The following is a 230,686-nucleotide window of genomic DNA, read 5'->3' on the forward strand; positions in this document are numbered from 1 at the left end:
CGCTGGCGAATATTCTCTGTCGCCATGCCATTACCAGTCTTCGCAGGAACTGCACTGTCCTGTGGCAATGGGTTTTCAATAACAACTTTGAACATGCCCCCCTCTTGCGAGAGTTGTACACTGATCTCTCCGCCTGCCCGCAACTGTGCCACACCGTGCAACACCGCATTCTCCAATAGGGGTTGAAGCAACATACTGGGCAGCTGAGCCTTATCCAATCCCTCGTCTAGCTGCCAACTCTGGCGCAAACGCTCCCCCAGACGTAGGGCTTCAATCTCTAGATAGCGCTGGGCTAGAGTGACCTCTTGCGCCAAAGGCACCAGCTTTGGATCGGAAAGGCTTGCACGAAACAACGCACACAAATCCTCCACCAGACGCTCCGCACGATCAGGGTCAACGGCAATCAAACTAGCCAGGCTGTTCATACTGTTAAAAAGGAAGTGGGGGCGAATCCGCGATTGAAGTGCCTCGATTCGGGCGCCGAGCTCCGCCTGCTGCTGGTTGTAGAGTTGCTGTTGAAGATAGGCGTAGCGCAATACCACCCCCGCACAAATAGCCCCAAGCAGGCAGTCGCCCGCAAACCCCCAGCTGTCAAAGCTGGTCTGTAACAGCACCGCGCGCAGGGAGCGCTGCACTGCCATCACCAATATGAGTACCGACAGCACTGCAATAAAACTCAAGCCGCCAGCGAGTTTGTGGGGCATTTTCGCCAGGCTCGGCCGAAGCCGGCAAAGTAGCGCGGCCGAGGGCAATATCACCCATTGGATCACCAGAGAGATCAACCCCAGGCGCTGCCAACTGAATTCCGGTAAACCATCCAGGGCCAGGACCAGCACCAATGCCAGCAATTCCCCCATCAACACCAGTACCGCCAGAGAGGTGACACTGCAAAGGTCTGGCAGAAACGGAAGCTGCCCAGATTGCGCAGAATCCTTATTTCCTGCGCGATATTTTCGAATTTTCTGCGTTATAATGCCCGACGGCCAGGGGAATGACATGCAGTTGTTATTCTTGATTGTCCCAAAGTTCCAAGCGCAAGATATCACCAAGCTCCCCAGCCTTTCATCTCACTGCAGCCAGGAAAACCATGAGTAACGAAAAATCCCCCTCCGAGTCCGCCAACAATCCTGCCGCCAAACTCTGGGGCGGCCGCTTTAGTGAAGCCACCGATGCCTTTGTCGAGCGATTTACCGCCTCGGTGACTTTTGACCAGCGCATGGCCATGGAAGACATCCAGGGATCACTTGCCCACGCGCAGATGTTGTCAGAAGTGGGGGTATTAAGTGCTGATGAATATCACAAGATAGCCGACGGCCTGAAAGGCATCGCCGAAGAGATAAAAGCGGGAGAATTTCCCTGGTCTGTGCAGCTCGAAGATGTCCATATGAATATCGAAGCGCGCCTGACCCAACGCATTGGTGCCACTGGCAAAAAACTGCATACCGGCCGCTCGCGCAACGATCAGGTGGCAACCGACATCCGCCTGTGGCTGCGTGGGCGCATCGATCTGATTGCTGCCGAACTGACCCGCCTGCAAAATGGCTTGGTCGATTTGGCGGAGCGCGAAGCCGATACCATTATGCCCGGCTTTACTCACTTACAGAGCGCGCAACCGGTGACCTTTGGCCACCACTTACTGGCCTGGAATGCCATGCTGAGCCGGGATTTCGAGCGCCTGATGGATTGCCGCAAACGGGTTAACCGCTCACCGTTGGGGGCCGCAGCACTGGCCGGCACCAGCTATCCGATCAATCGCGCACGCACAGCCGAGTTGCTGGGCTTCGATGCCCCCACAGAAAACTCCCTCGACTCAGTCAGCGACCGGGATTTCGCTATCGAGTTCTGTGCTTTCGCCGCGCTGCTGCTCACCCATCTGTCTCGGGCCAGTGAAGAGCTGGTGCTGTGGACTTCCAGCCAGTTCGACTTTATTGACCTGCCCGATCGCTTCTGCACCGGCTCCTCAATTATGCCGCAGAAGAAAAATCCCGATGTTCCGGAGCTGGTGCGCGGAAAAACCGGCCGGGTTAACGGCCACCTGATTGCGCTGCTCACACTGATGAAAAGCCAACCGCTGGCCTACAACAAGGACAACCAGGAAGATAAAGAACCGCTATTCGATGCCGCCGATACCGCACTGGATTGCCTGCGCGCGTTTGCCGATATGGCGCCGGCACTGAAGGCAAAAAAAGAAAATATGCTGGAAGCTGCGGCCAAGGGCTTCTCCACCGCGACGGATCTGGCCGATTATCTGGTACGCAAAGGGGTGGCCTTCCGCGATGCTCACGAAATTGTCGGGCAGTCCGTATCCTTTGCTATTGAACAGGATAAAGACTTATCCGAACTCAGCCTGGCCCAACTACAACAGTTCTCAACAGAAATTGGCGAAGATGTATTTGAGGTGCTGACTTTAGAGGGCTCGGTTGCGGCTCGCGATCATATTGGCGGTACCGCACCGAACCAGGTGCGCGCGGCCTGTAAGCGCGCACGGGAAGAGATTTCGCAGCGCGTTTAAGCGTTGTTTAAGCGGATAATCCGAGGGAAACCTGTTCGCCTTGCTGCTCGCTCAATACGCGGTCGAGCAAAGTCGGCAGGTCCTCACCGGTCGTGGTGCACTTCCAACCAGGGTTTTCAAAAGAAAGATGGTAGCCACCGGATTTGGCGGCGACCCACAACTCCCGGTTGGCGGACTGGCGCGAGAGAATTACCTGGCTGCCATTGTCTTCCAGGGTCAGGGTCAGCACCGCATCACTGCGTTCGTAGTCGATATCCCAATCGCAGTGATCGAGTGCATCCTCAATACCGATTAGAGTCTGCTCCACAGCCGCATCATATTCCGCTTGGCTCATCTTTGGTTACTTCTGTTACCGTGTAATGTGTTGAATCAGGTGGGCCGCTATACTATCAGGCTTTTGCCGGTTGCCGCTGTGAATCTCCGACTCTCAGGATGTTATCGATGCTCAAAAAACGACTCTCTCTATTAACAATCACCATCGGTGCCACTGCACTGTTACTGGGCTGTGGCCAAAAAGGTCCTCTCTATCTTCCACAGGACCCCGCCATGCCCGCCTCCAATATTCCAGGTGGCCCGCCGGAGACAGTACCCACCAGTGGTGCAGCACAACCCGGCGAGCCCGGCTCTGCAGCAGAGCAAGCGGTGGAAACCGTTGATGAAATTGAATCTGAAGACGGCTATGGGCCCGACTTTGATATCGATGACACCATTGAGACCGGCCCGACTATCGAAGTCGACGACGAATCGGGCACAGCGGATGACTCCAATGTCGAGGAAGATTTAGAAGAGTAAGAACCGGTCATATGAGAGAGTTTAGTTATCGCGACGGTAGCCTGTGGGCTGAGCAGGTTTCACTGGAACAAATAGCTGAGAATTTCGGCACCCCCACTTATGTGTACAGCCGCGCACACTTTGAACGGCAATATCGGGATTACGCCGAGGCCCTCGGCAATCGTCCCGGCCTAATCTGCTACGCAGTGAAAGCCAACAGTAACCTGGGCATTCTGTCAGTGCTGGCACAGCTGGGGGCGGGCTTTGATATTGTTTCCGGCGGGGAACTTGAGCGAGTGCTGCTCGCCGGCGGCGACCCATCGCGAATCGTATTTTCCGGAGTGGGTAAAACCTCAGAGGAAATGCGGCGCGCTCTGGAGGTTGGGGTGCACTGCTTCAATATTGAATCAGAAGCGGAAATTGATCGCCTTGAGCGCGTGGCCGCAGAGTGTGGCAAGACCGCCCCAATTTCCATCAGGGTCAATCCCGATGTGGATGCCCAAACCCACCCCTATATTTCCACCGGTCTCAAAGAAAATAAGTTTGGCATCGCCATAGACAAGGCGATCGAGGTTTATCAGCACGCGGCGGATTCCGAGCATCTGAAAATTACCGGTGTGGACTGCCATATCGGTTCCCAGCTCACCGAAGTCGCCCCCTTCCTGGATGCACTCGATCGCCTGCTGGTTCTTATCGATCAGCTCGCCGAGCTGGGAATTACCCTGGAACACCTGGATCTGGGCGGAGGCCTCGGTGTGCGTTATCGGGGTGAGGAACCACCCCCTGTCGGGGATTACCTGGCGGAGGTCCACAAGCGTATCGGCGAACGCAATTTATCCCTGATTCTCGAACCCGGCCGCTCCATTGCCGCCAACGGCGGCGCCCTGCTGACCCGGGTCGAATACCTGAAGCGTACCGAAGAGCACAACTTCGCTATCGTCGACGCCGCCATGAATGACAACCTGCGTCCGGCCCTTTACCAGGCATGGCAGGATATTGTGCCAGTGACACCGGACGAGAGTGAAAGTACTCTGTGGGATATTGTCGGTCCGGTATGCGAAACGGGTGACTTCCTGGGTAAAAACCGCTCCCAATCTCTGCGAGAGGGGCAACTGTTAGCCATGTTGTCGACCGGTGCCTACGGTTTCACCATGAGTTCCAATTACAACAGCCGCTGTCGCGCTGCTGAAGTACTTGTGGATGGCGACAAAACTTACCTGGTGCGTGAGCGGGAGACTTTTGCCGACTTGGTTCGCGGTGAGACCACTGTCCCCAAAAAAGCCTGATCAGCTACTTGCATCGCAGTGGGGTCCATTTTTCAGCCCGGGCCCCAAACCGCAGCTAACGCCGCGGAAAATCAGTACGAACAGAGAAATGGAATGCGCGTTAAATTCAGCAAGATGCATGGGCTCGGCAACGATTTCGTGATGCTCGACGGCGTCAGCCAAAAAATTAAACTGACCCCGGAAAAAACTCGTCGCCTGGCAGACCGCTGCCTCGGCGTGGGCTGCGACCAGGTACTGCTGGTGGAGCCGCCCCGCACACCCGAGGCGGATTTTCGCTATCGCATATTTAACGCCGATGGCAGCGAAGTGGAAAATTGCGGCAATGGCGCCCGCTGCTTTGCCCGCTTTGTACGTGAACGCCGCCTTACCGGTAAGAAAAATATCCAGGTAGAAACTGCCGCCGGTTTACTACACCTGAGAGTACTGGACGGGGATCAGGTTAGTGTCGATATGGGAGCACCGGTCCTCGAGCCCCAAAAAGTACCTTTTTCCGCCGATCGCCGTGCAGAGTCCTATCCCCTGGAAGTGGACGGGGAGACCTTCACCATTGGTGCTGTATCCATGGGCAACCCTCACGCGGTTCTGCTGGTGGAAGATATCGCTTCCGCACCGGTAGAAAGACTCGGGCCCCTAATTGAACGCCACCCGCGGTTCCCACAAAAGGTCAACGCTGGCTTTCTGCAAGTGGATACACGCACCGAAGCCCAGCTCAGGGTATTTGAGCGCGGGGTTGGCGAAACTCGTGCCTGTGGCACAGGCGCCTGTGCTGCCATGGTATACGCACGCCTGCGAAACCTGGTGGATGACAAAGTCCAAATTCAGCTCCCCGGCGGCATACTGACAATTCACTGGAGCGGACCCGGCCAGCCAGTTACTATGATCGGGCCCGCAACCACGGTTTTTCACGGGCAGATTATTCTCTAAACAATTGTCCGGGTATTTGGCAGTAAACCCGCCACAAGCGGGTACGGGATAACTCAGAGAGCAGAACGCTTCATCACATCAGTTGTCCGATGCCCCATCCCCGTGCCAGAAAAAGCAAACACAATGGAACACACAGACGCCAATCAGCCCCCAGAAGAGATTGCCGGCGACACTCACAAGGAAACCCAGCGTGACGATAAACTGCTGGCACGGCAGGTAGCTCGCTACCTGATTCAAAATCCAGAGTTCTTTGAAGAGCGCATGGAACTGCTGGAAACCATCAAGTTGCCGCGGGAAAATGGCAAGACCGTGTCGCTGATGACCCACCAAACGAATTTGCTGCGAGAGCGCAATATCGAAATGCGCCAGCGCCTCGACCAGCTCTTGCACAACGCCCGGGACAACGACCAGTTATTTTTCAATAGCCGCCGACTTATCCTGGCACTGCTGGAAGCTGAAAATATCGGTGAAGTCACAGAAGCTCTCTATGCCAGTTTCGCCGCTGACTTCAATGTTGAGTTCACCAGCCTGACTCTATTCGAGCCATTATCTGCTCCCCGCCAAAGCCTAGGACAAGTTCAGACCAGCACATTTTCCGATGCCGAGACGGCAATTGGCGGAATAATTCGTAACGGCCGCCCCATCTGTGGTGTTTTGCGCCAGCGGGAAAAAGAATTCCTATTTGCGGAAAAAGCGCAATATATCGCTTCAGCTGCCGTAGTTCCTTTGGGCAATCAACTTGGCACCCTAGCGGTAGGCTCTGCTGATCCCCAGTACTACCGGTCTAGCCTGGGTACTTTATTCCTATCCTATATCGGCGAAGTCCTGGAGCGCCTGCTACCGAAACTGCTCAATCGGTAAAAGCTCTGAGAGGGGTTTGGCCAACTGTCACTCCTCCTGCTGGAGGAGCAACAGCGACCAGAGAGATTAGATAGGGCGGCTGCCGTATTTTGGCTGCGGTTTGCGCGGGGGGTCGGCGGTAACTTCTGGATCAACTTCACTAATCGCGCCGCCACCGGCGAGAAACTCCTCTACATCGGAACTTAACTGGCTTCTGGCACGCTGGCGAGAGGTGATACTGCGTTCTTCTGCAAATTCCTCGGAGTCCTTGCTGCGAGAGTTCTTACCCTGATCTTCATAACCATCTTTCATAGCTAAAACCCTGTAACCTTTACTCCTGTTACAGAGGGAGTACCTCTGTGCCGCCCCTTTCCCGCGGCATCTACAAAACTGACAACCACTTTCCAGTGGCGATCCCCTACCGCGTCAATAGCGGCGATTAATTTATAGGCAGTTCCCCACCCCCGTGCCAGTAACACAAGGAGGAGGCTGTAGAGTTTTTTGTTGGGAAATGAAATGGGAATATTTCAGTTAGTTATGCAGATTTTTGCGCCTGCACCGGTAGCAGGTATTTCAAGCAAAATAGATAACAAAGATCGAAGGCGAGATAGCGGGACTTATCAGAAGTGCGTATAAAGCCCCTTGCGGGGCTTATGATACTCAATCGCTACGTTATGAAAGAGTTATCAAACAGGTTACACAGCTTCGCTACCGGTTTCACCGGTACGGATACGAATGACTTCTTCGAGAGCCGTGATAAAGATTTTGCCGTCACCGATTTTGCCGGTTTGCGCCGCCTTGGTGATTGCCTCGACAGCGGAGTCCACCATCTCATCATCAACAGCGAGTTCCAATTTTACTTTCGGTAGGAAGTCCACCACATATTCGGCGCCACGATAAAGTTCTGTATGGCCCTTTTGACGCCCAAAACCTTTTACCTCGGTGACGGTCATTCCTTGCACGCCCACTTCAGACAGGGCAGTGCGTACATCATCCAATTTGAAGGGCTTTACTACAGCCGTAATCAATTTCATCTTGAGTATTTCCCCTGATTCGTCCTCGTCGAGAGAACCTTACCCAGGCTACTGCCCCGCCTATGGGGCAGCACCGACACTGTTAACTTACTTGTTCATAAATTCCGGGTAAGCTTCCATTCCGCATTCGGTCAAGTCAACACCCTCTTGCTCCTCATCTTCGCTCACACGGATACCAGTGACGAGCTTGAGCAGGTACCACACTGCAAATGAACTGACGAATACCCAGCCAAAGATGGTCAGTGCACCAATCAATTGCCCGCTGAAACTGGAATCATTGTTAGTCACAGGTACCAATAGCAAACCGAGCAAGCCGACAACGCCGTGTACAGAGATAGCGCCCACCGGATCATCAATTTTCAACTTATCCAGGGTGATGATAGAGAAGACCACCAACACACCAGCGATCATACCGAAGAGGGTTGCCTGCAATGCAGTCGGGGTCGATGGCTCCGCAGTAATTGCTACCAGACCGGCCAGGGCGCCATTGAGCAACATGGTCAGGTCAGCTTTACCGAACAGGATACGGGCGGTGATCAGTGCAGCAATAGCACCACCGGCAGCAGCGGTATTGGTATTCACAAAGACCATGGCGACGGAGTGCGCACTGGCAGCATCGCCCAGCTTCAGTACGGAGCCGCCATTGAAGCCAAACCAGCCCATCCACAGGATAAAGGTACCCAGGGTTGCCAACGGTAAGTTAGCACCGGGAATGGCATACACTTGGCCGTTGGGGCCGTATTTGCCTTTGCGCGCGCCCAGTAGCAGAACACCAGCAAGCGCAGCCGCTGCACCCGCCATATGCACGATACCGGAACCGGCAAAATCAGAGAAACCGAGATCGCCCAAGTTGTACAGGCCGAAAACCTCTTTACTACCCCAAGTCCAGGCACCTTCCAGTGGATAGATGAAACCGGTCAAAACTACTGCAAAGGCCAGGAAGCTCCACAGCTTCATACGCTCGGCAACCGCACCGGATACAATGGACATAGCGGTAGCTACGAAAACCACCTGGAAGAAAAAGTCTGAAGCTCCGGAATAAACGGAGTCACCCTCAAAACCATTTTCTGCAGAATCGCTGAGGACGCCTTCCAGACTAAACGCCTCAATACCGGACAATGCCCAGCCACCATCGTACATAATGGCGTAGCCAGTCAGCAGATACATAATGCAGGCAATCGCAAACAGGGCCACATTCTTGGTGAGAATTTCCGTGGTGTTTTTGGAGCGCACCAAACCGGCTTCCAGCATAGAAAAGCCGGCGGCCATCCACATTACCAAGGCGCCGCACATCAGAAAGTAAAAAGTATCAATTGCATACTGCAATTGAAAAATTTGGTTCTCCATATTCCTCTCCGTTCAAATCTGGATATTTATTAAAATTATGTTTTCGGTTTTTAATTAAATTGCTGCATTACCGGTTTCTCCGGTACGTATGCGCACGACCTGCTCAAGCTCTGCGACAAATATTTTTCCGTCACCGATCTTGCCACTCTGCGCACTGGAACCAATTGCTTCGATAACCGCATCCAGTTGCGAATCTGCCACCGCTATTTGCAGCATGGTTTTCGGAAGAAAATCCACCACATACTCTGCGCCGCGATACAATTCCGTATGCCCTTTTTGGCGACCAAAGCCCTTCACTTCAGTGACCGTTACACCATTAACCCCCGACTCCCGCAGGGCATCTCTCACAGCATCCAGCTTGAAGGGTTTAATGATTGCAGTGATTAATTTCATGGTATTCCCCTAAAGAAAAACGAGCCCTCGCATTAACGAAGGCTCTTTTGTATTACCAGGTATAAGCCGCGCCGGCGAGCAATGTAGGTTCGCACCAGTCGGTCTCGTAGCACTCTTTATCGCTGACATCGGTGCCCACGAAAGAAGCGCTCAGGCTCAAGCCGCCAAATTCTTTACTGAGGGAAACGGAGTAATCGATATAGGAATCAGATCCATCGAGAAAACCTTCTTCTTCAAAAAGGTTTAATCCCAGATGTAGATCGAGAGAAAAATCTGAGGGAAGAGCGAAACTATATTCCGCATAAGGGTAATAAAACTCACCTGTATCCGCCCAATAATCATCGGAATAGGCAAACCCCAACGTTAAGTCTGAAAAACTCAGGCTGCCGTATATTTCCTGATAATCTTCATCTTCACTTCCGCCGTGATAGGCGTAATAAATGTAGCCAACATCAAAGCTAACGCTGTCATTGATATCCGCACTATAACCGCCGTAAAAATCCTGTTCGTAGTCAGTTTGATCAGTCTCGTAATCAAAATCCACTTGGGATGCCCAGGTGCCAATATAAATGCCGTTTCCAAAATCGACATCGACACCACCCTGTAATGCGGGGCCTCCATCAGTCTGGCTAATACCACGGAATCTATAGTCAGAAACAAGACCCACATTGGCACTAATGCTGGGACCGCCCTCGGCAGCTATCGATAAATTTGCAGCGCCCAGTGCGAGAACGGCACCGGTGACGAGAGTGGCAACTTTATACATTTTATTTTCCACTTTAATCCTCCAAGGCTTTTGAAGCTGTTTTTTCGAGTGCTTTTATGGCGCCGCCTGCAATCAGTCCTTCACTGTCGGGTGTGACAGAGGGTCGCTTGCGTCTCGTGAACTGCTACTTTCCCAGACTCCCAATGATCGTTAATGGGACACCTGCACAGATTGTTTGCAGACTTGATGCCAACACTGCAACCGCAAGCAAAATCAATAAGTTAGGAGTAATTGAATTATTAAAATTCGTACGAATAGAAACTCGAAGGCAAAGTGTTGCACCAACATGGAACTGCCTTTCTTCCTTTGCACTGAAGTGGGGAGGTAAAGATTAAGGTGCGCTCAGAACGGTGCGCTGTTAGGCTGCTTTTTCCAAAAAATGCACTGGGTTACAATCCCGTGCTATTCATATCCATCTTATTTAGCGAGGAAATGCCCGTGGCAGCAGATAAACTGCAACAGCTGCTGAAAGAGCTACAACAACAGGGCGCCGTGGTGACCAGTGACCTGCGCAGTGCTCTGGAAGTATCACTGGATAAATTGCCATTGGTCTCCCAGCGAGAGTTCGACACTCAGGTGGAGATACTGCGCCGGACCCGGGAAAAGCTGGCACGACTCGAAGATAAGGTCGAAATGCTGGAGCAAGCCCTGGCGCAGAGAGACAGCGCCGCCAAGGACTAAGCCCAGGGAGCCACTTCAAGGATGAAATCGTGAGCCTCTCAGTCACCTACTCCCGAGCTCAGCTCGGGGTCTCTGCACCTCTGGTTACCGTAGAAACCCACCTGGCAAATGGCCTCCCTGCCTTTCATATTGTGGGTTTACCGGAAGCGGCGGTGCGGGAGAGCCGCGATCGTGTCCGCAGCGCCCTAATCAACAGCCATTTCGACTTCCCCCAGCGCCGAATTACCGTCAACCTCGCCCCCGCCGACTTACCCAAGGAAGGTGGCCGCTACGATCTGGCCATCGCCATCGGCATTCTCAGCGCCTCGGGACAGGTTCCCACCGAAACTCTGGAACGTTATGAATTTATTGGCGAGCTAGCACTCACCGGCGCCTTGCGGGAAGTAAGTGGTAGCTTACCGGCAGCCGTAGCCTGCACCAATGAAGACCGTAAACTCGTTGTGCCTACCGAGAACGGTGCGGAAGCCGCGCTGGCAACCGGCGAAGTCAGCATTGCCAGCTCCCTGCTGGAAGTTTGCGCCGAACTCCATGGGCGTGAATCTATGCCCAAAGCTGTTGCAGAGCCTATTGCCGAAGAGCACCTGTGCGCAGACTTGGCCGATGTACGCGGCCAACTGAAGGCTCGCCGCGCTCTCGAAGTGGCAGCAGCCGGGAGCCACAATCTGCTTTTTTACGGTCCGCCCGGCACCGGCAAAACCATGCTGGCCAGCCGCCTGCCAGGAATATTGCCCCCGCTGACAACTGAAGAGTCACTAGAGGTAGCGAGCGTTTACTCCAGCGCAGGCCTACCCCACCAGAGTCTGCGCCCTTTCAGGGCCCCACACCACAGCGCCTCACCAACAGCGCTGGTCGGTGGTGGCAGCACCCCAAGGCCCGGTGAGATATCCCTCGCGCACCGGGGAGTCCTATTCCTCGATGAGATGCCCGAATTTCCCAGGCACGCTCTGGAGATACTGCGGGAACCTCTAGAGAATGGTGAAGTGCGTATCTCCCGCGCCCGAGCCCAAGTCACCTACCCCGCCCACTTTCAGCTGGTCGGGGCTATGAACCCTTGCCCTTGTGGCTATTTAGGCGAACCCCGCTGTCGCTGTACCCCAGACCAGATAGATCGATATCGTAACAAGCTCTCAGGCCCTCTGCTGGATCGTATCGATATGCAGGTAGAGGTGGGCGCTATGAATGCTGTGCAATTACAGGATTCAGCTCCCGGAGAAACTTCCGATACCGTGAGAGAGAGAGTTTGTGCCGCACGCCAGCAACAAATACAGCGGCAAGGCAAGACAAATAACCTGTTAAAAGGCACAGAACTGGAAAAGCACTGTGCCTTGGGGGAAAAGGAGAAGCACCTTTTACGCCAGTCAGTGGAAAAACTGGGGCTGTCCGCGCGTAGTTACCATCGGGTCCTTAAAGTAGCCCGAACCTTGGCAGACCTTGCTAGTTTGGAAAGTATCAGTACTGCGCAAATTGCCGAAGCCTTGGCTTACCGCAATTTGGATAGACGTCAGGCGGTAATTTCTTCAAGTTAGAAACTATTTATTCAATCTTGCCATTAATAAAAAACATTATCCTGATTTAGTACAGAAATCATTATTTTATTGACCACCAGAACAATATGATTATCATGATAACTATATTATTATTGATGAGTAGTAATCATGAATCACAATCTCTTCATTATTGCCAAGATTTCCCCCAAGGCTGAATTCTTCATACAAGCCAAACAGGCCATCCTGTCCATAGTGGCTAATACATTGGAGGAAGAGGGCTGCCTGCAGTTTTCTGTGCACGAGGACGGGGAAAACCTGTTTTTATACGAGGAGTGGCGCAGCCAGGAAGACTTGAACAAGCATTACGCTATGCCCTATATCGCTCCGATATTCGAAGCCTATCAAGAGTGGCTAAAAGAGCCTGTGGAGATCAATAAGCTGGAGAGGTTAGCTTAAAACCCTTATGTTTTTTCTCAAAGAACTTCCCTCACAACAGATGGTTGAGGGATATTCCAAACGATTTTCTGTAAAAGATCCCACTGCCGTTCAGGACGCCCTTACCATGATGCGGGATGCGAGTCTGCTATTGCGGGAGCTGGAGGGGTATTTTTCTGAACACGGAACCTCCCAGCTGCGCTTCCTGGTAATGATCGTTATCGACCGGGAGCCTCAAAGAGATAGTTTGCTGGCTTCAGAAATCGCAGAGCGCATCGATGTTTCTCGCCCGGTAATGACACGAACCTTGAAAAGCATGGTGGAAGATGAGCTCATCGTTATGGAAGCAGACTCCAGCGATGGCAGGGCAAAATGTGTAGCACTATCCAAGAGTGGAAAACAATTTTTACAAAAAATCTTACCCGGGTATTTTAAGACAATTTCTAAATTTATGGAGGAGTTGAACAAATGAAGAAACCGATACTACACGCCCTGTGCATCTGGGCATTGGTTTACCCTATTGTTACTCTATTACTTCTAGGGATGCAAGCACTGGAATTGCAAATTGCAATTGGTTTAAAAGCGCTAATAATGACCGCTATTCTGGTCCCACTAATGTATTTCTATCTTGTGCCAAAGGTACATCAATTTTTGGCCCGGCATTAATTTGTCGAGCCATGTTTTGTAGCGCCAACATCTAGTCAGCTGGATCTTTCTCAGCTTCCAGCTTTTCACTTAATTTTTCTTCTGCTTTCTCTGCATATTGATGACAGCTGACTGATTTTTTCTGTATAGCTTTGTTTTTAAACTCCCAACCGCTGGCAGGTGCATGAGGGGTAAGTAGTAAATCACAAGGTAAATCCCGCACACGGGCAAAGCTTGTGCGGAAGTCCTCTACGATATTGGGATAGCGGCGATTATCAATCAGTTGATAACCGGGCGCTGTAAGGCTATCCACATAAGCTATATCTTTAGTTTTACCATCAACTTTGTCTTCCCAGGTCCAGGCCATACTGCCTGGTGTATGGCCTGGGATAAAATGTACGCGTAGACGCAAATCCCCTAGAACCACTTGCTCGCCATCGTGCAGGATACGATCCGCCTTTATTGGCGGATATAAAAGTTCGTCGGCAAAGTGAATATCATTGGCACCACCGCGAGCCATTAACACCGCTGACTCGGCATTGGTTACCACCTGTGCACCAGTTACGCGTTTTAGCTCAGCTATAGAACCAATGTGGTCTGCATGAGCCTGACTGTGCAAGATTATTTTGAGATCCGAGGGGGCGACTCCCAACCTGCGCATATTCTCCAATAAATGCTCAGCCGTCTGCTCCATGCCACCGTCAATTAGAATCGATCCCTCTTTGCCTTTTAATAACAGTGAGGTAATTCCCTCGGTACCTATTTGCCATGTGTTATCTGCAATCTTTAGAGGCGCTACTGGCTGGCGCCAGGATTCTGGTACCTTGTAGGTTTCCAGTTGTGGTAAGACAGCAAAGTTTTCCGCTGCCGAAAAACTGGGATAAGCTGCCATTACTATTGCGGCCAATTTGATTCTTATCTTCATCCACTATTCTCTATATTTCTGCACCAGATATAAAAACAAAAGCTTCACTTAATACAGTATTTTTAACCCCTAAATTCAGTCAAAACTATAAGCCATCAGGAATAATTTTAATTTCCTGTAGTTTATGGTTTCTATTGCCTCCCCAAAAAAGCTTGATCCCATCTGAGCGCTGAAAATCTTGAATCGAGGCCAGTCAAATCAAATCTTTTGCCACTCATCAGCACTCAATCGATAAAGACAATGCCGCTGTAAATTACTGTCATTAGGGACCAAAGGGTGCTCAAAGACAAGAGAGTCTCTCTGCATCCCAAGCCGCTCCATCACCCGCTGGGAACGAAGGTTTTGCAGTGCAGTAAAGGAAACAACTTCGCTGAGATTCAGGGCATTAAAAGCTACATCCAAAGAGGCTTGTGCGGCTTCAGTGGCATAGCCTTTTCCCCAGTGGGGAAAGGCCAAGCGCCAGCCTATCTCTACCGCTGGAGTGAAGGGCAAATCTTCAGTCACATTTTTCATACCCACAAATCCAAGAAGCTCTTTAGTCTCTCTCAGCTCCAAGGCCCAAAAGCCCCAGCCGTATTTCTCAATATGCGCAATACTGCGATCCACACCGGCGTCGCTCTGTTGTCGCGTCAGCAATGAGGGGAAGAACTCCATCACCCTGGGGTCGGCATTCATTTCTGCAAGTACAGGCTTATCTTCCTCTCGCCACTGGCGCAGCTGTAAGCGCTCTGTCATAGGTTGTATTAATTCAGGCATGGAATATTCGCTATTCAATATTTTGTTTCTGCTGAAAATCTACAGACGGTGCGACCATAAAATCGCACTGATCCAGCCATTTTCGCTGCCCTGGGTAAGCCGCTTCCTCAAAGCCCAATTTCTGGTAGAGAGTCCGTGCCGCTAGATTAGTACGCAGGACAAATAAAGAGCACTCGATTGCATCCAGGGTTCTGGCTCCTGTTTGTGCAAGCTGTACTACTAGCGAACGTCCTAATCCGGCTCCGCGATGATTAGGCGAGACAATTAAGCGACTTAGGTGGCAGCGGCCCAGGTGTTGATAATACTGCCCAAAAGCCAGCACATCGCCGCTGCTGTCCTGAAGTGCGTAGCTGGGCAACTCCGGCCAACGACAATCCTCCAAGAAGGACCTCCCCTCGAAGGGAAACCTGAAGTCAGGACCACCCCACTGTTGGCACTGCTCCCTGTCAGGCAGCCAGGACATCAATGTTGGGAATTGCCACTCTTCCATTGGCTTCAGTCTCAAGTTCTCCACGGCAATTCTCCTTAAAGTTACTTGCGACTCTTTGCCAGCCATCCATCTAACTGATCGGCAAAAGCTTTGCGGTCTGCCTGACTAAGGGCCGGTGGTCCGCCGGTATGCACGCCGCTGGAGCGCAGGGTATCCATAAAGTCCCTCATATTCAGACGCGCGCGGATATTGGCTTTGGTATAGCGCTCCCCACGGGGGTTAAGGGCTTCAGCACCCTTGTCGATCACCTCTGCCGCCAGGGGGATATCGCTGGTAATAACCAGATCCCCCGCCTCACAGCGCTGTACAATCTCGTTATCCGCCACATCAAAACCGGCTGTCACTTGCACGGAGCGGATATAGCGCGACGGCGGCACCCGCACCGCTTGGTTAGCAACCAGTGTCAGTTCTGTGGCTGTGCGCTCAGCGGCGCGAAACAGGATTTCTTTGATGGCAACCGGGCAGGCGTCGGCATCGACCCAGAGTTTTGTCATGGCTATACAACCTTTTCGAGCGTATCGGGCGGTGCACCCTCATCGCATTTCTTGCAATTGAGCTGGAATCCCAGCATGGACTCGCGCCCTTGTTCAGTGATCACCCAGGGCCGGTTGGTCCAGGGAGGATTGTGGCGTACATGTTGGAAGTGGCCACAGGCGAGCTCCGCCACCCAGTGATTATCTTCATCCAGGTGGTAGCCGGCGATGGGTTGTTGCATGGGGTTACACAAGCAGGGAGTAAGGCGCAGTTATAGCCAATCCCAAGGGCAAAGTATACGTGTGGCCGGTGGTTCGCACTGGTACTGGGATGATTCGAGCCAAGACTGCTAGAATCTCCCGCTTTTCCGCGACGCGAAGATGCAGCCCCATCTATGACCCAGCTCAACCCCCGCCAATCCGAAGCCGTGAAGTATGTCGATGGCCCCTGCCTGGTGCTGGCCGGTGCCGGCTCCGGCAAGACCAGCGTAATCACCCGCAAGATCGCCTACCTGATCGAGCAGTGTGGCTACGCCGCGCGCAATATCGCCGCCCTCACTTTCACCAACAAGGCGGCACGGGAGATGAAAGAGCGGGTCAGCAAACTGCTGGCAGGCCCGGATGGCAAGCGCTCCAAGGCGAGTCACGGCCTGACCGTATCCACCTTTCACAACCTTGGGCTGAATATCCTACGCAAGGAATACCGCGCCGCCGGCTTCAAGCCCGGCTTCTCCATCTTCGATGCGGAAGACGCCCGCGCCCTGATCAAGGAACTGATGCTCAGGGATGGCGACCTGGATACTGACCTGTTGGATCGGGTACAGAACCAGATCTCCAATTGGAAGAACGATATGCTCACCCCGCGCCGTGCCCTGGAGCAGGCACAGAGCCCCGGTGAGCAGGCCATCGCGGTTGCCTACGATCGCTACTGTGAAGCCCTCAAAGCCTACAATGCCGTCGACTTCGACGACCTGATCCTGCTGCCGGTACAGCTATTCGACAAAGACCCAGAGTTGCTGCAACGCTGGCGCAAAAAGATTCGCTACCTGCTGGTGGACGAATATCAGGACACCAACAACTCCCAGTACCTGCTGGTGAAGCTGCTAGTGGGCGGGCGCGGCGGCCTCACAGTGGTGGGAGACGATGACCAGTCTATCTACGCCTGGCGCGGCGCGCGCCCGGAGAATATGAGTGCGCTGAAGACCGACTTCCCCAACCTTCGCCTGATCAAACTGGAGCAGAACTACCGCTCCACCAGCCGCATCCTCAAAGTGGCCAACCACCTGATCGCCCACAATCCTCACGAATTCGACAAAGCATTGTGGTCCGATCGCGGCCTGGGTGAGGAGATCCGCGTGCTCAAGGTGGCCAATGAAAACGAGGAAGCGGAGCGGGTCGCCAACGAGATTTTTCTGCAAAAGAGCCGTCGCGGCTGCAAGTTTATGGATTTTGCCGTGCTCTATCGCGGCAACCACCAAGCGCGCCTGATCGAAATGAAATTGCAGGAACACCAGGTTCCCTACCAGATGTCCGGCGGTACTTCCTTCTTCGCCCGCGCTGAAATCAAGGACGTAATGGCCTACCTGCGCCTATTGGTGAATCCGGATGATGACAACGCATTCCTGCGCATTATCAATACCCCGCGTCGCCAAATAGGTACCAGCAGCCTGGAAGCCCTGGGCAACTACGCCAAGGGCCGCGAGATCTCCATGTTCAAAGCCTGCTCGGAACTGGGCTTTAAGGAGCATATCAACGAGCAGGGCTACGAGCGCCTGAATCGCTTCGCCCTGTGGCTCGAAGGGGTACAGCGCAACTGTCGCGATACCACCGCCAATGGCGCCCTGCGTGAAATGCTGGAAGATATCGACTACGCCGGCTGGCTCTCACAAAACGCCAGCAGCGAGAAGGTGGCCGAGAAGCGCATGGAGAATGTGTATTGGCTGCTGGAGAGCCTCAACAAGATTATGGAGGGCACCGACGATGAGCTGGAGCAGGATATTCGCTTGGAACAGGCCATCTCCAAACTGATCCTGCGGGATATGCTGGAGCGCCAGGAAGAAGAGGAAGCCACCGATAAGGTCAGCCTGATGACCCTACACGCCGCCAAGGGCCTGGAATTCCCCCACGTATTTATGATCGGTATGGAAGAGAACTTACTTCCCCACCGCAACAGTATTGAAGACGACAATATCGAAGAAGAGCGCCGCCTCACTTACGTAGGCATTACCCGCGCCCAGCGCACCCTTACCATGACCCTGGCGGGCAAGCGCAAACAGTTCGGCGAAACCCAGGACACCACACCCAGTCGCTTTATTGACGAATTGCCGGAAGAAGATGTGTTGTTGGAAGGATTTGGTAAGGCGACGCCGGAGCAGAATCAGGCGAAGGGAGAGGAAACTTTAGGGTCTTTGTTGAGTATGTTTGATTAATATCTTGTTGATTAAATATTTTCAAATATTAACGTACCTACAAAAACAGATACCCAAAATAAAAAAGGCCGCTCAATGAGCGGCCTTTTTCCAATAGGGAACAGCTTATTTACTGTTATCCACCATGTAATTCACAGCAGCTTTGATCTCGTCATCGCTACAATCCATACACAGGCCTTTGGCCGGCATGGCATTGATACCGTTAATGGCATTGTTGTAGAGAGTGTCCATGCCCTTGGCGATACGGGGTGCCCAAGCTGCGGCATCACCGAATTTAGGCGCACCTGCAACACCCATTGCGTGACAAGTCTGGCAGCTTGCGTTGTAGATATCCTGACCACTGCGAGCAGCGCCGCCGCTAGCACCCTCAGGAGCTGCCGCTACTGCCGCTGCACACTCTTCACCTTTCATGCAGGTTTCACCTGCCGGAGCAATTCGCTCTGCGATTTCTTCATCAACAGACTGCTGGGCCACTGCCGTAGCCGCACTGACGGCCAATGCCGCCACAATACCCAAAATACGCTTCATCATATTCCCCCAAAAGGACCGAAGTGAGTTGGCCCACAAACGTTCAAAATATCGTCGCAAACTCCTACGCCGCGCATTATAAGCACTGCATCGCCACCTGCCAAAGACTATATAAGCCAACAGAATGTCCTTTAACCCGCCCCCCAGCTTCTGTATAATCCGCCTCCCATTGGCACAAACAGCCAATATCCGCCCGTAGCTCAGCTGGATAGAGCGTCGCCCTCCGGAGGCGAAGGTCAGAGGTTCGAATCCTCTCGGGCGGGCCATATACAAAAGAGCCCGCTAATGCGGGCTCTTTTGTATATGGCTAACTCCCAGGTTTCGTTCGAACTCAGGTTCGACTCGGAGGCAGCAAGCTGCCGTAGAGCAGCGAGCCCAAAGGGCGAAGCTAATCCTCCTGCACACCACCCGCTTATGCGGGCTCTTTTGTATATGGCTAACTCCCAGGGTTTTGTTCGAACTCAGGTTCGAATCGGGGGGCGGCCAGAAAGCAGCGAGTCCTTGGAGCAAGCTAATCTTCTCACAAGCTATTAGCCTAATCCGGATTTCATATATGATTTACTAAGCTTCGTCGGAGCTTAGATTTGGCTTTGGGAAAGCCCAGCTAAACCAGTTTAGGGGGAAGTGATTTTTATCGTCCACCGGACTCTAGATAAATTTCCGTTAAAGAATATGACCTTGTCATTTTATCAATTTTAAACTTACGAAGAGGAATCTTTTTTCACTGCCTTCTTTTCTGCAAGATCAATCGCGCTTGACCAATTTTCTCCAACGTAATAAATCGCAATTGCAACTAACACCCATGATATAAAAGCCAAGATTAAGCAAAAAATGACAGCCCATGGATTAGATATATATCCAATAGATATTTGTGATAATGCACTTAAGAAAGAAAGAACGATTGCACACAGAAGGAGCCGAGAAAAATTCTTTAAAGGGGTATAAAACCCAACATCACTTCCTAATTTTCTTGCCTGAGAAATTTTCTCTTGGTAGTCTTCACTATCGTAAAAATCATCTTTCATAGTTTTCAATATGAAAGACTTCATAGAAAAGAGGAAAGATCCAATTGTAAAGCCAGACACAAAAATGGCAGTTCTAAACTCTTCGTGATACTGAATTAACTTACTCAAAAGCACCATTATGAAGACTCCGTTTCAGGCACATCCTGAGGCAAGGACGCTTTATTTTTTATATCTTTTGCACTAATTATCTTCCATGAATCGACAGATGGAACTTCGCCAAAAACAACACTGTTATCACGCATCTTAGAAATAAGATTTTTCATGGCGTCACAATTCTTATACTCCTTCCATTTCTTACCTGGAAGCAGCTCTACATATTCATCATACTCCATGCGGCCAAAATTACTTGTATTATCACCAACCTGCATTGCCAAATCTTCACCATAATGACCAAGACCATAAATCCTTAAACTAGTCTCTTCCTGCTGTTTCGCATATGGCTTAAAAACGTTTTTCACAACCGATGAAATACCCTTTATTAAGCTGCCCCTTTCAAAATCAACTTCTATCGTTGCTCTTTTTGAGTTTTCATCTAGCGGTGTATATCGCCCTGCATCTGACAATGCATTTGACGCCATCAAACGAATCTTTCTTACTTCTTTATAATTTGAAAGCACTTGACTTAAATCAGCAGGAGTTGCAAGCAGAGAGAGAGAAAAAGCGCCAGGATATTTTTCCAGTACTCTTTTACCAATTTCTTTTATAGACTTCTTTCCGAACTCCGTTAGCTCTTTTTGATATTGATTTTTTTTAAACCTTAACTCTTCATCATGGCTTTTTTTAAACAAGGAAGACAAACCAACAGGTGAAACAGACCCCTGATAGCTATAGAACAACCCTCGCAAATTTATAGGATTAATAGCAAAAAGTGACACCTCTGTACCATATTCATTTTTACTTAGTGTTTTTTTGGAGACCATTAAATCTCCTGAATCATCCCTAAGAGTTACCAATGATTTTTTATTATCCTTATATGATATAACTAGCCCACATATTAAACCATGAATCACATCTGTATAAAGAACTGTTCTTCGCGATTTTATTTCTATTTCTTTATCTTCTATACGTTCCAGTCTTTGATAAAAATCACCAACTGTTACGCCAGTAGCAAACAACAGCTCAAATCCAAGCGTTTTAACCTTCATTACCATCCTTGAGAATATTTTTCTTTTATTAATAGAGTAGTATTTACAACAAAATATATCACCCTATTCTAAAATATCCCAAGTATTAACTTTATGAGAATAGGTAGGCTAATCGATCATATTAAGATAAGTGGTGAAATATCTTCTTTAGACATAAATAAAAATTCCTTGAATTCCCTAAAACTAACAAACGAGTAACTGCCTACTAACAAATTATAGGAATAAGAACAAGACAGGTTTTCTCAGCTAATTAATAAGTAGTGCCCAAGAAATTACTTGGCTGGATTAATCTTATCGGCTTTTGGTATGATCGACCCAATTCAAAGTGGTTCATACCATTATATAAGAATTGAAAATAAAAAAAATCATATATAACCATTATTCGGGATAACTCCCCCTACCCCAACGGCACCCTCAAAGGCTCAATCACCACCTGCTCCCCAGCCTCTACACTGCCACTCTCTCGCGCCAAAACGATAAAGCAGTTAGCAGCAGCCAGACCGGAAAGAATATGGCTCCCCTGGGTACCAACCGGTTCTACTACCAATACCCCGTTTTCATCACTGCGATATACACCCCGCTGGAAATCGGTACGGCCGGGCTTTTTCTTAAGGGGTTTTAACAGTTTTGCCTGCAAGGCCTGCGGGCCAGTCCACTGATCGCCTTTCATCACACTCAGGGCGGGCACGGCCAGCTGGTAGAAAGTTACCAGGGCGGAAACCGGGTTACCGGGTAAGCCGAAGAAAGGGGTTCCCTGTAGGAAACCGAAGGCAAAAGGTTTACCGGGCTTCATCGCCACTTTCCAGAAGCCGATCTCTCCCAGTTCTTCCAACACTTCACGAGTGTAATCCGCTTCGCCAACGGAGACTCCACCGGAGGTGATAATAGCATCGGCCTCTTCGGAAGCACGCTGCAAGGCATTGGTAATAGCCTGTTTGTTATCGGGCAATATACCCAAATCCAAAATATCCAGGTCCAGCTGTTCCAGGGCGGATAACAGGGCAATGCGGTTGCTATCGTAGATATCGCCCTTACCCAGGGCTTCGCCGGGCTGGCGCAGTTCATCGCCAGTGGAGAAAAGTGCGACTACCGGTTTGCGCACTACAGTCACTGTGCCCACACCGGCAGCAGCGAGCAGGGCAATATGTGGAACGCTGATGCGCTCTCCGGCCTTGAGCAGGCTAGCTCCTTCAGCCACATCTTCACCGCAGCGGCGAACATGGTCGCCAGCGCGAACTTCACAATTTATTCGTATCGACTCCCCCTGGGCATCGACATTTTCCTGCATCACTACCGTATCTGCACCGGCGGGTACTGCGGCTCCTGTCATAATGCGCACGCAAGTGCCGGGGTTCACCACACCGTCAAAAGGTGCACCGGCAAAAGATTTGCCGATCAGTTCCAGCGGCAAGCCACTAGCCAGGTCTTCAAAGCGCAGGGCGTAACCGTCCATTGCGGAGTTGTCGCAAGGCGGTAGGTTTACTGTGGAGATAACATCCTCAGCCAATACTCGACCGGCGGCTTGTGCCAGGGGCAAAGTCTCAGTGCCACTGATTGGGCTCAGTGCCTCAAGAAGTTTTTCGCGGGCGCTTTCGATGGGCATCAGGCCCGGTTGGCTACAGCAGTCGATAGTGGGCATGGACAATATCTCTTACTTCATTCCTTTGCGGTTGGGACAAACTAGTGGCTGCGGTTTTGGGATTCCGGTCGCTTCTGATTAACCATCCACACAGCAGCTTCCACCCGGGAGCGCATGCCCAACTTTTTCAATAAGTGTTTAACGTGAACCTTTACAGTGGCATCACTGATATCCAATTCACGGGCGATTAACTTGTTACTGAGGCCATCGGCGATCAATTGCAAGATCTGGTATTCGCGACTGGTGAGCGTCGACAGGGTATCCGCACCGGAATTGTCCGGCTTGCGCAGGGCGGAGGCGAGGATCTCGGTAAGGCGCTGGCTGATAGCGAGCTTGCCGTGTGTAGCCTGGATAACCTGATCGAGAATATCTTCCGGCTCCATATCCTTGAGCAGGTAACCATCGGCACCGGCACGAATACAGGAAACTACGTCCGCGTTGTTATCGGAAACGGTGAGTATCACGATACGTGAGGCTACATCGGCTGCACGCATTGCCCGCAGGGTATCCAGCCCGTCCATACCGCGCATATTCAGGTCCAATAGAATAAGGTCCGGCTCGTGCTGTTTGGCCAGCTCCAGCGCTTCCTCCCCGCTACTGGCCTCGGCTACCAACTCCAGGCTGGGCTCCATAGCAAACAATTGCTTGAGACCTTTACGAAACAGAGGATGGTCATCAACCATCATTACCGTGGCAGAAGAAGTCATGGGGTGTCCTGCTTCATTGCTGTAAGTTGTACTAATTCTGAACAGTGACTTTAACACAGGGCTCAGTGCCTGCGCTTACCCCCAAATGGGTAGCTATTACGCGCGGGGGCAAAGGGGTTACTTACTGTTGGTAATTGAGCAGGGATAAGCACCGGCCCATAGTGGCCGGACGAATCATTTCGAGGAGGAGTGGCCGCCGTGTCTGACATCTACGAGTGGGCCCCAGAGGACAGCAAATTCTGGCAGTCCAAGGGCAAAAAAATCGCAAACCGGAATTTGTGGATATCCATTCCCAGTTTGCTGTGCGGCTTCGCCGTGTGGCTCTACTGGGGCATTATTACCGTTCAAATGCTCAACCTTGGCTTCCCCATTGCCAAAGCCGATCTGTTTACCCTGATGGCAATTGCCGGCCTCACCGGTGCTACTCTTCGAATACCCAGTAGTTTCTTTATTCGATTGTTCGGTGGGCGCAACACCATTGTCTTTACCACGGCCCTATTGATGGTCCCTGCCCTGGGCACGGGTATCGCCTTGCAAAATCCTGAGACCCCACTGTGGGTATTCCAGTTGCTGGCTCTGCTGTCTGGTATCGGCGGTGGTAACTTCGCCTCTTCCATGTCCAATATCAGCTTCTTTTTCCCCAAGGAAAAACAAGGGTTGGCACTTGGCCTAAATGCAGGCTTGGGTAACTTCGGTGTTACCACCATGCAGATCCTGGTACCGCTGTTTATGACCTTCGGTGCCTTCGGCGCTGCCGGCGGCGATCCCATGACCCTGGTGAGCAGCTCTGGCTCCCTGATTGGTAAAGTACCAGCCGGTTCTGAAGCGTGGATTCAAAATGCCGGTTTTGTATGGCTGCTGTTCCTGATTCCACTGGCCTTTGTCGGTTGGTTCGGTATGAACAACCTGCGCACCGACGAAGTCACCCCGGATGTGGGCAGCTCTATCGGCGCGATGTTGAAGATGACCATGATGTTGGGAATCGGCCTCTTTACTGCAATCGCAGGTCTGTGGCTGTTGCTTCCCGAAGCGGCCAACGGTTCAGGCTGGGGTGTGCCCAAGGAAATCGTTCTGGTACTGGTAATCGCCGCTACCGTGTTCGGCTTGAAGCTGCTGCCCGGTGAGATCAAAACCAGCTTGCAGCGTCAGTACCGTATCTTCAACAACAAGCACACCTGGGTGATGAGTGTCATTTACACCATGACCTTCGGCAGCTTTATCGGTTTCGCTGCGGCCTTCCCCCTGGCTATCAAGGTGATCTTCGGATACAGCCACGTGATGGTGGATGGGGTTATGACTCACGATACCATCAACAACAATGGCCCCAGCGCCCTGATGTACGCCTGGATGGGTCCATTTATCGGCGCCCTGATTCGCCCGGTGGGTGGTTGGATCTCCGACCGCATCGGCGGAGCCCTGGTTACCCAAATCTGTGCTGCAATCATGGTGGGTAGTGCCCTGGGTGTGGCTTACTACATGAAGGCTGCCTACGGCTCAGCCACTCCGGAAGAGTTCTTCCTGCCCTTCTTCCTGCTGTTCCTGGTGCTGTTCGCCGCTACCGGTATCGGCAATGGCTCTACCTTCCGCACCATCGCCATGGTGTTCCCGAAAGAGCAGGCAGGCCCGGTATTGGGATGGACTTCAGCCGTTGCCGCCTACGGTGCCTTCTATATTCCCAAGGTCTTCGGCGAGCAGATCAAAGCCACCACCCCGGAATACGCTCTGGCAGGCATTGCTATCTTCTACGCGGTTTGCCTGGTGGTTAACTACTGGTTCTACTTACGCAAGAACGGCGAATTCTACAATCCATAATTTGGTCTCACGGGCGGGGAACCGCTGTTGCGGGGAGGTTTAACCTCCCCTTTTTTATTTCACCTGAACCAATATCGGCGTTATATCCGAACCTTCAAGCAAGCTGGAAATCAGCTGCCTATCAGTATCCCTGCGATAGTAGATCGTCACTTCATCCAAGTCTTCAACGGTCGGCATCGTCGGGCATAGATGCCTGGCAATAGCCATACACATCTGCTCATAAAAATCTAAATCGTGCAGCTTATCCAGATAGATATGGCACCCTGCGATATCCTCAGCACTAATCGTATAGTTGTAACCTATGGGCGGCTGAAAATAGTAGCCCTGCACAGTAATAGACCCATCTGCATTTTCAGTGACTTCGTATTGGACAAGTCTGCCGCAGATACTCTGTTGGTACCCAACAAGATCCTCCGCAACTGAGGCAAGACTGTCATCCGTCTCAATGGTGCTCTCAATTTCACTGTAGGCTTGATGGATAGCTTCAAAGCAGCTCAAGCAGGACATAACACCCGCTTCTTGCAGCTCTGGCAGCAGTTCTGTCGCCATATCTTCAAGCAATTGCACTAACTTTTCTGCCGAGATGGCGTCGCGAAAATAGTAAGAGCCTTCTTTCTCAAGCGCCAACTGGAAGATTTTTAGCTTGCGCTCCGGGCAATAGAAATCGAGGTGGTAGAGAGGCTGTTCTGGATCGGAAGTGTGGTTGTTTAGCTCTACCTTGCCCAAATACGGGATAAAGAAGGTAAAGGACCAGTACTCCGGGCAGTGAATAAATCGCCGGCAGTGCTCTTCGATATAACCGGGCAAATATTGAAGGTCGAAGAAATTGGCCAGATGATAGTTACCACCACCCTGATATTCCGCTATGGAGTCATAGTTATAAAACGGGTGCTCGCCGTTGAAATCTATCTTAACTCTCTGCCCACTGGCTGCGCGGCAAGCCAGATGAAAGTACAAGGCATCGTCTTTGTAAGTAGAGTGGATAACGATAGCGTCGCCCTTTCGGCGAAGCTGATAATGGAAAGCATCGACCCGGTAGGGCTCACAATCCTCAAGTAGCTCGGCAATTTCCAGCTCACCCGATTCCAGGCGGCATACTCGATAGTTGTGCCCGCCTTCTTCTATGCAACGAGTAAGTACTGGGTGTAGATCCTCAATGGTCACAGCTTTCGCTACAGGTAAGCCCTCGACCTGTGCTTTTTCCCGGTAAAACTTATCGCCCTCGTTAAAGAGGGAAATTCCCAACACAACGCCCATAGGAGCACCACTAAGTTAGCTGATGTTCAAACTTAGCAAAAAAATTGCTGGGGTTTTAGGGATCGAAGAAATGCACTTTCAGAAATTGCCCTGGAACTACTTACAAACCAGCAAGACTACCGGCCTTAAACTGGGCAAAGTAGGTAGTGCCTTCACGCAGTTCTAGGCGCTCGCAGGAGAGACGGGAAATATCTGCGTAGAACACCTGATCAGCAGCGGCTAGCTGTAAACGAATACGGCCATCGGCAAGGTTCTGCTTAGCAACTAAAGTTACCGGCAAGCAATTGAGGATACTGGACAGGCCCGGCTTCTCTACACTGAGGCTGATATCTCCGGCTTCCAACAGAAAAGCAGCGGTATCGCCTTTTCGATAATGGCCTGCCACCCTATCTGCAAAGATGGAAATCCCACCTAAATCCAAAGTGAGCAGACCATCGTTTAGGGATTCCACTCGCGCTTCAATCCGGCTGCGACAACTATCCCCTACGCCGTGGCTATCCAGACGCTGGGCAACTTCAGGTAAAGGAAGTGGTGCGGACAAATTGGCAGAATCCATCCATAAACAACGCTGGGCCAGCAGCTGGATTTCATCAAAGTCGTGACTGGTCCAGATTACCAGCGCCGGATATCGGGCCCAGAACTCCCGTAGGGTCGGCAATAGGCGCCGTAGTACCTGGGCGCGGTCAACCGCTGAAAGCGGCTCATCAAATAATTGCAGCGGCGCGTTGTTATAAAGCTGGCGTAATACAGCCACTCGCTGGGCCTCTCCACCAGAGAGTAACTCCACCGGCTGATGTAGCAGCGCTTCAATACCAAAAGCCTTTAGCAGCCGACCACACTCTTCCTCGGGCAGTGGCCTGCGGCTGTAACGGCGGGCCAGTGCCAGGTTATCTGCCACCGACTGGCCGGCAAACAAGCGGCTATCCTGAAAGCCCAAAGAAAGCGTTCTTTTGTGGGTAGCCAGGGCGCGGCGTCCGCGCTGCCAAACCGTATTGGCAAAAGTGATATTGCCACGGCAATGGCGTTGGCCAGCCAAAGCAGCCAGTAATGTGCTCTTGCCACTGCCGGAGGGACCGGTAAGGCCAAAAATTCCAGAGGCTGGCAGCTCTAACTGCCAGGGAGTTGCAGCGATAAGCGGAGTCACCAGCCCTGCAACACTCAGTCCGTTGGAATCAGAAGTGGTAGACGTAGTACCGAATAGGGGTAAGGTGATTTCCATTAGCCCAGCACCCCCATTACCGGTTTAGCGCGCTCACTGTTTAATCCGCGCGGGGCCAAACTATGTCCCAGCCAACGGGCAGCGAGTAGCAGTACCGTAGTAATTCCCATCAACATCAAAGCCAGCCGGTGCGCCGCACCGTATTCCATCGCCTCCACATGCTGATAAAGGGCAATAGAAACCACCTGGGTCTCACCGGGAATAGAGCCACCAATCATCAGCACTACCCCGAACTCACCCAGAGTATGGGCAAAGGTTAAAGCGCAGGCACTCACAATAGCGGCGCGACTCGCCGGCAAAAGAACTTTTAATAGTGCCGCCCAGGGCGGTATACCCAGCGCTGCGGCAGCCTGGGTCAGGCGCTGACCATTGGCATTAAACGCGGCTAGCAGCGGCTGCACCATAAACGGCAGGGAATAAATAACTGACGCAAATACCAAGCCGGTAAAGGAAAACACCAAGGGGCCATCAAAAAGTTGTGACAGCCACTGCCCGGGCGCATAGTTAGGGGAAAATAAAAGCAGTAAATAAAAACCCAACACCGTGGGTGGCAGTACCAGCGGCAGGGTAATTAATACCTCTATGCCATGGCGCCAGCGGCTCTGCCATTGGCTCAATTTCCAGGCCAAGGGCACGCCGATAATAAACAGGAGCAAGGTAGTTAAGCCGGCCAATTTTAAAGTTAGCCACAGGGCCTGCCAGTCGGCAGCGGCGATATTCATAAGCCACTCCCTCCATCTCTACTTCGATCTTGAGTTGGCAAAACACCGTAACCCAAGTGCTGTAGTTGCACCTGCACTTCCGCTGAACGCAAATAGTCAGCGAGGGACTGCGCCTCTTTAGGCCGACGGCTCTGGGTGGGAATCAGCAGCTGCTGTTCAATGGGTTTGTACAAACGCTGCGGCAGCAACCAGTAGTTATCGCGGCCGGCTGCTTGCATCTGGCTTGCGGCGACAAAGCCCAGCTGCGCATTGCCGGAATCCAGCATTAAATAGGCTTGGCCAGCATTGTGGGCCCGGGCTAATTGAGTTTGTTTTTTCCTCCACAAGTCCAGGCTTTGCAGCGCCTGCCGGGCGGCACTGCCAAAGGGCGCTACTTTGGGATCGGCTAGTACAATTTTATCGGGCCAGGTTTGCAGTAACTGCTCGATATTCGATTCCGATTTTGGGTGCCATAGAGCCAATAAACCCAGGGCATAAGTCTGGCGACTGTTGCCCAGTGCCCCACCCTGCTTTTCCAACAGTTCGGGGCGCTCGCGATCAGCAGACAGGAATAAATCGAAGGGCGCGCGGTGCGCTATTTGCTGGTAGAGCACCCCGGAGCTGCCGCTACTGATTTGCACCACACAGGCATGGCGACGCTCAAATTCCGGCAGTACCTCTTCCAGTGCCGGGCGGAAGCTGGCCGCTACCGCCACCCGCAAGGTGCAGTTATCCGCATTAACCGGTAGCGCGATGGCTACCAGTAAAGCGGATAGCAGCAGGCTCAGCCGGCGGACCACTTTTCCATCTCCGCAGCATCACTGGCCCGGGCTTCGACCCAGCGCTCTGAAGACTTACCCGACTCATCCGCTACCGCTTCGCGCTTCCAGAAAGGCGCCTCAGTTTTGAGGCGATCCATAATGTATTGGCAGGCGGCAAAGGCAGCCTGGCGGTGGGGGCTGGTAACACCGACAAAAACAATTTCATCGTTGATCTGCATGGGGCCAACCCGGTGGACGATAGTCACACGCCCCAGGGACCAGCGATCGCGGGCATTATTGATAATCCGTTGCAGGCTTTTTTCCGTCATGCCCGGATAGTGTTCCAGGGCCAGGCCGCAGACATCACTACCGGCATTGAAGTCCCGCACCGAACCCACAAACAGGGCGCAGGCACCATCACCACTGTTGCCTTGCAGCGCAGTATATTCAGCCGCTACGTCGAGGGGCGTTTCACAGACTTCAATACGATCAACGGCTGTCATATTGGCACCACTAACCGCCGGTAACCGGCGGGAAAAATGCAACTTCATCCCCGGCCTTCACCTGGGCTCCAGTTTCTGCCAGCTCCTGGTTCAGGGACATACGAATATCGTCTCTTTGCAGATGCGGGCTCCAATCCGGGTGTTGGTCACATAGGGTTTTGCGAAGATCATCGAGACTGCCGGAAAAGTCCTCCAGGGTAGTCTCGCCCATGCCCAATTGCTGGCGCAGACGCGCGAAAAACAGAACCTTTACCATCGCTTTACACCTCTGAAATTTTTACGCCTTGTCCGCAGCATCGCCGCGCCAGTGGCCGCGCTTACCGCCGGTTTTTTGCAGCAGGCGGGTCGGGCCGATTTCCATCGCCGGGTCCACGGCTTTGCACATATCGTAAATGGTCAGCGCCGCTACCGAAGCTGCGGTTAACGCTTCCATCTCTACTCCGGTGCGTCCGGCCAAGCGGCAGAAAGCGGTGATATGCACACTGTGCTTTTCCGGCTGTAATTCGAAATCCACCGCTACTTTGGTCAACGCCAGCGGATGGCACAGGGGAATTAAATCCGAGGTTTTCTTCGCGGCCTGGATGCCGGCGATACGAGCTACAGAGAGCACGTCACCTTTTTTGTGCGCCCCTTGGCTCAGCAGTGCAAAAGCCTCTGCACTCATACAGATGCTGCTCTCGGCCAGGGCGCTGCGGTCAGTGATGTCCTTCTCGGTAACATCCACCATGCTGGCTTCGCCGCGCTGGTTTAAATGGGTTAATTGGCTCACAAATTACCCCCGGCTCTCGCAGGGCGCGCTGGCAAAGCGCACATGAGGGATAAAGTTACAGGGCTTATGGCGGGCATCCAGCTGCTCCAGCAATATGCCTTCCCAAGCCGTGCGGCAGGCTCCGGTGGAACCAGGCATACAACATATCAGTGTGCGATTAGCCAGGCCGGCGAGCGCGCGGGATTGCACGGTGGAGCTGCCGATATCCCCCAGGGAAATATGGCGGAACAGCTCGCCGAAGCCGTCGACGGTTTTATCGAACAGCGGGCTCAGGGCCTCCGGCGTGGAGTCGCGATCGGTAAAACCGGTACCACCGGTCACCAATACCACCTGCACTTTGGGATCGGCAATCCAGGCGGAGACCACTGCGCGCATCTGGTAAACATCGTCCGGGGTAATGCGCTTATCTGCGAGCTGATGGCCGGCAGTTTTGAGGGCTTCCACCAGATACTGGCCAGAGGTATCAGTCTGCTCGTTGCGGGTATCGGATACGGTAAGTACCGCGATATTGAGCGGTACAAATTCTTTGCTAGCATGTGCGGACATAATCAGTGGTCTCTCAAAAAACTGTTTTCTGGAGTTTTATCCGGCGTACTCAAGCCGAGATAATCTGCCGGCGTATTGATATTGCGATGCCAATCGCCAGCACTTTTTATGGGTATGGATTTGGCCCCCAGGTGACGCAGCAGTGCGCCGACAGAATTGCGCGCACTGCCTTCGACGGCACGGCGCAAATAATCCAGGCAATCGCCATTTAAAGGCAGCCACAGGGGAAAAAAGAAGTTTTCAAAATAACAGGGCCGGCCACTTGCCTGCCCCTCCGCCAATAACTCTGCGAGGTGCTCTCGCCCGAGCAAGGGCATATCTACCGGGATTACCAGGGTCGCATCGGCACCGGTTGCTAGGGCTACCGAATAAAGGCCGCCCAGTGGGCCACGCTCTGGCACCAGGTCTTCAATCGCTCCGGGACGGGCGCCGCTGGTGACGACTTTTTCCAGCGGAAGCTCACTCAACAATGCCTCAGCATGCTGCAAGAAATTGCCCTGTTGAGGGTGGGCCAGCAATGCCTTATCACGGCCCATCCGGCTGGAGCGGCCGCCGGCCAGCACCACGCCGATTGTCGATTCACTAACAAGAGCCCTGGCCATAACCCTAGCCCCCCAGCATCGCCAGGTTGCGGGTAGCGCCGGTAAAACCTTCGTGCAGCTGGTGGCCTGCGGTCTTATCCACAATCAACTCGCGGATATGGGCCGCCAGCGCCTCGCTATCGCCATCGGCGATGATTTCGCGCATATCAAAACCCTGGTCCGCAAACAGGCATAGGTGCAACTTGCCCTGGGCTGATACCCGCAGGCGGTTGCAGCTTGCACAGAAGTCCTTGCCGTAAGGGGTAATCAGGCCGATACGACCGGCGTAATCCGGGTGGAAATACTCCCGTGCCGGACCGGCATCGCGGGTGCGAATAACCTGCTCCCAGCCTTCCCGCAGCAACAGGGTTTCTATATCGCCGCCGGAGACATGGTTGCTGGCGAAGAACTCGCGGTTATCGCCGGTGCGCATCAATTCAATAAAGCGCAGGGTCACCGGAGTCTCGCGAACCCAGGCGAGGAAATTATCCAGCTCGGCCAGGTTGTACTGGCGCATCAGCACTGCGTTGACCTTGGTATCGATACCCAAGGCCAGGGCGCGATCCAGGCCTGCTAAGGCTTTATCCAGGCGGTTGTGGCCGGTGATATGGTGGAATTGAGTTGGGTCGAGGCTGTCGATACTGACATTCACCTGATCCAAACCCGCGCGGTGCCAGTCGTCTATCTGACTGGGCAGGCGGTAACCATTGGTAGTGATGGCTAAGCGGCGAATCTTATCGCTAGCGCGCACGGCTTCGAGCAGCGGCACCAGGTCTTTGCGCAGGGAGGGCTCTCCGCCAGTAAGGCGTACCTTTTCCGTACCCAGTGAAGCGAAAGCGCGCACTAATGTGCCCACCTCAGCGACTGAGAGAGGATTTTCCCCTTCCAGGGAACGTCCGCAACCGATGCCCTCGGGCAGGCAGTAGTTGCAGCGGTAGTTGCAGATGTCCGTCACGGACAGGCGCAGGTAGTAAAACCTACGGCCAAAATTGTCTTGTAACATTAAACGCCTTTCCAATTTCGGGAGGCCGCGCAGTTTCCCGCTAGACCCTGGTGGCCGGTACGGCCACGGTCCCGGCACCTTGCAACGTCAATAAAAAACGACGCGGTTTAGGTAGCGGGACTCGGTGTTTAAACTGATGTCAGTGTATCAAGCTGGTTAATTTATGCTTGGGGCAAAGGTGGTACTCCCTTGGTGCTCGAACTGATGCTCCTCGGGGAGACATCAAAACGTGGAGCTTCAGTCGATTAAAATTTATAAATTATAAAAACAGGTTCAAGGTGCGGGGAAAACCCCGGCCGAAGCCGGGGGCCTCGCTAAGGAGTTCTTTCAGCCGCTTAGAAATTAGCGGTTACCATGATCCAAAGCTTGTCGGTGTCAGTGCTGTACTCATCAGCACGATAAGTTGCGTACTTAACGAGTGCAGAAATGTCGTCGGTGATTTTGTGCCCGTAGCTCAGGTTCCACTCATCACCGTAACTAACGGAGCCCTCGGCCGCTTCAAAGTTGTGATAGGTCAAGCCCAGCTTGCCACCGGCCACTTTCATAGAACCGCCAACATACAGATCTTCGACACCGTCAGCGGGGGTTCCCAGGAATTTATCAGTGAAACCCTGGAACTTGTGCAAGGTTGCCAGCGGGGTTTTAAAACCAACGTCATTGTCGGAACCCAAAACTTCATAACCGAGTTTTGCCGCAACAGGACCCAGATCAGCGCCAAGTTCTGCCAGGTAATAATTAGCACTATAGTCATACTGGTTGTCACCAATATCTGACTGGTGCGCATAACTCAGGTTGGCTTTTACCGGACCAAATTTACCTTTGTAATCTACCCCATAAGTGCGACTTGCATTATCGGTGAAATCTTCCAGATCCAGATTGTAAACAAAAGCGCTGATTTTATGGTTTTCAGCTACTGGATAAATTGCGTGTAGCAGTTGGATATCGCCGCCCATATCGGAACCAGCACTGTCTTCACCAAAAATACGGTTAACGTTGTAGACGTAGCTGTAATCCAGCTGGAAGCTATCGGCACTGCCGTACTGATAACGAACACCATCGTAGGTCTGCTCGTTTTGTCTCCAGCCAACACCGCCGACAAATCGCTGCCCGTCCAGGTTAATGCGCTGGCGACCGGCGGTAATTATGGAGTTGTCACCATTGTAGCGAATGTAGGCCTGGTTAATTTCAGTTCCTTCCGGATCAACTACAGTCGGGTAGTCAGTTTTACCATTAATGGTGGAGTTGTAGCTGTCATTGCCAACCGCCGTAACATCATCCATTTCCAGGAAGCTGGTAAAGCCACGGTAGCTGCCACTGCGCCAGTTAAGGCGGGTTCTTAAAGTGGATGCAACTGCTTCATCATCAATACCATCCTGATCAACAGTCTCTACGCGGTAACGCAGATTCAATCCGACTTCACCGGATTTCAACGCATCCACCAGAGTGGCATTTTCACTTTCCTGCGCAGCGGCCTGCAATGCAACAGTGCTGCATGCCCCCAACAGTAAGGCACCGAGAATTTTTGGGAATTTGGAAACGGTCATGACGCTTTTCCTTTGCAACAACGGAGTGAACAGTGACAAATTACAATTTTTCAGACTCGACTGAAACCATAGATTTTTTCCTGCTTAATTAATCTTTACTCCCTAGCCTTTACTCAGGCGTAATCCCTTATTGGTAGTGGGCACTACCTATCCGGCAAAGCCTCGGTTTCGCTGGTTTCCTCAAGCAGGAAATTATTTTGCTGTGCGTACTGTAAACGCTGCATATAATTTTCTCTTTGAATCGCCAAATACATAACCAACATACAAATAGCGAGCACACCGTAGAGCAGCATAAAGGCCGCACTGTGGATACCTACTAAGTCCTGAGCGATACCAAAAAGAACAGGCAGGGTAAAACCACCGAGGGCACCAATAGTGGCTACGGTACCGCCAACACTCCCCATATGCGCGGGGAAATTATCGTGCAGCGCTTTGTAAACAGACGCGCGGCCAAATCCCTGGGCGATACCGATAACCAGTAGCAGTAAAGTGAACAGCTCAATACCCACTTCAATATTTAAATGCACATCCCGTTCCACCCCGTGAATAGTCATACTGGTGGGCGGGTAACTGAGGAAGAAAAGACAGACCAGGCAGGTCCAGAAAACACTCCAATTGACGGTGCGCGCACCGTAGCGATCGGCAAACCAGCCCCCCAAAGCGCGCAGTGAACTGGAAAGGGCCACAAACAGCAGGGTGAGTGCCATTGCTACTGGCGTACTGACTTGGTACACCGACAGATAGTAATTCGGCAACCACAATAAAAGCGCGAGAAAACTGCCAAAAACAAAGTAATAGTAGAGCCCATATCGCCAAACCCGGATTTGCGTTAACGGCTTTAAATGACTGCGCAGATCCGGCTTTCCCCGGCTGCGCATATAGCGGGTTTCCTCTGGTGCAAAAAATTCGAATAAAACCATCATCAGGATAATCCCGGCTCCATAAACCGGCCCTATCCACTCACGGCCAAACCAATTTTGAATGGCAGGAGCCAATGCCAAGGTAATTGCAGCTCCGGCATTTCCTGCACCAAAAATGCCCATCGCAGTACCCTGCCGCCCTCTTTCGAACCACGGGCTGATATAGCGAATCCCCAAAACAAAAGACACCCCGGAAATACCCAGCCACAACCCCGCCAGCAAGTGGGCCCCGTAGCTGTCGATAAAGGGCAACAAAAATAGCACCGGCAGCAACAGCAGCATCTGCAATAAAATCAGCTTTTTCGCAGAAAAATATTCCACCAGTAATCCCACCGGAAAACGCAGCAGCGCCCCGCTCAAAATCGGCGCAGCCAGTAGAACCCCGTATTCAGTTGCAGACAGATCCAGTTGCCCGCGAATCTCTACCCCCAATACCGCGTAGAGCGTCCAAACAGAAAAATTAGCGGCGAACATGGCCGAGGCAAATATCAGCGCGCGCCCGGCGAGTTGCTGTGTATATTGCACGGCAGGCATCTCCAAAATATTGGCTGTCGAAAATTAATTGCCACCCCGGTTATGCACCGCATTGGGCCCCCGCCCTAGAAAAGTGATCACAGAAATACAGCGGGGGCGAGAAATCTACAGAGGCAAGCCACTGGCAAGATGCACAAAAAATCGGCTAGCGACAATTACTCCCAAAAACCCTTTTTAATCATTATCAATTTCCACCAACTACCCCTACTGGGGTAGAAACGCACTAAAAACCGCCCCTACCCACTCCGAGCTACTAACCCCAAGGGGTTACTCCCTTCCATATATAAATCGATTTCCCTTCCACTTACCCCTTTTGCGCACTTTCCCTCTGGCGCTGCTCAAATACTATCGGTCATGACCCTATCCACCTCTAAAAATTTCTGAGAAGCCGGAGAAAATAGTCATGAGTCAATCCAGCGGCCTCAATTTATTTAATTGGGGCGATCCCAAAATAAAGACGCTGCACGTTACTTGGTTTGCGTTTTTCCTGACTTTCGTGGTGTGGTTCTCCCACGCTCCGCTGATGGTCTTTATCAAGGAAGCGTTCGACCTCACCAGCCAGCAAGTTAAAGCCCTGTTAATCCTCAACGTGGCACTCACCATTCCCGCCCGTATCATTATCGGTATGCTGGTGGATAAATTGGGACCGCGCCTGGTGTACAGCGGGCTGCTGATGACCTCATCTTTAATCTGTTTGGGCTTCGCCACCGCAGACAGTTATGAATCCCTGGCCCTGTTCCGCTTCCTGCTGGGATTTGTGGGTGCCGGCTTTGTAATTGGTATCCGCATGGTGGGTGAATGGTTCCCAGCCAAACAAGTCGGCCTGGCAGAAGGTGTTTACGGCGGCTGGGGGAATTTCGGTTCTGCTGCCGGTGCCATGACCCTGCCCACCATCGCCCTGCTGTTCGGCGGTGAAGACGGCTGGCGCTATGCCCTGGGCCTCACCGGCATCATCGCCGGCCTGTACGGCATCATCTACTACCGCGTTGCCCGCAACACTCCTAAAGGTTCCACTTACTTCAAACCGAAGAAGAGCGGCGGCCTGGAAGTGACCAGCAAGCGGGATTTCTACTTCTACCTGCTGATGAATGTGCCCATGTACCTGGCACTGGCAGCGCTGGCTTACAAACTGTCTCCCAGCGGCGTAGCCCTGCTGAGCCAGAATGCCACCTACGCAATGTGGGGACTGCTGGTAGCACTGTTCGCCTTCCAGACCCGCATGATCTGGAATGTAAACAAAGACCACCTGCGCGAAGGTGTGCCCGAGCTGGAGAAATACAACTTCAAGCAGGTAGCCATCCTCGACCTGGCCTACTTCGTCACCTTCGGCTCAGAGCTGGCCGTGGTTTCTATGCTGCCCCTGTTCTTCCTGGAAACCTTTGAAGGATTGAGCCCGGTGAAGGCCGGCCTGCTCGCCTCTGGCTTCGCCTTTATGAACCTGGTGGCCCGCCCAACCGGTGGATACTTCTCTGACAAACTGGGACGCCGCCGCAGCCTGATGTTCCTGATCGGCGGCCTGGCAGTGGGTTACTTTGTACTGAGCCAGATCAACGGCGGCTGGTGGATTCCCGCTGCGGTAGTGGCCACCATGTGCTGCTCTTTCTTCGTGCAGGCCGGTGAGGGTGCCGTATTCGCCGTCGTACCCCTGGTGAAGCGTCGCATGACCGGGCAGATCGCCGGTATGGCCGGAGCCTACGGCAACGTGGGTGCGGTTACTTTCCTTACCGCCCTGTCTTATGTCAGCTACAGCCAGTTCTTCCTGATTATCTGCGGCGCAGCAGCGGTGATCTTCTTCGCCTGCCTGTTCCTGGAAGAGCCCAAAGGCAATATCGCCGAAGTGCTACCGGATGGCACAGTGCAGCTGATCAGCGTGGAGTGATCGGAAAGCGGTTATCCAGCAACAAACGCAAAGGAGGGCCAATGGCCCTTCTTTGTTTTTCGCCGTTGGTCTGAGGGGACGAAAAGAGATAGGAGAAAGCTGTGAGCGAAACCAATTCCGGGGTGCAAACAGAAACCGAGGCAAACCCCGAAGCCCAGACACCGCGATTGAGCCACGGCCTCTGCACTAGTGCCGGCATCAAACCGCAGAACGAAGATGCCGCAATCTATCACTGGCCAGACAATCCGCACTTGCAGGAATACCTGGGCGCAGTCGCCGCGCTGGCCGATGGAGTCAGCTCTGCCGAAGCCGGCGCACTCGCCAGCTACACCGCCACCGAGCAGTTTGTGCGGGACTATTACAAGGTGCCGGATACCTGGTCTGTGGCCCACGCCGGACAGAAAATCCTCGCCTCCATTAACAGCAAGCTATACCGCAAAAGCCATGACTTTCCCCAACAGGAAAAGGGTTTCCTCTGCACCTTCTCTGCCCTGATTTTTAAATCCCGCACCGCCCACTACTTCCATATCGGCGACAGCCGTATCTATCACCTGCGCGGCGACAACCTTAAATGCCTCACCCGGGACCACAACATCACCCTGGCCCACCGCCAACAGATGCTATCCCGCGCGCTGGGCATGGATACCGGCCTGCAAGTGGATTACGGCCAACTAAGCCTCGCTAAGGACGATGTACTGCTGATTACCAGCGACGGCGTGCACGACTTTATCAAGCAGGATCTGCTGCGCGAGCTGCTGGCAGATACCGAAATAAGCGAACAGGAAACAGCGGAAACCCTGGTGCGTCTCGCCGAGGAAAACGGCAGTGACGATAACCTCTCCGCATTAGTGGTAAAGGTAAAGGCATTGCCACAAACCACCCTGGATGACTACAGCCGCCAGCTTACCCGCCTGCCCTTCCCACCGGAATTGGAACCGGGCATGGTATTGGATGGTTACCAGGTAGAGCGGGAGCTGTTCTCCTCCCAGCGCAGCCAGCTGTACCTGGTGCGCGACAGTGCCACCAGCGAAACCCTGGTAATGAAAACCCCCTCGGTAAATTACGAAGACGATATCCACTATATCGACCGCTTTATTCAGGAGGAGTGGATAGGCCTGCGTATTCGCAGCCCCCAGGTAGTGCGCCTGCATCGCCAGACCCGCCCGCGCACCGCGCTCTATTACCTGATGGAGTATGTACAGGGCAGTACCCTGGAGCAGTGGATCACCAACAACCGCTTTCCCAAACCGGCGGAAGCGTTTCGCATCCTTAAGGAGATTGCAACCGGGCTACAGGCCTTCCACGATCAGGAAACCATTCACCAGGATTTGCGCCCGGCCAATATCATGATTGACGGCGACGGGCGGGTAAAAATTATCGACTTCGGCTCAGTTTATGTAGCCGGCAGTGCCGAGATTTTCCGCCCCCTGGAACACCCGGAAGCGCTAGGCACCGCCAGCTATTCCGACCCCCACTATATCCTTGGACACAACAGCGGTATTCGCGGCGATATCTATGCCCTCGCCACCATAGCCTACGAAATGTTTACCGGCGAACTGCCCTACGGCGAAGAAATTGAAAACTGCCGCTCCCACGCCGACTTCGAACGCCTGCGCTACCGCACCGCCAGCCAGTTTAATCCCGTAGTCCCCATCTGGTTCGACCGCGCCCTGGAGCGCGGATGCAGTATCGACCTGGAACAGCGCTACTCCACGCTGACGGAATTTATGCGCGATCTGGCCAATCCCAACCCGGATTACTTGCGGGAAGATCCTGCTGAGAAAGGGGATGCGTCTTTGTTTTGGAAGATTCTTTGTGGGATTTGGGTGGCTACTTTGTTGGCGGTGGCGGCGTTGTTTTCGTCTAGTGGTTGAGACTAGATATTGCTGGTACAACAGTACCATTTTCAAACTTAATGGCTTGTAACATTTATAAAACACTCAGGTATAGCGAGCACTAATGGAGGGATATTATCTATTATATTGCGGTTGTTCTGCCATCATACATTTACAGGCCCATCTTTCTCGATTTCGCATGTAGTCAAAATTAAAACTCAGAATAAATTTAAAATATTTATACTAATAAAACGCTAACCTATTGATTTATAGGCATATAAATTCATATAAACATATACTAACCTGCCCCTTTCCAGTCTCAACACACTCAATAATACATTTCTCATCAAGCATTATTTCCACACTGACGGGTATACATAAATGGTAACCTATGTAAACTTTGATACAATCAATGCTTTGTTTTTTCAGTGGGAAACGTCTTTGAAATATATATCTATTGATGGTGATGATGTAGGAAGAAAAATAACATCCTGTTATTTGAATAACGATGAGGATAAATTGCACTCAGTTAGCAAGCAACTTGAAGAGTCCACAAAAAAAATTGCTGACTTATTATTAAGCAGAGGTTTTGATGTAATTTTTAGTGCCGCCGATGGCGTTGTCGCAAGAACTGAAAGTGATTGTAATTTTGAAGAGATTTTTCTCTGTATTTGCTCATGCTCATCAATAGGAATTACATTTTCTGCTGGAGTAGGAACTAGCTTAAGAGAAGCATATATTGCTTTATTAAACTCGAAGAGCAATGGAAAAAATCAATTGTCGCACTTTGATACACTTAAGTGAAGCAATGCATGTTTAGAATAGTTAGATTTGATTTACTTTTAAAAATTGTTGTCATACTCTCAATATTAATTGGAGTTGCAGCTTACGTAATTATTGAAAAACTTACTGGCATTAATGTTAGCATTTTTAAACTTACGACGATTTCAGTAGCTGCATCAACTGTTGTAATGTTTATATTGTTATCGCCATTTATATCTCGTCAAATTTGGCGCTTAGTGAAGTTTTTTAAAAAAGATCTATACCCTGATTTAAATGGGGTTTGGGTTGGGCAAGTTATCACTGAAGACGGAAAAATATTTGAAGTAAGGGCAATTATAAGACAAGCACTACTTATTACTGAAATAGATATGCATGGTGAGACAGTAAAATCGATCACTCTTGAAACGACACCAACAATTGAGCTTAATAAAAAGAAATTATATTACGTTTATCGTTCGACGCCTAAGAATCCATCTTGGGGAGAGTACATAGGATCAACTATTTTCGATGTTATCGAGGATAGTAATGCACTAACACTTTCAGGCAAGTATTACACTGATCGAAAATCAGTTGGCAGGATATCAATAAAACGGGTATCAACGGATAGTAATGCCGACGTTTCGTACTATTAATACCTGATGTGCAATTTCAGGAGAAGCCTACGGCATCACCTAATACAAGCATTCTATATTTGAGGAACTATTCATTAAATTTTCCTTGAAAGAAAAAATATAAATTGCAATGTTTCGCTTGGAAAACATTAAATTTAGAGGTGGTTTGAGATGCAGAAATCTGTACACCCATATGCTATTTTTGATCACAAGAGGCAAATTGTTGGCCGATTTCTAGGCATTGCATCTTTTATTTTAAGCCCAATTATAACTAATTTTTTCATTTCTATCACTTCACTAACAGGTGCGAAGTTTACTGGTACATTTATAATTACAGCTGGAATAATATATTTAGCTTTATATTGGATTTTCGATAACTTCATATGGAAAGTCAGAATAGTTGGAAAATTCTTATCAATACCAGATTTTTCTGGCGAATGGATTGTTGATGGACAAACAATAAATGATACGGGAGATACTCTATATGTATGGAATGCAAAAATTACAATTGTTCAAACATGGGATAATATCTCAATTAAGTTAGCAACGGACCAGAGTGAAAGTTATAGTTATACTGCAACGGCCTTAAAACTTCCCGATAATTCTTGGCAGCTTTCATACAGCTATTGCAACCAGCCTGATCTTAATCAAGTTCATGAACTCAATTCACACAAAGGTTTTTGTGAATTGAGGTTTTGCATCAAAGATGGATACGCAAAAGGAACATATTTCAATTCACACGGACGTAGAACAATAGGAAATATGAAGTTAAATAAATTAAAGGGAGATACTTAATGAACTATGAATCAAAGCTGAATGAACTAAATGCTAGGCGGGCCTTACCTCAGCATATAAAAGAAGGAATGACATTCGATAGCGAATTTTCAAAATCAATAAAAGAAGATTATCAGGAAATAAATGAAAGCGGTATTGTTAAATATATTATAGGCGCCATGCAGCCAGTAAATAGTAGGTATACAGAAATTTGTTTTGAAGAAGGAAACAGGGTAGCACGGGCTTTGAACCAAGATTTGGAAAATCATGGTATATATTCAACACATAAATTTCAAGGTTCCGTCCCTTTGGATATTCATATTAAAGGCGCCAGTGATGTTGATGTATTGATTTTCCATAATTATATAACATACGAAATACCCATGGCCTCACATAAATCATATATTCCTTGCAAAGAGGGCATTTCAATGAGTGTCCGAATGAGAAAATTAAGGTTAAATTCAGAGGCAATATTAAAAGGCAGATATCCAGCTGCCAAAGTGAATATTAATGGGGCAAAATCCATAGCCATGGAGGGTGGCTCACTACAACGCAAAGTGGATATCGTACCGGCTCATTGGCATGATACGCTTAAATATCAGAATAGTAATCAAATCGAGGACAGAGAAGTACAGCTATACGACAAGGAGAGAGATATAACCTTTGGAAACTGGCCATTTAAGCACATGCACCTGATAGATCAAAGGGACAGACGTTATTCAGGCAATGTTAAAAAAGTATGCAGGCTACTGAAGAATATTAAAGCTGATGCATCCAATCACAAAGAAATTTTGGTAAGTTTGAGTAGCTATGACATAGCTGGATTGGTTTATCATATGGATGATCAGTTAAATAGCCCAAGTTTTTATGATCTAGGGTTATTAGGGCGGGTTAATGATTATATGCAAAGCATATGTGCAAACAATTGTTATTTAGGAAATCAGCTTATTACTCCTGATGGAAGCAGGCGTATTCTTGACAGCGATGAAAGGCAAGCTGGCGTTCTAGCGCTCACATTGGAAGTGAATTCTTTATATCGAGATCTGCTTAAAGATACTGCACCAAATCTTGACGAGAGTGCCGGAAGAGTTTATCTAAACAATAGAGCTGTCTATATTTGACCTAGAACATACCTAGGTTAGTTTCAAGTATTAGACCCAGAGTAAACGCATGCATAGGCCCTCCGCTTGGCCACGGCCTATGATGCTGGCATTCTATAGTCGCGACTAAGTTATCAAGAATTCCGCAGCGCCAGTTCTTTTTGGAGGCGGTTATATATTTCCTCGCGATGAACAGGTAGAGATTTAGGAGCACGTATTCCTATCTTCACCTGATTACCCTTAACTTCCAATACAGTGACTGAAACATTGGCTCCAATTCTTAAGTTTTCACCCGTCCGGCGTTTTAAGATCAACATAATTATTTCCTAGTGATAGTCAAACCATGGGTAGACCTTCCCACGATGGAAGGCTGAGAAAGTAACATTGTGAGGAAATACGGGGTGGTGCGCGGGAACGGTAGGCATAGAAGAAGAAAAGGCAGGCACAACGCCTCCAGAGCTTGAGGAATCGCTCCAAGCCGCTGAATGTACTCCACTTTATTGAAGACGAGCGGGTTTCTAGCGTATGATCCATATAGCCATTTTGATAGTTCGCTTATCAATTTGGTTAGCTGGCCCATGGTGTTGCTGCACCTTGGGTCAGCGCCTTTTACTTACTGTTACGTCACGCTACCGTTCTCCTTTGAGAAGATGGTTCTTTAGAAAACTCTTAGATGTCTTGATTCTCTCGAATCCCTTTGGCCTTAGTCATCTGCCTACAAAAGGCCACCCAATTCCGGCCAAAATACCAATAAATATCAATCGATTTTACGCAGCTTTGACACTAAAACAAACTGAATAAAATCCAATAAGATCATTTTTGTGCCTATATTTTTAATGGCGATGCCCTTTCCATTAAGTGCTTCAGGCATGAATATCCGGTACGTAAGTCCCTTTCTACTCATAAGTAATTTTTCCAACCCGGACGATCCTATCGATAGATAGTTTTTTTCTGGATAGAAAAGCTTCCGATTTTTGTAATCAGTTACCAAATGATATGATGCGATTTCTTTTGAGTATTCTGATTTACCTTCGGTAGGATGTAAAAGTGTATAAGTACTTCGGGTTAATAGCGTTAATATTTGTATCTGCCTGCGCTACAAATATACCGGTAGAAAAATTAAGTGGTTTAGAAGTAAGAACACACCTTGATCATGAATACTGGAGCGTCTCACTGCCAGGTAAGTGGAGCCATGAGGATAGTGAGGGGATGATCATCGCCACATCTCCAGAAGGTCAATATGCGCTCTATATCACGGTTTATACCACCTCAGCATCTGCACCCGGTATAGCCTGGGGCAATGAGGAGATTAAGCATCTTAAGTCTGGAAAATATTCAAGGCCGGGGTATCTTTTTGACTTTCAAAAAGAGCAGAGTTATGAAAAAAACGGCAATGCTTATTACGAGCTTGATGGCATAGATGTAAAGAATGAAATGAGGCTTTATAGCAAAGGAATACATCTGGGTAGTATATTCTATACAGTATCATTTCATGATTACTATTATACCGACTCGCAAGAATCAAACAGTATATTGAAATTGATTCTTAACTTGTTTGAGACAAGAGAAGATGAATTCAAGTGGGAAGGTACAAAAAGCTTAGTCCCAGGCAGTACAGCAAGTATGAGCTTTCAGCATGACCTTTAAGGGGAGATCACATACACCCCGACCTGTACAGATATTGAATGCCCGTAGATATCTAAGCCAATAGGATGTATAACTATTGATGAACTTAAGACCAATCAAAACTCTACTAATATATTTGCTAATCCCATGAAGAAGATAGTGATCTTATCTTTAATGATGTTAAGTTTGTATACGTTAGGATTCTTTACTCAAGCCTTAGCTTATTCTCAACTGGGTATTAATCTTAACAAGTATCTATATGCTCCATGGATCAAACATTTAGAAATGGACAACCCTATAAAGGTAACTTACAACAAAAGCGTAGAGTTCTGGTGTTCTCGTGTAGAAGGATGCAGTTATCAGAACCCTAATCTTTGATTGGCCACAGCAATCGAATCGATTTATTAATTAGATGTTATTAGTAATTAGGAATATCTCCCAATGATGTGGAGTAAGTTGAAATCTCTAGTTGAAGAAAAGTTTTCTCCATCCCTGGATGGCCGTATCTCTATCAACAGTACCAGTTATGGAAACTGTTCATGTGGACATGCCTGGTTAACTTTTGATAAGGAGGTCATAGCAAACTTCTGTACAAGGGCCTTTTGGAATAGAGCGAGTGGTAATTGCTATAGAAAAGATAATCGCTGGGTTACTGATTCCGAAGTGCCTGAGCATGTAAGTGAAAAGCAGAAACTATCCTATGGTGAGGTGGAGTATGGAGAGTTATCTCGACAAGATGCCTATCAAGCCTGCTGGGAATTCGTTCATACCCTCAAAGTTGATGAAGCTCTAAACTCCGAGAACCCATTGATTCAGTCCCTAGCCACACTGGATAAGCGTTTAGGCAAGCGTAGACTCAAAGAGATTGATGCAGCAACTTTGCATCCATTAGCAAAGAAATTATTGAGCATAAGATTAGAGTCTGAAGGTATTAAAGCCCCGGCAATCACAGAACAAACCTCTTCAACGCAACATCCATAGGTTATTTAATTATCTAAGTATCCTGCAAGCCATCAAGATAATATTACAAGGTTTAGATAGCAGGGCCGTTTACTCCAACACTTAACACCAGGCATACCCGGTACGATAGTCCACTTTTCAGAAATGTAGCTCCAAATATAGATAACGCGCTCTGATTTAACATAAAACTTTGGGCGAAGATTATCTATCACACCCCATTTTTTTATTTCTTATACTCGGTGTAATGCTATGTTATTTCTTGCGTTAGTAGCATCAAGGTCCAAAGGCTTCCAAGTGCATACCTACTATACACCGTACTAACTTTCTGATTCTTAATGATTTATGTCTGTGATTGATAAATATCAAAAATAGAAGATGTGAAATAGCTTCGTTTTTAGAGCGATATTATCAGCCAAAAATACACTATAACAAACTCAGCAGTACAGGATCTCTATTTTCACTTCCTTGACCCTAATTGGCTATTGTCATCTAATCAAATCGTTCTCGATAAGGAAATTCCACAATAATAACAACTGGGAAGTTAGGTATGACAAAGACATTTTCACAGCATGCTGTAGACAAGATTAATTCTATTATGAATGATCACAGCAATCATGTTGGTAGCCAGCTTAAAATAGGTAACCCCACAAAATATAAAAATCATATTTCTAGCGATTGTATAACAATGGCAATTTGGGTTCTTAAATATAGTTTTGAGAAGCTTGGAAAGCTTAATTCCAGCAAGCGAGTGGGTGGACTTGGAGAAAAAGGTACCGAGTTAGCAAAATACTTGATTAATACTCATAACTGGAAAGGCGTATATTATAATCCTGACGTTAAGCACCCTAGTGATGGTCTTGGTGAACATATTGCGAGCTACTACAATCAGGTAAAGAAAAACTGTACCTATAGTGTCAGTCGTGTGCCGATCAGCAATACTGTTATAAACTATAAGCCGAGCAAAAATAAAGTGACCACCTATTTGGATTTAACCAAGAAACAAGACGCAGATTACAACACATTTTCAAATATTCCATTTGGACTGGGAATGTCAAGTGGCGGTAGGCATGTATGGCTTTATTCAAAAGAGTTCGTGTACGAATCACACTGGGAAAAAGAAGCTGGCGATGGATTATATACTAAGACACAATTAAAAATGTTTCCCTGGCTCTCAGGAATTATTGTTGTACCGCCAGACACGCACAACCTTTTAACTATTACTTCCACCAACTGTAAGTAATAATATCTATGCTAAAACCTATAAAAATCCTACTACTATTTTTAATGACATTGTCATCCTTCACCTGTGCTAGCACGGAAACGGATGATGTTAAACTGGACAAAGCTCAAGTTAATGTTGTTTTACGAGAGTGGAACAAAAAAGGATTCGGCGATAAGATCGAAACAACTACATTAACGATAATAACAGCTCCAGATTACAAGGGTGATATCGTTATTTTACGTGAAAATGAGCCAAAACGTGGTTTCACTGCGGAAGTTTACAAACCAAAGCCAAATGCACTGAACCCTGAGCTATGGGAGTTTGTATCTGGTGATATTGAAAAATCCATAGTGAAACAACCTAATGGCAAATTCCATTTATCCGAGATGGTTGATAAAGGGGTAAGAATAGAAGTTATCGACCTAAGCAATGAAAATAAATAGCTATGTAATTTAGAGTAGCAACCCAGAGCCCCATAGATTTGTCATTTGCATTACTACTTTCTATGGAATTTGGATAGCTACTCTATTTATCATAGCAAGACTATATTCCTCCGGTTTAAGATCAGCGCCATTACAAGTTCCTAATATAAACCTATTAGGAACTTAATAAGGTTGGCATTTAAGTAAACTTAAATATCAGGATTCTGATTATAGCTTTGCCTGCCCCCAAAAGGTTTTGCAGATTGTCTTCCAGAGTTTGCCGACTAGATCCTGATTGGAACGAGAGGCAGATTCTACAATTGCTCTATGTAGATCCTTTTCAGATTCAGTAAATTCGCTTCTATATTTTTCTTCAATCTGTGCATAGGTCAGCCCTTTTGCCTTCATAAACCAAGACAATAGCTGCCCTAAGTAAGATATTTTTTCTCTTGTTTTTTTCAGCTCATGATTTCTCTGAAGTACAGCGCCCTCACCTAACATCTTCCAAATACCAGCTTCAATCTGTTGAGCTTGCTCTACAGTAAGCTGCTTATCTTTAGTTGCTTCTTCAAACATTTCATCTGCAAGTGCCTGTACATTATCTGGCATAGTTGAAAGTGGAACGGAATACTCTCGCTCTCTGATTTTATAATCTTGGATAGTTGCCTGTAATATATAAATTACCGCAGCAATTAATGTGGTGATAAATTTCATTGTTATGCCTCTGTTGATTGAAGATTTTATATAAGTATTTTGAACTCAAGCTGATCCTCTAAGAGCTAAGAAATATCGGTATAAGTTCCCCCTAAAAAGACTGGATTAGGCCCCTACTGATGGATCAAGAACGGAAGACATGCACCAGATCAGAGCATAAAAATCACATACCTGAAAAATGCTATAAATTTAATAGATAGAATTTTTACAGAAATTTATTTGATGAGTGATATATCAAGTTCTATATAATATATATCTAAACTCACCAAATAGAATGACATGCTTTTAATAGAATTAGCTTACCTGGAAAAATATCTGTCAGAGGAAAAACAAACGCCAGAATTTAAATTAAAAACTTTTAAATATTAGAGTGTTATGATTTTTTTGATATTTTCTACCTACTTTAGACAAGGCCATTCTCACTACTAGCATACTTATCTAGTAAGACTTAGGTTTACCAAATAGTAACCACATTTAATTTCCATGCTTCTTTAACGGACAATAAGCTGAATCAAGCTAGACATTAACCTTATGATATCTATGAAAAGCTCTTTCTTTCATATGTTATACAATTCTGTTCTACGTCAACATTCTGTGAGGACTTACATTATATCTACAATGTAAATATGAGATCCTGAAGGAAATTATTTATTGAAAAATTTCTATTTAATATAGATACCCACCAACCATTCAGGCACGATTTTCAACGCTCAGACTTCAATTGTGCCAAGTTCTTGTGCGTTACTTAAAAAAAATAAAATTTTTAAACTTTTAACCTCTTTTTCATCCCCCCTAATATCATTTTTTTACGTCTTCAATCTAGTTGGGCCCCAAGGAAGGCAGTTTTGGCCTTGAAAAAAATAATAGTGAGCATAAGAGAGAGAAACTCAGTATGATGATGCGCCTTCGTAAACAAAAAAATTTGATTGCTCAAGCAATCCCCGCCGCAAACTCAAGCGATTATTCAACCCCCTGGTACAGTGTGGCGATTGCCTGTTTGGTAATAAATACTGCATCTGTGGCAGCATTTGCCCAGGAGGGGCAAGGGGATAAGCCCAGTAACTATTCTGGTTCGGCTATTGAAGAAGTTACGGTTACAGCACAGAAAATTGAGGAAAGCATTCAGGATGTGCCTATTGCAGTTTCTGCGCTATCTGGGGATAACATGGATGCTTTAAAGATCGAAGGGGGCAATGAACTGTTGCGAGCCGTTCCCAATGTTAACTTCTCCAAAACAAACTTTAGCTCTTACAATTTCTCTATTCGAGGAGTGGGAACTCAGTCAATTTCTGCCAGTAGTGATCCTGCCGTTGCAGTAAGCTTTAATAATGCTTCTTTAATCAGGAATCGTCTGTTTGAGCAGGAATTTTTTGATGTACAGAGGGTAGAAGTTCTGCGTGGCCCTCAGGGCACATTATATGGCCGTAACGCCACCGCTGGTGTGGTTAATATGTTACCAATCATGCCGGAGGATGAATTCGCCTCAGAGATTGAGGTTGAAGTGGGCAATTATAATAGTAAGCGCACCAAGGGTATGTTGAATATACCGCTGGGTGAAACTATGGCTTTCCGCTTTTCTGGAGCCATGACCAAGCGGGATGGCTTTGATTACAATACTTATACCAAGAATGATGTTAACGACCGGGATCTCTACTCCACGCGTGCCATTTTTGAATGGACTCCCAGTGATAAGTTTAATGCTAATTTGATTTGGCAACACTTTGATGAAGATGACAAGCGATCCCGCACTGGTAAGCAGCTTTGTACTACTGACCCCGGTGATGACATGGTCGGGAACACAGAGACAACAAGTCTATCAAAAGGTATGACAAGTCAGGGCTGTTTGCCTGGTTCACTATACAGCGCAGATGCTTTTGATGCACCCAATGGAACGGGGCTCGCCTATATACTTTCAGCAGCGGGGCTGATTGACCCATACCTTTTTGGAGGTAGTTTATCAGACTGGAAAGATCCCTACAGCGGTGTAGAGCAGTCGCGAGATTTACGTGAAATATCTACTAGTTTTGACCCAGTATTTCGTGCGGAAAATGACTTGGTACAGCTGAATTTTGAATGGGCTTTATCTGATACCCTCACCTTTTACTCCCAGTCTACCTATGCTAAGGATGATTACTATTCTTCACAGGATTATAATCGGTTTACCACTGGCGCGGTCTTTAATGACCTAGCAGAAATAGGTGATCAGTGGTCATTGGGCCCCACCCCCGGAGGCATTTATACTGACCCACAACTTGGTCCTTCTGACGGTATTTTGGGAGTTGATATCAGCCGTTCCGATAATGAACAGTGGAGCCAGGAATTCCGGTTGCAGACTGCATTTGATGGGCCCTGGAATTTTTCCTTCGGTGCTAACTACCTGAATTTTGAAACCCAGGATGACTACTTTGTCTTTAATAATATGTTCACCATGATTGCTGAATATGTTTACAGCCGGGGAACAGATGAGGATGGCAATAATATTCCGATCAATTGCGTTGACCCCACCACAGATTTAGTTGGCTCAGACTGTATATATATCGACCCTAATTCCCTGGATAATATTGATGAAATGGGACACAACTACTTCCTCAGTCGTAACTTAGTAGATACCCGTTCCTGGGCTGTATTTGGGGAGGCATATTGGCAAATCACGGACGATGTAAAACTTACCACAGGCCTCCGCTATACTGATGACGAAAAAACTACCACCCCTATATCCAGCCAGTTATTACTTGGTACGTATCATGAAGATGGTATTACTGTTCCAGGTAACAGCTCAGGTGGCTATACGCATATGGGATATCCTGAAGGGGAGAAGTTTTCTCAAAGCTGGAAGGAGTATACCGGACGAGCGGTGCTGGACTGGCGAACAGATACCCCCTTTACCGATGATACAATGTTCTATGTTTCTTTTGCTCACGGTTATAAAGGAGGCGGCTCCAACCCACCACGGGCGGAGATTGACCCTGCGCGGGTTCAATATCAGCCACTAGACAACACTTTTGAGCCGGAATTCGTAAATTCCCTTGAATTCGGCACCAAGAATGTTTTGCTGGATGGCCGCCTAAACTTAAACGCAACTGCCTTCTATTACGACTATACCGACTACCAGGTTTCTCAGATTGTTGACCGTATCGCATTAAACGAAAACTTTGATGCAGAAAGTATGGGACTGGAGTTAGAGCTGGCATGGCAAATGACAGAGAGTACCAGGATGAATATGAATGTGGGTTACTTAAGAACCCGCATAGCGGAAGGGGAGGAATCCATAGATGTCATGGATCGTACCCAGGGGAATGAAGATTGGACCGTACTGCGGCCCTCCTTACAGGTACCTTCCAACTGTATTGCCCCAGTCGAGTATGTTGAAGCTGCTATTGCTTTGGAGCCTATATTTTTCATGACACCCCTATGGGCATTATGTGCAGGCTCAAGCCAGTGGGGCTCATACTCTGATGCGATTGACGCTCCACTAAGATATGATCAAATTTTAGCTCTTTTCGGTTACGATCTGCCCCAATATAACCCCCTAACAGATGCCCCAAATGGCGGGCGTGGTTTTTCTGCTGACCTAAGTGGCAATGAATTACCAAATGCTCCTAAGTTAACGTTTAACTTAGCAGTGGAGCATGTTATTCCCCTTTCAGATTGGGAATTAGCTTTACGTGCAGATTACTATCGACAGTCTGAGAGTTATGCGCGGGTCTATAATACCGAGTATGACCGCTTAAAAGCCTGGGATAACTTCAATGCGTCAGCGACCCTTACTCATCCGGAATCAGAATTGCAAATGCAGTTGTATGTGAAGAATATCTTTGATGATACGCCTATCACAAGCGCCTTTACCAATAGCGATGACTCCGGCCTTACCACCAATGTATTTACCCTGGATCCGCGTATTATAGGCTTTAGTCTAAATAAGCGTTTCTAATTTTTATATTTCCAGTAAGACACTAATGGTTCTATAGTGTCTTATTGGTGTTTCAGACTGGCTATACTTGAAAATACCTCCATTTCTAATCTTCTTTTCACTCATATAAATCATCGATCGATCGTATAGCGGGCGGTTGATGATTGTTTGCTAAGGCTAGCCACACACCTCCCAATTGTACTTTATTTTGGGAATATCCTAGTCTCCCTGCATTGTCTTCTTATAAAGATCTAAAGTAACTTTGAGGCGAAAATGAAAATTTATAACAAACCATATAACTGTACATTTGGTATATTATTAACATCCCTAGTTATAAAAGCTAACGTATCAACTAATGGAAGGCATATTAAAAAAAGAGGATGAGAAATTTACTTTCTGACAATGATTGATATTTAAAAAAACATATCTTGGGTTTTTATGAATATACAGATGTGGCAAAGTAGAGTAGCCAGTACTTTCTAACTACTCTACTTTAGATATCAGACTTTTTAAGGCTGCTTATGGCACGAAAGATGCCTGGGGATTTGTGGAGATAGTTCCGCTTATCTCGCAGTCCGTACCAATACCAACTCTTGGGATTACTGCAGCATTAAAAGTAATTTCTCCTGTAGATTGGTTAAAATCACCGTTTATATCACCAAAACAATTACCGGTAACACCTGAAATGGTTACGTCTTTTAAGGTAACTGTATCACCTACATTACCTACCAATGTATATGGCAGATTGTTAAAGAAAACTGCTCCACAAAGAAAACCAGTATTCAGTGACAAACTGCCCAAAGAGGCGTTACCAGCTGAATCTATAGTAATACTACCGGATAGACCACAAGTAAAGTGGTAACTACTGGATACTCTTATATCACCGACGTTGGCCATACCGATAGTACCTTGAGGATACCAGGTGTCAGCAACTGCGCCGGTGCTAACAATAGCCAGGGCGAGTGCGGCAAGGATCTTTTTCATTGTCATTGTTTTCTGTTTTTAGTAATTAGAACAGGTAGAAGCGTGAGTAGGATAGGTATCCATCTCCTGCGGGTAATGCATCTACATTGATCGTCGCTTGAGAAGCGAGAGATCGGGCTCACTTAAACTGCTTTGATATTTAACTTCGAAGTCCTCTTATCTCCACTCCTATAAGACGCTTTTATTCATCGATTCGGAGGGATACAAATTTTGATAAACATGGTATTTGATGCCAGTTTTAGAGTGACTCTGGGTATATTGATATGGAGAAGCGTGAAGAGTTATAAGTACAGGAGGCGGATTGGTACATAGCAGTGAAGCCGAGCAAGCTAAAAACTCTTCCAGGGCGTGATGCGCTCCGTAAGGCAGAAAAGATCAAGTCGCAGATAAGAGCGAAGGTCGAACACCCCTTTCGCTACATCAAGCTGGTATTTGGTTATGACAAAGTCCGCTATCGGGGACTGGTAAAAAATACTGAGAGACTGTGCTCGCTAGCAGGCTCTACCAACTGACTAAAAGAAGAAAATATTTGACTGCCTGGGGAGGATGGACCTGAAATCTTCCTATTGAGGACTTCAGGTGAAAAATCAGAGATCTATTACGAGAAAATTAAGCGTTTGCGCGTGAAAAATTCATTTTAGGCTATTCAGCTTAATTCTAGAAAAAATACTTCGTTGATCAGAGGTTACCTAAAAACAGATTTCTTTATTTTCCTTGAATATACAGACCGGGCAAAAGTAGAGTAGCCAGTACTTTCTGACTACTCTACTTTAGATATTGGGTTTTTAAAGGTTACTTATGGCACGAAAGATGCCTGGGGATTTGTGGAGATAGTACCGGTTATTTTGCAGTCGCTACCAAAACCTACGCTTGGGAGTACCGCGGCATTAAAAGTAATTTCTCCGGTTGATTGGTTAAAACTACCGGTAATATCACCAAAACAATTGCCGGTAATAGCTGCAACAGTTACATCTTTTAGGGTAACGGTATTCCCTGCATTACCTACCAATGTATAGGGCAGATTGGTAAAGCTAACTGACCCACAAAGGAAACCAGTATTCAATGACAAGCTGCCCACAGAGGCGTTACCTGCTGAATTTGTAGTAGAACTACCAGATAGACCACAAGTAAGGTTTATACCCTTAGATACTTTTATATCACCTACATTGGCCAGGCCAATGGTACCTTGGGGAGACCAGGTGTCAGCGGCTGCACCGGTGCTAACAATTGCCAGGGCGAGCGCGGTAAGGATCTTTTTCATGTTCATTATTTCCTATTTTTAGTAATTAGAATAGGTAGAAGCGTGAATACGCTGGGTATTCATCCCTTACGGGTAATGCATCTACATTAATCATCGCTGGAGAAGAAAAAAATTGGGCCCACTTAAACTGCAGTAATATTCAACTTCCAAGTCCTCTTATCTCCACTCCTATAAGACGCTTTTCTCCGTCAGTTCGGAGGGATACAAATTTTGATAAACATGGTATTTGATGCCAGTTTTAGTTATATTTTTTTCGTGAGGATAAATATCGGAAGTGTTTATTAATTTTATGAATTTATAAATTACTTAATGATTTTCATTTATTCGCGAATATATTTATTTATAATAAGTAAGCCACAATCTGGGGGCGTAAAACTCTTTATCTTTGTCTGCTTATCCTTAATTTCTTGTTACTAAATTTGAATAATTTTTAAATATCGAGTCTTCAGTAATCGAAGGTTTTAAGATAAGTCTTTTTGTCTCCTATAGATGTTCGAAAATCAGATAGAACTCAGACGATAAAGTGGCATATAAAGTAGCGTTTTAGGAAAAGCAGAGTGCTACGGGGAGCAGCAAGCGCAGAATAGGAGAAAGAGAGATTTTAGCGTATAACTCACATATCTAAATTGATGTTCAAATGATCAATTTGATTTTGTACTTCTAAAAGTTGTTCAGCTCTTTCTAGGGTTTAGCCTTCTTTTTTTGCCAACTGATTATCTCCTCACCAAAATCTATCTCTAGCTCTAGCTCTAGCTCTTATTACGCCAGTATCCCGCGATCTTGAGTGCATTGGCTTTATTTCGCAGCTTAAGTAATTCAGGTATTTGAGGGCCCTATCAGTAATAAACCGCTATTTATTTATCATATTAGGGATTTAATCACTGTGTCTTGCACTCAGTGCAGTATTGGGAGTTAGAAGAAATAAAGATAAGCATGGGTCGAACATGTGATTGAGGATAACGGTATTTATGGTTACCCTCTTTGTAGTTTGGAAAGAGAAGGCGGTATCGCTCCGCCCTACCTGATGCTGATAGCCGTCGGCTTTAGCAGAAGCGAAGCGGAATCAAACGCTGCATTCTAAAAATATTTAAACGCAACTGCGCTATTTATACTTATGGTCTCGAAGGGGATAAAGCAGTTATAAACTCACCCCTCCTCCTGCACTTCACCATAAACATGATAAATCTCTGGCACCTGGCCGCGGTCGTCCATCCGCATTCCCAGATCTCTAATTAGGCCGTCGCGAATATCGTAGATCCAGCCGTGCAGGCTGAGGCGTTGGCCTCGGTCCCAGGCATGCTGGACTATTTTGGTCATGGCCAGGTTTTGTACCTGCGCCATCACATTTAATTCACAAAGGCGCGCTGAGCGGGATTCTTTATCGAGGGATTCCAGCTCTTGCCGGTGGCGGGCGTAGACATCCTTGATATGGCGCAGCCAGTTATCCACCAGGCCACATTCGCTGTGGCCCATGGCGGCCTGTACGCCGCCACAACCGTAATGGCCACACACCACCACGTGTTCCACCTTGAGTACTTCTACGGCGTATTGCAGCACCGAGAGGCAATTAAAGTCCGTGTGTACCACCACGTTGGCGATATTGCGGTGAACGAACAGCTCCCCCGGTGCCATGCCCACAATCTCGTTGGCGGGCACGCGGGAATCGGAGCAGCCGATCCATAAATACTTGGGTACTTGCAGGCGGCTCAGGCGTTGGAAAAACTCCGGGTCCTGTGCCGTCCTATCTTCCGCCCAAGCGCGATTACGCGCGAACAGTTGGCGAATCTCTGCCACTTCAGTGGGCCTCCCCCAATAAGTCCAGGCCAGAGATTTGCGCGGCCTGCACCATTTTTTGCAGGTAGTCGCTGGTCATTTGGCGGCGGCGTTTTTCGGTCAGGTATTCCTCGATACGCTCCGAGACATATTCGTATTCCAGTGGGCGGCCCGGTTCGCATTGCTCCACATAAATCAGGTGCACACCGTATGGAGTCTCCACGGGTTCCGCTACCAATCCGGTGCCCTGCTCGAACACGGCGCGTTCGAAGGAGGCGACGGTATCACCGCGCCCTACTTGGCCGAGGCTGCCACCGGCTTCGGAGGAGGAGCAGGCTGAGTGGGATTGGGCCAAACGAGCGAAGGATTGTAGCGGATTGGAGTCGGCGCGAATCTGTTCCAGCATATTCTCGGCTGCGGTGCGTGCCTTGGCGCAGGCCTCGGAGTCATCCGGTGCAGCCGGGATCAGGATATGGCGTACTTCTGCGAGGGGATCGGAGCGGAACTTATACGGGTGGGCTTCGAAGTAAGCGCGGCACTCGGCGTCGGTTGCCGGGTTCACCTGTAGCTCGCCTTTTAATAGATCTGAGACTGCGCGATCGAAAGCCTCACTGTGCAAGTCTTCGTCGGCAGCGCAGAGACCCTGCCCTGCGGCTCGATCTCGTAACAACCAGCCGATAACCAGAGCGCGTGCGGCGCAGTAGATCGCCTGACGCGGAGAATCGGCAGGCTGGTACTGCATCTCTTGGTAGATCAGGTCGGCGGGGATTTCAGTTCCGTTGACGGCCACTACCTCGGCCATCTCAAATTCGCCGCCGGCAGCATCAGTGGCCAGTAATGTATTCATGACTCAACTCCACACTGGGCCCGCTCATGGCGGGCCATTTAATAGTTGCAGGGATTAGCGCGCGGCTTTGGCGCGAACTACCTGGTAATTGCGGCGGAAGTACTGCACCGGAACACTCCATACGTGTACCAGGCGGCTGAAGGGGAACAGCAGGAACAGTGTCATGCCGAGGAAAATATGCAGCTTGTAAATGATGTTCACTCCGCTGATTGCAGCAGCTGCACCGGCACCATCTAGCGTGACAATGGACTGAGCCCAAGCCATCAGTTTGAGCATTTCAGCACCGTCCATATGGCCGGCAGATACCACAATACTGATCAGGCCGAGGATCAATTGCGCGTAGAGCATCAGCAGTATGGCCAAGTCCATTTTGGAAGTGGTGGCGCGTACGCGCTTGTTGGTGAGGCGGCGCTTCACCAGAATGGTGAGACCGATAAAGCAGATCACCCCGAAGAAACCACCGATCCCCATTGCCATCATCTGCTTGGTGGAAGCTTCAATGCCGAGGAAGTGCCACACCGCTTTGGGTGTGAGTAGGCCGACAAAGTGGCCCGCGAGAATGGCTATCACGCCGATATGGAACAGGTAACTGCCGATGCGCAATTGCTTGCGCTCCAACAACTGACTGGAGCCGGTGCGCCAAGTGTACTGATCCCGGTCGTAGCGGATCAGGCTACCCACCAGAAATACCGTGAGGGCGACAAAGGGGTAGATGGCGAAGAGCAGCGTATTCAGATAGTTCATCTTGTTACTCCTGTGGTGCGGGCTGGGCAGAATTCTGCGCGGCGTTGGCCCAGTTAAGGGGCTGGCCGTCGCGCAGCTGCGCATTGCTGGGCCGCGTTATTGACTGGTCGCAACTGTTGGCGCCGCTAAAGCTAACGGCCTCTTCCTCCCAGATCTTGTCCAGCGCCTCGGGGGTATCGTCACGTTCTTCGTTGGCGACTTCTTCCTTGAGTGCTGTGAGATCGACATATACCCCTGCCATCTGCAAGAGCGCATCCATCAACAGGTGGTAGGGACTCTCACGCTTGGACAAGCGCGCGCTCAACAGGGCAATCACATGGGTAATATCGTGAACCCAGCCGTAGGCTGCTTCCCCCTGGGTGGCACAGAACTCCAAGTAGGTGGGCAGGTAATCCGGCAGTTCGCGCTCATTCAGCTCAAGACCAGCGCTGCGATAGCGCGCGGTCAGGTCTACCATGGCTTGGCCACGATCACGGGATTCGCCGTGGATATGCTCGAAGATATGCAGGGATACAGCGCGGCCGCGCTCAAACAGACCGTCGTATTCGCTCTGCCAATCGAGCGCATCCATACGCTCGTAATGGGAGATAAATGCCAGCAGCTTGTCGCGCAACGGAGCATCCAGATCCTCGGATTCAGCCAACCAGCTGGTCAGCTCATCCAGGTGCGCCACCAGCTCATCAGACGGGTAATCCAGCAGGCGAGCGATCAGGTTTAGTACTTTCATCGGTATTCTCCGCTCGACCTTAGTCGACTACTTTGGCGGGTATTACTTCGCGCACCGCTTGTTGCTTGCCACCGAAAATATTGGTGCTGTCGTTGCCGGTGCTACAGCCGTTGCCGAAGCTGAAACCACAAGAGGACTTCATGTCGTAGGCGTTTTCGGCGTAGGCCTTATGGCTTGAGGGCACCACGAAGCGATCCTCGTAATTGGCCAATGCCATGTAGCGATACATCTCTTCTACCTGGGCTACGGTCAGACCAGCCTCTTCCAGCAATTCGCGCTCCTGAATGCCGTCCACATGGATGCCACGCATATAGGCGCGCATCACAATCATGCGTTCCAGGGCACGGGCCACTGGCTTCTCGTCGCCGGCGGTGAGCAGGTTGGCCAGGTATTGCAGCGGGATACGCAGGGTGGAGAGATCGGGGATCTCGGCGCCGCGACCCACGGTAACGGTTTCCACTTGGCCGGCCTGTACTGCGTTCTGGATCGGAGACAGGGGTGGCACGTACCAAACCATGGGCAAGGTGCGGTATTCCGGGTGCAGCGGCAGGGCGATCTGCCAGTCGATAGCCATCTTGTACACCGGAGATTTCTGCGCAGCTTCGAGCCAGGCTTCGGGGATACCTTCAGCGCGGGCAGCTTCCTGGACCTTGGGATCGCTGGGGTCGAGGAAGATATCGCACTGGGCCTGGTAGAGCGCTTTTTCGTCTTCTACAGAAGCGGCTTCCTCGATGCGGTCAGCGTCATAGAGCAGTACGCCCAGGTAGCGGATACGGCCCACACAGGTCTCGGAGCAGATGGTTGGCTGACCCGCCTCGATACGTGGGTAACAGAAGATACACTTCTCAGATTTACCTGTTTTCCAGTTGTAGTAGATCTTCTTGTAGGGGCAGGCGGATACGCACATGCGCCAGCCGCGACATTTGTCCTGATCGATCAGAACAATGCCGTCCTCTTCGCGCTTGTAGATGGCACCGCTGGGGCACGCAGAAACACAGGCCGGGTTGAGGCAGTGTTCGCACAGGCGCGGCAGGTACATCATGAAGGTGTTTTCAAATTCACCGTAAATGTCGGCCTGCACCTGCTCGAAGTTTTTGTCCTTTTTACGCTTCTCGAATTCGGTGCCGAGAATCTCTTCCCAGTTGGGGCCCCATTCGATTTTTTCCATACGCTCACCAGTAATCAGCGAGCGCGGGCGGGCTACCGGCTGGTGCTTCTGCTCCGGTGCCTTGTGCAGATTCTGGTAGTCGAAATCGAACGGCTCGTAGTAGTCGTCGATCTCCGGCATATCCGGGTTGCCAAACAGGTTGGCTAGTACCCGGTGCTTGCCACCAATCTTCGGCTGCAATTTACCGTTCTTCTTGCGGGTCCAGCCGCCGTTCCATTTGTCCTGGTTCTCCCACTCTTTGGGGTAGCCAACACCGGGTTTGGTCTCGACGTTATTGAACCAGGCGTATTCAACCCCCTCGCGGGAGGTCCACACATTTTTACAGGTCACCGAGCAGGTGTGACAGCCGATACATTTATCGAGGTTCAGCACCATGCCTATCTGGGCTCTAACTTTCATTGCTACACCTCCTCTCGCGTCGGCTCTTTGACGTCTTCGCCATCCAGCCAATCGACCTTGTTCATTTTCCTGACCACCACAAATTCATCCCGGTTACAGCCCACAGTGCCGTAGTAGTTGAAGCCGTAGGACTGCTGGGCGTAGCCACCGATCATATGGGTGGGTTTCATCACTGCGCGGGTTACGGAGTTGTGGATCCCGCCCCGGGTACCGGTAGTTTCCGCTCCCGGTGTATTCACGATGCGCTCCTGGGCGTGATACATCATGGCCATACCGTCGGGCACTCGTTGAGATACCACTGCGCGGGCAGCAATGGCGCCGTTGACGTTGAAGATTTCGATCCAGTCGTTGTCTTCAATACCTGCCAACTTGGCGTCGTACTCACTCATCCAAACGATGGGTCCACCACGAGACAGGGTGAGCATCAGCAGGTTGTCGGAGTAGGTGCTGTGGATGCCCCACTTTTGGTGCGGGGTGATCCAGTTCAGCAGGATCTCCTTGTTACCGTTGGGCTTCTGGTTCAACACCGGTTGCACGGTTTTCAGGTTAATGGGCGGCTTGTACACACACATGTTCTCGCCGAAGTCACGCATCCACTCGTGATCCTGGTAGAACTGCTGGCGGCCGGTGATGGTGCGCCAGGGGATCAACTCGTGCACATTGGTGTAGCCGGCGTTGTAGCTCACATGCTCATCTTCCAGGCCAGACCAGGTGGGCGAGGAGATAATTTTGCGGGGCTGCGCCACGATATCGGCGAAGCGAATTTTTTCGTCTTCCTTGGGCTTGGCCAAATGGGTGTGATCGCGACCGGTAATCTCACCGAGGGCTTCCCAGGCCTTCACGGCTACATGGCCGTTGGTTTCAGGAGCCAGTGAAAGAATCATTTCGGCAGCATCTACCGCACTGTCGATACGGGCGCGGCCATCGCGAGCAGTTTCGTCTTTCCAAGTGCGATTGAGCTTCTTGAGGAAGTCCACCTCATCGTCAGTGTTCCAGCTGATGCCCTTACCGCCGTTGCCGAGTTTCTCCAGCAGCGGGCCGATAGAGGTAAAGCGGTTGTAGGTGTTGGGGTAGTCGCGCTCCACCTCAATCATGCTCGGCGCGGTAACACCGGGGATCAGGTCGCACTCGCCTTTCCACCAAGCCTGTACACCGAACGGCTGGGCGATTTCTCCGGGGGTATCGTGGTGGATCGGCAGAGTCACCAGATCCTTTTCCACCCCCAGGTGGCCATCGGTCAGGTTGGAGAATTCCTTCGCTATGCCTTTGAAAATTTCCCAATCACTTCGCGCTTCCCAGGCCGGGTCCACCGCCTTGGTGAGCGGGTGAATAAAGGGGTGCATGTCTGAGGTATTGAGGTCGTCTTTCTCATACCAGGTGGCCGTCGGCAATACGATGTCGGAGTAAAGACAGGTGGTGGACATACGGAAGTCCAGTGTCACCAGCAGATCCACTTTGCCCTCACTGGGGGCGTCATGCCAGGCCACATCTTCTGGTTTTTTGCCGCCTTCTTCACCCAGGTCTTTGCCCATCAAACCATGCTTGGTACCGAGCAGATGGCGCAGCATGTACTCGTGGCCCTTACCAGAAGAGCCGAGCAGGTTGGAGCGCCAGATAAACATATTGCGCGGGAAGTTCTGCGGGTTATCCGGGTCTTGGTTGGCGAATTTGAGCGCACCGCGCTTGAGCTGCTGCACCGTGTAGTCTTTGGCAGACATACCGGCGGCGGCGGCATCTTTAGTCAGTTGCAGAGGGTTGATCCCCAGCTGCGGCGCGGAGGGCAACCAGCCCATGCGCTCGGCGCGGCTGTTGTAGTCGATGATGGAAGCCTGCCACTTGCTCTTGTCGGCCAGCGGCGAAACCACTTCATCCATCTCCAACTTCTCATAGCGCCATTGGCTGGCGTGGTTATAGAAGAAGGAGGTACCGTTCATATGGCGCGGTGGACGCTGCCAGTCGAGACCGAACGCGAGTGGGGTCCAGCCGGTCTGCGGACGCAGTTTTTCCTGTCCCACATAGTGAGCCCAACCACCGCCACTCTGGCCGATACAACCGCACATCATCAGCATATTGATGATCCCGCGGTAGTTCATATCCATGTGGTACCAGTGGTTGAGACCCGCCCCCAGAATTACCATGGAGCGTCCACGGGTCTTGTCGGCGGTGTTGGCAAACTCACGGGCTACCTGGATGACATTCTCACGACGACAACCGGTCACCTTTTCCTGCCAGGCGGGGGTGTAGGGCTTGTCTTCGTCGTAGTTCTGAGCACAGTTGGGGTCGTCGAGGCCGTGCTCGACACCGTAGTTCGCCAGGGTCAGGTCGTAGACGCTGGCTACTTTTAGAATCTCGCCATCTTTGTTTTGAACAAGCTTTACCGGCACCTTGTAGTCGATTACTTCATCGTGTTCGGTGTGCTGGAAGTAGTTGTGCTCGTGGGTCTGGCCGCCGAAATAGGGGAAGGCGACCTGTGCTATTTCATCGGCGCAGTCTTTAAGGCTGAGCTTCAGCTCCAACTCTTCGCCACTGCGACCATCGCGCTGTTCAATATTCCACTTGCCACGGCCTTCTTTCGCTGAGGGCTCTCCCCAGCGATAACCCATGGAGCCCTGAGGGGAAACCAGCTGGCCATCGTGATTAACACCGATGGTTTTCCATTCCGGGTTGTTATCCTGGCCGAGGTTGTCCGCCAGGTCAGAGGCGCGCAGGAATCGGCCCTGTACCAGCTTGCCGTCGCGCTCTTCCAGGGTCACCAGCATCGGCATATCGGTGGTGGTGCGCACATACTCGGTGAAGTAGGCGCTGGGCTTGTCGACGTGGAATTCTTTCAGGATCACATGGCCAAAGGCCATCGCCAGGGCCGCATCGGTACCCTGGCGCGGTGCCAGCCAGGTGTCGCCAAACTTGGAGCACTCTGAGTAATCAGGGGTGACCACACAGGTTTTGGCGCCCTTGTAACGCACTTCACTGAGGAAATGCGCATCCGGAGTACGGGTTTGAGGCACATTGGAGCCCCATACGATCAGGTAGTTGGAGTTGTACCAGTCGGCGGACTCCGGCACGTCGGTTTGCTCACCCCAGACCTGCGGTGAGGCGGGCGGCAGGTCACAATACCAATCGTAGAAACTCAGACAGTTGCCGCCGATCAGAGACAGATAACGAGCACCAGCGGCGTAGGAAACCATGGACATGGCGGGAATCGGCGAGAAGCCGGTCACCCGGTCGGGACCGTATTTCTTGGTGGTGTAGACGTTGGAAGCGGCAATCAGCTCGTTAACTTCATCCCACTTGATCCGCACAAAGCCGCCCATACCGCGACGCTCTTTGTAGGACTGCGCCTTGGCCGGGTCCTCAACAATGCTGGCCCAGGCCTCCACCGGATCACTGTGTCTCAACTTGGCTTCGCGCCAGAGTTTTACCAGACGTTTGCGGATTTTCGGGTACTTGAGGCGGTTAGCCGAGTACATATACCAGGAGTAGCTGGCACCACGGGGGCAGCCACGAGGCTCGTGGTTGGGCAGGTCCGGGCGGGTGCGCGGGTAGTCGGTCTGCTGGGTTTCCCATGTGACCAGGCCGTCTTTGACGTAGATCTTCCAGCTGCAAGAGCCGGTACAGTTCACCCCGTGGGTGGAGCGCACAATCTTGTCGAACTGCCAGCGACGACGGTAGCCATCTTCCCAGCTGCGGTCGTCATTCGTCTTTTCCCCGTGTCCTCCGGAAAAGGGCTCTTTTTGTTTCTTCAGATATTTCAGTCGGTCCAGGAAATGGCTCATGCGGTACTCCCAGGGCATCGGCATGCGGTTAAAGCATCGGTTTACCGGGAATATAAAAGGGAGGGACGGCGGGATCACCTGACCAAAAAGGGGTAGATAAGCGACGAACTACCCCCGAATAGGTAGGGAAACGACGCCAGGGGGCCGCTATGGTGGAGCCTTATCCCAGCAATAACAGGGCCTCTGTGCAAAAAACAGGCGTCAGGTTAAATTATGTGCAAAACTGGCGATCTTTAGTGGTACCCACAACTTTGTGCGCCAATGGACGGCACAATAGAGATCAGCCATCCACAACCGCCCCAGGGCAAAGTGAATCCGATATGCTGAACCGAATTCGACAGTCCATCGTCTACCGCATCGGCACCCTGATGCTACTCACTGTGCTGGTAGCACTGAGCTCTATGGTGGCGTCCTATATTATCTCCGATGCCGCCGAAAACGATGCCGCCGCCGTTAACCTGGCCGGCTCATTGCGGGCTATGAGCTACCGACTTGCGGCCACTGCACCCTCTGGGGATGTCGAAGCCACAGCTGAGTTGGCAGACGAGGTGACCGCACGCCTGACCCGGGTGCTCAGTATTTCCGACTTCACCGCCAGCGATAACCTGCCCGCAGCGCGCAATTACCGCAAGGTAATCGAAAGCTGGGAGGGAGAAATCCGCCCACTGCTGGAGTCCATTGCCGCCAGGCGCACTTCTATGGACTCCTTGCAGTTAGCCAACCGTCTGGAGCCCTTTATCGGTGATGTGGATACATTAGTGTTCGATTATCAGACCATCGCCGAGGAAAAAATAAGCCTGCTGCGTTTGGTGCAGGTGGGCTCACTGTTTGCCATTGTAACCCTGGTGTATCTCTCTTTGTGCATACTGCACCGCTCTGTGGAGCAGCCTCTCAAGCAGCTGACCAACCGCTCCCTGAGCATCGCCCAGGGAGACTTCAACCAAAACCGCCTGGAGATTAACAGCGAGGACGAGCTGGGGGTTTTAGCGCGCACCATCAATTATATGAGCGATGAAATTCATGCGACTCACCGGGATCTTGCCCATCGCGTGGAGTTGAAAACCTCACAGTTACAGAAGAGCCATGAGGCATTGGACTTCCAGTACCGCTTGGCTCGACGGATAAGCGAGGGGCCGCTCTCGGGAGCGGAATTGGGCCAGTGGCTTGGAGAGTTTGCCAATGTCGCCAGCCTGGACAACCTGGATCTGTGTCTGATGACCCCGGAGGGCGAAGCACCCTACGAGCATCTGGTACAGGGGCTCGGCAACACTCAGTGCACAGGTAGTGAATGCCACATCTGCGTAAACACCTGCGGCCCCTCTGATGAAGACCAACAGCGCGTGTACCGATTCCCGCTGGAAGTGGACAAACGCAATTACGGCGTACTCACCTGCACCCTGCCCCGAGGTGAAAGCCTTGATGAAGAACAGCAACAACGCTTGGCTACCTTTGCCGACAGTGTCACTGCGGCCATCGCTATTAATGAGCGGGAGGCACAGGAGCGCCGTGTTGCCCTACTGGACGAGCGCGCGATCATCGCTCGGGAGCTACACGATTCCCTGGCCCAATCCCTGTCCTATCTGAAAATTCAGGTTACCCGACTCAACCGCGCCAATCGCAGTGAGCAGGTGGACAAGTCCAAGGTAGAGGAGATTATTACCGAGCTGAAAGAGGGTCTGGATTCCTCTTACCGTCAGCTGCGCGAACTGCTCACCACCTTCCGCCTGCAAATAGGTCCCGGCGGCCTGCGCAGTATCCTGGAGCAATCTATCCTCGCTTACCGGGAGCAGCACCCGCAAATTAATGTGCTGCTGGATTACCATCTGGACGAGGTGCCCCTCACTCCCCACGAGGAAATTCACCTGTTACAACTGGTGCGCGAGGCCTCGCAAAACGCTGTGTACCACTCCCAGGGCGACATGGTGCAGATCAGCCTGACCCAGGCCGACAACCACTCCCTCAATGTACGTATCCTCGACAACGGCATCGGTATCAGCAACGCGCCGGAGAAACGCAATCACTTCGGTATGTCGATCATGCAAGAGCGCGCCAGCAACCTGAATGGCAATCTGAATATCCGCCGCCGCGACGAAGGGGGCACCGAAGTGCGTTTCAACTTTATTCCTCTCTACGCCCGCGAGCGGGAGTTGGTGTGGAAGGACGTGGGGTGATAACTCTCTACCTTTATGAAAGGTCACTTGGGGCGAGCACATAATTGCCGCCCCTATCATTCGAAATCCGTCAGTATCTTTATTACTAAAAAGGGAGAAAGAGAGAATACACCGCACTCGGAACCCTATGAGGCATGGATGCCGATTAGGAGGTTACAGGGATGTATTCACTGCGTGTCTCGAGTGCGGTGTATTCTTTCCTTCCACCCCAGTAGTAACTATCTTCAACGACCTTATTACCTATCCAAACGCTCTTCCACCCTGAAGCTCCTCCAACACCCAAGTAGCTATCGTCAAAAATACTGACTCTTAAATTGACCCCCGAGGGCCAATTGCGAGCCCATATGCTACAAGTACTTATCGCTAGCCTATCCCGTGATTCACACCGATGACATTGGTGAATATCAGCTTCCTTGATGGCCTGGCATCCAACCATTCCATCAAGCAATGACTATATCGATTTAATAGAGAGGAGAGGTTTATGAAACTGAGTTCATTGCCCAGAGCCACTTTCTTAATGTTGGCAGTATTTCTGCTGGCTTATTCTGCATTCACGGTTTCCGATAGCCATAACAAAAAAGAGAAAGATCCATCAGCTGCCAAGCATGGGGCTGGTGGTGAGAAAGCCTGGTCCAAAGCGGGCAATGACAAGATGTTCACCATCTTTAAATCTGACTTAACCACCGCTAATGAGAATATGCTCGGCAAGAAGGTGAATCCGCAAACCCCCAAAGATGCCGATGGCTTCTTTATTGGCGCCTACGACAAACAGTCACATATGCTGCACTTTATGGTGGGTTACAGCGATCTATCAAAGGGCGGGGTGGCAATGTCGCACTTCCATATGCAATGTGCAGGCGATGGCAAAGAGCCCCCTATTTGCAAGCCAGGTAAACCCAGTGGCCCAATTATTCAAACCATCTGCGGAATGCCCAATCACCCGGGTATGGTTCCCGACTGGCCCGAGACTAAAACTGACAAGGGCAAGCACGGCCTGGCAAAAAAATGTGCTGAAGGCACCAGTGGATATATTATGGGTAAATGGATGGTGGAGGAACCCTATCGCAAGGCGCTAATGGATGGGAAGGTCTTTGTTAACTTGCATACCCAGCTGGACCCCAAAGGCGAAGTTTCCGGCCTGTTAACAATGGATAAGTAGATTACAAATTTACTGCTGAGACAAGAAAAAGCTGGGCTTCGTTATATACAAGCCCAGCTTTTTTATATCTACCTAAAAATTGTTAATTAACAAAAATCAGAATTTTGCTGTAAGCATCAACCAGAGCTTATCGGTATCTTCACTGTAATCTTCTGCATTGTAAGCTGCGTATTTTACCAACGCTGAGAAATATTCATTAAACTCGTGACCGTAACTGATATTCCACTCAGTCCCGTAATCTGCTGAACCTTCATTGGCCTCAAAACTGTGGTAAGTAATTCCCAAATCTCCCCCGGCAAGCGCCAAGCTGGCACCGAGATATAAATCTTCAACACCATCCGCTGGAGTTTCAATGAACTTATCTGTGTAGCCCTGGAATTTGTGTAGTGTCGCCAGTGGTGTGCTAAAACCCACACCGTCGTCAGAACCCAGAACTTCATAACCCAATTTGCCTTTTACTGGCCCTAATGGCGCGGCAACTTCAGCAAGGTAATAGTCGGCTGCAAAATTACTGGGATTATTGCCGATATCCTCCTGGCGGGCATAACTCAGCTGAGTTTCAAACAGGACAAAATCTCCCCGGTAAGCGGCACCGAAAGTACGGGATGAGAAGCTCTCAGCATTATCCAGGTCCAAGTTGTAGAAGAAGGCAGTTAACTTATGCGCTTCTACCAATGGATAGCTGGCATGAAACAGTTGAATATCCCCATCCAGGTCCGATAAGTCACTGTCTTCACCAAAAATACGGTTTACGTTGTAGATATAGCTGTAATCCAGCTGTAACTCCCCTTCCCCGCCAAATTGGTAGCGCAGGCCGTCATACGTCTGTTCATTCTGGCGCCAACCCACGCCACCGATAAAGCGCTGATCATCCAGGTTAATTCGCTGTCGACCAGCAATCACCATGGAGTTAAAACCACTGTACTTTAAATAGGCTTGATTAACCTCTGTGCCCTGGGGGTCGACAACCACGGGGTGCTCGGTATTGCCATTCACGGTGGAATTGTAATTGTCGTTGCCAATTTCACTAATATTATCCACCTCAAAAAACGCATCAAAACCTCGGTAACTGCCACTGGTCCAATTCAGGCGGGTTCTCAAGGTTGAGGCGATAGCAACATCGTCCATATTGTCCTGATCAACATTTTCTATCCGGTAGCGAAGATTTACCCCCGCCTGCCCTGAAGTCAGGGCATCAGTGAGTGTGGCGCTTTCATTCTCTGCTGCAATTCCCTGAGAGCCGGAAATGCCAAGGATGATGGCCGCGATTACGGTGGACAATTTCTGTTGTTTCATTCGCCGTTCCTTTGCAAAAATATTTTGGGTGGAAGGCAACTGCACAAATATGATCGAAACTATTACCGATCACAGCAGTTATCCCAGTGCGAGTGAATTATGCAGGCGTAGTACCTAGCGATTTATTGATGTATATCAGATTGATGCCTCGCTTTTAGAAAGATTTACCGGAGGTTTATGAATAAAAATTTCTTACGGGAAAAAATATTGATTAAGCGCAGTTGAAAATACAAAGCTAGCGGCTACTAACAAAAAACGAAATAGCTTTCATATTTACCAGAAAAATTAATGGGCTTAAAAACTTGTGAAAGTAATGCCAGCTGCTAAAAGTTATATTCAAATTCGCTCCAGCAATGAAAACAAAAGGGAAAGACAATCATGCCTGACTACACCACCTCTTTCTTAAGCCCTGTCACTCAGGAAGAAGCTTACCGGGCAGTTGCTGAAAAGATGTCCCAATGGTGGACGCCAACTAGCGGCCCTTTCCTGGCAGTGGGTGATACCGCCAAGACCGGATTTGGTGGCGAGTCCTACTGGGTGTTTCGCGCCAAAGCTTTGGTGCCGCAGAAGTTAATCGAACTTGAGTGTGTAGAGTCTTATATGGTTTCTGAGCAGGTTGATGATCCCCAAGAGTGGCAAGGCAGTACTCTTCGCTTTGAATTTGCTAGCGAACCCGGTGGTACCCGCCTCACCTTTACCCATATCGGTCTCTCGCCAGAGATGAAATGCTGGAAGATGTGCAAAAGCGGATGGGATTACTATTTGCCAGGAAGTCTTCAGGATTACCTCAAAGATGGGACTGGCAAACCAAATAGCTATTAGTGAGGTAAACGTGCCCCGCAAATGCGGGGAACAAAAGGTGTGAAAGCAGGGCTTTTAATCGCCTTCCGGTTTACCGCTGCATCTACAGAGAACACTAAAACTCTAACCTATTGTTTTTAAACAATTTTTCGACGGCTTTGGCAATATCTCAGGGCTGGGGCAACCCAGCCCCTTGTACCTAACATCGGGCTTTCTTTTCTCTTAGCAGTTCTCAACCACTACTCGCCACTGATCCTCTCCCACTTGGTTCAAATCGATGGTCACTCCTGTTATCTGACGCACAACTTCGATATTGGTCAAGAGGTGGAGGCTCGGCTTCAGGCTAGTGAAGCTTCCACCGGCCCCCAGCACCAATGGGAGTATTAGCTGGTCGGCCAGATGTTCGCCCACTGGCACGCCGGCGTGCATATAGCGCTGCATCTGCCGAATCGCGCGATCGGCAACGCGCTCAGCGCTAACACCCTGCTCCCCCATAGCCTCAAACACCTCAGTCACTTGCTGGGATTGCAGACGCAGGGAAAGTACATTGCCAGGCCCTTGGGACTTCACCTGCCTTTGATGCAGACGCTCCGATCGCCATTCGCACTTCTTACGTACCTGTGCCAACTCCCGCTGGGCCACATGAGCAGGAATATGGGCCGAGGTCGCCACAGCTTCAGCATCCAGAAGTTCACCCCGTTCTGTCAGCTCCAGTTTTGACCACTGCGATAGCGGCTGGATACGTGTGCGCCATGAACCACCCCCGGCAGGATAGAAACCGTAATCATCCAGAGCCACTTCCACACCAGCGCCCATGCGAGCCAACAGAGGTAAATATGCCTGGGCTATAAAATCAAAGCTGGGAGCCTTTTTATTATGAGTGCCGCCTTCAAGACACAGCTCACTGACACCATCGGACAATAACAGCGGTAGCAAGACGGTTTGAAACACCAAACTGGTACTACCGGCCGAGCCAATAGGGAAGTGGTATTTACCGGGACGTACTTTTCCCGGTGCAAAAGTTATTTCCGAAGCACCCAATTGTTCGCCGCTAACTTCGGCATGGCTAATCGCTTTAGCTGCTCGCAAGCAGGCTAGGTGCTGACGCAACAAACCGGGTTTTTTACGTCCCGCTCGAATATTCTTAATTCGAACCGGTACCCCTAAACAAACAGACAAGGTGAGGGAAGTCCGCAAAATCTGTCCGCCGCCCTCCCCCTGGGCGCCGTCTATCTCAATCACTGTTTAATTCCTTAAAATTTACATCTTTTTTTGGTTAATGGCGCCTTTAAGCCGTAGGACGTAACTTCACCAACTCATTCATCACCCCATCGAGACCGCCATATACGGAAATTTTATCGATGCGGGTACTGACCCGTTCCAAAGCTTCCAGTTCTTTCAAGCGCAACAGTACCGGGTTGTTATCCATCAGCTTGGCGGTATTGTGCAGAGATCTCATTGCTTGGGTTTCTTCTCTGCGCTTAATCAGATTTGCCTCAGATTCCTTCTGCGCTTCTACAACCTGATTAAGGATCATCTTCATATCACCGGGCAAAATAATATCCTTGACTCCCACACTGGTAAGCTCGATACCATATTTCGCCAGCTTGTCGCGGATGCCGGTCGCAATCACAATATTCAACCTGTCCTTATCAGCCAGAAGGCTATCCAGGGTTTGAGTACCCACGGCCTCGCGCAAGTGCAGCTGCAATTCGCGATAAATAAAACCTGTACTATCGCTGAGCTTTAGCGCTACTTTTTTTGCATCGGCAATTTTGTAAGCGCCAGTCAAGTTGATACGCAGGCTGACCCGATCCTTGGTCAGAATTTCCTGGCCGCTAACTTCGATGGTTTTCAATCGCAAGTCCAGTACCTTGACCTCGATAGAGCGGTTGTATTTCCAGTAGCCATAACAGCCGGGCTGTAACACCTTTTCTAACTTACCGTTGACCATTAACAGGCCCACGTGCTCATCGGGAATCTCGTTGTAGTTTACCGCCTGAAGGGCGGTGCGCATTTGTCCAGCACGTACACCTCGCCCCAGTAAACCCAGGACTTTTTTATCGATGGCGTATTCCTCAGAGATATCCACGATTTCCACCCGCACGGATTCACCGCCCTTCCACACAGCGCGAAAAGTACCCGGTGGCAAAATATCGACCAAGTGATTATCCCGGTAAAACAATCCCACCTGATGGTCTGATAATTCATAGGATTGCAGGTATTCACCAAGGATCTCACCATAGGTGTTTAACAAAAATTTGGCTTTGATTTCACCGAATACCACATCGGTAATATCGTAAGTTTCTGCCCGTACATCACCGGACAATAGGGATATACGATGGCTGCCAGGTGGCAGCACCCCTTCAAAACGGTTGCGGCGAAATAGCAACACTCGCTCGCTATCCGCAACATCCACGTTCTTCCATATTTTGAACAGAGATATCATGGTTCTTATCTTTTATTCCATTTCCATACTGCGCTACCCCATTGGGCCGCAAGGGTGGGGCCCGTCCAGCGACAGGTGGTAAACCGTTTGTGCCGAGCGGGGCCCAGCGGCAGAGGAATTACGATTTTCCCCACTTGGCTCCCCCTGAGCCTGCAGCCAAAATCCTTGGCCTGGAGACACAATCATAAATCTTGCCGCTGGATCGCACAGGGCAGACCCACGATTAACGACACAGTTGCCAGAATGCCCCCGCAGTAAATCTCTAAATCCTATTTACCGTATCGAGAGGCTATCGGACCCCAGGTAGATTTTTAATGGGGAGTCGAACCCCAGGCTCTCGCCTCTTTCCAGGTCGTTTGGATAACGATGAGACTTTGGCAGGAATCGAACCTGCTACCAATCGATAAGTTATCGACTGCTCTACCAAATGAGCTACAAAGTAGGCGTTTGAACTTCTATCCCGTGGGTACACCTGCCGCCATAGGCGGTGGTGCCGGGCCGGGATTCAGAACCGGCTCCGCTGACGGGCTAAAGGCCTCAAACTCGGTTGCGGCAACCCGGCAAATTCGCCCGGCAACCTGCATGCTTTAGCAATTGCTTTAGTTCGGCCGATCCCTGGCCTAAAACACGTCAGCCTTTGACGCAAACCACTTGCTTGAGGGTGTAGACGATTTCCACCAGGTCTTTCTGTGCTGCCATAACCTTTTCAATAGGTTTGTAGGCCGATGGGGTTTCATCGATCACGCCCTCGTCTTTTCGGCATTCCACATCGGCGGTGGCCGCGCGATGCTCTTCCAGGGAGACCAGCTTTTTGGCCTTAGTACGGGACATCACTCGTCCGGCCCCATGGCTACAGCTACAGAAGCTTTCTTCATTACCCAGCCCCCGCACAATAAATGACTTGGCCCCCATACTACCGGGAATAATACCCATTTCGCCGGCACGCGCTCTTACAGCGCCTTTCCGGGTCACCAACACATCTTTGCCGTAATGATGCTCGCGGGAAACGTAATTGTGGTGACAATTCACCGCTTCCATCCGTGCCTCAAAATCCATCCCCAGGGCCTGCTTCACCGCGCTAATAGTTCGCACCATCATTACTTCGCGATTGATACGGGCAAACTCCTGCGCCCACTCCACCGCCTGCACATAGTCATCAAAGTGCTCTGTACCTTCCGGGAAATAGGCCAAGTCACTGTCCGGTAAGTGGATATGCCAGCGCTCCATATCCCGCTTGGCTTTCTCAATAAAGTAAGTACCTATTCGATTTCCCACTCCCCGAGAACCACTATGCAGCATCAACCACACGCTTTCCTGTTCATCCAGGCACATCTCGATAAAGTGATTGCCTGTACCAAGTGTTCCCAAGTGATTGATATTATTAGTATTTTTTAATACCGGATGCCTCTCTTTGAGTAGTTCAAACTGGGCGGCTAGAGGCGCCCAACCGGCAAGTGCATCGTCCGGTGGATTCTCCCAGGCCCCCTTGTCCCGCCCTCTCCCCCGGTGCCGGCCAGTGCGGCCGTGGGGCACGGCGCGTTCGATGGCGCTGCGCACTCCAGCCAGGTTGTCCGGCAGTTGCCCCCCCGTCAGACTGGTGCGAACCGCCATCATGCCGCAACCAATATCCACCCCTACGGCAGCGGGAATTACTGCCCCCAGAGTTGGGACCACACTGCCAATGGTGGCGCCCTTGCCCAGATGTACATCAGGCATCGCCGCGACCCATTTATGGACGAATGGCATCTGCGAGATATTTTTGAGCTGCGCTTTGGCTTCATCTTCAAAAGGCACACCCAGGGTCCAAGACTTAATCGGTACCCCACCTGCCTGCATTACTTCATATGGCATTAGTTTCATCTTCCACTCCTTTTGAAACCGCGCTTGGTATTCATGTGTTTCATTTAGTTATTGATATAGCGAATTGGGTGCCAACTTTTGCAGACAACTGAAAAATACTTGTAACCTATTGTTTTTTAACGATTTATTTTTTATCTCAAGATTTTTTAGTAGATTTCTTGAGACAGGGGATTCATAAATATCTATCTTTTTTGATAGATAAATCATATTTTAGATAGCATGAAGACAATCGCTATCAGTATTCTCGGTACCAGTAAGGACCGGCGCGGCAAAGGCGACAAGCGCTGGGATAAGTGGCGCCCAAACATTTCCATGTGCCAGCACGATGACCTATTGATTGATCGACTGGAGCTCCTTTTCGACAACCACTCGAGAAGCCTGGCTAACCAGGTCACAGAAGATATTGCGCGGGTCTCTCCAGAGACCGAAGTGGTCCACCACCGGGTGAACTTCAATGACCCTTGGGATTTCGAGAGCGTGTATAGCAATCTGCTGGATTTCGCCCGCGCCTATAGCTTCAAGCCGGATGACGAGCAGTACCTGGTGCATATCACCACCGGTACCCATGTAGCTCAGATCTGCTTGTACCTGTTAACAGAGGCGGGGTATTTCCCCGGGCGTCTGCTGCAAACTTCCCCGGCGCGAAAGAACAGTAGCTTGTCGGGCGAATACCAAATCATCGATTTGGACCTGTCCAAATACGACCAGATTGCCTCGCGCTTCCAGAGGGAACACCAGGAGGGCACCACCTATCTGAAGGGGGGAATCGAGACCAACAATCTCGCTTTTAACCAGATGATCGAGCAGCTGGAGCAGGTATCGATTCGCTCCGACGCCCCCATACTAATTACCGGTCCCACAGGGGCAGGTAAATCCCAGCTGGCCCAGCGTGTCTATGAATTGCGCAAGCAGCGGGGCAAGCTGGAGGGTGGCCTGGTAGCCGTTAACTGCGCTACCCTGCGCGGCGAAAATGCCATGTCCGCCCTGTTCGGCCATCGTAAAGGCGCCTATACCGGTGCCACCACCCACCGACCAGGCTTGCTAATGGAAGCAGATAAGGGCCTGCTGTTTCTCGATGAAATCGGTGAGTTGGGATTGGACGAGCAGGCCATGTTATTGCGTGCGATTGAGCACAAACGCTTTATGCCTTTCGGCTCTGATAAGGAAGTAAGCAGTCACTTCCAGCTGATCGCCGGTACCAACCGGGATCTGGTACAGCTCTGCCAAGAAGGTAAATTTCGCGCGGACCTGCTCGCCCGTATCGATCTGTGGACCTACCGACTGCCCTCTCTACGAGAGCGTATTGAAGACCTGGAACCCAATATAGATTTTGAGCTGGAGGCTTTCTCCAGGAAATCCGGGCATCTTGTCAGCTTTAATAGAGCAGCACGGGAAAAGTACCTGAGTTTTGGGCACTCCCGCGAGGCCAGCTGGTCTGCGAACTTTCGCGACCTTAACGCCAGTATCCTGCGTATGGGTACCCTCGCCGATGGTGGGCGTATCACGACTCAAGTAGTAGAAGAGGAAATCCATAGGTTGCGGATTAAATGGCAAAATCCAGTAACAGATTCATCACTATCCCTTGCCCGTATCGAAGCACTGTTGGGTCGTGACCACATCGAGCAGATGGATTACTACGAGCAAATCAAACTAGCTGGGCTAATTCAGGTTTGTGCAGAGTCCAATTCGATGGCAGAGGCCGGACGCAAGTTATTTCAAGTGAGCCGCACCTCAAAAAAATCCAACAACGACTCACACCGGGTACGCCAACTTTTAGATAAATACGGTCTTAAATTCGACCAGTTGAATAAAACATAGAGGCCCTCTGGCATCTTTTTTTGTTAGTCTGATTCCAAAAGCCGGACGCTGGATCATGGAATGAGATACACCTATTTAACCCCGTTTATTTTCTTACTCAGCGCCTGTGAGCCAACCCAGTTCGCAGGTGGTACCGCCTTGCCAGATGGCTCTGTTTACAAAGGCGAGATGCTTAACGGTCTGTTTCATGGGCAGGGTCAGCTCGAATGGCCCAATGGCAGCCATTATCGTGGCGACTTTCGAGAAGGTCGCATGACAGGTGAAGGTGTATTAACTGGAAGTGATGGCTGTAGCTATGAAGGGGAATTCCTCAATGGAGAGCCCCACGGCAAAGGTCGCTATAGTTGCGATGAAACTGAGTGGGCGGGAGAGTTCCATGAAGGGGAGTTGCAAAGCGGTACTTTAAATTGGGATGAAGGTGGTAGTTATCATGGTGAGTTTTTAAACTTTGATCCCCACGGCGAAGGCAAACTCTCTGCAGAAGATGGCAGCTTTTATCAGGGCAGCTTTGAAAACGGTTTTTTAATACAAGGTAGCTACTCGGATAGCGATGGTCATCGTTATACCGGCAATTTCGAATACGGCTCCTATTCCGGCGAAGGTGAACTCACACAGCCCGACGGTACGATTATCCGTGCTACTTTCCGCTATGGAGAAGCAGAAGGTGAAGGCGTACGAATAAGTACGGATGCTGAAGGAAACACTGTCGAGGAATCTGCCTATTTCTCCGGGGGTACCTATTACCCCAGCGAAGACGCCTGGCGCGCACAGACGGATATTCCCGGTGCCCAAGCAGAAGCCAGGCTCTACAGTGAGAGTGAGCGCTTACAAAGTGCCATAGCCGCCCTCCCCTCACAGCGGCCCGGCGTACGCGATATTTACACCCTACTGATAGGTGGTGACGGTACCTCTCCAGTATTTGCCAGGGAGCTGGACTGGGTGGCAGAGCGCCTCGATGAAGCCTTTAGCATTGACCAACGTATGCTGCGCCTCAGTAACGGCGGCGGATACGGTTTCCCCCTGGCTACCCGCACCAGTATCCAGGAAAGCCTCAATGCTATTGATCAATTAATGGACCCCAAAGAAGATTTACTTCTCATACACCTGGTCAGCCATGGTGCTCGAAGTGGAGATTTCAAAATTGCCGAAGGGGAGATTCCCCTAAATGATTTCTCACTGAAAGATGGGCAACGATTGCTGGACAATATTAACGCCCAGTACCAATGGATCGTTGTTTCAGCCTGCTTTTCCGGTCAATGGGTAGAAGCCCTACATAGCCCCAATCGGGTCATCTTTACTTCGGCCGCTGCGGATCGCAGCTCCTTTGGATGTAGCGATGATTCCGAGCGCACCTGGTTTAGTTCCGCGCTTTACGGTGAAGCCCTCAATCAGGGAGTGAATAATCCTGAGGCATGGTTTGAAGCCGCCAAGTTAAAAGTAACCGAGATGGAACAGGAACAGGGGATTAAAAGAAGCCGCCACTCCCTGCCCCAATATTCAGTGGGAGAGAATTTCCTAATGTGGTGGCATGGAAAAAAATCGATTTATTAATTTTGGAATTCCGGTGCAAACCGACTAAAAAATTATTTTTGGTACTAATCACTATCTACCATAATACCAAGCGAAAGGAGATACCTTCTTGGAGTTCGCTAGCCTCTCTGTAGAGTTATTGTTTATATTGTTTTTCGTCGCCGTTATTGCGGGCCTACTTGATACACTAGCAGGTGGGGGCGGCCTGATAACTGTACCGGCCCTTATTCTTAGTGGCGTCCCGCCACTAGCTGCCTTGGGCACCAATAAATTACAAGGCAGTATTGGTACTGCAACTGCCACCTACATGATGCTTAAAAATAACAAGATCAGTTGGGATGGGATTAAAAATCTAATGCTATTTGCCTTTATCGGCGCAGCCATGGGCACAATAGCAGTACAGTTCATTAATACTGATGTTTTGTCATTTATTATCCCTGCTGTTCTTTTATTCATCGCTATTTATTTTATAGTTTCTCCATCCCTTACTCATAGTAGTACTAAGCCCAAGGTCTCAAGAAAGAAATACCAATATGGCGTAATCCCATTTATTGGTTACTATGATGGTATGTTTGGCCCCGGAACTGGATCATTTTTTGCCTTATCAGGCGTTGCCTGTAGAGGACAGGATTTACTAACCTCCACGGCCAATGCAAAACCTCTCAATTTTTCCACTAATATCGCATCTTTAATCGTATTCTTATTTGCCGGTCAAATTTTATGGGTTGCGGGAATCTTAATGATGATTGGACAAGTTATAGGTGCCTGGCTGGGATCTCATTTTCTATTTAAAATTAATCCTGGTTATTTACGGGGAATGGTAGTTCTTATGTGTGGTGGAATGTTAATAAAATATATCCACTCTATGGGATGGATAGATTATATCTTCTGAAGGATATGGAGGTGGCTGGAACTCAGAAAAATCAGATTAAACATTAAGACTTTGGATTGTTTTATGGAGCATCTAAAAAGATCTTTAATGAACTTCTTTTTTAAGCTCCATCAACTCCTTCTTGATCTCGGTGATTTGATTCGATAGCTTGTTCTCAAAATCCTCATTGATTATCGACATATACTGCTCAAACCGGCTCTGTTTTATTAGATATTCTAATCTCTCTAGCAATTCATCATTGGAAACTCTTCTCCTGGCTCGTTTCCTGGTAAATTTTATCAGTGGCTTTACCCAGTCAGGCAGTCGATAATAAGTATTTTGAAAACCTCTGCTCATGGAGTATCTAAAACCATTTTGCCGTATATAGCTAGATAGCTTTGATGGTAGCAACCTATAAAATAGATTTAAATATTTACCTATCTTATTGCAGTCAGAATACCACTCTTTCACCAAACTCTGCTTATCTCTGTCCAACTTCAGATTGCCCAAAGCTTCATTAAATTCTCTTTCTGTATATTTTTCGACTAATTTTGATTTGGTTAATAGAGAAATTACTTTTTTATCACCATAAAGCGGTCGTAATTCTATCAAATACAGCAACCAACATCCCAGAAGATCATTCTTATAATCCGTATCACTAGCATTTTTTGTTAAGTAGTCAAATACAAAATGGTATTGATTCACCAATCGCTGAACCATTAGATCACTTTTCTTTTCATCCATGTTGACTAAACTATACGACCCAATTTCTGGCAAAACTAATATTGATTTAGCCTTGACGGTTGTTATCCAATGTAGAGAGTGACCATTAACGCAGGAACCCAAAATAAATTCGGATATTTTATTTCCATAAACAAAGTCCCTGCGATAAAACCTCCTGACATTTATAGAATTTATTTTTAAAACAAACCTGGATTTATCACCAATGGATTCTGAGAATTTTTGTAGGGGTATATTATGGCTAAAAAATACTACATCTGGATTCTCACTATTGACTATATCCTGTAATTTAGGGATCAATGTAGGGTACCAACAATCTCCCTCATCGATAAATCCAACATACTCCCCAAAAGTATTTTTTACTCCAAATTCAAAAATTAGCTGGTCATCAATCTGTGAAGTACTCGGAATATGAATACTTCGAATTCTGGGCATTGAACCTGTAAAGTTATTATTCCGGCTTCGCTCATCATTTTCGCAAAAATAAAGAACAAGTATCTCTATGTCCTTGTACTGCTGTCGAATAATACTCTGCAGACAGGTATTGAGATAGACACCGCTAGACTTTGAAATAACGACAATCGAAATCATGCGCATACCACTGAAGTTCGGTAATCTAATACAGAATTAGCAGTATCTGGATCTTTGTCAAAGAGCATTCTCAAATCCGCATTGCTCAATGATAGAAAAGATCTTGTAAACTGAGATTGAAAGCTCCCCCTATACTCTTCGTCAAGATTACGCCAGCACCAGTTAAACAATGCTAACTTGCTTTTGACATACAAGTGGTAAAATCTATCTCTAAGATTAATATTCTTATTAAAGAAGTCTTCAACCTCATCAAAAACCTGTAATACAGATGTACGCCGTGCATCTGAAATATTTGACAGCCTATTTCCTGTGGAATCTACATTATGAATACAAAAAGGGGATTCAAATAATGCAATATATTTAGCATTTGTGAGCAAATTCCAATGTGCTAACACATCATTATGTACAGGCGTTTGTGAAAATCTAAGGGAAACCCTTTTTGCATAACTGGTTTTAATCAATCTATTCCAAGGAAAAGGTGTTAAACATAGAATGCTATCATGATCAAAAGTGGAAAAAGTCCTGTTACCAAAGATTCTAATCGCTCTGTAGAAAATTAAATTGTCATCACCTGCCATACCGAGATTAATAGTGCTTCCCGGAAATCTACACTGATAGGCCATCAACAAAACATCACTGTTAACTTTTGTAGCAATTGAAACAGATCGGTCCAACATATTTGGGAGGATTAGATCATCGGCATCAAAAAATAAAGTCAGCGGTTCAGCTATTTGATCGAGAGCACTATTCCTACAATAGCCTGCCCCATTATTACCATCGTTTAAAATAATTTTATATGGAATTCTATTTTTCTGAAGAAAATTAGCGGCCAACCCAACCGTGGTATCTGAGGAATTATCGTCAGATAAGTAAATTTTTACATCAGTCGAATTATTATGAACAATAGAGTTCAGCGCATTAACAATATTATTTTTTTCATTATATGTTGGTATCACCACCCCAACTTTACTGTTAGGCATACAAATTCTCTTTATAATTCTCTCAATTATCCCAAAGCAGCAGAGTTAAATGTAAACGCAATAAGTAAATTAATTTGAATATAATCAAGGCTGATAAAGGCTGTACCACTTAAAGTAGACAGCTATACACCTTTTTTCAAATTTATTGATTGATGATTTGCTTAAGCTAGATGATTTCAGGAAGGCTAAGTTATACAGCAAAAGAATTAGACGCCTACTCAAGGCGCCTAGATTTACCAAAACCAATTCTTAGAGTTTTGATTAGGTGCTATATGGCAAGAATAATGTCTTCAATCGACTTATCAAATTTTATTAAACCTTTATTTTTCTCATCCTTATAAAGCTTGATATAAGCTTTAAACATAGCTGAAGGTGATTCCTGCAAAAGTGAAATCAGATAATCCCTACCCTTTAACTCTTCGATTCTATTGCCGATATAGAAACCTACAAAATACAACGGACTATCCCATACTGCAGAAAAACCCAAATGATAGATTTTGTCGAAGTCTAAACTTGAGTCACGGCATGCACGAAAAAGCATTGTTTCAAATAATACAAAGTTACTATCTATTCGTTGTAAATTTCTTTTAAATTTTTTCTTAAACCATTCTGTGTACTCTTTTCCCTCTGTAACACTTAATGGAGAACCCACAATAGAGGCTATCCCCTCCAGGCGGGTTTGATTTAAGATTTTCTCACAATTAGAGTCTGAATTTTTTCCCTTTCCATAAAAATTGGACTGAGCAACATGATATAACTCATGTGTTGAGAGCGTCAGTAAACCTTCATAATCTCCTTTAAAATACTGCAGCGCAATGTAAAAGTTATCACTATGGGCCCAACCGTCAGAAGTACCCCCGACCACCATAAAAATATTGGTATCAAAGGAAATATATTTAGGAGAATAATCACCAATTCCCCTCTTTACGCTATTTAAGTATTGCTGAGGATTGCGCTTTATTATCTTGAGTATATCTTCAACTTCGGTCAATCGTTCATTTAACTGTTGAAATCTAAAGGGATCATTTTTAACTGGATTACCTTCAACAACATCGATCAAACTAGACCGAAATGACTCAGCATTGGCTTTATTGTCAAATCTTGAGGTTTGATGGATCGTTGCTTGTATACCCTGCAAGCTCATCAGCTTATCTAATTGATTATCAGATACTTTGTTTCCAGATAAAATATCAACTAATCTATCAGCACTCTCAAAATCAATTGTTATATTATCAGTTACTTTCGCTGAGGAAAAAGCCATAAGGCTTATCAGTGACAAACCTAAAAAAATCACCCACTTAAAGATATTCATTTTACCTCTCATAAAAATGTAAAAGAGAAGAATAACCAGGTATTCAACCTAAAAAGATTGCTTATTGTGTGATTATTAGACCTTTTTTGCCAACACAACCTCCACTCCAAATATGAGACAAAAATATTGCAGTTTGTGCCACTAAAGGAGCTTGTGTTTTCAGCTATCTAAAAGAAAGTTTTGCTTACGACAGAGGACATCTTGAAAAGATTGAATCCCATCCACAGGTTGTGAATGGGATTCAGGGTAGGCTTAGGCAGACTTCTGCTCTTCAATAAAGCGCTGCATCCGCTCTTCCAGCATCGAAAGAGGCAAAGCACCATTACTTAGCAGTGCATCGTGAAATGATCGCAAATCAAACTTATCGCCAAGCTCTTTTTCCGCAAGAGCTCGCAGCTGTCGAATTTTAATTTCCCCCATCTTGTAAGATAGCGCCTGACCCGGCCAGGATATATAGCGATCTACTTCTGCACGTACATTAGCCGGAGAGAGGGATGTATTATTGGAAAGAAAGTTTAATGCCTGCTGTCGTGACCACCCCTGAGAATGAATGCCAGTATCAATCACAAGGCGTGCGGCACGCCACATTTCATAGCTGAGTCGCCCAAAGTGCTCGTAGGGAGTGGTGTACAGTCCCATCTCTTTACCCAGTCGTTCAGAATAAAGGGCCCAACCTTCTCCATAAGCGCTCAGGTAAAGGTTGCGACGAAAGTCCGGTACATTTTCAAGCTCTTGCGAGAGAGCATTTTGTAAATGATGCCCCGGTACAGCTTCATGCAAGGTAAGAGCAGGTAGCTCATACAAGGGACGCTGGTCCAGCCCGTGAGTATTCAACCAGTAGGCACCACCGCGAGTACCGCCAATGGCGGCTGGATTATAGGAGGCCGTAGTGTAGTTAGGTGCTATTTCACTGGGGACTGGTACCACACCATAGGGAGTACGCGGCAATAAATTAAAGAACTCCGGTAATACATAGTCAATCCGCTTGGATATATAGGCCGTTTCCTTGAGCAGCTGTTCCGGCGTTTTAGCGTAAAACTGTGGGTCTGTGCGCAGGAATTGAGTGAATTCTGTAAAGCTGCCCTTAAAGCCTGACTCCTTGATCAGAGCTTTCATTTCCGCGCGGATTCTCTTCACTTCGGCAAGGCCCGTGCGATGAATCTCCGCAGGGTCCAGATCCAGGGTCACGTAGTAGCGAATATTGTGGCGATAGTAGTCGCTACCACCAGGCATCTGTTCAGCACCCAAAGTCTTTGTGGCCGCCTTTAGGTAGTCGCCCTCAAGGAAATCCGCTACCCGTCCGAATGCGGGAATAGCTACTTGCTTAATCACAGCTAAGCCCTGCTCTCGCAGACGCTTCTGCTCATCGGGCGCGATGTTTTGCGGCATCTCAGCAAAAGGCTTATACAAGCTGCTCTTACTGGGATCTTTATATACTTGAGCGCGAACAGTTGGCGCTATACCTTCTACAACGATTTTGGGCAACACAAAGCCAGAGCGAATACCTTCGCGCATATTGGCAATGTTCTCATCGAAGTAGCGACCAAATTCACCGATACGGGCAATATAGTCCTCGTAGTCGGCGATATCCCTCATCGCCAAACCACTATTTGCCTCAAGCGCACTTGCGTAAAAACTTGAGAAGGTGTTTAGGGGAATTCGGTCGAGAAACAGTTCCTCTTCCTCAACTGAGCTGGCAAGAACCCAAGAGAGAAGCTCACTATTGACGCGGTCTGAAGCACTTAACTTACTTTGATCGATAGCCTCAAGGCGCCGGATAAAGGCCTGCTCAGCCTCTATACGACGTTGACGATCCTCTGCAGTTACCCCGGGCAATTCTCGATTGTAATCGGAAACGCCAACTCGCCCGGCAGTAATCGGGTCTTCTCTCAGCGTGTATTGCCAGTGATCGTTAAGAACACTTTGAAGCTCTTCTGTAGCAGTTGCTGCCCAGGCTGAGGGCATCAATAGGCTAGTGGCAATAAGCGGTCCTGTTAGGGACTTGAGGTAGTAGGTAAGTGATTTCTTGAATTTCACCCTTGGCTCCGTAGTGCTGTTGGTATCTAAAAAGAACAACAGAGCTTGCTCTTTTAGTTACCCTACAGAGTAGGCGTGGCAAGCTTGTACCAGCACTATACACGAAGGATGGATAATAGTGACTCAGCGGAATAGACATACCGCCACAAGTGAGGTGGAGGAGTATAATTTCCTCCACCAAGTGGTCAAACAGTTGGCTGGTGACTTAGGTGGCATGCGCATAACAGCGCACGTCATAGCTCCCACTCAGACCAATGGCATACATAGATGTATTCCAGAAAGAGTTTACAAACCAGTTGCGGAATGCGTTCTTGGTTGGGAACCAGAATTCTCCAAAATTTGGGTCGAAAAACAACACATCTTCCGCAACCCAGGCTGCCATGGCGTGGGCACCCACCTTACCTGAAATACCGATTTTCTTGTAAGAGCCAGCGCTTCTCGTCGGCTCCCTAATAATTTCATCGGCAAGCGCTGCAGAGTTGCGCATAGTAGTTTGCCCACGATCTAAACGAGGGCCTGTAACCACGTGAATTTGGCGCTGACCATTTGGCCCAGCGATACCCACACCGCCATTATTCTGAAGAGGCAGAATATTGTGAGATTGCAGCCACGTCTCTGAGACCTGATCCTGGTTTGGTGCATTTCCACCAATCTGGTGCAAGGTCATCACATGAAAAAGATGTTGCTCACTCAATGTATTATTGGGGAATAGCCAATTCCAAAGGCTTCCATCCTCTGCGTGAAATTTAATCCAGTGGGCACTCAGGGATTCACAGACTCCGCCAGCAGTATCCTGGTGTATGGTGATCTGTGCCTTCACCGGATCCAAACACTGACTGAAATTATATTGAAGTGTGCCACCGTGCTGGGCCACAGATCGCTGAACAGGACCAACCCTTGTCCCGGTAAGTGCAAGTACTGTTTTATCAAACCAAATCGGCATGTCCATCTCCCCTGTATTCACAATGTAGAAACACTTATTCAGCGATTAGTTAACTACTTCTGAGAAGTGCTTTCCGGTATATGCATTAGATTGAAACAGAAAATTTACAGAGCAGATAGGTGTCCATTTTTTTTTAAAATCGACTCTGGCACTCTTTTCTCAGGCCATAGATAGCAGTTCGAAATGGATTGAAGCGCAGGTATTTATTTGACTCTGGCACTATTTTTTATGGGTAGGAATATCACGGCTATTTACGATTAATTCCATGTTAGAACAGACCCAGTTACGCTTGCCAGTCAGATTACACAGGTCCTTTAATTCGACTCTGGTACTATTTTTGGTGCAAAAAAATAGACCTATGACATAGAAACTATCTAAATGGAAATATTTTTTTGTAGTTGGCGACAATTGGTTTTATCTTTCCAGAGATAGAGCTTATTACCTTCGGATAATTTCGACTTAAAAATGAGTCAATGATAAGAAGTGAAATAGGTAGAAGTGGTAACAACTAAAAATGCAGCCGGGTGAATCCGGCTGCCGAGCGCCCATGGGGGAAGGGCTAAGAGGAAAAAATTGGTAGTGGATTGCTAACCACTAAAAACAGCTACTGCCAATTTATGTGCGGCGAGCGTAAGAGCGAACTTCATAGCCACCGCTTAGCCCTACTGAATACATAGAGTTATGCCAAAATGATTGGGTAAACCAATTAAAGAATGAATTTCTGGATTCGAACCAGAATTCACCAAAGTTGGGGTCAAAAAAAGTAATGTCCTGCGCAACCCAGGCAGCCATTGCATGACCTGCAAAAGTGCCATCAAGGCCTATCTTCTTATAGCATCCAGCACCACCCGTCTGATCCAAAATAATCTCCCTGGCCAAAGCATTGGGAGAGAAAACGCCACTCTGGCCTTGCGCTCTACGGGGATTGTGAATTCCCCGGATAGTATTTCCTCCCCGGCCATTCGGAAAAGCTCCACCAAATACATTTTGACTGGTAGGGAAGATATTTTGTGTGCTCAGCCAGGCTTCTGTAGTTCTGTCCTGGTTATTCTGTGTGCCCGCCTGTTGCAGGGTCATTACGTGAAATAAGTGCTGTTCATCCAGTGCACCCGCCGGCATTAACCAATCCCACAAGCTCCCTCCATCAGAGTGATGCTTGATCCAAAAGGCGGAAAGCGCTTCACAAACACCGCCAGAAGTATCTTCGTGAATAGTGATTTGTGCTTTTACCGGATCCTTACACTGGCTGAAGTTGTATGTCAGTTGACCCCGATGATTGGCTACAGATTGTTGTACGGGGTTTACGCGTGTTCCAGTTACAGCGAGAACGGTTTTATCGACCCAAATAGGCATATTCGATCCCTCATTTTATGAGATAAAAACGCTGCACAAATCCTTTTTTAAAAACTGAAAATTTGTAGCGCCTGTGAATTGGGCGGGCATTGAACCAGAAAAGTTCCAGGGCCAACAGAGTATAAAAGCGCTTTTTAAATCGACTCTGGCACTATTTTTTTATCTAGCGTTAACCTTGCATGAATCCTACTTTGTTGAAATCTACTAGCCAAAAATAATCTGGCAACAAACAATATTTAGCCGTTTCTAACTGCGAAGACAAAATAGAGATAAGAAGATATTTTTACTTATAAATATTTATCATTCTTAATCTCAAATAGGACGCATAGCAATTTATAGAAAGTATACTTTTACAAAACTCATCAGTTTAAAAAAGTGGCTTGTAACAACAAACTGCTAGAGTAGGTGTGCAAGTAAAAAGCTATGCAATAAATTGCATAGAAAACTAAACAACAACGCCTGTGCCAGTCTCTTTGCCAGCACACTTTTAGCCACTCAATACAGCACTACTAAGTTGGTTGTGAAAAATTTAGGCAGGAATGATTCAACAGCAAAGTGGTAGGTAAGATGCCTCGACCAAAATCTGTCCCTAGGTCGTTAACTCCAGGGGATAAAATCCGGTCGAGGTTTGGCTAAGCGGTGTTAAACCTGCTCTACAGTCTGCTCAATACGTCCAAAGATAGATTGCCCTTGATCATCGAGCATTTCGATGGAAATGGTATTTCCAAAGTCCATAAATGGCGTGCTTGCAGAGCCATTCTGGATGGTCTCAATCATGCGAATCTCAGCAATACAGCTGTAACCAACACCGCCTTCTGCTACAGGCTTACCGGGGCCGCCATCCAACTTATTGGACACCGTTCCAGAGCCAATAATGGTGCCTGCGCAAAGTGGACGAGTTCTGGCCGCGTGGGCGACCAGTTGCCCGAAGTGGAAGGTCATATCCACACCGGCATTGGGCTCGCCAAACTTCTCACCATTCAGATGGGAAACCAGTGGCAGATGCAATTTACCCTCGCTCCAGTTTTCACCCAGCTGTTCAGGGGTTACGCAAACAGGGGAGAAAGCACTAGAGGGTTTGGACTGGTAAAAACCAAATCCTTTGGCCAGTTCCGCAGGTATCAATCCGCGCAGGGATACATCATTGACCAACATTACCAACTTGATATGGGACAGTGCATCCTCAGCGGACACCCCCATAGGAACATCGTCGGTGATCACGGCAATTTCTGCCTCGAAGTCGATGCCAAAGCCATTGCTTTGCGGCATCTTTACCGGCTCGCGTGGATCCAGGAAGGTATCGGAACCACCTTGATACATGAGCGGATCGTTGTAGAAGCTCTCCGGCACCTCGGCACCGCGGGCTTTGCGCACCAGCTCAACATGATTCACGTAAGCACTACCGTCGGCCCAGTGATATGCGCGCGGTAAAGGCGAAGCACACAGAGTTTGGTCAAAGGCTTCCCCTTGAATCTCGCCACTTTGCAGGCGTTCGTGTAGCTTCTCCAACTCGCTGCTGACTGATGCCCAATTGTCCAACGCACTCTGCATGGTGGGGGCAATATCGCCAGCTGGCACCATACGGGTAAGATCGTCGCTAACAACAACCAATTGGCCATCGCGGCCGGATTTAAGGCTGGCTAACTTCACTGTGCCTCCCCTTCAGTTTTTTCCACAAATTCTTCTTCCCCATGCATCCAGGCGGCGTGCCTTGGGGCTTTTTTAGTACGTGACCACTCTTCCAACATATCCTCAGCAACCCGCTTCAGCTCTTTGTGCATACCGGGCTTGGCGGTATTGGCGGCCAGCTCGATACGATGGCCGTTGGGGTCGAAGAAGTAGATCGACTGGAAGATAGTGTGATTGGTAGGGCCGAGTACGTCGACCCCGGCCGCTTCCAGTCGCGCTTTGGTCTCAAGCATTTCTTCCATGGACTCCACTTCGAAAGCGATATGCTGTACCCATTTGGGTGTGTTCTCATCGCGCCCCATCTCCGGGGAGTTGGGGATTTCGAAGAAGGCAAGCACATTCCCCATACCCGCATCCATAAAGACGTGCATGTAAGGGTCCGGCTCACCGGTTGAGGGTACCTCGTTTTCGGCAATGGCCAGCTGGAAGTCCATGCCGAGAAGATCGCGGTAGAATTCCACTGTCTCCTTGGCGTCCCTACAGCGATACGCCACGTGGTGAATGCGCTTAATGCCCATTGAAGCCTCCGTTATTATTCCTTTTCTTTAATGACGCCACGCTTGAGCTGGTCGCGCTCAATGGATTCGAACAGGGCCTTAAAGTTACCCTCACCAAACCCTTCATCTTCCTTGCGCTGGATAAACTCAAAGAATACCGGGCCGAGCATATTAGCGGAGAAAATCTGTAGCAGCAGGCGTGGTTGGCCGCCCTCAGTGGTGCCATCCAGCAGGATGCCACGGCTCTGGAATTCTTCAGTAGGTTCACCGTGCCCAGGCAGGCGCTCTTCCAGCATTTCGTAGTAGGTGTCCGGCGGCGGGGTCATAAACTCCATGCCGCGCTCTTTCAGGCGATCCCAACAGGCAATTAAGTCATCACAAGCAAAGGCGATATGCTGGATACCTTCGCCGTTGTACTTCATCAGGAACTCTTCGATCTGGCCGCCACCACCAGCTGCTTCTTCGTTCAGCGGAATACGGATCTTGCCATCCGGTGCAGTCATCGCCTTGGACAGCAGGCCGGTGTATTCGCCTTTGATATCGAAGTAACGAATCTCGCGGAAGTTGAACAGGTCTTCGTAATACTTGGCCCAGTAATCCATACGGCCGCGATACACGTTGTGGGTAAGGTGATCCAGAGTGTGGAAACCACAACCTTCGGGGCGGCGCTCTACGCCCTCTTCCCAGATAAAGTCGATATCGTAGATGGACTCACCATCTTCGTAGCGGTCAATCATGTACAGGGTCGCACCGCCAATACCTTTGATTGCCGGCAGGTGCAGTTCCATCGGGCCGGTATTCACATGAACAGGCTGTGCACCTTTACGCAGGGCCTCTTCGTAGGCGAACTTGGCATCTTTTACGCGGAAGGCAAGGCCACAAGCGGAGGGACCGTGCTCTTGGGCGTAGTAATAGGCGTGACTGTTGGGCTCGTAGTTGGTGATGAAGTTGATATCACCCTGGCGCCACAACTCTACTGCCTTGGAGCGGTGACGGGCGATTTTCTCAAAGCCCATGGCGGTAAAAACGGTTTCAAGGATGCCTTTTTCCGGCGCTGTAAACTCTACGAATTCGAAGCCGTTAAGTCCCATCGGGTTTTCAAATAAGTCGGCCATGCGGTCCTCCATTTCTTATCATCGCAGCACTTCAAAGCGTGGCTGCGGATTGTGGATTTAAAGCGCAAACGAAGTTAGTTGCAGATGTAACTAATGTCAAGAAACTCTGGATCAGCTAACAAATGAGTACTTGAAGTGTGCTTTTAGTCACCAGCCTCCAAAGCTAGCGCCTGGGAGAATAACCAGCTGGCAACGGGTCCTTGAACAGGACCGGGAGAGTAATCGGGAGCCGGGTGCGACACAGTTGTTGCGTCACACCCATGCACAGCCGACCTTATTTACGCGTGCATTTTCCGGTATCAGTACGACACATATGATCCTTGTGAAACTTGCCGGTCATCTGGTCGCACTGGGATTTGCTCACATCTCCGGCACAGGCATTTTCGGCATGCTGGCAGCAACCGGTTTCAGCGGTGCCCATCCCTTTATTGCCGTCCATCCCTTCATCTTTCTTGCGCTGTTCGCAGGCAGACAGGGTCAAAACCATCGCCGCGGCCAGTATCCCAATTGAAGCTTTGAGTCTCATAAAGGCCTCCTAAATACCCGGCTTAGCGGCCGGTGACATGGATATCGCGGAATCTGCCGCGCATTGCTTTGTGCGACCCGCGTAGATTTACCCGACATCTCCACCAGCTCAGGGATTTTGCGATTAGGCGCGCCATCCCATTATCACCCTGCAGATTTACCGGGCCATGCATTGACTGTAGCCCACACTGGCAGCGAAACCATCTGACTGACGGGACATTTACGTTAATTTGCCCCTGACAGCCCATCCAAATAACTGAATACCTTTTTGTATTTGTCAGAGCCGGTACAATCGGCCCCCGTTTGTCGGGTAAAAACCCCGCCTGAATGTATTTATTGAGGACCCCCTATGCTTCTCGCCGCTGCTGCCATCATTGCTGGCTTTATTGTGCTGGTCTGGAGTGCCGATCGTTTTGTGGATGGAGCTGCCGCCACTGCTAAACATTGCGGCATGCCCACACTGTTAATAGGCATGGTGATTGTCGGCTTCGGTACTTCCGCTCCGGAGATGGTGGTCTCAGCCATTGCCGCCTTGAATGGCAACCCCGGCCTCGCCCTGGGTAATGCCTACGGTTCCAATATTGCCAATACCGGTTTGATTCTCGGTTTCAGTGCCCTGCTGATCCCACTATCGGTACACTCAAAGATTGTGCGTAAAGAGCTGCCACTGCTGCTGGCAATCACCCTGCTCAGTGGTGCCTTCCTGTGGAATGACCGCTTGGAGCGCTGGGAGGGTATTGTTCTGTTATTCGGTTTCTTCGCCTTGATCGGCTGGAGTATCTTTTCTGCCATGCGCAATAAAGGTGACCAGCTTGAGGGAGAAGTAGAAACTGAGCTGGAAGACAACCCTATGCCACTCGGAACTGCCATATTTTGGTTGGTAGCGGGGCTGGTACTATTGATTGTCAGCTCCCGAATCCTCGTATGGGGAGCAGTAACCATTGCCGAATCTTTGGGGGTCAGTGACCTGGTGATAGGCCTGACTATTGTTGCCCTGGGAACCTCACTGCCGGAACTGGCCGCAACTTTAGTGGCCGCACGAAAAGGTGAGCACGATATCGCCATCGGTAACGTTGTCGGCTCCAATATGTTCAATCTGCTGGCGGTGGTTGGCATTGCCGGCACCATTGCTCCCATGAACAACGTACCCCACGAGGTGCTGTCCCGGGACTGGCCGATGGTTCTGGGCCTCACAATTGCCCTGTTTATTTTTGCCTACGGCTTCAAAGGCCAGGGCCGAATCAATCGCTGGGAAGGCTCCGCGCTGCTAATGGCTTACCTCGTATATACCGGCTACCTGGTAGGAACCATTACCAAAGCTGCACTCTGATAATATTCGGGGTGGTGCCGCACCACCCCATAGTTACTGCCTGAATTCACCATAATTCGCCACCTCTGCGCCCATTTCTCTTCCCAAAAACTGACTAATATCTGCAACACCTACCAAGGAAAAGTGCAGAGCAGCTAGATGAAGAGAAGCACCATTGGCAAAACCGTAGCGCTAACAGCCCTATTTGGACTCGGTGCAATTTACCTACTCAATGCCTCTTGGCTGGCGACAGCCCAGCAAGGAAAACCAATCCTGATTGCCCATCGCGGCGTCTACCAAACTTACAACCGGGATAATTTAACCCGTGACGAATGCACCGCAGTCCGTATCTATACCCCGGAACACCGCTATCTGGAAAACACGATTCCCTCTATGAAAGCTGCCTTTTCTCATGGCGCGGACATTGTCGAAATCGATGTCCATCCCACCACTGATGGCGACTTCGCGGTATTTCACGACTGGACCATAGACTGCCGCACGGATGGAACAGGTGTCACCCGGGAACAGTCCATAAAGGACTTAAAGAAGCTGGATATTGGTTACGGCTATACCTTTGATGGCGGTAAGACATTTCCCTTTCGTGGCCAGGGGGTGGGTTTACTTCCCACTTTAAAAGAGGTCTTGCTGCACTTTCCCGGCAAGCAGTTTCTGATCAACATTAAGAGTAATGATCCAACAGAAGCAGAGCGATTGGATAACTATCTTCGGCAACACCAATTGCCTATTAATTCCCGGCTTATGGTCTACGGTGGCGATCGCCCAATTAAAAAGATGCGGCAGTTGCGGCCAAATGCATTGGCCTTCAGCAAGACAAGCGCCAAACAATGTGCTCTGCAATATGCACTATTTGGTTGGAGTGGCTACTTTCCCGAGTCTTGCCGGAACAGTATTGTTGTTGCACCCAATACCTGGCGATGGGCTTTGTGGGGTTGGCCCAATCGCTACTCTGAACGAGTGGCCAAAGCCAATAGCTTGGTGATGGCAGTGGACCATAAAAATGGCAAGCGGGGCTTGCCCGGTATTTACACACCGGAAGAACTCAGTTTTCTACCCGAAGGGTACAGCGGAGCTATTTGGATTGAGAAGATCGAGCTGATTGGCCCATATCTACAAGCAAGACAATAGATAACCTTAGCGTTTTCGACCTTTCTCCAGCCGTGCCAGATGCGCCTCAAGACGCTCTATTTCTTCCAGCAGCTCTATCGCTAATGCAGCGCCGGCAAGATTTACCCCCAGATCCCGCTCCAGGCTGTAAACCCGGCGCACCCGGCGCACACAAATTCCGCTAAAGCGCCACTGCACTTCCCTGCTACGTGGCTCAATAATTCCCTCCTCAACCAAGGCAATGATGCGCTCCGCCGGCACACCACAAGCCCGACACAGTTCACTCAAAGTTAACTCACTCTCTTCATCCAGGAGAACACCGCTAAGCTGCTCAACCTTTTTAGGCATCACAATTATCCTCCCATGGACTGACGCGGATTGAAGTTGAATGCGTCGCCAAACTGACGGTATGCCGCGCGTTCATTATCAGTAGTGGCTGGCGGCGTAACAGTTTGCATCACTATATACATATCCCCCGGCTGCTTTGCCGGGATACCGCGGCCCTTGAGGCGCAGTTTTTTACCATTGGTGCTGTTTGCTGGAATGGTCACTTTAATGGGGCCATCTGGAGTGGGTACCTGAACCTTGGCTCCAAGCGTTATTTCCCAGGGAGCCAAAGGCAAATCCAGGTAAACAGTTTTACCTTCTGTATGGAAAAGGGGATGGGGGTTGAAAGCAATTTCCAGGTAGAGATCACCAGGCTTACCTTCTCCAATGCCAGGCTCACCCTGTCCAGCCAAGCGAATCTGTTGCCCTTCAGTGATCCCCTTGGGAATTTTTATATTAAGAGTGCGCTCACGTAGTTGCGGTCGCCCATCTGCACCCAATACCGAGTGCTTTAAGGTTACTTGGCGTGTACCGCCACGATAACTATCTTCGAGGTCTACTGTGATGCGGGCATAGGTATTTTCACCCTGGGCACTATAAGAGCGGCGCTGCCCCTGCCCATAAGCCTGACGAAACCCGCCGCGGCCAAACAAGCTTTCAAAGAAGTCACTAAAAGCTTCAGGATCAGCTTCGGTATATCCACCACCGTGAAACTCAAAACCCTGGTCCCAATTGGGGGGCGGTCGGAAGTCCTGGCCAGACTGAAAACCACTGCCGAGCTGATCGTAAGCAGCTCGCTTCTCTGGATCCTTCAATACTTCATAGGCCTCATTTACTTCCTTAAAGTGTTCTTCGGCGCCCTCCTCTTTACTGACATCCGGATGATATTTACGTGCTAATTTCCGATAGGCACGCTTAATCTGTGCCTGATCCGCACTCCGATCCAGGCCGAGTATTTTGTAATAGTCCTTGTATTCCATGGCTTTAATAAAAGCCGATGGTGACGGGATTCGCCATATATTTATGATATAAAATCGGTAAGAAGATTAATTGAGATCCTCCCCCTTCAACTAAGATTTAATAATATGGCGCCGATTAGATAAACGACGCCAAGTTGCAGAATTAATAACCGGTCTCGTAAAACATTGATCCATCTAGATACTCGATAGACCCATCGGTATAGTGAATATAGACCTCGGCAGGATTTGAGGCATACGCTCGCACTGTCACAGAACAGTACAAACCAGAGCTACAACACAACGATTTGTTCCGTTGCCAATTACTTGCCCCCCAGCTTTGACGTTAAGGTTACATTTAAGATCAGCAGAAAATGCAGGCAATGCAACGGCAGAGCCAGCCAGCAAAGACAGTACTATTAATATTTTTTTGACATCCATTTGTAGAACCTTAAGATTGTTTATTATTAATTGATAAACCAAAAACAACAAACCTCGTTAATGATGCTATCACCGCCAACAAACACTTCCCATAACAACAAAAATACAAATTAGATAAATAATATGAACTGGCTATCAATATAATTAAACCAATATCCAATAGCATGAAATTTCAAAGGAGACGCTTGTTCCGGGTACTTGGAATCATTGAACAGCCAAAAAAATGAGATCCAAAGCCACTTTATAACTAACATTATTCGAATAAGGCAAGAATAAAGAAGATAGATATATAGATAAGTTAAAGGAATTTAACTACAACTACTCAACTTCTACTTATAAAAAATATATTAGTGTATTTAACAGAGAACCCAATTTTCTTTGGTTCTCCAAAAAACAACCTCTATCGGAGACTATCGTTCAGCAGAGTAAGGATCTTCCGCATTTAAATAGGCCAAAACATCTACTTTCTGTTCGGTTGAATTAAGCCACTTGCGAACATCTTTAACTTTATCATATAAGTCATCGCCAAATTTACTCCGATACATTTCAGAAAAAGTCTCTTGGGCCTTATTCTCCCTGATCTTTTTCTGCCATTCATGAGTGACTAAAAAGTTAATTGAGCCAGCGAGCCCTTCAGCTTTTAGTAAATCCCACTCGCCTTTATCTAACCAAACTCCACCGACAACAGTGCTGTAATCAATACGATGTTCACTACTAGCAATAATTTTTATCTTTTGCATTATGGAACCAGACACCGGGCACAAGATAGCTCGCTTAGTATCTTCGACAACTACATCATTCAGGTTACTAATGTCTTCTGAAAATTTGTATTCAGGATTTTTTCTTTTCCAGCTTAAGTAATCTTCAATAAGTATCCAGTTACCCTCACAGGAAGAGCAAGTATATCCACGAAATAACTCTTCGATAAATCCTGGTTTAAGAACTCCATCTTTACAGCTGGTACAGCGCTTCATATTTTGCACCTTAATAAAAAATAACCCGGATCTGCCTATTTAGATCCGGGCTATAAGAATCATTTATTTCCAAAATAATAGTGAGTTTTGTACTATATAATTTAAAAAATGTACGTTGCTCTAACTATCAATCTCAGTGGTCTTATTCAGGTCACCAACTCCAGCTTCTTTTAAGAGCGAGTCTACCAGCGGCGCCATAGCCCGATGTTTTAGAGCGCTACCAACCAGAGCCTCAGGCAAGCTTTGCCCTTTGGATTCAGCCTCGCCATCTAAAATGCCGCTGCTTGCTCTACCATCGACACCATTTAAGCCTTCAACAGAGATAATTTTCATTCCCTCAATACTTTCCATCGGCTTAACACTCTCACGGATAATATTGGGAAGATTTTCGTGCAGACTGAGCACCTTCTTAAGTGCAATCTGGGCCTCATTGAGGCTATTGAAAGCCTCATTCATCAGGCGCTGACCCTCAGCGTCCACTGCATATTTTTCACGATCAGCTTCAACTTTAATACGAATAGCCTCAGCTTCAGCAGCAGCCTGTAAGCGCAATGCTTCGGCCTTATCCTCTGCAGCTGCTTTCTCCGCATCGGCCATTACTTTAATACCCGTGGCCTGACGTTCCGCTACTTTTTGAGCTTCAATAATTTCAATGCGCTTATCACGCTCGGCAACTTCAACATCCTGAGCTGTGCGAACTTGCTCTTCGGCTTTTACTGCTTCAGCTCGAGCTACGTTAGCCTGTTGGTCCGCAAGAGATTGCTCTTTGGACTTTTCTGCAACAGCAATTGCACGTTCCTGCTTGGCAATTTCCACTGACTTCTCTTTGGAAATACGCTGCTCATCGAGAATACGCTCACCTTCAATCTCTTGTTCTTTCAAGCGACGCTCTTTCTCGATTTCCAGTAACTTAGTTGCCTGTTCCGCAGCAATTTGAGATTGGCTCACTTCGCGCTGGGCTTCAATTTCAGCCTTGCGTGCGGCGCGCTCCTGCTCTGCTTGTTCACGGGCGATATCCGCCTTCTGAGCAGCTTCACGATTCTCCAGCTCGCGCTGCTGCTCCAGATGTGCGTAACGTTTTTCTTTATCAATTTCTAACTTTTGGCGTTCAGCTTCGAGATTTTTCTTCTCGATCTGTACCATAGTTTCCTGCTCGACATCATTGACCTCTTTACGACGTGTCTCAATAGAGCGGGTCATGCTGGCGAGGCCCTCAGCATCAAACACATTATCCTGATTAAAGAATTCTTTATGGGTTTGATCCAAACCGGTCAAAGATACAGCCTCTAGTTCCAATCCATTTTTTAATAGATCTTCGGAAACTACCTGCTGAACTTTTTGTACAAACTGACTGCGCTGCTCATGCAATTCAGCCATTTCCATTTCAGCCGCCACCGAGCGTAACGCATCAACAAATTTACCCTCGATCATTTCTTTCAATGCTTCGGGGTCTAAAGTACGCAGCCCCAAAGTCTGTGCAGCATTGGCTATCGCATCTGCATCCGGTTTTACCCGCAGATAAAATTCAGCAAGTACATCAACACGCATACGATCCTTGGTGATCAGCGCTTGATGCTCTTTACGGGAAACCGCCAGGCGCAAAGTATTCATGTTCACAGGAATAATTTCATGTAGAACCGGTAGTACCAATGCACCTCCATTCATTATGACCTTTTGACCACCCATACCGGTACGCACAAATGAGCGCTCTTTTGAGGCTCTCGTATACAGGCGCGCAAAAATAGTTCCAATAACAATTAAGGCCACTAGTACAGCCCCGGCAATAAATACCATAACCGGTAGGTTTCCTATCACTTCTAGATTCTCCATTTAGTTATTCTCCATAAGATGTATACTGCTGGGGCTAGTTACTCGAAAATGTGCTCCCAGCTCTTCAACCAGTAACACCTTATCCCCCTGATTAAATGTTTCACTTTCATCCGGTTCCACCATTACATAGTGTGTGGTTCCGTATTCATCACTAAAACGCGCTTCTGCTGGTGAACCGATTTCTGCTTTACCGATCGTAATAATCGCTACACGGCCTATAAAGGAATTTCTCTCAACTGCCTCGGATTCATCACCCACAGCAAAGCGCCGCATAATGTTGCCAACAAAACGTACCTGAGGTAGCGCAAGAAAAAAGACTGCCACAGCAAGTAAACCGCTCGGCAATAAATACCCAACAAGAGACTCTATGAGCATTTGGGCTACTAGGCCCGTCACCCCAAAGCTAACCAGAAAAGTTACTAGCAGTATAAGTGCAGGAACTTCACCGAAACGCAACCACCCAAGCAGCTTAGTCATCCCCCCAGACAGCCCTGTATCCGGCACGTCAACATCAAAATCTGGTAATAAATTATCCAGTAAATCTGAAATACCAACACCAATCAATGTCATGACGCCTTCAAGAAGCGCTATCATAAACATTAACATCAGCGCACCGGTAAAGACCAGGTTTTGGTCTTGCAGTAAAAATATCATCAGCCCCCCGATTTAATCTTGGCTAAACGTTCTTTTACACGATTATTTCGCGCGAACTCCTCAAGCTCTGCTAATTTGCTCGCATCTATCCCAGAGTCAAATGTCGATATAGCTGTATTACCTACTGCTCGATTAAATGCATCGGTAGCTTGTTCAACCTGGGCTTTTGGCTTTCTATCCCTGCCATATTCATCGGCAGCAACTCTACTACTTACCTTTTTATTGGTTGCAATAAATTCTTGTAATTGCTCACGCATTTCACGTTTCTTACCTTGCAGGGCAAGAATATAGGAGCCTAGTTCCTTTATTTCTAACTCATTTTCATTGATCACTTTTTCTAAAATTGGAAGTTGCGCCTCAATATCCATTTGTTTGGCAATGGCGACTTCAGCCAGATCATCACGACCTTCATTTATAGCAATATCAATTTGTTCAGCTAAACGCTTATGACGTGTATTTTCATCGCTTAACGCTCTACTGTTTAGATACTTGGATGCCTCTGCCTTCCCTAGCTGATCTCGCATATCTGCAATTGCATCATCCACCTCCCGAATTGCCTGCTCCATCACTGACTCTGGAGCAGTGGCTTCAACCGAGTCCACGATGGCATTGGCGGACACAGAGATTAAACGTGATATGCGCTTTATAAACCCTTCACTCATAACCTACCTCCTGCTCCCAAATAGAAGAATACACCTTATTATTAGCTACAAACTTCAAGTGAAGTCGAAACAGTATCCAATCTCTACCATAGATACTGTTTATACTTTCCTGCTATGACGGCAAGACAATTTTTCCGCAAAGTATTACGAGTCTGCATCAGAATTTTTATAAGTAGCTCAATAGGATTGGAATCAATACTAAATTATATCAATGCCGTATTCTCTACAAGCAATTCCAATATCATTCAAATTAGTAAACTGCGATGACTTTTCCCAAACAACAAGTCATTAATGGAAGGAACGCTTCTACACAGGAAAGTTATGACCGGGCAGATTTTTTTGCTCTGCCGAACCTCTCTACAGCAATCAATTTACGCATTTTTTACTTTGTGTGACAGCGCTACTGTGATCGATCGACACCATGGTAGGCATAGTCATCAGCCGATAAACACGCCGAAATTCACTGGAGTCCATTGAGCATGACGTTCCTTTGCCTCACATGCATATAAATGTACACATACCAATAGAGTAGGTCAATCAATAGGAGGTAAAATGAGCGGATGATAAGTTTTTAAACGTGGGTCGCTTGCTTTTATACTTTGCTAAAGTAGCAGCTATTAGCGCTGTAAAACTGAACATTGTGGTTGGCATACAATTCAAAAATCAATTACACGCTATAACAGCAAGCAAATAGTGACATAAAATCGACGCCAACTTATGGTTTTGAAAATATGAACGCGCCCAGTTCTAATTCATCCTTTCAGTGCCTGGAAAATCCTATTCTCAATGTCGATAGCTATAAAACTAGTCATTATCTGCAGTACCCCCCAGGAACATCACACATTAGTAGTTATGTAGAGTGTCGTGGTGGTGAATTTGCGTCGACGGTATTCTTTGGCTTGCAGGCGTTTATCAAGCAGTACCTGAGCACCCCCATCAGTTCTCATCACATTGATGAAGCTGAAAATATTTTAAACCCCCATGGACTACCATTTAACCGTGATGGATGGAATCATATTTTAAATGACCATAATGGTTTAATGCCTCTTGAAATTACAGCGATAGAAGAAGGACAAGTCATTCCAGTAACCAATGTTTTAGCTCAGGTTGTAAATACCTGCCCCTCCTGCTTTTGGCTCACCACTTATATTGAAACTGCACTTTTACGGAGCATCTGGTATCCATCAACCGTAGCTACCCAGAGCCGCGAAATAAAGAAAATTATCTCACAATATTTATTTGAAACGGCGGAAAATCTGGATACGCTGGAATATTGTTTACATGATTTCGGGGCTCGGGGAGCCAGCAGTCTCGAAACAGCGATGCTGGGAGGTATGGCTCACTTAGTTAATTTTAAGGGGACTGATACGATATCCGGAATATTAGCCGCAAAAAAATTTTACAACGCCGCTGTACCTGGAGCTTCCATTCCCGCCGCTGAACACAGCACTATTATCGCTTGGGGACAACAGCATGAGGAAGATGCTTACCGTAATATACTTGAGCAATTTTCTGGGGAAGGAAAAACTGTGGCTGTTGTCAGCGATAGCTACGATTTGTGGAATGCTATAGAGAATATCTGGGGAAAAAAATTAAAGGATAAAGTTACTCACAGTGGCGGCACATTAGTAATAAGACCTGACTCCGGCAACCCAGAGGAAGTCGTGATAGAAGCAATAGAAAGGTTGATGCGGATATTTGGCTCGCAGAAGAATAAAAAAGGGTATCGATTACTACCCCCCTTTATTCGCGTTATACAAGGAGACGGTATCACCCGCTTTGTAATCCCGAAAATTCTCCAAGCAATGAAAGAAAACAATCAAAGCACAGAAAATCTGACCTTTGGTATGGGTGGAGGATTACTACAAAAAGTTGACCGCGATATGATGGGGTTTGCAATGAAAGCCAGCGCTATCTGTATCAATGGCAGTTGGTACGATATTTTTAAGAATCCGAGAACCGGACCCGAGAAAAGGTCCAAGGGTGGCCGCCTTGCCTTGATTCGCGGCGATGATGGTGCACTTCGAACTATTGCGCAGAGCGACCTAAAATCAGAGGCTAACCTGCTGAGGCCCGTTTACCGCAACGGTATCCTGCTTAAGGACATTACTTTCGACAAAGCTCGAAGAAATGCTGCCCTTTGAATCCCTATCCACCCTCACAACGTCTTACCCCTACGAAACTTCACTTTACCGAGCGAGTACTTTACAACTTTAGGTTGGTCCTGTTAGTTGTGCGTATCCAAAGTCTGACCTCCGTGCACACAAGGCCTCCAGCGTCAGTCGTAATAACAATAAGTACCCGCAGAGAGTGCTCGTGCTCTCGTGGGAAAAGGTAGCCAATGGAAAGAAGAAAATTCCTCAAGATCGCCGGTGTCGGCTCCAGTGGTATTTTGTTGCCTCTACAGGGCATTCAGGTCAGCGCCGAGCAGCTGCTCAATGAAGGCATGCACAGCTCCCATAAAAGACACCTGGCTGATGTAGTCTTGAATACCGCGCGCAAAGCCGGGGCCAGTTATACCGATGTGCGTATCGGCCGCTATCTGAACCAGTATGTTATGACCCGCGAAACCAACGTGGAGAATATCGTCAACACAGAATCCCTTGGCGCTGGTATTCGTGTGATCGCCAATGGTACCTGGGGCTTCGCCGCCACCAACGACCTTACAGCGGATGGCGTCGCCCTTGCCGCGCGCCAAGCAGTTGCCGTAGCTAAGGCCAATGCCAAATACCAAACTGAGCCCGTGCGTTTGGCACCGGTAAAAGGGGTGGGCGAGGTTTCCTGGCAGACACCTATCGAACAAAATGCCCTGCAGGTCACCATCAGTGAAAAAGTCGATTTCCTGATGGATGTTAACAATGGGGCACTCAAAGCTGGGGCCAGCTATATCCGCTCTTCCCTGTATTTGGTGAATGAGCAAAAGTACTTTGCTTCTAGCGACGGCTCCTATATTGACCAGGATGTCCATCGCCTATGGGCACCTATGCAGGTGACCGCTGTTGATAAGCAGAGCGGTGCTTTCAAGACTCGCAACGGTCTCAGTGACCCAGTGGGAAGAGGCTATGAATACCTGGCCGGTCACGACAAAGACAAGATTCCTGGTCAGACCACGCTCTATAGAGCTTCCTATGATATGGCCGAGGATGCAGTGCTTGCAGCCGAGCAAGCCCAGGCCAAGCTATCAGCCAAGTCCATCGATCCGGGCAAGTACGATTTGGTACTGGAACCCTCGCATCTGTGCCTGACCATCCATGAATCTGTGGGTCACCCATTAGAGCTGGACCGCGTGCTGGGTTACGAGGCCAACTATGCGGGAACTTCCTTCGCCACCCTGGATAAGTGGCGCAGCGGTAAATTCCAGTACGGCAGCGATAAGGTCACCCTGTTTGCCGACAAGGTGCAACCGGGCTCCCTCGGCGCCGTCGCCTATGACGACGAGGGGGTAAAAACCAAGCGTTGGGACTTGGTAAAAGACGGCATCCTGGTGAACTACCAGGCTACCCGCGATCAGGTGCATATGATCGACCAAAAGGAATCCCACGGTTGTAGCTATGGCGATAGCTGGTCCAGTGTGCAGTTCCAGCGCATGCCCAATGTCTCCCTGGCTCCGGGCGAGAAGAAGTACTCAGCCAAAGACATGATCCGCGATGTGGAAAAAGGCATTTACATTGTCGGACGCGGCTCTTATTCCATCGACCAGCAGCGCTACAACTTCCAATTCGGCGGGCAGCTGTTCTACGAGATCAAAAACGGCGAGATCGTCGGCCAGGTTGAGGACGTCGCCTACCAGTCCAATACCCAGGAATTCTGGAATTCCTGCTCGGCGATTTGCGACAGCAGTGATTACCGCTTGGGCGGAACCTTCTTCGATGGCAAGGGCCAGCCGAGCCAGGTGAGTGCAGTCTCCCACGGCTGTTCCACCACCCGTTTTGACCAAATTAATGTAATCAATACCAAGCGCAAGATTTCCTGAGCGGCGCACAAGAATAAGTAATTGGAGAAAAGGCAATGGCCATTCTGAGTAGAAGTGAAGCGAAGCGTATTCTCGACAAGGTTTTAAAATACAGCCGCGCCGATGAAGCCAGCGCGCAGCTGGCCGGCAGCGAAACCGGCAATATTCGCTACGCGCGCAACAGCGTTTCCACCAGTGGTATCGTCAATGATATCGAGCTGGCCGTAGAGGCCCGTTTCGGCAAGAAATCCGGTGTGGCCACTATCAATGAATTCAGTGATGCCTCACTCGAAAAAGTGATGCGTCGCGCCGAAGAGTTGGCCAAGCTATCTCCGGAAAACCCGGAAGCCATGCCGATGCTGGGACCGCAGAAATATGTCAGCGTAGACGGCTTCGCCAAGTCCACTGCAGATATCACTCCAGACCAGCGCGCCAAGGCTGCGGCAGATTCCATTATTGCAGCCAAGGAAAAGAAAGTGGTTGCCGCAGGTTACCTGGAAGACCAGCGTTCTTTTGCTGCAGTCGCCACCAGTAAAGGCTTGTTCGGCTACCACGCTTCTACCTCTGCCAATTTCACTGTAACTATGCGCACCGAGAATGGCCTGGGTTCTGGTTGGGCCGAAAGTGACGTTACCGATTTCGGTGCAATGAATACCGGCAGCACCTCCTCTGTCGCCATCGACAAAGCGGTCCTGTCCCAGGAAGCCCGTGCCCTGGAACCGGGCAAGTACACCGTGATCCTGGAGCCCAATGCGGTGTCCGGCCTGGTGGGTTACATGATGAGCGGCTTCGATGCGCGCAGTGCCGACGAGGGCCGCAGCTTTATGAGCAAAAAGGGCGGCGGCAACCGTACCGGCGAGAAGATGTTCGACAAGCGAGTAAATTTCTACTCCGACCCCACCAGCCTCGATGTGCCGGCTCAACCCTGGACCGACGGTGATTTTATGCAGCTGGGACGCACCGAATGGGTGAAAGACGGCGTAGTGAAAAACCTGGCGCGCAGCCGCTACTGGGCCGAGCAAAGCAAAGGCGAAGTGGTCCCCGAACCCAACAACCTGATTATGATCGGCGGCGATAAAACCACCGAAGAACTGATCAAAAATACCCGCCGCGGTATTTTGGTATCCCGCACCTGGTATATCCGTATGGTCGATCCACAGTCCATGCTGCTCACCGGCCTCACCCGCGACGGCACCTTCTATATCGAAAACGGCAAGATCAAATACCCGGTGAAGAACTTCCGCTTCAACGAGAGCCCGGTAATCATGCTCAACAATATCGAAGATATGGGCGTCCCCCAGCGAGTGGGTATGTGGGGCATGTCCGCCATGATTCCCGCGTTGAAAGTGCGCGACTTCACCTTCAGCAGCCTTTCCGACGCCGTATAACAGCCAGCACCCATCGAGGATAACGAAATGGAAAGAAGAAAATTTCTCCAGCTCAGCGGTGCCGGCCTGGGTGTTTCCATGTTGCCGCTGTCCGGCAATCTGGTCGCCGAGAGCAAACTGACGCAAAGCGGTATTGATCTCTCGGTAAAAAAAGAATTTGCCGATGTCGCCCTGAATACCGCCACTAAACTCGGCGCCACTTATGCCGATGTGCGTATTGGTCGCTACCTGAACCAATACGTGATCACCCGCGAGATGAAAGTGCAGGACGTGGTGAACACCGAATCTATCGGCATGGGGATTCGGGTTATTGCCAACGGCACCTGGGGCTTTGCTGCCACCAATGACCTGACAGCCGATGGCGTTGCTCGCGCCACCCGCCAGGCAGTAGCTACCGCCAAGGCCAACTCCAAGTACCAGCAGGAGCCCGTACAGTTGGCTCCGGTAAAAGGCCACGGCGAGGTGAGCTGGCAGACACCCATCCAGAAAAACGCTATGCAGATCCCCCTGGCCGACAAGGTGGACCTGTTAATGGACGTGAACAAGTCCGCTATGGATGCCGGCGCCAGCTATATCAACTCCATGTTGTACCTGGTGAATGAACAAAAGTATTTTGCCTCTACCGACGGCTCCTATATCGACCAGGACGTTCACCGTTTGTGGGCGCCCTTCTCGGTCACCGCAGTGGACAAGAAAACTGGCGGTTTCCGTACCCGCCAGGGCCTCAGCCAGCCGGTAGGACGCGGCTTTGAATACCTGGATGGCCGCGCCGAAGACAAGATCCAAGCACAGACAGTGCTCTACCGCGACTCCTACGATATGGCCGAAGACGCACGCCTGGCGGCGCAACAAGCCAAGGAAAAGCTTACGGCTAAATCGGTCAAACCGGGCAAGTACGACCTGGTGCTGGACCCAAGCCACCTCTGGCTCACCATCCACGAATCCGTCGGCCACCCACTGGAGCTGGACCGCGTGCTCGGCTACGAGGCCAATTTTGCCGGTACCTCTTTCGCCACTATCGATAAATGGCGCAGCGGCAAATTCCAATACGGCAGCGACAAGGTCAACCTGTTTGCCGATAAGGTACAGCCCGGCTCTCTCGGCGCCGTCGGCTACGACGATGAAGGCGTGAAGACCCGCAACTGGGATCTGGTAAAAGACGGTGTGCTGGTGAACTATCAGGCCACCCGCGACCAGGTACATATGCTGGGGCAAAAGGAATCCCACGGCTGCTGCTACGCCGACAGCTGGTCCAGCGTGCAATTCCAGCGCATGTCCAACGTTTCGCTGTTGCCTGGCAAGGAGGAGCTGAGCGTCGACGATATGATCAAGGATGTGGAGAAAGGCATTTATATTGTGGGTGCCGGTTCCTTCTCCATCGATCAGCAGCGCTACAACTTCCAGTTTGGTGGACAACTGTTCTACGAGATTGAAGACGGCAAGATTACCGGCATGGTGGAGGATGTCGCCTACCAGTCCAACACCCAGGAATTCTGGAATGCCTGTTCGCAGGTCTGCGGCAAAGATGATTATCGTCTGGGTGGTTCCTTCTTTGACGGTAAGGGACAGCCGATGCAAACCAGTGCCGTGTCCCACGGTAGTTCCACAGCACGCTTCGACGGTATCAATGTGATCAATACCAAGCGCAAGCTGGGCTAACCACTGATCCACACGGGAGCTGGCCAGCAAACCAGTCAGCTCCCAGTATTGAAAATAAATGGGTAGAAGGAAAGAAGGTGCTCCGTTCGAGACCGTATGAGGCATGGATGCCGATTACGAGCGTACAGGGATGTATTTACAGCGTGTCTCGAACGGAGCACTTTCTTTCCTTTGCTCTCAACAATAAAAACCAACGCAGTAACAGAGTTATCCCGTGTCCCTCACCCGCAAGGCTTTTCTTCAGCGCCTGATCCTGGGTAGCTGCGCCGCAGCGCTGCCTCTGGGCACACGCGCACAAAATACAGCACCGGGTAGTGCACAGGAGCACTACGATTTTTATTTCACCCGCTTGATGTACGAATCCGGTGACTGGGATGTGGATCAGCGCATGCCCTCCAACCTGCTCAATTCACTGGTGGAATACACCAATCTCAGGGTTGATCCCAAAGAGCACATAGTGCCGCTGGCCGATAAGAAAATGCTGCTGGCGCCTTTCTGCTACCTGGCCGGACACAAGCTGGTGCAATTCACTACGGAAGAGGCAAAGAATTTTCGCGATTACGTCAATCGCGGTGGCTTTGTATTTGTTGACGACTGCAACCACGATATCGACGGTCTCTTTGCCAAATCCTTCGAAGCGCAAATGGCCGAGCTGTTTGGCGAAGACTGCCTGCAAAAACTCCCGGACAATCACGACCTCTACCGCTGTTTCTTTCAATTCGATGAATTGCCGGTAACCAGCTTTGAATTAAATGGCTGGGGTGATGATCTGGTACACGACTACCTGAAAGCCATTGTTGTAAACGGCCGTATCGCCGTGCTTTACAGCAACAAAGATTTCGGCTGCGAATGGGACTACGACTACCGCAACAAACGCTGGCTCGCCATCGATAACACAAAATTTGCGGTGAACATTGTTATTTACGCACTGACGAGCTGATTATGCTGACCACCCTGGAAAATAGTATCGAAGAACAACTGCACAGCCTCGACAATCTTCAACAGGAAATTGCGCGGGTGATTGTCGGCCAGAAACCTGTGGTGGAACAGATGCTGATCTGCCTGTTGGCCGGCGGCCACGCCCTACTCGAAGGGGTGCCGGGACTGGGTAAAACCCTGCTGGTAAAAACCCTCGCCGATGCCAGTGCGTTGGATTTTAAGCGGGTACAGTTCACCCCGGATTTAATGCCCGGAGATATTCTCGGCAGTGAGATCCTCGAAGAGGATCACAGCACCGGCAAGCGCTTTTTTAAATTCCAGCAGGGCCCGGTTTTCACCAATATCCTGCTCGCCGATGAAATTAACCGCACACCGCCGAAAACCCAGGCAGCCCTATTGGAATCCATGCAGGAAGGCTCGGTAACCGTGGGCGGTAAAACACTGAAATTGCCCGATCCTTATTTCGTACTGGCCACACAAAACCCCATCGAGCAGGCCGGCACCTATCCGCTGCCGGAAGCTCAGCTGGACCGCTTCCTGTTAAATATTCATATCGACTATCCCGATGAGCGGGATGAAGTTGAAATCCTGCGCTCCACCACCGGTGCCAGCAGGGTCAAACCCAGCCCCAGCCTGGATGCGGAGCAATTGCGCGAAATGCAGAAACTGGTGCGGGAAATTCATGTCAGCGACGATTTGTACCGCTACGTGGCGGCACTAGTGCGCGCTACCCGTATGGAAACCAGCGGCAGCGATACCCTGCAACAGTGGATCAAGTGGGGCGCCGGCCCTCGCGCGGGGCAGGCTCTGATTCTCGCCGCCAAGGCGCGGGCCCTGTTGCAGCGACGCCTCGCCGTCACCCGCGAGGATATCCGCAGCCTGTTACTGCCGGTACTGCGCCACCGGGTACTGCTCAGCTTCCAGGCCCAGGCCGATGGCGTGCAGATGCCACAGCTGATTGAAGAATTACTGGCAGCGGTGCCTGAACCGGGCCAGGGCTAATCAGCGTGGAATACCTGTCCCCCAAAACCCTGGCCAGCTGTCGCGATCTGGTATGGCTATCGCGGCATATTGCCGAGGGCGTGATGCTCGGTGTGCAACACAGCCAGCGCCGTGGCACCGGCTTGGAATTTCATCAATACCGAGGCTATCAAGCGGGTGATTCCATCCGCCATATCGACTGGAAACTGTTTGCCCGCAGTGATCGCTACTATGTGCGCGAGACCGAGCAGGAGAGCCGTATGCACGTGTGCTTTGTGCTCGATACCAGCGCCTCCCTGAGCCAGGCAAGCTTTGTCGAGCCCAGCCTGAATAAACTGCATTACGCCAAGTGCTGGATTGCCAGCCTATGCTGGCTGCTCAACGCCCAGGGAGACAGCTATTCCCTATTGGCGTTTAACAGCCGTCGGACGGTTTATGTGCCCGAAGGCCAGGGCGAGAGCCACCAGCGTCAAATCGCTCTTCAGCTACAACAACTCGACGCCAGCGACCACTGGCCAGATCACACTCAACTGGCGCCACTGTGGCAATACTTTGAGCGGCCCTGTCAGGTGGTGTTACTGAGTGATTTTTTTGAACAGGGTAATGAGATCGGCGATTTTGCCGCACGCCTGCATGCCGCCGGCCGCCCCTGCCTGCCACTGCAATTGTTAATTGAGGCAGAACAGACTTTTCCTTTTGGCGGAGAGCTAAAGCTGCTCAATCCAGAAGTAAGCGCCAGTACTCCCGCTACTTTAGAAGTGGATGCCGAGCGGCAACGCCAGTCTTACCTGGATGCTTTTGCTCAAGCGCAGAGCGAGTTAAAAGCACGCTTTGCCACACAGGAGTGTTCACTGCAGACCGACCTTATCGAGCAGCCTGTGGAAAAGTCACTGCGGCAATTTATTCAACTGCACGGCAGGTTGTGCTGAGATGTTGTGGATAAATAACTTATTTCAATCCCCACAGTGGCTATGGCTATTCACAGCCCTGATCATCCCTATCGCCATTCATTTGCTGCGCCGAAGTAATCCACAGCAGATCTCCTTTGCTGCGCTGCAATGGGTACAAAGATATTCACAGAGTCGCGCGCGCCGCCCTATTGTGGATAACAAGTGGTTGCTGCTATTGCGCCTGCTAATCGTCGTACTGCTGGCAGGTTTATTGGCACAGCCGCTGATTAAACGGGAAATTTATCCCCAAGAGGGCGTGATACTGATAGACCCCAGAATTGGGGCGGGCGAAGCGAATACATTTATCCACAATTCACTGCCACAGCTTGTCGGGGAAGGTTATAAAGTACTGTGGTTATCCCCAGAAACACCTTCCGTAACCTCACCCCCACCACAAAATGTGGACCTGTGGAAAACTCTATCAGTACTATCACGCCGGGCGGATTTGCGCAGGGCTCATATCCTGTTGATAAACAACGGGGTTCCAGCATCCCACCAGGCACTAAGAGTCAGTCCCCATTGGCAGTGGCACGGCCTCGACAAAACATCCATAGCTCCGAGCCCGGTATTACCGAGTATCGCTTTAATGGGCAAACCACCCAGCTGGTGGGCGCCAGTGCTGGAAGACTGGCAAAGCAATATGCCGGGACTATCGGTGCATATTCTGGAACAAGAAGAGACACCCAATGCCGAGCAGGCAGATTGGTTGATCTACACGGGCCCCGCTCCCCTGCCACAAGCCGTGCTGGAATTTGTTTCAGATGGCAGCCTGTTAATCACCGACAACAGCATCCCCCCTGCCGATAATCTCAACTTCGTTGCTGTGGATAACAGCCAGTCAGCTCAAGCGGCCTCAGTGGGACGGGGAAGTTGGCTGCGCTACGAAAGTGACTGGTACAGCGAGGCCTTTTATCGCCGCGCAGATTTACCTGAACGTTTATGGCAGCACTGGTCTGGGCAAGACTGGGCTCTGCAACACCAAAATCGTGGCCACTGGTCTGCCAATAAAGTAGTGGCAGGCCTTCCTGTAGAAGACAGCGAGGTGGAAAACCGCCGTATTGAACAACTGCAACCCTGGTTAATAGCCGCCCTACTGTTACTTCTGGCTTTTGAACGCCTAATTGTCCTATCGCGACCCGCAGTCATCATGGCAACCGATAGTAACGGGGAGGCCGACCATGGATAAGCGTGAGTCCACCCTTAACGCTGTGCGCAGGCGCTGGCAACTGACAGCCCTGCGGCCCTATCTCTGGCTTGCCACTGGCCTCAGCCTTCTGGCTGGCTTGGGCATTTTTGTATTCGGCTGGCCACAGTGGCTATTGCTCGCCTGGCTCGGAATTACTGTTGTAGCAATTCTATTGGATCGCAGCTGGCGCCCTAGCCCTGAAAGCCTATGTCGACAGTTGGATGGACAATATCCACAGCTGCAAGACAGCAGCCAGTTGCTTAGCCAACAGAAAACCAACCTAAGTCCATTGCAGCAATTACAGCGCACGCGTATTGAAACAGAGCTGCAACAACTGCTGGAAAGTGGCGACCGGTCGTCTTTCGGTCCAAAAAAACTCCGCAGTACCCTGACAAATGCCTTCGGTGCCTGCCTGGGATTGTTGTTATTTGTGCTGAGCGATTCTCACTTCACTGGGGATAAAACCGAGACCACGCAACAAAATACAGCTATTCCCGTTGCCGAAAAGCTCGCCATAACACGCGCGGCAACCCATATCCAGCCGCCCGCCTACACTGGGCTCACAGCCAACAACCAATCCCTACAAGTCGATGTGCCGGAGCAGTCTGCGGTCGAGTGGCTACTTGAATTGAATCAACCGGTGCAAGGGCTGGAAATGCTGGCCGAAACTGAGCGCTTCGCCTTTTCTCCACTAGGTGATCTACCCAGTAAAAAATGGCAATTACAACGCACAATCGCTAAAGCAGACTTTTACCAGCTCTCAGTGCAACTCGCGGAGAGCCAAATGCTATTGCCGGAAATTCATAATATTCGGGTGCAAAAAGACAATGCTCCGGAGTTTACCTTTGAGGCACCCAGCCTGCGCGTCGATACCATTCAAGGGAGCACCCAGGGTATTCCCGTAAAAGTAATCATTAATGATGATTACCAGGTGAGCTCTGCAGATTTATTGGTCACCCTCGCCAGCGGCACCGGGGAAAATTTACGTTTTCGCGAAGAGCGTATTGCACTCACCAGTTTGCAATCCACTGCTTTATCAACAAACTCCTCGGAAGATAAGAAAGCAGCTCGCTACGATTTCCTCCTGCCCATCCACCAGTTTTCCATGGAAGCGGGAGATGAACTCTACTGGTATCTGGAGGCCAGGGATAACCGCGAGCCCAGCGCCAACGTTGCCAAGAGCCAACACTTTATCTTGCGCTGGCCGCAAGAAGAGATTTTCGGGCTGAGTGACAGCGAGGGGATGGCGATTAAGATATTACCGGAGTACTTCCGCAGCCAACGCCAGCTGATTATTGACACCGAGGCCTTGCTAGCCGAGCGAGAGCAGCTGCATCCGCAGGAGTTTCGCAAACGCTCCGAGGGTTTAGCCTATGAACAGAATTTGCTGCGCATGCGCTACGGCCGCTTTCTCGGCGAAGAGGATTCGGAAGCGGAGCATTCTGGAGCAGAGAGCGAGAAGCACGATGATAAAGAAGAATCCGAACACGGCCATAGCCACGATCATACAGAACAAGGTGAGCACCAGTCACATGGCGAAGAAAATGCCACTCCCTTTGCACAGCGAGACTCCCATTTCCAACAGGCAGAGCGCATAGCGGCTTCTGCCGGACACCGGCATGACAGCTCAGAGCATGCCACCCTGTTCGACCCCCAAACCAAGGAGCTACTGCGCAACGCGCTGAATGCCATGTGGAGTTCCTGGCGCGACCTGTCGGTTATAGAGCCCCAAGCCTCCCTGCCCCACCAGCACCGGGCTCTGCGCTTTATCAAGGAAGTACAGCAGGCTTCGCGTATTTACTTACAAAGAGTCGGGTTCGAGGCGCCCCCGATAGACGAAAGCCGCCGGCTTAGCGGTGAAGGGGAAGAAGTAGCGCCAGAAACTGTCGACAGTGCATTTGAACAAATACAAAGAGCACAGGTACTCGCCCTAATGGCCCAGGTAGATGCTGGCGCCGAACTCGATACCGATCTGCTGGTGCAGATAAATGAGCTAGCTGCAGAGCAATCACTAGATCTTGGCCTGGAGCTGTCCAAACAGCTGCGTTTATACCAGCAGCGCCACCAGCAACCGAATTGCATTGATTGCACAAACTCCCTGAATCAGCTGCTCTATCAGCTACTGCCAGCACCGGAATCTGCGCCTTCACTGCCTTTGCAAACTGAGGCAGACGGCCATTTCAGCCGTTGGCTGCACCAGCAAGGGGAGAAGTCATTGTGATTGATTTCTTGATACCCGGCCTGTGCCTGTTGGCCTGTTTAGTATCACTCGTTCTGTTGCGCCGCCGTGGCGCCAAGCCGTTCGACTATGGCCTGCAACTGGCGATTTGGTTGAGCGCCTGGATACTTTGGCAGCCGCCGGCAATCTTTCCCGCCGAGCGCAATATCTCTATCGACAGCAAACAGCTGGCGAGCTCACATCCAATAAATCTCAATGGTGTGGAAAATATCTCCCTCAATGGGGAGCCACTCGGCCGCGACAAACTGCGAGACCTGGCACCAGTGCGCCTGGAGTTATCGAAGATCCAGGAATCTGATGGCCGCTGGGAATTGGACTGGCAGCGGCGAATTACCCTGGGTGATCCTTTAAAGTTAAAGATTCACAACAACCAGTCACTGAATGAAAACGTAAAAATTAGTTTGCTCAATCCCTACGGCCATATTGAAGACAGTCTTGAGCTGAAAGTGGGAGAAGCAATTCAGGCACAACTCACTGCCACTCCAAAACTCGCAGGCCCCCAGCTATACCGAGTACGGACGGAAAGCGAAGCCGGCGAAACCCATACAGATCCTTTACCCATCCTGGTGCGTGAACCGCTCCAACCCAAATTGTTACTGTGGCTGGCACGCCCCTCTTTTGAGACGGCCGCCCTCTCTCGCTGGCTGCGCCAATCCGGTGTAACAGCACAAGTGATGACCCAGTTGGCACCTGAAATTAGTAGAAAAGAAACTCTCAACGGCCTTCCACTTACCGAGTCTGCGGATTTATTCACGAATGAAAGTCCCTTCGATTTAGTGATACTCGACAGCAGTTTGTGGCCACAATTTTCCGCTCTGCAAAAGCGTCAGCTCAACGAACTGGCCACTACAAAGTCACTGTTATGGTTAGTCAGTGACGATAGCTCTGAAGAGTTTCTCCAATACGCTGCTGCCCAATCCATGCCTCTACAAAAGGAAGAAGCCACCCACTTACATTCCGGCTTTGGCTACCAAAAAGCGGACAATCCGGAGATTCCCCCACTGCGTAATCTTGGCTTCAAAGTCACACAGCCCGGCTCCTACGACTTTTTACTGGGCAATGGAGAGCCCCCACTTTTCTGGGGGCGTTCGACTGAGACACAACACCTGGGGTTTATCCTATTTAGTGACAGCCATCGCTGGTTAACCAGTGGCTTTACTACTGAATTCGCCAGCCTGTGGAAGTCCATTATTGATTACCAACTCAAGCATTTGGGTAGTCAGCAGCCAGTAATCCTCTCCAATGAGTTACCGCGTACACAGGAACGCATCACCCTATGCAGCCCACTTTTTTCTGATCAGAGTCCATTCTTATCAGAGTTTCAAGATAGCTCCCGCTCTACCAAAGGAATCGCCGCAAGCAGAAGTTCCCAGGGTCAGTGCTACAGCTTCTGGCCCCAAAATTCAGGTTGGCACCAGCTTTGGACTGAATTGAAAGGGGAGTCGGTACTAGACTTCTATATCTTTGCCAAAGAGGACTGGCCTCTATGGCAGCAGTCCCTGAATGCCAGGGAAACCCAACTAATGGCTGCCGCACGTTTGGGGCCAGAAGCAAATAATCACGCAAACAGGGTTTTGTTGGGGCGCCAATGGCCGGCCCTTATATTGCTGTTACTAGTGTGTATAAGCTGGTGGCGGGAACGCAGGCTTTTGAACAGATCACGACCCTGAGGGCTGCACCGAGGGCTTATTTCCGGGCTTAGCCTCTTGCTTGGGAAATATCATCTGGTCGACGGGATACCCCAAAGCTTTGGCCTTCTGTAAAAACTGCTCCAACACATCCTTGGGCATGGTTGGGGTGCGGGACAATATCCACAGATAGGATTTATCGTAGCCAGATACCATCGCGTATTGGTAGTCATCCGATAGAGCAATCACGATATAGGATGAGTAAAAGGGGCCAAGAAAAGAGACTTTCAAATGGCCCACATTTTTCGGGCCGACAAACTCGGCCCTCCCCTCCGCCATTTGCCAGGCATCACGCGCTTTTGAATAGCCGGTATTGATCACCGCGACAGAACCATCATGGTTGAGACTGTAGTCGGCAGTTACCTGGGTCAGGCCGCGCTCGAATGAGTGATCCAATCGAGCAATCTCATACCAGTGACCTAAATATCGCTGTAGCTGGAAGTTTTGGACAGGCTCAACCCCCTCCGGCACCCGGGTACAGGCACCCAGCCAGAAAAAGGAAATCAGTAATACACCCAGTGAAAACAGCTTCATCTAGCCACTCCCAGCAAGCTCCCCTCAAGTCAGAATAGAAGGCAGGGGTTTCACAAGATCAGGATAGTTTCGGGAATCTGTATTTCACCCATAAAAAAACCACCGCGAGGGTGGTTTTTTTATCGCTGGACTGACCAACTTATTTTTCGACGAAAGCGCGCTCAATCACATACTCGTGAGGTACACCTGCGCGGGTCTCCTTGAATCCCCAGTCATCGAGGATATTGGTGAGATCCTTCAGCATTGCCGGGCTGCCGCACAGCATAAAGCGATCTTCCTCAACACTCGGCTTGGGCACACCCAGATCGGTGAAAAGCTTTCCGGACAACATGAGATCAGTCAGGCGGCCGGTATTGCGATAGGGCTCACGGGTCACGGTTGGGTAGTAAAGCAGTTGCTCGCGTACCATCTCCCCAAAGTACTCGTGTTCCGGCAATTCGTTCTCGATCTGCTCCTGGTAAGCCAGTTCAGAGACATAGCGAACACCGTGAGTAAGGATTACCTGGTCAAAACGCTCGTAGACCGTGGGATCTTTGATGATGCTCATGAAAGGTGCCAAGCCAGTACCCGTGGACAGCAACCACAGGCGTTTGCCCGGCAGCAGGTGGTCCGCCACCAGAGTACCGGTGGGTTTTTGGCTCACGTAGATCTCATCGCCCGGCACAATCTTCTGCAGTCGGGAGGTCAGGGGGCCATCGGGAACCTTGATACTGAAGAACTCCAACTCGTCTTCGTAGTTGGCACTGGCAATAGAGTAGGCGCGCAGCAGTGGACGGCCATTGTCCTGCTGCAAACCGATCATCGTGAAATGTCCGTTCTCAAAGCGAAAACCCGAATCCCGGGTGGTCTTGAAGCTAAACAGTGTGTTGTTCCAGTGATGGACTTCCAACACCTTCTCTATATTCAATTTGGACATAAACTTAAAACCGGTTATTCCACGAGTCTCTTGATAGTTGAATTTTAGCCCTAGAAGATCTATTGGCAAAGTGGGATATTTCGATATTCCTTATCTATTTTAACGATCAACTGGAGATTTCCCTTTGCGCTACACTCTCCGCCAGTTAGAGGTATTCCTTGCCTGTGCTCATCACGAGAATGTCAGTCGTGCTGCGGAGAGCCTGAGTATGTCCCAGTCCGCAGCCTCCACAGCGCTGAAAGAGTTTGAACAGCAGTTTGAGTTGCGCCTGTTCGAGCGCACCGGTAAGCGATTGCGTCTCAATGAACTGGGACGGCAATTGTGGCCAAGGGCGGAAGAACTCCTGGAGCGAGCCCAGGAACTTGAGCAGACACTGGCCACTCACCGGGAACTGGGAAGCCTGAAGATCGGAGCCACCCTAACTATTGGCAACTACCTGACAGCCAGCGTGATGGCTCGTTATATGGAAGAGCAGCCCGGTACTCAAGTACAACTGGAAGTTGCCAATACCGCAGCGATTGCCGAGAGGGTGCTCAATTTTGAATTGGACCTGGGATTAATTGAAGGAGAGATCAATCACCCGGATTTGGAAATCATTCCCTGGCGCCATGATGAGCTGGTTGTTTTCTGTGCACCCAACCACCCTCTGGCAAGCCGCAAGCGCCTCGCCGATAAAGACCTGATCAGTGCAACCTGGATCACCCGGGAATCGGGCTCTGGAACGCGACAGACTTTTGAGAGAGCCATGGCAGGGCTATTGCCACAACTACATATCCTATTGGAATTGCAGCATACAGAAGCGATCAAGCGAGCCGTAGAAGCGGGATTGGGAATCAGCTGCCTTTCCCGTGTTTCATTAACTGATGCTTTAAAGCGCGGCTCACTTATTGAGCTACCCGTACCACATAGAGACTTTCATCGAGAGTTTTATTTTGTCCTGCATCGACAAAAATACAGAAGCGCGGGAATTAAGCGATGGATGGAATTATGTGACTCAGCAGGATAAAAAAAGATTAATTATTTGAGAAAATTTGTATTTAAATCATAGAGTTATCTAGCTTGCTTAAAATCAGTAGAATTACACCATTTCAGCCTATAAGCCATATGGGCTAACCCTGAATTTTGCATATGATGAGTTCTCATCCATGTCCATCATCAATTCAAGATCTACTACCCATCTACTTATTTTGGTAAATTACGCAACCTAAGACGACCTCCCCAACTTATAGTTTTATCTATGATTATTTAAGTGGTCTGCTCCTTACTTACAAAGAGATTATATGAAGATTAAAGGAATTTTATTGTTTGGTGCTGTTTTCGGCCTCTCACTATCCGCTTACGGAAATGGCCTGATTTCCATCAATAAAAAAGCCGAATATCACGACGAAGAATTAATTGCATCCAATATAGTTAAAGAGTGTAATAACCTTGGTTATCAATTTTCTAGCTCAACCAAGAAATTTCTTGGTAAACATGGAGTTGCCAGTTCACTAGACCCAGAGTTGGATATTCAATCAGAGGGATACAGTCTTAAATTAACAATTCTCAATGCATATAGCGGAAGATATATTTCAGGTAGCCATCAAAAATCAGTCTCAATTGAGGCTGAACTCTACAAAAACGGCGACTTAATAGATACTCTCAAGACCACCAGAAATTCAAGTGGAGGTTTATTTTATAAATTCAAAAGCTCCTGCAGTGTTCTCGAACGTTGTGTTCACACCCTTGGTAATGATGTAGCCAAGTGGATCTCTAGAAACCATAAAATTTAGCTTCACCCCAATAAGGAAATTTCATGGATTATATTATTAAATCTATATCTATTGCAGCCTTTGCATTAATAGTATCTGGCTGTACAAGTAATCCGGTTATGAATATTGAAAGTAGATTAATTCCCGATCGTCTTGACGGGTCAGCTCAAACTCAAGATTCAATTAAAACATCAATTATTGCAGGATGTATCGCGAGAAACTGGACTTGTCAACAAGTTGCTCCTGGGAAAATATTAGCCACCATTAACGTTCGCAAGCATCATGCTGAAGCAGATATTATATATAACCTTAATAGTTATAGTATCACCTATAAAGACAGCGATATGCTTGACTATAGTGAAAAATATTACACCATTCACAGAAACTACAATCGCTGGGTTAGAAATTTGAATGACGCAATTATAAAAGAACTGTCCATTTGATAGCTTTTATATCCCCAGTAGCTGTGACTACTGGGGAACTATCTTAACTGGAAATCAGATTTTCATGCCCAAATTAATAACAAACGGAATATCTATTCCATCATTGTCACTGAACAGGTTGGCGTTGGAGAAGTGTTTCCAGGAAACCATTAGCACCAGATCTTCTTTCCCTCTCCAGTTAATTCGCGCAGCATATCCAACCTGTGCCTGGAAAGAAAAGTTATTATCCTGACGACGGTTTCCCAATTGGTTGCTGGAAATATAGCTAGGACCCAACGCTCTAACAAAGAAATAAGGTTGCCCCCAACTTCTTTGCCTGGGATATAGATTCAATTGAGGATAGATGGAAAACGCTCTTATACGTTTATTTTCATCAGCATCAGTAGTTAGCTCAGTATAGCTAACACCTATATCAATATGCTGACGGTAACTCTTTTTAAATGTTTTAAAGGAATAATCTATCCCGTAGGTTTTATTATTCTGACTTGAATCAGGTTGCGGGCCACCGCCAAAACTCACTAGGAGCTCATCAGCAGTAACTGGCTGAGCCAAAAGAATTGTCGAAACTACAGCCAGTACCCACTTCATATGCTATCCCTAGGTTAAAGCTCTCTAAGAGAAAAATTAAATACGTCTTTTAAATATTAAAGATGTATTGATTCCGCCAAAGGCAAAATTATTACTCATCACATACTCAGTATCGATGTGCTTTCCACTGCCCTGGATATAATCCAATTCCGCACAGTCAGAATCAACCTCTGCCAAATTAATCGTGGGATGGAACCAACCGTTACGCATCATCTGAATGCTTATCCAAGCCTCCAATGCGCCACAGGCACCCAATGTATGACCGGTATAGCTCTTAAGTGAGCTTATGGGTACTGCACGCCCAAATGCATTACGGGTTGCGTGACTTTCCGCAATATCGCCTCGGTCCGTAGCTGTGCCATGCGCACTGACATAACCTATTTCGCTAGTCTCTACCCCAGCCTGTGCTATTGCCTGCTGCAATGCCACCTGCATAGTTGCCGATTGAGGTTGGGTGACGTGGCTGCCATCAGAGTTGGTTCCAAACCCTACGACCTCTGCATAAATCCTGGCTCCACGGGCAATCGCGTGCTCATACTCTTCCAAGATAAGTGTACCGGCGCCCTCGCCGATAACTAATCCATCCCGGTTGCGGTCGAAGGGACGAGGAGACAATTCAGGGGTGTCGTTCTTTGTTGAAGTCGCATATAAGGTGTCAAAGACCGCAGCCTCAGTTGCACACAACTCCTCTGCACCACCGGCCACCATAATGGTTTGGCTACCATTGCGAATTGCCTCATAGGCATACCCAATCCCCTGGCTTCCAGAGGTACAAGCGGAACTTGTGGTATAAACCCGTCCACACAAACCGAAAAATACCCCAATATTGACCGCCGCCGTATGGGACATCATTTTTATATAACTGGTCGCATTGAGGCCGTCGGTGCGGTGATTTATCAACATATTGCCGAAATCAGCCACTGCTGACGGAGTGCCTGCTGACGAGCCATAGGAGACTCCGACAGCACCACTTTTGAGAATGGGGTCATCCAACAATCCCGCATCCTCAAGCGCAATCTCACTGGCGCGAACCGCCATTAATGAAACGCGCCCCATGCTACGCACACGTTTACGGTTGTAGTGAGCCGGTTTTTCGAAGTCCTTTACCGGCGCGCCCAGTCGGGTTTCAAGCCCCTCATACTTATCCCAGTCTTCCATGTAGGAAATGCCTGAAAGACCGCTCTGTAAAGCCTGACTAACCGAGTCCCAACCCTGGCCGATAGGGGATATTCCGGCCATTCCTGTAACAACCACGCGCTTCATTAGCAGAGACCACCATTTACTGAGATAACTTGACGGGTGATGTAAGCGGCACGTTCGTGCATCAGGAACGCTACAGTTGCCGCCACTTCTTCTGGTTTACCCATTCTGCGGGCAGGCACCATTTTTAAAATTTCTTCAACGGGCAAGTCTTCATCCAACATATCGGTGTCAATGAGGCCCGGAGCAACACAATTCACGGTAATCTTTCGCTTGGCTAACTCCAACGCCAATGCCTTACTCGCACCGATCAAACCCGCTTTGGATGCGGAGTAATTTACCTGGCCGCGATTTCCAGCAATGCCGGATACAGAAGTCATCACGACAATACGGCCGGGCGCACGGCGCCTGACCATTGGCATGGTTAAGGGGTGTAAAACATTGTAGAAACCATCCAGATTGGTGTGTACAACAGAATCCCAATCTTCTGCAGGCATCGCAGGGAAAGCATTGTCAGCAGTAACACCAGCATTGCACACAATGCCGTAGTAGCAGCCATTACTCTCGACATCTTCCAATAAGACATCCCGTGCTTGCTCCCGGTCGGCAATATCAAACTGCAAAATTCTGCTTTTTCGCCCTAACTTAGCAATCTCTTCTGCTGTTTCCTCTGCTTGATCACGGCGGCTGCGGCAATGTAAAACAATATCGTAGCCATCTTCAGCTAACTGAAGTGCAATCGCCCGGCCAATACCACGACTGGAACCGGTAACTAAAACCCACTCTGACATTTAGTTTTTTTCCTTCAAATACTGTTCTACGTTATCCGGCTGATAAACATTAAGCCGCGCGCTCTGCTCGATAGATGAGCCGGTTATCACACACTCAAATGTCGCCATGCCATTTTCAGCCTGGAGAATGCGCTGGACATCAATTGTTAATTCTTCCCCGCAGCGATAACTCTCGATATTTGACAGGAACTTGCGAGTACCCAGTAAAAAACCCAGGCGAACGTCTTTACCCTGTTCTTTTGCATGATATCCGGAGAAGGCTGCGATGGATTGGGCCATATATTCAATGCCCACGTAAGCGGGAACACGACCGTTGCGGGAAAATATTCCATCATCACGAACTCGCAACTTTGCCTGTAGCTGCTCCTCGCCTACAGAGATCACTTCATCGAGGAGTGACATATTTCCACTGTGTGGAACCAGTTCTTCAGCAGTATATTTGTGCATCTATTTTACCTCTGACTGCCCAAGATTACCGAGCAATTACTCCCACCAAAGGCAAAAGAGTTACTCATTACATAGCGCAATTTTCCAGGAGCCTCGTGGCCTTGATACAGGTTCAGTCGCACTATCTCCGGATCATAGTGGCCATCATACTGATGGCGGGGAAATTGATCATATTGTAAGGCAAGCCAACAAAAAGCCGCTTCAAGAGCGCCTGCAGCACCGAGTGTGTGCCCGGTGAGAGGTTTTGTGGAAGAACACGGTAGCTTGCTTCCAAACACTCTTTCAACGGCTAGAGCCTCCATAGAGTCGTTATGTGGCGTTCCCGTACCATGAAGATTCAGGTAATCAATGTCGGCGGTATCCAAGCCAGCATTCTCCAGAGCCCCGCGCATACAGGCTTCCGCACCACGTCCTTCTGGGTCTGGGGCCGACATATGGTGGGCATCAGACGTGGCAGCAACACCGGATAGAACCACAGGACCAGGCTCTTTGCTAAGCACAAACATTGCTCCAGCTTCACCGAGGTTAATACCATCCCGATTAACGCTGAAAGGATTGGTCTGGCCGGCACTAAGTGCCCCCAGGCTATGAAAACCCCGGACTGTCATGCCACAGAGGGAGTCCACACCGCCAACAACAACGGCATCACAAGTACCGGTTGATATAAGGCGCCGGGCACAGGCAAAAGCATTGGCACTGGACGAGCAAGCTGTGGAGACGGTGAGCTGAACGCCTTGGATTCCCAGGTACTTCGCAACAAAGGTACTTAAACCAGCCATTTGCTGTTGAAGCCGATAATTATATCCGGTCTCTTTCTCACCACTTAAGTAGGCCTCACCTGAGTCTATTCCCGAGGTTGAGGTTCCCATCACAACGCCAATTCGGCCCGCACCATGTTTTTCTATTAGTTCAGCGACTGCACTTTCAATTTGAGTCAGCACAGCCATAGCCAGCTGGTTATTGCGGCAGTGGTAATCTTGCAACGAACTCGGTAAATCAGGCAGCTTCCCCTGTACAATACCCAGATTCCCTCTGTATTGTGGCAAATAGGTTTCATCGACCTGCATATGAGAACTCTCATCACCGAACAAGGAATTAGCTACTGCCTCAGCAGTATTTCCCAGAGTGCAGATGATCCCCATATGATTAAGATAGAAATTTTTCATACTTAGAAATTCCTAATGCTTAACCTATAACCCAGTAGTTTGTGCTCCAGCTCAATTTGGGCCCTCCAAATATCTTTACTGCTATAGCGAGCCACTGAATTCACTTCACCATTGCGTGAGAGTTTTCGCGTGTAAATTCCCTCGACAATAGCCTCGTCCAAATTCCAGCCTACGGGCAATACTTCACGAAGCTGGGCAATTGGCCAGTATACAAACTGGATATCTGCCAGCAATTTCTCTGGTGGCACTCTCTCTGCTCTACTCATGTGGTAATGGGTGCTGACCTCATTACCATCGTATGTAACATCCAGCAGGCTTATCCCTTCAGGGCTGAGAAGAGATAGCTTTAAACTCTCCATAGTGTGGAAAGTAGCCGCCATCAATTCATACTCATCGCCTTGATAGACAATGCGTAAATGTTGATTGAGCTGGCGCGGTCCCTCGCTCAATAACGGGGCCAAAGGCCAACTTTGCAGCTCTTCTTTCCTCCCCCCTGTGGACATACACCCCACCAGAGTAAGAAAGCTCAAAAACAGTATTACTTGGCGGAACATATTTCTACCAGCGTATTCAATCGACGCTCAGCAGCGGCAACAAACGGATTTTTTTTATCCCATGCATAACCAGCCAAGATTGAGCAAATCATGCCTTTTATTTCTTTTTGGTCGGTTTGATAAAAAATTACATCCTGGAAACGACCGTCATACCAAGCTTTGACATAGGTTTTAAAAACTTCCACACCGTGCTTCAGGGGTTCAATAAACTCTTCATCCCAATCAACCGCTTCCCCTGAGAGCTGGCGATGCAGGCACTCAACTGCTAACTCTGAAGATTTCATTGCAATGGTAACACCGGATGAAAATACCGGGTCTAGAAATTCACCGGCATTCCCCAAAAGCGCAAAACCAGGGCCGGCCAGTTTGGTCACATCACTGGAATATCCGCGAATACGTTGTATTTCTGTATCGAATTTGGCATTGCGCAGAGTTTTTGCCAACTCGGGGGCGGAGGCAATAGCCCCTTTCAATATCTGTTCCGGATCCTGCCCCCAGGTCGAAATCTTTTCTTTCTCACCTACAACCCCAATAGAAGCTCTTCCATCTGCAAAGGGAATCAACCAGTACCAAATATCCCGCTCACTGGGATGCACAGTGATTAAGATTTTATCCCGGTCAAAATGGCTATCATCAATATTGTCTTCAACATGTGTAAATACGGATTCTCGAACAGGAAACTCTGACGGACGATCGAGATCAAGTAATCGCGGTAAAACTCTGCCAAAGCCACTGGCATCCAATACAAAGCGCGCCTGGAAAACCAGGTTTTCGCCGTCATTCTCGGCAATTAACTTTGCGTTATTCTCAGCAATATCAACTGACACTACAGAATGGCGATAATAGACCTTAACACCCTGGCGCTCTGCTTCATCAGCCAGGATTTTATCAAACTTAGCTCGCTGTACCTGGAAGGTGGTGCCATGCCCAGGGGAGAACTTCTCCCGGAAATCAAATGATGTACGAGCACCATCCCACTCAAAAGCAGCACCATTTTTATATTGAAAGCCCGCTGATTTCACAGCTTCTAACATATCTGCTTTTTCAAGATACTCGATACATTGAGCCAGTAGGCTTTCACCAATAGAAAAGCGAGGAAATTCTTCCCGCTCAACTATCGAAACTTGCCAACCTTTTTTAGCCAATAACGCACCTGCGATAGCTCCGGCAGGACCGGCACCAATAATAACAACGTCAGACTTAATTTCTTTCATTGGCTAATATCCCTTACCCCGTGTACAAAAAAATAAAAATGCCAACAACAAAGTTAATACTGTGCCCACAGCCAGGACTAACCCAAAATTTGCTATCGCCGGTGTGCCAGACAATGCTAACAAACCAAACCCTAAAAAAGTTGTTAACCCAGCCATAGCTATCGCCAGCAGGGTATAATGCTGCTCAGCCTTCCTGCTTGTATGGCTAAATATTGCGTAATCTATACCAATACCAAAGACAAGTAATAAAGCCGCAACATGAAATAAATTAATTGCTGATCCCTGTAAAATCACTATCGCCAGGGTGCCTAGTACTGCGCTGGATGGAAGTGCAACTATACTTAAGGCTTGTTTTATTCCTGTTTTAGTTGCAGTTACCAGAAATACAACAATGAATATTAATGGCAGTAATTGCAGCAACAGATCACGCTGTTGTGACATAACATTAGAGATACTTCTGGTAGTATCAACATAGGTTACTCCAGGCAGTAACTCTAAAGATGACAAATCTTCTTTTAAGCCATAAATACGTACCACAGAATAACAGTAATTATTTTCACAACCCAACCATAGTCCTTTATATTGCCGACCTGCAACTGGCAACCATTCAGAGAAATTAAAGGTATTGAATGGCTGTATTTTAGAACTTAACTGCTGGTTAATATCTTGTTCAGAATAACCCAATTGCTGATAAAAAGACCTGACAGCATCCCCACTGTAAAACTTCGACAATAACTTCCAGTCAGCTTCTTGAACCTCTTTTGGAGGTATCCGGTTAGTTACCCCCTGAAAACCACTAATAATTTCCTTTTCTACTAAATAGCCTAGTTGATTTCTAAGTTCCCATTCTCGTGTTAATACCTGTTGTTCATCTTCACCAAAAACCAAAAAATAACGGGAGTCTGGCCGGGATTTAATCAGAGAATTTAGCTCTATTTCATCTTGTGTAAGAAATTCTGGAGGCTGGTAAAACAGTTTTAGGTCATCATTAAATTGAATTTTCTGAAGCGCCGCAGATCCAAACATCAACAGCCCAACCAATGGAAACAGGTAGTACCTAATATTGAGTTTAGGAAACTGACTGGAAAACGATAAAGGCCTATGCTTAATATTAATCCAGCGTGGGAATAGCAGGATCACAGTCAACCAAGCCCCTATTAAACCACAGCCGACAAAAACCCCTATTTGTTGTAAAAGCGGAAAAGGTGTTAATGCAAGAGAGAAAAATGCCAAGCAGCTTGATATCAAGCCCAGCAATAGCCCAGGTAATATATCCTTATCTTTTGGCTTGCCCAGCCTCAATCTATTACAAATAAAGTGAAATGCGTAGTCAATCGCCAATCCAGAAACCGTTGTACCAAATACAAAAGCCAGTATATGAATTTGGCCCAAAATAATAATAACACCAGATATACCACTGGCCACGCCACATAGAATTGCGAATGTACAGGCTAGTAGAGGTTTTAATGAGCGAAAGACAACAATACATAGACAGCAAATAGCAAGGATCGAAAGGGAGCCAATCAGGCGTATTTCATCCTGTGCCATAGCAGCAGCATACTCTGTATGCAGGGGGGCTCCAGCTACCAGCAGCGAATAACCATTTTTTTGAGCCCATTGCTTTAATTCTGACTGTAAAGAAAGAAGTGATATATCGCTCTCTCCAGTCAAATCAACTGGTGCGGCCAGCGTATAAAGCAGGGTAAAAACTTTATGTCCTTCTGTATGTACCGGAATTCCATCAAAGACTTGTGGAGTAATTCCAATATCTGCGGTAAAGTAATTGCGAAAAGTTGAGAAAGTATCTTTCTCCAAATCAATTCCAGCGCCGTCAGGCCCGTATAATTTACTCAATTGACGCTGTATAAGTTCCTCTGGCGTAACGTCTAATAACGCCCTATCTTCAGGGCTGAGTAGCTGTTGGCGCAGAGGAAAGAGCAGCTCCCACTCCTCTTTATAGCTTTCAGAATCGGCCCAACGATATTCAACAGACTCTAAAGATTTAGCGGCCTTTAGTTTCTGCGCCAACTCTTGGGTATGCATGGCCAGACGTTGTGATTCTTTTCCTTCAGAAACTAAAACCCAAATTAAACTTCCCTGTAATTGCTGACTGACTTTTTTCTGGATGCCAGCACTACTTACCGAGTCGGAGTTATTATCAGCTAATAACAAAATATCTGTTTGTAGCCAGCTGGATTGATAGCGTAATACAGTTATCCCAATAATTACACTAACAAAGGAAAGCCAAATAACAACTCGACGTGACATGAGATTATTTCTGGTTATCTTCTGAGAATTCACTCAGCAGTTGACTGTTATTAGCTTCAACTGAATGTAAATTTAAAATATCTATTTCAGTAATTGCCATGTTGGCTTCAGCTAGTACTATTTTCCGAATCTTTTTGTCTCCCACGACCTCTATCGATTCAATAACCTTTCTAAAAGCCTCTTGCTTGGGAATTAAGTTAATTCTCCATTGCTCTTCTGCAATCTGTGGTCCCACCGTAAAAGTCTGATCCAGTTCGCTAAAATCACCACTGATAATCTTTAATAGAGGATCAGCCACATGATTTCCTACAATATTGCTATTGACCCGATTCCCAGAATCAGCATCATCTAGCTTAAATATTCGATGGGATTCTATTGGATTCTCTATTCGCCAGCTTAATCCTAACTCTTCAGAAATAGCCAGGATGCCTGAAGAAACCAGAGGCCTGGGCAACTGGGGCAGCCTCTTTGTCTGGGAAAAAGTGCCAAGCATCTGTGGAGATGACACAATATTTTTCTCTATCTCCCGCAAAACTGCCTGCTGCTCTGAAGTCAAAGCAGAAGTTACTGTGGAAAATAGAAAGCAAATAAAAAATAAAACCAAACGCTTGGCAGTCATCACTAATTTACCCCCAATTTTTCCAGCAAAATTGGAGGCGATGCAAACAGCATTTCGGCACTGCTTATTTCGACAGCTACCTGTACGGTATGTCCTTTTGTTAAGCGTACACCGGTATCTCTATCTGTTATTGTATAATTGATCTTAAATCGATTTTCATATTCTGAAACCTCAGCGCGAATAACAATCCACTGCTGAAATCGTAAAGGCTTTGCATATCGTACGCGCAAATCTATGACCGGCCAGGCAAAACCTGATTCCTTCATCTGTTGGTAGTTATATTCCAACTGATCAAACAATGCACATCGGGCTATTTCAAAGTACTTTGCATAATGCCCATGCCAAGCTATCTCCATCATATCCACATCGTGGAAAGGAATTTGTAGTTCAACTTGTGCCGTCCATTTTTCAGGGCGCATAGGTTTATTAGTTTTCATATAAGCGCCAATGTCTTTGCTGAATTAACGAAACGAATTTTCTCAATGGCAGTTCAAGCTCTCTATCTTCCTCCAGAAAAGAAAATTCATCTCCTATCTGCTTGATTGTGGTATTAAGAGCGGTAGATAATTTTTCCAAATCCACTCCTCCACTACGAACTCGAAGCTGAATGCCCTGCCAAGCAACCATCAGTGCCGCTGCGGTTGTTTGCTCCGTTAACTGTAATACCCTGATACAGTCCCTGGCAGCAATGGTGCCCATACTGACCTTATCCTGGTTATGACACTCCGTTGATCTGGAAAAAACACTTGCGGGCATGGTCTGCTTTAGTGCTTCAGCAGTCCAGGCACTCGCACCAATTTGAACAGCCTTAAAGCCATGGTTAATTGATCTTCGAGGCCCGGTTACACCTGATAGGTTTGCCGGGAGCCCATTATTGAACTTAACATCTACCAGTTGGGCTATTTGTCGATCCAGTAAATCAGAGAGGTTTGCTACCGCATTCTTCAGGCTATCCATGGCGAAGGCTATATGCCCACCATAGAAGTGCCCACCATGAAGCACCCTCTCGTTTTCACCATCAATGATCGGGTTATCATTGGCACTGTTTAGTTCGTTATGAATAAACTGCTGGAGCCAGGGCAGAGAGTCCTGTAACACACCAACTACATGGGGAGCGCACCGAAGTGAATAGCGATCCTGCAATCGACTATTTTGTCTTGGAGCAGCACCAACATTGAGATCGTCATGAATCCACTTTGCAATTTGGTTTTGACCGGGGTGAGGCTTCACTGCAAAAAGCGCGCTATCGAAATGATAGGCATTGCCATCCAGTGCAATGCTCATCATGGAGGTAATACGAGCACTCAGCTGTGCTAGATACTCTGCCCGTTTGTAGGCTAAGCACGCCAAGCCAGTCATTGCGGCGGTGCCATTCATTATTGCTAAACCCTCTTTTGGATATAGCTTTAATGGCTCAATCTGTAATTCATCGAATACCTCAGCAGTATCTCTCTGGTGGCCTCGGTACCAAACTTTGCGCTCCCCGCACAAAACCGCAGCAACATAAGACAGTGGGGTCAAGTCGCCACTGGCTCCCACAGAACCCTCTTGGGGAATTACCGGAATAATGTCTTTCTGAAGTAACAAAACCAATTGCTGCAACAGCCGATATCGGACCCCTGAACTGCCCTTTGCAAGGCTGGCAATCCGGGCAGCAACAATCGCTCTACTTTGCTCAAGAGTAAAGACTTCCCCCATTCCACAACCATGGAAGGTAAATAACCGATGAGGTAACTCTTCCACCAGGTCTGCTGGAATACTTTCGGTACAGGAATCACCATATCCAGTGGTTACTCCGTAGATCACACCTTCCTTCTGCCAAAGGCTATCCAGGAACTCGGCACCGCGATTTATCCTTGCGACAAAGCCCTCTTCATCAGATAGAGAGATATCGCCACGGCCAGCTGCAATGGTGTTTACCTGATCAATAGATAGATCTGTGCCATCAAAGACTATTTGGGTTCGTTGTAGTACTGCTGAATTCATTTTTGCTGATCCCAGAACGGGTAAAAGTTATACCATTGCAAAGGTGCTATATGACAATAGCGCTCCAACCGTCGTGCAAACTCCTCGACAAGAGAGCGAATATGCCCCTCTCTGTCACCGCGTTTCATCACAACGCGATCGCAGAGTTTTTCCATATAAATATCGTATCCGGAAGTACTGCGCAGACAGAAAAGCGTGTACACCGGGCATTTGAGCAGCGCAGCAAGAATATAGGGCCCCTGGGGAAAAGGCGCTTTTCGCCCTAGGAATTCTGCCTCGCAGGTGCGCCCCATAGAGTTAATAGGTGTTCTATCACCGACAATAACAACCAGCTCCCCAGCCTCAACAGCCTCGGAGAGTCGCATCGCTAAAGCGGGAGTTACTTCTGTCACCTGGATAAGCCGTACTTGACTCAGGGGATTGAGCATCTTCATCATGCGATTAAATTTCACCGCATGCTTTGTATGCACTAGCACATTTACCCGTACCTTTGTCAGGCTGCCAAGCGCTCTGCAAACCTCCAGGTTCCCGAGATGGGAGCCAATTATTAATCCACCCTGGCCACTAGCCGCCAACTGGTGAAGACCCGCTCTTTTTGGGAAATTTACCTGACTATCCGGGATACCCACAAACCAGGCTTCAAGCTTTTCTCTAGCGCTGTTAGCAAAATTAAGAAAAATTCTAAATCCGGTTTTCCAATTCGGTTCTATACCGCTAGATGGGTAGCGTTTGGTGAATAATTCCAAGTACTCACGGATCGAATTGCGGCCACTCTGATTTTTTAGGTAATAGCATAAAACTACCGGGTATACCGCAACTTTAAAGGCAATCGGACCCAACCAGTGATGCAACCAGAATAAGAACTTGATGCCCAGGAAAAAGCCTTGTTCCCGGTATTTTGACCAGTGTAAATTACTCACGCTTTTCGCCCTACTGTCGAAATACGCAGAGTTCTGGCCAACATGCCAAAAAATAGACGGGTGTGCATTGCCGATATAAGGAAGTTATCCTCAAATCCCCGGAAATGGGAAACGCCATCTATTGGGTAGCTCACATTAACAGGTACCTGGCTAAGACCGCCTTTGCTCCAATACCACCGTACCAAGATCTCTGGATCAAAATCCATTCGATCACCGGTATACTCGTTATCTAACAAATCTACAGTTCGAGATAAGGGATAACAACGCAGCCCACACATGGAATCCTTAATCTCCAGAGAAAGAGTATTAATCCAGATCCATACATGAGTTAGATAGCGTCCCCACAAACGAACTTTAGGTACTGATTTATCGTATTGCGGATAGCCACAAATCAGTGAATCAGGGCACTTTCTGCTTTTCTCTAGGAATTGAGGTATGTCAGCGGGGCTGTGTTGACCATCGGCATCGACTTGAATTCCATGACTATATCCAAGCTCTTTCGCAGCTCGCAGACCACTTTTTACCGCAGCACCTTTTCCACCATTAGCCTGGCGAACAACCAAGTGAACCCGGGGACCATAGCTCTGCTCTAAGCGTTGTAGTTCAATTCTACAGGGTTTATCACAGCCATCATCTACCAGAATGTAAGGCAGGTTAAAGCCATCCAGAGATGCCAGCGTCTGTGCGATCGCCCCCTCATGATTATAAACGGGTATTACAAAACAAAAGTTAGACATGGCTGAAGCACAACCTACCACTGCTATATTCTATATTGCCATCTTGAGTGTTTCGAAAAGAATAATTTAATTTGTTCTTTTCCTGGCTGAACTCCAAAGATAAAGTGACAGCATCACCGGGCATCATTAACTGCTTAAATTTAATCACTTCCATTTGGGTAAACGTACTGCCGGCTTTTACAAGTGGGCGGCCAAAATGCATAGCCCAATCCAGCTGTACCACTCCCGGCACTACCGGTGAGCCTTCAAAATGACCATCCAAGCAAGGCAAATCGTCATTAACCGTAAAATTAACTTGACGAGTATTATCTAATATTTCGCTGCTAATAATCTGTGGCACCATTGCTGCCGGAATTTCATCAAAAAGTTGCATTAGCAGGTCTCTCGTTATTTTTCCCTGTAAGTTAGTGGGAATTTCATCAACAAAACGCCAAGAACGTGGCACAGCCACGCCATCAAGATCCTTGGCCAGGGTTTCTCTAAGTTTACGAACAAGAGAAGCCTTTCCTTTCTTTTGCAATAGTTCTTTCCCGGATTCCGTAAGTGTGGCAACAGCGGCAACTACTTTTCTTTTACGCTCCAGGACAAGTGCATTGGCTTTTACAATATATGAGCTACCAACTAGTAGGGACTCAACCTGTGTAAGAGAAATTCTTTTCTCTTCAATCTTAATAATGCGATCAGCCCGCCCCTTAAGTTCGAACATACCGTCTGTACTTATTTGTACTTTGTCCTGACAAATAAACTCCTTGGGTAACCACGGAGAAGAGACTTTGAGTAACCCATCGCTATTTTTTGCAATGTTCACTCCTTTTAGTGGACTCCAACTTTTCTGACACAATTGATTACGCCAGGCAATCCCCCCGGTTTCAGTGCTTCCATAGACCTCTATGGGCTGGATTCCACACAACTGATCAATCGCCTTTGCATCTACTTCCAGTAAAGGCCCCCCAGAAGAAAAGATATCCACTAAGGACTTTCCTAACTCCCATGGCCAGGAAGAAATACGGCGGCTTAATTGTGCAGGGCTTGCAACCCACACGGCAGGCCCCCATTTCTGGGCGTCTTGGAGTAATCCCACAATATCCACATAAGTCTTACTAACAAATCGACGCCCGCTGGCTAGCGGCCACAGTAATTTAAACAGTAAGCCATATATATGCTGGTGGCTTACTGTTGCCAAAGTAGTTGTATTAACCACCCGGGATGACCACTTCAGATTATGGGCCTTAACCTCATTGAGCAATTGATATAAGGTTTTATCAACGATTTGTGGTTCACCACTGGTTCCTGATGTGAATAATTGAATACCAGCATCAAAATAACTGGGAACAAAAAGCTCTTCGCTATATTGATCCGGAATATTTATACTAAATGCCGAGCTGTCTTCCCAGCTGCCCAGTAATAGGGTTTGCTCACCCAGTTTTTGCTGGGTAAATCGCTTGTTATTTGCCGGAATAACAACGACTTCACAACAAGACATAGCGGCAAAAAAAAGTAAACTAAACTCGTAACTATCTTCACAGAAAATGGCAGCTTTTTTGATCCCAGCTTCGTTTAGGGATTCTTTTAGCTTTCGCTCAACAAATGCCAATTCACGCTTAAATTGTGCGAATGAAATTTCCCCACGACTTGAATAGCTAACTACTGCTTGGTCATTCGAGTAACCAAACACCTGTTCAAACTGTACTTTGTCCACGACCTTAACTCACACCTTATTTTGGACGCGACGACGCAGTAGCCATTCACTACCCATCATAATTCCCATTAGCACATATGAAACAAGGCCATTGTAAAGAGTCCAGACTTTCATATCGCCGTTTAAAACAGTTGCCAGTGCGAGGCTTCCATTAATTAAAAAGAATAGACACCATGCCTTGGTAACCTTTCGTGTATATAGGACACCTTCAGCTAGTAAATCTGGAGTCGTAAGGCGAGCAAGCCGTTCTACTAATGTTTGCGGTTGACTCAAACTGTAAAAAAACAGTGAAAATAGAATCAGATTACAAAGAACTGGATACCAAAGAAGTCCGTTTGAGTCGCCCCTTAACCAGGAAACCCCAACAACAAAAGCCAAGGCCACAGCCATTAACTTGGTGCCAATTGCCTTATTCGCGCCGCCAAACAATACCCTTAAAACCGCAACTATCAACAGCAGTAACAGAATACTACTTAAAGACAAGTATTCTATGCCAAAGTAAATTGCCATAGGGTACAGTGTCAGAATAATGACCAATATTAGCTGCGCGAATCGACTCACTTCTCTGCCATTACCTTTTCAATTGCACCAACTACATCTCCAACAGTTCTTACACTTTTGAACTCTTCAGGTGCAATTTTCTTTCCTGTTACTTCTTTCAAGCGAACAATTAGGTCCACAGCATCAATACTATCTATATCAAGATCATCAGAGAGGTGGGCTTCTTCTGTTATATCTGCCTCATCGACCTCAAACATCTCAACCAGAATTTCGGTCAATTTTGGTAAAATTTCTTCTCTGCTATTCAACATAAATACCTCTATTATGCGCGACTGCTGCTGACAAAATTTGCCAGGCTATTCACATTAGCAAAATGCGATTTTGTATCTTCGCTTTCTGCATCTATTGATATGTTGTATTTTTTTTGCAGAGCAAGACCTAACTCTAGTGCATCAATAGAATCCAGCCCCAAGCCCTCTCCAAAAAGGGGCTCATCTGCTACGATTTCTTCTGGAGTAATATCTTCCAGATTTAATACATCAATAATCAGAACTTTAAGCTCTTCAACTAACTCTTTCACGCAGCACACTCCTCGGTAAAAAATGCTTTTAATTCTTGAGTAACCTCTCGGGCTACTTGTGGTGTTTCATCTTTTTCTTTTACTTGAATAAAACTCTCTGATTCATTCACATCGAATTGAAAATGTGGTCGACTCAGAGGAATACTGTACCAAGGAATATTTTTCATCAGCATCGGTGGATTACACCGTATTGTTACCAGAGTTGGGGTCACCCCGGAGCGTAACGCCATGTAGGCTGCCCCACGCTGAAACCTAAACGGTTGTCCTGGTACAGAGCGAGTTCCCTCTGGAAAGAGAACTACTGATTCCCCTTTTTGTAGTGATTTCGAAGCCAGTTCGATAATCTGTTCCGGGTCATCATTAGGTATATAGCCTGCAGTCATTACTGCGCCGCGCATAAACGGGTTTCTAAATAAACTGGCTTTTACAATACAGTTGGCATTCGGTATTCGGGATATTAGAAATACCACATCAATAAGCGATGGATGATTTGCCAATATCAATTGGCCTGGTTTAGCTAACTTTTGTTCATCACGAAATTGATAGGTGTAGATACCCGTGATATGCATAAAGCCAATAAACAATCGAAAAGCGTTGTGGATACACAAACGAGCCTTGCATTTTCGAACTTCTGTGTCCCGATAGATCACCTTTAATGGTGGGAACAGAACAAACCGCAGTATCAATCCACCGATACCGAACAGGCTAAATGCTATCGCCGTAGCGACCAACCTTAGCCAATACTTGTCTTTTTTCTTTGCCGGCAATAAGTTAACTGGCATTGATCTGTAGCTCCCATCTCTCTGAAACAGGTATACGCCCCTCGCGATCAATCAAAGATCTAATCAACGGAAGCTGGTAATCAGGCTCTGCAAATACTGACTCAGCTCCCGCACATTCACTGGCAGTTAACGATAGTTTTATATCTGTATCACTAGATTTATGTTTCGCCAAGCGCATAGCCGTTGCGCAAATATATGTTGAGCTCTCAGCGCTGGGATAGTAAATCTCAGGTAGTGTTTCTTCACAGAACACTAAAAGCAATTCCTCAGCACCCTCTTGGAGTAGACCAGCAGCCTCTATAAAACCCGACTGCATAGGAAAATCCCCCCCAGCTAAAGCAAGTGCTGGAGACCTGGTTTTACAGGCAATAGAGAACTGTCCTGCAATTGCGTTGTGTACAGAAAGTCCAAATGCAGTTGGCGATAGGTCTTCACTTGCTGCAACGCCTTGTAACAAGGAATAAGTCCTCATTGCTTCGCCATGCACTGAGCAAAGCAGTAAAGGAATATCTTCCTGCTCTAATAGCGGAAAAGCGGTATTAAAAACGGCTTTAGCCAGCGGACTCAACCGACGGCGCTGCATTGCAGGAAGAAAAGACACATCCGCCTGGCTATTTCCACCAAGCTGCTTTTCTCCTCTACGCCAACCCTGCCAATCCGATTGATCTGATATTCCCGAGCACCATGCTCGCCAATTACTGACAACAAATTCCATAACCAAACATTAATTCTGGAGCAGAGCTCCATCCCCCAAAATCAAAAAGCTGAAGCTGGCCTTTCCCACCATTATTTTTAGTTGGCTAATAGGTATTGCGCGACCAGAGACAGGGCGGGAATGGTACACAAAATGACCAATAGCCGCCAGTAAAAGCGCTGAATTATAGGTCGATGCGCGGCCTTAGATTACAGTGAAATACACGGGCTTTTCCGGCCACTTATTCTCTCGTACTATGGTACACATTTGCCATGGGAAACTTGTATTGCACAGCCCCCCAGCCGTTAAAGTGAAGGTTTTTTAAGTTGACCAGATTCCATCGCTTCCAAAGGGAACAAATTCTTAGGGGTTATCAAATGCCTTACTTTACCTGCTCTTCCTTCAATAGCTGGTCAGGAAACTGGCAGGGAGATTCCATTCACCTGCTGGGAAGCACTGAGCTCTCACGGCTGGAGAAAATACACAGTATTAAACGCCGAGCCCAGTTCCTGGCCGGGCGAATATTACTGCGCACTTTAATTGCGGAGCAATACGAGTATTCACCTTGGGAAATTACAGTTGAGGCTGAAGCACCGACCATTGCTATGATTAGAGGAAAACCCCTTTGTCATATTTCCATAAGCCATTCCGATGACTTTGTTGCCGTAGCAATAGCGGAAACTCCAGTAGGTATTGATTGCGAAAATGAGTCCCACCAAAGGAATTGGTTGGCCATGGCTAAGCAATACTTCCACAAGGCGGAGATAACCGAACTAAACTCGCTCCCGACATCGCAAGTAGCTGCTTGTTTCCTCACTAAATGGACCGCCAAAGAAGCATTAGCTAAATGTTCTGGTGTCGATTTGGGGCAGCTGCTGGCCTCAGCTCCTGTAATTAACCGACCTCAGCAATTGAACCATCCGTACAAGAATTACCTATTGTGGACAGGACAGCCGAAGCCTGGAGCCTACCTAAGCCTTGCGGTTAAACACAATCAAGCCACCTCTGTCGTAAACCCAATAGGCACATTTAGAGCTAGCCACTGCGGGAGAACAAGCGATAGTACTATCCTGAAGCCAATCAATGGTTTCAGTTAGGGTTGCTCCCAGGGTGTTCAAACCGCTCAATCCCTGGAAAATAAATCCCCAAAGAAATCACCTTCGTACCAATATGGTTGACTGTCGGCATCGGCAACTTGCCGGGCAATCAGGTAATTTACCTGGGTAAATTGCTCAGCCGCCTCATAATTAATCTGCTCGTCCGCAGCATCCCCTGGCTTGTGGTAGCGCTCGCGGAAGAAAGCCATCTGTGCAGCAGTACCATCCACACTGGGGTCTTTTGCCTCCCTTCCGGTAATCAAGTAGATTGAGGGCACTCCGCGACGGACAAAATTGTAGTGGTCACTGCGCACGAAGATAACTTCCTCCGGCATAGGATCGGGACTGAGTTTAAGCCCGGAACGGTTTGCAGCCTCCTCCGCAACTCGCCCCAAAGATGAATGTTCAGCACCGAAAGCAATAATATCGCGGAATGGATAGAGCAGCATGGGCATATCAAGGTTGATATTGGCTACGATCGATTCCAGTGGCACCGTGGGGTACTCGGCAAAATAATCCGATCCCAGCAAACCTTTTTCCTCTGCGGTAACAGCAACGAACAGCAGTGATCTTCGAGGATTTTGCCCAGATTCAACAAAAAGACGTGCGGTTTCCAACATCACCGCGATACCGGCAGCGTTATCCTGGGCTCCGTAGTAAATCTCGCCGTCCTCTTTCTTTCCAACATGATCCAGGTGTGCGGAAAAAACAACATATTCAGCTTTCAGGAGTGGATCACTTCCCGGTAAAACGGCCACTACATTCGGGCTGGTTACGCGCTTGTGGTTAGAGCTGCTGCTCATTTTTGCACGGTAACTAAGGGGGAAGCCTTCTGGAGTTTTTCCCTGCTCGATATCGGCAAAAATACTTTCAAGACTGCGCTCAGCGCCATCAAACAGCTTGCCGCCTGCAGTGATGCTCAACATAACTCCCGGGTGCATCCCCGGGATTGCACTACCGGGCATACCAGTCTTTTTCACCCAGTCAAAAGTGTCGTCAAAACGGTGCTTCGCATAGTAGTCAAATGGGCGGCGTTTCTCCCGCTCAGGCGTATACAGGCGAACAAAACCCACAGCGCCATGTTTTGCGGCAACCTGGCGTTTGGTGCGAGGAGAGGAGTGGTGAGCCCCCACTTCACTGGGCAAGCTCTGCGGCCGGCCTGCTAACACAACGACAATCTTTCCCTGTACATCCAGGCCGTGATAGTCATTAATGCCAAAATCCGGAGCCTCAATACCGTAACCGACAAATACCAACTCGGCATTGATCTGCGAGCGCTCACTCAGTGCGGAGGGCGATGCTAGAAAGTCCTCGCCAAATTGCATGGCGATTTCATCGTTCTGGCCCTCTAAGACAAATTCAGGATCACTCCCATCCCAACTGGCACTGCGAAAAGGCACTTCCTGGAAGTAACCTTGCTCCCCTGCTGGAATCAGCCCCATCTTTTTAAATTGGCCAGCCACATACTGTGCCGCTTGGCGATAACCCTCGCTACCGGTATCGCGACCCTCTAGTTCCGCTGATGCGAGGAAATTGATATCTCTACGGATGTAATCACTATCTGCAATGGGGCCAGTGCTGTTAATGCTGGAGGTGGTACAAGCCACCAATAGTGCCATAGCCAGGGCACCCAATAGACTTTTAACTCTCATGGGGAGTGCTACTTCTCAGAAATACAAAGCGTGATTGTTGATACGGACAGGTCATTTGAAATCGCACCACTACAGGTGCTTGTGGACCGTCGAGCAATTGCCCATCTTACCACGATTTAGGGCAATCTAAGCTGAGGCCCAGTGAGCTGCGCCCTGACTGTGCTCGCTAAACTCATCTATGCAGCCTTCCCCAAACCGGGGAACGCTTGTCCAACCGCATAAGCTACTTTCTCGTAGGCATTATCCGCACAAAAATCTCCATGAGCCGCAAGAAAGTGCAAAAACGGCTGCCTTAGGATTTGTTCGAAGTCGTACTTCAACCACAGCCTGGGATTTTTATCACTTGGTGTCACCCTTGCTCTCCAGGAGGGAGCAATCTGCATACCTCGGCGGATACCAGAAAACCTCAGCAGGTTTTTCCCAAACCAGGTACATCCATTCCATGACTGCCAGTACTGCAGGGCATCACAACTGACCAGTAGTCCGCCACTAAACGGGAGCCACAATACGGCCTCTGGAAACTGACTTTGGGAAAAGACAATAAAGCGCCCCCCCGGTATTGGACAAACATCCTCCTGTCGCAACACCTTATCTGCTTTTGGCGGATAAAAATCGGAGCCGCGCTGTGTCCAAAAGGTAAGATCAAAGTGGTCTCTGTAGTAGAGATCATCACGCCCATGGTGATAGCCGAGCCGTATCGCGTGACTCACACGCCCGAGATCTTTTAACTTTTCCTCCTGCTGTGGACGCAATCTGATGGGATTAATCAAGGTAAGGTGATCCTGCCAGCGAGCGATTCCCATATTGCGATTGATAGTGACCCCCGGCGCTAGTTTGATAGTTCCGGGAACATAAAAAAAATTAGGCAACAGTTGGCGAATCTCGCCGTGGGGCTCTGTGGGGGGATAGTTGATACGCACTGGCAGGCTACATATCAGCTATATTGAACTCGATTTCGAATACCGCGCAGAATTTTTACTGCAAATTCCGCGCGCTCATCAGGGACAAAAATGTGGTCACGGTGTAGTGTGGATACCACGCTGGTATCTATTCCAGCCTCCATTAATTCCTGGGCGACCACAGGAATAACCCGCACCGCATCAAGACCAGCCAGGATCTGCAAAGTGATTTGGCGAAAGGGGGCGCTTGCGGCAATATCTAATTGCCGAGCCGAACGTTGAGGCAGTATCACACTCATTCCCTCACCTTCTCGGAAGAAACACAAACTCTCTGACAAAATATCTGTAAACCGACTATCTGAAACCTGACAAAACACATAGATTTCATCGTGCAGCTTGGGATACAAAGTTCTCAATGCTCTCACTACGGATAGATCAGCTTTCATGCTTTCTTTGCCGTCTGGAAGTTTTCTCCAACCTGATTAATACGACCGGTTTCTACACGGTCGCACTGCTTTTGGATCAATCTTTCTGATTAATACCTGTCTTCAGGTGAAAATAGTCCAACTCTAAAACTACTTTTTGTGGGCTCTCTATTACCCGGCAGCATATTTTAATTTGGAAAAAATAAGATCACGCATTTTTTTAGAATTATTTTCCTAACAGAGCTGGCAGTTTAATAACTAAATATTTTTAAGAATTTTCCTAAAGCTTCGAGAAGTCGGGTTTTAGCTGGTGGAAAGTTAAAAATATATTGATGGGGTTAATTCTTATTGAGAGAAGTTGACCCAATGACTGTGAGAAGTTACGGATTTCTCAGCTCTTCACCATCAAATTCCGGTTCATTGGGCGCGGGAGTTGTATCCACTTCCGACGAATCCTGTTCAACCTCCCAGCTCTTCAGCACCGCGTCAATATCCTTTTCCAGGCGCACACGGGGAAATTTGGGGCAGGGTGAATCTCTATCTGGATCATGCCATGCAGATAGGGGGGCTACAAAAACTACATAGGATTTATGCAGGCGATTTCGTCCAATACTCACTTCTGTCCATGTTGTTTGCCAGGCAAACTTTCCCCTCACCGCATAGTCGCTTTCGTAGGATTTTAAAGTGAGAAAATAAGGATAAATCTTCCCTCGCTTGCAAATAATTCTGCGTCCGGTCTTTATATTGGCCATTTGAGTAAATGGATCAAAATACCAATTAATATCGTATCCAAATACGAATTGCATCTCTCCATTTTGCCTTAAAAAAGCGTAGGATCTCCCAGTGCCATCGGGCTTAAGACTCCAGACATGCCGCGCTTCACCATCGCGGGAAATCAGCCAGGCCCCAACCCATTGACTGGCATCGTAGCGTGATTTTGCATGCCAGCCTTCATTGAGTGTTTTTCGTTTCCCTTCACTGGCATTTGCACTTACGACAAAAATTAGCAGTGGCAGGAAGAGATAGAATTTTATCCATTCCCACCCACTACTCATCTTTTCCACGCACGGATTAAATAGCGTTCGCACGGAAGTAAGCTGCTAGCGACTGACAATATCCGGGCAACTTGCACCGGCCTTGGGGGTTCGCCAATCAGCTAACCGACGCTGAAAGCTCAGAAGTCCGCCGCCCGCCTGCAGCCAATGACGGCCATCAATCACTGCAAATAGGAGGGTGGCACGGCTCCAATCTCGAAATGCGACAGATACAACCCCGCCCTTACAGCGCACCGAGGTTCCAGTTTTAACTCGCACCCGGTCACCATCCAATTGCCAGTTAATGGCAAAACCATGGGTCAATAGGCCTTTGGCATTAAATCCATAGGCATATCCGGAGCCATCGGCATGCAGTTGCCACACTAATTGATCATCGCCTTCACTCACAACCAGCCAATTTCCCGCCCACTTTTGCTGGGCGGACTCCGCCGAGGCCCACATTGGTATCGCTAGGAAAATTGCTGTGACAAATGGAACAACCGGCTTGATAAAATGCCGCTTTGGTAAAAGACGCAAAAACTTCATGCGCTGCCCTACGGTATCGGCCCCAGTGCATTACAGGGGGCGGGTTATTCAAAAGACGACTGGGGAAGTCGCCAATTTTCCTTTCCGATTACGGGGCTAAAGCCTCACTTATCGGCATGAAAAAACGCTTCGGCGCTATTTTTCACATCCCTCGAAAAGTAAGGCTAGACGCAATTTACAACGGTGGCAGGTTAAACGTTAAAAATATTCAAATTTACGACAAATTCACAAAAAGAATGCCAAGTCATTTTTACCGGTAGTCCAACTATCTGGATTTTGCTTCGGAAAAATTCTTGTCTGCTCTCCACACCCGATACTTTAACTGCACGCCCTGTGGCAGATATATAACCATTGGCAACTTACTGCTATAAGGCAGCATCAAGCCATCACCGCGCACGGTGATAAATCGCCGGGATTCACTGCCTTGGGCACAGACCTTTTGCGTATCTGTGGTCGGGGTCAAGTCGGACAGGACATAGAAGGGGTAACCCCAGCCTGGGAGTATGTCCTTACGCAATGGGGCGCTAAAGCTTTGCAAGTTGCATTCCGCGACTTGGCTTTTTCCCGGTATCAACTCAACCCTAAAGCGACTTTCATCGACAACCTTGGGCAGCTTGATAACGTGACGTAACTTGCCATCAACCTCCTCTGGAAATGCATCCAGAGGCTCAGAACCGTGGCAATCCAGGGCCAGTAACAACATGAAGGCAGTGGCAACTAATTTTGACATGGTATGGCCTCACTACTGCGCCGGGAAATGGCGGACAAAACTTTTTAAAGTCTAGTTCGCTTTTGTCTTCGCAGTCCCCACCAGAGCAGCGCCCCCAAACCAATTGCCAAAGCAAACAGAGCGGCAGTCCATAGGTATCGCTCCTCCCCCATCGCAGGTGGCTCCAACTTGGAGTGGGCCAGATTGAGATCCGCCCGCAGATTTTGAAACGCGGCAATAACTTCTGTAGAACTGGCACCACCAATCAAGCCACCCCGTAATTGCTGCCATTGGACCTGAAGCTGCTCCACCAGTACCCTGTCACGAATCAGCAGCTCCTGTCGTAACGGCCTATACCCATCACGATAAGCCAGCATTAACTTACCGTATGCCGCTGTTATATCTCCTCCTCGATAGTCCGTCTCCGCCAGCTGCAGCAAGCCAATTGCGCTGATAAGAGGGGGGATCAGAGTGCGTACAAGGTGGGGGTTTCCGCGCCACCACATCAATGCTTGTTGCAGAGTTGGATCAAGTTCCGCCGGTTTAGTGGTCGCCATTCCCGGCAGTCCCAGTAAGCCGGGGTAACGGGTCGCCAAGTCGGAAGAGGGTGGCAACTGATTTGCCACTGGAAAAGCAGCGACAGTCACCGCTAATGCCCAGCGCTGTAGGCCGGTCAAGTCTCCATCAATGTCGACTGTGTGAATAGAGTCAGTTTCTGGGTCCAGGGTGTTATAAAGATCATAGAGACTGAACCCCGCCATTCTCTCGAGATCATTGAGGGCTGGGCCTTCATTACTACCCTCACCGTCGACACCGTGGCAGATGGCACACCGCTGCTGATAAACAGGCATCATAAAACCCGGCGAGGGCAAAGAGTAACTGGGTGACCGCTGCAGCTAATACAAAGCAGCAAGGCGGTCGGCGATTGCATTGGCTCGACGGCGCACCTCTGCGCCGGAATCCTTATTCTCAATCGCCTTACGCAAGTCCGAGAGGCTTTTCTGCAACCCCTGCCGACCAGGCCGATCGGGGAGCTGAGTGACCAGGCGCAGTACTTCTTCTACCTGTTGCTTCTGTAGTTCATACAGAGGAGTGTCCAGTCGCTGCCCGTTCTCTACAGCATCGTCGTAGTCTACCGCTATATAGGAGAGAAGATTGCTGGCCTGAGCGGCCACAGTATTGCTGCTTGAAGTGTCCTGGGCTGAAACAGGTGCGATTAAGCCAGCTAGGAGGGTAAACAGTAAAATCCATTTGAATCCCATTAGTGGCTTCCGGATCGGGCAAGGTTGATCGATGTTAGTAGCCTCTCGACAGATTGCGGGGCACCTTTCTTAGGGTAGAAATAAAAAACCCCGCTCGAGGCGGGGTTTCTGCAATCGGAAAGCTTAGCCGCGATCTGCTCGCTCTTTGGCAATCAGGTAATCCGCCACTTGCAGCATCAGCTCCTGGCCATTGCTCTTACCTTTATATCCGGGGAAAGAGGAACTGATGCGGTATTTGCCCGCAACAACTACTTCCGGGGTACCGGTCATTTTGTAAGCGCGCTGATTGGCCATGCCTTGCTTAACTTTGCTGTTGATAGCGAAGGAATTCATCAGCTTCGCAGCTTTGGCACCATCTTCACCATGCTTGTTAAACAGAGCCTCGATAGCCTTTAAGTCAGGCACCCAGTTGCGACCTTCGCGGACAGCCAGCATCTGGCGCTGAGTGTAGATGGTGTTAAAGATAGGCGTGTGCATCTTTTCCAGAACACCCATGGAATCTGCTACGTAGTAAAGGCGAGCGTGCACATCCATAACCGGCTGCCAAATTGCTGGCAATTTCAGCAGCGCAACATCGCTGGGCATCTTTTCTTTCCAGCGCTCCAGAGTTGGCTCAAAAGTGAAACAGTGGGCACAGCCGTACCAGAACATCTCAGTCACTTCGATCTTGTCGTTGCTCTTCTGTGGTACAGCCTGCGGCAATACTTCATAGTGCTGGCCCGCTTTAAACTCGCCACTTTCCTGGGCGCAGGCAACGAGGCTGAACATTACAGCAAAAACCATCGTGATCGGGGCGAGAAATGCTCTCATAAGTCTTCTCCAACTTTTATTTAGTGGTGCGAACGCCATCTAGCGGCGGGCTGTCGAGCCACTGAGGACACAATAGACAACGCAGATTATTTAAGTTCCCGGACCCTCGTGCAAGGGAACACTGCAAAAACTGCCTAGTACGTCTATGGAAAGCGGCTTTATGCTCAGACGGCAGGCACAAAAAAGGCCGGTTGCAGACCGGCCTCAGTGTACTCAAACCCTGTGACTATTAGTCAGTCAGGCCTGCGATATAGTTGGCCAGCGCCTTGATCTCTGCATCGGAGAGTTGCTTGGCCACGGTGCGCATAGTGCGAACTTCACCGTCATTGTTGCGGGTACCCGCACGGAATGCTTTCAGCTGGGCTTCGATGTACTCTGGATACTGACCGCCCAGACGAGGGTAACCCGCCGGTGCATTGCCCAGTCCAGCAGGTGAGTGGCATCCCATACAGGCGGGAACACCAGTCTCCATATTGCCACCACGGTAGATTTTACGTCCAAGCATCAGGCCGTCGACGTTCTCACCGTTGTTTAGCATCACGGAAATAGCCTCAGATCCGGTCAGCTGCATTGGCTGCGAGGCAAAGTAAGCGGCGATATCCTGCAGGTCCTGATCGTTGAAGTTGTCCAACTGACCGATCATTTGCGGCACATCGCGGGTTTTGCTTTTGATATCCTGTAACTGCTTAAACAGGTATTTTTCACCGAGTCCGGCAATCTTTGGAAAAGCCGGAGCAATACTGTTACCGTCTGCACCGTGGCAGGCTGCACATTGAGCGGCCTTTGCCTTGCCCGCAGCAGCGTCACCCGCAGCCAGCGCCAAGGGCACGGCGCCCAAGCCGAAAACTAAACCGAGTGCCAGAGCAGTGTTCTTGATAATGCTGTTCATACGTCGTCCCGTTGCGCGCTGAGAGATGGCGTTTCGCACCGCCCCCGATAGTCCTGCGACGCGAAAACGGCGGCATTATATACTTGCGCGCCAAGCGAGTGTACCGAATAAACAGACTTATACGATGTCAAATTCAGAATTTAAAGCCCAACCACCAAAACTGAACTACCGTTCCATACAATTTCTCACCAGTGCCCCCACCCTGACTGAGTGTCCGGAGGACTTTGGTGCCGAGGTGGCCTTTGCCGGTCGCTCCAATGCGGGGAAGTCCAGTGCCATCAATGCGCTCACGGAAAACAACAAGTTGGCGCGTACCTCTAAAACACCGGGACGCACCCAGTTGATCAACTTCTTTCGCCTCTCCGACCAGCAGCGCCTGGTGGATCTGCCTGGCTATGGCTTTGCCAAGGTCGCCCGCAGTATGAAAGATGAGTGGCAGCGCCATCTGGCCACCTACCTTGAGAAGCGAGAGTGCCTGCGTGGACTCGTGTTACTAATGGACATTCGCCAACCCCTCAAGGAATTCGATCTACATATGCTCACCTGGGCAGTAGAGGCCGAGCTCCCAGTGCACATCCTGCTAACCAAGGCCGACAAGTTGAAGAACGGTCCAGCCAACAACACTCGCTTTGCAGTGGAGAAGACCCTCAAGGAGCAGGGACTCAATCACGGGGTCACTCTGCAGATCTTCTCATCGACCAAAAAAACAGGCCTGGACAAACTCGAGCGCAAGCTCAATGAGTGGCTGGAAATCCCAGAGGAAGCCGCACCCTCCGACGATTGAACGAGCTGGGAGCCCGGGGGCAGCGCCCCCCGAGCAACACAAGCACTTCAATTTTTCTCACACCGGAGAAAATTCCTAAAAGTGAACTCCGGGCACACCAGTTGCCGCTGCTTTGCGCTTCTGTTCGGGGATCAGGGAGCGAAGCAGTACCCGGTGCAGCCGTCGGCGTGCCCCCGGAGTTAAACAATGCAATTCCTCTGCATGTAAGTACCTCTGCGCGAGAAGAGCGGCAAGGGTTTCTTCGTGTATGGCAATCGTCAACAGACGGGAATTGCCATCGGCATTCATCGTTTCATTCCCCTCAGTGCACTCTGTTTCCGCCATTGATACAGGCGGATATTCTGGCTGTGGAGAACTCGCGTACCTGCTGCTGTGTCTCTCCGGGGTAGAGTGAGCTGATGCAATCCGCCGCAACCCTTTGCTTATGGCTATCGCCCAACTCGCGGGCGAGTACTGAGCTGGCGCCGGCAAGTATGTAGTTTCGAAGTTTTTCATCACCCAGCTCCCGGTAGGCAGCCATTAACCAGATAGCGCTTTCACTAAAACGCGTTGCCGAAATGGCATAAGTTGGCCACTGCTTTTCCAGAAGAAAGCTGGCCAGATCGAAGGCGCATCCCAAATAAGGTATTGCTTCGGCGTAATTGCACTCTTCAAGCAAAAGCTTGCCGCGCTCAATCCAATCGAGCCATGCCTTTTCTGCACGATCCGTGTCAGCGGTCAACCATTGGCGATGGTTGGCACACAAGTAACGTAAATTCACCGATAACCCCCCATATTTGATTTAACTTAAAGATAATGCGAACCATTATCATTTGCAAGCGCATTCACGAGCAACTTTTGTTTTCTTCTGTGATGGAGTCATTTAATGAAATAAAAAAAGCCGGCAGATGGGGGCTGCCGGCTAGGGGACAGTGCCCTTGGGGTGGGGCACTTGTCAGACGCACCCAGGGGGACGGGTACGCCTGAGGGTTCTTTTCATCCCAAAATTTCTTTTCATGCTTCGATGGTAGGCTGAACTTTCATGCTTCCCAAGCGCATGTTTGAGCCTTTGGGTTAGACCTATGCCATGCCCCAAAATCGATTATGCCGGAAGTGGATAACAGGCAATGTAGTCGTGGGACCCAGGGGTAACTGTGAAAAACCTCTGCGGGAGTTTTGGGGAGAGCCAATCTAAGGGCCTGCTCGCCGCATACGAAAACTTAAAGTAGCTGAGCGGCTCACAAAACGATTTAAGCGCTTAATTCAAAAAGGAAAGGACAGATACCCCGATGAATGAAATTACAGAAATTCACGAAAGACATAAAAAAACCCCGGAGTTGGGGACCATCCGGGGTAGAAAAAGCTAAACGCTTTGGGGTTAGGGAGCAACAATGAACTGATTACTTGGATAGGCTCTTAAGCCCGATGGTTCCCGCTCCTTTGGTAAATAAGTGTAAACAAAATACGTGTTTTGGCGCCTCATACGTTCTTCTAAGTAAAGGCAGTCGATTTTTATCAAATTGTTAACTCAGCCACAGGCCCATTGCTGTGCAGGCGGCGAATACAATCTGCAATCAACGGCGCACAATCTATCCACTCACAGTTTCCTCGCAGCTGCGACTGAGGAAGAGAATTAGTCACCACAATTGATTCCACCGGCAAGCGCGCCATTGTTGTATGGGCATCGCGACTAAATTGTCCGTGGACACAAAACACCAAAATCCGCCTCGCTCCCGCTTTTATCACCGCGTCCACTGCCCGTGTAACTGTGTGGCCAGTAGCAAGTAAGTCATCGACGATAATGACCGTGGCATCCTTAACTTCCCCGATCAAAGTTCCCCCACTCAACAGAGCACCGCTGCGATACTTCTCCACAAATGCGCTAGCCACCGGCACCCCCAACTGATCCCCAAGGGCCAAACGGAATTTTTCTGCACGCTTTATCCCTCCTTCATCTGGAGACAAAACAACCAGGGGACCCGGGTCTCCGGACAGACGCATTCGCGCCACTTCAATCAACAGGGGGTTGGAAACCAGGTGAACGGTGCGGCAGCGGAATGCGTTCTCAAAGGCCGCCAGGGAGTGAACATCCATAGTCACGACTACATCCACTCCGGCGGCTTCCAGAAAACTGGCCAGATAGCGACTCGGCAGGGGGTCGCGCAACTTGGTTCGCCGCTCTTTTCGTGCATAGCAAAGGTAGGGGATGACCGCAGTCACTCTCGCGGCACCGGCATCGCGAAGCGCCCCAATGAAAAACAGGCAGCGCATAAGTTTCTGGTCAACACAGCTGCTGTTATCGGTGTACAGGGATTGGACCAGAAAAACATCCGCCCCTTCCACGTCATCCAGTGGCCGAACTTTGTGTTCGCCATCATCGAATTGACGCTCTTCATGGCGAGATACCGGTTCACCGAGACTCGCGGCGACACGTCCGGCGAAGTCTGCTCCCACATCGAGACTGAATAACTTAATGCGGCTCATAAGCTCAGTACCCTGCCTGGCGCCTCACACTCGCTAAGCGCCTTGCCCACGTTTTAATAGAAGTATGGACAGTGGAATTTAGGATCTGGAGTACTGCGGGTGTTGCAGTTGTTGCGGCTTGCGTAGATAGGGAGGATCAGAGCTGAAAAACAGGCAAAAAAATGCCCCGGACTTGGGGGAGTACCGGGGCAAACATCTGACTTCCTTGGGGGATGATGACGCATTCCAACGATCTTGCCTTTTTAGAGGGGCTGTCGCCGGAACAGTTCCACGGAATTTCAAAAAGATTGTAAAAACGCCTAACAAAACACAAAAATTGGCATTTTATTCATCCGTACCAACAAGAGCGCGCCAAATCATTCCGAGCAGCGCGCCCTACCCTCAATTCTTAGATGGTTTCTTCTGTCAAATTAGTGCGCCTGATCCCAATCTCGGCCCTGCCCCAGATCCACAATCAGGGGAACGTGGAGTTCTGCCGCGCCTTGCATCAATTCAACAATGCCATCGGCCACAATTTCGACCTCATCCTTGGGTACTTCAAGAACCAATTCATCGTGTACCTGCATAATCATCCGGGTCGCCAGCTTCTTCTCCCTGAGCCAGTTATCCACAGCGATCATGGCCCGCTTGATAATATCGGCGGCAGTACCCTGCATTGGCGCATTAATTGCGGTCCGCTCTGCTGCTTGGCGCTGCATGCCATTGCGTGAGTTAATTTCCGGCAGATAGAGACGGCGTCCAAACAGGGTTTCCACATAGCCCTTTTCTGCGGCCTGTGCACGGGTATCTTCCATATAGCGCAATACACCCGGGTAGCGCTCAAAGTAACGGTCGATATAAGTTTGGGCGTCAGCCCGGGGGATATCCAACTGCTTGGCCAGGCCAAAAGCCGACATGCCGTAAATCAAACCAAAGTTGATCGCTTTGGCCCGCCGGCGCTGCTCATCAGTCACCTCATCCTGAGCCACTTCAAAGACTTCTGCCGCCGTCGCGCGGTGAATATCTGCGCCTTGAGCAAATGCATCCACCAAACCTTTGTCCCCAGACAGGTGAGCCATAATACGCAGCTCAATTTGGGAGTAGTCCGCAGCGATGATCTCACTGCCACCATTGATTCTTGGGTCAACGGTGAAGGCCCGACGAATACGGCGCCCCTCCTCTGTACGAATGGGAATGTTCTGTAAGTTAGGGTCACTGGAGGACAGGCGCCCGGTAGCCGCTACTGCCTGGTGATAAGAAGTATGTACACGACCGCTCCCCGGGTCGATCATCTTTGGCAGTTTATCGGTGTAGGTATTCTTCAGTTTGGCCAGGCCGCGATACTGCATTATCAGTGCGGGCAGCTCGTGGTTGTGGGCCAATTCCTGCAATACAGCTTCAGCGGTAGAGGGCGCACCTTTGGGGGTCTTCTTGATCACTGGAATCTGCAGCTTTTCAAATAGGATCACTCCCAGCTGCTTGGTGGAGCCCAGATTGAACTCTTCGCCGGCTACTTCGTAAGCCTGCTGTTCCAGCTCTCGCATTCGCTGCTCAAGTTCAGCACTCTGCTCCGCCAACATCTTGGCATCGATATAAGCACCGTTACGCTCCATACGTGCCAAAACTGGTAGCAGGGGCATCTCAATTTCATCGAGTACCTTTACCAGAGTTGGCTCTCGCTCCAGACGCGCACTCAACTCATTGTGAAGACGCAGGGTGATATCTGCATCTTCAGCCGCATAGGGGCCCGCTTTGTCCAGCTCGATCTGGTTAAACGTCAGCTGTTTGGCGCCTTTACCGGCAATATCCTCGAAGTGAACCGTGTTCTCCCCCAGGTACTTGAGTGCGAGACTGTCCATATCGTGACGGCTGCCAGTGCTGTCCAGAACATAGGACTCCAACATGGTATCCCGTGCGATGCCGCGCAATTCAATATCGTAGTTGGCCAGGATATGACTGTCGTACTTCAGGTTCTGCCCCACCTTCTTGTGCTGTGGATCTTCCAGCAGGGGTTTGAGTTTGGCCAGCACCTCGTCAAACGGCAGCTGCTCTGGTGCACCCATATAGTCGTGGGCCAGGGGAACATAGGCTGCACGATAGAGCTCCACCGCGAAGGACACCCCCACTAATTTTGCCTGCATATAATTGAGGCTGGTGGTTTCCGTGTCGAAGGCAAAGATGTCTGAACTCTTCAGTTGTTCCAGCCAGGCATCGAACTCCGCCATTTCTGTGACGATGACGTAATCGCGCTCAACGGCTTCCGCCATGGCTTCTTCAGCCTCTTCACTGGTTAGCTCTTCTAACCAGCCGCGAAATTCATTCTGCGTGAATAGCTCAACCAGTGCCTCTGTATTGGGCTCTGAATTGTGCAGTTCCTGGGGGTGATAAGGCATCTCCACGTCGGTTTTGATAGTGGCGAGCTTATAGGAGAGTTCTGCCGCCTCGCGGTGCTCAGCCATCTTTTTGCCGAGGGTTTTTGAGCCACGGAACCCCAGCGGTGCAATGGCATCCAGGTCGGAATAAATGGTCTCCAAGCCTCCCAGATTCTGTAACAGTGCCAGAGCGGTTTTCTCACCCACACCAGGAACTCCGGGGATATTGTCTGATTTATCTCCCATCAGGGCGAGAAAATCGATAATCAGTTCTGGACCTACACCAAATTTCTTAGTCACGCCCTCGCTGTCCATTTCGGTATTGGACATGGTGTTAACCAAGGTAACGCCCGGACGCACCAGCTGTGCCATGTCTTTGTCGCCGGTGGAGATTATGACTTGCTGCCCCTGACTCTGGGCCTCCAGCGCCAGGGTGCCAATCACATCATCAGCTTCAACACCGTCGACCACCAAGCGCGGCAATCCCATAGCGTCGATGATGTCGTGAATGGGCTGAATCTGCTCACGCAAGTCATCTGGCATAGGAGGGCGATGGGATTTGTATTCGGCAAACATCTCATCGCGAAAAGTCTTGCCCTTGGCATCAAAAACAACCACTACAGGACTGCCTGGGTGCTCCTTGAGGTGGCGACGCAGCATACTGATTACACCGCGCACCGCACCAGTAGGCTTACCCTGGCTGGTGGTCAATGGCGGCAGCGCGTGAAAAGCGCGATAAAGGTAGGAGGAACCATCCACCAAAATCAACGGGGCGGCTGAGGTGTTTTGTTTACTCATAGACGATGAATTCTTGCTTGCTTAGTTTGGCGTTCAGGACGCGCGGCAGGCCGATAGGATAACGCCCTTCGCTCTGTTTTTCCGCTTACTGATTCTTTCCCGCCAGACACCGTAGGTAACCTCTGCACAAAAGCCCACTCGACTTACCCCGCCGATTAAAACTATCGGCGCATCGATCTCACCAAATCTCCAGGCTTGGCTAGTCTTGCCGGTAGCGACCTTATGCGTTCGCTACTCCCCGGAAATCAAATTGTCACAGGCTGCCCCCAGGCAGTCAGGGATCTTTTATTTCCAAAAAACTGTGCCACCCGATGTTGAAGGAAGGATTCGAAAGATGAGAGGAGTGATGCGTGCCACCCTGTTGCTTGCCGCAAGTATTTTTGCCATTTCGGCAAGTGCCGGCTCGGATTGCAGTGGAGAGCATACCGCTGAAGCCGAGGCGACTGATGAAATACACTCACAGCAGTCTGAGGTAGAAGGCCATGAGTTAATACTCAGGCAGGCTATCCGAGAGAGAGAAAATGATTTGCTGGAGAGACAAAAACAGCAGCTGGAGAAACTGCAAAAACAAGCGGAAAGAGATGCTGCCCGGGTAGAGAAACTACAGCAAATAACCAATCGTTCCTAGAAACCACCCTACCAAGTCCCGCCGCCCTCCCTGGGAAGGCGGGATACTTGGTGCCCTCAAGGAGCCTCTGATTTATCCTTGCTGCGGTCGGGAACCTGACTCAAGCAAGTGCGGGCTTGAGACAAGAGGGACTCTATTAATTCCCTGTAATCAGCATTTTCATTCAACTGATCTCCCAGCAGATCCAAAGCGGCGTAACGCAGCCCCAAATTTTCTGCCAACTGTTGATCTCGTTCATTAGCCGGCATATCTCCAAATAGACAGCCGTCGCCAATCTGTGACAAATCCAGCATTGCCTTGGCACCATAGCCCCCGCCACTGCCATCGCCCAGGGCATGGGTTTTCACTCCTGCGGAACCAAAAAAGTGACCATAGGCATCGTGCGTAACAACGATGGGAACTTCGCGATATCCGTACAAGGCCCGATCGAGTACTTTCTGCAAGTTGGCCATTGCACTGGAAAACTGCCGTGCACGCCCCATAAACAATTCCGCCTGCTGCGGCTGTAATTGTGCCAAGCGCTCAGCGATCTGCGCCGCTGCTATTGCCGCATTGCGGGGGCGCAGCCAGAGGTGGGGGTCGGTAGCACTGGCTCCCTTATATTCAAGGGTCTCTATATCCAGCAGCTGCATTTGCCGACCTGCTGGTAACAGCGCTGCCTGTTTTGCCAATACCCCCTCCATTTGTGGCCCCAGCCACACCAATAGTAAGGCGCGCTCAAGTGCAGCCCGATCGGAAACCGAAGGGGCATAATGGTGAGGATCTGCTCCCTCAACTAGCACCCGAACAGGAATATCCTCACCGGTTATTTCCCGGGCGATCAGGGCTAAAGGGCGCACGCTGACGACCAGCTCTCCACCACTGTCGGATTCCGGTTTGCTACAAGCCGGGAGAAAGAGCCCGAATAGAAGCACCGTGGAGATTGTAAAAAGACGTTTGAAGGGATACATCAGAGACATTAGGCGGCGAAAAATTGCGATATAATCACAACCAGCGCCAAGCTGCCAGCCTGGTTGTCCATATCCGGTAAAGAAGGTATGGAAGCAAACATCTTAAAGACTTCCCTGCGGAGATTGAATTCTGAATCCACCCCAGCCGCTTATCACAGCTGACAATATCGCCCTTCAGGTGGGCGGCAGACAGTTACTTAAAGATATTACAGTCGAATTGTCCCAGGGGGAGATTGTCACCTTAATAGGCCCTAATGGAGCCGGCAAAACCACTCTCCTTCGCCTTCTGCTGGGGCTCAGCCAGCCGACCCAGGGCCGCGTGTGGCGACAAACTGGGTTGCGTATTGGCTATATGCCCCAGCGGCTTCATATCGATAGCTCAATGCCCATGTCAGTTGAACGCTTCTTGCAACTTGGCCAATCGACCATGAAGCCCGAGCAAGCGCAGTCGGCATTGGACAGGGTGGGCGCAGGGCAGCTTAGAGGCGCCTCTCTGGCAAATCTATCTGGTGGAGAAATGCAGCGGGTCTTACTCGCTCGTGCCGCATCGCGCAAACCTCAGCTGCTGGTCCTTGATGAACCCACTCAGGGAGTCGATATCGGTGGTCAAAGTGAGTTGTACCAGTTAATTGCCACTCTGCGCGACGAGCTCGGCTGCGGTGTGTTACTGGTTTCCCACGACCTTCATTTAGTTATGGCTGCAACCGACCGGGTCCTTTGTTTGAACCAGCATATCTGCTGTCACGGACACCCGGAGCAAGTAAGCCGCCACCCTGCCTATCTGGAATTATTTGGGGACAAGGTCGCCCCCTATACCCACCAACATAACCACCAACATAAATTAAGTGGAGATATTGCGCCCGCAAGCAGCTGCAATCATCAACACACTCACACAAATACAAAAAACAAAGAGCAAAAATAAGTGGTCGATTTCGGCGAATTACTGCACAGCCAATTTCTCTGGTACGCCCTCGCCGCCGGCCTTATGGTCGCTGTTGTCAGCGGCCCTTTGGGCTGCTTCGCCGTGTGGAGACGCATGGCCTATTTCGGCGACACCCTGGCTCACTCAGCCCTTCTCGGAGTGACGCTGGGTTTTGTACTTCAAATTATGCCAACGGTGGCTGTCGGTATTACTTGCTGTGTACTGGCACTGCTGCTGATGTATTTACAGCAACGCCAAAAGCTCGCTGTAGATACCCTGCTTGGCATACTGTCCCACTCCATGCTGGCACTGGGTATTGTCACCGTCAGTTTCTTCAAGATTAAGGTGGATCTCTTATCCCTGTTGCTGGGAGACTTACTCGCGGTCAGTGGCCAGGACCTGGTACTGATGGCCATTGCCGCCGCCACAATCCTGGGACTGCTTTATTTCCTGTGGGAACAGTTACTGGCTTTCACCCTGCACGAGGAATTAGCTTCAGTGGAAGGTGTCCCTATCGAGCGACTGCGAGTCGCTCTGATGTTGATGCTGGCAATACTGATTGCGATCGCAATGAAAGTTGTCGGGGTTCTGTTAATTACCGCCCTGCTGATTATTCCCGCGGCTACCGCGCGAAAACTGTCGCACACTCCAGAGCGTATGGCGGTGCTGGCCTCATTGCTGGGATGCTTAGCGGTAGTGCTCGGCCTTCTTGCCTCTATCCTGTGGAATACACCCGCGGGCCCCTCCATTGTTCTGGCCGCAGCACTGTTCTTCCTCACTTCACAACTGCGAGCCAGCTAAAGGTGGCCTGCCGGTTAATCTCATCCTAATTTCTTATTTTATTTCGTTATTTGTCGCACATTGTCGCGTAAATCTACCCATTGGTGAGATGCCTGTCACCGTTTATCGCAATAAGCTGATGCTTAGCCGCTAGCTAATTGTGTCAATTTTCCGTCGTTGCTAGTGTTGCCCGACGACCAGCCGTATTAGGCCGGTCACCAATAATGACAAAAAAATGGACGCACAACGATATGGAAAAGTTCTCTCTTCGTCGCAAGGTATTAACTACAGCCATAGTGGCGGCAACCGCTGCCACTAGCCCACAAACACTCTTTGCCGCCGAGGATCAGGCGATGGAAGAAGTAGCCGTTGTGGGTTCCCGTATTAGTCGCAACGCTGAATTTGAAACAGCTACCCCGATCCAGGTAATGGATCGCGATGCCATCGAAAAGTCCGGCTACACGAACTTGCAGCAGCTTTTTGAGAAAAACCCCGCTGCAGGTAATGGCACCTTCTCAACCCGGGGTAACAACCAGGACTCTACCGCTAACGGGGCTGCCGCTGTGAGCCTGCGCGGTATGGGTGCCGACGCCACTTTAGTACTGGTAAATGGCCGCCGGGTGGCTATCAGCGCATTTGCCGAGAGCATCACTACCAACTTTGTGGATATCAACAGTGTGCCCCTTGCCGCGATTGAGCGGGTCGAAGTCCTAAAGGATGGCGCCTCCGCAATTTACGGTTCCGATGCCGTTGCCGGTGTGGTCAATCTGGTGTTACGTAGGGACTTTGAAGGTACTGAGGTATCCGTAGATTACGGTGGTGCCGATGGCTATGACGAGCAATCCATGTCCGCCGTCTGGGGCATCAATGGGGATGACTCAAACTTGACTGTTATTTTTGACCACCATAAAAACAGCCGCCTATCCAGCACCGAACGCAGTGGTTTGGATACCGCTAACCAATCCGGCCGTGGCGGTATGGACTTCCGCTCCTCCAGGGGCTATCCCGGTAGCTTCAATGTGGGCGGTACCTTTGTTTCCGACCCCAGCTGTCCCGAAGAGCGCGATACCGGTGAAGTCTGCGTCTATGACTACGGCCCCTGGACCCTGATCACACCCGAAGCTGAGCGCACAGGTCTATTAATGCTGGGCCATACCCAGTTGGCCGAAAACGTGGAGTTCTTTAGCGAGGTCGCTGTTCAGCACAATACCTCCGTAGCCCAGGGTGCACCTACTCCCCTCGATGGCGACGCGGGTCTCTATGTACTGGCAGATCATCCCAATAACCCATTCGGCGAAGATGTGGATATTTACCGCTATCGTACCGTGGATGCAGGCGCCCGCCAGTGGGATATCGAAACCGATAACTTGCGCGGTGTCTTCGGCCTGCGCGGCTCTGTCGCCGACTGGGACTGGGAGGCTTCTGTGCAGCGCTCCCGCAGTGAAACCACCCAGACCGGTGACCGCTCCCAGGGCTGGGTGCGTACGGACCTGTTACAGGAGCAGATTAATGCCGGTAACTACAATCCGTTTGGCGGGGTTCAGAACCCGGACTCGGTCATTGATGCCATCACCACCAGCCTGGTCCGCCAAGGTAAGTCCGACCTCACCAGCTATAACTTCTCAGTCAATGGAGATTTAGTCGATACTGCCAGTGGCACCATCGCTATGGCCGCAGGCCTGGAATACCGGGAGGAAAAGGCTTCCGATATCCCTGATGACCAGTTCCAGCGCGGTTTGATCTTCGGTACCGAATCCGTATCCGCCAGTGCCAGCCGGGATATCTCCTCAGCTTATGTGGAAGTTGCTATCCCCCTTCCTGCCAGGTTCGATCTGACTGTGGCCGCCCGTTACGATGATTACAGCGACTTTGGCAGCACCACCAATCCAATGGCAAATCTGCTGTGGACAGTAACCGACCAGCTATCCTTCCGAACCTCTTGGGGTACCGGTTTCCGCGCGCCTTCCCTGGCGCAGGTCGGCTTAGGCCCGTCACAAGAGTCCTTATTCTTCGCTGATACCTATGGCTGTGAAGTTAACGATGCCTACTGTGCAAAGACCGACTACACCATTGTCTTCTCCGGCAACCCGGATCTGGATGCAGAGGAGTCAGAATCCTTCAACATCGGCGCTGTTTACGAGCCCATAGAAGACCTGCGACTATCTCTGGATTATTGGAATATCACCCAGGAAGGTAAGATTGACGAGGTCCCCTTCGGCTATATCTACAGTCTCTATTGCTGGGATCAAGACAGCACCGTGTGCCGCCGCGATACCCCGATTGATGGTGAAACCCTTGGCGCCCTGCAATCTATCGACAGCAGCTTCACCAATATTGGTGAACAGGACGTATCGGGCGTCGACCTAAGTATTGTCTACAGCGGATTTGAGCTAGTGGGCGGAGAGCTTGGCCTGCGCCTGGATTACTCTTACCTGGCAGAATTTGAGCGTGTTGAACTGAATTCCAGCGGCGACGCATTTATCACCCGCGATCTGGCCGGTGAATATGAGTATCCACAACACCGTTGGAACGCTACCGCTGACTGGACCTTTGACACCTTCGGATTTAGTGCCGGGCTCAGCTACATTGGTGAGTTCGAGGATACTCCGGATATCGATTTCGACGGGACACTCGACTATGACAGCAATAACTCCCGCACCGTAGACTCTTTCCTGACCATGAATATGCAGGCCCGTTATACCGGCTTCGAGAATATGGTGTTGAGCCTGGGTGCGGATAATGTCTTCGATGAAGAACCGCCCTTCGCTATCGGGGATGGCGACGGAGACCTCTATGGTTATGTACAGTCACAACACGATCCCCGTGGTCGCTTTATCTACGGCAAGATGACTTATAGCTTCTAAGTTTTTTGTAAACCATAAAAATTACAAAGGGGAAGCATTAGGCTTCCCCTTTGTAATTCCTAACTAAGAGTAGTTAAGGACGACAATCATTTTTCTACGCCATTCTTCCGCACTCTTATTGCTGCCGACTCCAAAGAAATACGCTGTTTAGTCAATTCTTGCCCTGCCTTTCGAAACTCACGAATGCCCAGTAGAATTCCTATTAACTCAAAAAGCGAAACCGCCACTCCAATCAATAACAGATAAATTTCAGGCACAACTATCTCCTGCGAGCTAGCAAAGCCGTCACTTTGAAATAGATGCCCAGTGTCAGAATAGTGGGAACCCAAAGTGCGGTAAAAATTCCTTGCTCCTTATAACCGCTAAACCACAAACTCGCGGATAATATCAAAGAGATTAAAACTGCCAGTAAGATAAAGAAATCTGATACTTTGAGCACGCACCATATCCTCTAATCTTCATCAAATTCCCAGAATCCAATTGCCGCCATCAGCAAACCAAAAACTGTAATACCAGCTGGAATCCGCATCCACAATACGCCAAAAACGTCCAGCATTGAGGGAATAAATGAAAGAAATCCTAAAATTCCCCATAAAAAGAAAATACCGGCAATCGACAATCCAGTCCAACCCACCATCAATCGTACTTTCTTAGATCGAAAATAACCGGCCAAAAGCATTTTCTGCATTAATAATACAAAACAAACGGGCTTTGCCCGTTTGAACATTATTGACAGAATAGTGCAGCCTCAGCTGGTTAGAGGAGTGTGAGTCTCATCCTTTATTGCGCTTGGCGTAATCTTCACTAGCTTGCCAAACTCTAACTAAATTTCCGCCTAGAATTTTTTTAATGTCCTGCTTGCTATACCCACGCTTTAGCAGGCCTTCAACCAAATTAGGATATTGAGAGACGTCTTTTAAGCCGACGGGCAAGCTATCTCCGACACCGTCAAAATCCGATCCAATGCCTATATGATCCACTCCCACTAAATCACGAATATGGTCGAAATGATCAAGAACATCTTCCAAATCTGCATAAATGAACTTCTCAGCTGAAAGCTTATCGGAGTACTCCTCAACTTCCTTACTATCTTTGGCTAAACCCTTTTCTTTAACAAATTTCTCAACCTGATCAGTTATTTCACGATATGAATTCAGTGAATCACCACTAATAAAAGTAGAGCCAAAATTCACCATGATGATACCGCCGTTGTCAGCCAACGCCTTTATCATTTCATCATTCATATTTCGTTCAAATCCCGGCGTAAAATGCCTTGCCGAAGAGTGTGAAGCGATAACAGGAACAGCGGATAAATCAACAACTTGCCAAAAAGCTGCATCTGATACGTGGGAAATATCGATCATTACTCCCATCCGATTCATCTCTCGTACCAAGCGCTTTCCGAATGCACTCAAGCCTTCCCAGGGCCTGTTTTTATCATACGAGGAATCAGAGATATGATTGCTCTTTGAGTGGGCTAAGGTAATGTACCTCACCCCTCTATCAGAGAAATACTTTAAATTGGCAAGATCCCCCTCAATAGGAGCCCCGTTCTCTATACCCAAAGGTAAGGAAATTAAGCCGGCATCGACTTGCTTTTGTAGATCATTTATTGACTTAGGTATTGCAAACTTATCCGGGTGCTGTTTGACCATTGCTTCCACTTTATCAATCAAAGTATCTGCATACGATTTGGCAATACCCTCATCCTCCTTTTCTGCTGGGACATAAATAGACATAAAGGGGGCATTTAGTCCACCTGCTTTAGCTCGAGGGTAATCAAAGTCTCCCTTATCCGTGCTAAGTCCAACATCTTCTTCAGCTTGTTCGAGACGATAGGGAACATCTACATGTCCATCAACAATCAAATACTCTTGAACCAGCTCTTGAGCTAGATCTTTACCTTCAACTGCAAATACAGGGTTGCAAGTTAGTGCACATAATGTCCCAACTAAAAAATAATTTTTCAAATGACAATCTCCCTATTTGTATGAATATATCTAGAAAATTTACCGTAGATGGTGCTCATCTAGAATCACATTTCTTAAATACATTAGTTTGATTTATTAATCTACAAAGATTAAATCGTTGTCTTTATTATAACTGCAGATTGGCTGAATCTTAGGGATAACAATAAAACAATGATCCAAAGCAGATGATATATGGCCTAGCCGGGTAACGGGTAAGGCAACAAGAGCATATGCAAAAGATTTACCCCCCAATGCGTCATTACGCATATCCAAAAATTCTGCCGCAATGTCCAAATCAATGCATAACAGATTGAGGCGACTATCAATAATAGAACTGCGGAGATATCTGTTGACCACCCTCCATGTAGAAGCACAAACACCGTAGCTACAACTGGTACGGATAACCAGCGCCAGCGTCCTAATAGTTCTTCGGTACCCCGCTGTAATATCCACCGGAAGAACCCCTCTTCAGAAATGCAAACAATTACTAAGTTTATCATTACCGCAACGGCGATAGTGCCAGTAAATTTTATCGAAGGCGTATATAGGAGTAGACCCAATGCAACAGGAGTAAATATAGCCAATAAAAGATAGGGTAAGTCCGTAAAACGGAAGGTCTGCTTCATGCGCAACATAAAAGCCAATAAGGCAATAGCAATAACTGCTTTACCGCTGTTTATGCTGGCATAGATAAGATTACCACTTGCATCTGTATAGGGTGGCAATACCTGGATATGTTCACTACCGGGAAGCAAATTTAACCCCGATACCAGCATTAGAACTGCTACAGAAAGAAAAGACAACGCTCTCGGCCAACTGCTAGTAGACTCTATTGTTCGCAGGAAAATCCAGATTAAAGGGGCTATAAGCCCACTCCAGCCAAAAGGAATTATACAAAGTGATAGCAAGATAGGTGCAGCCCAAGGACTCACCATACCAGATGGTGTCTGATCTCCTCTTCTCCTTAAAGTAGCAACTTCATTTTGCATCGATTGGCCCAGAATTAATATCTAATTTGATAACAATAGCTCATGCGATTCCTTCACTATCCATTAAAGGTCGCTCGTATTGAACGATAGGTCAACTTCATTTTCGCAGGATCTAGAGGTGCCTTAAAAAAGGCGTGATAATGTCCTCTAGGATTAATTAATACAACTTGAGATCCATGATCGATAGTATAACCGCCCTCAGCAAGAGAAACTTTATTAAAAGGTACATTTAGCTGAGTGGCAAATTTCTTCAGCTTAAAAAAATCACCGGTAATACCACGAAATTCAGAATTAAAATAACGGACATATTGGCCCAACTGTACCGGCTTGTCTCTACTTGGGTCAACCGAGACGAGTACTACGTCTGTAGATGCTCTGGTACTTTCGTCTAAAGTTTTATAAAAATTATTAAGTGTAGATAGAGTTGTTGGACAGATATCTGGACAGTGGGTAAACCCAAAAAATACCAGAGTCCACTTACCTTGAAAGTCTTTAGTATAGAAATCTCTACTGTCATCAGACAATAATTGTATATCTTCTATGATTCTTGGTCTCTGCAGTTTTACAGTGCCATTAATTCTAAGTTCCTCATCAGTAATAATACGAGGCTGTCCGAGCTTATGTATAAATCCAGCAAGCACAGCAAGAATCAATACTAGAAGAACAATAACGGTAATTCTAATTCCACGTTTCTGTTTATCGATGGCAGAATATTGATTTTCCACTTTTCCCTCACACCTCGATTAAATAATGATCTAATAGCATGATAAAAAATAGTGCCATTAAATAAATTATTGAATATTTGAAAGTCTCCATGCCAGCATTGGGATCTTTTCCAATGAGCATTACAAGGCTCCAATAAACAAAACCAAATCCAAGTACGACAGCTCCCAGCAAATATAACCACCCAAACATCGCGGTGGCAAAGGGCAATAGGCTAACGGCCAGTAAAATAAAGGTATACAAAACTATATTTAGGTTTGTATAGGGTATTCCATGTGTAACCGGCAACATAGGAACATCAGCTTTTGCATACTCTTCTTTTCTATGTACGGCAAGGGCCCAAAAGTGTGGAGGAGTCCAAGCAAAAATAATCAATACTAACAACAATGCATGCCCATGCACTTCCCCAGTAACCGCAGTCCATCCCAGTAGGGGCGGAGCGGCTCCTGCAAGCCCGCCAATAACAATGTTTTGTGGTGTGGCGCGTTTCAGGAACATGGTGTAAATCACCGCATATCCGAGAAGAGATATTAAGGTTAGCCAAGCGGTAAGGGCATTTACAAAAACCAACAGGATAAACATTCCTGTCACACCCAAGATAAGAGCAAAAGCAACCGCTTTAACTGGCTCAAGCCGTCCTTTCGCAATCGGGCGATTACTGGTACGAGCCATTTTTGTATCAATATGACGATCAACTAAATGATTTACTGCCGCAGCACTACCCGCACAAAATGCAATTCCCAAATTACCAAATACTAAAATATCTAGCGGCACCATTCCTGGAACAGCTAAAAACATTCCAATAACAGAAGTTAACAGCATAAGCATAACTACTCGAGGCTTAGTAAGCTCATAGTAGTCCCGCCATTGAATTTGATGTATTCCCGTGGAGTTTATGGCCATATTCGCACCTATTTTTATATTTATATACGCTTAGTATCTAATTAAGATTGGATACGGTAGTTAAACCTTCTCCCCGCTCTATTACTTCCACATCGACTACCTCTTGTTTATTTATAATGACGGCATTCATTGTGTATATTCGATAACAAAAAGTTAGCAAACTAAGAAGTAGAAGAGCTGCACCAGCATTGTGTGCCACAGCAATCCCTAATGGTAGAGACATAACAACATTTGCTATTCCCAAGCTGACTTGAAGAAGTAGTACCCCGGTAAGCCATAATGACCAACCTCTCAATCCATATCTCCAAGCTAAAACTGAAAGAATAAGTACAATTGCTGTTGTAATCAGTGCTCCAATACGATGGGCAAGATGTATGGCTGTACGTGCATCATTCTCTAATGCACCACCTAAATAATTTGGGCCAATTTGTTGAAAAATATTAAAGCCTTCTACAAAGTTTGCCTGTGGCCACCATTGGTTATGACAAGTTGGAAAATCTGGACAGGCTAAAGCTGCGTAATTAGAGCTGGTCCAACCGCCGAGTCCAATCTGTAGAATTACTATTGCAACGGCAGTCAGAGCAAGTAGCCGTAATCGCCTTATTCCCGGCAAATACCTGCTATGTAATTGTCTAGGTTTATCAGCCAACCTTTCACAGAGAATCCACAACATAGATAATGTTGCCATTCCACCTAATAGATGAGCAGTAACTACCTGCGGCCAAAGCTTCAAGGTTACCGTCCACATCCCAAAAGCAGCTTGCAGTATAATAATAATTAAAAGAATATGTGTTTGCTTAAAGGTTGGAGCTTGCCGATCTCTCCAAGCAAGATAAGTGAGTAATACAACGAATAAAAGTAAAGTTCCTGCAAAGTATCTATGAACCATTTCCGGCCAAGTTTTACTAACATCTACCGGAGAGTCCGGAAAAATCATATTGGCCGTTTTAATTTCTTTTATATCGTTCGGCCAGGTGAGATGACCATAACAACCAGGCCAGTCTGGACAGCCCAAACCGGCATCCACCAGTCTAGTAAATGCACCTAGAACAACAACTACGACAGCTAGCATACAGGCCGCCCAGGTAATGATATGTCGCCAATTCTTAGGGGTTTCTTGTTTAGACACTACTGAAAATCTCCGAATAATAATCTTATTGTTCGTAGGAGTACTTCAATAATCTTTTTATATCTTTAAGTAATTGGTTTCCGCTATGCTGCCGATCATAGGCCATCATTGCATAACCCTCCTGATCAACCAGCAACGCCTTGGTTGAAGTCACACCGTCATGATCAGTTTTCTGTACCAACTGCTTAAAGTTTTCATCATCCAAATTCACTATTTTTAGTTTCGGATGCTCAATTTGTATTTGTTCTTGTCGTTTTTCATCCAAACTATCACCAACCACCAGTAGCCTCTCAACCCTATGAGCTTTTTCCCCCAGCCGAATATGAACCTGCCTACTTATATACAAGAGATCTTCACAATCTTTACCACAATCACTGTCACTTAATATTAGATAGCGCCATTTTGATTCTCCCTCTTGTGCCAGGGATTGCTGTTGTCCTTGAAAGGTGATTTTTATTTCAGTGATATCAAATGGGGGCTGCAATAATTCACCTTGATTAATCGTCTCTTTAGGCATGCCTAAGCCTGTATAATAAACGATATAGGCAGCCGTAATTGGAAGTACGACGGATGCTAGCACTGAGAGTCCTTGAATGATTTTATTCGCTGACTTCCTTTTGCTCAGATTTCTTTCAGGTGAAACTGGCTGACTATTTGATTTCATTTTAAAACTCCTTTTTCAAACTTCTACTCAATCTACGACGTAATCTAAAAATAATATTTGTGGCTGAATAAGCCCATAAAAGCCAGACAGCTATTGCCATCGTGAACCACTGGAAAGCATACGCTTGATGTTTTTCAGGGCCACTATTGAAAAAATTCCAATCAGTAATTAAAGCTGCACCTGAATCCGCAAACAAACGGATCGACCATCCATTGTTAACTAAGCCTATAGTCTCAATGAAATTTGAATTTATTTGTTGAATTCTATTATTAAAAACCGGGTCTAGACTAACACTCGAGGAGGTTTCAGTATCGATAGGGTATAAGTAGCCCTGAAGTGATTTCACATCAAGTGAAGCTGTTACTTCAGGTAAGCTATCTCGGTCGCCAGTAGAGGGAATCCAACCTCTATTGATAAGCCAATCAGTACTTTCTGTTGAAAATACTTGTAGTACTTCATAGCCAACACGACCGTTTCTTGTTCTGTTATCCAGAAAATATATTTCCTTCTGGAAAACTCCCGCTAAAGTTACAGACGCATACTCTTGATAAGAATTTAGATTTGAGATTTCCTGCGGTTGCAGAGAGAGCCTACTCTCTACCTTTTGTATAAGTTCGACTTTCTGCTTTGCTCTATCAAGCTGCCACAATCCTAAAAAGATAAAAAGGATGAATGCACCCAGAGAAAATATCGTGATGGGCCAATTGCGAATCAGTGGTAAACTGATATCTTTCGCAGAAGCTGATGGAATATCTACTATCATGCGCAACTACATAAATAATGGAAAATAATAAAATGTGGCTAAAGATTGTTATTGTTGTCCTATTCCTTTCCGTACTTGCCAGTCTTTCAAGTGCACTTTTTTTTCTACTTAGAGATATGGGAACACCTCAATCCAAGCGCACACTCTACGCATTAGGTATTAGAATACTCCTAGCGTCACTCTTACTTCTTGCCATTTGGTACGGCTTTGAAAGTGGCATTTTGGCAAAAACGGCACCTTGGGCTGATAAATATTAAGAAAACAAAGGCTTTCTATTAATACGATAGAAAGCCTTGCTCACATTAAGCACCTAGAACATATACAAATATAAACAGCCCGACCCAAACTACATCGACAAAATGCCAATACCAACTTGCTGCTTCAAAGCCAAAGTGATCATCAGGTCTAAAATGATTGGCTATCACAGACCTTAACAACATGATCAACAACATAATTGTACCGAGTGTGACATGGGCACCATGAAATCCGGTCAGCATAAAGAATGTTGTACCATAGATTCCTGACTCAAGTGTTAACCCCAAGTGTTGATAGGCTTCGTAGTATTCTTTACCTTGTAGAAAAATAAACGCCCCACCCAATGCCACAGTGATTGCCAGTAATATATTGAAATTTTTTCTTTGATTCTTTTTCAGGAAAACATGTGCGAAGTGTACAGTTACACTGGAGGTGAGAAGTATGATGGTGTTCCATAGTGGCAAGTGCCATGGGTCTATCACATCTTTAGGCCCCATAAATTTTGCCGTTTCTCCGTTTGCTGCGGCGTCAGGAGTCACATATAGAGGCCAGCTACTTTCGAATCCCTCCCAAAGCATATTGGAAATTCCACGATCACCTTCACCACCTAGCCAGGGAACTGTAAAATTGCGTATGTAATAAAGTGCCCCAAAGAATGCAGCAAAAAACATCACCTCAGAAAATATAAACCAGCCCATCCCCCAAACATATGATCTCTTTAACTGTTCACTGTTGAGCCCTGCCATATTCTCCTTGATTACGGCAGCAAACCAAAACCACAAAACTGCGGCCATCGCTAACGCACCGGTGAAAAAAATATAAGAGCTTCCTCCATTAATCCAATTTGCTGCGCCGAACGCTATTAGGAATAAACCTATCGTCGCAAAAATTGGCAGCCTGGATTGTTCGGGCACGTAATAACTGCTTTCACTAGCCATAATTTTTTATCCCTCTCGCTCGGGGTCGATATCATTCTTATCGGTTTTATTGGCAAACCTTTCCGTTACATCAAACAACGTATAGGAAAGCGTTACAGTATTAACACTTGCGGGAAGATCTGGATCCACAATAAAGCGTAGTGGTAATTCTGCAGTCTCTCCCGCTTTTAATTCTTGCTGGTTGAAGCAAAAACACTCTGTTTTATGAAAGTACTCAGCAGCTTTGAAAGGAACCATACTGGGAATTGCCTGACCAACCATATCCCTAGATGTCTTATTTTCTGCAATAAAAACAGTATCTTTAATTTCTCCAGGGTGTACTTTCAAAGACATCACACTCGGGCGAAATTCCCATGGCATATTTTCATTATTGTTTGCCACAAATTGCACTGTGACCAGCCTATTTTTATCAACCGCAGCTGGCACAGCTTCATAACGACCAGCGGTTTTACCATTGAGTCCTGTGATTTCACAGAAGACATCGTAAATAGGCGGCATAATGAAAATTGCAAATACCAGCATGCTGGTCGCCACGGCCAGCAGCTTGATAGTTACCTTTGCATTTGCTCCAACTTTCATAGGTTAGCGTACAACCGGTGGCGTACTAAACGTGTGATATGGGGCAGGGGAAGCAACCGTCCATTCCAGTCCCTCAGGATCATCCCAAACCTGATCGGATGCTTTTTTCCCGCCCATTACAGTTCGTACCACATTAAACAAAAATACTATTTGTGCAGCGCCAAACAGGAAGGCACCGATACTGGATATTTGATTGAAATCCGCAAATTGCAGTGCGTAATCAGGTATCCGACGTGGCATGCCGGCCAGACCAACAAAGTGCATTGGGAAGAAAGTTACATTGAGACCAATAAATGCCAGCCAGAAATGTACCTTGCCCATGACTTCGCTATACATATGGCCAGTCCATTTGGGCAACCAATAGTAAACACCAGCAGTAATTGAGAAGATTGCACCAGGAACCAGCACATAGTGGAAATGGGCAACCACAAAGTACGTATCGTGATATTGGAAGTCTGCAGGCGCAATCGCTAGCATCAGACCAGAGAATCCACCGATGGCGAAAAGAATGATGAATGCAATTGCAAAAAGCATCGGGGTTTCAAATGTCATGGATCCCCGGAACATAGTGGAAACCCAGTTAAAGATTTTCACTCCTGTAGGTACAGCGATCAGCATTGTGGCGTACATAAAGAACAGCTCACCAGCAATCGGCATTCCCACAGTAAACATATGGTGCGCCCATACGATAAAGCTCAGGAATGCAATTGCTGCGGTGGCATATACCATGGAGCTGTATCCAAAAAGAGGCTTACGAGCGAAGGTTGGGATAATTGCAGAGATAATGCCAAAGGCCGGCAAAATCATGATGTAAACTTCCGGGTGTCCGAAGAACCAGAACACATGCTGGAATAAAACCGGATCACCGCCACCGGCTGCACTGAAGAAACTTGTGCCAAAATGAATGTCCATCAACATCATGGTCACTACTCCGGCTAACACCGGCATTACAGCAATCAAAAGGTAAGCAGTGATCAGCCAGGTCCATACAAACAACGGCATTTTCATCAAGGTCATACCAGGAGCACGCATATTCAAAATGGTAGCGATAATGTTGATCGCACCCATGATGGACGAGGCACCCATAATATGAATGGCAAAAATGAAGAAGGTTACGCTGGGTGGCGCATATTCCGTTGAAAGTGGCGCATAAAATGTCCAACCGAAATTAGGCGCTCCCCCTTCCATAAATAAGGTCGATGCCAACATTGCGAAAGCAAAGGGCAAAATCCAAAAACTCCAGTTATTCATTCTTGGCAGTGCCATATCTGGCGCACCAATCATCATTGGTATCATCCAGTTAGCCAACCCCACAAAAGCCGGCATAACTGCACCAAATACCATGATCAGACCATGCATAGTGGTCATTTGATTGAAAAATTCCGGCTGTACAATTTGTAAACCGGGCTCGAATAATTCAGCGCGTATAACCAATGCCATACATCCGCCGAGCAGGAACATCGCAAAACTAAACCACAAATACATAGAGCCTATATCTTTGTGGTTGGTCGTATAGAGCCAACGCTTTATACCGGGCTGAGGACCATGTGCCATTCTTAAATTCCTCCGGGCGCTTACTGCTTATTCTTAAAGTTGAGGATATCTACGGGTTGGACGGTATCACCCATCTCATTGCCGAAAGCGTTTCGCTGGTAAGTAATTACCGCAGCCAGATCCACTTCTGATAGCTGCTCACCAAAAGCCTGCATTGCGGGGTTTACCGTAGAACCATCGATAACGATATCTAAGTGGCCATTGAGGGGACCGGTAGCAATTTTTGAGCCAGCAATTGCCGGGAATACTCCGGGTACTCCCTGCCCGTTCGGCTGGTGGCAGGCGGCACATGTGCGTGTATAGACTTTTTCACCCTGAGCAAAAAGCTCTTCGAAGGTAAATGTCTTCGCTGTAAGTTCACGCATTTTCATGGCTTCTGCTGCACGAGAACTCAACCAGGCATCGTATTCCGCCTGTGGCACAGCTTTCACAACAATAGGCATAAATCCATGGTCTTTTCCGCACAATTCAGCACACTGTCCGCGATATATTCCCGGCTCCTCAATACGCGTCCAGGCATCATTGATAAAACCGGGGATAGCATCTTTTTTAACGGCTAGATCTGGGACCCACCACGCATGTATCACATCATTGGCAGTAATCAGGAAGCGGATTTTTTTCTTGATAGGAACAACCAGGGGCTCATCGACTTCTAGGAGGTAGTTAGCACCCTTAGGCTGGAGGTTATCAATTTGAGCTTTTGGAGTGGACAAGCTGGAAAAGAATGAAACATCAGTGCCCCGATATTCATATTTCCACTTCCATTGATAACCGGTGATTACGATATTGAGATCTTCTTCCTCAGTATCGTAAATATCATAGAGCGTTTTGGTGGCCGGAATCGCCATCAGAATCAGGATGACGGTGGGAATAATAGTCCATACCAACTCCACAACCGTGCTCTCATGAAATTGGGCCGCTTGGTATCCCTTACTTTTGCGGTGCCGCCACATGCTGTAGAACATGATGCTGAACACCAATGCCCCTATAGCCACACAAATCCAAAAGATCAGCATGTGTAGCTCGTAGGTGGTCTGGGCGACTTCTGTCACCCCCTGGGGCATATTAACCCCCCAGCGCTCAACGTCCTGCTCATTCGCTAACACCGCTTGTGCAGACAGCGAAGTAGCCAGCAAGGCGAACAGCCGATCAAAGCCTTTCAACATCGCCTACAGATCTCCGTGGTTGCGGGTCTCTCAGGGAAACCCGTAATTTTTATTTTGGCCACTGGCCTTCACGGATAAGCGAATTTTACCTGTATCAACTGCCTAACAGGATTAATTCCACACAAAATTTGTGGACATACTGTAGTAACACAAGACTACATACACTGGGCGAGGAGACCACCTCGCGTTACTGCCGTCAGTGCAACTTGTTATTCTTAGTAAAAGATTTTTTACTCCAGATGCCGTCGTCCGGAAAGGTACAACCAACAACCAGTTTCTTTATTTGTCGCAACTACTGCAGGTACAAAAGGAACACATCGACACGAAAAAGTCAATCGGGATCATTTTTGAATAACGTTGCTGCTTTGTGAAAAAATTCGGTGATTAACAAATAAATTTAACCTCTTTGATAGGATACTTTTCCACAAGTAGAAAAAATATCGCTCTAAATAGAGACATGGCAATTTATTTGGTGAAAGATGACAACTAATCAAGCATTAATAATGCTGCCAAGAGAAGTATAAATTCTCGGGTTCAAGTGCCCCTGATTGCTTTTACACAGATTGACAACGATTTTTAATCTCTAATACTAAATTCTGACTGCTTCACACAACCAAGGCAGATTAGTTTCAATAAGCTTGAGGATTATCAGGCAGATCAATACAGAATCCTGTACTATCTACACTCAATCGAAATGATTTTTCCGCCAAATATTTCGTTTCGATTTTGTAAGCGTTACGAAATGAATTGCAAATAGCAGTATTGGGAGTCCGATTTAGGAAAAGGGTCTTATCAGCTCTGTACTGTTATCATTGGTAGAATCCGCCTGCACAGCTTTTCTTTTTCCGATTTCGGCTAGAAGCCAATCTATCCGTTAGTTGTTATGACTTATGCCTTCTTCTACAAAACTTGAATCCCAACCCATGTCTCGCGTCTGGAATCTGGCTTGGCCAATGATACTGAGTAATATTTCAGTGCCCTTACTCGGGATAGTAGATACCGCAATTCTTGGTCACCTCCCATCTGCAGAGTACCTATCCGGTGTAGCTATCGGGGCTAGCGTAATGTCGATGCTTTTATGGGCATTTGGGTTTCTGCGCATGGGTACTACCGGACTGGTGGCTCGGAGTACAGATCTTGGGATTCAATGGTTAGTACGTGCACTAGTATTAGCCATGGGGCTGGGAATCACTCTGTTTATTGTTGCCTCTCCTTTAATCTACTATATCGTTGAGTGGATGAATGCCAGTCAGGAAGCACAACCCCACGCACTGGCCTACCTACAAATACGTCTGTTATCTGCCCCCCTGGCTCTGGCAAACTTTGCCATTCTGGGTTTTTTTATTGGTCGACAAGATAGCCGTGCGCCTCTATATATACTTTTCGCTGCCAATCTACTGAACATAGCCCTCGATTTCCTATTTATTCTTGGCCTGGGCCTAGGGGCAAAAGGTGCAGCAGCGGCAACCGTACTCGCTGATATTTTTGCATTTCTACTGGGTCTATATCTTCTTACCAGGGTTCATGTTGATATCTGGGCCTATATACGCAAAGAAATTGGGCAGAAGAAACTTCTCCCCTGGATCGATTCATCCCCATGGATTAATCTTTTAAAGATAAATACAGACTTATTTATAAGAACCTGTTTGCTCTTGCTAACACTCACTTTTTTTACTGCACAAGGGGCAGCCCAAGGTGATAATGTACTTGCTGCAAATGCTATTCTTATACAGTTATTAATGATGACTTCCTATGCCCTGGATGGTTTTGCTCATGCTACCGAGGCCTTGGTTGGGGAATCCATGGCAAAGAGATCAACGGCTCTATTCAGAAATACCGTTCGCAGTGCAGGTTTGTGGGCCCTGGGAAGCGCTGTCCTGATTACGCTGGTACTAGTTTCAGGGAAACCCTTGATTCTATCCTTATTTACAGATATCAAACCAGTAATCCACCAAGCGGAACAGGTATATTGGTGGCTCTGTGCACTACCTTTATTAGCGGTTTGGAGTTATCAGCTCGATGGTGTTTTTATCGGTGCTGGGAAAAGTCGCGATATGCGTAATACTATGTTTATAGCCTCAGTACTGGTTTTCTTTCCCGCCTGGTGGTTTACAAGGGATTGGGGGAATACAGGCATATGGTTCAGCTTGTTTTTGTGGATCGGAGCACGATCTTTAGGACTCATAGTATATTTTCAATACTACACTGTAACCAATTCCTGGATACGTAAATTACAGTAAAACTGTGGCAGGATATTTAGAGTTATTTTTTAATGTATAAATAACAGAATATGACAAATTTTGAGATTGAGAAATTAACTATTTCAGTCAGGATTACTCACTATCAAAATAGTAAATCTCTTATGATGCTACAAACACATTTAAAGCTATAATCTCAGGTTGGTAAATAATGAGCGGGCAAAGCAACAAATAATAAAACCCGCTCATATTTTTAATAGCTTGAAGACTGCACCTGTTTTTGCACTAGAATTTGCTTAAAATTTCCATAAAACGCTCCCTCCCCCTGTATAATAGCGCCATATAGGTCTTCAACCTTCTGCTTTAATTCTTGGCTATAAAAATATAGGCTGCCGTTTCGGACACTATAGGACTTTGGATTCTCAGCCATGGTTTTGTAAAAAAGGGATACTCTTTCCAGATAGGTATCTGCCTGCTTTTTGGAAAAATTACCTTGTTGGTAATTATCTAAAACCTGCGAACTGATTTTTTGAAGAGTTAATTCGCGCTCTTTATCTGAAAAACGAAAGGCTTTTAATTGCGTATTGATATCTCGCTTTAGGTCTTTCATATAGCGAGCTGCAGCTTCTGCTGATTCATATAGTGCGTGAATAGTCTTTTCCCGCTTCCGCAGAGCACCGCGATCTTTCAAGGTATATATATTGGAGATTTCCTTTTCGGAGAAATCGCCCAGGGGGCGAAAAATAGTGACATGTTGCAAATTGCTATTCCTTGTGAGCTTGTCACAAATCTTTATTGCATGTCTCCACTTTTCAAAAGATTCTCCTTTAAGGATTTGATCAGGTAAAGCTTTTACAGCCACTCCCAACCTATTTTCCTCTTCAATGTAAAAATCTGGATGGGCTTTCCAGTCATTAGCTTGTAAACGGAATAACGTAAGTATCCCCTGATTCACACAGCTCGCCAATAGGTAGGCAACTTGTTCTCTCTGCTGCTCTGTTTTTTTTCGATGGCGATCAAGGCCATAGAGACCTATGATCGCAACCGCAATAAAAACCACCAGTATAAAAAATATTTTTTTCACTTTTTACGGCTACTTGTGGGTTGGATAAGTTTCACTGGCTCCTCGTGAATATCTTTCTCTGTATCTTGGTTAACACGAGTAGACAGTTCTGTTGGCGCTGACTGCAATCGAATTTCATCCTTAAACCCACAGGCAACACATTCCCTATAATTTTTCCCATCCTTGTGATAGTTAATAATTTTATCCATTTCGCTACAGCGGGGGCACACAGCCCCTGCAATAAAGCGTTTTTTAACGATCTTACCAAACTCAGCCGAATCTTCTTTCTTCATCATGACTACTACTCAATATTTCATGATTGACTTATCCGTTACACAGGACTGATATTCAGCTCTTGCTGCTCGATACCAGAGTGACGCAATAGGGCATCAATTTGCGGCTCTCGTCCACGGAATTGAACAAACAGCTCCAACGCATCACGGCTACCACCCTGTTCCAAAACACTGTGCAGAAATTTATTTCCCGTCTCTCTATTAAAGATACCATCTTCCTCAAATAGAGAAAAAGCATCTGCCGAAAGTACTTCTGCCCATTTATAGCTGTAATATCCTGCGGCATAACCACCAGCAAAAATATGGCTAAAAGCATTTTGGAAGCGGTTTTCTGCGGCGATAGGCACAACAGCAACCTCTGCTCGTACCTGATCCAGTAAAACTTGAACTTTATCGGCGGTCAATGCCTCTTCGCTGGCATGGAGGCGAAAATCAAAAAGTGCAAACTCCAACTGGCGTACTGTAAACATGGCAGACTGGAAATTTTTCGCTGCCAGCATTTTATTCAGTAAAGCTTCGGGAAGGGCCTCTCCAGTTTCGAAATGTGCAGAAATTATGGAAATAGCCTGGGGTTGCCAACACCAATTTTCCAGAAATTGGCTGGGCATTTCCACCGCATCCCAAGCAACACCATTAATACCAGAAACTGCTGCCACATCAATCTGTGTCAGCATATGGTGGAGGCCATGGCCGAATTCATGGAATAAAGTGGTTACTTCCGTGTGGGTTAAAAGTGAGGGGATATCACCTGCAGCCGGACTGAAATTACATACTAGATAAGCTATAGGCAACTGGAGTCCGTTGAGCGTGTGGCGACGACTACTTACTGTATCCATCCAGGCCCCGCCACGTTTTTTCTCACGCGCGAACGCATCCAAATAGAAACCAGCTATCTTTTCGCCATCTCTCAGCAGCCAAAAGAACTGCACGTCGGCATGCCAGGTAGCAACGCTGGTATCTTCTTCAACTGTGATTTCGAATAATTTGTCCACCACAGTAAAGAGGCCGTCAACGACTTTGGCGTAAGGGAAATAGGGCCTCAATTCCTCTTGGCTGATGGCGTATCGCTGCTGTTTGAGCTTTTCTGCGGCCCAGGCCACATCCCATGGTTGCAACTCTTCAATACTGAGTTGGTCTGCAGCAAACGCTTTCAGCTCAGCCATTTCTCGTTGGGCAGCTGGCCTGGCTCGTTCTGCCAGATCCTGTAGAAATTCCAAAACCCGCTCTGTATTTGGAGCCATTTTGCTGGCCAATGACAACTCCGCATAGCTGTTCATTCCCAGTAAACTGGCCTGTTCAGCGCGCAATGCGAGAATTGCCTCCATCACTTCGGAGTTATCGTATTCACCTGCCTGGGGACCAACTTCGGATGCGCGACTAACAAAAGCCAAATGGACATCCCGACGCAGAGATCTATTTTCAGCGTGGGTCATAATAGCGAGAAAGCTGGGCCCCTCTAAGGTAATCAGCCACCCATCCAGGCCTTTTGCCTCAGCTGCATTCCGTGCAGCGGCGAGAGCAGTTTGAGGAAGCCCCTGAAGCTGAGCTTCATCATTCGTATGCCAGGTCCAGGCATTGGTTGCATCGAGGACATTGTTGGCAAATTGGCTGGATAACTCCGCCAAACGCTGACTGTTAACGGCAAACTTTTCACGGGCCTCTCCTTCAAGGCCTACACCACCGAGTTCAAAGTCTCTGACTCCCAGCTCCAAAGACTTCTTGCGTGCCTGTGGCCAGTTTACAAACTCGGGCGACTGCATTAATTGGAGATACAGGTCGTAAAGTTCGCGATTTTGCCCCTGCTTTGTCCAGTAAGCCGTCACTTTGGCTAAAGCGGCCTCATAGGGCGCCCGCCAGGGGCCACTTAGAACGCTATTCAGGTGACTGACTGGGGAGAAGGCTCGATTTAGCTGGTCTTCCGCCTGCTCCAGAGGCACCAGCGTATTATCCCAGCTGGGGGTCTCCAATCCCTGTTGAAGGGTTTGCTCACACGTTTTAATCAGTTCGGCGATGGCGGGTTCCACCTGCTCGGGCTCGAGATTATCAAAAGGCGGCAGCAGCGGGATATTCAACAGTGGATTGGACATATAAGACTCTGTGCTCGAATTAGGATAAAGCTATGATAGAGGATTCATTGTACAGGAGCTTATTTATGTCCCCACTGCGCAGCCACGATGATTCCCACGGCGAGAAGTTTCCAGAACTTGGCGACAGCGTATATATCGATCCTCAATCCGCAGTCATTGGTGACGTTACCCTGGGGGATGATTGCTCCGTATGGCCCATGGCCGTTGTGCGCGGTGATATGCATAAGATCCGAATCGGCGCGCGAACCAGTGTACAGGATGGGGCTGTTCTCCATATCACCCATGCGGGACCATTCAACGCCGACGGTTGGCCGCTGACTATTGGCGAAGATGTCACTATCGGTCATAAAGCCTGCCTGCACGGTTGTACCATCGGCAACCGGATCTTAATTGGTATCGGATCTATTGTTCTCGACGGAGCCATTATTGAGGACGATGTCGTACTGGCAGCCGGAGCACTGGTTCCGCCCGGTAAAACCCTGGAGAGTGGTTATCTCTATGTAGGCGCCCCCTGCAAAAAGGCGCGCCCCCTGTCTGACAAGGAAAAGGCTTTCTTTAAGTATTCCGCTGAAAACTACGTGAAACTGAAAGATCAGTACCTCCTTAAACAGCAACCATAGTGACAGCCGGCTCCCCGCTATGCTTAACCTGAATATGGACCAGCTGCATATTTTTGTGCGCTCCTGTGAAGTCGGATCTTTTTCGGCGGTTGCTCGCGAAGTGGGCCGGGCTCAGTCTTCTGTAAGCAGCTTGATTCAAAATCTTGAACTCGACCTGGGGCTGACTCTCTTTAACCGCGAAGGGAAATATCCCCAACCCACCGACGCCGCTTTGGCATTACTGCCATTAGCACGTCAATCGTTGGGGCAGTTGCAGCGCTTCCAACAGGCAGCAAATTCCTTCCAGCGGGGAGAAGAGCCCCAGCTCAATATATTATTTGAAGAGCTGGTAATGCCAGATCGACTCAACGATATGCTGGTAACTTTCAGCGAGCGCTTCCCGCATACTGAGCTTCAACTCGGCAGTGTTACTGGGGAGGAAGCAGTCCAACAGGTGACACATGGTGAAGCCGATTTTGCCTTTGTCACCTCAAGGGATTCCTATCCCAGCTCGCTGGATACCAGTAACCTGGGACAACAGCGGGTACTTAGCCTGGCCTGTCCGGAACATCCCCTGGCCCAGAAAAAACAATCCTCATTGAATGAAGCGGCCCAGCACCGACAGATCACCACAGCACCAGAATCCCAAAGGTACCGTTGGCAGCTCTCTGCACAGACTTGGCGAAGTGATTCTCTGCTACAGGCCCTGGATCTGGCATGTAAGGGGGTTGGGTGGGTCAATGCGCCCTACGAACTGGCCCGCCCCTTTTTAAAAAGCGGCAGGTTGGTTGAGCTCAACTTAACCGGTTCTCTCAATACCTGGAGCCTCGGTGTGGATCTGCTCTGGTCCAAGCAGACGCCACAAGGCTTAGCTGCGCAATGGTTCGCCCGAGAGGCCCGGCGACTCTACGGTAACTTTTACAGCCCACCTATCGAAATATCCGATAGAAACTAATTTTTACCTATCAGGCTTTTGCATAAGACTTGGCGTTGTAGGCCGATGGTCTGTAACTCAATCCGACTGATTAGGAGCCAAACTATGTCCAAACAGCAATATCTCCAGGAAATGGAGGCCTTCTCCGAAAAATACCGCTATGACATGGACTACTTACGCGAGTTTCTCCAGGGCTCTCCTGAAGGCTTTGAAAAGTTCAGAAATTTTCAGCCCTTATCCATGCACAGGGAGTTTTTACCTATTGATGTTTTTTGGGTGGGTAAGATAGCGGCAATGCAAGTAGCTGATTGCGGCATGTGCCTGCAACTGAATGTGCGTATGGCCTTAGAGGCTGGTGTTGAACCCCACTTGGTGAAAGCTTGTATCCAAGGCGGCAGCGGCCTGCCTGAGAACTTGCAGGACATTTTTGATTTTGCAACAGCCGTGGCCAGCTACAAAACAATCGACCCTGTTCTCAACGAACGGATAGGTGCACAACTGGATAACCGGCAGAGAATCGAGCTGGGGGTCAGCGTCGCTACCGCGTCAGTCTTCCCCACGATCAAGCGGGCTATGGGATATACCCAAAGCTGCAGCTTGGTTGAGATCGAATTTAAACAGTGATGTGGCAGGCCTTGGCAACCAAGGCCTCCTCACTATTTACCCTGTAGCCGCAGCAGTGCCGATGCACCTATCCCGCCAATGGCACAAGCCAAAACGATAACCAGGGGCGTCATTTGTCCCAGTACCAGAGCACCGTAGTCATAACCTCTCTGCGGCAGAAGATATAACAACATCAACCCTGCCGGCACCAGGGATAAGAGGAAGCCCCGTATTAACCAGGCGTTGCGCAAAGGCAACAAAAACAGCAACCCGAAAACTCCACCCCAAACTACGCGCTGGTACAGGTAGGCATTGCTCAGGGATGGCGCCAAATCTACCCCTAGAAACTGGGTGAAGCCATACCGCCCCATGGCCCATAGCCCCACGGCATAGCAGAGCCCACCGAAACACCCCACAGCAAAACAAATCGACAGGTTTCGCACAATATCACGCACAACGCTTTCTCTCTTTTAATTATCGGTTGTCTGATTGAGGGCCCGGCGCAACTTGGCCATGATCGGCGCTGTTTCAGGACGTACACCACGCCACAGCAAAAATGACTCAGCGGCCTGCTCTACCAACATCCCAAGGCCATCAGCACTCTCTGCGCCCTGTCCACGCGCCCATTGTAAAAAAGGCGTTGGCTCGGCGGCGTACATCATGTCGTAAGCTTTACCATGACTGGCGACACAGCCTTCAGGAAGCGGCGGCAGCACACCGCCAAGGCTTGCGGAACTCGCATTGATAATCAGGTCGTAGCAGCCTCTCAATTCCTCCAGGCCACCACCACTTAATTCGCCCAACTGGGAAAATTCTGCCGCAAGCTGTACCGCTTTTTCTGCGGTGCGGTTAGCAATATGTAAATGTGCTGGTTTTTCCGCAAGGATTGGCAGCAATGCTCCCCGGGCGGCTCCGCCAGCTCCCAGCAAGAGAACTTTCCGATCCTTGATTTTCCAGCCCAAGTTGGTGCAAATATCAAATACCAGGCCGGCCCCGTCGGTGTTATCGCCGAGAATCTTTCCACCTTCAGCCAGTGCCAAGGTATTCACCGCTCCCACTGACGCAGCCCGCTCGGTCAGGTTATCCGCCATCTCAAATGCTTGCAGCTTGAAGGGCACCGTCACATTAAGGCCACAACCACCCTCAGCAAAAAAAGTTCGCGCGTAATTAACAAAGCCATCCAGGGGGGCAAGCAGTTTACTGTAATCGATATCCTCGCCTGTTTGCGTGACAAAGGCTCGGTGTATCTCCGGTGAGAGGGAGTGCTCTATAGGGTTACCCACCACCGCATAGCGGTCACTCATGATTCCGCCCTTTTGCGCTCTCTCGCTGCCTCACGAATCTTGGCACTTTCATCGACAATTATTAAACCGTCAATTTTGAGGCCGTCGGCAGCTTCGGTGACTAAATAGCGGGTTTGTGAGCTGTACAGCTCTACCGCCTTTTCTTCCCCCTGCGGGTGTAACAAGGTCCAGCGCAAGCTCGCAAGGGTGCTGTAATTATTCAGCTCTATCACCTCGGTAACAGTGCCGAGAATCTGACAGACACCAAGGCGTCGATAAGCATTGAGGAGCTTAACCACCTGCTGGATAAACTCATCCCGTTCTACGGTGAGCTTTACGCCATCTTCCCGGTAGTAGTGCAGTGGGAAACGATAAAAGTCAGCAATCTGCTCAACATCTCCCGTTTCAAAATGCCGCCTGTAATCGAGAAACAGGGAGTTGATTCCTTCCAATCGCGATGGGTGCACAACAAACCTCCATTGTGACAAATTGCTTGGCTATACCCAGTCTCTGTGTGGCAGAAAATCAGTGTATAGCTTCTCTTCCGCAGATCCCGGCTCTGGTTGCCAGTCATACTTCCAACTCACCAGTGAGGGCAAGGACATCAGAATGGATTCTGTACGCCCACCACTTTGCAATCCGAACAGAGTGCCACGATCAAAGACCAGGTTGAATTCCACATAGCGCCCACGGCGGTAGAGTTGGAATTCACGCTCGCGCTCACCGTAAGCAGCCTCTTTGCGCTTCTGCACAATGGGTAGATAAGCCTCCAAGTAACTATCGCCAACAGCGCGCATAAGCGCAAAAGCATTGTCGTAGCCACCTTCGTTAAAATCATCGAAAAAGAGTCCGCCGACTCCCCGAGCTTCATCCCGATGCTTCAAGTAGAAATATTTGTCACACCACTGCTTAAAGTGAGGGTATACCTCGCTGCCAAAAGGCTCACAGGCCTGCTTGGCCGTTTGGTGCCAATGTACAACATCCTCGTGATAGCCGTAATACGGGGTCAAATCATAGCCACCACCAAACCACCAGATGGGCTCAGCTCCTGGCTTTTTCGCCACAAATAGACGCACGTTTGCATGGCTAGTGGGTACGTAAGGGTTGCGCGGGTGAATGACCAGGGAGACGCCCATTGCTTCAAAAGAACAACCGGCCAGTTCGGGGCGATTAGCCGTGGCCGAAGGCGGGAGTCCATCCCCATAAACATGGGAAAAGTTCACTCCGCCTTTTTCGATCAGATTCCCCTCTTCCAGCACTCGAGTTCGACCACCGCCACCACCGGGCCTGTCCCAGTTGTCCTCACGAAATGACTGGCCGTCTTCTTCGCTCAGGGCATTGCAAATACGGTCTTGTAGGCCGAGTAGATAGGCCTTTACTTCCTTGGTATCGATATCACTCATAGGCGAAAACTACGTCTCTGTTTGAGGTTAGGCACCCGCCCTCAGCACACGGCCGCTTTGCAGATCGCGAATTTCACTGGGGGCGCTGCGGCCGCCGGTCGAGCCGCCGCCGACAAAGTCGAGATCGCGGCCGAAATAGCGCAGTACCTGGTATTTATTACGGGCGGGCTGAGACCCGGCCGGGTTTGCTGACGTGGATACGATAGCACCGCCAAAGGCGCGTGTTAACGCAGCTGTAAACGGGTGATCGGTGCAGCGCAGGGCCACAGATTTATGTACTCCACAGACCCAGGCAGGAATTAAGCCCCGATGGGGTACGAGCCATGTCACCGGTCCCGGCCAGCTGCAATCCAGCTGTTCCTGCTGCTGATCACTAAGGTTTCTAAGGAGCGGGTCAAAATGCTTTCTATCACCAGAGACCAGGATCAAACCCTTCTCAAGCGGGCGATGCTTGAGTTGTAGCAGGCGCCTGACAGCCTGCAGGTTATTGGGGTCGCAAGCCAGGCCCCATACAGATTCAGTGGGATGGGCAATAACACCACCCGCTGCCAGGGCCCGGGCAGCCTGTTTTACGGAAAGTGGTGAGTACTTCATCTCATTAATGCCGGTTTTACTTCATCTTTACGCTGCTGCAAATCTTGCTGCAAGGGAATATGGAACGGACACCAAAGGCAACTTCCACTACAGGCACATCGAAGTCAAAATCCACGAGGATCGCTCCAAAGGGCTTCTCTTTCGACTTACTTTACTGCCGAGCGAGGTAAACCACTGCAATCTAGCGGATTGCCCAACTGCGCACAAGATGTAACCGCCTTGCTCAGCCCAGCTTTCTATTTGAGCAAAGGCTGTGGCAATTTATATTAAACAGGGCCTGCGGACCGCTCTTCAAAGCGCCATTTTTACCCCTGCGGCATAGCTGGGATGTACTTTGTGGAACTCAGCCAATTGTCGCTTAATTATTTCATTCGGTACACCCGCCATCGCTTCTGCAATATTCTTATATAAGCGCTGTTTTTGTTCATCGTCGAACAAGTCAAAGAGCGCTCGAACCTGACTGTAATCATCATTGTCTTTGCGGTGGTCATATCTATCTGCCGCACCGGATATTGGTAACGGGGGTTCTTTCGCTTTTGGGTCCTCCTCTGCTCCAGAAAAACTATTCGGCTCATAAAAGGCATCCGGATTGCCACTGCGGATACCCGTACTATTCATTTCACCATCCCGATAATAATTATGGACAGGACAACGCGGTGCATTCACTGGAAGACTCTCATAGTGAGTTCCCAAGCGGTGACGATGTGCATCGGCATAAGAGAATATACGCGCCTGCAGCATCTTATCCGGTGAGAAACTGATACCCGGTACGATATTGGATGGAGAGAAAGCTGCCTGCTCGATTTCTGTAAAGTAGTCTTGCGGGTTGCGATTCAACTCCATGGTTCCCACCTCGATGGGAGGGTAATCACCGTGGGGCCAAACCTTGGTGAGGTCAAAGGGGTTGTAGCTTGTTTTGCCAAGGTCTGCCTCGGGCATGACCTGAACTTGGAATGTCCACTTCGGACATTCCCCATTTTCTATCGCGCTGTACATCGCCTCCTGGTAACTCTCCCTCGAGCGTCCAATCACAGCTTCAGCTTCCGTATTGGTGAAGAACCTATGTCCCTGCTGAGTCTTAAAATGAAATTTGACCCAGAAGCGCTCTCCATTGTGATTCCACAGTGAGAAGGTATGGGAGCCATAACCATTCATATGCAACGGGGATATGGGCAAACCGCGATCGGAGAACAGTATGGTCACTTGGTGAAGACTCTCGGGGCTCAGCGACCAGAAATCCCACATGGCCGTAGGGGAGCGCAAGTGAGTGCGGGGGTGGCGTTTTTGTGTGTGGATAAAATCCGGGAACTTGTAGGGGTCTCGTACAAAAAAGACCGGCGTATTGTTGCCGACCAAATCCCAATTGCCCTCCTCCGTATAAAACTTCAGTGCAAAACCACGAACATCCCGTTCCGCATCAGCTGCACCCAATTCACCGGCCACGGTTGAAAAACGGGCCAACAGTGGGGTCTCTGCCCCCGGCTGCAGTACCCGGGCACAGGTGTAGTTAGAAATATCACCGGTTACCCTCAAAACCCCATAGGCGCCCCAACCTTTGGCATGTACCGCCCGCTCGGGTATACGCTCACGATTTTGATGCGCCAGTTTTTCGATAAGCTGATAATCTTGAATCAATAGCGGGCCATCTGGCCCCGCTGTAAGGCTATTTTGATTATCGGGAACCGGAGCGCCGGCATCAGTGGTGAGTTTGGGTTTATCCGCCATAATTAGACTCCACTTTTGGAATCCACTGAGTATTAGCGCTGTCCCAGAACTGCGCGAATTGATCGGCGGCTACACCATCAAACACGGGGATTCTTACTAATTCTTTCCGTAACTTCCGAGCAAGACCTTTAGAGGCTCACTGGCTCCGCAGGGGGTTTAGCCAGTTTTTTCCCTTCTGTATAACGGCTGCCCTTCATTGTTAGCTGGTAAGACCCTGTGAATTGCTCTACCAAGCCCTCTAACTCCAACTCCATCAATACAGCCATCAATTCACCCGCCTCAATCCCGGTATCACGAGACAATAGCTCGATACTCCGAGGCCCTCCGGCAAGCGCTCTGATGATATGTTGCTGAAGCTCGGGCAGTGGTTTACCGGGGGGGAGTTCAGTGGGTGTGGGCTCTGCCAGTAAACCGCCGAGCTGGCCGGCTACATCTGCGCTGGTTTCAACCAGTGTCGCACCTTCTTTAATCAGGTGGTGGCAACCCCTGGCCATTGGATTGTGGATAGAACCTGGTATCGCAAAAACCTCTCGATTCTGCTCCAGCGCCAAACGTGCCGTAATCAGAGAACCTGAGCGCATTGCTGCTTCTACCAGTAATACCCCCATTGAAAGGCCACTGATAATCCGATTCCTCCGAGGGAAATTCTTCGCTTCAGCATTGCTGCCAAGAGGCAATTCGCTTATTAGAGCACCGCCTGCAGAGAGAATATCCTCCGCCAGGGGGCGGTTGTGTTTTGGATAAATACGGTCAACTCCACTACCCAAAACTGCGATCGTGGAGCCCGCTCCCTGCAACGCCCCTCGGTGAGCTGCAGTATCTACACCCAGAGCCAGCCCGGAAGTGATAGCAAATCCGGAACCTGCCAATTCCGCGGCGAAGGCCCGGGCATTATCCAGACCCGCCACAGTCGCCCGACGGGCACCCACCATCGCTACCTGCGGTAGATTTAGAGCGCTTTTTTCGCCACGGATATAAAGCACAGGCGGGGGGCGCGAGGTCTCCGATAAAAGGGCGGGATAATCGGGATCGCTGTGACAAATCAGCTGCACGCCCAGGTCTGCGCAGCGGGCTCGCTCACGCTCAACCCAATCAGCGAGCTCACTGGCGGCAGATCGGCTGGAAAATTCCCGCCACTGGGTTTGGGCCCGCGGTGATAATTTTTGCAGAAGAGGTTGAGGAAACTGCTGGAGAGCCTCTTCGGCAGTGGCAAAGTGCTCCAGTAATTGCCAGTAGCGAGCCGGGCCAATTCCCTCGAGACGCAGCAACGCCATAGTAGCGGTCAATGCATCCATGCAACTTACCATTTTCTGTTTTGAAAGTTGTGCGGCAGGGCAAACAGCAACACCTGCCGCGAGATTTTCTGGAGCGGCTTAAGGGTTGCGTACCATATCCATCACTGCCAGCGGGCGACGAGCATCCAGTACCAGGGCTAGGCTCATTTTTTCAAAGGTGCGGAATACCATCAGCTCACCGGCACGGGTATCTGGAAGCTTCACCACGTCACCGGCAATGCGGTCACGTACTGTTGAACCGGCTTTGTATATCGCCAGGACATTGCCGGCTTGCAAGCCATCCCGATTGCCAGAATTAAGGATAACCACATCAAACTTGGCAATCTGGCTCACCCCTTCATCGACCCCAACAATCAACCCATCAATCGTGACTGCCGGTGCACTGGGGTGGAACAGCGCATCAATTGAGCGCTCCTCAACCGGCATTAAGCGATCTTCTAGGCGAATCTCCCGAGAGGTATTGCGCACGCCCATTGTCGCTATCGAAAAGTTCGAGTTGTCATCCGGATTGCTATCTGGGTCCAGCTGTAACAGATCTAAAGCACCTATACCAAGTGCCTGTCGTCCGAGAACTTCACCGGATACCGGGTCGGTATAAACCGGGCCAGGGCGATAAAGCCCGTAAGATGGTAAAGCTGCAGTAAAATCACCGCGAGCATAGAGAATATCCCCAGCGCCCATCAAGATATGATTGTCTGACCCAGACACCACATAGGGAGTCCCCTCAAAAGCACCGGGCTCCACAATACGGGTACGGGACAAGAAAGCATTAATCGCATCCAGCGGAATCGCCGGAATTGCATCCTCAACTGCCTGGCGGCGGATCGAGGGCGACAGGCGGTTGCCATCAACCCCCGGCGACAGTTGATACGCCCGGGGGCCGCGCTGCAGTTGTAATTGTGGCTGACCATCGATGTAAACAAGACGCAGGCTATCTCCCGGATAAATCAGGTGGGGGTTTTCCACCTGTGGGTTCACTTGCCAAATCTCCGGCCAGTACCAGGGTTGCACCAGGAACTGACTGGAAATATCCCAGAGCGTATCGCCCTTTTGCACCACATAAGCGTCGGGGTGACTGGGGTTCAGGCGAACCTGATCCTGTGCTTCGACACCAAGGGCAACCGCTAACATCGAGATCGCGGCCAGGATAATTTTTTTCATGGAAGCATTCCTATGCTCTTTATCGCTATAATTCTCAGCGCCGGGCCACTCCCGTGAAGGGAGTGAGACCGGACCCGGGCGCATAGCGCCAGCAAAAACAGGGGTCCACTCGGTAAATTTTGAGCGCGATCATAATGTTATCAGCGCACGTTCAACGAATACTAGAAGTTTGTCACAGGTGTTATGGCTAAACTCGAGATACTGGAATTTCCCGACCCGCGCCTGCGCGAGGTCGCTAAACCCGTCGCTGAAGTGACCGACGCCCACCGCCAATTGCTCGACGACATGTTTGAAACCATGTACGCCGCGCCCGGCATCGGCCTCGCCGCCATCCAAGTCAATGTGCAGGAGCGCATTGTGGTGGTGGATATCTCTGAAGACGGCAATGAACCGCTCGGGTTTATCAACCCCGAGATCGAAGTGCTGGACCCGGAAATCCACCAGTACGACGAGGGCTGCCTGTCGGTGCCCGGTTTCTACGAAACAGTGGAACGCCCGCGCAAAGTGCGTGTTAAAGCCCTGGACCGCAATGGCGAACCTTTTGCCCTGGAGGCCGAGGGATTGCTGGCGGTCTGTATCCAACATGAAGTCGATCATTTGGACGGCAAGCTGTTCGTGGATTATGTCTCCCCGCTGAAGCGCAACCGCATCCGCTCCAAGCTGGAAAAATCCCAGCGCCGCCGCGCCTGATCTACGCCAGCCGCAGGAGCCCGGAGCTGCCGCCTTACGGCAGCTCTCCCACCCCCATTACCTGAGAGCAAGTCAGTGAATATTATTTTTGCCGGCACACCGGACTTTGCCGCCGTGCACCTGCAAGCGCTGCTCGACAGCGAGCACAATGTCATTGCCGTTTACACCCAACCGGACAGGCCGGCTGGGCGCGGTAAGAAGTTGCTCGCCAGCCCTGTGAAACAGCTGGCACTCTCCCACAATATCCCGGTGTACCAACCCCTGAGCCTTCGCGATGAGACGGCCCAGGCAGAGCTCGCTGCCCTTGGAGCGGATATTATGGTGGTGGTGGCCTACGGCCTGATACTGCCGCAAGTGGTGCTGGATACCCCGCGTCTGGGCTGTATCAATGTGCACGCCTCTCTGTTGCCACGCTGGCGTGGCGCAGCGCCAATCCAACGCGCAGTGGAAGCGGGCGACAATGAAAGTGGCGTCGCCATTATGCAAATGGAGGCGGGCCTGGATACCGGCCCAGTTTTGGTGGAAAACCGCTGCGCCATTACCGAATCTGATACCGGTGGCAATTTGCACGACAAGCTGGCGGAACTCGGCGGCCCATCCCTCCTCCAGGCCCTGGCTCTACTGGAAAGTGGCAGTGCCAACCCTCAGGTACAAGACGATACCCAGGCTAACTACGCCAACAAAATTACCAAGGAAGAGGCGCGGATCAACTGGCAGCGCCCCGCTGCTGAACTGCATCGATTAATACGCGCTTTTAACCCCTTCCCGGTGTGCTGGAGCACTTATCAGGACAAGAAGGGCGAGCAGCGCCTGCGTATCTATAGCGCCGCCATCGAACAGGGCTGCCACAGTGATCAGCCCGGTACCATTCTCTCCAGTGACGACGAAGGTATTTTAGTGGCCTGCGGCCGGGAGGCCCTGCGCCTCCAGTTAATACAGCTACCGGGTAAAAAAGCGCTTCCCGCAGCAGAAATTTTGAAAGGCTACCGGGAGCAGTTCGCCCCGGGTACCAAACTGGGATAATTATGAGCAGAGATGTACGCGCCGAGGCCGCCCGAGTTATCGCCTCACTGCTGGAAGAACGTGGCTCGTTGGCAAGACTTCTGCCTGCCGCCGAGGACAAAGTCGAGGAGCGCGACCGCCCTCTGTTGCGGGAGCTCTGTTACGGCAGTGCCCGCACGGCACCGCGCCTGCAATTGATCGCCGCCAAGTTGCTGCGTAAAAAAGTCTCGGATATTGAGATCAATGCACTGATCCTGCTGGGCATTTACCAACTCGAGTACACTCGCATACCCGATCACGCCGCCATATCTGCAACCGTCAATGCCGCGCGCAGCCTCGGTCTGGACAGAGCGACCGGGCTGATCAACGGGGTGCTGCGCAACGCCCTGCGCAACAGTGAGCAGCTTCAGCGCAAGCTGTCCGGCAATCCACAGTTCAGCTCTATGCACCCGGCCTGGTTACAGCAGCGGATTAAAGCCGCCTGGCCTGAGAAGGCGTCAGATATCTTCCGCGCCAACAATGCCAACCCACCCATGACCTTGCGGGTAAACACTGCCAAGATCTCGCGCGCGGACTATTTACAACAGCTCGATGAAACCGGCCTCTCCGCCGAGCCTTGTACTATTTCCCCAGTCGGTATCACCCTGGTTGAGCCGGTTTCAGTCACAGTGCTACCGGGCTTTGCCGAGGGCTTGGTCAGTGTTCAAGATGAGTCCGCACAATTAGCGGCGCTGCTGTTACAGCCGCAGGAAAATGCCCGGGTGTTGGACGCATGTGCGGCACCTGGAGGCAAGAGTTGCCACTTATTAGAGCAGGAATCCAGCATTCAGTTGAGCGCGTTGGATATTGAGGAGGACCGCCTAGTGCGGGTCGAGGAAAACCTCGAGCGCAACGGGCAGAGTGCCGAGCTTATCTGTGCCGATGCCACGTCTCCGAATGAGTGGTGGGACGGGCAGCAATACGACCAGATACTACTGGACGCACCCTGTTCGGCAACCGGGGTAATTCGCCGCAACCCGGATATCAAACTATTGCGCCGAGAAGAAGACATTGCCGAGTTAGTGGCTTTGCAGGGCAAGATCCTGCGCGCTCTGTGGCCCCTGGTTAAACCGGGTGGGCAGTTGCTTTACGCCACCTGTTCCAGCCTACCGACGGAAAACAGCGAAGTCGTCGCAGCGTTCATTGCGGAGACAGAGGATGCGAGCGACAATACCCCTGAACTGCTAAACGATAAGCCCTGGGGCGAGAAACAAGTTGCCGGTATGCAGCTTCTACCCCAAACCGGCGGCGGTGACGGTTTCTACTACGCTCTGCTGAGCAAAGCTGAATAACGACGTCGCTAGTCGCGAGTCTCATCCGATATGAAAATTGTCATTCTCGGCGCCGGCCAGGTGGGCGGCTCTCTTGCGGAGGCCCTGGCCTCCGAGCGCAATGATATTGTCCTGGTGGACAGCGACGAGAAAACCCTGCGCGAACTGCGCGACCGCATCGATATCGGCGTGGTACTGGGCCACGCCTCTCACCCGGATATTCTGATGGAAGCCGGGATTGAGGATGCGGATATCCTGGTTGCAGTCACCAATAACGATGAGACCAATATGGCGGCCTGCCAGATTGCGCACTCTCTGTTTCGCGTACCCACCAAAATCGCCCGGGTACGAGCCTCCTCCTATCTGCAATACCCGGAATTATTCGATACCCAGGCCATCCCTATCGATGTACTGATCAGCCCGGAGCAACTGGTTTCAGAGTATATCTCCCGCCTGATGGAACATCCCGGTGCCTTGCAGGTGTTGGATTTTGCCGGCGGTCGCGTACAGCTGGTAACGGTTTTAGCCATTCAGGGCGGGCCTCTTGTTGGGCACCAACTGCGCTATTTGCGCGAGCATATGCCCAAGGTAGATACCCGGGTTGCAGCGATTTATCGCCGCAACCGGCCAATTATTCCCCAGGGTGATACGGTGATTGAAGCCGGCGATGAGGTGTTCTTTATTGCCGCGCGAGCAGATATTCGCGCGGTAATGAGCGAACTGCGTCGATTGGAACACGGTTATAAACGAGTGGTGATCGCCGGCGGCGGCAATATTGGTTTGCGCTTGGCCACCCGGCTGGAGAATCGCTATTCGGTAAAAATTATTGAGCAGAGCCACGAGCGCTGTGTATTTTTATCCGAGGAGCTGTCTCACACCATTATCCTGCACGGCAGCGCCTCCGATCAGGAGTTGCTGCTGGAAGAGAGCATCGAAGATACCGATGTTTTTCTTGCCCTGACCAATGACGACGAGGCTAATATCATGTCGTCACTATTGGCCAAGCGTCTGGGCGCACGCAAAGTGATGACCCTGATCAATAACCGCGCTTATGTGGACCTGGTACAGGGTGGTGAAATCGATATTGCCATCTCACCGCAGCAAAATACGATTGGCAGCCTGCTCACCCATGTGCGCCGAGGAGATATGGTCAACGTCCACTCCCTGCGTCGAGGTGCAGCTGAAGCCATTGAGGTTATCGCCCACGGTGACGAGCGCACTTCCAAGGTGGTGGGGCGCAAGATCGAAGATATCGACTTGCCCGAGGGCGCCTCGATTGGCGCCATAGTACGGGAAACGGAAAATGGCAGCGAAGTTTTGATGGCACACGATGATGTCATTGTGCAAAGCGATGACCACGTGATTGTCTTCCTTATCGACCGCCGCCAGACTCGCCATGTTGAACAACTGTTCCAAGTTGGTTTTGGCTTTTTCTGAGCAAATAATATTTTCGTTTTCCGGCGATAACGGTCTCCGCCGTCCAGATAACATTGCAACAAATAACGATAGGCTGATAGGCGCCAATGCGAATTGCGGTAATTGCGCGAGTTTTTGGAATTCTCTTGACGGTGTTCAGCCTGACTCTGCTGCCGCCGATTGGCGTATCCCTGTGGTATGAAGATGGTACTCACAGCGCATTTGTCGCAGCCTTTGTCATCACTCTGATCACCGGCCTGTTCATGTGGCTGCCAGTGCACGATTTACGCGAAGACCTGCGCACCCGGGACGGGTTCGTAGTGACATCTTTGTTCTGGCTGGTACTGGGCAGCTTCGGTGCCCTGCCCTTTATTATCAGCCCACAGCCTGACTTGAGTATCACCGACTCTATTTTTGAATCCATCTCAGGGCTAACAACCACCGGCGCCACGGTGATTACCGGGTTGGACTCACTGCCTCCTGCCATTCTCTACTACCGCCAGCAGTTGCAGTGGTTTGGCGGTATCGGCGTAATTGTTATCGCCCTGGCCATCCTGCCGATGCTGGGTATCGGTGGTATGCAGCTGTATAAGGCAGAAATTCCCGGCCCGGTAAAAGATACCAAATTGACTCCGCGTATTGCCGAGACAGCGCGGGCACTAATTGTTATTTATGTGATTCTTACAATCCTCTGCGGCATCGGCTACTGGTGGGCCGGCATGACGGTATTCGACGCCGTTGGCCATGCGTTTTCCACTGTGGCCAATGGAGGCTTCTCCACCCACGATGCCAGTATGGGGTTCTACGCCCACAACCGCGCGATCATGATTATTTGTATCGTGTTTATGTTTACTGCTGCCATTAACTTCGGCCTGCATTTCTTCGCATTTCGCAACAGGACCCTCAGCCACTATTGGCGCGACTCAGAATTCCGCTTCTACGTTATGCTGATTCTCGGTGCCGGCCTGTTGATTAGCTGTTACCTGTGGATATTGAATATCTTCTCCCCCGGTAACAGCCTGCTACACGGTTTCTTCCAGGTGGTCTCGATCAGCACCACTGCCGGCTTCGCCTCGGAAAATTTCTCAGCCTGGCCAGTATTCTTACCCTACGTCCTCTTGCTGTTAGGTATTCTCGGTGCCTGCGCCGGCTCAACCTCGGGGGGCATTAAGGCGGTGCGCGGTATGCTGATTATGAAGTCCGGCATGCGCGAGCTGAATCGCTTGGTACATCCCAATGCGGTTATCCCAATCAAGATCAATCGCAAAATTGTCCCCGATCGAGTTACCGACGCAGTGTGGGGCTTCTTTGCGGTCTATGTTTCATCCTTTTTTATCCTCGCCATTATCGTCATTGCCACCGGTGAGGACTTTGTCACCTCCGTTACTACAGTAGCCTCCTGCCTGAGTAATATCGGGCCCGCCCTCGGCGAAGCCGCTGCCCACTATGGTGCGGTTAATGAAGTCGCCAAATGGTTTCTTATCCTGGCGATGCTGATGGGACGCCTGGAAATATTTACCCTGCTAGTACTACTTACCCCGGCTTTTTGGCGCCACTAGCGACACAAGATGTCATGGCCACGCTAACGCGTGGCAATATTTTTTAATTTCTGCCACAGTTGCTGTTTACAGGAAGTAACTAATAAAAACAGGCTGTATGAGCAGAGATACTAGTGCGCTGCTCGGTCAACTCAAAATTGATCGGGAAACAGCGCCCGAACCCAGTTCCCCATCGCGCAAAGTTATATTGGCGGCATCTGTCGGCCTAGTTACTGGCATAGTTATAGGCCTTGCCGGCGCTTCTCTATTTGCAGAAGACAGTACACCAGTGCTCCCCCAAAGTAGCGAACCTCAAGCCAAGACTCTCAGCTTGATTCCCAGGGAGGAAAAATTTCACGAGACCATTCTTAATGCTTCCGGCTATATCACACCGAGGCGCATGGCTACGGTCTCTGCAGAAGTAATGGGCCTGATCAGTAGTGTGGATGTCGAAGAGGGAATGCAGGTCGAGGAGGGGCAGGTTCTGGCCCGCTTGGATGATGCCAAAGCGCGGGTCGCGCTGGATTTTGCCCAGGCACAAATTCAAGTGCTTCAAGCCAAGGAAGCGAGTATTTACGCGAAGTTAAAAGAGGCTGAACGCCAATATCGGCGTTTTGCCGGACTTCGAGACAAAAATTATTCCAGCAAAGCGCAGCTCACTCAAAGTGAATCCTCGGTAGAGGGGTTACGGGCAGACTTAAAAAGTGCCCGCGCCAATATTCAAGTCGCCATTCTTGAAGCTGAGAGGCAGCGAGAACGCCTGGCAGATCATATTATCCGCGCGCCTTTTGCCGGCGTAGTCACGACAAAAAATGCACAACCTGGCGAGATAGTTGCCCCCAGCTCTGCCGGCGGAGGTTTTACCCGTACTGGAATCTGTACCATCGTGGATATGAATTCACTCGAAATCGAAGTGGATGTGAACGAGGCCTTTATCGGCCGGGTCGCCAAGGGACAGAAAGTTAACGCCAACCTGGATGCATACCCGAACTGGGACATTCCAGCTACCGTTGTCGCCATCATTCCAACGGCCGATCGAGCCAAGGCGACTGTCCGGGTACGAATCGCTATCGACGACAAAGATGCTCGAATCCTGCCGGATATGGGCGTTAAGGTGGGCTTCCTCGCAGGCGAGGCTGCAGCTCCCTAGCAAACACCAATAAAAACACAACAGTATTTATAAGAGGGAATTTGAGATGACAGAGGAAGTGTTGTTTCAGCTGAAGGATGTCAGCAAAAGTTTTACCAAGGGCAAAGAGACCATTTCCATTTTTGAATCCCTGAATATGGAAATTGATCGCGGTGATTTCGTTGCCATTATGGGGCCTTCGGGCTCCGGTAAAACAACGCTGTTAAATATGTTGGGCGGCGTCGATCAACCCAGCGGTGGAGAGATATGGTTTGACAGCGAGCGCATTGACTCCCTCAATGAAGGCGCCCTAACCCGCTGGCGAGCGAGAAATATTGGTTTCATTTTCCAATTTTACAATTTAATGCCGATGCTCAATGCCCAGCGCAATGTAGAGCTGCCGCTACTGCTGACAAATCTGTCCAAATCTCAACGCCGCCACAATGTGGAAACCGCACTGGCCCTGGTGGGATTAAGTGATCGGGCAAAACATATGCCCAGTGAAATGTCCGGCGGGCAACAACAGCGTGTTGCCATCGCTCGCGCCATCGTTTCCGATCCAAAACTGATTCTGTGTGATGAGCCCACTGGTGACCTGGATCGGGCCACAGCAGATGAAATACTGGAAATGCTGCAATTGTTAAACCGCGATCACGGCAAAACCATCGTGATGGTTACCCATGATCCTGCGGCTGCAAGATACGCCAAGCGCACCCTGCATCTGGATAAAGGACAATTTGTGCAGAGGGAAATAGTGGCATGAGTGATTTTTATTTGGTTTTTAAAAATATGACAAGGAAGCCCTTGCGGCTATTCCTTACTTGCTTTGCTATTTTTATCGCCTTCTTGATTTTCGGTTCGGTTACCAGCCTCAAGTCCGCATTAAATTCCAGCGTGGAATTATCCGCTGATAATCGCCTGGTGGTATTCAATAGAATTAACTTTACCCAGTCACTACCCATTGCCTATGTGCAAAAGGTTGCAGCCGTCGAGGGAGTGAAACATGTAACTCATCTCAACTGGTTTGGCGGTTATTTTCAGGAACCCAGCCGGCAGGTCGTTTCAATGGCTGTAGATCCAGAATCCTATTTAAAAGTCTATGAAGAAATTGTTATTCCCGAGGAACAAAAGCAGGCTTGGTTTAACAATCGGCAAGGGGCTTTGGTTGGGGAAAAACTCGCGCAGATTTACGGCTGGAAAGTGGGCGATAGGATTCCTTTATCCTCCAATATTTTTTCGCACAAAGATGGTGGCTACACCTGGGAATTTGTGATTTCCGGGATTTTTAAAGGGGATACGGAACAGTACGATACACGCCAATTATTGTTTCATTATAAATATTTTATGGAGACACAGACTTTCGGTGGCGACTGGATTGGCTGGATGGCACTAACAACCGATGATCCCGCCATCAATGAAAACGTCGCAAAAACTATCGATGACAATTTTGCCAACTCGCAGAGTGAAACCGATACCAGTACCGAGAAAGCCTTTAATAAAGCCTTTATTGAACAAATCGGAAATATTGGCTTAATTATTTTTTCTGTAGTGTTTACTGCCTTTTTCACCATATTGGTAGTGGTTGGCAACACTATGGCGCTGGCTATTCGCGAGCGTACCGGGGAAATTGCCGTATTAAAAACCCTGGGTTTTTCCAGCACCCGTATTTTCCGAATGGTGCTGTCGGAGTCCCTGTTAATTGCCTTTGTCGGCGGCCTTTCTGGCCTGGCCGCAGCCTGGCTGCTGGTCGAAGGGGTAAAAACCTTCCTTGCCCGCTTCCTGCCCAACTTGATTTTGGATGGGGATATAGCCCTGCAAGCCATTCTATTTATGTTGTTGTTGGGTCTGATTACCGGGCTGATGCCAGCCTTTCAGGCTCTGCGACTTAACATAGTAACTGCATTTAACCGACAACAATAAACTGGTGCCCCACTGAAACTACACAATGGTTTTCACTGGGGAAGCCTTAAAGGAGAAGAAATTATGGGTTCTCTTATTGCACAAATTGTTTCGGTAACCCTGATGAATCTGGGCAGCCTGCGTCGGCGCCTGTGGATGTCACTGGCCATGGTATTTGCCTCGGCAGTTGTCGTCGCAATCCTGCTGGCGTTTCTCGCTATGGCCAAGGGATTTGAGGCGACCATGAGTGGGGCCGGCTCCAGCCAGATCGCTATCCTGATGCGAGAGGGGTCTGCCAGTGAAATCAACTCTGTAATCCTGCAGGACCAGGTCAACCTGATTGCGGAATCGGCCGGTGTTGCCAGGGATACGAACGGCCCGCTGGTATCACCGGAGCTCTACGTTATTGTCGATGGCCTGAAGAAATCCACCGGCACCGAAGCCAATATCCCCCTGCGCGGTCTCAATGAAACCGGCATGGCCATGCGCAATAACATGCGTATGGTGGAGGGGCGTATGTTTACTCCCGGCACTAACGAAATGATTGTTGGTGAAGGGGTATTGCGTGAATTTAATGGTTTCGGAATCGGTAAAGAAGTGCGCTTTGGCAAAAACCTGTGGACAGTTGTTGGGGTCTTTTCCACAGGGGGTAATATATTTGAAAGCGAGCTGTGGGCAGATATCAAAATTATCCAAAGTCACTACAACCGGGGTAACAGCTACCAGTCAATCCGTTTGCAATTGGAGAATAACGGCGATCTCAAGCCCATTCAGGAAACCATCAAACGCGAGCCCCGCCTGAACCTGGAAGCGCAAACCGAACAGGAGTACTTCGCCAGCCAGGGTAAACAACTGCAATATATCGCTACTTTTGGCTGGATTATCAGCTCTGTGATGGCGCTAGGCGCACTGGCCGGGGCGCTCAACACCATGTATACCTCGGTAGCGGATCGGGCTCGTGAAATCGCTACTTTGCGCGCATTGGGGTTCAGCAACTTCTCCGCGTTCTGCGGCACTATTGCTGAGGCAATGGTTTTAGCTGTTGCCGGTGGGCTTTTGGGTTCCCTAGCTGCTTACCTGTTTTTCGACGGTCTCAACACTTCAACTCTGGGAGGCAGTTTTACCCAGGTGGTGTTTAGTTTTGAGATGTCCCCAGACCTGTTTGTGCAGGGCGCCGTATTGGCGCTGGTGATCGGTTTTATCAGCGGCTTCTTCCCAGCCTGGCGCGCGGCACGCATGCCAGTTGTGGTCGCTTTCCAGCACGCGACTTAAATAATTTTATGTGGGGGCTTCTATGAAGAGCCCCTACTTTTTCTTGCGGTAAATTTTACTCTTGCCTTCCGGCTGTTTCCTGAAGCGCTTGTATTCCCACTGATACTGTTCCGGTGCCTGGGCAATACAGGCCTCCACTCCCCGATTCATCGCCGCCAGGGAAACTTTCTGCTCATCGCTATAAATGGCCTTTTCCGCAGGAACAAATACCAGCTCAAATCCACCTTCAACGCGCTTGCCGAAACCAAACACCACATGGCAATTAGTGCGCTGTATCAAATTGTGAACCAAGGTCATCGTCAATGCGGGGCGCCCAAAGAAAGGAGCAAAATCACCGCCCATATCCGGCTCCTGATCGGGAAGTATCAGGGCAAAATTACCGGCTTTGAGAGCCTTCAGTAACGAGCGAACCCCATGTACGTTGGTGGGAACCATCTTGCCACCAGTCACTTCCCGCCCATTGCGAATAACCGGGTCCAAAGCTTCAATTTTGGGAGGCTGGTATAGCACTGTGCAGGGAGCCAGGGTGCCTACATGCAAGCCAAAAATTTCCCAGTTGCCCGTATGCGGCATCAGTACAATTGTGCCGGTCCTGCCTTCTTCACTCCCGTCGAGCAAGTGCTGGTTGCGCACTCCCACAATCGCATTCTTACTTTTGGCCCAGGGGGTGTTCCATAGGGCCGCCATCTCAAAGCCGGTCATTGCAGTACTGATCACGCTCTCTCTGGCGAGCCGTTCGCGCTGCTTTGGGTCCATGGCCGGATAGCACAACTCCAGGTTTATACGGCTCAGACGCAGCCCCTCGGAGCGCGTCCACACAGCAATTTTGCCAACGAGTAAGCCGAGGCGTCGCGACCAAGACAACGGCAGTTTGCCAATGATTTTCAGTGCCCCTACTGCAAGGCGCCCTTTAATATCCACTGAATTACTTCCTATCCACAAAAGCCATTTTGAGACGGCTATCTAGTTCGAGAATGAACATTGACACCTCCGAAGCGGCTATAGCGCTTTAAGCACAGGAGCCGCTGCCGCTATAATTGCGTCCCTTTGCCCACAGCAGATACTGATCCGGAGATAGCGGTGTCCAAGCAATACGATCTCAGTACCTTTCAGGGACTCATTTTTGCCCTGCAGGATTATTGGGCGCGCCAAGGGTGCGTCATTCTACAGCCTCTGGATATGGAAGTGGGCGCCGGCACCTTTCATCCAGCGACCTTCCTCCGTGCCATAGGCCCGGAAAACTGGAATGCGGCCTATGTACAGCCCTGCCGCCGCCCCACCGATGGCCGCTATGGCGAGAACCCCAACCGCCTTCAGCACTACTACCAATACCAAGTAGTAATGAAACCATCCCCGGACAATATCCAGGAATTGTACCTCGATAGCCTTCGCGCCATGGGCGTAGATCCCGCTGTCCACGATATTCGCTTTGTTGAGGACAACTGGGAATCCCCAACCCTGGGCGCCTGGGGCCTCGGCTGGGAAGTTTGGCTGAATGGCATGGAAGTTACCCAGTTCACCTACTTCCAGCAGGTTGGCGGCCTCGAGTGCTACCCAGTTACCGGCGAGATCACCTATGGTCTTGAGCGTATCGCCATGTACCTGCAAGGTGTCGAGTCTATCTACGATTTAGTGTGGACCCGCAACCCGGATGGCAGCCCCGTCACCTACGGCGACGTTTTCCATCAGAACGAAGTGGAAATGTCCCACTACAACTTTGAACACGCCGATGTGGAGTTCCTGTTCGCGACCTTCGATCACTGCGAGCGCGAGAGCACACGCCTGATTGAGCTGGGCCTGCCGCTCCCCGCTTACGAGCAAGTTATGAAGGCCTCCCACGCCTTCAACCTTCTGGATGCCCGCCACGCCATCTCAGTGACTGAGCGCCAGCGCTATATCCTGCGTGTACGAACCCTGGCCCGCGCCGTGGCACAGGCTTACTACGATGCGCGCCGAGCCTTAGGCTTCCCCATGGCAGATGAAGCACTGCGGACAGATATTTTGGCGGAAGACATCGAGCAAGAGGAGAAGCAGTAATGGCTCAGGATTTTCTGGTAGAGCTGGGCACCGAAGAGCTGCCGCCCAAGGCGTTACACAAATTAATGAGCGCTTTCGCCGATGGTATTACCCAGGGCCTCAAAAGCGCCGAGTTGTCTTTTGGCGAAGTTAAAGCCTACGCAGCCCCCCGTCGCCTGGCCGTAGCGATATTCGGTTTGGCAGATAAGCAGCAAGACAAACAAATTGAAAAGCTGGGCCCGGCCGTCAAAGCCGCTTTCGATAAAGAGGGTAAGCCCAGTAAAGCCGCTGAGGGGTTCGCCCGCAGCAACGGCGTAACTGTTGAAGAGCTGGGGCGCAAAGAGACCGACAAAGGCGAGCGCCTGGCCTTTATCAGCGAGCAAAAAGGCGCTGAAACCGAATCCCTGTTAGCAGGTATTGTCGAGAAGGCTTTGGCTCAACTGCCAATTCCCAAGCGCATGCGCTGGGGTGCCCGCCGCGAGGAGTTCGTGCGCCCGGTGCACTGGCTCGTCATGCTGTTTGGCAACAAGGTAGTCAACGGTGAAGTACTCGGCTTAAAAGCCGGTAACACCAGCCGTGGTCACCGCTTCCACTGCAATCGCGAGTTGGAGATCCACTCCGCCCACGACTATGCACAGGTTTTGCGCGAACCCGGCTACGTAATGGCTGACTTTGCCGAGCGCCGCGAAGCCATTCGCGCCCAGGTGATTGCCGAAGCCAACAACGTCAATGGTGAAGCGGTCATCGATGACGATCTGCTCGACGAAGTGACTGCACTGGTTGAATGGCCTGTCGCCCTCACCGGTCGCTTCGAAGAGCGCTTCCTGGAAGTACCTGCTGAAGCCCTGATCTCCTCCATGAAGGAGCACCAGAAATATTTCCATGTGGTAGATGAAGATGGCCAATTGCTGCCTTTCTTTATCACCGTGTCCAATATCGAGAGCCAGGATGCCGCTCAGGTTATCCACGGCAATGAGCGCGTAATCCGTCCACGCCTGGCGGATGCCGCCTTCTTCTTTGAGACAGACAAGAAGACCAGCCTGGAATCACGCCGCGAGAAACTGCGCCAAATCGTGTTCCAGCAGCACCTGGGTAGCGTCTACGACAAGACTGAACGGGTAGCCGCCCTGGCCCGCACCATCGCTGAGAAAACCGGAAGCAACGGCGATTGGGCCGAGCGCGCCGGCCGCCTGTGCAAGTCGGACCTGGTTACCGAGATGGTGTTCGAGTTTGCCGATATGCAGGGCATCGCCGGCTACTACTACGCCGAAAATGACGGCGAGCCGTTGGATGTGGCCAAGGCCATGTACGAGCAGTATATGCCCAAGTTTGCCGGTGACGAGCTGCCCGCCAGCGATACCGGCACTGTAATCGCCCTGGCGGATCGCCTGGATACTTTGGTCGGCATCTTCGGCATAGGCCAACCCCCCAGCGGCTCTCGCGACCCCTTCGCCCTGCGCCGCGCCAGTCTGGGTATCATCCGCATCCTCGTAGAAAAGCGTCTCGACCTGGACCTGCGCGAGTTGCTGGAATTGGCCCGCGACAACTACCCGCGCACCGCCCTGGGTGAATATGACAAGGTGGTGGAACAGACTCTGCAATATGTACTGGAGCGCTTCCGCGCCCGCTACGAAGACCAGGGTATCGCCACCGAAGTATTTATGTCCGTTGCCGCGCGCAAGCTGTCGCGTCCACTCGATATCGACAACCGCGTGCACGCGGTCAACGCGTTTAGCCAGCTGCCGGAGTCCGGTGCTTTGGCCGCCGCCAACAAGCGCGTTTCCAATATCCTCGCCAAGTTAGACACTGCTGTACCCAGCAGTGTCGATGAAGCTCTGTTGCAGGAAGAGGCGGAAAAGGCTCTGTTCGCCGCAGTACAGGTTGCCCGCACAGAAGTCGAACCTCTGTATAGCGATGCGCTCTTCGCCGAGGGCCTCGCCGGTCTGGCTGGCCTGCGTGAAACCGTAGACAGCTTCTTCGACCACGTGATGGTAATGAGTGACGACGAGCAACTGCGCAACAACCGCCTGGCCCTATTGGCCCAGCTGCGCGCACTGTTCCTCGAAGTTGCCGATATTTCCCTACTGGTTCCTGCCAAGTAATGACTTGCAGAGGCGGGGCATTAAACCCCCGCCTCGCAAATCAGGGAGATACTAATATGGCAATTATCATTCTCGGCCGCGACGGGGTGATCAACGAAAATCCCGATAAATTCGTCAAATCCGCCGACGAATGGCAACCCCTGCCCGGCAGTATTGAAGCACTGGCAGCGCTCAGTCAGGCCGGCCATCAACTGGTGATAGCCACCAACCAGAGTGGCCTGGCGCTAGGCCAATTTGATCTGGATGACCTGGAAGAAATGCACGCTAAAATGCGTACTCAGGTGGAAGATGCCGGTGGCGAAATCGCCGCTGTCTTCTACTGTCCCCACGGCCCTGAAGATAATTGCCGCTGCCGCAAACCCCTGGCGGGTCTGCTGGATGCCATCGAGGCGGAATTTGATACCAGCCTGCACGACTGTTATTTGGTCGGAGACAAGCTGGCAGATCTTTATCTGGCGTTGGAGAAGGGGTGTAAACCCGTTCTGGTAAAAACCGGTGCAGGTGATCAGACGTTACAGCACCTAATCGAGCAGCCCGACCCCCGCCTGGCTAATACTTCAGTATTTGTTGATCTTTCACATTTTTCTCAGTTTTTATTATCCTCCTAAACCGCTCCCTCTCTCTTTTCGCTAGATGATTCGAGCGTCCAATATTTAACCTGGCGCACTATTTTTGCGATCAGTTGTTCACCCAGGCGCCAACTTATTGAGCTGTATGGCGCATTCCTTTAAAAGCAACTAGCGGGAGGGCGAGCCCATTGTTGTATCAGCGATTCGTGCCAAGCCAGGGATGGGTGAGGCTTGAATGACGCTCTGAACATTCCTGTCGGGGAAAAGGAGTAATGCCCCAGCGACGAGCTCTTTTAAGCCTTTTGTTGCCGCCTGCACAAAACAATAAAAGGGATACTCCAATGAAAAGACAAATTCTTACTGCCCTGACAGCCGGTATGTTGTTTTCCAACAGCCTATTTGCTGAGTCAGCCACAAGTAAGTTTGCCCCCAATCCGGAAAAACCAAAAAAAGTTTATATTGTTCAATTAGACAGCGAGCCTCTGTCTTCCTATAGCGGTACCATCCCCGGTTTGTCGGCCACCAAACCATCCAACCGTGGCAAACTCGATCCCCAAAGCAGCAGCTACCGACACTATTCCAATTTCCTTCGGTCGCGGCGGGAACAAGTTCTATCCACCATTCCCAGCGCACGCACTGTTCATGAATACGACACCGCTTTTAATGGCTTCGCGGCGGTAATGAGCGAAAAGGAAGCGGCAGCTCTGCGCGGTCGCGCCGACGTTAAAGGTGTTTGGGAGGATGAATTACTAAAGCCCCATACCGACTCCACCGCAGATTTCCTCGGCATCACAGATATGCCCAGCCCATGGCTCTGGGGGATTACTGGTGAGGATATAGTGGTGGGCATTATCGACTCGGGAATCCATCCAGAGCACCAGAGTGTCGCCGATATCGCCACCCCATTACAGGGCAACCTGGGACCCAATGTCCCCTACGGCTCTATTCCCGATTCATTTACAGGCAACGGCTGTGAATTCGGCAACAGCGACCACAACCCTGGCGACGCCGCATTTACCTGTAATAACAAGCTGATTAAAGCCAAGTCTTTTTCCGATGCCTTCCTGACCAACAACGAATTGGCAGATTACGAATTCCTGTCAGCCAGGGATGCAGACGGGCACGGTACCCACACCTCGACCACTGCCGCCGGTAACTATGGCGTTATTACCCCGGATGGAAAAACCCTTACCGGAATGGCGCCACGAGCCCGCATCGCGGTGTATAAAGTCTGCTGGGATGCTCCAGATCCCGACGATAGTGGTTGCTCATCGGCCGACTCCATGGCGGCTATTGATGAAGCCGTGGCCGATGGTGTAGATGTTATTAACTTCTCGATAGGTGGCGCCAGCACCACCTTTAGTGGTGCCGATGACATCGCATTTTTATTTGCCGCCGATGCCGGCGTTTTTGTCGCCACATCTGCCGGTAACAACGGACCCGGACCCGAGACCATGGGCACTCCTTCGGGAGTACCCTGGATAACCGCAGTCGGTGCCTCAGAGGATGACCAAAGCTTCGGTTTAGCCCTACAAGTATCCTCGCCAGAATCCATTTCCGGAATTTATGAGGGGCGTGAAGGCAACGGCACAGTGAGCCTTGAAGAGGTTGGAGCAGTCTCTGCTGAGGTTGTTCTCAGCGAGCCGTTAGAAGCTTGTAGCGAAGTCACTAACAGCGAGTCTTTGGAGGGCAGTATTGCTCTGGTAAGACGTGGGGGTTGCTCCTTTACCGATAAATATAATAATGCTGCTGATGCCGGCGCCTTGGCTATTGTTGTTTACAACGATGGTACCTCGGACGATCGCATCAACCCGATCACCATGTCTGCCCCTGATACCCGTATCCCCGGAATGATGATCTCGTACTACGAGGGTGAAACTCTCGCAGCCAGTAGCGAAGTTTCTGGAGTTATCGATCCGTCTCAATTGATCCCCAGGGAAGACCGCGTCGCAAACTTTTCATCTCGCGGCCGGAACGGTGGAGCTCCGGATATTATCAAGCCGGATATCAGTGCCCCGGGGGTTGGCATTATCGCGGGAATTTCTCCGGTACAGAGTGGAGGAGAACTGTTTGGGGCTCTGAGTGGCACCTCTATGGCGAGTCCCCATGTGGCCGGTGTGATGGCGCTGCTAAAGCAGGCTAACCCGCACTGGAGCCCGGCAATGGCCAAGTCCGCATTGATGACGAGTGCGCGCAATGACCTGCGCAAGTCTTACGGACCAGCGGATGCAACACCATTTGATATTGGTGCTGGTGCCATAGTGCCCCGTGACGCCTTTAAACCGGGGCTGGTTTACGATGCGGGCTTCAATGATTATCTCGCCTTCCTATGTGGCGCTGAACTCCAGCCCGAGATGGTCGATAGCACAACCTGTGATGCGTTGACGTCCCTGGGATACTCTAGCGATTCCAGCGACCTGAACCTCGCTTCTATGGGGGTCGCCGACCTCCTCGGCAGCCAGACCATCAAACGCCGGGTTACTAGCGTCGCCCCCGGCCAGCGTTGGTATTGGGCATCCATCAACGCGCCACTCGGTATCGATGTAGATATCAACCCGAAAGTGCTACGCCTCAGGGAGGGAGAGAGTGCTGAGTTTGAGGTGACCTTCACCGCCACAGAGTCCGCCGAAATGAATACTTGGGTTTTTGGTGACCTCACCTGGCAATCCGTAGGCTCCCAGATCAGTGTGCGCAGCCCAATTGCTATTCGGCCTGTTCCTCTAGTTGCACCACAGCAATTAACTGGCAGCGGCACCGATGGCAACCTCGAACTCAATGTGGGCTTCGGCTACAACGGTGATTTCCAGGTGAATGTCACTGGCCTGGCGGAGGGTGAGGCCACTACAACCACTGTTGAAGATGGCGATGTTCAAGTAATTTTCTTTGATATACCTGAGGGAACAGAGCTTGCGCATATCGCTATGTATGATGCCGATGTGGGCGACGGTAGCGGAAGTGACGACCTGGACCTGGAAGTTTATGGCCCAGCGCCAAACTATCCCGAAGTCGGTACCAGCGGCAGCGCCACTTCCGCAGAGTCAGTTTCCCTGGCTAACCCCTCTCCCGGCCAATATGCAGCTGTTGTTGTCGATTATGCGACATCCGCCGGCCCCACCAATTTCAGCTTGTTCAATTTTAATCTGAACGGGGACAATGGAAATACCGCAGTGGATGCGCCGGCTCAAGCACAGATTGGTGGAACTGGGGTAGTTTCTTTGGAGTGGATGAACATTACTCCCAATACCCGCCATCTTGGTATTTTGACTCATGGTGACGGAGAAAAAGATTTTTCCGAAACCCAGGTCATGATTAATACTCAATAGGCCTCACACGCTGATAATTGATGGTAGGAAGTGAAAGTCAAAACCGGCCGGAGTTTGGCCGGTTTTTTATTCGCAATTGAGTGCATTCTGCTGATGAATAAAAGCGCTCGCTATGTCTGGGGATAATCGACCCAAGTGCCAAAAAGTTTTTGTCTTTCGATTGATATTCACAGCAGCAGAAATCCTACACTCCAGTAGTATCATCAACCCGGAAAATTTTTCCTATGTTAAAAAATAAGCTTCGGTAAAAAAGAATGAGTAAGTTCAGTTGATATGCAGTTAAAACAACAATTACTTTTTACTGCGCTAAATATAAATCTCCCAAATTAAATATTAACAATTGGCTGCAAGTAATTAATAACTATATTTTTAGTAAAAACGCTTTCGATATTCACTAGGCAAAATACCCTTGTGCTTTTTAAAGGCTCTTCTCAATTGCTCTTGGGATTGAAATCCACAGAGTTTTGCCACTTTATCCTGTGACTGATTTTGTTCGGAAAATAATTGGCAAGCTCGTTCCACTCTTATTTGCTCTAGAAATCGAGCAGGCGTTACACCAAGTTCTCGTACAAAGCTCCGGGCAAAATTCCGTGGGCTCATAGCGGCTTCCTGAGCCAGCCTCTCCACCGTTATAGGTTTCTTAATATTCTGGTACATCCATTCAATCAAAGTTGCAAAACGATCGCTGTTTATCTGATTTTCCAATCGCACACTAAATTGCTGCTGTCCTCCATCTCTCTTTAAGTAGAGAACAAGAATTCGAGCCAGGTTGAGTGCCAAGCCCCTCCCATGGTCCTCCTCGATCATCGATAGAGCCAAATCAATTCCAGCAGTAATTCCGGCCGACGTATAAACATTACCGTCGCGGACAAAGATGGCATCCGGATCCACTTCTACCTGGGGGAACCCCTGCAACTCAGGAACATCCGCCCAATGCGTCGTAGCACGCCGCCCATTGAGAATGCCTGCGTTGGCGAGCATCAAGGCCCCACTACAGATTGAACCAATACGAGCAACTTTTTTCTGCTGCTCAGCCAGCCACTCCAGAACAGAACTATTGGCACAAGCGCGCTGACAGGAGTCCGGTGGCATGCCGCTCACTAACAGGGTATGAATCCCCTCAGCTTCATGAAACGGAAGGTCTATAAAAACCTTAACCCCTGTCGAAGTCGTAACCGGACCAGACTCAAGTCCCACCAACTGAATATCATAGAAATCCTGGTTGAAACGCCCTTGTTTGCGCAACTGGTCATTTGCCAAGGCAAAAACCTCTAGGGGACCTGTGATATCCAGGCTGGTTGCACCCGGGCAGACCACCATGGCGACTTTCCTAGCTCCATTTTGTGTTTGTTGGTGCTTATTCATCTCGGCAGTTTTCCACAACGGCTGGGGATAAGAATGACTTACAGGCGCCAGATTCTGCCAGTTATAGCCAGCTTAGACACCCTGTTACACCAAATTGATAGTCATTTTCTCCGGTACTGACGTATAAACTTTGACGGATATGAGTAACCCTCGGGTGACTATTGGTTCTCAAAGCTCCGAACGAGCCATACATCAGCTTGCAGGCTTGACCTTCACTTAGCTGTCCGCACAATTGGCCCCTAATTTGTACACATCAACGGAGATCCCCTTTTGGTGGAGTTAATACTGAATCGAGGCGCAGAGCGCCGACTCAAGCGTGGCCACCTATGGATTTACAGCAATGAGGTGGACACTAAGCGCTCTCCATTAAAGGGAATTGATGCGGGTAGTCAGTGCCAAGTTCACGATAGCCAGGGCAAGCTGCTCGGCACAGCCTTTGTAAATCCGAGCCAACTTATTTGTGGACGAATAGTCAGCCGTAATTCTGACTTTTCCACAGATACTGTTTGTGAGCGCATACAAACTGCATTTGAACAGCGCCAACGGTACTTTTCCCACCCCAGCTACCGGATGGTATACGGGGACTCTGACTGGCTTCCGGGCTTGGTAGTGGATAGGTTTGGGGATTATTTAGTAGTCCAGGTCAGCAATTGGGGAATGGAGCGCTACCAACAAACGATTGTGGATAAGTTGGTGGAGATGGTTAACCCCAAAGGCATCCTGCTGCGCAATGATCATCAGGGTCGCGCAGTTGAAGATATGCCGCTGGTACACACCGTAGCCTTTGGAGATGTACCCGAGATGGTCCCGTTCGAGGAGAACGGCGTTCCACTTCTGGCCCCGGTACACCAGGGGCAGAAAACCGGTTGGTTTTACGATCACCGGGAAAACCGCAGGCTGTTGAATCGCTGGGTCAACGGCAAAAAAGTATTAGATCTGTTTTCCTACGCGGGCGGTTGGGGTATTCAGGCACTGGCCAATGGTGCGGCAGAGGTAGTGTGCGTAGACGCCTCTCAGCAGGCCTTGGACTGGTGTTTGCTCAATGCGGATCACAATGGATTCGCCGACAAGCTCAAAACCATCCAGGGTAAAGCACTGGATGTCCTCAAAGGGTTGGTCGCAGAGGGGGAGAGGTTTGATGCGATTGTGCTCGACCCACCCGCTTTTATTAAGCGGAGGAAAGATCATAAAGCCGGCTTGGCGGCCTATCGCCATATCAATGAACTCGCAATGCGTTTGTTGGCGAAGGATGGGCTGTTAGTAAGCGCTTCCTGCTCTATGCATCTGCAATCTGATGAGCTTCTCGACTGTATCCGTGGCGCCGCTCACCGCTTGGGGCGCCCAGCCTCAATTCTGGCCAGTGGTGGTCAAGGGGCTGATCACCCTGTGCATCCAGCAATTCCGGAAACCAACTACCTAAAAGCTCATTTTGTACATCTCGGGGGAAACACCAATAAGTAGGTGCTCATGAACCCCACAAGGCCCCGGTAATGACCGGGGCCTTGTTCTCAGATCGATGAGCCTACTTCAGGTCAAAAGACATACTTCATGCCTAAAGTGGCAGTGCGGGGTCTGTTTGCACGGGCGCCATCTGGACTGCGACTAATAATAACCTGCTCATCCAACAGATTATCCACTTTCAGGTAACCGGTCAGGTCAGCCATGAAATCATAATGCGCAGCAGCATCTACAACCCAAAGTGACTCGGTATAATCAAATTGGTCGGTATCTCCCCGGTTGCATTGGGTATTAACACACATCTCGTCCTGATAGGCTGCAGTCAGGTTCAAACGCCAAGCAGCGCCGCTATCCAGACCCGCAGATATCGCAAAGACATTTTCTGGGAGGTATTCGAGGTTGTCGCCGGCAAGCAGGTCATTACCATCACTATCTTCACTGATTTCTGCATCAGTAAAGGTATAGATTGCCCGCACCGGTAGTATCCAACCGTTTGTGAGCACCCACTCACTTCCAAGCGTAGCTTCCAGCCCTTTGATTTCTGCTTCACCCAACTGGTAGGTACCACTCTCGGCACCATTGGGACATTTCACCGCCACCGAGCAGTTTTGCACAGCATTTTCATAGTCACTGTAGAAGGCGATCAATTCAGCATTCAGGCTTCCGTTATCGAAGCGAGCACCCCATTCATAGTTTGTGGATAACTCCGGCCCCTGGCCATCGGCTGCACCTGCGCCGGGAGGGGCGAAGCCACGGTGCACACCTGCCAGCAGGCTCCACTGTTCGCTTGCCTGGTAAACAAGTCCCAAGCCTGGCAGCCATTCATCCACCTGATTGGAGCGATAGCTGCCCTTCTCTGTACGCTCAGCGTCGTTATAACGCTGCTGCTCGGTCTCTATATCCTCGTAGCGAAGAACAGCAGTGAGAGTCAGCTTATCGTTCAGCTGGATATCGTCGTAGATAAAGAACGAAGTTGCATCCGCGTCTTCAACACGGTTATTGCTGCTTTCTTCAGCGGTATCGGGAATATCTGTGCTCAGATACACCAATTTGCCATCAACCTGCTCATAGTTTTCCACAGGCTGGAATCTATCCACTTCGTCTTGATGCTGGCGCACTCCAAAGGACAGCTCATGACTAACAGAAGCAGTATTAAAGCGCCAATCGGCACTTATCTGCAGGCCCTTAGCCTCGTACTCACGATTGTTGTGCTTAACACCGAAGGTGTAATCTTCAGTGCCATCCAAAACCGCTTGAGGGTCTAAAACTCCATCAACACTGCCGCCGGTATTAACAGCATCTATCAAGTCACCCTCGCTGACCTTAAACCAGTCGCGTTTAAACTTGTTGTAGTAAGCCTGGGTATGCAGGGTAAAACTGTCACTCAGTTCGATACTGTGGTTCAGCTGGATAGTGCTGTGGCGATTCTGCATTTCATCCAGGGCGCTGATACCGTATCGACGGTTCGGATCTTTCTTAAAGTCGGCATCCGTTAGGCCCAGATAACTCATGCCAGACTCCTCTTCAGAGTACTGCAGCTTGATGTCCAACTGCTGGCGATACGTTGCGTCTCTATCGGAACTGATACGACCCTTTAATAGATAGTCTTCTTTAGCAACATCTGCGCTGCCGGCACTATCGATTTGTCTGAATCCATCTGCATACTGCTGCTGTGTTTCCAACAACCAGCCAGTATTTTCTGTACTGGCGCCATAATGAGCATGCAAACGGGTCTCACCGAATTCTCCGGCCTCTAGTTGCACCATACCTTCACTGGCAGTGGGAATAGGTGTGCTCAACATATTGACTGCACCACCCACGGTGAACGGGCCATATTGCAGAGATCCGGGGCCTTTCAACACCTCAATTGCATTCATGCGGCCCGCACTGGGGAAATAATAAGCTTCTGGTGCAGAGTAAGGAGCCGGAGCCACTAACACTCCATCTTCCATCAAGGAAATTTTGGCGGAGCGTCCCCCTTGGGCACCGCGAATCCCGATATTCGGACGCAATCCGTAGCCATCTTCTTCAAGAATGTAGACCCCAGGAACTGAGCGCATCATGCGATTGATATCTACAAACTCGAACTCGGCTAACTCATCAGCATCAACCAAGTGTGCAGAGCCAGGCAACTTGGAAATAGATGAGGAGTCGCCGATTACTGTTACGCTCTCCAGCTGTTGCTCGGCTAAAGTCGGCGCAGCAATAAGAGTGGCTATAGTAAAGACCAGGGGTGTAAATAGAATGTGCTTCATGAACCCTCCAAGGATTATTAGTAACCTTGAGTCATTGTTTTTATAAATACGAATGATTGTATTTTAACATTCCCATTACACTTTATTTACACTCTTATTTTTGTTGTTTAGCGCCACAAACTTCGTTGGAGTGCCTGCAACTTTAAGGTTTTCTTATAAGCAGATGTTTTCTAGGATCTACTCTTCGATCTGACTAGCATTGGGCTCACGTATCCGCTTCGGGTGTGCCCATGATTAGAAAGGCAAAACTCAAAGAGCTGGACAGGTTGGAGCAACTTTGGCTACATGCATCAGCGAACTCCCACCCCTCCATACCCCGCCAGTTTTGGGTGGACCGTATAGCTCAATTTCGTAAAGACTGCCGTAATGCCACTCAATGCCTGGTTTATACCGGTCGCAACAACGCTGTCGCGGAAGCCTTTATCACGCTGCTTAGTGACGGTATCGTCACTCATCTCTGTGTCAGTCCTTTATTTACCGGTTGTGGAATCGGCACTAACCTTATTTCTGCAATTCGTGAGCGGCGTTATCCACTAAAGGCTGAAGTACTTCGTGAGAATCTTCGCACTCGATACTTTCTGCAAAAGCATGGTTTTGTGGAAGTGGAGCGCAGCTATAACGTGGAGTATGGCCAGCATTCAATCTCCATGCAGTGCCCCAAGGCATCTGCAAGATAAAATTTGCAGTATTATGCCCATTGAATAGACTTTCCCTTATAACTGAAGCTTATTGAATCACTTCTTTTTATTGTTTCTACGCGACTCTTGAACCGGGTAGCATGCCTCCCATCATAATTTTCCTGAGCGCTGAATTTTTATGGGACGCAACGCTTCCAGCCAAACTTTACAGCCTATTCCAGAACGCACCTTTCATCACGATGCGGATCTGGAGTCCATGAACCTGCGTTTCGCTGGCGCCAAGCCAAGCGAAATTATGCAGTTCACCATGGAACACGCTCAGAACCCGGTGGTTTTTACTAATTTCCGCCCATTGGCGATAGCTTTTCTTCACTTGGTTACCCGCGCCAAACCGGATATCCCGGTAATTTGGGTGGATCACGGCTATAACACCCCGGAAACCTATCGCCATATCGAAAATGTGGTCAAATCTCTCGATTTGAACCTTCGCACCTACTCACCGAAGATGTCCGCGGCCCACTACAACGCTGTATACGGGGGAATCCCACAGCTGGATACCCCTGAGCATGACTTCTTCTCCAGGACCGTTAAATTGGAGCCGTTTAACCGCGCTATGCAGGAATTGCAGCCGGATGTATGGCTAAACGGTATCCGCCACGATCAGAATTCGCACCGCAAAAACCTGGATATTTTCACCCAGGGCAACCACGGTACTATTCGGGTGGCACCGATGTTCCACCTCAAGGAAATCGATGTGGAAGAGTATGTTTACGAGAATGATCTTCCCGATAACGATATTTATTTTGATCCAACTAAAGGTGAGGAGCACCGGGAGTGCGGATTGCTGTTGGAAAAATAGAATGGACTACTCGGCGAGGACTAGCGTACTTCGCCTATCTCTTTAACAAGGCCTTCTATCCCAGCCGTTTATAAAGTAAATACTTTTTGCGTATTTACCGAATAAAAAAATCTATTACAAAAGGCGAGCCTCGACTCGCTGTATTTTTTTCAAAAAGGAAACTCTTCTATTTACTTCCGCGTAAATCCAGAAGAGTCCTTAAATTACTTATCATGCGATAGGCTAGGCAACTGCCCCTTTTGCAAGATGACCTCCTTTTTCCATATAAATTTTCAGGTCCTTCAGCATTTGCTCAAATTGAGAGCCAGTCATCTTCTTCACCACAGGGCTCAACACGCCTCCTAAAGCATTTAACTCCATATTTGCAGTGAAATTCACTGTTGTGCCTCCACCAACAGAGGGGCTTAATTTAAATTGAGATAAACTCTTTTTAACGGGGAATCCCGGTGGCGTATTTTTGGTTTCAACCGAGACATCCAGTTCATAGTTTTTCTCATCAAACCTTGTAATAGTTTCATCTGCGACAAGACCCGACGGTCCCTTATTTGTCAGCACACAAACCCGGCCTTCTACACTCGCATTTTCAACAGGTTTTCCCTCCTTAGCGAAGGAGTGAGGGATTAACGTCATCCACTCGTAAGCTGTATCAAAATCAACGGCGAGGACTTTCCAGACCTCATCAATTGGGCGGTTAATTGCGATTTCTCGGTTTACTTGGGCTTCTTTCATCTCTGATCTCCTGGGTTTCTCTACGGGAGTGCTATTGACGGGAGACAGATTAACTGGACACTATATGCAACGGAATACAGCAAAATAGGACAGTGTGTTGCATAAAGAGTCCATAGATTGGGGAGATATCCAGTTCTTTATCGCGGTAGCCAGGAGTAAGAGCGCTCGCAGCGTTGCTGACGACTTTAAAGTCAGCCACTCCACAGTCTCTCGCCGTATTGATGCCCTGGAGGAAAAGCTCCAGGCCAAGCTGTTTTATCGCAGCTCCAAGGGCTATCAGCTGACGGAGGATGGCAAAGCGATGCTCGACTACGCCCAATCGGCAGAGCAGTATCTAAATGCCGCGCAGAAGCATTTACAGGGGGGGAGTAACCAGCTCTCCGGGGAAGTTCGCATCACTATGCCGGATGTAGTCGCATCGCACTTAATTATCCCCTACCTAAATGACTTCTCACGTACGTATCCAGAGATCAACGTACAGCTACTGGTTACTAGCCACGTTCTCGATTTGGAAAGTCACCAAGCCGACATAGCACTTCGTATTCTCCCCAAAGGCGACGTCGATGTTTCGGATCGACTTGTTGCTCGCAAGCTCGCCGACCTACCCAGTTGCTGTTACGGTTCTCCGAGGTATATCGAGAAATCTGTACCTGACGATGGCCACTGGCTCGGCTGGAGTGGCGATGACGCCACATTGAATTGGGCCAAAGACACGCCCTATCCACAAATGCCTTATCAGCACCAGATTAATCACGGTTTGATACAGCTAGAGGCAGTTAAGAGTGGACTGGGGCTGGCCAGGCTGCCCTGCTTTCTTGCAGATGGTGCTGAAGGAGTCGTTCGGGTCCCTGGGGCAGCTCCATCCAGCCTGCATGAACTGTGGCTAGTCTCCAACCCAGAGCACCGCAATGTTATGCGTTTTAAGGTTTTTAGGGAGTTTATCGTGGAGTTATTTATGAACCTGGAAGATAAACTGGTAGGAAAGCTTTAGTTGAGGCAATTGGTATATTTCCGAATATAGTAGGCCTATTTTACCCACGACCCTATTGAACTATTCGATTTTTTAACTATTTATTTTTACCGAAATTTGTCTGAGAGGGCAGCAGTTTAGCTTTTGATAAGAAGAAAATTATAAATATCCAATTTATCGGAAGTCGTTTTTCAGGTGAAGAACAATACTCCACAGTAATTCCTTATGTTGGTCACGTAAGAAATTACTGTGAGCTTATCGACTCCTATTAAACGTCGAGGTTTTCCACCGCCAATGCGTTGGTCTCGATAAAGTCACGGCGGGGCTCCACCTGATCGCCCATCAAGGTGGTAAAGATCTGATCTGCTGCGATAGCATCTTCAACGGTTACCTGCAGCATACGGCGGCTCTCTGGGTCCATGGTGGTTTCCCAAAGCTGCTCTGGGTTCATTTCTCCCAGTCCTTTATAGCGCTGAATACCGTAGCCTCTGCGGCTCTCGCCCATCAGCCAGTCCATCACTTCAGGGAAGCTGCCAACAGGGTGCTGCTTCTCGCCGCGCTGGATAAAGGCACCCTCTTCCAATAGACCCACCATTTTCTCCCCCAGAGCGCAGATAGACGCGTACTCGGCAGAATCGAAGAACTCATGGTTAATCAGGTAGTCACTACCGACACCGTGGGCGACGATATGGATATGGGGCAGGAATAGGCCGCGCTCGGTGTTCTCCTGAACCGTCACTTCGTGACGACGGGTTCCACCACTTTCTTCGTCACCAAGTTTCTCCTGTAGCTTCTCACTCCAAGCTGCGACTTTCTCCTGGGACTGCAGGTCTTCCTGAGACAAGCTGGGCAGGTAGATCATGCTGCGCAGCACTTCCTCAGGGTACAGACGCGACAGACGGTCGATTGTCGCCAGTACGCTGCGGTACTCGCCTACCAGGCTTTCCAGGGAGGCACCAGAAAGCCCAGGGGCATCCGGGTTCACAAACAGAGTGGCGCCTTCCAGGGCGGCGTTGGTGAGGAACTGGGTTAGAGCGCCCTCATCCTTCAGGTACTGTTCCTGTTTGCCCTTGGAAATCTTATACAGCGGCGGCTGGGCGATGTAGATGTGGCCCCGCTCGATCAGCTCCGGCATCTGACGGAAGAAGAAGGTGAGCAACAGGGTGCGGATATGGGCTCCATCCACGTCAGCATCGGTCATAATGATGATACTGTGGTAACGCAGCTTGTCCGGGTTAAACTCACTCTTGCCGATACCACAGCCCAGTGCGGTAATCAGGGTACCCACTTCGGCACTGGAGAGCATCTTGTCGAAGCGCGCTTTTTCCACATTGAGGATCTTACCCTTCAGCGGCAGGATCGCCTGGGTGCGGCGATCGCGGCCCTGCTTGGCAGAACCACCGGCGGAGTCCCCCTCCACCAGGTAAATTTCAGATAGTGCCGGATCTTTTTGCTGGCAATCTGCCAGTTTTCCGGGCAGGCCGGCAATATCCAGCGCACCCTTGCGGCGAGTCATTTCACGGGCCTTGCGAGCCGCCTCACGAGCCTTGGCCGCGTCGATCATCTTGGTGACGACAGATTTGGCTTCCTGTGGGTTTTCCATCAGATAGTCTGTGAAGTGGTGGCCCATCTCTTGCTCTACAGCGGGTTTCACTTCGGATGAAACCAGCTTGTCTTTGGTCTGGGAGGAGAATTTCGGGTCCGGAACCTTCACAGAGATTATCGCGGTGAGACCTTCCCTAGCGTCATCGCCAGTGGTGTTCACCTTGTCTTTCTTGCCCAGGCCTTCCCGCTCGATATAGCTGTTCAGGCCACGGGTCAGGGCTGCACGGAAGCCCGCCAGGTGGGTACCGCCGTCGCGCTGGGGAATATTGTTGGTGTAGCAGAAGATGCTTTCCTGGAAGCTATCGTTCCACTGTAATGCCACCTCTACTGCAATGCCATCTTCGCGCTGGCTCTGGAAGTGCAGAACCTTATTAATCGGGGTTTTGTTCTGGTTGAGGAACTCCACAAAGGCACTCAAACCACCTTCGTATTCATAGACCTCTTCTTTACCACTGCGCTCGTCCTTCAAGACAATACGCACACCGGAGTTCAAGAAGGACAGCTCGCGCAGGCGCTTGGCCAGCACGTCGAAATGGAATTCGATATTGCTGAAGGTGTCCTCTGAGGGTTTGAAGTGCACCGTGGTGCCGGTGGTATCGCTGTCACCCACGACTTCCAGGGGTGCCTGGGGCACACCGTGGTGGTAGATCTGCTCGTGGATCTTGCCACCGCGACGGATAATCAGCTTCAGCTCCTTGGACAGAGCATTTACCACCGATACCCCTACCCCATGCAGACCGCCGGAGACCTTGTAGGTGTTGTCATCAAATTTACCACCCGCGTGAAGGACGGTCATAATCACTTCTGCTGCAGAGACCCCCTCTTCCGGGTGAATCTCTGTTGGGATACCACGGCCATTGTCCGAGACGGAAATGGACTCATCCGGGTGGATGGTTACACGGATCTCATCACAGTGGCCGGCCAGCGCTTCATCGATGGAGTTGTCGACTACCTCGAATACCATGTGGTGCAGACCGGTGCCATCGTCGGTATCACCAATATACATTCCGGGGCGCTTGCGCACCGCATCCAGGCCTTTTAATACCTTGATACTGCTTGAGTCATAGCTTTGCTGCTCTGACATTTATTCGCTCCATTAAACTTATTGTGCGGCCGAAGCTTCGGCACTGATCTTCCCATGTTCCACGTGGAACACTTTCGGGCAATTCCAAGGGGCATCTAGTTGCCGCCAGGGGCGACTTGTAGTGCCCTCCTCAATTCCGGTTACAAGCACTTGGCTGGCACAACGCCCAACCCAATGCGCAAAAATCTGTTGGTTACTGTCATCCAGCTCTGCCGGCAAGTCATCTACCAGGAATATTGGCATATCCCCCTGCCTACAGACTACCTCCGCCATGGCGGTGCGCACTGCACACACCAACATCTTCTGTTGGCCTCGAGATAGGATATTGTGGGCAGACTCACCGGCTACGGTAAAACGAATATCCGCCCTATGGGGACCAATACGCGTATGCCCCTGTGAAATATCTGATTCCCGTGATTCAGATAGAGCGCCACGCAGGTCAACTTCTTTACGCCAGCCACGACGGTAACTCATATCAACACGGCTCAATAAGCTCTGTGGTAACTCATCGAGAAGTTGCGAAACAGCGGTCTGCAATTGAGAGAACTGAGCTAATCGCAGATCGTTTACACGCTCGCCACTAAGGGCCAACTGCTCTTCCCATACGCCGATGCTGGCCTCATCGATTTTACCACGACGCAGGAGAGCATTTCGCTGCCGCAGTGCGATTTGATAATTTTTCCACTCCTGGGCAAATAAATGTTCCACGTGGAACACTGTCCAATCCAGCAACCGGCGCCGAACGCCAGGGCCACCATCAAGTGCGGAAAAACTTTCACTGTTTATCAATTGAAGTGGCAGGCAACTAGCAAGCTGTGAGCTGGATTCCGCTGGAGCCTGGTTTACCCTGATTCTGCCCGAGCCGTCTGCAAGGCGCTCTACCCCCAAGTTAAAACCGGTATCGAGCTGGGCAAAAACTGTAAGTCCACCAGTATCATGTTGAATAACCGACTTATGCTGACGAGAGCGAAAGGAACGACCGGTTGCCAGCATATGTACCGCCTCTAGCAGTGAAGTCTTGCCACTGCCATTCGCACCACAAAACACATTAACGCCAGGACCCAGCTTGAGATCCGCAGAGCAGATATTTCGAAAATTAGATAAGAGAAGACGGGTCAGCGCCACAGACACCTCCCCCAGAGTGAAGAGCGCGATGCACAGGCATCGGTTTGTTTATCGGCTACCCCACCGAGCGGGGAGGTAGCCTCAATCCATTCATAAATGAGCAATGGGTGGGCTGCCTTACAGGCGCATTGGCATAATCACGTACAGTGCATCACCTTCTTCAGGTTGCTGCAGCAGTGCGCTGCTATTGGCATCAGCCAGACTGATACGGATCTGGTCACTGTGAATAGCACCAGTGACGTCCAGCAGGTAGGAAACGTTAAAGCCAATCTCCATTGGCTCACCTACGTAATCCACCATCATCTGCTCTTCCGCCTCTTCCTGCTCCGGGTTGTTGGCAACGATCTGCAACAACCCCTCAGAAACCTGAAGGCGCACCCCACGGTATTTCTCGTTGGAGAGAATCGCCGCTCGGGAAAAGGCTTGGCGCAACCCCTGGCGATCCGCATAGACCACATTGCCCGCGCCTCGCGGCAACACGCGCTCGTAGTCAGGGAATTTGCCATCTACCAATTTAGAGGTGAAAGTAAACTGACCACTAACCACACGAATATGGTTGTTACCCAGCACTACCTGTGCCTGTGCATCGCTATCTTCAAGCAAACGACCCAGCTCAAGTACGCCTTTGCGCGGCACAATAGCCTGGATAGGCGTGGAGACATCCAGGCCGGGGGCATCGCGATCGCAGAGTGCCAAGCGGTGGCCATCAGTAGCAACCGCGCGCAGCTGCTGCGGGCGGCATTCAAGCAGTAAACCATTCAGGTAATAGCGCACATCCTGCTGAGCCATAGCAAAACTAGTGGCTTCTATCAGGCGGCGGATCTCGCGCTGGGAGATATCGAAACGGGTCTGTGCACTGGCCTCTTCCTGGTTGGGGAAGTCCGCTGCGGGCAGAGTCGACAGCTGAAAACGGCTGCGGCCACTGCGCAGTATCAGGCGCTCACCATCGCGCTCAAACTTTAGTTCAGCACCATCGGGCAGAGAGCGACAGATATCCAGCAGCTTGCGTGCGGGAACGGTCACCTCACCTTCCATTTCTACACCGTCTACACCGAGACGGCCGACAATTTCCACTTCCAGGTCAGTACCGGTCAGGGAGAGTTCCTGGCCCTGTAACTGCATCAACACATTGGCCAGGACTGGCAGTGTTTGGCGTTTCTCAACAACACCGGCCACCAGTTGTAACGGCTTCAGAAGGGCGTCCCGGCTCACATTGAATTTCATCGGTAGTTTCGCCTTGTTTTGTCAGTTATTCGATTAAGTGGTCAGCGACCGTGTCAGCAATTTAACGTCCTCGCGAATATCCGCGTCGGACTCCTGCAACTCACGTATTTTGCGGCAGGCATGTAGTACTGTTGTGTGGTCGCGACCACCGAAGGCATCGCCGATCTCCGGCAAGCTGTGATTGGTCAGCTCCTTGGCCAGGGACATAGCGACTTGGCGGGGACGGGCCACCGAGCGACTGCGCCGCTTGGAGAGCAAATCCGCCACCTTAATTTTGTAGTATTCAGCGACAACCCGCTGGATATTATCCACACTGACCAGTCGATCCTGTAGGGCCAACAGGTCTTTTAGTGCTTCGCGCACAAGGACATCGTCAATAGCGCGACCGGTAAATTGCGAATTGGCAATTACGCGGCGCAGTGCACCCTCGAGCTCCCGCACATTGGAGCGAATACGCTGCGCAATAAAGAAAGCGGAGTCGTGAGGTAAATCCACGCCCACCTGCTCGGCCTTCTTCATCAAAATAGCTACCCGGGTCTCGAGCTCCGGAGGCTCTACAGCCACCGTTAATCCCCAGCCAAAGCGGGATTTTAAACGCTCTTCCAAACCGTCGATCTCTTTCGGATAGCGGTCACAGGTTAGGATAATCTGTTGACCACCCTCCAACAGGGCATTAAAGGTATGGAAAAACTCCTCCTGAGAGCGCTCCTTACCGGCAAAAAACTGGATATCATCAATCAGAAGGGCATCAACAGAGCGGTAGTAGCGCTTAAAGTCGCTGATCGCATTTAGCTGTAGCGCTTTCACCATGTCTGCAACAAAGCGCTCGGAATGCAAATACACCACCTTAGCATTGGGGTTGCGCTCCAGCAGTGCGTTGCCAACCGCGTGCATCAAGTGAGTTTTCCCCAGACCCACGCCCCCATATATAAAGAGGGGATTGTAGGCGCCGCCCGGATTGTCAGAAATCTGTTGTGCCGCAGCGAGGCCCAGCTGGTTGGACTTACCTTCAACAAAGGATTTGAAAGTAAAGTTGCGATTGAGTGAGCTGCCGTGCTTGATAGCCCCCTCCACCTCAACCTGCCTGGCCGGCTGCTCCGGTACGGAGCGAGCCATGCCATTCATAGCCGGTGGTCGCAGATCTGTCAGGGCCAGTTCGCCTGTCGTCATCTGTTCGGCAGTCACCTCCTCAGCCATAGCGGGATGAGGCACCGGCCTGCTGGCACCAAACCCAGATCCCAGCGGTGAAGTCACCGGAGGTGGCACAGTGGCAACAGGTGGTACAGATACCGGTGGCGGTGCCACTACCGGCTGCACCGGAGGTGGTGGCGGAGTTGGCGCCGATGGCACGGGTGTCGGTACCGGTGTCGGAGGGGCATTATTTGTTACATGGCCGCGCTGGAAGCGAGCCGGCCGGCGAGCGGTAATCTCGAGCGCCACTTGCAGAGGGCGTCCCGGTGCAAACTGTTGCACCAACTCGCGAATACGGTTCAGGAATTTATTGCCAACCCAGTCCAGCACAAAGCGGTTCGGTGCGATCAGGCGCAACTCGCCCTCCGCACTGACGGGATTGACGCGCAACGGTCTGATCCAGGTATTGAACTGCTGAGACGGCAGCTCGTCCTGTAAACAGCTCGCGCACTGCTTCCATACGGATTCAGTCAAGAAACCCCCCAAAAAACCCCAAAATGGTAAGACCAAGGAGAGACGGCAAGGCCGGGTTAGGAATCACCCGGGGCCATCAAATAAGATCGGCGCAGTATACCTTTCCACCTTTAGGTTATCCACAAGAAAGACTGCATCTGTTGAAAAAACTGCGCAAAAAGATCCACACAATCAAGGATTTGCACAACAATTAGACAGTTGAGGTGGAAACCCTTCGAAAGTTATCCACAGAAAGCTGTGGGTATCTTGGGGTCAATCAGTGGGCATTCAGAGATACCCCTGATGACTCAACGACTTGTCTAGTTGGCGTAAAAAATTACAGTAAACTCGCGCACCAATAAAAAGAATTTCCCTGATTAGCGCGTTGCTTTCGCTGCTGGCTTTCTATACAATCCGCGGCCTTCGCAGCGCGTAGCTCCGTCTGCACCGGCTTTGTGCCGGACCGGAGTCCAGGCCGCGGCCGGGAAAGGTCCCGAGAAATTTTGAACACAAAGTCTCAGGTAGCAAGACTATGAAACGCACATTTCAACCAAGCAACTTGAAGCGCAAGCGCACTCACGGTTTCCGCGCTCGCATGGCAACCAAAAACGGCCGTAAGATTCTGGCACGCCGTCGCGCTAAAGGCCGCAAAGTACTGTCTGCATAAGATCTCTTCCCTTTTAGAGATATCTCTTTATGCAGCAGGTGCGCAGCAGCTTCGGATTTGCCAAGACGCTGCGCCTGCTTAATGCGGCGCAGTATCGCTTGGTATTCAATGAAAACCAGGTGCGCGCCGCACACCCTCATCTGTTGATCCTCGCCCGTCCCAACTCCTTGGAACACCCGCGTCTCGGCCTCGTTATTGCTAAAAAGCATGTACGCAACGCCTCCGACCGCAATCAAATCAAGCGTATAACCCGGGAAACCTTCCGTCTGCAGCAATATGATTTGCCGCCGCTGGATGCCGTGGTGCTCGCGCGCCCTGGGGTCGCAGATCTGGATAAGGCCGAGTTGGCGAAACTACTGAATAAACTCTGGCGTAAACTGGCCAAGCGGGCTCGACAGCCGCAACCCCAACCATGAAGTGGATACTGATCAAGCTGATCCATGTATACCGCTACCTGGCCAGCCCCTGGGTAGGCAACCAATGTCGCTTCTACCCCACCTGCTCCCGGTACTCTGAAGAGGCCATTGAAACTCATGGAGCGATAAAAGGGGGTTATTTAACTCTGCGCCGCCTTATAAAATGCCACCCCTGGCACCCTGGTGGATTGGACCCGGTTCCCCCCACCAGACACAAGAACACGCTCTAGGTAACAAGATGGATTGGCAACGCTATACGCTGCTCGGCGGAATTCTCGCGGTTCTCCTGGCACTTATCTTCCAGTGGAACGCATTTCAAGAGCAACACACTCCTGAACTCGACCGCGAAACCGTCGTGCAGACTGGCGGCGAGACTGTCAGCCAAATACCCGCCGAAACACCCGCGAGCACCGGCGACAGTGATGTTCCCCAACTTCGTTCCCAGGTGCCCGCTTCCGATGAAGGCAGCAGTACTGAGAGCAAGCTGATCAGTGTCACCACCGACGTTTTTGATCTGCTCATCAATCCTCGTGGCGGCGATATCGTCAAAGTGGCGCTGCGCAAACAACAAGAGAAGTTGGATACCCCGGATCAACCCCTGATCCTGTTGAACCAGACCCGCAACCATACCTATATTGCCCAAAGTGGCCTTATCGGTAAAAACGGGACCGACAGCGCCGCTGGCCGCCCGGTTTTCAAGGTGGCAAGAACCGAATATGCGATGGTTGAGGGCGACGATACCCTGATAGTAGACCTGACTCTGCAACAGGAAGGCGCCAATATCACCAAGCGCTTCACCTTCAAGCGTGGAGACTACCTGATCCAAGTAGCCTACCTGGTGGATAACACCAGTGACAAACCCTGGTCTGCGGCCATGTTTGGTCAGATTAAGCGCGATGCCAGTGAACCCGCAACCGACACCGGCTTCGGCATGTCGCCTTTCCTCGGCGCAGCCATCCGCACCAACGAAAAGAACTACTTCAAGCAGGACTTCGAGGAGATTGCTGAAAGCCCCACCCGCGAAACCATCGAAGGTGGTTGGGTAGCTATGGTTCAGCACTACTTTATCAGTGCCTGGATTCCCCCCCAGGACGAGCGCAATACTTTTGAATTGAAGGAGCTATCCAACGGCCTCTTCCGCATGGGCTTTACCGCACCTCAAGTGCAAATCCCCGCTGCCACCCAAGGCGAGCTGAGCGCTTCTTTCTACGCTGGCCCGAAAGATGTCTACCGTCTGGAAGAAATCTCTCCCGGCCTCGACCTGACCGTCGATTACGGCTGGCTCTGGTGGATCGCCAAACCGCTGTTCGGTGTCCTGCACTTTATCCAGGAGCATATTGTCAGCAACTGGGGCTGGGCGATCATCCTGCTCACCGTATTTATCAAGACGCTGCTTCTGCCACTGTCCGCCGCTGGCACCAAGTCCATGGCGCGTATGCGCAAGTTTGCGCCGCAGATGAAAAAGCTGCAGGAGCAGTACAAGGATAACCGGCAAAAGCTGGCAGAAGAGACCATGAAGCTCTACCGCCGCGAGAAGATCAATCCGATGGGTGGCTGCCTGCCGATCCTGTTGCAGATGCCGGTATTTATCGCGCTCTACTGGATGCTCACCGAAACCGTTGAGCTGCGCCACGCGCCCTGGATTTTCTGGATTCACGATCTGTCGGCGAAGGACCCCTACTTTATCCTGCCGGTATTGATGGGCCTGTCTATGTGGTTTATGCAAAAGCTGAACCCGGCACCCACCGACCCAACCCAAGCCCGCATCATGCAGCTGATGCCGGTGATGATGACTGTATTCTTCCTGTGGTTCCCAGCGGGTCTGGTTCTGTACTGGATCGCCAACAACCTGATTACCATTGCGCAAACCTGGTATATCAATAAACAGGTGGATGCCGGTAAGTACTAACCAGTACCGATCTGCAGCAACACAATAAACAAGGGCCGCTAATGCGGCCCTTTTCCGTTCTGTCGAGTAAACTCAGCCGATGACACAAGAAAGCCTCAATCGCGACACTATTGCCGCTGTTGCCACCGCGCCCGGGCGCGGCGGTATCGGCGTTATCCGACTGTCGGGCACAAGAGCCCTGCAAATTGCCCAACAAATCTGCGGGGAAAAATCCCTCCAGCCCCGCTCTGCCCACTACCGGAACTTTACCCACAAAGAGCAGTTAATCGACCAGGGATTGGCGCTCTTTTTCCCCGGTCCCAACTCCTTTACCGGGGAGGATGTGGTGGAGCTCCAGGGACACGGCGGTCCGGTAATTCTCGATCAGTTACTTCAAGCCGCTATCGAGTTGGGCGCTCGACAAGCCCGCCCCGGAGAATTTTCCGAACGGGCTTTCCTCAACGACAAAATGGATTTAACTCAGGCCGAAGCGATCGCCGATTTAATCGACGCCGGTAGTGCCCAGGCAGCGCGCAATGCCATGCGCTCACTGCAAGGCGCGTTTTCCGAGAAAATCGAAGACCTGGTGGAAAATCTTACCCATCTGCGTATCTACGTGGAGGCCGCCATTGATTTCCCCGAAGAGGAAATCGACTTCCTCGCCGATGGCAAAGTGGCAGCTGATATAGAAACCCTACTGGCACAAATGGTGGGTGTGGAAGCCCAGGCGCGTCAGGGTGCGATAATGCGCGAGGGAATGCGAGTTGCTATCGCAGGCCGCCCCAATGCAGGGAAATCCAGCCTGCTCAACACACTGGCCGGACACGACGCCGCTATTGTCACCGATATCGCCGGTACCACTCGGGATATCCTGCGTGAATATATTCATATCGACGGTATGCCCCTCCAGTTTGCCGATACTGCGGGATTAAGGGATGCTCCGGATAGAGTTGAACAAATTGGTATCGAACGCGCCTGGGAGGAAATCCACGGCGCAGATCGGGTACTACTTGTCATGGATGCAGAGCAGCTCCACTCCCTGGATCCCACACAAGTTTGGCCAGAATTTACCAGTCAGCTGAGAGATCTCGATAAACTGACATTAGTACTGAATAAGATTGACCTCACCGACTACAGCGCTGGCCTTCAGGCACACACTGAAGGCGTGCCAGTGATTGCCATCAGTGCAAAAACAGGTGCCGGGCTCGATGCGTTAAAAGAACATTTAAAACAGAGTATTGGTTTCAGTGGCGCTGGAGAGGGAACATTCAGTGCCAGGCGCCGACACCTGGACGCACTGGGCCGGGCACAAGCTTTTATACATCAGGGCCAGCGGCAACTTCACACTAGCGGTGCAGGCGAACTGCTCGCCGAAGACTTACGCCAGGCCCAGCAGGCTCTGGGAGAAATTACTGGCACCGTCAGTGCCGATGAATTACTCGGCAAGATCTTCGGCAGTTTTTGTATCGGTAAGTAAACGCCCCATCCCAACTTCCAAGTTATCCCAAGGGGGAGGCTACTTTATCCTCCCCCGTTTCTCTCCTTCCAGCTTCCCAACATATTTCTCACTTCTTTTACACAGGCTTAACCCCGACTTTCAGGGCGGGTAAATTAAATCCCCAATTTTTCCCGATCTTATTAAATAGATTCGCGAAAAAATCTGGCAAAAAACTCTGCAAAATAAGATATGGCGCCGATCGCGTTATACATGTCCACGGGGATTTCCCGTGGATATATTTTCACTTGCTTCGATCACCTATAAATCACATAGATACAGCACAAAACTCACAGACTTATACAATATTCACTCTTACGCACAATTAACCCCCAAGTCTTATCACCCTCTACGCACAAGCTAAAACCTGAAATTGCCAGGTGTGAGTAAAAAAGGGGATAAACACCTGCGTAAGCAACGAATGCTATGATGATAACTTTCCCGCCAGCACGAGGCGCGCAAAGTTGTCCCGGCTTTCCACAATCGTCTACCGGGGTTGCCCCCCCTTCAGCCAAGGGGTTATTGTCCATGTTTTCATCAGTGTAACCTATTGATTTATAAGGATTTTTTTTGCTTATACATGATTTGCCGGACACTAATAAAAACAACTAAATCAAAAACCTCTCTCTAAGAAATACATTTATTCATTTATATAAACTTAAGAGAGCCAAAAAATAATTTGCTCTAAAGCTAGCTCTAGAAAGTTTCTTTGGAGAGAGAGCCCCAATAGCATGGAACTGGATAGTCTCAGTTTTTACAGCTTTACAAGCGTCTACCAACTAGAGTGCAGGAATATGCTTGTAGCCAATTGCTGACTTACACCTACTGCCTATAAAATGTGCGCCCCCAGTTGTAACCAGTAGCAGCCACTATGGAATTCCCTAAGACCTATGATGTGATCGTGATCGGCGGAGGCCACGCAGGTACCGAAGCCTCACTGGCAGCGGCACGTATGGGAGCTTCCACTCTGCTGCTGACCCACAATATCGAGACCCTTGGACAAATGTCCTGCAACCCGGCGATCGGCGGTATCGGCAAGAGTCATCTCGTGAAGGAAGTCGATGCCCTCGGTGGTGCTATGGCAACGGCAACAGACCTGGGCGGAATTCAGTTCCGGGTCCTCAATGCCCGCAAAGGCCCCGCAGTAAGGGCAACCCGTGCCCAGGCCGATAGAGCCCTGTATCGCGCCGCTATCCGTTCAATCCTGGAAGCACAGGAAAACCTGGAGATCTTCCAACAAGCGGCGGATGACCTGATTGTCGAAGGTGAACGGGTTGTGGGCGTTGTCACCAATGCGGGGGTGCGCTTTCGCGCCAAGACAGTGGTACTGACCGCAGGGACTTTCCTCGGTGGGCGTATACATATCGGCTTGGATAACCACGCCGGCGGCCGCGCTGGAGACCCGCCCTCGATTGCCCTTGCAGATCGTCTGCGCGAACTGCCTTTCCGCGTCGATCGCCTCAAAACTGGCACCCCTCCCCGTATTGATGCCCGCTCGGTAGATTTCAGTGAGTTGGAGGAGCAGTGGGGAGATAGCCCCACACCGGTGATGTCCTATTTGGGCAGCCGCGATCAGCACCCGCGCCAGGTCTGCTGCTGGATTACCCACACCAATGCCCGCACCCATGAAATTATCCAGGGGGGGCTCGATCGCTCGCCCATGTACTCCGGCGTGATTGAGGGGATTGGTCCGCGCTACTGTCCCTCCATCGAGGACAAAGTGCACCGCTTTGCGGACAAAGATAGTCACCAGGTGTTTATCGAGCCGGAAGGGTTGACCACCAACGAACTGTACCCCAACGGTATTTCCACCAGTTTGCCCTTCGACGTACAGATTGATCTGGTGCATTCCATCAAGGGCTTTGAAAATGCGCATATCACCCGCCCGGGCTATGCGATTGAGTACGATTTCTTCGACCCGCGCGACCTTTTGCCGTCCCTGCAAACCAAATTTATCCAGGGGCTCTACTTTGCCGGCCAGATCAATGGCACCACCGGCTACGAAGAAGCGGCCGCCCAGGGACTCCTAGCTGGCGCCAACGCCGCACTACAGGCCCAGGAGCGCGAAGCCTGGTCCCCGCGTCGGGATGAAGCCTACCTGGGCGTGCTTGTAGATGATTTGATCACCAGCGGCACTAAAGAGCCCTACCGTATGTTTACCAGCCGCGCGGAATATCGCTTGCTGCTCCGTGAGGACAATGCTGACCTGCGCCTGACCGAAAAAGGTCGCGAATTGGGCCTGGTCGACGATACCCGCTGGGCAGCGTTCAGTGAAAAGCGCGAGGCGATCGCCCGGGAGACCCAGCGACTACAAGATACCTGGGTGCACCCAAAGACGCCCCAGGCCGCCTCCGTAGAAACCAAACTGCCGCAGCCATTGGCGCGGGAATACAGCCTGATGGACCTGCTGCGCCGTCCGGAACTGGGCTATCAGGATGTGGCGGGTCTCAAAGGGGAAGCGGTAACCGACGAGCAGGTTGCCGAACAGGTGGAAATCTCGGCCAAGTACGCCGGCTATATCGATCGCCAGCGCGAGGAAATTGAGCGCTTGCAGGCCTACGAAGATACCCCGATCCCGGCGGACTTCGACTACAGCGATATTTCTGGTCTGTCCAATGAGGTTAAGCAAAAGCTGGGAGAGACCCGCCCGGATACCCTGGCGCGGGCCTCGCGGATACCGGGTGTGACGCCCGCATCCATATCCCTGCTGCTGATCCAGTTGAAAAAGCGCGGGCTGCTGAAGCGCAAAAAAGCGGTATAAATCGGTTTTCCACAGGGTATCCCGCGAGGCCCTGCGGGGTTTGAGTTTCGCGGGACTACTGGGGGATAGACCCATTTCTAACTCAATGGAACAGTTTCGTCCGCGCCTGTTAGAGGCGGCGGCACAGATGTCGGTGGCACTCAGTGACCGGCAGCAGGATCAGCTACTGGAATACCTGGCGCTTTTTGCCCGCTGGAACAGTGCCTACAACCTGTCCGCCATACGCGACCCAGAGCAGATGCTGGAGCGCCATATTATCGACAGCCTCAGTGTGGTAAATCTCTGTGGCGAAGGCTCTTTGATCGATGTGGGTAGCGGTGGCGGCCTGCCGGGAATTCCCCTGGCAATTGTGCATCCGGAGCGCGCCATCACGCTGCTCGACAGCAATGGCAAGAAGACCCGCTTCCTGTTCCAGGTGGCCAGCACCCTGCCCCTGCCCAATATCACGGTAGTCAATGAGCGGGTAGAAGCCTTTGTGCCAGATCAGCCTTTTGCCGGTGTGGTGTCCCGCGCCTTTGCCTCCATCGAAGATATGGTCAATGGCAGTGAGCACATGTTGGCACCCAGGGGTCGTTTTTATGCCATGAAGGGCAAGCTGCCTGAGGATGAGTTGAGCGCTCTGCCAAAAGGCATTAAGGTCGAGCAGGTGCACCGGTTGTCGGTGCCCGGCTGCGACGGTGAGCGACATATGATTCAGCTCTGTCGCACAGAATAAGATGATAGTTTGGCGGGTTTGTCGCCCGCCCAATCCTGCTCCCCTATCGTGGGGCACAACAGCCGCCGCCCGAAGCTGAGCCGGCGTCGGGGCAAACGCACCCGGAAACAACAAAGGACAAGAATCTTGAGCAAGATATTTGCTGTGGCCAACCAGAAAGGCGGGGTTGGCAAGACCACTACCTGCGTCAATCTGGCCGCATCTTTGGTTGCCAACAAGCGGCGCGTATTGCTGATCGACCTGGACCCCCAGGGCAATGCCACCATGGGCAGTGGTGTGGATAAAAGTGACCTTGAGGTGTCCGGTTACGATGTACTGGCCGCTGAATTACCCGTTGAGCAGGCCATTGTATCTACAGAGAGCGGTTTTGATTTGATCCCGGGCAACGGTGACCTGTCTGCGGCAGAGGTGGAGTTGCTGAATCTGGAGGGGCGCGAATCCCGCCTGCGCCGCGCCCTGGCTGCGGTGAGCAATCGCTACGACTACGTGATTATCGACTGCCCGCCATCGTTGAATATGCTGACGGTAAACGCCCTCTGTGCAGCTCACGGCGTATTGATTCCCATGCAGTGTGAATACTATGCCCTGGAGGGGTTATCAGCACTGGTGGATACCATTACCCAGATCCAGCAGGCCGCCAATCCGGACCTGAAAATCGAGGGCATCTTGCGCACCATGTACGATCCGCGCAACAGCCTCACCAGCGAAGTGTCGGCGCAGTTGCAGGAGTTTTTCGGCGATCGCCTGTATCGAACCTGTATCCCGCGCAATGTCCGTTTGGCAGAGGCTCCCAGCTTCGGCAAGCCGGCGCTGGATTACGACCGCCACTCGAAAGGGGCTATTGCCTACCTGGCACTGGCTTGCGAAATCAATCGCCGCCATCCCGCCAATCAATCTTCCAATAAGAAAAGCCGCCCTGTGGCGGAAGCCGTATAAGGGGTAATTACTATGGCCGCCAAACGCAAAGGACTGGGCCGGGGTTTATCCCACCTGATCAGCAATAAAAACAGCACCGCGATCGCCGAGGCTACCGGTGAAGCTGAAACCGAAACCGCCGTGGTCGACGGTGAGCTGAAGGAGTTGCCGATAGAGTTTTTGCAGCGCGGCCGCTACCAGCCACGCCGGGATTTTCCACAGGAATCCTTGCAGGAGCTGGCGGACTCGATACGCGCCCAGGGCATTATGCAGCCGATCGTCGTGCGCGGTATCGGTGAGCAGAGCTATGAAATCATCGCCGGTGAACGGCGCTGGCGCGCGGCCCAATTGGCGGGACTGGAGAAAGTGCCGGCACTGGTGCGCAGCGTTTCCGATGAAGCAGCCATCGCTATGGCGCTGATTGAAAATATCCAGCGTGAAGACCTGAATCCGGTAGAGGAAGCTGTAGCCCTCAAGCGTTTACAGGATGAGTTCAAGCTGACCCAGCAGGAAGTGGCAGATGCGGTGGGCAAATCCCGTACCGCAGTAACCAACCTTTTGCGACTGTTGAGTCTCAGTGAAGAGGTGCGGACTTTCCTGGAGCGTGGCGATCTGGAGTTGGGGCACGCCAAAGCCCTGCTCGGTCTATCCGGTGCCACCCAGCGCTCTGCTGCGCGCCAGGTGGTCGAGCGCAGCCTTACCGTGCGCCAGACAGAGGCGCTGGTGCGCCGTTTACAACAGCCGGCTGCCCCCGCACCTGAAAAACCGAAGCCCGACCCCAATATCCGTCGCCTAACTGAGCGCCTGGCAGAAAAAGTCGGAGTGCCCGTATCTATCGATCACAACGATAAAGGCAATGGCCGCCTGGTACTCAAATACACCACTCTGGAAGAGCTGGATGGAATCCTCGCCCACCTGGGTTACGCCGAGGACTGAGGCCACAGGGAAATGCGCGTCCTAGTGGCGCGCGCAATAACTGTTGGCAAATACTCACTGCGGCGAGTAATTCCGTGCAAAACCTCCTGAAAATCAAATAAGTTGACGACATTTGCCGGTTGAATCGGCGATGCTGTTGCCGCATAATTCGCACGCCCAAATTTTGGGCGGACAGCGCAAAAAAAGTCGGCTTATCCCGTCTATGACAAAACCCCCGGTATTACGAATAGCCGCGGTACAGCTTCTGCTGATATCGGTGGCCAGTGCGGCACTGCACTTGAGCGGTAAACCGGTGACTGCGCTCTCCGTATTTATCGGCGGTGCCCTGTGTGCACTGCCCGGAGCATATTTTGGCAGGCGCGCCTTTCGCGATAGCGGTGCGCGCGCGGCCCATCGCGTGGTAGGCAATTTCTACCGCGCGGAAACCGGCAAATTTATATTGACCATGGCAGGTTTTGCAGCGGTGTTTGCCACCGTCAAGCCACTGAATGCCGCGGCGCTTTTTATCAGCTACGTCCTCTGTGTAATCGTGCAGTGGATTTTGGTAGCGCGCATGGTCCGCTAGCCGGTGGATAAGAAAAAAGAATTCTTACTTTTACGATTGTTGAGGAACTATGGCAGGCGAAGCTCAAACCGCGACGGGGTATATCCAACACCACCTGCAAAACATGACTTACGGCAAGCTGCCGGCCGGGTATACCCGCGCCGATGGCACAGTGCTGAATGAGTCTACTTGGACTATGGCGCATTCCTCCCAGGAAGCTGCGGACATGGGCTTTTGGGCCCTGCACGTAGATACCCTGGGCTGGTCTATCGGCCTCGGTCTGATTTTTTGCTTCCTGTTTGCCCGCGCAGCCAAGAAGGCCAGTGTGGACAAGCCCACAGGCTTCCAGAGCTTTGTGGAACTGGTTACCGACTTTATCGACAAGCTGGTTAAGGAAACCTTCCCCCACCGCAACACTATGGTTGCCCCGATGGCTCTGACCATCTTTGTGTGGGTGTTCCTGATGAACCTGATGGACCTGGTACCGGTAGACTGGCTGCCGATGGCTGCCGCCAAGATCTCCGGCAACGATCACCTCTTCTTTAAAGTGGTCCCGACTACCGACCCGAACGCCACCCTGGGTATGGCCCTGGCGGTGTTTGCGCTGATGATTTTCTTCAGTATTCGCGAAAAAGGTGCCATCGGCTTCCTTAAAGAGCTGACTCTGCACCCTTTCCATACCGGCAAGTTGTTCTTTGACATCCTGCTGATCCCGGTGAACTTCCTGCTGGAAGCAGTATCCCTGATCGCCAAACCGATCTCCCTGGGCCTGCGTCTGTTCGGAAACCTCTACGCCGGTGAAATGATCTTTATCCTGATCGCGATTGTCTTTGGCGTTGGTGTTCTCGGCTTTATTGGTGCGGGCCTCCTGCACATGGGCTGGGCGATCTTCCACGTACTGGTAATCGTGCTGCAGGCGTTCGTATTTATGGTATTGAGCACCGTGTACATGGCGATGGCACACCATCGCGACGATGAGCACGAGCACGATCAATAAGTTTTTAACCCTTTTTTCGACCTTTACAACAACTCTTTAACTTTGATTTGGAGAACACAATGGAAGCATTAGGTCTGGTTTACATCGCAAGTGCACTGCTGATCGGTCTGGGCGCCCTGGGCACCGCAATCGGTTTCGGTACTCTGGGTGGCAAGCTGCTGGAAGGTTCCGCTCGTCAGCCTGAACAGGCTCCGGCTCTGCAGGGCAAGATGTTCCTGATGGCTGGTCTGCTTGACGCGGTTCCGATGATCGGTGTTGGTATCGCTATGTACCTGATCTTCGCCGTAGCTCCTGGTCTGGTTTAATTACGCCGTTCCAATTGCCCTTAACCCTATTTAAAGAGCAAGAGGTGTCGGAGTGAATATCAACCTGACTCTAATCGGCCAGTCGATTACTTTCCTGTTTTTCGTCTGGTTTTGCTGGAAGTTTGTTTGGCCGCCGCTTTTGGGCGTGATGAAAGAGCGTGAGCAGAAGATCGCAGATGGTCTCGCTGACGCCGAACACGCACAGAAAGATCTGGAACTGGCCAAGCGTAAAGCTGCCGAGCAGTTGAAGGAAGCTAAAGATCAGGCTAACGAGATCATTGATGGTGCCAACAAGCGCGCCAACCAGATTCTCGATGAAGCCAAGCAAGCGGCTCAGTCTGAAGGCGATCGCCTGAAAACTGCGGCCAAAGCTGAGATCGACCAGGAAGTGAATCGCGCTAAAGAGCAACTGCGCAGCCGTGTGGCAGACCTGTCTGTCCTGGGTGCGGAGAAGATTCTCGCGGTCAATATCGACGCTAAGGCGCACGACGACCTGATCGATAAACTGGCAGCCGAGCTGTAAGCGAGGAACCCAATGGCGGAACTCAGCACACTGGCCCGGCCCTACGCTAAAGCTGCATTCTCTTATGCGCAGGAAGCCTCCCACTTAGGTGGTTGGAGCACTGCGCTGAGCACTGCGGCAGCGGTCAGCCAGAACGAAAAAGTGCGTGAGCTGCTGGATAATCCCCAGCTCACCAGTGAAGAGCGCGCAGATAAATTCCTGTCGATCTGTTCAGACGAACTCGGCGAGCACGGAAGGAACTTCATCCGGTTGCTGGCGGAAAACAACCGCCTGCAGCTGCTGCCGGAAATTTCCGAACTGTTCGAAGAGCTGAAAGCGCAAGCGGAAGCCACCCTTGAGGTGGAAGTTGTTTCCGCGCACGCCTTGAGCGATGCACAGGCGCAAGCACTGGGCCAAAAGCTCAGCGCGAAGTTTGAACGCGAAATACATCTGCACAGCTCGGTGGACGAGAGCCTGCTGGGCGGCGCGATCATCCGCGCCGGTGATACAGTCATCGACGGTACCGTACGCGGCCGTCTGGCCAAGCTCGCCGAGGCGATGAACTCCTAAATTACTCTCCCCGTTGGCGTTAGCCGGCGGGGACTTGAGGAACAGAGCATGCAGCAACTGAATCCCTCTGAGATCAGTGAAATCATCAAGAGCCGCATCGAAAATCTCGATGTGAGCACTGAAGCCCAAAATGAGGGCACCATTGTTTCCGTATCCGACGGCATCATCCGCATCCACGGCCTGGCCGATGTGATGTACGGCGAGATGATCGAGTTCGAAGGCGGCGTTTACGGTATGGCGCTGAACCTGGAGCGCGACTCCGTTGGTGCTGTAATCCTGGGCGACTACAAGGCGCTGGCTGAAGGCCAGAAGTGCCGTTGTACCGGCCGTATCCTGGAAACCCCCGTTGGCCCGGAACTGCTCGGCCGCGTTGTAGACGCGCTGGGTAACCCGATCGACGGCAAAGGCCCGCTGAACAACAAGCTGACCGACGCGGTAGAAAAAGTAGCGCCTGGCGTTATTGCCCGTCAGTCCGTTGACCAGCCTGTACAAACCGGTTTGAAAGCGGTTGATACCATGATCCCGATTGGCCGTGGCCAGCGTGAGCTGATCATCGGTGACCGTCAGATCGGTAAGACTGCTGTGGCGATCGACGCCATCATCAACCAGAAAGGCACCGGCGTTAAGTGTGTCTACGTTGCCGTGGGCCAGAAGCAGTCCTCTATTGCCAACGTAGTGCGCAAGCTCGAAGAGCACGGCGCTATGGATCACACCATCGTAGTAGCCGCTGGCGCCGCCGATCCGGCAGCGATGCAGTTCCTGGCTCCCTACGTCGGTTGTACCATGGGTGAGTACTTCCGCGACCGCGGTGAAGACGCCCTGATCGTATACGATGACCTGACCAAGCAGGCTTGGGCCTACCGTCAGATCTCCCTGTTGCTGAAGCGTCCGCCTGGACGTGAAGCCTACCCCGGTGACGTTTTCTACTTGCACTCCCGTCTGCTGGAGCGCGCCGCGCGTGTAAACGCCGACTACGTAGAGAAGTTCACCAACGGTGAAGTGAAAGGCAAAACCGGCTCTCTGACCGCCCTGCCGATCATCGAAACCCAGGCCGGTGACGTATCTGCGTTCGTACCGACCAACGTGATTTCCATTACCGACGGCCAGATCTTCCTTGAGACCGATCTGTTCAACTCCGGTATCCGCCCAGCGATCAACCCGGGTATCTCTGTATCCCGTGTAGGTGGTGCAGCGCAGACCAAGGTGATCAAGAAGCTGTCCGGTGGTATCCGTACCGCTCTGGCTCAGTACCGCGAACTGGCGGCATTCTCCCAGTTTGCCTCTGACCTGGACGAAGCTACCAAAGCCCAGCTGGATCACGGTGAGCGCGTAACCGAGCTGATGAAGCAGAAACAGTACTCTCCGCTGTCTATCGCGGACATGGCTGTTTCCGTTTACGCCGCCGACAAGGGTTACCTGAAAGAAGTAGAAGTTGCCAAGGTTCTCGATTTCGAAGCCGCCCTGCTCGCTTATATGAACAGCGAACACGCAGAGCTGATGGAGAAAGTGAACAGCACTGGTAACTACAACGACGAAATCGACGCAGCTTTCAAAGCCGCTATCGAGAAGTTCGTCGCTACTAGCAGCTGGTAAGAACTCCCTGGAGAGCGCGAAAGAGCGGCGTGTCCGCTCTTTCGGAATCTAACTTCCAGCGAACAAGGTAAATCACTATGGCAGGCGGAAAAGAAGTACGCACAAAAATTGCCAGCATCAAGAGCACGCAGAAAATTACTGCCGCAATGGAAATGGTTGCAGCAAGTAAGATGCGTAGGGCTCAGGATCGCATGGCACTGGGGCGTCCCTACGCCCAGCGCATACGCGCAGTGATCGGCCACGTCGCCAACGCTTCGGCCGAGTACCAGCATATTTACCTGCAAGAGCGCGAGGCCAAGCGGGTCGGTTTTATCCTGGTATCCACTGACCGCGGACTCTGTGGTGGCTTGAACGTCAATATGTTCAAAGCCGCTATTCGCGAGATGCAGGCGTGGTCCGAGCAGGGTGTCGACGTCGAAGTCTGTGCGGTAGGTAACAAGGCGGCCAGTTTCTTTAATGCCATCGGCAGCAAGGTTGTCGCAGCGGTACGCGATCTGGGCGATGCGCCCCAGGCCAACCAGCTGATTGGCTCAGTTAAGGTAATGCTGGACCGTTACGCAGAAGGCGATATCGATCGCCTGTTCCTGGTATCCAATGAGTTTATCAACACCATGTCCCAGAAGCCGCAGGTTGAGCAATTGCTGCCGCTGCCGAAGGACGAAGATGAAAAACTCATGCACGAGTGGGATTACCTCTACGAGCCGGATCCGGTTGAATTGCTGGATGGATTGCTGGCTCGCTACATCGAGTCCCAGGTATACCAGGCAGTAGTTGAAAACAAAGCCTGTGAACAGGCAGCGCGTATGATCGCGATGAAGAGCGCCACCGATAACGCCGGTGAGCTGATCGATCAGTTGCAGCTTGTCTACAACAAGGCGCGCCAGGCGGCCATTACCCAGGAACTGTCCGAAATTGTCGGCGGTGCGGCGGCGGTTTAATCCGCTGCCAGTAATGGTCAGCCTAGAAAGAATTTAAAGCTGAGGATCCGGAAATGAGTAACGGGCAAATTGTGCAAGTGATCGGAGCGGTCATCGACGTGGAATTCCCACGCGATTCTGTTCCGAATGTATACGACGCACTGGTGGTTGAGGACAAGAACCTCACCATGGAAGTGCAGCAGCAGTTGGGTGACGGCGTGGTACGCGCTATTGCCATGGGTTCATCCGAAGGTGTCAGCCGCGGTCTGTCCGTGCGCAATACCGGCGCTCCGGTTTCTGTACCGGTTGGCCTGGAAACCCTCGGTCGCATCATGGACGTGCTCGGCAACCCGATTGACGAGTGTGGCCCTATCGGTGAGAAAGAGCGCTCCTCTATCCACCGCGCTGCACCGACCTACGAAGAGCAGTCCAGCTCTACCGAACTGCTGGAAACCGGCATCAAGGTAATCGACCTGGTTTGCCCGTTCGCCAAGGGTGGTAAGGTTGGTCTGTTCGGTGGTGCCGGTGTAGGTAAAACCGTAAACATGATGGAACTGATCAACAACATCGCTACCGAGCACTCCGGTCTGTCCGTGTTCGCAGGTGTTGGTGAGCGTACCCGTGAAGGTAACGACTTCTACTACGAGATGGCTGAATCCGGCGTTGTTGACCTGGAAAACAAAGCCAACTCCAAAGTGGCGATGGTTTACGGCCAGATGAACGAGCCGCCCGGCAACCGTCTGCGTGTAGCCCTGACCGGTCTGACCATGGCGGAGAAATTCCGTGATGAAGGCAAAGACGTACTGTTGTTCGTCGACAACATCTACCGCTACACCCTGGCCGGTACCGAAGTATCCGCACTGCTGGGCCGTATGCCTTCTGCGGTAGGTTACCAGCCGACCCTGGCGGAAGAGATGGGCGTTCTGCAGGAGCGTATTACCTCCACCAAGACTGGCTCTATCACCTCTATCCAGGCGGTATACGTACCGGCGGATGACTTGACTGACCCGTCTCCGGCGACCACCTTCGCGCACTTGGACTCCACTGTAGTACTGAGCCGTGATATCGCCGCTAAAGGTATCTACCCGGCTGTTGACCCGCTGGACTCCACCTCTCGTCAGCTGGACCCACAGGTAATTGGTCAGGAGCACTACGAAGTGGCTCGCGGCGTACAGTCTGTACTGCAGCGCTACAAAGAGCTGAAGGATATCATCGCGATCC

At 49.8% G+C, this 230,686-nt stretch carries 217 protein-coding genes, 2 tRNA genes and 1 riboswitch (2 of these 220 running past the window's edge); of the genes, 91 read left to right on the forward strand and 128 right to left on the reverse strand.

Annotation, left to right across the window (positions count from 1 at the left end; translation table 11 throughout):
* Positions 1-998, reverse strand: the 5' portion of a protein-coding gene (locus ACJJI3_RS15820) for a sensor histidine kinase (protein WP_444940243.1). It extends 160 nt beyond the left edge of the window; the window shows 998 of its 1,158 coding nt (coding positions 1-998); its start codon is at positions 996-998; the stop codon falls past the left edge of the window.
* 89 nt (positions 999-1,087) lie between these two features.
* Here ACJJI3_RS15820 and argH point away from each other — a divergent pair, with 89 nt between their 5' ends.
* Entirely contained in the window at positions 1,088-2,512 is a 1,425-nt protein-coding gene (gene argH, locus ACJJI3_RS15825; RefSeq protein ID WP_282930328.1) for an argininosuccinate lyase, read from the forward strand.
* A gap of 7 nt (positions 2,513-2,519) precedes the next feature.
* Here the strand turns inward: argH and cyaY are convergent, their stop codons facing one another.
* Positions 2,520-2,846 (reverse strand): iron donor protein CyaY, encoded by a 327-nt coding sequence (gene cyaY, locus ACJJI3_RS15830; RefSeq protein WP_282930329.1) that lies wholly within the window; start codon positions 2,844-2,846, stop codon positions 2,520-2,522.
* Between the two features lie 107 nt (positions 2,847-2,953).
* Here cyaY and lptM point away from each other — a divergent pair, with 107 nt between their 5' ends.
* From lptM to ACJJI3_RS15850, 4 genes are all read left to right on the forward strand, one after another.
* Positions 2,954-3,304 (forward strand): LPS translocon maturation chaperone LptM, encoded by a 351-nt coding sequence (lptM, locus tag ACJJI3_RS15835; RefSeq protein ID WP_282930330.1) that lies wholly within the window; start codon positions 2,954-2,956, stop codon positions 3,302-3,304.
* Between the two features lie 11 nt (positions 3,305-3,315).
* Positions 3,316-4,569 (forward strand): diaminopimelate decarboxylase, encoded by a 1,254-nt coding sequence (gene lysA, locus ACJJI3_RS15840; protein ID WP_444940244.1) that lies wholly within the window; start codon positions 3,316-3,318, stop codon positions 4,567-4,569.
* A gap of 93 nt (positions 4,570-4,662) precedes the next feature.
* Entirely contained in the window at positions 4,663-5,493 is an 831-nt protein-coding gene (gene dapF / locus ACJJI3_RS15845) for a diaminopimelate epimerase (protein ID WP_282930332.1), read from the forward strand.
* 123 nt (positions 5,494-5,616) lie between these two features.
* Positions 5,617-6,354: a DUF484 family protein gene (locus ACJJI3_RS15850; RefSeq protein ID WP_444895478.1), complete on the forward strand. Its 738-nt coding sequence runs from the start codon at positions 5,617-5,619 to the stop codon at positions 6,352-6,354.
* A 66-nt stretch (positions 6,355-6,420) separates the two neighbouring features.
* Here the strand turns inward: ACJJI3_RS15850 and ACJJI3_RS15855 are convergent, their stop codons facing one another.
* From ACJJI3_RS15855 to ACJJI3_RS15875, 5 genes are all read right to left on the reverse strand, one after another.
* Complete coding sequence (locus ACJJI3_RS15855; protein ID WP_108731384.1) at positions 6,421-6,645, reverse strand: hypothetical protein; 225 nt, start codon at positions 6,643-6,645, stop codon at positions 6,421-6,423.
* A gap of 383 nt (positions 6,646-7,028) precedes the next feature.
* A complete protein-coding gene (locus ACJJI3_RS15860) occupies positions 7,029-7,367 on the reverse strand; it encodes a P-II family nitrogen regulator (protein ID WP_108731383.1) in 339 nt (112 codons plus the stop codon).
* Between the two features lie 87 nt (positions 7,368-7,454).
* Entirely contained in the window at positions 7,455-8,714 is a 1,260-nt protein-coding gene (gene amtB, locus ACJJI3_RS15865) for an ammonium transporter AmtB (protein ID WP_282930335.1), read from the reverse strand.
* Between the two features lie 54 nt (positions 8,715-8,768).
* Positions 8,769-9,107 carry a P-II family nitrogen regulator gene (locus ACJJI3_RS15870; protein ID WP_282930336.1) on the reverse strand — a complete coding sequence of 113 codons (339 nt, stop codon included), beginning with the start codon at positions 9,105-9,107 and terminating at the stop codon, positions 8,769-8,771.
* A gap of 52 nt (positions 9,108-9,159) precedes the next feature.
* Positions 9,160-9,885 (reverse strand): TorF family putative porin, encoded by a 726-nt coding sequence (locus ACJJI3_RS15875; protein ID WP_444926433.1) that lies wholly within the window; start codon positions 9,883-9,885, stop codon positions 9,160-9,162.
* Between the two features lie 420 nt (positions 9,886-10,305).
* On the opposite strand from ACJJI3_RS15875, the gene ACJJI3_RS15880 reads away from it, so the two are divergent.
* From ACJJI3_RS15880 to ACJJI3_RS15900, 5 genes are all read left to right on the forward strand, one after another.
* The gene (locus tag ACJJI3_RS15880; protein ID WP_282930338.1) at positions 10,306-10,554 is read left to right on the forward strand and encodes an accessory factor UbiK family protein; all 249 of its coding nucleotides are present in this window, start codon (positions 10,306-10,308) and stop codon (positions 10,552-10,554) included.
* A gap of 29 nt (positions 10,555-10,583) precedes the next feature.
* Positions 10,584-12,080, forward strand: a complete 1,497-nt coding sequence (locus tag ACJJI3_RS15885; protein ID WP_444940245.1) for a YifB family Mg chelatase-like AAA ATPase — start codon at positions 10,584-10,586, stop codon at positions 12,078-12,080.
* 129 nt (positions 12,081-12,209) lie between these two features.
* Positions 12,210-12,497 (forward strand): putative quinol monooxygenase, encoded by a 288-nt coding sequence (locus ACJJI3_RS15890; RefSeq protein WP_444940246.1) that lies wholly within the window; start codon positions 12,210-12,212, stop codon positions 12,495-12,497.
* A gap of 7 nt (positions 12,498-12,504) precedes the next feature.
* Positions 12,505-12,948 (forward strand): MarR family winged helix-turn-helix transcriptional regulator, encoded by a 444-nt coding sequence (locus tag ACJJI3_RS15895; RefSeq protein ID WP_444892557.1) that lies wholly within the window; start codon positions 12,505-12,507, stop codon positions 12,946-12,948.
* Positions 12,945-13,142: a putative antibiotic biosynthesis monooxygenase gene (locus ACJJI3_RS15900; RefSeq protein ID WP_282930358.1), complete on the forward strand. Its 198-nt coding sequence runs from the start codon at positions 12,945-12,947 to the stop codon at positions 13,140-13,142. The genes ACJJI3_RS15895 and ACJJI3_RS15900 overlap by 4 nt, the downstream gene beginning before the upstream one ends.
* Before the next feature lie 31 nt (positions 13,143-13,173).
* Here the strand turns inward: ACJJI3_RS15900 and bla are convergent, their stop codons facing one another.
* The 5 genes from bla to ACJJI3_RS15925 all read right to left on the reverse strand — a co-directional run bounded on the left by bla (position 13,174) and on the right by ACJJI3_RS15925 (position 16,007).
* Complete coding sequence (gene bla / locus ACJJI3_RS15905) at positions 13,174-14,040, reverse strand: subclass B3 metallo-beta-lactamase (protein WP_444942567.1); 867 nt, start codon at positions 14,038-14,040, stop codon at positions 13,174-13,176.
* Positions 14,041-14,244: 204 nt separating this feature from the next.
* The gene (locus tag ACJJI3_RS15910) at positions 14,245-14,802 is read right to left on the reverse strand and encodes a GNAT family N-acetyltransferase (RefSeq protein ID WP_282930360.1); all 558 of its coding nucleotides are present in this window, start codon (positions 14,800-14,802) and stop codon (positions 14,245-14,247) included.
* Positions 14,803-14,812: 10 nt separating this feature from the next.
* The gene (locus ACJJI3_RS15915; protein WP_444940247.1) at positions 14,813-15,316 is read right to left on the reverse strand and encodes a GNAT family N-acetyltransferase; all 504 of its coding nucleotides are present in this window, start codon (positions 15,314-15,316) and stop codon (positions 14,813-14,815) included.
* A gap of 17 nt (positions 15,317-15,333) precedes the next feature.
* Positions 15,334-15,786: a YaiI/YqxD family protein gene (locus tag ACJJI3_RS15920; RefSeq protein WP_444940248.1), complete on the reverse strand. Its 453-nt coding sequence runs from the start codon at positions 15,784-15,786 to the stop codon at positions 15,334-15,336.
* Positions 15,787-15,788: 2 nt separating this feature from the next.
* Entirely contained in the window at positions 15,789-16,007 is a 219-nt protein-coding gene (locus ACJJI3_RS15925) for a DUF3565 domain-containing protein (RefSeq protein ID WP_444940249.1), read from the reverse strand.
* 153 nt (positions 16,008-16,160) lie between these two features.
* On the opposite strand from ACJJI3_RS15925, the gene rep reads away from it, so the two are divergent.
* Positions 16,161-18,194, forward strand: a complete 2,034-nt coding sequence (rep, locus tag ACJJI3_RS15930) for a DNA helicase Rep (RefSeq protein WP_252084133.1) — start codon at positions 16,161-16,163, stop codon at positions 18,192-18,194.
* A gap of 105 nt (positions 18,195-18,299) precedes the next feature.
* Here rep and ACJJI3_RS15935 read toward each other — a convergent pair whose 3' ends face one another.
* Entirely contained in the window at positions 18,300-18,725 is a 426-nt protein-coding gene (locus tag ACJJI3_RS15935; protein ID WP_444940250.1) for a c-type cytochrome, read from the reverse strand.
* 186 nt (positions 18,726-18,911) lie between these two features.
* Between ACJJI3_RS15935 and ACJJI3_RS15940 the strand changes: the two genes are divergently transcribed.
* Positions 18,912-18,988 (forward strand) — tRNA-Arg (locus ACJJI3_RS15940).
* Between the two features lie 435 nt (positions 18,989-19,423).
* Here the strand turns inward: ACJJI3_RS15940 and ACJJI3_RS15945 are convergent.
* The 4 genes from ACJJI3_RS15945 to narL all read right to left on the reverse strand — a co-directional run bounded on the left by ACJJI3_RS15945 (position 19,424) and on the right by narL (position 23,238).
* Positions 19,424-19,864, reverse strand: coding sequence for a hypothetical protein (locus tag ACJJI3_RS15945; protein ID WP_444940251.1), 441 nt, complete (start codon positions 19,862-19,864; stop codon positions 19,424-19,426).
* Positions 19,864-20,892: a hypothetical protein gene (locus tag ACJJI3_RS15950; protein WP_444940252.1), complete on the reverse strand. Its 1,029-nt coding sequence runs from the start codon at positions 20,890-20,892 to the stop codon at positions 19,864-19,866. The genes ACJJI3_RS15945 and ACJJI3_RS15950 overlap by 1 nt, the downstream gene beginning before the upstream one ends.
* Positions 20,893-21,289: 397 nt before the next feature.
* Complete coding sequence (gene moeA / locus ACJJI3_RS15955) at positions 21,290-22,531, reverse strand: molybdopterin molybdotransferase MoeA (RefSeq protein WP_444940253.1); 1,242 nt, start codon at positions 22,529-22,531, stop codon at positions 21,290-21,292.
* Positions 22,532-22,572: 41 nt separating this feature from the next.
* The gene (narL, locus tag ACJJI3_RS15960) at positions 22,573-23,238 is read right to left on the reverse strand and encodes a two-component system response regulator NarL (RefSeq protein ID WP_108731363.1); all 666 of its coding nucleotides are present in this window, start codon (positions 23,236-23,238) and stop codon (positions 22,573-22,575) included.
* A gap of 198 nt (positions 23,239-23,436) precedes the next feature.
* Between narL and ACJJI3_RS15965 the strand changes: the two genes are divergently transcribed.
* On the forward strand, positions 23,437-25,050 hold the full coding sequence (locus ACJJI3_RS15965) for an MFS transporter (protein WP_444940254.1): 1,614 nt from the start codon (positions 23,437-23,439) through the stop codon (positions 25,048-25,050).
* A gap of 54 nt (positions 25,051-25,104) precedes the next feature.
* Here ACJJI3_RS15965 and ACJJI3_RS15970 read toward each other — a convergent pair whose 3' ends face one another.
* The 12 genes from ACJJI3_RS15970 to ACJJI3_RS16025 form a co-directional block, all read right to left on the reverse strand.
* Positions 25,105-26,307, reverse strand: coding sequence for a hypothetical protein (locus tag ACJJI3_RS15970; protein ID WP_444940255.1), 1,203 nt, complete (start codon positions 26,305-26,307; stop codon positions 25,105-25,107).
* A 100-nt stretch (positions 26,308-26,407) separates the two neighbouring features.
* The gene (locus ACJJI3_RS15975; RefSeq protein ID WP_444940256.1) at positions 26,408-27,526 is read right to left on the reverse strand and encodes an ATP-binding cassette domain-containing protein; all 1,119 of its coding nucleotides are present in this window, start codon (positions 27,524-27,526) and stop codon (positions 26,408-26,410) included.
* Complete coding sequence (modB, locus tag ACJJI3_RS15980) at positions 27,526-28,248, reverse strand: molybdate ABC transporter permease subunit (RefSeq protein ID WP_444940257.1); 723 nt, start codon at positions 28,246-28,248, stop codon at positions 27,526-27,528. Before modB ends, ACJJI3_RS15975 begins: the two co-directional genes overlap by 1 nt.
* Positions 28,245-29,027, reverse strand: a complete 783-nt coding sequence (gene modA / locus ACJJI3_RS15985; protein WP_444940258.1) for a molybdate ABC transporter substrate-binding protein — start codon at positions 29,025-29,027, stop codon at positions 28,245-28,247. Before modA ends, modB begins: the two co-directional genes overlap by 4 nt.
* Positions 29,012-29,491, reverse strand: a complete 480-nt coding sequence (gene moaE / locus ACJJI3_RS15990) for a molybdopterin synthase catalytic subunit MoaE (protein WP_444942568.1) — start codon at positions 29,489-29,491, stop codon at positions 29,012-29,014. Before moaE ends, modA begins: the two co-directional genes overlap by 16 nt.
* 10 nt (positions 29,492-29,501) lie before the next feature.
* Positions 29,502-29,747 (reverse strand): MoaD/ThiS family protein, encoded by a 246-nt coding sequence (locus ACJJI3_RS15995; RefSeq protein WP_444940259.1) that lies wholly within the window; start codon positions 29,745-29,747, stop codon positions 29,502-29,504.
* Positions 29,748-29,768: 21 nt separating this feature from the next.
* Positions 29,769-30,260 (reverse strand): cyclic pyranopterin monophosphate synthase MoaC, encoded by a 492-nt coding sequence (gene moaC / locus ACJJI3_RS16000; RefSeq protein ID WP_282951931.1) that lies wholly within the window; start codon positions 30,258-30,260, stop codon positions 29,769-29,771.
* Positions 30,261-30,263: 3 nt separating this feature from the next.
* Positions 30,264-30,806 (reverse strand): molybdenum cofactor biosynthesis protein B, encoded by a 543-nt coding sequence (gene moaB / locus ACJJI3_RS16005; RefSeq protein WP_108731355.1) that lies wholly within the window; start codon positions 30,804-30,806, stop codon positions 30,264-30,266.
* Positions 30,807-30,808: 2 nt separating this feature from the next.
* A complete protein-coding gene (mobA, locus tag ACJJI3_RS16010; RefSeq protein WP_444940260.1) occupies positions 30,809-31,408 on the reverse strand; it encodes a molybdenum cofactor guanylyltransferase in 600 nt (199 codons plus the stop codon).
* 4 nt (positions 31,409-31,412) lie between these two features.
* Positions 31,413-32,390, reverse strand: coding sequence for a GTP 3',8-cyclase MoaA (gene moaA / locus ACJJI3_RS16015; RefSeq protein WP_444915016.1), 978 nt, complete (start codon positions 32,388-32,390; stop codon positions 31,413-31,415).
* A riboswitch (molybdenum cofactor riboswitch) is annotated at positions 32,379-32,529 on the reverse strand. It overlaps the preceding gene by 12 nt.
* A gap of 196 nt (positions 32,530-32,725) precedes the next feature.
* A complete protein-coding gene (locus ACJJI3_RS16020) occupies positions 32,726-33,934 on the reverse strand; it encodes an alginate export family protein (protein ID WP_444940261.1) in 1,209 nt (402 codons plus the stop codon).
* A gap of 143 nt (positions 33,935-34,077) precedes the next feature.
* Positions 34,078-35,379: an MFS transporter gene (locus ACJJI3_RS16025; protein ID WP_444940262.1), complete on the reverse strand. Its 1,302-nt coding sequence runs from the start codon at positions 35,377-35,379 to the stop codon at positions 34,078-34,080.
* A gap of 412 nt (positions 35,380-35,791) precedes the next feature.
* Between ACJJI3_RS16025 and ACJJI3_RS16030 the strand changes: the two genes are divergently transcribed.
* From ACJJI3_RS16030 to ACJJI3_RS16055, 6 genes are all read left to right on the forward strand, one after another.
* Positions 35,792-37,267, forward strand: a complete 1,476-nt coding sequence (locus ACJJI3_RS16030; protein WP_020413728.1) for a NarK family nitrate/nitrite MFS transporter — start codon at positions 35,792-35,794, stop codon at positions 37,265-37,267.
* A gap of 101 nt (positions 37,268-37,368) precedes the next feature.
* On the forward strand, positions 37,369-39,141 hold the full coding sequence (locus ACJJI3_RS16035) for a bifunctional protein-serine/threonine kinase/phosphatase (protein ID WP_444940263.1): 1,773 nt from the start codon (positions 37,369-37,371) through the stop codon (positions 39,139-39,141).
* A 342-nt stretch (positions 39,142-39,483) separates the two neighbouring features.
* The gene (locus ACJJI3_RS16040) at positions 39,484-39,906 is read left to right on the forward strand and encodes a mCpol domain-containing protein (protein ID WP_444940264.1); all 423 of its coding nucleotides are present in this window, start codon (positions 39,484-39,486) and stop codon (positions 39,904-39,906) included.
* Between the two features lie 8 nt (positions 39,907-39,914).
* Complete coding sequence (locus tag ACJJI3_RS16045; protein WP_444940265.1) at positions 39,915-40,517, forward strand: Cap15 family cyclic dinucleotide receptor domain-containing protein; 603 nt, start codon at positions 39,915-39,917, stop codon at positions 40,515-40,517.
* A gap of 150 nt (positions 40,518-40,667) precedes the next feature.
* Positions 40,668-41,291, forward strand: a complete 624-nt coding sequence (locus ACJJI3_RS16050; protein ID WP_108731347.1) for a Cap15 family cyclic dinucleotide receptor domain-containing protein — start codon at positions 40,668-40,670, stop codon at positions 41,289-41,291.
* Positions 41,291-42,391: a nucleotidyltransferase family protein gene (locus ACJJI3_RS16055; RefSeq protein ID WP_444940266.1), complete on the forward strand. Its 1,101-nt coding sequence runs from the start codon at positions 41,291-41,293 to the stop codon at positions 42,389-42,391. Before ACJJI3_RS16050 ends, ACJJI3_RS16055 begins: the two co-directional genes overlap by 1 nt.
* Before the next feature lie 113 nt (positions 42,392-42,504).
* Here ACJJI3_RS16055 and csrA read toward each other — a convergent pair whose 3' ends face one another.
* Positions 42,505-42,687: a carbon storage regulator CsrA gene (csrA, locus tag ACJJI3_RS16060; RefSeq protein ID WP_108731345.1), complete on the reverse strand. Its 183-nt coding sequence runs from the start codon at positions 42,685-42,687 to the stop codon at positions 42,505-42,507.
* Between the two features lie 730 nt (positions 42,688-43,417).
* Here csrA and ACJJI3_RS16065 point away from each other — a divergent pair.
* The 4 genes from ACJJI3_RS16065 (at position 43,418) to ACJJI3_RS16080 (ending at position 46,621) form a co-directional block, all read left to right on the forward strand.
* Entirely contained in the window at positions 43,418-44,017 is a 600-nt protein-coding gene (locus ACJJI3_RS16065) for a hypothetical protein (protein WP_444940267.1), read from the forward strand.
* Between the two features lie 420 nt (positions 44,018-44,437).
* Complete coding sequence (locus ACJJI3_RS16070) at positions 44,438-44,977, forward strand: SF0329 family protein (protein WP_444906688.1); 540 nt, start codon at positions 44,438-44,440, stop codon at positions 44,975-44,977.
* Positions 44,978-45,503: 526 nt separating this feature from the next.
* The gene (locus tag ACJJI3_RS16075; protein WP_444915032.1) at positions 45,504-46,196 is read left to right on the forward strand and encodes a hypothetical protein; all 693 of its coding nucleotides are present in this window, start codon (positions 45,504-45,506) and stop codon (positions 46,194-46,196) included.
* Positions 46,197-46,204: 8 nt separating this feature from the next.
* Entirely contained in the window at positions 46,205-46,621 is a 417-nt protein-coding gene (locus ACJJI3_RS16080; RefSeq protein ID WP_444906690.1) for a hypothetical protein, read from the forward strand.
* Positions 46,622-46,828: 207 nt separating this feature from the next.
* Here ACJJI3_RS16080 and ACJJI3_RS16085 read toward each other — a convergent pair whose 3' ends face one another.
* Positions 46,829-47,314 (reverse strand): hypothetical protein, encoded by a 486-nt coding sequence (locus ACJJI3_RS16085; RefSeq protein ID WP_444940268.1) that lies wholly within the window; start codon positions 47,312-47,314, stop codon positions 46,829-46,831.
* 892 nt (positions 47,315-48,206) lie between these two features.
* Here ACJJI3_RS16085 and ACJJI3_RS16090 point away from each other — a divergent pair.
* A complete protein-coding gene (locus tag ACJJI3_RS16090; RefSeq protein ID WP_444940269.1) occupies positions 48,207-51,245 on the forward strand; it encodes a TonB-dependent receptor in 3,039 nt (1,012 codons plus the stop codon).
* 498 nt (positions 51,246-51,743) lie between these two features.
* Here ACJJI3_RS16090 and ACJJI3_RS16095 read toward each other — a convergent pair whose 3' ends face one another.
* A complete protein-coding gene (locus ACJJI3_RS16095; protein ID WP_444940270.1) occupies positions 51,744-52,208 on the reverse strand; it encodes a PraA/PraB family alkane oxidation protein activator in 465 nt (154 codons plus the stop codon).
* Between the two features lie 314 nt (positions 52,209-52,522).
* Here ACJJI3_RS16095 and ACJJI3_RS16100 point away from each other — a divergent pair, with 314 nt between their 5' ends.
* Positions 52,523-52,720, forward strand: coding sequence for a transposase (locus ACJJI3_RS16100; RefSeq protein WP_444940271.1), 198 nt, complete (start codon positions 52,523-52,525; stop codon positions 52,718-52,720).
* A gap of 284 nt (positions 52,721-53,004) precedes the next feature.
* Here ACJJI3_RS16100 and ACJJI3_RS16105 read toward each other — a convergent pair whose 3' ends face one another.
* The 7 genes from ACJJI3_RS16105 to ACJJI3_RS16135 all read right to left on the reverse strand — a co-directional run bounded on the left by ACJJI3_RS16105 (position 53,005) and on the right by ACJJI3_RS16135 (position 62,900).
* Positions 53,005-53,469, reverse strand: a complete 465-nt coding sequence (locus ACJJI3_RS16105; RefSeq protein WP_413663995.1) for a PraA/PraB family alkane oxidation protein activator — start codon at positions 53,467-53,469, stop codon at positions 53,005-53,007.
* 1,146 nt (positions 53,470-54,615) lie between these two features.
* The gene (gene can / locus ACJJI3_RS16110; protein WP_282930420.1) at positions 54,616-55,263 is read right to left on the reverse strand and encodes a carbonate dehydratase; all 648 of its coding nucleotides are present in this window, start codon (positions 55,261-55,263) and stop codon (positions 54,616-54,618) included.
* A gap of 1 nt (position 55,264) precedes the next feature.
* Entirely contained in the window at positions 55,265-56,089 is an 825-nt protein-coding gene (locus tag ACJJI3_RS16115; RefSeq protein ID WP_444940272.1) for a peptidylprolyl isomerase, read from the reverse strand.
* 54 nt (positions 56,090-56,143) lie between these two features.
* Positions 56,144-56,833, reverse strand: a complete 690-nt coding sequence (gene narI / locus ACJJI3_RS16120; protein WP_282930422.1) for a respiratory nitrate reductase subunit gamma — start codon at positions 56,831-56,833, stop codon at positions 56,144-56,146.
* Positions 56,834-56,837: 4 nt separating this feature from the next.
* Complete coding sequence (narJ, locus tag ACJJI3_RS16125) at positions 56,838-57,560, reverse strand: nitrate reductase molybdenum cofactor assembly chaperone (protein WP_444906695.1); 723 nt, start codon at positions 57,558-57,560, stop codon at positions 56,838-56,840.
* A 19-nt stretch (positions 57,561-57,579) separates the two neighbouring features.
* Entirely contained in the window at positions 57,580-59,127 is a 1,548-nt protein-coding gene (gene narH, locus ACJJI3_RS16130) for a nitrate reductase subunit beta (RefSeq protein ID WP_444918740.1), read from the reverse strand.
* Between the two features lie 2 nt (positions 59,128-59,129).
* Positions 59,130-62,900, reverse strand: coding sequence for a nitrate reductase subunit alpha (locus tag ACJJI3_RS16135; protein ID WP_444940273.1), 3,771 nt, complete (start codon positions 62,898-62,900; stop codon positions 59,130-59,132).
* 320 nt (positions 62,901-63,220) lie between these two features.
* Here ACJJI3_RS16135 and ACJJI3_RS16140 point away from each other — a divergent pair, with 320 nt between their 5' ends.
* Both ACJJI3_RS16140 and ACJJI3_RS16145 read left to right on the forward strand, forming a co-directional pair.
* Complete coding sequence (locus ACJJI3_RS16140; RefSeq protein ID WP_444940274.1) at positions 63,221-65,071, forward strand: histidine kinase; 1,851 nt, start codon at positions 63,221-63,223, stop codon at positions 65,069-65,071.
* Between the two features lie 481 nt (positions 65,072-65,552).
* Positions 65,553-66,230 (forward strand): CHRD domain-containing protein, encoded by a 678-nt coding sequence (locus ACJJI3_RS16145; protein ID WP_444892519.1) that lies wholly within the window; start codon positions 65,553-65,555, stop codon positions 66,228-66,230.
* Positions 66,231-66,326: 96 nt separating this feature from the next.
* Here ACJJI3_RS16145 and ACJJI3_RS16150 read toward each other — a convergent pair whose 3' ends face one another.
* Complete coding sequence (locus tag ACJJI3_RS16150; RefSeq protein WP_444940275.1) at positions 66,327-67,526, reverse strand: alginate export family protein; 1,200 nt, start codon at positions 67,524-67,526, stop codon at positions 66,327-66,329.
* 378 nt (positions 67,527-67,904) lie between these two features.
* Here ACJJI3_RS16150 and ACJJI3_RS16155 point away from each other — a divergent pair, with 378 nt between their 5' ends.
* Positions 67,905-68,348, forward strand: coding sequence for an SRPBCC family protein (locus ACJJI3_RS16155; RefSeq protein ID WP_444892517.1), 444 nt, complete (start codon positions 67,905-67,907; stop codon positions 68,346-68,348).
* Positions 68,349-68,549: 201 nt separating this feature from the next.
* Here ACJJI3_RS16155 and rtcA read toward each other — a convergent pair whose 3' ends face one another.
* From rtcA to ACJJI3_RS16175, 4 genes are all read right to left on the reverse strand, one after another.
* A complete protein-coding gene (gene rtcA / locus ACJJI3_RS16160; protein ID WP_444926389.1) occupies positions 68,550-69,569 on the reverse strand; it encodes an RNA 3'-terminal phosphate cyclase in 1,020 nt (339 codons plus the stop codon).
* Positions 69,570-69,615: 46 nt separating this feature from the next.
* Complete coding sequence (locus tag ACJJI3_RS16165; protein WP_444940276.1) at positions 69,616-70,776, reverse strand: slipin family protein; 1,161 nt, start codon at positions 70,774-70,776, stop codon at positions 69,616-69,618.
* 369 nt (positions 70,777-71,145) lie between these two features.
* A tRNA-Ser gene (locus ACJJI3_RS16170) sits at positions 71,146-71,217 on the reverse strand.
* Positions 71,218-71,406: 189 nt separating this feature from the next.
* Positions 71,407-72,636 (reverse strand): RtcB family protein, encoded by a 1,230-nt coding sequence (locus ACJJI3_RS16175; protein WP_444926387.1) that lies wholly within the window; start codon positions 72,634-72,636, stop codon positions 71,407-71,409.
* 219 nt (positions 72,637-72,855) lie between these two features.
* Between ACJJI3_RS16175 and rtcR the strand changes: the two genes are divergently transcribed.
* The 3 genes from rtcR to ACJJI3_RS16190 all read left to right on the forward strand — a co-directional run bounded on the left by rtcR (position 72,856) and on the right by ACJJI3_RS16190 (position 76,876).
* Positions 72,856-74,454 carry an RNA repair transcriptional activator RtcR gene (gene rtcR, locus ACJJI3_RS16180; RefSeq protein WP_444940277.1) on the forward strand — a complete coding sequence of 533 codons (1,599 nt, stop codon included), beginning with the start codon at positions 72,856-72,858 and terminating at the stop codon, positions 74,452-74,454.
* A gap of 60 nt (positions 74,455-74,514) precedes the next feature.
* On the forward strand, positions 74,515-76,005 hold the full coding sequence (locus ACJJI3_RS16185; RefSeq protein WP_444940278.1) for a C13 family peptidase: 1,491 nt from the start codon (positions 74,515-74,517) through the stop codon (positions 76,003-76,005).
* A gap of 88 nt (positions 76,006-76,093) precedes the next feature.
* Positions 76,094-76,876, forward strand: coding sequence for a TSUP family transporter (locus ACJJI3_RS16190; protein WP_444906707.1), 783 nt, complete (start codon positions 76,094-76,096; stop codon positions 76,874-76,876).
* An 84-nt stretch (positions 76,877-76,960) separates the two neighbouring features.
* Here the strand turns inward: ACJJI3_RS16190 and ACJJI3_RS16195 are convergent, their stop codons facing one another.
* From ACJJI3_RS16195 to ACJJI3_RS16240, 10 genes are all read right to left on the reverse strand, one after another.
* Complete coding sequence (locus ACJJI3_RS16195) at positions 76,961-78,187, reverse strand: glycosyltransferase family 2 protein (RefSeq protein ID WP_444940279.1); 1,227 nt, start codon at positions 78,185-78,187, stop codon at positions 76,961-76,963.
* Positions 78,184-79,167 carry a glycosyltransferase family A protein gene (locus tag ACJJI3_RS16200; RefSeq protein WP_444940280.1) on the reverse strand — a complete coding sequence of 328 codons (984 nt, stop codon included), beginning with the start codon at positions 79,165-79,167 and terminating at the stop codon, positions 78,184-78,186. Before ACJJI3_RS16200 ends, ACJJI3_RS16195 begins: the two co-directional genes overlap by 4 nt.
* 268 nt (positions 79,168-79,435) lie before the next feature.
* Positions 79,436-80,479: a DUF5700 domain-containing putative Zn-dependent protease gene (locus tag ACJJI3_RS16205; protein ID WP_444940281.1), complete on the reverse strand. Its 1,044-nt coding sequence runs from the start codon at positions 80,477-80,479 to the stop codon at positions 79,436-79,438.
* 252 nt (positions 80,480-80,731) lie between these two features.
* The gene (locus ACJJI3_RS16210) at positions 80,732-82,516 is read right to left on the reverse strand and encodes a DUF885 domain-containing protein (RefSeq protein ID WP_444940282.1); all 1,785 of its coding nucleotides are present in this window, start codon (positions 82,514-82,516) and stop codon (positions 80,732-80,734) included.
* Positions 82,517-82,721: 205 nt separating this feature from the next.
* Positions 82,722-83,459, reverse strand: coding sequence for a YopT-type cysteine protease domain-containing protein (locus ACJJI3_RS16215; RefSeq protein WP_413663975.1), 738 nt, complete (start codon positions 83,457-83,459; stop codon positions 82,722-82,724).
* A 615-nt stretch (positions 83,460-84,074) separates the two neighbouring features.
* The gene (locus ACJJI3_RS16220; protein WP_444940283.1) at positions 84,075-84,812 is read right to left on the reverse strand and encodes a YopT-type cysteine protease domain-containing protein; all 738 of its coding nucleotides are present in this window, start codon (positions 84,810-84,812) and stop codon (positions 84,075-84,077) included.
* Between the two features lie 642 nt (positions 84,813-85,454).
* Entirely contained in the window at positions 85,455-86,462 is a 1,008-nt protein-coding gene (locus ACJJI3_RS16225; protein ID WP_444940284.1) for a fumarylacetoacetate hydrolase family protein, read from the reverse strand.
* Positions 86,459-87,019: a VOC family protein gene (locus ACJJI3_RS16230; RefSeq protein ID WP_252084079.1), complete on the reverse strand. Its 561-nt coding sequence runs from the start codon at positions 87,017-87,019 to the stop codon at positions 86,459-86,461. Before ACJJI3_RS16230 ends, ACJJI3_RS16225 begins: the two co-directional genes overlap by 4 nt.
* A 14-nt stretch (positions 87,020-87,033) precedes the next feature.
* Positions 87,034-88,113, reverse strand: a complete 1,080-nt coding sequence (gene hppD / locus ACJJI3_RS16235; protein WP_444906715.1) for a 4-hydroxyphenylpyruvate dioxygenase — start codon at positions 88,111-88,113, stop codon at positions 87,034-87,036.
* Positions 88,114-88,387: 274 nt separating this feature from the next.
* Entirely contained in the window at positions 88,388-88,639 is a 252-nt protein-coding gene (locus ACJJI3_RS16240) for a hypothetical protein (protein ID WP_413663971.1), read from the reverse strand.
* Positions 88,640-88,987: 348 nt separating this feature from the next.
* On the opposite strand from ACJJI3_RS16240, the gene ACJJI3_RS16245 reads away from it, so the two are divergent.
* Entirely contained in the window at positions 88,988-89,968 is a 981-nt protein-coding gene (locus ACJJI3_RS16245) for a calcium/sodium antiporter (RefSeq protein ID WP_413663970.1), read from the forward strand.
* 138 nt (positions 89,969-90,106) lie between these two features.
* A complete protein-coding gene (locus tag ACJJI3_RS16250) occupies positions 90,107-91,093 on the forward strand; it encodes a glycerophosphodiester phosphodiesterase family protein (protein WP_444940285.1) in 987 nt (328 codons plus the stop codon).
* A 6-nt stretch (positions 91,094-91,099) separates the two neighbouring features.
* Here ACJJI3_RS16250 and ACJJI3_RS16255 read toward each other — a convergent pair whose 3' ends face one another.
* The 6 genes from ACJJI3_RS16255 to ACJJI3_RS16280 form a co-directional block, all read right to left on the reverse strand.
* The gene (locus ACJJI3_RS16255) at positions 91,100-91,420 is read right to left on the reverse strand and encodes a chaperone modulator CbpM (RefSeq protein WP_444898272.1); all 321 of its coding nucleotides are present in this window, start codon (positions 91,418-91,420) and stop codon (positions 91,100-91,102) included.
* Positions 91,421-91,425: 5 nt separating this feature from the next.
* Positions 91,426-92,379 carry a DnaJ C-terminal domain-containing protein gene (locus ACJJI3_RS16260; protein ID WP_444940286.1) on the reverse strand — a complete coding sequence of 318 codons (954 nt, stop codon included), beginning with the start codon at positions 92,377-92,379 and terminating at the stop codon, positions 91,426-91,428.
* Between the two features lie 827 nt (positions 92,380-93,206).
* A complete protein-coding gene (locus tag ACJJI3_RS16265) occupies positions 93,207-93,770 on the reverse strand; it encodes a TFIIB-type zinc ribbon-containing protein (protein WP_444940287.1) in 564 nt (187 codons plus the stop codon).
* 120 nt (positions 93,771-93,890) lie between these two features.
* Positions 93,891-95,600 (reverse strand): flotillin family protein, encoded by a 1,710-nt coding sequence (locus ACJJI3_RS16270; RefSeq protein WP_444940288.1) that lies wholly within the window; start codon positions 95,598-95,600, stop codon positions 93,891-93,893.
* On the reverse strand, positions 95,601-96,254 hold the full coding sequence (locus ACJJI3_RS16275; protein WP_444940289.1) for a YqiJ family protein: 654 nt from the start codon (positions 96,252-96,254) through the stop codon (positions 95,601-95,603).
* Positions 96,254-96,916 (reverse strand): PspA/IM30 family protein, encoded by a 663-nt coding sequence (locus ACJJI3_RS16280; RefSeq protein WP_444940290.1) that lies wholly within the window; start codon positions 96,914-96,916, stop codon positions 96,254-96,256. Before ACJJI3_RS16280 ends, ACJJI3_RS16275 begins: the two co-directional genes overlap by 1 nt.
* 731 nt (positions 96,917-97,647) lie before the next feature.
* Between ACJJI3_RS16280 and ACJJI3_RS16285 the strand changes: the two genes are divergently transcribed.
* The 10 genes from ACJJI3_RS16285 to ACJJI3_RS16330 all read left to right on the forward strand — a co-directional run bounded on the left by ACJJI3_RS16285 (position 97,648) and on the right by ACJJI3_RS16330 (position 111,880).
* The gene (locus ACJJI3_RS16285) at positions 97,648-99,060 is read left to right on the forward strand and encodes a nicotinate phosphoribosyltransferase (protein ID WP_444940291.1); all 1,413 of its coding nucleotides are present in this window, start codon (positions 97,648-97,650) and stop codon (positions 99,058-99,060) included.
* 197 nt (positions 99,061-99,257) lie between these two features.
* A complete protein-coding gene (locus tag ACJJI3_RS16290; protein ID WP_444940292.1) occupies positions 99,258-100,889 on the forward strand; it encodes a TldD/PmbA family protein in 1,632 nt (543 codons plus the stop codon).
* A gap of 35 nt (positions 100,890-100,924) precedes the next feature.
* Positions 100,925-102,256, forward strand: coding sequence for a TldD/PmbA family protein (locus ACJJI3_RS16295; protein ID WP_413663965.1), 1,332 nt, complete (start codon positions 100,925-100,927; stop codon positions 102,254-102,256).
* Positions 102,257-102,283: 27 nt separating this feature from the next.
* Complete coding sequence (locus ACJJI3_RS16300; RefSeq protein WP_444891653.1) at positions 102,284-103,915, forward strand: TldD/PmbA family protein; 1,632 nt, start codon at positions 102,284-102,286, stop codon at positions 103,913-103,915.
* A 214-nt stretch (positions 103,916-104,129) separates the two neighbouring features.
* Positions 104,130-104,855 carry a DUF4159 domain-containing protein gene (locus tag ACJJI3_RS16305; RefSeq protein ID WP_282930459.1) on the forward strand — a complete coding sequence of 242 codons (726 nt, stop codon included), beginning with the start codon at positions 104,130-104,132 and terminating at the stop codon, positions 104,853-104,855.
* Between the two features lie 2 nt (positions 104,856-104,857).
* Positions 104,858-105,856 carry an AAA family ATPase gene (locus ACJJI3_RS16310; RefSeq protein WP_444940293.1) on the forward strand — a complete coding sequence of 333 codons (999 nt, stop codon included), beginning with the start codon at positions 104,858-104,860 and terminating at the stop codon, positions 105,854-105,856.
* 5 nt (positions 105,857-105,861) lie between these two features.
* Positions 105,862-106,764 carry a DUF58 domain-containing protein gene (locus ACJJI3_RS16315; RefSeq protein ID WP_444940294.1) on the forward strand — a complete coding sequence of 301 codons (903 nt, stop codon included), beginning with the start codon at positions 105,862-105,864 and terminating at the stop codon, positions 106,762-106,764.
* 1 nt (position 106,765) lies between these two features.
* The gene (locus ACJJI3_RS16320; protein WP_444940295.1) at positions 106,766-107,971 is read left to right on the forward strand and encodes a BatA domain-containing protein; all 1,206 of its coding nucleotides are present in this window, start codon (positions 106,766-106,768) and stop codon (positions 107,969-107,971) included.
* Complete coding sequence (locus ACJJI3_RS16325; RefSeq protein ID WP_444940296.1) at positions 107,964-110,192, forward strand: hypothetical protein; 2,229 nt, start codon at positions 107,964-107,966, stop codon at positions 110,190-110,192. Before ACJJI3_RS16320 ends, ACJJI3_RS16325 begins: the two co-directional genes overlap by 8 nt.
* Positions 110,189-111,880, forward strand: coding sequence for a hypothetical protein (locus tag ACJJI3_RS16330; RefSeq protein WP_444940297.1), 1,692 nt, complete (start codon positions 110,189-110,191; stop codon positions 111,878-111,880). The genes ACJJI3_RS16325 and ACJJI3_RS16330 overlap by 4 nt, the downstream gene beginning before the upstream one ends.
* On the opposite strand, the gene ACJJI3_RS16335 is transcribed toward ACJJI3_RS16330, so the two are convergent.
* A complete protein-coding gene (locus ACJJI3_RS16335) occupies positions 111,869-112,432 on the reverse strand; it encodes a lipocalin family protein (protein ID WP_444906728.1) in 564 nt (187 codons plus the stop codon). The two genes, ACJJI3_RS16330 and ACJJI3_RS16335, sit on opposite strands and share 12 nt — an antisense overlap.
* Before the next feature lie 139 nt (positions 112,433-112,571).
* The gene (locus ACJJI3_RS16340) at positions 112,572-113,348 is read right to left on the reverse strand and encodes a ferredoxin--NADP reductase (protein ID WP_444940298.1); all 777 of its coding nucleotides are present in this window, start codon (positions 113,346-113,348) and stop codon (positions 112,572-112,574) included.
* A 124-nt stretch (positions 113,349-113,472) separates the two neighbouring features.
* Here ACJJI3_RS16340 and ACJJI3_RS16345 point away from each other — a divergent pair, with 124 nt between their 5' ends.
* From ACJJI3_RS16345 to ACJJI3_RS16355, 3 genes are all read left to right on the forward strand, one after another.
* A complete protein-coding gene (locus ACJJI3_RS16345; protein ID WP_444940299.1) occupies positions 113,473-114,354 on the forward strand; it encodes a LysR family transcriptional regulator in 882 nt (293 codons plus the stop codon).
* 274 nt (positions 114,355-114,628) lie between these two features.
* Positions 114,629-115,120, forward strand: coding sequence for a hypothetical protein (locus tag ACJJI3_RS16350; protein ID WP_444906730.1), 492 nt, complete (start codon positions 114,629-114,631; stop codon positions 115,118-115,120).
* Positions 115,121-115,143: 23 nt separating this feature from the next.
* The gene (locus ACJJI3_RS16355) at positions 115,144-115,542 is read left to right on the forward strand and encodes an ApeA family protein (RefSeq protein ID WP_444940300.1); all 399 of its coding nucleotides are present in this window, start codon (positions 115,144-115,146) and stop codon (positions 115,540-115,542) included.
* A 54-nt stretch (positions 115,543-115,596) separates the two neighbouring features.
* Here ACJJI3_RS16355 and ACJJI3_RS16360 read toward each other — a convergent pair whose 3' ends face one another.
* Genes ACJJI3_RS16360 through ACJJI3_RS16450 form a run of 19 tightly spaced genes read right to left on the reverse strand, consistent with a single transcriptional unit; the run spans position 115,597 to position 132,309 of the window.
* Entirely contained in the window at positions 115,597-116,130 is a 534-nt protein-coding gene (locus ACJJI3_RS16360) for an acyloxyacyl hydrolase (RefSeq protein WP_444906731.1), read from the reverse strand.
* Positions 116,131-116,166: 36 nt separating this feature from the next.
* Complete coding sequence (locus ACJJI3_RS16365; RefSeq protein WP_444906732.1) at positions 116,167-117,393, reverse strand: beta-ketoacyl-ACP synthase; 1,227 nt, start codon at positions 117,391-117,393, stop codon at positions 116,167-116,169.
* Positions 117,393-118,121, reverse strand: coding sequence for a 3-oxoacyl-ACP reductase FabG (fabG, locus tag ACJJI3_RS16370; RefSeq protein WP_282930472.1), 729 nt, complete (start codon positions 118,119-118,121; stop codon positions 117,393-117,395). Before fabG ends, ACJJI3_RS16365 begins: the two co-directional genes overlap by 1 nt.
* Entirely contained in the window at positions 118,122-118,568 is a 447-nt protein-coding gene (locus ACJJI3_RS16375; protein WP_444940301.1) for a hotdog family protein, read from the reverse strand. It lies immediately after the preceding gene.
* A gap of 5 nt (positions 118,569-118,573) precedes the next feature.
* The gene (locus ACJJI3_RS16380; protein WP_444940302.1) at positions 118,574-119,734 is read right to left on the reverse strand and encodes a beta-ketoacyl-ACP synthase; all 1,161 of its coding nucleotides are present in this window, start codon (positions 119,732-119,734) and stop codon (positions 118,574-118,576) included.
* A 2-nt stretch (positions 119,735-119,736) separates the two neighbouring features.
* Positions 119,737-120,237, reverse strand: coding sequence for an ApeN family LolB-like membrane protein (locus ACJJI3_RS16385; protein ID WP_444906734.1), 501 nt, complete (start codon positions 120,235-120,237; stop codon positions 119,737-119,739).
* A gap of 35 nt (positions 120,238-120,272) precedes the next feature.
* A complete protein-coding gene (locus ACJJI3_RS16390) occupies positions 120,273-121,502 on the reverse strand; it encodes an NAD(P)/FAD-dependent oxidoreductase (RefSeq protein WP_444940303.1) in 1,230 nt (409 codons plus the stop codon).
* Positions 121,503-121,505: 3 nt separating this feature from the next.
* Positions 121,506-123,770, reverse strand: coding sequence for an MMPL family transporter (locus ACJJI3_RS16395; RefSeq protein ID WP_444940304.1), 2,265 nt, complete (start codon positions 123,768-123,770; stop codon positions 121,506-121,508).
* 4 nt (positions 123,771-123,774) lie between these two features.
* Positions 123,775-124,392, reverse strand: a complete 618-nt coding sequence (locus ACJJI3_RS16400) for a LolA family protein (protein ID WP_444906737.1) — start codon at positions 124,390-124,392, stop codon at positions 123,775-123,777.
* Positions 124,392-124,826 (reverse strand): acyl-CoA thioesterase, encoded by a 435-nt coding sequence (locus ACJJI3_RS16405; protein ID WP_413663945.1) that lies wholly within the window; start codon positions 124,824-124,826, stop codon positions 124,392-124,394. Before ACJJI3_RS16405 ends, ACJJI3_RS16400 begins: the two co-directional genes overlap by 1 nt.
* Positions 124,816-126,375, reverse strand: a complete 1,560-nt coding sequence (locus tag ACJJI3_RS16410; protein WP_444940305.1) for an HAL/PAL/TAL family ammonia-lyase — start codon at positions 126,373-126,375, stop codon at positions 124,816-124,818. Before ACJJI3_RS16410 ends, ACJJI3_RS16405 begins: the two co-directional genes overlap by 11 nt.
* Positions 126,372-127,295: a lysophospholipid acyltransferase family protein gene (locus tag ACJJI3_RS16415; protein WP_282930481.1), complete on the reverse strand. Its 924-nt coding sequence runs from the start codon at positions 127,293-127,295 to the stop codon at positions 126,372-126,374. The genes ACJJI3_RS16410 and ACJJI3_RS16415 overlap by 4 nt, the downstream gene beginning before the upstream one ends.
* Complete coding sequence (locus tag ACJJI3_RS16420; protein ID WP_444940306.1) at positions 127,292-128,032, reverse strand: glycosyltransferase family 2 protein; 741 nt, start codon at positions 128,030-128,032, stop codon at positions 127,292-127,294. Before ACJJI3_RS16420 ends, ACJJI3_RS16415 begins: the two co-directional genes overlap by 4 nt.
* On the reverse strand, positions 128,025-129,731 hold the full coding sequence (locus ACJJI3_RS16425) for an ApeI family dehydratase (RefSeq protein ID WP_444940307.1): 1,707 nt from the start codon (positions 129,729-129,731) through the stop codon (positions 128,025-128,027). Before ACJJI3_RS16425 ends, ACJJI3_RS16420 begins: the two co-directional genes overlap by 8 nt.
* A 9-nt stretch (positions 129,732-129,740) precedes the next feature.
* Positions 129,741-130,241, reverse strand: a complete 501-nt coding sequence (locus ACJJI3_RS16430) for a COG4648 family protein (RefSeq protein WP_444940308.1) — start codon at positions 130,239-130,241, stop codon at positions 129,741-129,743.
* Positions 130,242-130,288: 47 nt separating this feature from the next.
* Positions 130,289-130,543, reverse strand: coding sequence for an acyl carrier protein (locus ACJJI3_RS16435; RefSeq protein WP_202862844.1), 255 nt, complete (start codon positions 130,541-130,543; stop codon positions 130,289-130,291).
* An 11-nt stretch (positions 130,544-130,554) separates the two neighbouring features.
* Complete coding sequence (locus ACJJI3_RS16440; protein ID WP_108731261.1) at positions 130,555-130,812, reverse strand: ApeE family acyl carrier protein; 258 nt, start codon at positions 130,810-130,812, stop codon at positions 130,555-130,557.
* A complete protein-coding gene (locus ACJJI3_RS16445) occupies positions 130,809-131,594 on the reverse strand; it encodes a lysophospholipid acyltransferase family protein (RefSeq protein WP_444911869.1) in 786 nt (261 codons plus the stop codon). Before ACJJI3_RS16445 ends, ACJJI3_RS16440 begins: the two co-directional genes overlap by 4 nt.
* A complete protein-coding gene (locus ACJJI3_RS16450) occupies positions 131,584-132,309 on the reverse strand; it encodes a beta-ketoacyl synthase chain length factor (RefSeq protein WP_444906745.1) in 726 nt (241 codons plus the stop codon). The genes ACJJI3_RS16445 and ACJJI3_RS16450 overlap by 11 nt, the downstream gene beginning before the upstream one ends.
* A 356-nt stretch (positions 132,310-132,665) precedes the next feature.
* Between ACJJI3_RS16450 and ACJJI3_RS16455 the strand changes: the two genes are divergently transcribed.
* Complete coding sequence (locus ACJJI3_RS16455; protein WP_444940309.1) at positions 132,666-133,385, forward strand: 4'-phosphopantetheinyl transferase family protein; 720 nt, start codon at positions 132,666-132,668, stop codon at positions 133,383-133,385.
* A gap of 26 nt (positions 133,386-133,411) precedes the next feature.
* Here the strand turns inward: ACJJI3_RS16455 and ACJJI3_RS16460 are convergent, their stop codons facing one another.
* The 10 genes from ACJJI3_RS16460 to ACJJI3_RS16505 form a co-directional block, all read right to left on the reverse strand.
* Positions 133,412-135,037, reverse strand: a complete 1,626-nt coding sequence (locus tag ACJJI3_RS16460; RefSeq protein ID WP_444940310.1) for a M28 family metallopeptidase — start codon at positions 135,035-135,037, stop codon at positions 133,412-133,414.
* Positions 135,038-135,213: 176 nt separating this feature from the next.
* Positions 135,214-135,957 (reverse strand): hypothetical protein, encoded by a 744-nt coding sequence (locus tag ACJJI3_RS16465; RefSeq protein ID WP_444906748.1) that lies wholly within the window; start codon positions 135,955-135,957, stop codon positions 135,214-135,216.
* A 14-nt stretch (positions 135,958-135,971) separates the two neighbouring features.
* Complete coding sequence (locus ACJJI3_RS16470) at positions 135,972-136,382, reverse strand: ACT domain-containing protein (protein ID WP_444911866.1); 411 nt, start codon at positions 136,380-136,382, stop codon at positions 135,972-135,974.
* 359 nt (positions 136,383-136,741) lie between these two features.
* Positions 136,742-137,416 (reverse strand): hypothetical protein, encoded by a 675-nt coding sequence (locus tag ACJJI3_RS16475; protein WP_444940311.1) that lies wholly within the window; start codon positions 137,414-137,416, stop codon positions 136,742-136,744.
* A 45-nt stretch (positions 137,417-137,461) separates the two neighbouring features.
* Complete coding sequence (locus ACJJI3_RS16480; RefSeq protein ID WP_282930498.1) at positions 137,462-137,941, reverse strand: hypothetical protein; 480 nt, start codon at positions 137,939-137,941, stop codon at positions 137,462-137,464.
* A gap of 265 nt (positions 137,942-138,206) precedes the next feature.
* Entirely contained in the window at positions 138,207-138,671 is a 465-nt protein-coding gene (locus ACJJI3_RS16485; RefSeq protein ID WP_444940312.1) for an ecotin family protein, read from the reverse strand.
* 44 nt (positions 138,672-138,715) lie between these two features.
* Positions 138,716-139,504 (reverse strand): hypothetical protein, encoded by a 789-nt coding sequence (locus tag ACJJI3_RS16490; RefSeq protein WP_444940313.1) that lies wholly within the window; start codon positions 139,502-139,504, stop codon positions 138,716-138,718.
* Between the two features lie 42 nt (positions 139,505-139,546).
* Positions 139,547-139,912 carry a hypothetical protein gene (locus ACJJI3_RS16495; protein ID WP_444940314.1) on the reverse strand — a complete coding sequence of 122 codons (366 nt, stop codon included), beginning with the start codon at positions 139,910-139,912 and terminating at the stop codon, positions 139,547-139,549.
* A 123-nt stretch (positions 139,913-140,035) separates the two neighbouring features.
* Positions 140,036-140,722 (reverse strand): thiol:disulfide interchange protein DsbA/DsbL, encoded by a 687-nt coding sequence (locus tag ACJJI3_RS16500; protein ID WP_413663932.1) that lies wholly within the window; start codon positions 140,720-140,722, stop codon positions 140,036-140,038.
* Between the two features lie 229 nt (positions 140,723-140,951).
* Entirely contained in the window at positions 140,952-141,611 is a 660-nt protein-coding gene (locus tag ACJJI3_RS16505; RefSeq protein WP_444940315.1) for a c-type cytochrome, read from the reverse strand.
* 124 nt (positions 141,612-141,735) lie between these two features.
* Here ACJJI3_RS16505 and yihA point away from each other — a divergent pair, with 124 nt between their 5' ends.
* The gene (gene yihA / locus ACJJI3_RS16510) at positions 141,736-142,395 is read left to right on the forward strand and encodes a ribosome biogenesis GTP-binding protein YihA/YsxC (RefSeq protein WP_444926359.1); all 660 of its coding nucleotides are present in this window, start codon (positions 141,736-141,738) and stop codon (positions 142,393-142,395) included.
* Between the two features lie 75 nt (positions 142,396-142,470).
* Here yihA and ACJJI3_RS16515 read toward each other — a convergent pair whose 3' ends face one another.
* From ACJJI3_RS16515 to polA, 4 genes are all read right to left on the reverse strand, one after another.
* Positions 142,471-142,719 (reverse strand): hypothetical protein, encoded by a 249-nt coding sequence (locus ACJJI3_RS16515; protein WP_444940316.1) that lies wholly within the window; start codon positions 142,717-142,719, stop codon positions 142,471-142,473.
* Positions 142,697-143,155: a hypothetical protein gene (locus ACJJI3_RS16520; RefSeq protein WP_413663928.1), complete on the reverse strand. Its 459-nt coding sequence runs from the start codon at positions 143,153-143,155 to the stop codon at positions 142,697-142,699. The genes ACJJI3_RS16515 and ACJJI3_RS16520 overlap by 23 nt, the downstream gene beginning before the upstream one ends.
* A 734-nt stretch (positions 143,156-143,889) precedes the next feature.
* Positions 143,890-144,858, reverse strand: a complete 969-nt coding sequence (locus tag ACJJI3_RS16525) for a ribose-phosphate diphosphokinase (protein WP_444940317.1) — start codon at positions 144,856-144,858, stop codon at positions 143,890-143,892.
* Positions 144,859-145,268: 410 nt separating this feature from the next.
* Positions 145,269-148,007: a DNA polymerase I gene (polA, locus tag ACJJI3_RS16530; protein WP_444940318.1), complete on the reverse strand. Its 2,739-nt coding sequence runs from the start codon at positions 148,005-148,007 to the stop codon at positions 145,269-145,271.
* Positions 148,008-148,341: 334 nt separating this feature from the next.
* Between polA and ACJJI3_RS16535 the strand changes: the two genes are divergently transcribed.
* A complete protein-coding gene (locus tag ACJJI3_RS16535; protein WP_444940319.1) occupies positions 148,342-148,635 on the forward strand; it encodes a hypothetical protein in 294 nt (97 codons plus the stop codon).
* A gap of 56 nt (positions 148,636-148,691) precedes the next feature.
* Here the strand turns inward: ACJJI3_RS16535 and ACJJI3_RS16540 are convergent, their stop codons facing one another.
* The gene (locus ACJJI3_RS16540) at positions 148,692-149,594 is read right to left on the reverse strand and encodes a metal ABC transporter substrate-binding protein (protein WP_444940320.1); all 903 of its coding nucleotides are present in this window, start codon (positions 149,592-149,594) and stop codon (positions 148,692-148,694) included.
* Positions 149,595-149,715: 121 nt separating this feature from the next.
* Between ACJJI3_RS16540 and znuC the strand changes: the two genes are divergently transcribed.
* The 3 genes from znuC (at position 149,716) to ACJJI3_RS16555 (ending at position 154,151) form a co-directional block, all read left to right on the forward strand.
* Complete coding sequence (gene znuC / locus ACJJI3_RS16545) at positions 149,716-150,507, forward strand: zinc ABC transporter ATP-binding protein ZnuC (protein WP_444942569.1); 792 nt, start codon at positions 149,716-149,718, stop codon at positions 150,505-150,507.
* The gene (locus ACJJI3_RS16550) at positions 150,508-151,308 is read left to right on the forward strand and encodes an iron chelate uptake ABC transporter family permease subunit (RefSeq protein WP_444915084.1); all 801 of its coding nucleotides are present in this window, start codon (positions 150,508-150,510) and stop codon (positions 151,306-151,308) included. It abuts the gene before it with no gap.
* 203 nt (positions 151,309-151,511) lie between these two features.
* Positions 151,512-154,151: a TonB-dependent receptor gene (locus ACJJI3_RS16555; RefSeq protein WP_444940321.1), complete on the forward strand. Its 2,640-nt coding sequence runs from the start codon at positions 151,512-151,514 to the stop codon at positions 154,149-154,151.
* An 86-nt stretch (positions 154,152-154,237) separates the two neighbouring features.
* On the opposite strand, the gene ACJJI3_RS16560 is transcribed toward ACJJI3_RS16555, so the two are convergent.
* The 9 genes from ACJJI3_RS16560 to ACJJI3_RS16600 form a co-directional block, all read right to left on the reverse strand.
* On the reverse strand, positions 154,238-154,408 hold the full coding sequence (locus ACJJI3_RS16560) for a hypothetical protein (RefSeq protein ID WP_444906760.1): 171 nt from the start codon (positions 154,406-154,408) through the stop codon (positions 154,238-154,240).
* 194 nt (positions 154,409-154,602) lie between these two features.
* Positions 154,603-154,839, reverse strand: coding sequence for a hypothetical protein (locus ACJJI3_RS16565; protein ID WP_444940322.1), 237 nt, complete (start codon positions 154,837-154,839; stop codon positions 154,603-154,605).
* An 85-nt stretch (positions 154,840-154,924) separates the two neighbouring features.
* A complete protein-coding gene (locus tag ACJJI3_RS16570) occupies positions 154,925-156,121 on the reverse strand; it encodes a dipeptidase (RefSeq protein ID WP_444940323.1) in 1,197 nt (398 codons plus the stop codon).
* 197 nt (positions 156,122-156,318) lie between these two features.
* Complete coding sequence (locus tag ACJJI3_RS16575; RefSeq protein WP_444940324.1) at positions 156,319-157,110, reverse strand: CPBP family intramembrane glutamic endopeptidase; 792 nt, start codon at positions 157,108-157,110, stop codon at positions 156,319-156,321.
* 56 nt (positions 157,111-157,166) lie between these two features.
* Entirely contained in the window at positions 157,167-157,835 is a 669-nt protein-coding gene (locus ACJJI3_RS16580) for an SCO family protein (RefSeq protein WP_444940325.1), read from the reverse strand.
* A 7-nt stretch (positions 157,836-157,842) separates the two neighbouring features.
* The gene (gene cyoE / locus ACJJI3_RS16585) at positions 157,843-158,736 is read right to left on the reverse strand and encodes a heme o synthase (protein ID WP_444940326.1); all 894 of its coding nucleotides are present in this window, start codon (positions 158,734-158,736) and stop codon (positions 157,843-157,845) included.
* 37 nt (positions 158,737-158,773) lie between these two features.
* Entirely contained in the window at positions 158,774-159,865 is a 1,092-nt protein-coding gene (locus tag ACJJI3_RS16590; protein WP_444940327.1) for a COX15/CtaA family protein, read from the reverse strand.
* Between the two features lie 25 nt (positions 159,866-159,890).
* Positions 159,891-160,529, reverse strand: a complete 639-nt coding sequence (locus ACJJI3_RS16595) for a redox-active disulfide-containing membrane protein (RefSeq protein ID WP_444940328.1) — start codon at positions 160,527-160,529, stop codon at positions 159,891-159,893.
* Between the two features lies 1 nt (position 160,530).
* Positions 160,531-161,292 (reverse strand): SURF1 family protein, encoded by a 762-nt coding sequence (locus tag ACJJI3_RS16600; RefSeq protein WP_444940329.1) that lies wholly within the window; start codon positions 161,290-161,292, stop codon positions 160,531-160,533.
* Positions 161,293-161,324: 32 nt separating this feature from the next.
* Here ACJJI3_RS16600 and ACJJI3_RS16605 point away from each other — a divergent pair, with 32 nt between their 5' ends.
* On the forward strand, positions 161,325-161,549 hold the full coding sequence (locus ACJJI3_RS16605) for a DUF2909 domain-containing protein (protein ID WP_413663912.1): 225 nt from the start codon (positions 161,325-161,327) through the stop codon (positions 161,547-161,549).
* 45 nt (positions 161,550-161,594) lie between these two features.
* Here the strand turns inward: ACJJI3_RS16605 and ACJJI3_RS16610 are convergent, their stop codons facing one another.
* From ACJJI3_RS16610 to coxB, 4 genes are read right to left on the reverse strand one after another with little or no spacing between them, the layout of a single operon-like run.
* Positions 161,595-162,485 carry a cytochrome c oxidase subunit 3 gene (locus ACJJI3_RS16610; protein WP_282930522.1) on the reverse strand — a complete coding sequence of 297 codons (891 nt, stop codon included), beginning with the start codon at positions 162,483-162,485 and terminating at the stop codon, positions 161,595-161,597.
* Positions 162,486-162,491: 6 nt separating this feature from the next.
* Entirely contained in the window at positions 162,492-163,064 is a 573-nt protein-coding gene (locus tag ACJJI3_RS16615) for a cytochrome c oxidase assembly protein (protein ID WP_444940330.1), read from the reverse strand.
* A gap of 3 nt (positions 163,065-163,067) precedes the next feature.
* Positions 163,068-164,618, reverse strand: coding sequence for a cytochrome c oxidase subunit I (gene ctaD, locus ACJJI3_RS16620; RefSeq protein ID WP_282930524.1), 1,551 nt, complete (start codon positions 164,616-164,618; stop codon positions 163,068-163,070).
* Positions 164,619-164,638: 20 nt separating this feature from the next.
* A complete protein-coding gene (gene coxB, locus ACJJI3_RS16625) occupies positions 164,639-165,784 on the reverse strand; it encodes a cytochrome c oxidase subunit II (RefSeq protein ID WP_282930525.1) in 1,146 nt (381 codons plus the stop codon).
* Positions 165,785-166,737: 953 nt separating this feature from the next.
* Between coxB and ACJJI3_RS16630 the strand changes: the two genes are divergently transcribed.
* On the forward strand, positions 166,738-168,024 hold the full coding sequence (locus ACJJI3_RS16630) for an MATE family efflux transporter (protein ID WP_413663909.1): 1,287 nt from the start codon (positions 166,738-166,740) through the stop codon (positions 168,022-168,024).
* A 211-nt stretch (positions 168,025-168,235) separates the two neighbouring features.
* On the opposite strand, the gene ACJJI3_RS16635 is transcribed toward ACJJI3_RS16630, so the two are convergent.
* Genes ACJJI3_RS16635 through ACJJI3_RS16645 form a run of 3 tightly spaced genes read right to left on the reverse strand, consistent with a single transcriptional unit; the run spans position 168,236 to position 171,425 of the window.
* A complete protein-coding gene (locus ACJJI3_RS16635) occupies positions 168,236-169,066 on the reverse strand; it encodes a hypothetical protein (RefSeq protein WP_444940331.1) in 831 nt (276 codons plus the stop codon).
* Positions 169,063-169,341 (reverse strand): YheV family putative zinc ribbon protein, encoded by a 279-nt coding sequence (locus tag ACJJI3_RS16640; RefSeq protein ID WP_444940332.1) that lies wholly within the window; start codon positions 169,339-169,341, stop codon positions 169,063-169,065. The genes ACJJI3_RS16635 and ACJJI3_RS16640 overlap by 4 nt, the downstream gene beginning before the upstream one ends.
* A gap of 35 nt (positions 169,342-169,376) precedes the next feature.
* Positions 169,377-171,425, reverse strand: coding sequence for a M3 family metallopeptidase (locus ACJJI3_RS16645; RefSeq protein ID WP_444940333.1), 2,049 nt, complete (start codon positions 171,423-171,425; stop codon positions 169,377-169,379).
* A gap of 65 nt (positions 171,426-171,490) precedes the next feature.
* Here ACJJI3_RS16645 and ACJJI3_RS16650 point away from each other — a divergent pair, with 65 nt between their 5' ends.
* The 3 genes from ACJJI3_RS16650 (at position 171,491) to ACJJI3_RS16660 (ending at position 173,582) form a co-directional block, all read left to right on the forward strand.
* Positions 171,491-172,045 (forward strand): gamma carbonic anhydrase family protein, encoded by a 555-nt coding sequence (locus tag ACJJI3_RS16650; RefSeq protein ID WP_444892455.1) that lies wholly within the window; start codon positions 171,491-171,493, stop codon positions 172,043-172,045.
* Between the two features lie 19 nt (positions 172,046-172,064).
* The gene (locus tag ACJJI3_RS16655) at positions 172,065-172,979 is read left to right on the forward strand and encodes a LysR family transcriptional regulator (protein WP_444940334.1); all 915 of its coding nucleotides are present in this window, start codon (positions 172,065-172,067) and stop codon (positions 172,977-172,979) included.
* Between the two features lie 84 nt (positions 172,980-173,063).
* Entirely contained in the window at positions 173,064-173,582 is a 519-nt protein-coding gene (locus tag ACJJI3_RS16660; RefSeq protein ID WP_444940335.1) for a carboxymuconolactone decarboxylase family protein, read from the forward strand.
* Between the two features lie 32 nt (positions 173,583-173,614).
* On the opposite strand, the gene ACJJI3_RS16665 is transcribed toward ACJJI3_RS16660, so the two are convergent.
* The 8 genes from ACJJI3_RS16665 to ACJJI3_RS16700 all read right to left on the reverse strand — a co-directional run bounded on the left by ACJJI3_RS16665 (position 173,615) and on the right by ACJJI3_RS16700 (position 181,022).
* Positions 173,615-174,016, reverse strand: a complete 402-nt coding sequence (locus ACJJI3_RS16665; RefSeq protein WP_282930533.1) for a hypothetical protein — start codon at positions 174,014-174,016, stop codon at positions 173,615-173,617.
* Positions 174,017-174,031: 15 nt separating this feature from the next.
* Positions 174,032-174,865 (reverse strand): shikimate dehydrogenase, encoded by an 834-nt coding sequence (gene aroE, locus ACJJI3_RS16670; RefSeq protein WP_444940336.1) that lies wholly within the window; start codon positions 174,863-174,865, stop codon positions 174,032-174,034.
* The gene (locus ACJJI3_RS16675) at positions 174,862-175,311 is read right to left on the reverse strand and encodes a DUF6841 family protein (RefSeq protein WP_413663901.1); all 450 of its coding nucleotides are present in this window, start codon (positions 175,309-175,311) and stop codon (positions 174,862-174,864) included. Before ACJJI3_RS16675 ends, aroE begins: the two co-directional genes overlap by 4 nt.
* A 30-nt stretch (positions 175,312-175,341) precedes the next feature.
* Complete coding sequence (gene hemF / locus ACJJI3_RS16680) at positions 175,342-176,247, reverse strand: oxygen-dependent coproporphyrinogen oxidase (protein WP_444940337.1); 906 nt, start codon at positions 176,245-176,247, stop codon at positions 175,342-175,344.
* Between the two features lie 27 nt (positions 176,248-176,274).
* Entirely contained in the window at positions 176,275-176,841 is a 567-nt protein-coding gene (gene tsaC / locus ACJJI3_RS16685; protein ID WP_444940338.1) for an L-threonylcarbamoyladenylate synthase type 1 TsaC, read from the reverse strand.
* 291 nt (positions 176,842-177,132) lie between these two features.
* Positions 177,133-178,566: a catalase gene (locus ACJJI3_RS16690; protein WP_444940339.1), complete on the reverse strand. Its 1,434-nt coding sequence runs from the start codon at positions 178,564-178,566 to the stop codon at positions 177,133-177,135.
* A 128-nt stretch (positions 178,567-178,694) separates the two neighbouring features.
* Positions 178,695-179,861 carry a DNA-processing protein DprA gene (dprA, locus tag ACJJI3_RS16695; protein ID WP_444940340.1) on the reverse strand — a complete coding sequence of 389 codons (1,167 nt, stop codon included), beginning with the start codon at positions 179,859-179,861 and terminating at the stop codon, positions 178,695-178,697.
* A 78-nt stretch (positions 179,862-179,939) separates the two neighbouring features.
* Positions 179,940-181,022: a LysM peptidoglycan-binding domain-containing protein gene (locus ACJJI3_RS16700; protein ID WP_444940341.1), complete on the reverse strand. Its 1,083-nt coding sequence runs from the start codon at positions 181,020-181,022 to the stop codon at positions 179,940-179,942.
* Positions 181,023-181,205: 183 nt separating this feature from the next.
* Between ACJJI3_RS16700 and def the strand changes: the two genes are divergently transcribed.
* The 9 genes from def (at position 181,206) to ACJJI3_RS16745 (ending at position 191,278) form a co-directional block, all read left to right on the forward strand.
* A complete protein-coding gene (gene def, locus ACJJI3_RS16705) occupies positions 181,206-181,712 on the forward strand; it encodes a peptide deformylase (RefSeq protein WP_282930542.1) in 507 nt (168 codons plus the stop codon).
* A 75-nt stretch (positions 181,713-181,787) separates the two neighbouring features.
* The gene (gene fmt, locus ACJJI3_RS16710) at positions 181,788-182,735 is read left to right on the forward strand and encodes a methionyl-tRNA formyltransferase (RefSeq protein ID WP_444940342.1); all 948 of its coding nucleotides are present in this window, start codon (positions 181,788-181,790) and stop codon (positions 182,733-182,735) included.
* 2 nt (positions 182,736-182,737) lie between these two features.
* Positions 182,738-184,045, forward strand: coding sequence for a 16S rRNA (cytosine(967)-C(5))-methyltransferase RsmB (rsmB, locus tag ACJJI3_RS16715; protein WP_444940343.1), 1,308 nt, complete (start codon positions 182,738-182,740; stop codon positions 184,043-184,045).
* 30 nt (positions 184,046-184,075) lie between these two features.
* Positions 184,076-185,461 (forward strand): Trk system potassium transporter TrkA, encoded by a 1,386-nt coding sequence (gene trkA / locus ACJJI3_RS16720; protein WP_444940344.1) that lies wholly within the window; start codon positions 184,076-184,078, stop codon positions 185,459-185,461.
* Positions 185,462-185,547: 86 nt separating this feature from the next.
* The gene (locus ACJJI3_RS16725) at positions 185,548-186,999 is read left to right on the forward strand and encodes a TrkH family potassium uptake protein (protein WP_282930546.1); all 1,452 of its coding nucleotides are present in this window, start codon (positions 185,548-185,550) and stop codon (positions 186,997-186,999) included.
* 97 nt (positions 187,000-187,096) lie between these two features.
* Positions 187,097-188,128 carry an efflux RND transporter periplasmic adaptor subunit gene (locus ACJJI3_RS16730; RefSeq protein WP_444940345.1) on the forward strand — a complete coding sequence of 344 codons (1,032 nt, stop codon included), beginning with the start codon at positions 187,097-187,099 and terminating at the stop codon, positions 188,126-188,128.
* 46 nt (positions 188,129-188,174) lie between these two features.
* Entirely contained in the window at positions 188,175-188,870 is a 696-nt protein-coding gene (locus tag ACJJI3_RS16735) for an ABC transporter ATP-binding protein (RefSeq protein WP_444940346.1), read from the forward strand.
* The gene (locus tag ACJJI3_RS16740) at positions 188,867-190,027 is read left to right on the forward strand and encodes an ABC transporter permease (RefSeq protein WP_444940347.1); all 1,161 of its coding nucleotides are present in this window, start codon (positions 188,867-188,869) and stop codon (positions 190,025-190,027) included. The genes ACJJI3_RS16735 and ACJJI3_RS16740 overlap by 4 nt, the downstream gene beginning before the upstream one ends.
* 63 nt (positions 190,028-190,090) lie before the next feature.
* A complete protein-coding gene (locus ACJJI3_RS16745) occupies positions 190,091-191,278 on the forward strand; it encodes an ABC transporter permease (protein WP_444940348.1) in 1,188 nt (395 codons plus the stop codon).
* A gap of 33 nt (positions 191,279-191,311) precedes the next feature.
* Here ACJJI3_RS16745 and ACJJI3_RS16750 read toward each other — a convergent pair whose 3' ends face one another.
* Entirely contained in the window at positions 191,312-192,199 is an 888-nt protein-coding gene (locus ACJJI3_RS16750; protein ID WP_108731206.1) for a lysophospholipid acyltransferase family protein, read from the reverse strand.
* A 159-nt stretch (positions 192,200-192,358) separates the two neighbouring features.
* On the opposite strand from ACJJI3_RS16750, the gene glyQ reads away from it, so the two are divergent.
* The 4 genes from glyQ (at position 192,359) to ACJJI3_RS16770 (ending at position 199,288) form a co-directional block, all read left to right on the forward strand.
* The gene (glyQ, locus tag ACJJI3_RS16755; RefSeq protein WP_444940349.1) at positions 192,359-193,315 is read left to right on the forward strand and encodes a glycine--tRNA ligase subunit alpha; all 957 of its coding nucleotides are present in this window, start codon (positions 192,359-192,361) and stop codon (positions 193,313-193,315) included.
* Entirely contained in the window at positions 193,315-195,396 is a 2,082-nt protein-coding gene (gene glyS / locus ACJJI3_RS16760) for a glycine--tRNA ligase subunit beta (protein WP_444940350.1), read from the forward strand. The genes glyQ and glyS overlap by 1 nt, the downstream gene beginning before the upstream one ends.
* Positions 195,397-195,452: 56 nt before the next feature.
* Entirely contained in the window at positions 195,453-196,004 is a 552-nt protein-coding gene (gmhB, locus tag ACJJI3_RS16765) for a D-glycero-beta-D-manno-heptose 1,7-bisphosphate 7-phosphatase (protein WP_444940351.1), read from the forward strand.
* A gap of 302 nt (positions 196,005-196,306) precedes the next feature.
* Complete coding sequence (locus ACJJI3_RS16770; protein ID WP_444940352.1) at positions 196,307-199,288, forward strand: S8 family serine peptidase; 2,982 nt, start codon at positions 196,307-196,309, stop codon at positions 199,286-199,288.
* A gap of 369 nt (positions 199,289-199,657) precedes the next feature.
* On the opposite strand, the gene ACJJI3_RS16775 is transcribed toward ACJJI3_RS16770, so the two are convergent.
* Positions 199,658-200,653, reverse strand: a complete 996-nt coding sequence (locus ACJJI3_RS16775) for a GlxA family transcriptional regulator (RefSeq protein ID WP_444940353.1) — start codon at positions 200,651-200,653, stop codon at positions 199,658-199,660.
* 270 nt (positions 200,654-200,923) lie between these two features.
* Here ACJJI3_RS16775 and ACJJI3_RS16780 point away from each other — a divergent pair, with 270 nt between their 5' ends.
* Entirely contained in the window at positions 200,924-202,114 is a 1,191-nt protein-coding gene (locus tag ACJJI3_RS16780) for a class I SAM-dependent rRNA methyltransferase (RefSeq protein WP_444940354.1), read from the forward strand.
* Positions 202,115-202,185: 71 nt separating this feature from the next.
* Here the strand turns inward: ACJJI3_RS16780 and ACJJI3_RS16785 are convergent, their stop codons facing one another.
* Positions 202,186-204,366 (reverse strand): TonB-dependent receptor family protein, encoded by a 2,181-nt coding sequence (locus ACJJI3_RS16785; protein ID WP_444940355.1) that lies wholly within the window; start codon positions 204,364-204,366, stop codon positions 202,186-202,188.
* Positions 204,367-204,596: 230 nt separating this feature from the next.
* Here ACJJI3_RS16785 and ACJJI3_RS16790 point away from each other — a divergent pair, with 230 nt between their 5' ends.
* Together ACJJI3_RS16790 and ACJJI3_RS16795 are read left to right on the forward strand one after the other, a co-directional pair.
* Entirely contained in the window at positions 204,597-205,043 is a 447-nt protein-coding gene (locus tag ACJJI3_RS16790) for a GNAT family N-acetyltransferase (RefSeq protein ID WP_444940356.1), read from the forward strand.
* 139 nt (positions 205,044-205,182) lie between these two features.
* Positions 205,183-205,863 (forward strand): phosphoadenosine phosphosulfate reductase domain-containing protein, encoded by a 681-nt coding sequence (locus ACJJI3_RS16795; RefSeq protein WP_444911839.1) that lies wholly within the window; start codon positions 205,183-205,185, stop codon positions 205,861-205,863.
* A 222-nt stretch (positions 205,864-206,085) separates the two neighbouring features.
* Here ACJJI3_RS16795 and ACJJI3_RS16800 read toward each other — a convergent pair whose 3' ends face one another.
* Positions 206,086-206,592, reverse strand: coding sequence for an SRPBCC family protein (locus ACJJI3_RS16800; RefSeq protein ID WP_282930559.1), 507 nt, complete (start codon positions 206,590-206,592; stop codon positions 206,086-206,088).
* Between the two features lie 97 nt (positions 206,593-206,689).
* Here ACJJI3_RS16800 and ACJJI3_RS16805 point away from each other — a divergent pair, with 97 nt between their 5' ends.
* A complete protein-coding gene (locus tag ACJJI3_RS16805; protein ID WP_444940357.1) occupies positions 206,690-207,583 on the forward strand; it encodes a LysR family transcriptional regulator in 894 nt (297 codons plus the stop codon).
* A gap of 247 nt (positions 207,584-207,830) precedes the next feature.
* Here ACJJI3_RS16805 and gyrB read toward each other — a convergent pair whose 3' ends face one another.
* The 4 genes from gyrB to dnaA form a co-directional block, all read right to left on the reverse strand.
* Positions 207,831-210,251 carry a DNA topoisomerase (ATP-hydrolyzing) subunit B gene (gene gyrB / locus ACJJI3_RS16810; RefSeq protein ID WP_444940358.1) on the reverse strand — a complete coding sequence of 807 codons (2,421 nt, stop codon included), beginning with the start codon at positions 210,249-210,251 and terminating at the stop codon, positions 207,831-207,833.
* Between the two features lie 18 nt (positions 210,252-210,269).
* Positions 210,270-211,376 carry a DNA replication/repair protein RecF gene (gene recF / locus ACJJI3_RS16815; protein ID WP_444940359.1) on the reverse strand — a complete coding sequence of 369 codons (1,107 nt, stop codon included), beginning with the start codon at positions 211,374-211,376 and terminating at the stop codon, positions 210,270-210,272.
* 117 nt (positions 211,377-211,493) lie between these two features.
* Positions 211,494-212,600, reverse strand: coding sequence for a DNA polymerase III subunit beta (dnaN, locus tag ACJJI3_RS16820; RefSeq protein WP_444895604.1), 1,107 nt, complete (start codon positions 212,598-212,600; stop codon positions 211,494-211,496).
* Between the two features lie 33 nt (positions 212,601-212,633).
* Complete coding sequence (gene dnaA, locus ACJJI3_RS16825; RefSeq protein WP_444940360.1) at positions 212,634-214,265, reverse strand: chromosomal replication initiator protein DnaA; 1,632 nt, start codon at positions 214,263-214,265, stop codon at positions 212,634-212,636.
* Between the two features lie 511 nt (positions 214,266-214,776).
* Here dnaA and rpmH point away from each other — a divergent pair.
* The 17 genes from rpmH to atpD all read left to right on the forward strand — a co-directional run.
* Positions 214,777-214,911, forward strand: a complete 135-nt coding sequence (gene rpmH / locus ACJJI3_RS16830; RefSeq protein ID WP_020413885.1) for a 50S ribosomal protein L34 — start codon at positions 214,777-214,779, stop codon at positions 214,909-214,911.
* A 29-nt stretch (positions 214,912-214,940) separates the two neighbouring features.
* A complete protein-coding gene (gene rnpA, locus ACJJI3_RS16835; protein ID WP_282930565.1) occupies positions 214,941-215,327 on the forward strand; it encodes a ribonuclease P protein component in 387 nt (128 codons plus the stop codon).
* Complete coding sequence (gene yidD / locus ACJJI3_RS16840) at positions 215,324-215,557, forward strand: membrane protein insertion efficiency factor YidD (protein ID WP_108735100.1); 234 nt, start codon at positions 215,324-215,326, stop codon at positions 215,555-215,557. Before rnpA ends, yidD begins: the two co-directional genes overlap by 4 nt.
* Before the next feature lie 8 nt (positions 215,558-215,565).
* Entirely contained in the window at positions 215,566-217,236 is a 1,671-nt protein-coding gene (gene yidC / locus ACJJI3_RS16845) for a membrane protein insertase YidC (protein WP_444940361.1), read from the forward strand.
* A gap of 79 nt (positions 217,237-217,315) precedes the next feature.
* Positions 217,316-218,692, forward strand: a complete 1,377-nt coding sequence (gene mnmE, locus ACJJI3_RS16850; RefSeq protein ID WP_444940362.1) for a tRNA uridine-5-carboxymethylaminomethyl(34) synthesis GTPase MnmE — start codon at positions 217,316-217,318, stop codon at positions 218,690-218,692.
* An 889-nt stretch (positions 218,693-219,581) separates the two neighbouring features.
* Complete coding sequence (mnmG, locus tag ACJJI3_RS16855) at positions 219,582-221,471, forward strand: tRNA uridine-5-carboxymethylaminomethyl(34) synthesis enzyme MnmG (protein ID WP_444940363.1); 1,890 nt, start codon at positions 219,582-219,584, stop codon at positions 221,469-221,471.
* Between the two features lie 85 nt (positions 221,472-221,556).
* Positions 221,557-222,186: a 16S rRNA (guanine(527)-N(7))-methyltransferase RsmG gene (gene rsmG / locus ACJJI3_RS16860; protein ID WP_444940364.1), complete on the forward strand. Its 630-nt coding sequence runs from the start codon at positions 221,557-221,559 to the stop codon at positions 222,184-222,186.
* Positions 222,187-222,312: 126 nt separating this feature from the next.
* Entirely contained in the window at positions 222,313-223,122 is an 810-nt protein-coding gene (locus tag ACJJI3_RS16865) for a ParA family protein (RefSeq protein ID WP_020413891.1), read from the forward strand.
* Positions 223,123-223,134: 12 nt separating this feature from the next.
* Positions 223,135-224,037 (forward strand): ParB/RepB/Spo0J family partition protein, encoded by a 903-nt coding sequence (locus tag ACJJI3_RS16870; protein WP_282930568.1) that lies wholly within the window; start codon positions 223,135-223,137, stop codon positions 224,035-224,037.
* Positions 224,038-224,239: 202 nt separating this feature from the next.
* Positions 224,240-224,602: an ATP synthase subunit I gene (locus tag ACJJI3_RS16875; RefSeq protein ID WP_282930569.1), complete on the forward strand. Its 363-nt coding sequence runs from the start codon at positions 224,240-224,242 to the stop codon at positions 224,600-224,602.
* Between the two features lie 49 nt (positions 224,603-224,651).
* A complete protein-coding gene (atpB, locus tag ACJJI3_RS16880) occupies positions 224,652-225,578 on the forward strand; it encodes a F0F1 ATP synthase subunit A (protein ID WP_282930570.1) in 927 nt (308 codons plus the stop codon).
* A gap of 59 nt (positions 225,579-225,637) precedes the next feature.
* Positions 225,638-225,883 carry a F0F1 ATP synthase subunit C gene (gene atpE / locus ACJJI3_RS16885; protein ID WP_020413895.1) on the forward strand — a complete coding sequence of 82 codons (246 nt, stop codon included), beginning with the start codon at positions 225,638-225,640 and terminating at the stop codon, positions 225,881-225,883.
* Positions 225,884-225,935: 52 nt separating this feature from the next.
* Entirely contained in the window at positions 225,936-226,406 is a 471-nt protein-coding gene (locus tag ACJJI3_RS16890; protein ID WP_282930571.1) for a F0F1 ATP synthase subunit B, read from the forward strand.
* A gap of 12 nt (positions 226,407-226,418) precedes the next feature.
* Positions 226,419-226,955, forward strand: a complete 537-nt coding sequence (locus ACJJI3_RS16895) for a F0F1 ATP synthase subunit delta (protein WP_108735091.1) — start codon at positions 226,419-226,421, stop codon at positions 226,953-226,955.
* 48 nt (positions 226,956-227,003) lie between these two features.
* A complete protein-coding gene (atpA, locus tag ACJJI3_RS16900) occupies positions 227,004-228,548 on the forward strand; it encodes a F0F1 ATP synthase subunit alpha (RefSeq protein ID WP_108735090.1) in 1,545 nt (514 codons plus the stop codon).
* 77 nt (positions 228,549-228,625) lie between these two features.
* Positions 228,626-229,486, forward strand: a complete 861-nt coding sequence (gene atpG / locus ACJJI3_RS16905) for a F0F1 ATP synthase subunit gamma (protein WP_444895613.1) — start codon at positions 228,626-228,628, stop codon at positions 229,484-229,486.
* A gap of 53 nt (positions 229,487-229,539) precedes the next feature.
* A protein-coding gene (atpD, locus tag ACJJI3_RS16910; RefSeq protein ID WP_282930574.1) for a F0F1 ATP synthase subunit beta crosses the window boundary here: on the forward strand, positions 229,540-230,686 show its 5' portion. It continues 257 nt past the right edge of the window; only the first 1,147 of its 1,404 coding nucleotides appear in the window; it begins with the start codon at positions 229,540-229,542; its stop codon lies beyond the right edge, outside the window.

The organism is Microbulbifer maximicatervae (SeqCode), from assembly GCF_052466985.1.

What these genes read in the sequence shown, in the direction of transcription:
- ACJJI3_RS16205 (WP_444940281.1), bottom strand. Translation starts at nt 80,479, where the DNA reads ATGAATATCTTTAAGTGGGTGATTTTTTTAGGTTTGTCACTGATAAGC.
- ACJJI3_RS15855 (WP_108731384.1), bottom strand. Translation starts at nt 6,645, where the DNA reads ATGAAAGATGGTTATGAAGATCAGGGTAAGAACTCTCGCAGCAAGGAC.
- ACJJI3_RS16575 (WP_444940324.1), bottom strand. Translation starts at nt 157,110, where the DNA reads ATGCAAAATGAAGTTGCTACTTTAAGGAGAAGAGGAGATCAGACACCA.
- mnmG (WP_444940363.1), top strand. Translation starts at nt 219,582, where the DNA reads ATGGAATTCCCTAAGACCTATGATGTGATCGTGATCGGCGGAGGCCAC.
- dprA (WP_444940340.1), bottom strand. Translation starts at nt 179,861, where the DNA reads ATGGATGCATTGACCGCTACTATGGCGTTGCTGCGTCTCGAGGGAATT.
- ACJJI3_RS16410 (WP_444940305.1), bottom strand. Translation starts at nt 126,375, where the DNA reads ATGAATTCAGCAGTACTACAACGAACCCAAATAGTCTTTGATGGCACA.
- ACJJI3_RS16050 (WP_108731347.1), top strand. Translation starts at nt 40,668, where the DNA reads ATGCAGAAATCTGTACACCCATATGCTATTTTTGATCACAAGAGGCAA.
- atpA (WP_108735090.1), top strand. Translation starts at nt 227,004, where the DNA reads ATGCAGCAACTGAATCCCTCTGAGATCAGTGAAATCATCAAGAGCCGC.
- trkA (WP_444940344.1), top strand. Translation starts at nt 184,076, where the DNA reads ATGAAAATTGTCATTCTCGGCGCCGGCCAGGTGGGCGGCTCTCTTGCG.
- ACJJI3_RS16395 (WP_444940304.1), bottom strand. Translation starts at nt 123,770, where the DNA reads ATGTCACGTCGAGTTGTTATTTGGCTTTCCTTTGTTAGTGTAATTATT.
- ACJJI3_RS16200 (WP_444940280.1), bottom strand. Translation starts at nt 79,167, where the DNA reads ATGCCTAACAGTAAAGTTGGGGTGGTGATACCAACATATAATGAAAAA.
- narI (WP_282930422.1), bottom strand. Translation starts at nt 56,833, where the DNA reads ATGAACTATCTGAATACGCTGCTCTTCGCCATCTACCCCTTTGTCGCC.
- ACJJI3_RS16480 (WP_282930498.1), bottom strand. Translation starts at nt 137,941, where the DNA reads ATGAAGTTTTTGCGTCTTTTACCAAAGCGGCATTTTATCAAGCCGGTT.
- ACJJI3_RS16405 (WP_413663945.1), bottom strand. Translation starts at nt 124,826, where the DNA reads ATGAAAACTAATAAACCTATGCGCCCTGAAAAATGGACGGCACAAGTT.
- ACJJI3_RS16390 (WP_444940303.1), bottom strand. Translation starts at nt 121,502, where the DNA reads ATGAAAGAAATTAAGTCTGACGTTGTTATTATTGGTGCCGGTCCTGCC.
- lptM (WP_282930330.1), top strand. Translation starts at nt 2,954, where the DNA reads ATGCTCAAAAAACGACTCTCTCTATTAACAATCACCATCGGTGCCACT.
- ACJJI3_RS16430 (WP_444940308.1), bottom strand. Translation starts at nt 130,241, where the DNA reads ATGGCAATTTACTTTGGCATAGAATACTTGTCTTTAAGTAGTATTCTG.
- ACJJI3_RS16645 (WP_444940333.1), bottom strand. Translation starts at nt 171,425, where the DNA reads ATGTCCAATCCACTGTTGAATATCCCGCTGCTGCCGCCTTTTGATAAT.
- ACJJI3_RS16420 (WP_444940306.1), bottom strand. Translation starts at nt 128,032, where the DNA reads ATGTCTAACTTTTGTTTTGTAATACCCGTTTATAATCATGAGGGGGCG.
- ACJJI3_RS16800 (WP_282930559.1), bottom strand. Translation starts at nt 206,592, where the DNA reads ATGAAAGAAGCCCAAGTAAACCGAGAAATCGCAATTAACCGCCCAATT.
- ACJJI3_RS16150 (WP_444940275.1), bottom strand. Translation starts at nt 67,526, where the DNA reads ATGAAACAACAGAAATTGTCCACCGTAATCGCGGCCATCATCCTTGGC.
- ACJJI3_RS16165 (WP_444940276.1), bottom strand. Translation starts at nt 70,776, where the DNA reads ATGATATCTCTGTTCAAAATATGGAAGAACGTGGATGTTGCGGATAGC.
- ACJJI3_RS16020 (WP_444940261.1), bottom strand. Translation starts at nt 33,934, where the DNA reads ATGACCGTTTCCAAATTCCCAAAAATTCTCGGTGCCTTACTGTTGGGG.
- ACJJI3_RS16185 (WP_444940278.1), top strand. Translation starts at nt 74,515, where the DNA reads ATGAGATACACCTATTTAACCCCGTTTATTTTCTTACTCAGCGCCTGT.
- ACJJI3_RS16610 (WP_282930522.1), bottom strand. Translation starts at nt 162,485, where the DNA reads ATGGCTAGTGAAAGCAGTTATTACGTGCCCGAACAATCCAGGCTGCCA.
- ACJJI3_RS16615 (WP_444940330.1), bottom strand. Translation starts at nt 163,064, where the DNA reads ATGAAAGTTGGAGCAAATGCAAAGGTAACTATCAAGCTGCTGGCCGTG.
- ACJJI3_RS16310 (WP_444940293.1), top strand. Translation starts at nt 104,858, where the DNA reads ATGCTGACCACCCTGGAAAATAGTATCGAAGAACAACTGCACAGCCTC.
- ACJJI3_RS16280 (WP_444940290.1), bottom strand. Translation starts at nt 96,916, where the DNA reads ATGAGTGAAGGGTTTATAAAGCGCATATCACGTTTAATCTCTGTGTCC.
- ACJJI3_RS16525 (WP_444940317.1), bottom strand. Translation starts at nt 144,858, where the DNA reads ATGAGCCGCATTAAGTTATTCAGTCTCGATGTGGGAGCAGACTTCGCC.
- csrA (WP_108731345.1), bottom strand. Translation starts at nt 42,687, where the DNA reads ATGTTGATCTTAAAACGCCGGACGGGTGAAAACTTAAGAATTGGAGCC.
- ACJJI3_RS16725 (WP_282930546.1), top strand. Translation starts at nt 185,548, where the DNA reads ATGCGAATTGCGGTAATTGCGCGAGTTTTTGGAATTCTCTTGACGGTG.
- ACJJI3_RS16730 (WP_444940345.1), top strand. Translation starts at nt 187,097, where the DNA reads ATGAGCAGAGATACTAGTGCGCTGCTCGGTCAACTCAAAATTGATCGG.
- dapF (WP_282930332.1), top strand. Translation starts at nt 4,663, where the DNA reads ATGCGCGTTAAATTCAGCAAGATGCATGGGCTCGGCAACGATTTCGTG.
- ACJJI3_RS15920 (WP_444940248.1), bottom strand. Translation starts at nt 15,786, where the DNA reads ATGACAAAACTCTGGGTCGATGCCGACGCCTGCCCGGTTGCCATCAAA.
- ACJJI3_RS16135 (WP_444940273.1), bottom strand. Translation starts at nt 62,900, where the DNA reads ATGAGCCATTTCCTGGACCGACTGAAATATCTGAAGAAACAAAAAGAG.
- ACJJI3_RS15900 (WP_282930358.1), top strand. Translation starts at nt 12,945, where the DNA reads ATGAAGAAACCGATACTACACGCCCTGTGCATCTGGGCATTGGTTTAC.
- ACJJI3_RS16700 (WP_444940341.1), bottom strand. Translation starts at nt 181,022, where the DNA reads ATGAAAAAAATTATCCTGGCCGCGATCTCGATGTTAGCGGTTGCCCTT.
- rep (WP_252084133.1), top strand. Translation starts at nt 16,161, where the DNA reads ATGACCCAGCTCAACCCCCGCCAATCCGAAGCCGTGAAGTATGTCGAT.
- ACJJI3_RS16785 (WP_444940355.1), bottom strand. Translation starts at nt 204,366, where the DNA reads ATGAAGCACATTCTATTTACACCCCTGGTCTTTACTATAGCCACTCTT.
- ACJJI3_RS16365 (WP_444906732.1), bottom strand. Translation starts at nt 117,393, where the DNA reads ATGAAGCGCGTGGTTGTTACAGGAATGGCCGGAATATCCCCTATCGGC.
- ACJJI3_RS16775 (WP_444940353.1), bottom strand. Translation starts at nt 200,653, where the DNA reads ATGAATAAGCACCAACAAACACAAAATGGAGCTAGGAAAGTCGCCATG.
- ACJJI3_RS16290 (WP_444940292.1), top strand. Translation starts at nt 99,258, where the DNA reads ATGGAAAGAAGAAAATTCCTCAAGATCGCCGGTGTCGGCTCCAGTGGT.
- moaB (WP_108731355.1), bottom strand. Translation starts at nt 30,806, where the DNA reads ATGTCCGCACATGCTAGCAAAGAATTTGTACCGCTCAATATCGCGGTA.
- ACJJI3_RS16660 (WP_444940335.1), top strand. Translation starts at nt 173,064, where the DNA reads ATGTCCAAACAGCAATATCTCCAGGAAATGGAGGCCTTCTCCGAAAAA.
- glyS (WP_444940350.1), top strand. Translation starts at nt 193,315, where the DNA reads ATGGCTCAGGATTTTCTGGTAGAGCTGGGCACCGAAGAGCTGCCGCCC.
- ACJJI3_RS16275 (WP_444940289.1), bottom strand. Translation starts at nt 96,254, where the DNA reads ATGATATTTTTACTGCAAGACCAAAACCTGGTCTTTACCGGTGCGCTG.
- rsmG (WP_444940364.1), top strand. Translation starts at nt 221,557, where the DNA reads ATGGAACAGTTTCGTCCGCGCCTGTTAGAGGCGGCGGCACAGATGTCG.
- cyaY (WP_282930329.1), bottom strand. Translation starts at nt 2,846, where the DNA reads ATGAGCCAAGCGGAATATGATGCGGCTGTGGAGCAGACTCTAATCGGT.
- ACJJI3_RS15895 (WP_444892557.1), top strand. Translation starts at nt 12,505, where the DNA reads ATGTTTTTTCTCAAAGAACTTCCCTCACAACAGATGGTTGAGGGATAT.
- yidD (WP_108735100.1), top strand. Translation starts at nt 215,324, where the DNA reads ATGAAGTGGATACTGATCAAGCTGATCCATGTATACCGCTACCTGGCC.
- rnpA (WP_282930565.1), top strand. Translation starts at nt 214,941, where the DNA reads ATGCAGCAGGTGCGCAGCAGCTTCGGATTTGCCAAGACGCTGCGCCTG.
- ACJJI3_RS16350 (WP_444906730.1), top strand. Translation starts at nt 114,629, where the DNA reads ATGAAGATTAAAGGAATTTTATTGTTTGGTGCTGTTTTCGGCCTCTCA.
- ACJJI3_RS15880 (WP_282930338.1), top strand. Translation starts at nt 10,306, where the DNA reads ATGCCCGTGGCAGCAGATAAACTGCAACAGCTGCTGAAAGAGCTACAA.
- ACJJI3_RS15935 (WP_444940250.1), bottom strand. Translation starts at nt 18,725, where the DNA reads ATGATGAAGCGTATTTTGGGTATTGTGGCGGCATTGGCCGTCAGTGCG.
- ACJJI3_RS16565 (WP_444940322.1), bottom strand. Translation starts at nt 154,839, where the DNA reads ATGCAGAAAATGCTTTTGGCCGGTTATTTTCGATCTAAGAAAGTACGA.
- rsmB (WP_444940343.1), top strand. Translation starts at nt 182,738, where the DNA reads ATGAGCAGAGATGTACGCGCCGAGGCCGCCCGAGTTATCGCCTCACTG.
- ACJJI3_RS15870 (WP_282930336.1), bottom strand. Translation starts at nt 9,107, where the DNA reads ATGAAATTAATCACTGCAATCATTAAACCCTTCAAGCTGGATGCTGTG.
- yidC (WP_444940361.1), top strand. Translation starts at nt 215,566, where the DNA reads ATGGATTGGCAACGCTATACGCTGCTCGGCGGAATTCTCGCGGTTCTC.
- ACJJI3_RS16770 (WP_444940352.1), top strand. Translation starts at nt 196,307, where the DNA reads ATGAAAAGACAAATTCTTACTGCCCTGACAGCCGGTATGTTGTTTTCC.
- ACJJI3_RS16055 (WP_444940266.1), top strand. Translation starts at nt 41,291, where the DNA reads ATGAACTATGAATCAAAGCTGAATGAACTAAATGCTAGGCGGGCCTTA.
- ACJJI3_RS16505 (WP_444940315.1), bottom strand. Translation starts at nt 141,611, where the DNA reads ATGAACAGCATTATCAAGAACACTGCTCTGGCACTCGGTTTAGTTTTC.
- atpE (WP_020413895.1), top strand. Translation starts at nt 225,638, where the DNA reads ATGGAAGCATTAGGTCTGGTTTACATCGCAAGTGCACTGCTGATCGGT.
- ACJJI3_RS15970 (WP_444940255.1), bottom strand. Translation starts at nt 26,307, where the DNA reads ATGGGCGTTGTGTTGGGAATTTCCCTCTTTAACGAGGGCGATAAGTTT.
- cyoE (WP_444940326.1), bottom strand. Translation starts at nt 158,736, where the DNA reads ATGGCCATAAACTCCACGGGAATACATCAAATTCAATGGCGGGACTAC.
- mnmE (WP_444940362.1), top strand. Translation starts at nt 217,316, where the DNA reads ATGACACAAGAAAGCCTCAATCGCGACACTATTGCCGCTGTTGCCACC.
- ACJJI3_RS16690 (WP_444940339.1), bottom strand. Translation starts at nt 178,566, where the DNA reads ATGGCGGATAAACCCAAACTCACCACTGATGCCGGCGCTCCGGTTCCC.
- ACJJI3_RS16240 (WP_413663971.1), bottom strand. Translation starts at nt 88,639, where the DNA reads ATGAGACTCAAAGCTTCAATTGGGATACTGGCCGCGGCGATGGTTTTG.
- ACJJI3_RS16105 (WP_413663995.1), bottom strand. Translation starts at nt 53,469, where the DNA reads ATGAAAAAGATCCTTACCGCGCTCGCCCTGGCAATTGTTAGCACCGGT.
- ACJJI3_RS16455 (WP_444940309.1), top strand. Translation starts at nt 132,666, where the DNA reads ATGCCTTACTTTACCTGCTCTTCCTTCAATAGCTGGTCAGGAAACTGG.
- atpB (WP_282930570.1), top strand. Translation starts at nt 224,652, where the DNA reads ATGGCAGGCGAAGCTCAAACCGCGACGGGGTATATCCAACACCACCTG.
- narH (WP_444918740.1), bottom strand. Translation starts at nt 59,127, where the DNA reads ATGAAAGTTAGAGCCCAGATAGGCATGGTGCTGAACCTCGATAAATGT.
- ACJJI3_RS16640 (WP_444940332.1), bottom strand. Translation starts at nt 169,341, where the DNA reads ATGATGAAGAAAGAAGATTCGGCTGAGTTTGGTAAGATCGTTAAAAAA.
- ACJJI3_RS16790 (WP_444940356.1), top strand. Translation starts at nt 204,597, where the DNA reads ATGATTAGAAAGGCAAAACTCAAAGAGCTGGACAGGTTGGAGCAACTT.
- ACJJI3_RS16655 (WP_444940334.1), top strand. Translation starts at nt 172,065, where the DNA reads ATGCTTAACCTGAATATGGACCAGCTGCATATTTTTGTGCGCTCCTGT.
- moaE (WP_444942568.1), bottom strand. Translation starts at nt 29,491, where the DNA reads ATGACAGCCGTTGATCGTATTGAAGTCTGTGAAACGCCCCTCGACGTA.
- ACJJI3_RS16630 (WP_413663909.1), top strand. Translation starts at nt 166,738, where the DNA reads ATGATACTGAGTAATATTTCAGTGCCCTTACTCGGGATAGTAGATACC.
- ACJJI3_RS16535 (WP_444940319.1), top strand. Translation starts at nt 148,342, where the DNA reads ATGAGAGGAGTGATGCGTGCCACCCTGTTGCTTGCCGCAAGTATTTTT.
- ACJJI3_RS16745 (WP_444940348.1), top strand. Translation starts at nt 190,091, where the DNA reads ATGGGTTCTCTTATTGCACAAATTGTTTCGGTAACCCTGATGAATCTG.
- ACJJI3_RS16460 (WP_444940310.1), bottom strand. Translation starts at nt 135,037, where the DNA reads ATGAGAGTTAAAAGTCTATTGGGTGCCCTGGCTATGGCACTATTGGTG.
- ACJJI3_RS16040 (WP_444940264.1), top strand. Translation starts at nt 39,484, where the DNA reads ATGGTAACCTATGTAAACTTTGATACAATCAATGCTTTGTTTTTTCAG.
- ACJJI3_RS16155 (WP_444892517.1), top strand. Translation starts at nt 67,905, where the DNA reads ATGCCTGACTACACCACCTCTTTCTTAAGCCCTGTCACTCAGGAAGAA.
- moeA (WP_444940253.1), bottom strand. Translation starts at nt 22,531, where the DNA reads ATGCCCACTATCGACTGCTGTAGCCAACCGGGCCTGATGCCCATCGAA.
- ACJJI3_RS15860 (WP_108731383.1), bottom strand. Translation starts at nt 7,367, where the DNA reads ATGAAATTGATTACGGCTGTAGTAAAGCCCTTCAAATTGGATGATGTA.
- ACJJI3_RS16490 (WP_444940313.1), bottom strand. Translation starts at nt 139,504, where the DNA reads ATGATGCCTGTTTATCAGCAGCGGTGTGCCATCTGCCACGGTGTCGAC.
- ACJJI3_RS16375 (WP_444940301.1), bottom strand. Translation starts at nt 118,568, where the DNA reads ATGCACAAATATACTGCTGAAGAACTGGTTCCACACAGTGGAAATATG.
- ACJJI3_RS15950 (WP_444940252.1), bottom strand. Translation starts at nt 20,892, where the DNA reads ATGAAGGTTAAAACGCTTGGATTTGAGCTGTTGTTTGCTACTGGCGTA.
- ACJJI3_RS15850 (WP_444895478.1), top strand. Translation starts at nt 5,617, where the DNA reads ATGGAACACACAGACGCCAATCAGCCCCCAGAAGAGATTGCCGGCGAC.
- narJ (WP_444906695.1), bottom strand. Translation starts at nt 57,560, where the DNA reads ATGAAAGTACTAAACCTGATCGCTCGCCTGCTGGATTACCCGTCTGAT.
- atpG (WP_444895613.1), top strand. Translation starts at nt 228,626, where the DNA reads ATGGCAGGCGGAAAAGAAGTACGCACAAAAATTGCCAGCATCAAGAGC.
- ACJJI3_RS16605 (WP_413663912.1), top strand. Translation starts at nt 161,325, where the DNA reads ATGTGGCTAAAGATTGTTATTGTTGTCCTATTCCTTTCCGTACTTGCC.
- ACJJI3_RS16360 (WP_444906731.1), bottom strand. Translation starts at nt 116,130, where the DNA reads ATGAAGTGGGTACTGGCTGTAGTTTCGACAATTCTTTTGGCTCAGCCA.
- ACJJI3_RS16115 (WP_444940272.1), bottom strand. Translation starts at nt 56,089, where the DNA reads ATGAATACATTACTGGCCACTGATGCTGCCGGCGGCGAATTTGAGATG.
- ACJJI3_RS15975 (WP_444940256.1), bottom strand. Translation starts at nt 27,526, where the DNA reads ATGGAAATCACCTTACCCCTATTCGGTACTACGTCTACCACTTCTGAT.
- ACJJI3_RS16795 (WP_444911839.1), top strand. Translation starts at nt 205,183, where the DNA reads ATGGGACGCAACGCTTCCAGCCAAACTTTACAGCCTATTCCAGAACGC.
- ACJJI3_RS16895 (WP_108735091.1), top strand. Translation starts at nt 226,419, where the DNA reads ATGGCGGAACTCAGCACACTGGCCCGGCCCTACGCTAAAGCTGCATTC.
- ACJJI3_RS16450 (WP_444906745.1), bottom strand. Translation starts at nt 132,309, where the DNA reads ATGGAATTTGTTGTCAGTAATTGGCGAGCATGGTGCTCGGGAATATCA.
- ACJJI3_RS16495 (WP_444940314.1), bottom strand. Translation starts at nt 139,912, where the DNA reads ATGGGATTCAAATGGATTTTACTGTTTACCCTCCTAGCTGGCTTAATC.
- argH (WP_282930328.1), top strand. Translation starts at nt 1,088, where the DNA reads ATGAGTAACGAAAAATCCCCCTCCGAGTCCGCCAACAATCCTGCCGCC.
- ACJJI3_RS16485 (WP_444940312.1), bottom strand. Translation starts at nt 138,671, where the DNA reads ATGTCAAAATTAGTTGCCACTGCCTTCATGTTGTTACTGGCCCTGGAT.
- ACJJI3_RS16215 (WP_413663975.1), bottom strand. Translation starts at nt 83,459, where the DNA reads ATGCCGATTTGGTTTGATAAAACAGTACTTGCACTTACCGGGACAAGG.
- ACJJI3_RS16325 (WP_444940296.1), top strand. Translation starts at nt 107,964, where the DNA reads ATGGATAAGCGTGAGTCCACCCTTAACGCTGTGCGCAGGCGCTGGCAA.
- ACJJI3_RS16385 (WP_444906734.1), bottom strand. Translation starts at nt 120,237, where the DNA reads ATGTCCACAGGGGGGAGGAAAGAAGAGCTGCAAAGTTGGCCTTTGGCC.
- ACJJI3_RS16540 (WP_444940320.1), bottom strand. Translation starts at nt 149,594, where the DNA reads ATGTCTCTGATGTATCCCTTCAAACGTCTTTTTACAATCTCCACGGTG.
- gyrB (WP_444940358.1), bottom strand. Translation starts at nt 210,251, where the DNA reads ATGTCAGAGCAGCAAAGCTATGACTCAAGCAGTATCAAGGTATTAAAA.
- ACJJI3_RS16600 (WP_444940329.1), bottom strand. Translation starts at nt 161,292, where the DNA reads ATGATAGTAGATATTCCATCAGCTTCTGCGAAAGATATCAGTTTACCA.
- ACJJI3_RS16245 (WP_413663970.1), top strand. Translation starts at nt 88,988, where the DNA reads ATGCTTCTCGCCGCTGCTGCCATCATTGCTGGCTTTATTGTGCTGGTC.
- ACJJI3_RS16265 (WP_444940287.1), bottom strand. Translation starts at nt 93,770, where the DNA reads ATGAAGCGCTGTACCAGCTGTAAAGATGGAGTTCTTAAACCAGGATTT.
- ACJJI3_RS15925 (WP_444940249.1), bottom strand. Translation starts at nt 16,007, where the DNA reads ATGCAACAACCCATCGCCGGCTACCACCTGGATGAAGATAATCACTGG.
- ACJJI3_RS16595 (WP_444940328.1), bottom strand. Translation starts at nt 160,529, where the DNA reads ATGAAATCAAATAGTCAGCCAGTTTCACCTGAAAGAAATCTGAGCAAA.
- ACJJI3_RS16230 (WP_252084079.1), bottom strand. Translation starts at nt 87,019, where the DNA reads ATGGGCATTAAGCGCATTCACCACGTGGCGTATCGCTGTAGGGACGCC.
- ACJJI3_RS16500 (WP_413663932.1), bottom strand. Translation starts at nt 140,722, where the DNA reads ATGAGAGCATTTCTCGCCCCGATCACGATGGTTTTTGCTGTAATGTTC.
- ctaD (WP_282930524.1), bottom strand. Translation starts at nt 164,618, where the DNA reads ATGGCACATGGTCCTCAGCCCGGTATAAAGCGTTGGCTCTATACGACC.
- gmhB (WP_444940351.1), top strand. Translation starts at nt 195,453, where the DNA reads ATGGCAATTATCATTCTCGGCCGCGACGGGGTGATCAACGAAAATCCC.
- ACJJI3_RS15995 (WP_444940259.1), bottom strand. Translation starts at nt 29,747, where the DNA reads ATGGTAAAGGTTCTGTTTTTCGCGCGTCTGCGCCAGCAATTGGGCATG.
- ACJJI3_RS16295 (WP_413663965.1), top strand. Translation starts at nt 100,925, where the DNA reads ATGGCCATTCTGAGTAGAAGTGAAGCGAAGCGTATTCTCGACAAGGTT.
- ACJJI3_RS16435 (WP_202862844.1), bottom strand. Translation starts at nt 130,543, where the DNA reads ATGTTGAATAGCAGAGAAGAAATTTTACCAAAATTGACCGAAATTCTG.
- ACJJI3_RS16555 (WP_444940321.1), top strand. Translation starts at nt 151,512, where the DNA reads ATGACAAAAAAATGGACGCACAACGATATGGAAAAGTTCTCTCTTCGT.
- ACJJI3_RS16095 (WP_444940270.1), bottom strand. Translation starts at nt 52,208, where the DNA reads ATGAAAAAGATCCTTGCCGCACTCGCCCTGGCTATTGTTAGCACCGGC.
- ACJJI3_RS16270 (WP_444940288.1), bottom strand. Translation starts at nt 95,600, where the DNA reads ATGGAGAATCTAGAAGTGATAGGAAACCTACCGGTTATGGTATTTATT.
- ACJJI3_RS16515 (WP_444940316.1), bottom strand. Translation starts at nt 142,719, where the DNA reads ATGGCGGAAACAGAGTGCACTGAGGGGAATGAAACGATGAATGCCGAT.
- ACJJI3_RS16870 (WP_282930568.1), top strand. Translation starts at nt 223,135, where the DNA reads ATGGCCGCCAAACGCAAAGGACTGGGCCGGGGTTTATCCCACCTGATC.
- hemF (WP_444940337.1), bottom strand. Translation starts at nt 176,247, where the DNA reads ATGAGTGATATCGATACCAAGGAAGTAAAGGCCTATCTACTCGGCCTA.
- ACJJI3_RS16030 (WP_020413728.1), top strand. Translation starts at nt 35,792, where the DNA reads ATGAGTCAATCCAGCGGCCTCAATTTATTTAATTGGGGCGATCCCAAA.
- ACJJI3_RS16335 (WP_444906728.1), bottom strand. Translation starts at nt 112,432, where the DNA reads ATGAAGCTGTTTTCACTGGGTGTATTACTGATTTCCTTTTTCTGGCTG.
- ACJJI3_RS16650 (WP_444892455.1), top strand. Translation starts at nt 171,491, where the DNA reads ATGTCCCCACTGCGCAGCCACGATGATTCCCACGGCGAGAAGTTTCCA.
- ACJJI3_RS16195 (WP_444940279.1), bottom strand. Translation starts at nt 78,187, where the DNA reads ATGATTTCGATTGTCGTTATTTCAAAGTCTAGCGGTGTCTATCTCAAT.
- ACJJI3_RS16085 (WP_444940268.1), bottom strand. Translation starts at nt 47,314, where the DNA reads ATGAAATTTATCACCACATTAATTGCTGCGGTAATTTATATATTACAG.
- ACJJI3_RS16260 (WP_444940286.1), bottom strand. Translation starts at nt 92,379, where the DNA reads ATGGAATACAAGGACTATTACAAAATACTCGGCCTGGATCGGAGTGCG.
- ACJJI3_RS16445 (WP_444911869.1), bottom strand. Translation starts at nt 131,594, where the DNA reads ATGCCAGTTAACTTATTGCCGGCAAAGAAAAAAGACAAGTATTGGCTA.
- mobA (WP_444940260.1), bottom strand. Translation starts at nt 31,408, where the DNA reads ATGGCCAGGGCTCTTGTTAGTGAATCGACAATCGGCGTGGTGCTGGCC.
- hppD (WP_444906715.1), bottom strand. Translation starts at nt 88,113, where the DNA reads ATGGCCGACTTATTTGAAAACCCGATGGGACTTAACGGCTTCGAATTC.
- ACJJI3_RS16470 (WP_444911866.1), bottom strand. Translation starts at nt 136,382, where the DNA reads ATGAAAGCTGATCTATCCGTAGTGAGAGCATTGAGAACTTTGTATCCC.
- ACJJI3_RS16475 (WP_444940311.1), bottom strand. Translation starts at nt 137,416, where the DNA reads ATGAGTAGTGGGTGGGAATGGATAAAATTCTATCTCTTCCTGCCACTG.
- ACJJI3_RS16175 (WP_444926387.1), bottom strand. Translation starts at nt 72,636, where the DNA reads ATGAAACTAATGCCATATGAAGTAATGCAGGCAGGTGGGGTACCGATT.
- ACJJI3_RS16045 (WP_444940265.1), top strand. Translation starts at nt 39,915, where the DNA reads ATGTTTAGAATAGTTAGATTTGATTTACTTTTAAAAATTGTTGTCATA.
- ACJJI3_RS15890 (WP_444940246.1), top strand. Translation starts at nt 12,210, where the DNA reads ATGAATCACAATCTCTTCATTATTGCCAAGATTTCCCCCAAGGCTGAA.
- ACJJI3_RS16340 (WP_444940298.1), bottom strand. Translation starts at nt 113,348, where the DNA reads ATGTCCAAATTGAATATAGAGAAGGTGTTGGAAGTCCATCACTGGAAC.
- rtcR (WP_444940277.1), top strand. Translation starts at nt 72,856, where the DNA reads ATGAAGACAATCGCTATCAGTATTCTCGGTACCAGTAAGGACCGGCGC.
- ACJJI3_RS16380 (WP_444940302.1), bottom strand. Translation starts at nt 119,734, where the DNA reads ATGAAAAATTTCTATCTTAATCATATGGGGATCATCTGCACTCTGGGA.
- ACJJI3_RS16320 (WP_444940295.1), top strand. Translation starts at nt 106,766, where the DNA reads ATGTTGTGGATAAATAACTTATTTCAATCCCCACAGTGGCTATGGCTA.
- amtB (WP_282930335.1), bottom strand. Translation starts at nt 8,714, where the DNA reads ATGGAGAACCAAATTTTTCAATTGCAGTATGCAATTGATACTTTTTAC.
- ACJJI3_RS16140 (WP_444940274.1), top strand. Translation starts at nt 63,221, where the DNA reads ATGCTGAACCGAATTCGACAGTCCATCGTCTACCGCATCGGCACCCTG.
- ACJJI3_RS16070 (WP_444906688.1), top strand. Translation starts at nt 44,438, where the DNA reads ATGATGTGGAGTAAGTTGAAATCTCTAGTTGAAGAAAAGTTTTCTCCA.
- ACJJI3_RS16250 (WP_444940285.1), top strand. Translation starts at nt 90,107, where the DNA reads ATGAAGAGAAGCACCATTGGCAAAACCGTAGCGCTAACAGCCCTATTT.
- def (WP_282930542.1), top strand. Translation starts at nt 181,206, where the DNA reads ATGGCTAAACTCGAGATACTGGAATTTCCCGACCCGCGCCTGCGCGAG.
- ACJJI3_RS16255 (WP_444898272.1), bottom strand. Translation starts at nt 91,420, where the DNA reads ATGCCTAAAAAGGTTGAGCAGCTTAGCGGTGTTCTCCTGGATGAAGAG.
- moaA (WP_444915016.1), bottom strand. Translation starts at nt 32,390, where the DNA reads ATGTTACAAGACAATTTTGGCCGTAGGTTTTACTACCTGCGCCTGTCC.
- ACJJI3_RS16735 (WP_444940346.1), top strand. Translation starts at nt 188,175, where the DNA reads ATGACAGAGGAAGTGTTGTTTCAGCTGAAGGATGTCAGCAAAAGTTTT.
- polA (WP_444940318.1), bottom strand. Translation starts at nt 148,007, where the DNA reads ATGAGTAAACAAAACACCTCAGCCGCCCCGTTGATTTTGGTGGATGGT.
- modB (WP_444940257.1), bottom strand. Translation starts at nt 28,248, where the DNA reads ATGAATATCGCCGCTGCCGACTGGCAGGCCCTGTGGCTAACTTTAAAA.
- narL (WP_108731363.1), bottom strand. Translation starts at nt 23,238, where the DNA reads ATGACTTCTTCTGCCACGGTAATGATGGTTGATGACCATCCTCTGTTT.
- coxB (WP_282930525.1), bottom strand. Translation starts at nt 165,784, where the DNA reads ATGTTGAAAGGCTTTGATCGGCTGTTCGCCTTGCTGGCTACTTCGCTG.
- rpmH (WP_020413885.1), top strand. Translation starts at nt 214,777, where the DNA reads ATGAAACGCACATTTCAACCAAGCAACTTGAAGCGCAAGCGCACTCAC.
- ACJJI3_RS16080 (WP_444906690.1), top strand. Translation starts at nt 46,205, where the DNA reads ATGCTAAAACCTATAAAAATCCTACTACTATTTTTAATGACATTGTCA.
- ACJJI3_RS16875 (WP_282930569.1), top strand. Translation starts at nt 224,240, where the DNA reads ATGACAAAACCCCCGGTATTACGAATAGCCGCGGTACAGCTTCTGCTG.
- lysA (WP_444940244.1), top strand. Translation starts at nt 3,316, where the DNA reads ATGAGAGAGTTTAGTTATCGCGACGGTAGCCTGTGGGCTGAGCAGGTT.
- ACJJI3_RS15910 (WP_282930360.1), bottom strand. Translation starts at nt 14,802, where the DNA reads ATGCCTGAATTAATACAACCTATGACAGAGCGCTTACAGCTGCGCCAG.
- fabG (WP_282930472.1), bottom strand. Translation starts at nt 118,121, where the DNA reads ATGTCAGAGTGGGTTTTAGTTACCGGTTCCAGTCGTGGTATTGGCCGG.
- yihA (WP_444926359.1), top strand. Translation starts at nt 141,736, where the DNA reads ATGTCAAATTCAGAATTTAAAGCCCAACCACCAAAACTGAACTACCGT.
- ACJJI3_RS16145 (WP_444892519.1), top strand. Translation starts at nt 65,553, where the DNA reads ATGAAACTGAGTTCATTGCCCAGAGCCACTTTCTTAATGTTGGCAGTA.
- ACJJI3_RS16075 (WP_444915032.1), top strand. Translation starts at nt 45,504, where the DNA reads ATGACAAAGACATTTTCACAGCATGCTGTAGACAAGATTAATTCTATT.
- ACJJI3_RS16090 (WP_444940269.1), top strand. Translation starts at nt 48,207, where the DNA reads ATGATGATGCGCCTTCGTAAACAAAAAAATTTGATTGCTCAAGCAATC.
- ACJJI3_RS15945 (WP_444940251.1), bottom strand. Translation starts at nt 19,864, where the DNA reads ATGGTGCTTTTGAGTAAGTTAATTCAGTATCACGAAGAGTTTAGAACT.
- ACJJI3_RS16355 (WP_444940300.1), top strand. Translation starts at nt 115,144, where the DNA reads ATGGATTATATTATTAAATCTATATCTATTGCAGCCTTTGCATTAATA.
- ACJJI3_RS16220 (WP_444940283.1), bottom strand. Translation starts at nt 84,812, where the DNA reads ATGCCTATTTGGGTCGATAAAACCGTTCTCGCTGTAACTGGAACACGC.
- aroE (WP_444940336.1), bottom strand. Translation starts at nt 174,865, where the DNA reads ATGAGTGACCGCTATGCGGTGGTGGGTAACCCTATAGAGCACTCCCTC.
- dnaN (WP_444895604.1), bottom strand. Translation starts at nt 212,600, where the DNA reads ATGAAATTCAATGTGAGCCGGGACGCCCTTCTGAAGCCGTTACAACTG.
- ACJJI3_RS16300 (WP_444891653.1), top strand. Translation starts at nt 102,284, where the DNA reads ATGGAAAGAAGAAAATTTCTCCAGCTCAGCGGTGCCGGCCTGGGTGTT.
- tsaC (WP_444940338.1), bottom strand. Translation starts at nt 176,841, where the DNA reads ATGAAGTACTCACCACTTTCCGTAAAACAGGCTGCCCGGGCCCTGGCA.
- ACJJI3_RS16285 (WP_444940291.1), top strand. Translation starts at nt 97,648, where the DNA reads ATGAACGCGCCCAGTTCTAATTCATCCTTTCAGTGCCTGGAAAATCCT.
- ACJJI3_RS16740 (WP_444940347.1), top strand. Translation starts at nt 188,867, where the DNA reads ATGAGTGATTTTTATTTGGTTTTTAAAAATATGACAAGGAAGCCCTTG.